Here is a 178,690-nt window from a genome sequence, read left to right as displayed (position 1 = left end):
TGAGCATTACTGGGCACCGATAGTGGAATCAATGAGCCGTGAGTGAAGAAGTCATACGCGGCAGGGATGTAATAGCCGGCCTCATCCCAAAAATACGGGAGTCGAAGCAATGGCCCGTGCAGAAGGAGAATCGCTGTGAAGATCAGCGCGAAGATGTGGATGCCACGAAGTCGGAAATGCTCTGAAGACGCGATTGCATTCTTTCTCGCTGATCTCAATAGCGTGCGGTCCTGATAGCGTTTACGCCATGCAGTGATGAATTAGGACAACATCAATTCACTGGCCCCTGCTGCGCGAATTGGGGATCAAGCTTGATCTCGCCAAATGCGTTTTCGTATTGCGAGACGTTCTGCTGCAGGATCATGAGCAGCGCTTTTGCCTGCTGCGGGCTCAAGTAAATCCCCTGAAAGTTTGCCACCTCCACCTCTTCGGGCGTTTGCGCGCGCAGGGTACCGAACGCAAGAAAGAAGTCCCATACGCTCACGCGTACTTGCACGCTGTTGGAGTAGCTCTCGCGATAGTCGTTGGTGGAGGTGAGTTTTACGCGGGGCGGTTGCGGGGGCACAGGCATGAGTCCTCGAGGATGAAGTAGTCGTTAGGATACTTCATGCCGGGTAAACACGCTGGTGCCATTCAAGACCGTGCGGTAAATCTTCCGCCGCGTAGTCAATATGAATGACTCGGCGGTGCGATGGATTAAGCGCTGACGATGAGCCGTGTACAACTAAAGACATCATCATCAGCGCCCCCCCAACTGGAACTCGACACTCGATCGGAGTTTCCGCTCGCACGATTTTTTCGATCTGCCCGTCACTCAAGCGACCGTTCTTATGGCTGCCACGAAAGATACGCAGAGGGCCGTTGTCGCTGCGCGAGTCATCGAGGTGTAGCCAGACGGAAACCATGCGCTGCAGGATCTCAGTTGGAGGCTGAACGTGTTGCACGCCTTCCTTCATCGTCCAATTTTCAAAGCCAGATGCTTCTCTCCGGGACTGAACTTCGATCGTGACGTCCTGGTGGAAGGGCACTTTCCAGTTGGCTTCGGAGGGCTTATCGAAAAAGATTCCGCGTACTGCAAAGCAGTGCTCGCCAAGCACGGCCTCTGCCAGTTCCCTTACCGACTCTGAACAAGCAAGCTCTCGAATGATTCGGCGATCGAGCAGATTACGCACTCCATGGGCGTCGCTGGGAAAAGCGCTTCTCAGCTCGTTGATGCGATGCTGATCGAGAACTCCATTCACGAGACAGACGCCAACTTGAGTCAGGCTCTTGCGCACGGACTCTGGATCAAAGAAGTACGCCACGCGAGAATCCTGCAGCAGGCCTGAAGTGCTTTGGCCATAGCCGGACGGGTTGCACACAGCAACGCAGTTTCGTTCGTGACGTGAGCCAATCGCGCTATACATTCGAGTTACTCCAGTCAATCCGCTGTACCCTGGTAGCCGACCGATTTGCCCGAGGCGCTTGCACGCTGTTCAGAATGAACGTTGCCAAGCTCACCAGCGGCACCTGTCTCCGTTCCGACAAGCCATCGCCATCTGTGCAGTGCACCGTAACTTCGCGACGTACAGGCTTAGGTGAGGGATACTCAACTCGATGCATTTTCCCTTCAACCCAGCAGCGCGCTGATGCGTCGTAAAGCTTGCCAGGCAAACTGCGCCCTATCGGAAGCATCGTTCGACGCCTGCAATTCCGCTTTGTCCTCAGCGATGCCGAAGAACTCGCGTTCCTGACCAGTCATGTTGCGACCCATTGCTTCTCTGAACCTGACCTCGAAATCGGGAGTATTCCACGGCTTCAGATTTTGTTTAGGGGGCATGAGCATCTCCGTGTTCATGCCAACAGCAATTGCAAGCCATGTGCCAGTCGTCCTAAGTAGGTAACCGAACTGAAAATAACTCGTGTAAGTAGCTGATTCTGCAGTGAATTGGTCCGGTTCCTGATCTTGTACAGCCCGGTAACCCCGGTCTATCGGTTCAGATTCTTAACCGGACGGTTAGCGGCGATTCGCACTCGGGTTAATCCCAAGCAGATGCATCCAGCAGGGAACTGTGCTACACAAATCCAAGGCCTAATATCTGTGGATACCCCCTCTGCTCCCAAATTGGTCGCCCTTGCCGGAGAGATGGCCGAATCCGTAATCCCTTTGCGGGACATGGAACTCACCATCGGCCGTGGGCTTTCGAATCACGTCTGTATTTCTGATCCGATCCTGTCGCGGCAACATTGCGTAATCGCCCGCGACAACGAACAGTTCGTGATCCGCGATCTGGGAAGCCGGCACGGGACGATTGTTAATGGCGTGCCTATCAGCCAGCAGGTCCTCCATCACGGGGATCAAATCTCGCTGGGAAGTTCGGTTTTCGCCTTCTTGCTGCGCGAGGATGAGGTTCAGCGAGAATCGACTCGGGCAGAACTCGACGATAACTCCGACGTTCCGGGTGCCCAAACTCTGCTCCGGCAGGAAGATGCCTTGTATCTCAAGCCGGAAACGATCACGAAGGACTTTGTCCAAGGCGGACGACTCGCACGTGATCTGAATACACTCCTGGTAATCGCCAAGAACATCAGCAAGCTTCGGGATCGGGAATCGCTAGCCTGGCAGCTTCTGGGAATGATCTTCGATATCGTTCCTGCCGATCGCGGCGCTCTTCTCGCTCTCGGAGACGAACCGGGACAAGTCAATTGGTCGGTAGGATGGGACCGCCATCGCGGGCCGGGATTTCCGGTGAAAGTGAGCCGCACGGTCGTCTCTCGTGTAGTCCGAGAACGTAGCGGTCTGATGATTCGCGAAGTTCCGGAGAATCCTGAACTCCGCAAGAGTTCCAGCTTCGCTGATTTTCCCATTCATGCCCTCATGTGCGTGCCGTTGACGTTGTCCGCCAAAATTGGCGCGGTGATCTATCTCGACACGAAAGACGCAAGGGTGAACTTTGACGAGAATCACCTGCAGGTCTTGACCGCCATCGCGAGCCTCGCAGCTTTGGCACTGGAAAACATCAACTACCTGGAAGGTCTGAAGCAGGAGAACCATGAACTGAGGGCCCAGATCGCTGTCGAACACAACATGGTCGGCACGAGCCCGAAGATTCGTGAAGTGTTCGAGTTTATCCGCCGCGTAGCGCCAACTGATTCCACCGTACTCATTGAGGGCGAGAGTGGGACAGGCAAGGAATTGGTCGCTCACGCGCTACATTCGAATAGCCCTCGCGGCAACGCGCCCTTTGTTGCCATCAACTGCGCCGCGATCGCTGAGACCCTCCTCGAAAGCGAGCTGTTCGGCTATGAGAAGGGCGCTTTTACCGGAGCTGCCGCTCAGAAGAAGGGAAAAATTGAGGTTGCTGGCGGCGGAACACTGTTTCTAGACGAGATCGGCGAACTTGCATTGCCGCTACAGGCGAAGTTGCTCCGTGTGCTACAGGAGCGTGAATTCGAGCGGGTTGGTGGAACCCGTCCTATCAAAATCGATCTCAGGCTGATTGCTGCCACGAATCAGGATCTCCAGGAGTGCGTGCAATCCGGGAAGTTTCGAAAAGATCTCTTTTACCGCCTCAACGTCGTCGCCATCACCGTTCCACCGTTGCGCGATAGACGCGAGGACATAGCAGATCTTGCAGAGTACTTCATCACGAAGGCGGCGAAGAAGTGCAACGTGCGGTCAAAGGGGCTCAGTGAGGGAGCTCGACTCTGCCTAACCAGCTACGACTGGCCGGGCAATGTTCGTGAACTAGAAAACGCTATCGAGCGAGCCCTGGTACTTGGCTCTGCCGATGCAATCCTGACAGAAGACTTACCGGAAGCGGTCGCCGAGGCAGTGACGCCCGCCGGAGTGCCGGCTACAAAATACGCCGGCGCAATGAAAGACACGAAAAAGCAAGTGATCCTGCAAGCCCTGCAAGACGCCAACGGAAGTTACACCGAAGCGGCCAAAACGCTCGGCCTTCACCCCAACTCCCTGCTACGACTCATCCGGCGTCTCGACCTGAAGTTGGAAGCAAAGAAGATGATGACCTAAGGCAAGGCTTTCGGCCGTCGATTGACGCGTTAACTCGACTTGCGCGACGAAGCCGGGTTTCATAGGGTACGACGTGATCGACCCAGGCCGGGAAATCCGTCGCGTCAAGATCGAGCCGGTGTCAGTTTCCTAAAACGGTCGTAAGTGAGTGTTGAGCCGCGCGTCGAGCGCGTCGCTCCCTGGCAGAGGCAGCAAAATGCATCTTGCCGCTTCGCGTCACCATATCGCTTAAAAAGTATTCATCGCCAAATCGATGGAACACCAGCTTACCTCCGGTGACAGTGCTATCCGTTTCAGTGGCGACGACCATAGTGGATTGCCCATCGCCCATGAATGCGAAGAGTCTGCTGTCTTTAAAATCTTGGACGATGTAGGTGGCGGCGGGCATCGTTTTTCCGGCGACCGCGAAATCGAATGGGACGGTAACCACAAGTACTTGAGCATTCGCTCTCGACGCCGTAAAAAGAGTGGCCCCCACAATAAACAGCATAGTAATCAGTTTTTTCATCTTAGAACCGATGGGCAGGAGCATCGGCACGCGGCGTCGATATTCTTCGTATTCTCCATGAAATCGCACCAGGTCGCGTTCCTCGAATTGAATTGCAATCAAGATGTATGCGGTAGTCGCAATTGCGAACACCAGATGTGCGGATGTCATCAGCGGCGCCGACCAAAACACGAGGAGCCACCCTACATACAAAGGATGTCGAACGAAGCGGTACAGGCCCGGCGTGCGGAACTTGAGGGGCGTGTACGGCTGGCCGCAGAGATATAGCCAGACTTGTCGCAATCCGAGCAGGTCGAAGTGGTTGATGAGGAAGGTTGCAACCAGTACGGTCAGCCAGCCAACCGCATAGAGCGCCAGGATTATCAGTCGTCCTGTGGCGTTCTCCACGTTCCAAATCACGCCCCCGATTGGCTGCCATTTCCAGAACAACAGGAATAACGCCAAACTGGAGAACAGCACGTACGTGCTCCGTTCCACAGGCGCAGGCACGATTCGGGTCCACGCAGTCTTGAACCATTGGCGAGCCATCACACTGTGCTGAACCGCGAATAGTCCCAACAACAAGACGTCAATGGCCAGCGCGAACGTAACGGCAGTCTGAGGTGCAGCGTCGATGGATTTCGGAACAGCGAAGTTTCCGATGAACCCGATCGCAAATAAGAAAGCCCCAAGAAACGCGAGATAGCAAACTACCCCGTAAATAAAACCTGCAATTCTACTGAACATAACTTCTCCTTCCATTCAATGAAAATGCATCTCTAACTGGCTCTGCGCTGGTGACGCTGACCTTTCGGCGTCTTCGATCGCAGCATGGTTCGCGAAGCACAATATGGACGATCTCGACTAGGTGCTTTTTGCTTACTCCCCGCGCCATACGGACGCCAATCTCCCGAGTTTTCCTAGTCCTCATCCTCGTCCCGGTCATCTTTCTCAGGGTGGAAGTAGCTGACCGATTTCTTCCAGGCCTGCCTGGCCACGAGCCTCCCTGTGGCTCTTCCCACGAGGTCTCCGAGTTCGAAGTGAATGCCTCCGTAGCGGCGTGAGATGCCGGCTTGATTTGCTGCGTCGGTGAATGTTGCCCAGGAGAGGGTCACGGCGTGCTGTGGTGTGAGTCCTGGTTCGATCACGGAGCTTCCGGGAGCAAAGGTGACTGAGACTCCAAAGAAATCGCTGCCGGTAAAGCGTTTCAGGATCTCGGCGCCGGCCGCGCTGAACGTGCTGTGTCCCGACACGTATTCAGGAAACGGAGGAGTGGGAAAAGTGCTCGGCTGGTAGGGAATCCAGTTTGCCCCGTCGATGGTGATCGTTCCCTTTCCGGGACCACCCCAGGCTCGCACCTGCTGTCCATGAAACAAGGATGGAATGGCGGTTATGGGGCGCACCGAATCGAAGTGACGCTTTGCGTCCCAGCAAGCTATACCGGCATCGGAGATAGCGTTGGTGAGCGCGAAGAACATCTTCACGTCCTGATCCACCGTGTGGTGATCGCGCGCTGAGATGAATTGCGCGAAGAGGTCCCAGTGCCCTGGAGGAAGTTCCGAGTGCGGGCCGTTGGCCCAATATTCGGCGATCATCTTCTGCTCATCCGTAAGTCTGGCGCTGAGATCGAGCAAAGCTTTGGCTTGCTCGAAAAACGTCGTCGAGCCCTTAAGCGCAGGGCCAAAGCCGGAGATGAAGGGCAGAAATTGATCGGGAGAAGTCAGGGCAAATGGAATCACCTTGAACCATTGCGCACCGACAAATCCAGGCGTGACGACCACCGTGCCATTGTTGAAGGTGAGCGGTTGCCAGCGGTCCGCTTCGACAATGGTCGAGAGGTCGCTCACTGGTACGGTGCTCGGCTTGTTCTTTGGAACATAGCCGGTGTAATCCGCATAAGCCACTCCGCTTGCGGTCAGATTGCCGAGCTGGTTCGACCCGTCGCCGTGACGAAAGGCGAGCACTGCAGCGCAAGCTACATTGCCGATTCCACTTGGTGTTTTTGTGTCGGCAGAAGTGTCATTGATGTCGTACCCGAGTTGAGCCATCAACGGATCGAAGACGCTAACTTTGTCGACGGGAAAGAGGTCAACCGCCGCTCTGTACGCGGCAAAGCTGATCGCCTTGTTCTTGTTTGCAAGCGTGTGTTCCTTTGCAGGACGCCGAAGTTGCCCGCCGAGATGGCTACCGTTGGCCCGCTTATCGTAAGCAGTCCAGGCATCGTAAGCGCAGGTATGCACGATGGCCAGCGCGCGGGCCACCATCGGCGGACCAAGCGTACTGTCGCGCACGCCCTGTAGCGTCGCCTGATTCCACTGCACCACGATGGTTGGACTCTGCGCGAAAATTGAAACTGTATAAATAAAGGTGAAAAAAAAGACGGCGACCACTGCTCGAATGCGAATCATGAATGCTCCTTGTGTGAGTAAGAATCTGTAAAAGTGGAGGACTCTGCACGAACAAAGCACCGCGCCAAGAGTCCTCCGGAGGCAGAGACACACCAAGGTGGCTCATCTCCTCCAAGCTGCCGGCCAGAAGTCCGGCAATCCATTTGCGCTAATCCGCGCGCTTCAGGTTGAGGGTGAATCGCAGATCGAAGAGTCCATTCCCATTTTGATTCAGGCCAATCGTCTCCTGGCTTGCGGTTCCCGAGACCCCAGTGAACATCCCGGTGCCGCCGAGAATGACGCGCTGGGTGGTGACGCCTACGCTTCCTTCAATGCCTTCAACCGCGATCAGGTTGTTGTCGTCGGGGAAGAAGAACAATTGGGTGGTATCGAAGGCGTGCTTTGCCTTGCCGCTCATGATGTCGGCGAGGTCGGCAAGGAATACGCCACGGCATGCCCATAGACCGATGCTGCCTGGTTGGTTGGGATCAAAAGACGTAACGCCTGGGGGAATCGTTCCGGCAGGAAAGATCTTCCCGGTTACAATGAATGTCGTTCCCCGTTTGGGATTGCTGGGATCGGATGGATCGTTATTATTTGGGGAAAAAGTAGCGGCGTCGATCGCGACATCTACCTTCAGCGTCTTGTCGTCTTGAGCATGATCACGATCGGCGGCAAAGACTGGTGTGCAAGTGGCGAGAGAGACCGCAAACATCAACAGAGCTACGGTCGACATTGAAACTAACGACTTCCTGAACATTTAAATCCTCCAAGTTATGAGCAGCATCAAGTTGCGTGACGCTGCGTCTGCGCCGAACTCTCGCGGATTTGACGAAGCAAGGCAATACACCACGACGCAAATGGAAGTATCCGAATAACCTCCATGGTTTGCGTCGGATACGGCCGGAGGTAACACAGGATTTGGGAGCAAATAGAGTCTTGAATGACGCTACTGCAGGGGCTACGCCCCGCGTCCGGCGGGGAGCCGAGGACGAAGTGGAGAATCCGGCGAAGCAAGTGGTGCGCTTTGGCGTATTCGACCTCGACATCGCAGCTCGCCAGCTTCGCAAGTCAGGCTCAAGGATCAAGCTCCAGGATCAACCCTTCCAGATTCTGGAGGCACTCGTGGCTCGTCATGGAGAACTGGTCACACGGGATGAGCTGCGCCAGCAGCTGTGGCGTTCCGATACGTTCGTCGATTTCGAGCACGGCCTCAATATTGGGATTAGCCGCCTTCGCGAAGCGCTGGACGACGCGGCCGATAATCCCAGGTTCATCGAAACGATTCCCCGTCGTGGATACCGCTTCATCGCTCCTGTGCAGTGGGCTCAAGCGGCAGTCGAAACTCCGGCGCCAGCGCCGAATCCGCCGAAAGAACCGAATCGACCTCACGTCCCACGAAAGTATGCGGTCGCTCTGGTCGCGGTTTTACTCGCGGCGGTGCTCACAGGCTTGTATGTGTATGCGAAGCGCGTCCGCACTCCTGCAAGCAGTGTCGTGCCTCCGATTCAGTCCATCGCAGTTCTGCCGTTGATGAACCTCACTGGCGATGTGGGCCAGGAGTTCTTTGCGGACGCTATGACGGAAGCTCTCACCACCGAGCTGGGCAAACTCAGCAGTCTGCGGGTGATCTCGCGTACTTCGGCCATGCAATACAAGCAGACAAGGAAGAGTGTTCCTGAGATTGCGCGTGAGCTCAGTGTGGACGCAGTAGTGGAGGGCTCGGTGCAACGGTCGGGAGATCGCGTGGCAATAACCGCGCAACTTATCTATGCTCCAACGGATCGGCACTTGTGGGCACAGTCGTATGAACGCGACTTGCGCGACGTGTTGTCGATGCAGCGCGAAGTAGCCGACCAGATCACCTATGAAGTTCAGGCGAAAATGAGCGCGCGTGAATCGCGGCCAATTGTCCACAAGGTAAATCCCGAAGCTTATGAGAACTACGTGCTTGGACGTTACGCCTGGCAGACGAGATCGAGGGAGAGCCTGCTTCGCGCCGTGAGCTACTTTCAGAAAGCCATCGATAAGGATCCAAATTTTGCATTGGCCTACTCCGGTGAGGCAGAGGCATACATACCCCTTGCGATGTTGGCGCTCATGCCGCCGCGCGAGTACTTCGAGAAGGCCCGAGAAGCGGCGACGAAGGCACTGGCTCTGGACGATAGTCTTGCCGAGGCCCACAATGCGCTCGCCGCAGTTCTCATGAGCGATTACCGCTGGCAGGATTCAGAACGGGAATACAAGAAAGCCATCGAGCTGAACCCCAATTACGCAACCGCTCACCACTGGTATGCATTCCTGTTGGAGGCGCTTGGCCGGCAGTCTGCCAACCTGTCCCAAAGAAAACTTGCTCACCAACTTGATCCGTTGAACCTCGCCGCCAGCGGCGCCGTTGGCAACGCCTACTTCTATCTCGGCGAATACGATCAAGCCATCGCGGAGTATCAGCGGGCGCTGGAGTTGAATCCAGATTTCTCCATGACGCGCGCATGTTTAGGGGAAGCTTACCTGGCGAAGAAAATGTATCCCGAGGCGATCGCAGAGTTCACCAAGGCAGGCGACCTGGGCAGTCTCGGTTACAGCTATGCAGTGTCCGGAAACAGGCCCAAGGCTCGGGAAATTCTGGCAAAACTTAGCCTGGAGTCGAAATCCCGCTATGTGTCGCCACAAGAGCACGCCCTGGTTTTAGCCGGCCTCGGGGAAAACGAAGAGGCGATCGCTTGGCTGGAAAGAGCCGAACGCGAAAATGTGTCTCTGGATCATCTGAACGTGGATCACGAGTTCAGCTCATTGCATTCCAATCCTCGCTTTCAACAGCTCCTGCGCAGAACTGGACTCTCACGATAGTAGAACTCCACTGTTCCTCCTGCCACACCTCGCCAGAAGTTTCTCCCCAATCGTCGGCAACTCGCAAGTGATTTGGATCTGTGGCACAACTACCCTGCAGTTGCTGCGTCAGCTGCACAAACCGAGTAACGCGCAGGTCCAACCCCATCTGTTCGGGCGTTGTAGAAAGTCCCGATCTCCAGCGAAAGAGTCGCATCCGCCGCCATCCAGAGGCTTCTTTCCGGCTCACCCTTCCACAGCCCGCTGGTGACAAGTTTGTAGAGCAACGGATTGCTCAAATATTTTTTCTTTGCTTTGCAAGTTGTTGAGGCGTCTACCCGAAGAAGTTTGGCGAGCAACGGACGAAGCTTGTCTGGAACGCGCTGCTCGTGCCATTATGCGGGTGCCATGAATTGCAGGGGTGTACCATTATGGGAGTCTCGAAACGGAACAGGCGAACTTTCGTCGGCCGCCGGGGAGACCAGCAGCTTTGCCTGGGGGGCGGCGCATGCCGCGAACGCTCGGCAGGAGTTCAGAAGTGAGATCCCCGGGGGATTCAGGAGGATATCCCCTCCCAATCCCGGGGATCTGGAGGGGATATCCCCGGGGACCCGCTGGGAACCTGCATGTTAAGTCCTTTAGATTTGGGGATCGACTCAAAATGGTTAGGAGCGCGCTAAAGGCAGAGGGTCCGAAGGTCCGAAGGTCCTGAGTGCTGATAGATGCGGGGTTTCTTTTGGTGCGAAAGGAGGGACTCGAACCCTCACGGTTTTACCCGCCAGATCCTAAGTCTGGTGCGTCTGCCAATTCCGCCACTTTCGCACATTTAGATTCTACATCTTACGAACTTCCGCAGCCTCTTGCTGAGTCGATGTAGTGAAAACTGTAGTGACACTCTTTGAACGTGCCTGTTGTACCGCGCTGGCGATCTGGAGCATGTCTGCATCGTCCGGGTGAACGTACCGCATAGTCGTTTCGATACGGGAGTGGCCCGCGAGTTTCTGAAGAGCTTTCACGTTCTGGGTATGCCGTCCAGCTTCAGTCAGGAAGGTATGTCTGAGCGCATGGAGCCCGGCATCTGGGTGAAAGCTGCAGGTTTCCATGATGACTCTGTGTTGGTCCGCTAGCGTATTCGCTGAGAGCGGCTGAGTCCGATCCTGCAGACTGGTGAACACGTACTCACACTTCGATTGCTTCAGCAGCTCGAACAGCACCGCGGCCATCTCCTCGGTAATCGAAATCGTTCGCCGTCTCGCCTGACGCTTGAGTCCGCGACGAATTGAGATGGTTCCCCAGAATCCATTTTCATCGGGCTTCTGTTTCAGATCCACGCAGTCACGCTGGAGTTCCAACATCTCACCGCGGCAAATTCCGCCGTCATGAGCTAGCACGGATGCAGAACGCAGAGGCTCACGCGCAGCAGCTAACCAGGCGCGATAATCTGCGGCACTGAATACGAATTCGCATTGGCGCTCGGCGCCGTCTTCCCGGTTATACATCTCGATCAGCGGAACCTTGTCGATCAGCTTCTGTTTCCGGCAGGCGTATCTCAGAGCTTTGCGGAGAGTCGCGAGGTAACGGTTCACAGTCGTCTTGCTGGTTTCTTTGTGCGCCAGCTTGAAGCGCTCGATCATCGGCTCGTCGATGTCGCTCAGCTTTGTCTTGCTCAATTCCTTGAACTCGCAGAGCCGGTCATAGCAGGTTTCGTAAAAGTCCTGCGTGCGCTTGTTTGAGCGGTCGGCACGAACCCAGTCCATGAATGAGCCGTAATCCCTCTCGACGTTCGGGGGTGTCTCTTTGAAGTCTTTCAGGGTGGGACACACTTTTACTGGCTTGCGCTCGATACCGGCTTCGCCTTTGATAAGTCGCAGACGCTCGGCAGCTTCAAGGTCACGCGCAACGCCCTTGTTGCCTTGGCGGCTCGATTTCTGTATGTGCTTCCCGTTGAAAACGAAGTTGAACCAATAGACGTTTCCACGTTTGTAGATCATTGCTGTGATTCCTTTCCTCGGTTTTCACTCCACCATTTGCGCTTTGCCTCTCGATTGGCAGGCCCTGCGCACGCTTCACTGCAAAACTTTTGCCACCGCTTTTCAGCGATGAAATAGGGTGTGTGGCAATCGGTATAACCGCAGTGCTTCGCACGATCACCGATCTTGGAAAAGTGGAACAGTGCAGCCTCTAGGGGTGTTGCTTGCGGCGGCGGTTCAAATAACCACTCGGCCATAGTCTCTGACGATCCCGCTCCTGGCTTGCCTGCCGGCGTAGATCGCGGTTTCAAGAGTGCTTCTTCCATTGGATATAAAGGGTTCTCGCGCATCTTCAGTGAGCGCTCTAATGCGGCATGTCCAAAACGAAGCTGGAAGATGTACCAATCTCTGGCTCGTGCATCTGGCGTGTCCCATGCCTTGCGTAGTTCTCTGCGATAGGCAAAGACAGCTTTCTCGCTTGTTGATGAGTGAAACATCTGCGGGTGCTTCTTTAGCAGCCTCGCAACTGTAGCCGAGTCATCGCGAAGATTTGCCAAGTCATATAGAAATCTCTCGGCCTGTGTCCTAGTTACTATCCCTAGAATTTGGCTCGCCGTTTTGGCGTGAGAACTTCCGATTGCTGTCTTTTTCTGTCTCGCCCCACTAGAACTCATGCAAGAATCACTCCTAGTCACATGGTTTCACGGGTTACCGCCATTGTGCAAGGGAAATCTTTCAAAGGACACATCTTTCAAAGGACACAAAACGCATGATTACCGAAGAGCTCTATACCGTCCGCGAGGCTAGCGAGTTGCCCTGGCTGCGGCTGAAGTTTTGGACGATCTGGGACCTGCTCAAGAAGGGCAAACTGCAAAAAACAAAGGTGTCCGGCAAGACGCTTATTCGGCGCTCCGAGTTGGAAAAGCTGATCGTTGACGTTCCGAAAAGCAGAGCGCAGTTGGGCGGGCAGAAGTAAAGCCGTGGGGCTAACCACGGCTTGAGAAGTTCAGGGAATGGGAACGGAGAAATATTAAGTGCAGCATAGCACACACCAAAAAACCAACGACCAAGCCAAAATCACCGCGAAGCAGTTAAGACTCCTACACGCGCTCTGGCATCTCCAGGCGCTCGACGACGATGATCGCGAACAACGACTGCGCTGGGCATCACGGAATCTAGGGCGCACAGTCTCAACCTTCTCTGATTTAACAGCAGGCGAGTTTCGCAAACTCCGTGAGGCTCTGGAGCTCGGTCAGTTTGAAGCACAGTCGGTGCGGCTATGACTGGACCAACTTGGGCCGAAGCTCTAGAAGCATGGCTGGCATCCGATCCAGTTCTAAGCAAGTGTCTGTTTGCGCGAAAGCGGAGCAACCTTGTCGCATTCATCGCACTGGCGGTTAATCGTGCGGATAGGCACGAGGCCGCCAAGCGCCTTTATACCGCCGTAGAAGATCGAGTGCACCAATGCGGGTTTGCCGACGAGACAGATGGGGAACTGCAGCGGCTATCCGTTAAGTTCCACAACCTCATGCTCGACATCGAAGATGAGAACGGGACGGTGCAATGACCGCCACGCCCGACATGGATTGGCTGACACAGACGGAGAAGGCGGTACTCGCTTCCGTAATCCTCGATAGTGATTTGTGGGCCGAGGCTTCAGAGTTGGAGCCCGAGCACTTCTATTTGGACTCGCATCGGCTGATTTATTCCGGCATGGCTGCCCTTGCGGAGTCCGCGAAGCCGATTGACTTGGTTACGCTCCAGGCGGAACTATCGCAGCGAGGACAACTGAAGATCGTCGGCGGGGCAGTCTATCTTGCAGCGCTGACTGATCTGGTGCCGAAGCGAAAATCGATCCGTGATTTCATCTCCAGCATAAAGATCGCAGCCGCCAAGCGCTCTGCTGCACTTCAGTTTGACAATTTATCCCGCCAGTCACAGAACGGCGCGACGATTCCCGAACTGATTTCAGGAGCACGAAGCATTGTAGAGCGCCTGTCTCAATCGGAATGCAGTGCCGGCGGCATCGACAAGTTGCCAGATCCTCTGGAGCTGCCACGGCTACAAGAGCCCTGGCTTGTTCACGGGCTACTGCTTCGCGGTGGCGTAACACTGCTTGCCGGTTCGCCGGGAGACGGAAAGACGTTTCTTGCACTCGCGGCAGCACGCGCTGTAGCAATGGGCAGCGAGTGGCTAGGGCAGCCATGCGAAAACACCCGAGTTCTCATTCTGGACAAAGAGAATCCGAAGACCGTGATACAGCAGCGCTGGCGGTCGATCTTCGGCGGACCCGTAGCTGGTCACGTCTCCATCTGGGCAGGATGGTCTGGACTTGGCGAAGTGCCGGGTCTTGACGATCCTCGGTTGCTCGAATTTGCGAAACGGGGGCCGCTTCTAATCTTCGATTCATTAGTGCGCTTCCATGATGGCGACGAAAACTCAGCCGCAGAGATGGCGCCGACGACCAAGAAGATTCGGGCGCTCGCCAATGCCGGGGCATCGGTTCTGCTGATTCACCATCGCGGGAAGTCAGAGATAAACAAGTACCGCGGCAGCACTGAGATCCTCGCCAACTCGGACATTGCCTGCAGTCTGAGCAAGTCGGAAGCAGACGGACTCCTGACGCTCGACGTTTTCAAGACGCGAGGCACGAGCGAATTTAAGCTCACGATTCAGCCTGACTTCGAGACCGGCAGGTTTCCGGTTGTATCGTCGCCAGCGACAACGCAAAAGAGAAGCGACGTAGCAGCACTGGCGGAAGTCATCACAGCAAACCCCGGATTACCGCAAACCAAAGTTATCGAGATGGCGGGAATTGGACGGACGGCTGCGTCTCAACTCTTGACTGCGAACTGCGGGAAGCTATGGCGAACTGAGCGGGGAACACATGGGAGTCTGCGTTATTACGCCATCAGCAGTACCGCTGTACCGACGTGTACTGAGTACACCAGTACACGATGACACTACCTGTACCGCTGTACCGCCCCCTTATAGGGGCGTACAGAGTACAGGTCATGAGGGAAACAGGAAGAGAACACGTAGTGCATGGAACCTGCATTGCGAAGGAGACGGAAAACCCGATGACGAGTTATCAAGCAGTTACAACTGAGAAGGGAGCCGCGCAGCCTTTTGTATGGGCAAAGCGCCAAATTCATGCCTAAACAGGATTCATGGTGGAAGCCGGGTCAAAGTGGGAATCCAAAGGGACGACGGCGCAAAGCGAAAGAGATTGTGATTGTGAATGCTGGCGACGACAGCAACGCGCAGGTGCTCTCAGAGCTATTGCGGATCGCGAAGGATGACCAACTTGCGCCGACTGCCAGGGTGAGCGCAATTAACTCGTATCTCAATCGCGCTGAGGGTTTGCCGAACAAGGCGAAGCCGACAGGCGATGAAATAACCCAGAGCACAGCGCAGAAGCTCTGCGAACTGGCCGAAGAGTTTCGCCGCTGTTATGAGCGCCAGTGTCCTCACTGCAAGGCACACTATCAAGAGACCGGCGCAGGCAATCTGCTCGTGGATGTCGCAGGCCGTCCAGTGAGGCTTGAGAGCTGTGTCATTGAGCGTACTCAGCCATTCACTAGAGAGTTTGAAACGCCCATGCCAACCGCACCACTAGATGAGAAGTCTAGTGCGTCTGTAACGCTAAGTGATTCAGAGGGCAAGTGATACGTCATGCATAAGACTCACACTGTAGTGAGAGATGTAGTGAAACCCTTCCGCACCACAGGCAATCACCACACACACGCCCATAGCAGACCCATCACACACTCTGCATTGCTAGGCGCTTGCGCTATTGGTTTGTGTTCCCGAAAAGGTACTGGGAATATGAAAGTCGAGGCCGCCGTGGAGCACCCCTGGCCTATCGCGTCTAGCGGCGGAAGTGAGCATACTGATTTTGAAAAAAGTGCTGATTTTGGTGAGTCGCAATGAGCGACAGACCAATGTTCGGACGACAGCGCCAGCCGAAGGGAAAGCCTCTGAAGGAACTTCACACTCGCATCAAGCCTGAGACGGATGCATGGTTGCGTGAACTAGCGGGTGATTCCAGCATCGGTATAGCGCTCGATCACCTTCGCGAGCGTCTATCCACACATAGCGGTCCCACTAATAGCTAAATCGCTGCGCACTGCATAACAATGCAGAATCATGGCCGCAGTTACAGAGCAGTACTTCACGAAAACTCAAGCAGCCGCCGAGTTAGGAGTTAGCTACGCAACGCTAGACCGCAGAGTGAAGGCGGGTCTAATTCCGGCCTACCAACTCGGCAGAGAAGTTGTGTTCCTTCACGCCGACATCGAAAAGGCCAAGCAACCGATCCCAAAACGCATCGAGGCGCAGGCCGTATGAACAGCGAAGACCGAAAGAGAACGCAGCAGACTCTTCAGATCTGGCAGGAATCCCTCAATCTCCCAGATCGGATTGCCGCGGAAGGGCTCGACGTGACGCAGGATTCTTATGAGCGGTTCATGGCGGGTAATCCGGTTCCGGATGCGGTCGAGAAGAAGCTTTTCGAGTTCGCATACGACACTGAATACGATCTTCGTCAACTGAATCCCTATAACCAGGAAAAATTGCACAGTTTGACTAAGACGCCGGAACGCGAAATGGCTCACTTCAAGTCTTTGTCCGGGGAAGACCAAGTCAGGTACACGCTAGGCCGAGTCGCGCAGGGATACCAGCTCTCTTTCGGGCAGTTAGCAGAAGATTTTCAGGTACCTGAGCAACAAATCGAGGACTTTTACCGCGGAAAACCGATTCCAAAAAAAGAGTTCGAGCAGATCAGAGACATGCTCGTTTATTACGGTCGGGAGAAGCGCGAAATGGAACAGGAGATACTTCACGCGAACCGACCGCTTTTTGACAAGGCTGATTTCTGATGCCGAACGACGACGAAGACATCCAGGCGCTCACTGCATTGCTTCCATCGCAGCAGGGCAGTTCTCCGCCAGCGGTCGATAGCTCCCAGCTTGGGCCTGGGAATCAGCAGGCTTTAAGCGATGTAATGCAGACTCCATCTGCTCAGCCTCGTTCGACTATTCCCTCATCTCCGCTCGGCAGTCCTGTCATGCCCAATATCGTGCGTTTCATTTCGGGCATGGTGAACCCGCAAACCCAGAGCACGCAGGGATCTATTAGGCCGCCGAGCCGACTCGACGTGTTTGAGTCCTTTCTTGGAAATTTTCTAGGAAGCATGGCAATGGGCCTACAGCAGTCAGGTAGAGGGCCAGGAGCGAATGCTAGAGGGTTTGGGTATGCACTGACTGGAGCACCACAGCTCGCACAGCAACAGGAACTGACTCAATCCGAGATTCAAGGGCGACAGGCGCAGGCAGCGGAAACACAGGCACGCGCTGGACTCACGCAAAGACAGACTGAATTGGCGGGCCAGAGCATCCCGGTCACTCTGCCGAACGGCCAACAGATATTCATTCCCGCCAGCCAGAGCGGGAATCTCGTCAAAGGAATGGCTGCGGCTCAAGTCAACGCGCAGTCGAAGATGTCAGTCGAGCAGCTAAAAACAAATATCCTGCTCGGCAGGGTTGCTCGCGTTCTCGATGGCAAGGACGAAAACGGGAATCTTGCAAAACTTGCGTATAACTCGCAAGGGCAATTACTAGGAACTGTCAGTGGCGCTCTTGCGTCGAGTGCCTATCTACCGAAGGCGACGAAGACGACCGAGTTCAAGGAAGACGCTAACGGGAACATAGTCGCCCTACCAAAAACGACCGTTTCAGGTCCCATGACTGGCGGGGCTGGTGCTCCCGCAGATGGTTCGACTCCTCCCGCTCCTCGATCCGGATTCCCGCGAGGGCCACGAGCTGGAGGCCCAATTACGGCTAGTCCTGTCATGGGAACAGACGGGCAGCCTTTGGCGGGCAAGACAGGCAATGAGTCTGTCTATGCCGTCGATCCCGACTCGCAAAAAATAATTCCCACAACTAGAGCGGATGCCGTCTCTCGCGGCCTGACTGCTATCCAGCCGGTAACGCCTGCAATCGTGAGAAGTGATATGCACGATGTCAAAGTTCTGAACGATGTCGCAGCCAAGGCGAACAACCTAATCGACTCCGCGGATGCGCTGAATCAGAACATGAAACAGCTCAACATCATTGCCAACGCCTTGAACGCAGGTAAAGACGATAACGAGTGGCGCTTGCACCTGTTCGGCACCGGAGCACCTACGGCTGGATTTAACGCTACGCTCGACGCCTTCCATATGGACGAGGCGACGCAGAAGACGAAGGACTACATCACGAACGTGCTCAGCCTGCGCGAATCGAGTATGGGTCTTCAGCGTGTTCTAACCGGAACTGCTCGTGCCAATGAAAGTCAGATCAAGGCGCTACAAGCTACGCTTCCCGGACTGGAAACAGACGGTGCAATGGCGCGGCAGAAGCTCGCAGCGTTCACGCAGAACATCGAGATGCTGCGCGGCGGTCTGCCTGACTTCTCCGATAGGGGTTTGAAGACCATCGAACTAAAGCCGATTCCGCAAAACCTAGGTTCGCAGAGTCAATCGCAGCCGTCTCGTTTCGGGACTGCTGGCTGGGAGCAGCGTTTATCAAATCTTTTGAGCAGGACGAAAGGAAAGTAACTTGGCGAATAACGATTCCAACCAACCGCGGGGTCCAATGATCCCCTTTTTCGCGCTCGCACCAGAGCCGCGCCAGTCAATAGTCAAGCAGATGGCCTACGGAGGCAGCACTTCAAAGGCGCTTGCATACGGAGGGAGCGGTGTCGCTAACGGGGCCGATCCAGGACACGATTTCAGAATAGCCCGCGGTAGAACGTTTCTTCGCGCCGGTAGGCCAGTGGTAGCTATTCCTCAGTTCGGAGGGGTCCGCATTCCTGTCACCAGTACTTCACAGGCTGGGGCAGGGTCGCAGACGAGTGCTTCAGGAATAACGCTGTCAACCGCTCCAGGGGTAACCGCGGCGCGTCAGGTGTCTGGCCCAAGTCGTCTAGGACCTCGTTACAACATCTACTGAAAGGAAAACCAAAATGTCACGAAATCCATCAGCACCAAAACCTGTAGCTCAGTGCGAAGGTTTCCAGTACCAAGGTGAAACCGAAGGCGAATATTTTGACGCGCAGTTCTCGCCTGATGGCTGGACTGCGAAGGGAAGCGGACTTTCGCAGACTCCAGGCGGCGATCCTGGAAGATTCCGCAATTCGCTTTCCGCGACGGACTTCAAGGAAGGCGATTGGACTGGATTCAACGTTATTGGCGAGCAGGACGACCGCGGACAGAGCCCTCGTTCCGAAACGGTTTTTGTCGATAACGGTCGGGCAGACCGAGGACGGGAGTCATGATGCAGCCGAAACCGCAAATCGAACAGGATATGCACTCGCAAGCAAACAGCGCGGCAGACGCAGAGAGGCAGAGGCATAAGGATTGGGCGAATCCCAACAAGGCAGGTCGGCAATTCTCCGACCTCGATCCCGAGGCGTTCGTAAAAGGCAAAGGGGACTACCGATGACAACAATCCCGAACGAGTACGCAGGCCATCGCGAGGTAATCAGTCAGCGATTAAGCCGCGTCCGCAAAGAGCAAGAGAGCGTCTCTGCCGAAGAAACCGCACTTGCTCATGCCCTCGAAATTCTGGATGCAGCTCCTCGGCATTTACTGAATTGCACGATGACGCTTGAATTTGTGCGCCCTGGGGACAATTCAAGAGAAGCGTCACGTTGTAGTCAATGCTGTCAGGCCAGTTCAAAGCCAATTCTAGGTTTTGAACGGGATTGGAAATGGTGTCCAAGGTGCGGGGCCTCCATACAGAGTTGGAAGCGCGAAGAGACACCAACCGCGCGACTGCAGCAAGCCGAAGTAGAAAAGGCTTGTAAAGGGTTGCGAGAATCCTTTTTGGGACTGAGCAGATAAATGGCGAATATCCGCGGCAACGTTCAGACGCTCCTAGCTTCCGCAGCTCGAACTACGAGCGGCACGAGCGCAGTATTGAATCTGCCGAATTTGATGGGCGGGGGTGTTGATGGCGCTCAATTCCTGCTCAACGTCTCCGCGATCAGCGCGGGAACAACCTTAGACGTGTTCCTTCAGCATTCTCCCGATGCGGGAACAACGTTTTATGATTTTGGACACTTCGCGCAAGTCACGAGCACAACGGCATCAGGGGTGCAGGCCATGCTCTGGACCAGGCGCGACAATGACGGCACGGGCGGCACTGCTGTGATTGCTACTGGAGACGCAGCGCTCGCAGCTTCCAAAGTTCTAAACGGGCCGATTGCCGATAACTACTTCAGGGTGAAATGGACTTTGGCCGGCACGTCTTACACGTTCGCGCTAACTGGAGTACTCGACAGGGATTGAGTTTTATGGAAGATCTGACACTAGAAGATTTGAAGAGATGCCGACAGGACGAAATCGACGCTCTGGTTTCGGCATATAACGAGCGGAATCAGGATCAGGTAGTTGTCCGGTTACGCAATGCGGCGCAGATAGATCAGCGGGTTAGCGTTCTGGAGAACTTCAAACCGCTCCAGCCATCCTTCACGGCGGTAGACCTGAAAGATGCCTAAGCAACAAGTTTCCGGCGAAGGCATGGTGCTGACCGAGATGGCAGACAGGGTTCTTGCTAGGGATCCGCATGAAACACCTTCGCCGGGAAGTACCTCGAAGCACGTTCGCTGTGTCTGCGGCAAGCCATTGTTCGATCTTCGGCACGGCAATAACTTTGCTGTCGAAATCAGGTGTAAGTGTGGTCGTACCGTCATTGTCACGATGCCTAGTCCGAATGGCAAAGCGCCTTCGGTGTGCGCGTACTGAAGGGATTTTCAAAGTGCTCTCACGATTTCGCTTAGTAGTAGTCCTACTCCTCGCGGCTTTGCCTGTCTTTGCCGTCAGTCCCAAAACGGTAACTAGCTCTCAGCCGTTCACGGATATTAATAACAATGCGCTCGCGAACGGTTCCATTGTTTTCAAGCTCGCGAACCCAGATTTGATTGTAGGCGGCCCACAAGTCGTCCAGGGGCTTACCTACACGATCACTCTCGATGCTAATGGGCTCGTGCCTGCCGGGAAGACCATTTGGGCAACGGATCAGATGCAGTCCACAGGCAACTATTACACAGTTACGATCTACAACTCTAACAATCTTCCCGTTCGGGGAACTGAGAATTGGAGAATTTCCGGCACTTCGCCCATAGACCTGAGTCTACAAGTCAACGCGACACTGCCAGATCCGGGACTGTCGAATCCAGTTCTGCAGAATCCGGCAGCTCCTCAGACGATTACAGGGCAAGGGATGACTTTAACGAAGTCCGCGCCGTTGACCTTAGCGCGCCAGAACAATAAATGGTTCGCCGACCAATGGTGTACTACTCCGGGAACACTGGACCAGTCCTGCATCCAGAATGCGATCAACGATGTTTTAGCGAACGGGCCGATTGGGTCGTCCGGGCGTCACATGGGAATCGTAGTCGTGTCACCCGGAGTCTATAACATCGCTTCCACAATCACTGTGACTGGCGGCGGAATCGGGAATGTGGAGATTCGTGGATCAGGGCAGGTAAGTAATTGGGGATCGGTGCTTGAGCCAACAGTCGGCTTAGGGTCGGGTTGCGTCTTTCAGGTAAATGCCGACGCAGTGACCATAGATAATTTGGTGATAACGGGGGTCAATAATCAAGGAGTCCCAGATGGAATCTGTTTAGGCACGAGTTCAGTCGAAACGTTCGACTCACACATCTACTGGAACTGGTACCAGTACATGCACACAGCCATTCATGGGGTGAAGTACTCTGGCGGCGAGTTTGCCCACAACACCATCGAACTCGGCCAGTTCGGTATTGCTGGCGGACTCGCTGGCGATGTGGCCTTTACTAATGTTTTGATAGACGACAACCGGATATTTCAGAATAGCGCTTCAGGAATCTTCATTCATGGCGACGGCACCGCGGCGAACTACGGCCACAATTCCGTCGATAACAACCTGCTCGATTTCAATACAAATTCTGGCGTACTTGCTAACACAGGTCAGATCGACTTTGCGAGCGTCATCAACTACCGCATTACTAATAACACTTTCAATTCCAACAATGCTTGCTGCTCGACATCGAACATTGATGACATCAAAGTGGCAACCAGCAATGCTGGCTATATCGGCGGAAACAACCACTACAACACAGGCAGAAACGTCCTGAACCTCAATGGCAATGCTGGACTCACACTGAATGGAGATTCGTCTCGCAACTGCAATGTTAACTCCAACGGCGGAACGACGGCAGCGGTCGTTGCCGACAACATGACGAATTTCACCGTATCCGGGATTACGACTACGGCAGATGCCGCCAAGAACTTGTGTACTTACAGCATCTCTGTCGGGGCGGCCTCTTCCGGCACGAAGCTTGGATTAAACAACGTAATCGCGCAACAGACGGCCAAGTACAGCATTCTCGACACTACGGCGTCTGCAATTGACGGAGGACAGTTTAGTCCCACCGGGCCGGGGAACAGCACAAGCGGAACATCGTTGGGCGTGATTGGAAGCGACGGGGCGGCGACGGCCGGGAATCTGTATGGGTGGGGTGTAAACAAGTCTGGGGTTGACGGGGTGATGTTTGGAGTCAACAAAAACACCACTACTGGCAGTATCCCTGGCAGCGCTGTTTATTTTTCTTCGGCTGGTACCGGCTCTGTCTTGTGCTTCGGACGCGGCAATGGCTCGGGTCTTCCGAATACCTGCGATTTACAGATTAACGGGTCGGGACAGATCGTCAGTCCGACACTGGTCACTTCAACCATCGTAACCGGAATTGTTGGAGATGGCTCGGGGTTCAAGCACAAGCGTATCTCTACGGGCTCGATCGGGGCGACGACACGAACAGAAGTGCTCCTTAGCTGGACGACGACGTTTGCCGATGCAAACTACACGGTCAGTTGCGCAGTAGAAGATTCAACCACTGCGGCAGCAACGCAAGGACTCACTTATGAGCGTATTCGTACGCATTCCGCCTCGCAGGTGGGAGCGGTCATTAACAATCCCACCGCTGGGGCCATTACGGGAACTTTGGACTGCACGGCAGCACATGATTAGTCGGTGGTGTCTTAATTCCGTGTTGCTACGATTCTCCGGGTATGTTCCCGTGAAGTTCTTTAACGGCTTTGTCGAATCGTTCCTCTGCATCTCCAACGGGTTGCTGCTGAAGTCGCATATTTCCGTCTGCTTGCGTTTCCCCGCTGAAGCGAAATTCGCGTCTCTTTCGCCAGAACGGCATGTAGGCAGGGCGGAACTCAATAACCGTGAGCATATCCAACTTGTCGAATTTACCCGGATAACTCAGGAATTGTCCGATGGGAACAGTCTTCTTTTCTCCAGGCTCCATTCGTCCGGATGGTGGGATATAACCACTCGCCCCTGTGTTCTTCAAGTGGAGCCCGGGCATGTTTATCTCCAAAACGAATGCATACACGTGAACATCCGTGAGAGCGAGAGGACCATCGTTGGACAAAACAACTGGCGTTGTAAGAACCGAAGCTGGATCCAGCGGAGTATCCAGTGAGACAGTCGGCCTCGCTTGCATTCCTAATACCAGCGCTATCACTGCTAGCACTAAGCCTGCGATTCCTATGCCGAGGTTTAACGGGTCTAGCCAACGACTTTTCTTGGAGGAGGCTTCTCGCCGGACTTTGTTTTGCTGGCTTTTTCGTCTTTCTAGTATTTCTTTTGGCGGCTTTCCTCTCATAAGAAAGCAGCAATTCTAAGCCGCCCTGAGTAGTCTCAGCAACGCTCCAAAATGGGTCAACTCGGGACTAGCAATCGCATGGCGACGTGCTGCGCATTGAGACACAAGGCATCAAAAGAAAAAGGGCCACTCTTTTTCGAGTAGCCCCTTCGACGTGGAAAAGTAATCTTTCCCCCCTTTCTCGCTTGTCAGCGATATTTTCCGCGATACTTTGGCACTCCGTTTTTAGGACGCGGGCCAAGGATTCGGATTCCGTTTTTGTTTAAGACGATCTTCTTCGGAACCTTCATAAAATCTTCTTGCTTCATGCCTTCGCAGCCTTTCTCAGCCCCTCTGGGTGTTCGGGCATCTCCAGCATTGCCACGGCCAACTGAGTCGCTGCTAGAGACGCTGCAGCAGTAGGAGACTTGCATTCCATGAGGGTAACGATGTCCTCTGCCAACGAAAAGATGGTGTCATTCCAGAACAGTTCTGGGGGTGTCATGCTGCGGCCTCCGTTCTAGGCGGCAGCACTTTTCCGCACCGGCGACAGGTGTTGTAGATCGAGCGAAATTGAACGAGTTTGCAATCGCAGCTAGAGCACTTCACAACCTCGCGCTCCCTGGAAGATCCCGGCCTCTGTTCGGCAATCTCTTTGAGCAGTTCGGCGGAATCTTCCGGTTCGGTATCAATCGGCACCGAACCGCCGTTCAGTTCAGCCGCAGAACGCCAAGGCTCGACTCTGGTAATGGATATTGGCTCTTGCGGAACTGGCCTTGCTTGCCGAGCTTTGCGCTCGATTGACTGGAGGATTTCCCTGTAAACCTGTTCCCGCTGAATCAGGCGATACAAGGTACTTTGCCCGATGCCTAACAATCGTGCGGCTAGCCGCCTGTCTCCTCCGGCAATGCTCAGAACTTCATGGATGTGTTTTCGGGTTACATCCTCAAGACTGAACGCGGGGCCGATGATGCCCGAGATGTCCTCGACACTGAACGGCAATAGAAGTTGAGTCACAGCGCACCGTCCTTCTGAGGCATGACGGCTACTGGCGCAAGCACTCTGCAAACTGGTTTACGTTTTGATGTCTGGATTGTGGCGAGCAATCGGGACGCTCTCTTGAGCAAAATTTGAGTTGTGGATAGCGACAGGGTGAGGGTTTCAAGTAGATGGTTGAGTGTTTCCAGTTTGGCTAGGTGAGTTGCAGGACTGGGGCTAGAATGCGATTCAGCCATTTTTGCGGGCCTCCTACGCCCGTGATGTGGTTAGCCTCGCTGCGAGTGCTTCAACACTCTAGCGGGGCGTTTTGTTTTGAGTGTCCTTAGGGGCCGAACCAAAGGAACACGTATCCAGCCTGCCTTTAGATCAGCAAGCGCGAAACACTCTATGCTCAGCGCTGAGCACTGTCAATAACCGATTAGGGTGCTGTACCCTTGCGCCTCGGATGGCCAAAGAGAAGCATCCTGCAGCCGTGGAGCTCGGTCGGAGAGGTGGGAAGGCTACGGCCAAGAAGCGCACCGCCAAAGAGCGTAGAGAGATAGCACGAAGGGCGGCAGAGACGCGATGGGCGAAAGAGAAAAAGGATCAGGGCTCGCGAAAGTCCATGTAGGGCAAAAATTTCTGTACTACAACTGGTCGTTGCGTGCAGAGCCAGTCCAAAAGTTCAGTAATCTGTTCCGCATTGGCCGCAAGATTAACGGCCTGAAGCGCTCTGAGCTTGTTGCCCTTTTTGTAGATCTCGTCCAAGTAGGCTTTGATCTCGGCACCAAAAAGCAGCTCGCTCTCGCGAATTCCGCGCAGAAAAGCGAAGAGCTGTTCTAGGTTTACTGCGCCGTCCCGGAACACTTCGCCTATCAGTATTGTGGTTGCATCGAAGACCCTCATACGTCGTTCAAATACCGCAAAGCGACGCTGAAGACGATTCGTTTCCGCCTGTTGTCGCTGAATGAGTAGAGCAATTACGGCAATCAGTATCGTTAGCAGAGCTTGAAAAAAAGTGCCGACCTTGGGCCAAGCAATTGAATGAATCCAGGCGGGAATGAGTGTAGTGAAAATTGTAGTGAGTGCCAGTTTAGGCGCTTTGGTATCGCTTGGAACGAAACACGACGAAAGCCAGAAAATACAGGCAGATGCACCAAACACCGCCAACCGCCACCAAACACCGCAACCCTAAAATTTTCGATCCTAAGTCTGGTGCGTCTGCCAATTCCGCCACTTTCGCGTCCCGTGACATCTATAACCTTAGCTCAGTTCCAGAGCTTCTGCCACAGGTTCAGCGATGCTTGCGGTAGATGCTTTTACCCATGTAACCGATGAGGACACTGATAGCTCAGGATTCCAGTAAGGATCCTATGCTTGTGCGGGTTCGGGGAGACTGCTTGCGGCAGGAGCGGGTACTGAGTTGCCCGCTCTATGCCGCTGTCAGGGAATTTTGCGGGGGAATCTGACTCGCGTTTCCGTTTGAAGTCGAACTGACCTTCTTCATTAGCTCCTCCCAACTTGAAAGGATGTAGTCCCGTTCCGGAAGAGCCTGATTCGCGCCGGAAACTAGAAGGATCTGCTGCTGCGGGTTGTTTCGGCGAACTTCATCGCAAAACTCCATCGCGAGTTCCGCGTTTTCGCCGGGAATCACAACGATCAGGTCGAAGGCGCCGGGTTTGGTGCGGGCGCGGGCGTGGTCGATCTTCAGGACAGGGAATACTCTGAATCCTGCCTGCTGCAGCTGACCGGTTCGGTCTTTCCGTCGATAGCGATCATTGTCGCCGTCCACGAGCAGCGCTTTGCGCGTTTTCTCTGGACTTGGCTTTTGATTTGTTTCAATTGGCATGGTTTGCCCTCAGGCGGTTCTCTCCAAGGAATAACTACTTCATCAACAGAGAAGCTGATTCGGCAGGGCAGGTTGCCGTGGGCAGGGACAAATAATGGCGCAGATTGTCCTTTTTGGCCGCGCAATTGAGACAGCAGGGTAGCCTTGGTCTCGAATTGCAAGAAAAACACACGCAACGCCGCGCAACTAAGGTTGCGTGGATCTCTGGCCGCTGCTGTGAAACGCGATGTTTAGAAGTTCTTGTACATGTCGTAAGCGCCCATACCGGCCATTACGACAAGCAGCAAAACTGATAGCGCCCCACAGGCACGAACAAACGGCTGAAGCTTGCTCATCTTTTTTTGCAGTTCGGCCTGTTCCTGAGCCATTGCATTCTCGCCTTCGCTCAGAAAGAGCTGATCGTCTTCGTGCATGGTGAGAGTACTGCGATAGATGAGGAGAACTACCAAAACCAGGGTGATTCCGCCCCAGAGGATGAGCAACATAATTATCGGCGATCCAGACATATCCACCTCGACGGGTTCTATTCTGGTCCCTCGAACCCGTGCGTGGAGCGCAACGGATCGAAGGGGCCGCTATCGGCGGGCCTTATGGCCCGTATTTGCGGGCATTATAGTCCTGTTTTGTCCCGACGGCGCGGTTTCACGCATACTTTACGTTCTTATACAAAATAGATTTGGAAAGCAGCTCTCAAGTTCAGCGGAGTTTAGACCGAACTCGATCGGGAAGTGGGCTTGCGAAGCTCATCCGGTGGGTGCTAGGTCGGACTCAAGGTTAACCTGCAACGTTGAGTTGCGAATCACCTGCCCGTGAGCCAGACGCGCGTGGAGCCGGAAGTTACGTTGCAGGCGCACGATAGCGTCTTTCTCACAGGTTCTGACGTAAGCGTGGAAAATACGCCCGCAGGCTGCGCAGACGGCGGAAACCTCCGAGGAGTTTCCGGAGGTTAGTTGTAAGCGCGGTATCTTTTGCTTAGCAAGCATACGGGGGTTTGGCAAGCATACGGAGCTTGGCGAGCATACGAGTCGTCAGAACATAAGGTGCCGGCGGGAGCCAAAAAATATAGGGTTCCCGGGAGGAAACTACGCTGGCCATTCCGGCCCCCAAGGTCTATGCTGCTCTGTTTCAACAACTTAAGCTCGGAGCCAAAGCGACAATGATCAAGCTGACCGCACGCATGGCCGTGGTTCTTGTACTCTTGAGTGTGTCCTATACGACTCTCACGCTGGAAGCCGCCGATACCCCTTCCGCTCCTCCTGTCCCGCCCGTCGCTAAGAAAGTGCAAAAAGTGACGGAAATCAACGGGCACAAGCTGGTCGACAACTACTTCTGGCTCCGCGACAAGAAGAACCCCGAGGTCAAGGCTTATCTCGATGCTGAGAACACCTATACCGAGGCCGTCATGAAGCCTACGGAGGCTTTGCAGAAGAGGCTCTACGATGAGCTCCTCAGCCGCATCAAGGAAACAGATGTCGACGTGCCGTACAAATACGGCGACTACTTCTATTACTCGCGCACCGAAACGGGAAAGCAGTATCCCATCCGCTGCCGTCGTAAGGACAACATGGAAGCGCCAGAGGAGGTAGTTCTCGACCTGAATGAATTGGCCAAGGGCCAATCGTTCATGGCAGTCGCCGCCTACCAGGTAAGTGACGATGGCAACCTGCTGGCCTATTCCACCGACAATACCGGCTTCCGCCAGTACACCCTTGCAGTGAAGGACCTGCGCACAGGGAACCTGCTCTCGGATCACATCGAGAAGACCGGCTCAGTTGCCTGGGCCAACGATAACAAGACGCTGTTTTACACCGTCGAAGACTCCGCCAAGCGCCAATACCGGCTGTATCGGCACAAGGTAGGCACTACAGACCCTGACGATCTCATCTACGAAGAAAAGGATGCGCGCTTCAGTGTCGAAGTCTTCAGGACGCGGAGCAAGGCATACATCTTTCTCATTTCGGGAAGTCATACTACCAGCGAGGCCCGCTTCATCGCCGCCGATCAGCCGGCAGCGGAGTGGAAGGTGATTGAGCCGCGCAAGCAGGACATCGAATACTATCCCGATCACAACGGCGATTTCTTCTACATCCGCGTTAACGATACTGGCAGGAACTATCGCCTGGTGAAAGCGCCGGTGGCAGCTCCTGCTAAGGCGAACTGGCAGGAAGTGATTCCGCATCGGCCAAACGTCATGCTGGATGACACCGACTTTTTTAAGAATTACTACATCACCTACGAGCGCGAGAACGGATTACCCCAGATCTCCGTCGCCGATTTGCAGAGTGGGAAATCGCACCGTATTCCGTTTCCGGAGCCAGCCTATGTCTCGTCGCCGTACGTGAATCGCGAGTACGACACTACGAAGTTCCGCTACAGCTATCAGTCGTTCGTAACGCCGCAGTCCGTTTATGAATACGACATGGCCAGCGGCGCCTCCACGCTGCTGAAGCAAAAAGAGGTCCCCGGCGGATATGACCGGACTCGATATCAGGTCGAACAACTCTATGCGCCTGCGACGGACGGGACGAAAATTCCCATTTCGGTCGTGTATCTCAAGGGCAAGAAGCTCGACAGTTCAGGCCCGCTCTACCTGTATGGGTACGGCTCTTATGGCATCTCGATCGATGTGAACTTCAACTCGAACCTTTTCAGTCTTGTGGATCGTGGCGTCGTATATGCCATAGCCCATCCGCGTGGCGGCGGCGAGATGGGGAAGACCTGGCACGACGCCGGACGCATGATGCAGAAGAAGAACACGTTCACCGATTTCATAGCCTCTGCCGAGTATTTGCTCAGCAAGGGATATGGCTCAAAAGACAAGCTGGTGATTGAAGGCGGCAGCGCCGGCGGTCTGCTGATGGGCGCAGTGACCAACATGCGTCCCGATCTTTTCCACGCTGTCATAGCCAAGGTTCCATTCGTCGACGTGATGAATACCATGCTCGATGAATCTTTGCCGCTCACGGTGACGGAATTCGAAGAGTGGGGCAATCCCAAGGAAAAGCCGGCGTTCGACTACATGATCAGCTACTCGCCCTACGACAACATTCAGCAAAAGACCTATCCGAACATCCTGGTGAAGACGTCATTCAACGACAGTCAGGTGATGTACTGGGAGCCGGCGAAATACGTAGCCAAGATGCGCGCTACACGCAATGACCACAAGACCTTGATTCTCAAGACGAACATGGGGGCAGGGCATGGTGGAGCATCAGGCCGCTATGACAGGTTGCATGACGCTGCGTTCGACTACGCGTACATTTTGAATCAGATGGGAATCCAAGACTAACCGGAGCGCCGGGCGTCCTCGCCCGGCTTCTTTTCTTGAACCGGCGATCCTCTCGTCACCAGCGAACATAGTTCGCTGGTACCATGAATCGGAACTGGAAAGCAAGCTCTATTCTCTATTTGGGAATCCACTTCTGGCTAAGAACGTCGGGGAAGCGCGAAACAATTCCGCTGCGAGCAACGGATTGAATTTGCCGAATTCACTGCTAATTCACTGTTTTTCACTGTTCTAGAGCGACCGACGGAATTTCGGGTTTTTGGCAAGCGATTGGCAGGGAAGCCCTTGCGCGAAATTATCCGTTGCTCGCAGGCCGCGATTGGAAGAAATTCACTGTTAAATTCGCTGTTCTGCGCACAGCACTGCGATTCGGAGGCACGACCGTCGGTCGTCATTCGCAGATCAGTTGACCGAAGCAGGGTCTTGTCTAAGCGGCGCTTTTGTCCAAGGCTCCCAACAATTCTCTCGTTACTTGCCCTGGCTCCGAGTCACCACTGATTTCTTTGAGAATCCCACGCTGGCGGTAGTAATCGGTCAGCGGAAGCGTGTCTTTTTCGTAGGCCGTTAATCGCGTTCCGATCGCTTCCTCACTGTCATCTTTACGGAACGTCAACTTGGCGCCTTCGCGGTCGCAAATCTGGTCCACTTTGGGCGGATTCGTGTACATGTTGTAAATGGTTCCGCAAACGGGACAGGTGCGGCGTCCTGTGAGCCGCTTCAGGAGTTTGTCGTAATCGACTGCGATTTTGATCACGCGCAGCGGCAGCTTTGAGCCGCGCGCAGCAAGAAATCCATCGAGCCACTCCGCCTGTGCCACGGTGCGAGGAAAGCCATCGAGGATATATCCGCGGGCGCAGTCTGGACGTGATAGGCGTTCCGCAACCATGTCGCAGACGAGCTCGTCAGATACCAGCTTGCCGGAATCCATTACTGCTTTCGCTTTCTTACCTAATTCGGTTCCGAGTTTCACGTTTTCGCGCAAAAGATCGCCGGTGGAGATTTGCGGAATTCCATAACGTTCGACGATCTGTTTTGCTTGCGTACCTTTGCCGGCGCCAGGCGCGCCGAGGAGAATAATTGGACCGACCGCGCGCGCGGCGTAGTCGGCCACCGATGTTGCAGGTGTATTCATGTAAATAGAGTCCCTTGTATAGGCCTGCAGGCCCGGTATGAAAGTAACGTTGCCAGTGGGGGCTAGCCTTTTTCTCTAGTTTAATCGGTTCTCGATGAATTCAACGGCCGCCTGCACCTCAGCCGGAAGCAGCAGACTGGGACTCACTGCTCGAAGCTCCCCGCAAGAGGTCACAGAAAACGAATCCCTCACGCTTCACCGTTTCTCCGTTCATGATTGAAATCGGCGAGCGAAACATAGGGCCGGAGTAAACAAACGTGTGGAACTCGCCATTTTCTGCACATGGGTCGACGGAGGGTGACAAGTCTGCGAGCAGCTTCTCGTCGTAGTCTCTCCCCGCCCACTCAGGCGGAACTGATCGTGGATCAACGCAGCTCAGGCGAGCCTTGACCCCCGCGTGAAGCATTTGCTGGGCGAGCTGCCGGGTTGGTAAGCCCCACACGGGAAACAGAAGTTCAAGGCCGCAGTTGCTGAACTGCGTCTCACGATATCGGCGAATATCCTGTAAGTAGAGGTCTCCGAAAGCGATGGCGTCGATGCCGAGGCGCTTTAGAAAATGCAACGCGTTGGTCATCCGGCGCTCGTAGTGCTCGTTCGTACATGGGGAGGGTAAGGGAATGGTCCAGAGCGGCAATCCCGCAGCTTCGCCCTGCGCTTCGAGCAATTCGCGCCGTACGCCGTGCATGGCGATCCGATTGAAAGCTTGATTGATCGTAGTCAGGAGGCCGAGGACTACATATTTCTCAGGCTGTTGTCGGAGCGTGTGCAGGGTCCAGGCGCTGTCTTTGCCGCCACTCCAGGAAACGACGACGCGTTTAGTTGCTCGGTCGGTAGTCAAGGCAAAATTGTACCTTCGATCTAGTAGAGGTGTTACGCTTCTGTGCAACAGGTACCTCAAATGTCGACTCAAGCAACGGCCGACAAGACGATCATAGGCGGGCAGGAGTCTCCGGTACTCCTGCGCGTCGAAGGAGACAGGCAGCAGGCGATTCCTCTTGTCAGTTTTCCGTTCACCATTGGGCGACGCGCTGAAAAGCACATGGTTATTACCGATCCCATGGCTTCTCGCGACCACGCCGAAATCGTGCAGATGGGTGGCGAATACTATCTGCTCGACCTCGGCAGCAAGCATGGTACCTACGTCAACGGAGCTCCGGTAAAGCGTCACAAACTGATTAATAACGACCGGCTCCAGTTTGGCAGCAGCAACGACCGCACGTTTGCTGTTTTTCAATATGGCTCAGCCAGCCAAGTGGGTAGCTCTGCGCGCGAATTGCTGAGCCAGATTTCCGGGCTCCAGGTTGAGAAGGAAGCCTCAGACCTGGAGAAGCTGGCATTCTTTCTCGAAGTAGCCCGTAAGCTGAACAGCCGCGGTGCTCTCGACGACGTACTTGTAACGCTTGTGGAAGCGACGTTGCGCATCACTGGAGCGGAGCGTGGCTTCGTCTTCCTGGTTGGCAAGGAAGGCGATCTGAGTATGGCCGTCGGACGGACTTCGCTTGGGGACGAACTCAAGGACGACACTACGATCTCGCATTCGATCCTCAAAGACGCCATGACATCTGCGTCGCGCGTAATCATCACAGACACAGCCAGCCATTCAGACCTTGCGGCCCGCCAGAGCATCGTCGCCCACGACTTGCGCACGGTTATCTGCATGCCGCTATTCCGTACGAACATGGCGACGCAGGGCCAGCAGATGGAGTCGAGCGAGGGACCGCGCGGTATTAACGGCGTTCTTTATCTCGATAGCCGGCTGGCATCGCGCGGCCTATCCAGCCTGAGCCGAGACATCCTGAACACGGTTGCTACAGAAGCTGCCTCTTTGATCGAGACCGCGCAGTTGGCACAAGCGGAGCAGAACGCGCGGCTGTATCAAAAAGAGCTTGCCATTGCTGCAACGATCCAGCAGCGGCTGATGACGGTCATCATTCCCGAAGTGCATTTTGCGAAGCTGAGAGCACGTAGCTTGCCCTGTCAGGAGATCGGCGGTGACTTCTACGACGCGGTGTTGGCCGACGGCAACTTGTACTTGGTGCTCGCGGACATCTGCGGAAAAGGAGTGTCGGCCGCGATTCTCGCCTCGATTCTTCAAGGCATGATCTATTCGCAACTAGTCGCACATGTTCCTCTCGCGGAGATCGCTTTAGCCGTGAATCGCTTTCTCTGCGTCAAGAAGCTTGGCGAGAAGTACGCGACTTGCAACGTGTTAAAGATCACGCCGGATGGAGACTGCGAGTTTTTAAACTGTGGGCACGTGCCTGCGGTGCGCGTAACAGGCGGCAAAATCCTAAGGCCTACTGAAGGGAATCTTCCGTTAGGGTTGATTCCCACTGCAGAATTCGAAACCTACACCTTCAGGTTGAATCCAGGTGACCGTGTCGTCCTGGTTAGCGACGGCGTGAACGAAGCTCAAAATCGTGAAGGTGAATTCTTTGGCGATGAGAGACTCGAATCTACGGTGCTTGCCGGGCAGGATCTGTTCGCTGCGGTAAGCGACTTCGCCCAAGGCGCTCCACCGTCGGATGACTGCACCACCGTTGAACTGGAGTTCCTACGCAGCTGAATGTCGCGTTCCTTATTCGAAGTAGATCTTATCCGCCGAAACAATCGAGTGCTTTAGAAAGCGTGCATCATCGCGCTTTGGACAATCGATGCGATAGTGAGCTCCACGGCTTTCTTCTCTCGCCAATACGGAGCGCACAATAAGATCTCCCACTGCGAGAAGATTTCTTGTCTCGATCTCCTCTCGTCTGGAAGGCAAAGCTAGAGCATCTTCCCAGTCATTGATTTGCTGGCGAAGTTGTAGCAAGCCACTTCTATTTCGGACGACGCCGGCATGCTTCCACATCGCAGCGCGCAATTGCTCCGCAATTTCAGGAGCAACATTTGAGTTCCGTTGCAGAACCTGTGGCGGACAGGACGGTCCTGAACCTGAACCGCCTTCATTTCTCATCGCACTAGCGGCGCGAGCACCGAAGACTAATCCTTCAAGCAGGGAATTGCTGGCCAAGCGGTTTGCGCCGTGCACACCTGTGCACGCGGCCTCTCCGGCGGCATAGAGGCCGGTCAACGTGCTTCGTCCATCAAGGTCGGTCTTTATTCCGCCCATCAGATAGTGAGCTGCAGGCCGCACCGGCACAAGGTCAGCAGTGATGTCGATGCCGTATTGTTTGCATGTGGCATAAATGCGTGGAAAGCGCGCACGCAGATGAGCTGCGTCCAGATGACGCAGGTCAAGATAGGCCACGCCAGGCATGGCTGTGCTTGCCGCGATCTCTTGCACAATCGCGCGAGCTACAACGTCGCGAGGCGCAAGCTCGGCCATAGCGTGGTAACGAGACATGAATCGCTCGCGAGCCGGATTGAGCAACAGCGCTCCCTCTCCCCGCAATGCCTCGGAGAGTAGGAAACGCGGAGCTCCAGGCAGGGAAAGCGCGGTGGGATGGAATTGAAAAAACTCCATGTCACTAATCGCTGCACCTGCACGATATGCCATAGCGATTCCATCGCCAGTGGCGACGGGTGGATTTGTGGTGTCCGAATAGACCTGGCCGGCACCGCCAGTGGCGAGGAGCACCGCCTTCGCACGAACTGTCTTGGCTGTGCCATCCGCTGCGAGCATCGCGACTCCTGTGACTTGGTCGCCATCGAGGCAAAGGTCCGTCGTGAATTCGAATTCAGTAAATGCGATTTGCGGGATGCTTCGGGCACGCGCAATGAGAGCGCGTCCTATCTCCCGACCGGTTGAATCTCCGTGCGCATGCAGGATGCGCGATCGACTGTGTGCGCCCTCACGCGTGAAGGTAAGTTTGCTTCCGCTTCGGTCAAATTCTGTGCCCCAGGCTATCAACTCCTGAATCCGTTCAGGACCCTCTTCGACGAGCACGCGAGCCGCCCCTACGTTGACAAGTCCATCTCCGGCATCGATCGTGTCTTGCAGATGAAGCTCGACTTCATCGTCATCGCTCAAAGCAACGGCGATTCCACCCTGCGCATATTGCGTGTTGCTCTCCGTGACCTCCTGCTTGGTCACAACCAGTACTCGTCCCGCTTCGGCGAGACCGACCGCAGCGCGCAGTCCGGCGATACCACCTCCAACCACGATGAAATCTGTCTCAGATGGGACTGAGGGCATGAGAAGTTTCGATGGTAGCACGCGATTCCGGCGGACTATCTCTCGCCTCGGATGCCCATAGCTCGTGGGATATGATGAAAGCGCGTGAAGAAAATCACCGTCAAAACTGAATCTGCAGAGTATCCGGTGATCGTTGAACGCGGTGCTCTCGCTCAAGTAGGCAAGACGGTCGCCAAGCTGCTTCCGAGCAAGAAATCGCGTTGCTTCGTCATCACCGTTGCTCCCGTTTGGGCGCTGTGGGGTGAGACGTTCAAGAAGGCTTTAGCCAGCGCGAAGCTCGATTTCACAATCCTGGAGATGACGGACGGCGAGCGGGCCAAGAGCTTCGCAAGCGTTGAACACCTGGCTGAGCGAATGGCACTGAAGGGCGCGGACCGCAACTCGATCGTCCTTGCATTCGGTGGGGGCGTCGTCGGAGACCTTGCGGGCTTCCTTGCCTCCGTGTACATGCGGGGAGTCCCGGTGATTCAGGTTCCCACCACTCTACTAGCGCAGGTTGATGCGGCGATTGGGGGAAAGACCGGCGCAAATCTCCGGGCCGGAAAAAATCTGGTAGGAACGTTCCATCAGCCACTTGCAGTGATTTCCGATCCGGAATTGCTGACAACCCTACCCGACCGGGAATTTCGAGCTGGACTTTTTGAAGTAATCAAGTCGGGAGTCATTCGTGATCGTAAGCTATTCGAAATCACGGAGAGCGAGCGCAAGCGATTGCTCGCGCGGGATCAAGAGATCCTTGAGCGGGTGATTCACGATTGCGCCCGCATCAAAGCCGAGGTGGTCGCCGCAGATGAAAAGGAATCTGATCTGAGACGCATTCTGAATTTCGGCCACACTATAGGGCACGCCCTTGAAGCCGATACGGGGTATCGACACTTTCTTCACGGAGAAGCTGTTGGCTGGGGCATGGCCGCTGCTGCGATGATCGGCACGGCTGTGCGCAAAACTTCTCCCGAATTGGCACAGCGAATCGTCTCTTGCGTGCTCTCTTATTCCCCCTTACCCGAGGTGAACAGCCGGGCAGAGGACATCGTGCGGCGCATCCGCGGCGACAAGAAGGCAGTTGACGGAAAGGTTCACTTCGTTCTCCCAACTTCTGTGGGAAGGGTAGCAATTTACAACCGCGTTCCTGACGACGTGGTTGCACATGCCGTTCAGGAGTTGCATTACCTCTCTCGCAACTAAAGATGTCTGTTCCCGTAAAAGACCGACAGCAGGTGATCGGCGCCGCTCCGCAAGGCTCGGCGGACGAACGCGCCGCCGCGGTTGCCGTGCGAGAGATGTTCGACGAGATCGCGCCTCGATACGACCTGCTGAATCACATGCTGTCGATGAACGTTGACCGGCTTTGGTGGTGGCGAACCGCACGTGCCTTTCGCTCCGTGTTGTTAAGATCCGACGCGCGCGCACTCGACCTTTGCTGTGGGACCGGAGATATGGCTGCGGCGTTGCGGCGCCAAGCGCCGGCGGTTGAGATTGTGGGCGCAGATTTTTCGCGCGGAATGCTTACACGCGGGTCGCGAAAGTTCCAGCTAGGGCGCATTGAAGCGGTCGAGACCGATGCTCTCTGCCTGCCGTTTCCTGACGAGAGTTTTGATCTAGTCGTTTCAGCATTCGGATTTCGCAATCTCGCGAACTATGATGCCGGGCTGCGGGAGATTTATCGTGTCCTGCGCCCAAGTGGCGAAGTTGGCATCCTCGACTTCAGTGAACCTGGTGGTCTGCTGGGCAAGCTTTACGGTTTTTATTTCAGAAACGTTCTTCCAAAGATTGGAACGATGATTTCTGGCGTAAACGGACCCTATGCGTATCTACCCGCCTCGGTCTCGCGGTTTCCGTCGCCCGACGACATGCTCGGGCGCATGAGAATCGTTGGGTATCGCGATGTTGCGTGGCGTCCCTATACGTTCGGAATTGCGGGACTCTATTGCGCTGCGAAGTAAGCTTACTTACGCGGACCTTGCACAACCTCATAATGCTGAGCGCGTTCATCCCAACGGGACAACACTCTCCTACGCTCTTCGGGAACGACCGCCAGTTCGTAATTGTCGCCCGCGACGGCGCGAATCGCATCAACTGACTCCCAGATCATAAGCGTGACGAACTCGATCTCGTGCCCGTGATCCCTCCGCAGCAAATAGCTACCCCTGTAGCCAACAATCTTGTCGAGACCGGGAAGTACATCGGGCTTCAGCATCGCTTCGTACTTGCTCGCGTTCTCTGGGGTGGTGAAGCCGTGCCAAATTCTGGCGACCATTCAGTGCTCCTTTCGTGCAGCGAGAAGGATGATTGCCAATCGGAGTCGGACGCAGGTTTTTGAGACATCTTCCGTTGTGCTTTCCTGGAAATGTTCTGTATAAGGTTAGCTCCATGCTACGGACGCGCCTGCAGGTCACAATTCTTCTTTGTCTCACTCCGGTAGTTCTTGCTCAAACATCTTCGCAACCGCAATATGAAATCGTGGCTGATCACGATGTGATCATTACCATGCGCGACGGTGTGAAGCTCTCCTGCGATATCTATCGCCCGGCGCAGAACGGCAAGGCCGTCGAAGGGAAATTCCCGGTAATCCTGGAGCGCACGCCTTACGGCAAGAAGACGAGTGAGCCTTGGGCGAAGTACTTCGTGCCGCGTGGCTACGTCGGCGTCGCTCAGGACATTCGCGGACGCTACAGTTCGGAAGGGCACTGGTGGCCCTATCGCGATGACGGTCGCGATGGCTATGACACGGTCAAGTGGATTGGCGAGCAGTCGTGGTCGAATGGCAAGATTGGAACGGTTGGTACGTCCTATCCCGGGGGCACGCAGCACGCGCTTGCGCTGTCGAATCCGCCTTATCTCACCACGATGATTCCGGCCGACGCCATGTCGGATTACGGAGTCTACGGAGTACGCCACAATGGCGCCTTCGAAATGCGTTGGGTGAACTGGATCTTCAACATTGGAGGACCACAGGGAAGCGATGCAGCGCGTGATCCTGGGACGCAGCAGGCACTGCTGCATCTCGGAGAGCAGGTTCGCGAGTATGCAAAGGGACTGCCCCTACGGCCCGGAACCACAGCGCTGAAGCTTGCGCCTGATTACGAAAACTGGCTCACGCAGGCAATGGCGCACGGCGACTACGACAAATTTTGGAAGGACGAGGGCGTCGATGTAATCGCACACGTTGCCGACTACAAGGACATTCCCGTGTACCACCTCGGCGGCTGGTACGACTCATGGGGCACACAGGTTGCGAACATGAACTTCGTCACGTTGACGAAGAACAAGAAAAGCTTGCAGCGGCTAATCATGGGACCTTGGACTCACGGAGGCCGCACGCGCAGCTATGCCGGCGAAGCCGAGTTCGGTCCCGAAGCAGCGATTGATTTTCTTGCCTTCGAGCAACGCTGGTTCGATCACTGGCTGAAAGGAATCGACAACGGAGTAGATCGCGAGCCGCCGGTACGCATCTTCGTGATGGGAGGCGGTGATGCCCACAAGACGGTAGAAGGCAGGATATTTGTCGGTGGGCACTGGCGCGAGGAGCGCGAATGGCCCCTGACGCGTGCGGTCAGTACTCCTTACTACGTCCATAGCAACGGACTGTTGTCTACGCAAAAGCCGGCAGCCGAATCGCCCACCTCGTTCGAGTTTGATCCGCACCATCCAGTGCCAACGCTGGGCGGCAACATTTCATCGCATAACGCTCCTCCATCGAGGCACAACACGATCGAGCGTCCTGGAGATTCAGAAAACCTGATGGAACAAGGCGCTTACGATCAGCGATGTCGAGTGTCGATCTGGACCTGCGACGATACACGCCCGCTCTCGGCGCGCAATGATGTTCTGGTCTTTCAAACTGAACCGCTGGCTGAGGACGTTGAGGTAACTGGCAGGCTAATCGTCAAGCTGTGGGGTTCGTCGAGCGCTCCGGATACGGACTTCACGGCCAAGCTGATCGACGTCTATCCTCCGAACAAAGACTTTTCCGATGGGGTAGATCTGAACGTAGGCGACAGCATCGTGCGCGGGCGGTATCGCAGCTCACTGGAACACGCAGAGATGATGAAACCTGGCGAGGCGTATCCGTTCACCATCGAGATGTACCCAACTTCGCTGGTTTTTAAGAAGGGTCATCGTATTCGCGTGGATATCTCGAGCAGTAATTTCCCTCGCTTCGACGTCAATCCCAACACTGGAGAGCCGCTGAACGACAACCGTCGCTGGGCGATTGCGACCAACACCATCTATCACGACGCCCAACATCCGACACACATTCTGCTGCCTGTCGTTCCAGCAGGGAAGTAAGCTCGATTAAAGGTGAGTAGCTCGGTGTACTGCCAACAGTTGGTCCAATGTTTCCCGCAGTTTCGAGAGCGGGAGCGCGTTTGCTCCATCGGATTTTGCCTGTGAGGGATTGTCGTGGACTTCCATGAATATCCCATCGACGCCGACAGCAACGGCCGCTCGCGAGAGAATCGGGATGAACTCCGGCTGGCCGCCACTTTGCTGTGGTTTTCCGTTCTCGCTCGCTCCGGCGCTCGGGAGTTGAACGGAGTGAGTGGCATCGAAGACCACTGGCGCAATCTTTCGCATGATCGTAAGCGAGCGCATGTCCACGACAAGATTGTTGTAGCCAAAACTTGAACCACGTTCGGTGAGAAAGACGCGATCGTTGCCGCTCTCATGAATTTTTTCGACCGCGTGCCGCATGTCCCAGGGTGCTACGAACTGTCCTTTTTTTACATTGATGGCGCGTCCGGTCTTCGCGGCAGCGACGAGTAAATCGGTCTGACGGCATAGGAAAGCCGGAATCTGCAGAACATCAACAGCCTCCGCGACAGGCTCGGCATGCTCCGGCTCATGAATGTCGGTCAGCACAGGCACACGATACGTCTCCGCAACTCTACGAAGAATGCGCGCGCCTTCCTTAAGACCCGGCCCACGAAAGCTCCTCAGAGATGTGCGATTTGCCTTGTCGTAGGAGGCCTTGAAGATATAGGGCACACGCATCTCGCGTGTAATTGCGATGATTGCCTCTGCCATCTTGAGAGCATGAGCTTCGCTTTCGATAACGCACGGTCCGGCGATTAGGAAAAGTTCGCCGGAGCCTACGTGCACATTTCCGATTTCGAATTCCACTTAGCGGAGATTAACAGACTGGAAAGGCGAACACGAAGGTCACGAAGGCCACAGATTGAGGTCACAAAGAACCCGGAGAAGAATCTCAGAAAATAAATCTCCGTGACCTTGGAAGTTCCTTTGTGACCTTCGTGTTCGCCGTTTCCACTCTATCGTAGACCCAGCTTCTCAGGACGCAGGAACAGCTCTTCTTCCACTTCACTTCGCTCAGTCCGCTGCTTGAGGCGGTTCTCATACGAAGCCTTGATGAATTCACGAAAGAGAGGATGTGGCTCGAGCGGTTTTGATTTGAATTCCGGATGGAATTGGCAGCCCAGGAAGTAAGGATGGCCCGGAATTTCGACGATCTCTACATATGTTCCATCGGGAGTCGATCCGGTTATGCTGAGTCCACCGCCGGTCAACAGCGCCTCATATTCGCGATTGAATTCATAGCGGTGGCGATGACGCTCGCTGATTTCAGTTTTTCCGTATGCGCGTGCGGCAATGGAATCCGGCTCCAGCTTGCACTCCCAGGCACCTAGACGCATAGTGCCACCGAGTTCATCGATACCTTTAAGTTCGCGCAGTTTGTAGATGATTCTGTGGGGCGTGCTTGGGTCGAATTCGCTCGAGTCTGCATCGTGGAGACCGCAGACATTGCGTGCGAACTCGATGCAAGCCGTCTGCATTCCCAGGCAGATGCCGAAGTAGGGGATACGCTTCTCACGCGCGTAGCGAATCGCGTTCAACATGCCCGCAATCCCGCGCTTGCCGAAGCCGCCCGGAACCAAAATGCCATCGTAGCCTTCGAGCTGCGCCTCGTAGGAACGATCCTCAGGGTCGCGACTCTCAAGTCCTTCGGCTTCTACCCATGTGACGCTCAGTTTTAGACTCTGCCCGACGGCGCCATGAGTAAGCGCTTCCTTGAGTGATTTGTAGGAATCCTCGTATTCAACGTATTTACCGACGATTGCAATCGAAATTTCATCCTTGGGGTTATAGACACGATGGACCAAGTTCTCCCAAGCCTGAAGATTGCGCTGGGGAGCTTCCAAGTGGAGATACTTGAGGGCTAACGTATCGACTTCCTCATGCGCGAATACAAGCGGAACTTCGTAGATGGAGGCTACGTCTTTCGCCGTGATAACGGCCTCTTCTTCCACATTGCAGAAGAGAGCGATCTTGCTCTTAATGTCTTTTGAGAGGAAGCGGTCGGTTCGGCACAACAGAATGTCCGGCTGAATTCCGATGCTAAGGAGTTCCTTGACGGAGTGCTGTGTCGGCTTCGTCTTTAACTCGCCCGCAGCAGCGATCCAGGGAACGAGAGTGACATGCACGAAAATGGTGTTTTCGCGTCCCAGTTCCTGACGCATTTGGCGAATGGCTTCGATGAATGGGAGCGATTCGATGTCGCCAACTGTGCCACCGATCTCGACTAGTGACACATCCACATCCTGCGAGACCTTCTTCATCGCCGCCTTGATCTCGTTAGTGACGTGGGGAATGACTTGCACAGTCTTCCCGAGATAGTCGCCACGACGTTCCTTGGTGATGATTTGCTCGTAGATCCTGCCGGTCGTGAGGTTGTTATCGCGGCTGAGTTTGGCGTGGGTATAGCGCTCGTAGTGTCCGAGATCGAGGTCAGTCTCTGCGCCATCATCCGTGACGAAGACCTCGCCGTGCTGAAAGGGAGACATCGTACCGGGATCGACGTTGAGGTAAGGGTCGAATTTCTGCAGGCTGACCTTCAAGCCGCGGCTCTCGAGTAAACATCCAATCGACGCCGCGGCCAACCCTTTGCCCAAGGACGACACAACTCCACCGGTCACAAAGATGTACTTTGCCATTCGCTCCTCGCCTCAATGTGTTTGGAAAACGCTTCCGGCAGGAGATGCCGGGATTTTGCGGCTCGGAGGCTCCGCCCCATGCCTTTCCAGGCAGGGCCGGATTGAACCGCATAGGGGTGCACGACCAATTATGGCAGAAGTTGACCTGTGAAGGAATTGTGAATTTCAGGTCCGCTGCCCGGACGTAAGTGACAAATTCCCTGCTCAGGGAAAATAGCAGGGAATTAATTCCCGCAAGAAAATTTCCGTTCGCGAGAGCCGCACGAATACAGGCGATTCGTAATTCCCCAGGGAATTAGCAGGGAAGCAGCAGGGAATTCGTCTTGCACGCGTCGTGCTCTTCACCTCTATCTTCCAGGCTCCTTGATGCCAGGAATTAAATTCCGTTTGATCGCCCACACTATCGTGGTACCACGAAAATCCGGGAGGTAACAGCATTTTGAGTTCCTATTGCGACATCGACACTTCAATTGTGCCCAAAGAATCGTTGGGGAACCTGCTGTTCGCTGCCGCAGGCCGGAGCGAAAAACTGAAGGTCGAGCGACAGAAGAAAGCATTGCAATCTACTCGAAGGCAGGTACTAAGGCGTGAAGCGTAGTCCTAATCCTCGATCTATCTCATTGAAGAAGTTTAGCTTACGGTTAAACGCCTAAGCACCTTAGTTCTTCTCTACGACTCCTTTCTCCGCGCTCTAGAAGTTCAACCCAAGTGAGTGAAGTAGCTGGAATCGATAACCTCGCTTCTCTTCCGGAGGCGAGACTTGAAGCGTATTTCACTTATTTGTTTTTGTTCATGCCTTCTATTTTCAGTGGCGCTGATAACCGGATGCGGTGGCGGTACGGCTTCGAGTTTTAAGTCGACCCCGGCGGCGGCCACGACTAGCAGTGGAGCCACGACTCCGACTCCAACTCCCAATCCAACACCTACTCCCACTCCAACACCAACACCGACCCCTACTCCCACTCCAACACCAACACCGACCCCTACTCCAACACCAACACCTACCCCTACTCCAACACCAACACCTACTCCAACACCTACTCCAACACCTACTCCAACACCAACCCCAACCCCTACGCCAACACCCGTGAACCCCACCTCCACGCTGACCGCTGAGACTGCGAGCAATACGAGCGCGGCGATAACTTTCGGGGCTCAGACGAACGGCAATGCAGGTTTGTCGAACGTCAGTAAAGCAGATACCCGAACGCTGCTCTATCCGGGAGCGACTACCAAGATCTACGCTCACTTCATGGCGTGGTTCGGTCAGTCGAGCCACATGGATGTGGGATACACGTCGAGCGATCCAGCTCAGGTGAGCCGACAAGTAAGCGATGCCCTAAGCCGTGGGATCTCGGGGTTCATTGAAGACTGGTACGGTCAGAACAACGCGATGCCCAACGCGACCGCCTTTGCGTTGAAGGCTGAAGCGGAAAGTCGCAACGGGGATTTCGTGTTCGCGATCATGGAGGATGGGGGTGCTCTGAACAAGTGCAACGCAACCGCCGGCTGCGATTTGACCGGGCAGATGATCACGGATCTGACCTATGCCTACAACAATTTCGAGACTTCCCCGGCCTACATGAAGATCGATGGTCGTCCTGCGGTTTTCTTCTTCGATCCTGATCGCTTCGGCACACTTGACTGGACGCGGATCGCGGCCAACGTGCCGGGGAATCCTCTGTTCATATTCCAGAATTCCGGGGGTTTCACCCACTCGCAGAGCGGCGGCAGCATCTCCTGGGTGATCATCGACGGTAACACGAATGATTGGAGCCAATCGTATCTCGACAATTTCTATGCCACCGGAGTCGCACACTTACCCAGCCATGCTTTCGGCGCCACATACAAGGGTTTTAACGACACGCAGGCCGGCTGGTCCTCGAACCGAATCATCGATCAAAACTGCGGGCAGACCTGGCTTTCTACGTTTTCCGAAATCGGGAAGTACCATTCCGCAGCAAACCAGCTCGAATCGTTGCAGCTGGTAACCTGGAACGACTACGAAGAAGCGACGGAGATCGAAAGCGGTATCGACAATTGCGTCGCGGTGTCCGCATCAATTTCAGGGAACCAGGTCACATGGGCAGTGGCGGGAAATGAGAACACCATCGACCATTACGCTCCCTTTATTTCCATCGATGGCGAGCAACTGATGCCGCTCTCGGAGATGCAGGCCGGGACACACACACTCGATTTATCGTCCTACCACTTTGCGGCTGGTTCGTATTCTGTATACGTGAAAGCTGTTGGCAAGGCTGGCCTCAGGAATCAGATGTCGAACCGTGTGGTTTACGCCGCTGGATCATGAACATGATTTCTACAGCCCTTCAGAGTAACTGTAGACGCCTCGCCTGATTCGCCTCCGCCGTCGAACCATATCGACACTGTCATCCCCCAGGGCCGCCGCTTGGCTGTTAATGTTCCATTGAAGCGGATGCGGACTGGGGGATCTGCTGGCTGATATAGATCAGCCCTCAACGCGGCCCTAATGGTACCAGTAGAGCCGGGCCAATTCCGAACGTACTAGGGAGCCCCTTAAGGGAGTTCAAAAGTGCGGACTCTCAATTTATCGCGGCACGAAAGAAGGCGCGACTGGCAGCGGCATCATTCTCGAACGTTCCCTTGCCTTCGATCGAGATACCGCCCGAATACCCAGTTTTCTTCAAATAGCGGAAGAACTCGGCGTAGTGATCGTCTTCGGCGAGATCGTGGGGCCAGACTCGTCCATGGGGATTCGCGAAGTGCAGGTGTACGATCTCCCGTTGCGCAGCCTCGAGAATCTTCGGATCCTCGTTCTCCTCGCGGAGATGGTAATAGTCAATAATCATGCGCACGTTGGGATGCTTTACCGACCGCACCATTTCCAGAGCCTCGGCGCCTGTGTTCAGAATATTGCCCTCTTGATGGCGTAGCGGCTCGATTGCGATCACAAGCTCATGTTGGCCGGCGATGTCGCCCGCCATGCGAAGAAACTCGGCAATCTGTTCGTTGGCACGACGCCGCGAGAATCCTTCCGGAACATTGCGCGATCCGGCGCTGCCCCACACAGCGATGGAAGCACCGAGATGTTTACACCTTGCCATGCAGGGCACTAGATAATCTCGTAGCGCAGAAAGGGAGACTTCATTGCCAACGACCTTCAGATCGGGGCGGCGGATGAGACCATTAAACGCACGACATCCGATGGGCAAAGTGAGTACTTCGTCAGAATAGTCGCGAAATTCAGCTTCACTCATGGCAGCAATCTCCGCGGCCGCTGGCTCAATGTAGTCGAAGCCGTACTTCACTGCGTTCGCGCTATCGCGAGTGCAAACACCGATCTTGATGTTTCCAACTGATTTGAAAGCCGCCAGGAAGGGCGAAATGGCGAGTGAAGCGAGGAGTGCTCGTCTCGTGATCATAGATAAGGTTCGGCTTCTCCCGAACAGGATCAGCTTTACGCCCATTGCAAACTGTCATCCTGAGGGCGGGGGTCGGCCGAAGGATCTCCCGGAATGACTCAAGCTTGATTGCTGCATTCTGGCTCTTTCACGAGGATTCTCGCCAAAGAGCCGGGATACCGCATACATGTTCGAATCATCGCGGGAGATCCTTCGGCCAACCCCTGGCCTCAGGATGACAAGTTACATTCTTGGCGACGGACCAAAGCCGATGCCCCTTCCTAACAGCTAGTCGGTACAGCAACAGATGACAATTCCTTACACCTGGTCCGGCACAACGTATGGCGCGCGATATGTACCGCGCAGCATTCGGGTGGCCTCCTCATCTCCTACGACCTGCTCTTGCTCCGGATCGAACTGCAGAGTGCGCCCTAAACGATATGACGCGTTGGCGAGATGGACCAACGTGGTCGAAATGTGAGCCTCTTCGATTGGCGAGTGAATATCCTCGGCGCGACGACTGCGAATGCAATCGATAAAGTTCGCGAAATGATCACCAGTGGCTTTGCCGGAGGGCCCAGGTTCGGCCTGATTGGTGAGCCAGGTCTTGTAAGCATCGTAACCGTCGATGCCAAGATATCCGTTCGATCCGTAGAAGATGTTGCCGATGGTGTTGGTCTTCGCCTCTTTCGGCCCCAGCGACTGCTTCTCGGCTGATTTCTTGTTTGCGCCGCCGGAAAGGCCTGCGGCGGGCACGGCAGCGCTCCCGTAGGCGCCGGAGCCGATCTCCGCCTCGTGGTTGGTGATCCAGTGGCGGACTTCGACCTCCATCATCTTGCGTTTCTTGTTGGCATCCTCGAAGTAAAAGGTCGCGTTCATCACGTTGGGTGTTTCCTGGTCGTCGTCGAACATGAAGTGGCCGCCCATGGCTGAGACCTGAACAGGGAAGCGTACGCCGAGGCCCCAGCGTGCAATGTCGATCTCGTGAATTGCCTGGTTGCCAACCTCGCCGTTGCCGGTGTCCCAGATCCAATGCCAGTTGTAGTGAAAGCGATTGCGGGTAAATGGCTTCATTGGAGCAGGGCCGGTCCACAAGTCGTAATCCACGCCGGCAGGAACCGCTTCAGGAGTGGCATGCCCTATCGCCTGGCGCCACTTGTAACAAAGTGCCCGTCCAAGATAGACGTCGCCTATTGTCCCGTTTTGGACTTTCTGTATTGCATCGATCATGCCTGGATTTGAGCGTGACTGACTCCCGTGCTGGCAGATGCGGTTGTATTTCTTTACCGCATTCACCAATTGACGGCCTTCAAACGAGTTGTGAGAACAAGGCTTCTCTACGTACACATCCTTGCCAGCCTGGCACGCCCATATGCCCATAAGCGAGTGCCAGTGATTGGGCGTGGCGATGGAGATGGCATCGATGTCTTTGTCTTCAAGCAGCTTGCGGATGTCGACGTAGGTCTTGGGCTTGGCAAGACCCAGTTTCTGCATGTCGCCCACGCGTTGGGCCAGTACACTCTGGTCGATGTCGCAGAACGCAGCGATCTCGGTTCCGGGCACATGCGAAAACCCATGGAGGTGATCGTTGCCGCGGCCACGCAATCCGCAAATCGCAACGCGAACGCGATCATTTGCACCGAGCACCCGTCCGCCGAGAGCGAGCGTTGCTGCTCCTACGGTGATTGCCTTCCCGGTGGTCTTAAGAAAATCACGGCGATCGATTGTCATAGTGGTGGCCCTCTCTTGGAATCAAGACTGCAAGCCGCATAGTATAACTGCCGCAAGCGAAGTGGCATTGCATTGTACGAAAAGTGGTGCCCAGTCGATTAAGCTGTCACGCGATTGGCTTGAGGTTATTTCAACGGAGGAACTCATGCTCTTCACTCGTCGTTCTGTAATGAAAGCCGCGGCTTTGGGGGCGGCGTGCAGCGCGATTCGTCCACTGGTTTCGTTCGCTGAGGAATCGAGCGCAAACGATGACAAGCAATTTCATGGTCTACGCGTAGGCGTCTGCTCGTATTCGCTACGCTCTTTCCCGGCCGCAGAAGCCTTGCAGGACACCAAGCGGCTAGGCGTCCACTATTTGTCGTTGAAAGAAGTTCATTTGCCTTTGAGCTCGACTCCCGAACAACGCAAGCAGCTTCGGCAACAGGCCGCAGATCTAGGACTAACGATCACGAGCTGTGGCGTCATTTATTTGAAAGACGCCGAGGCCGATATGCGCCAGGCATTCGACTATGTTCGCGACCTGGGAGCCTCTATCGCGGTAGTGGGAGTCACCCGCGAACAACTCCACACTCTGGAAAAGGTGATTAGGAGTTATGACCTCAAAGCAGCCATCCACAACCATGGGCCCAACGATAAGCGCTTCCCGTCACCGCTCGAGGTGTATGACGCGATTAAAGGCCTCGATCGAAAAATTGGTGTGTGCATGGATATCGGCCACACTTTCCGCATGCACGAAGACCTGGTTTCGGACATTAAGAAAACGAACGATCGGCTGTACAGCATGCACTTCAAGGATCTGGAGTCTGACCACGTCGACGCGAAAGGAGTGCCGGTTGGAACAGGTGTGATGCCGATTATTCCTGTGCTGCGCGAGCTAGTGCGTTCGGGCTACACAGGAGAGGTTCAACTGGAGTATGAGATTGAACCGAAGGACCCGCTTCCTGGCGCGGCCGAATCGCTGGGCTTCATGCGAGGGGCGCTGCAAAGTATGTGAGGCAAACACGGCAAGCAACGTCCTTGTATGGAGCTCAGTGGTACAGCCACCCTCGGCTGTGGTTCCGCCCCCAGCAAGCATGAGGCCGCCTGTGCGAAACAAGAAAACTATCGGCTGTGATGTTGCCGCGGAGGATAGTTCGCTGATCTTGCCAAAACTGTGCGGGAACTCATGCCGCGTCCCGCGGCATAGTGGGACATAAGCCCGGCGCCAAGTGTGCCGGGAAGCGAGGGTTGATTATGAGCCCTGGAGGGGCGAAACATTTTCGGGGTGTCGCCCCTGACCGGGGCTCGATTCGAAACAGTTCCCTGCAGTTCCTGCCGGGCTCAATTCGGCTCGTGCCGCCAAGCGCGGCACGAGAAGCGCAGAGCCACAGCCGAGGGCGGCTGTGCCACAGTCTCACCAGCAGGAATTCGTCATTGCACCTTCGGCCCAACGTATAGGACGCTTGTTGCGTTTCCCACCACGTCAATGAGCTGGGTGTTGTTATTCAGCAGCTCCTGGCCGGTAGTCACATCGTAAATGCGTACTTCGCCGCCTTCGGTGGAGTAGACAACCTTCCTTGGTGTGATCGGAGTGATGCTTGTAACGTCGCCCTTCGGTGAATCCACAACAGCCGTCCCTGCGGCAGGATCGACGATTGACATACAGCCTGTAGAGCAGGTGCGCGCGCCAACGATGACCTTGTTCTGAAACAGCGAGATCACCTGGTGGAATCCGTTTCCGATGCTGATTGGCTTTCCTGGTGTGAGAGACGAGAGGGGAAGCACTGTCGCACTGCCGCCATTCGGCCCTGTCCCGGCGACGTATAGGTTATTCGCGTCACTGGTCCCTATGGTTGCGGCATCGACAATCACTGTCTGGCCTATCGTTAGTGCAGAAGTATCGAGCACGGATACGCTGGCCTGTGTACCTCCGCACTCTGAGCCGCAGTTGAGGATGTAGGCCTTGCTGTCGTCCGCAGAGAAAACGGCATAACTCGGATGATCGAGCCCGGCGCCGGTGACCGTCTTCACAGAACTGTCAGCGGTGTTGATGATCTCGAACTGATTCAAGCCCTCATTGAATACCAGCAGCTTGGTATTGTTGTGCGAGAGCACGATTCGGTGCGCGCCGGGCAGGCAGTTGCTGGTGGCCGCGCAGTTTGCGGGAGTAGCCGGAATATTCGTTACGGTGATGGGCGGGCCCGCAGTCAACGCCAGGACCGAAACCTGGCTGGCGGTCGGAAGGGCCGCATAAGCGAACTTTCCATCTGAAGAGGCAGCCATACTCTCGGTGGGCGCGGGCAGGGTCGGCGGGCAGAAGGTTGCTCCGTTTGGGCATCCCGTAGTCACACTCGTTGCCGGGGCTTCCTTCAGGTTGTCAATGATGGAAACGCTGCCGCTTCCCGAACCGAAAACGAGAGTTGTATTGTTTGCGCCTGGAATCAACAACGAGGGTCCGCTGCCGACTCCCGAGACGACGCTGGTAGTCAGCTGGTCCTTCGTCGCATTAGCGATTGGCAGGCTTGATATGTTCGAATTCTGAATAGCTATGAAGACGCGTGTATCAAGACCGCTGGGCGGAGCATTACTGCTTCCTCCACATCCTGACTGAGTCCACACAAAAAGAAGAAAGCTCGCGGCCAGGGCAGCGAGACTAAGGAAACGTCTCAATTTTTCTCCTCAGAGAAACTGATATTCAGTGCTGAATCGCAATTATAAATTGCCGCGCGTGAGAGGGTTGCCGCCCGTTGGGCCTCAGGCATCCAATACTCACGTCATGCCGACAGCTTGCCATCTCTGCTGCCGACTTCCTGCCTGATCGCAGAACCCTCACCACCTTGCGCGAAGCAGTGCAACACTGCAAAGGATGCGACCTCTGGAAGCGAGCGACCCAGGCAGTGTTCGGAGAAGGAAGCCCAGGAGCAGAGGTGATGCTGGTGGGCGAACAACCCAGCATGCTGCGTCTCTACCTTACGCGATGCGTTTCACATCGAAGATGTGAGCGCCAAATCCCGCTAACTTGATAAACAGTCCCCAACGCTTCAGATCGGCAGTCTGCCGTTCGTAGCTGCGATCGTTGAGCAAGTCGTCGAAATGCAGGCCACTTCCCGAAAGCAGATCGTCGGTAAAATAAATTCGACCGGTAGAGTTACCGGCTCCCAGATTCACAACCACAAGTTTTTGTCCGGAAGCCTCACTCCACATATACGCGATGAGATCGGAATTGGTGCGATCTCCTGAGTCTTTGGGTTCAAGCAGCTTCCAGGTGCCACTATGGAACTCTGGAGAGTCGGCTATCGTAAGAATTTTCTCGTAGATTCGCTGAATCTCCGGGTCGGGACTCTCTTCTTGCGCACGTGAGAGCTGAACGACGAGCTGTTTCTGGAAGCCTTCAAACTGGCCATCATTGAAGAAGTGCATGCCTGGCACAGTGGAGGCCAAGACGGCAACAGCTGGTAGTCGAGATTTTCCGAAGACGCTCGCAGCTCGTGGCTCGTCGTGATTTTCGAGAAAACGCACCGAGCGACGCTGGAACTCCGCGTCAGCTTTCAGATGCAGATACACGTCGCGCACGAAACCATCGCGTAGTCGATCGTAGAGCCGCTTGTCGTAGGTGAAATTGAATCCGAGTTGTTGAAGCGCCCACTCCGAGTCGCTGTAGGCTTCTGCTATCCAAACAAAATCGCCTAAGGCCCGCGTGGCCTCTTGCCAGAATTCCTCGCCAGGCGCAGGGGCTGATCCCAGCACGGACTCCCAGGTCTGATGAAAATGGTCATTCAAAATCAGCATGGCCATGTCGCATCGTGCACCGTCGCAGATTTCGGCGATACGGCGAATCTGGTCGATCATTGCCTTACGCAGGGAGGGATTGAAGTAGTTGAGTTGGGCGGTATCCGTCCACGGGGCGAAGTAGGGATCTCGACCGTAGGCAATTACTTCGCCGCCGCCTGCGTTATTTTCAGCAATAAAGAAATTGCCCGGGTTCGCACGGTATTGCGCCAGCGAGCCGCGGATATAGTACTCGGGATGCTCACGTATCCAGTGATGGTCTGGCCCGGTGTGATTGGGAATTACGTCTAGGATGAGCCGCATGCCGAGCTCGTGTAGCTGGCGATGGAGCATGTCGAAGTCGTCCCAAGTGCCGATCGACGGGTCGGGTTCATAAGCCTGGATGGAAAAAGGGGAGCCGGGCACGTCGTTCAGAGTCCAGCCGGGCAGAGACTCGTCATATCGCTTGAATAGGGAAGTCTGACTTCGAGAGAGCCTGCGGCCCTCGGGGCTGTGCTTCCAGACCCCCATCAGGTAAACGAGATCGAATCCAAGTCTTCGAAGCCGCTCCCACTCGGCGTGAGGAACGTCGGAGATGCTTATCGGCCGTCCGAGCTGTTTGCCCAGCCTCACAAGCCAGGGAAGTGTACTGATCTCGTAGAGCTGGGGATGAAGTCTAAGCGGTGGCAGTGTGTCTGCGCCCACTTCGGCAGGAACTGTTGCGGTAAGTCTGTCCAGTTGCGCCAAGCGAGGTTCTCGCGTTCCGATGTTTGGAGGAACAGCGGAGTGTAGAACCTCGACCAATACCGGGTCAAACGATGCTTGATCAAATTTCCCGGTACGTCCCAAGCGCGAGGCGATCTGGCACAGGAAGATGACATCATCTTCCTCAGCGTCTTACACTTAAGAAAATGAAGATTGCTCTCGGCCAAATCAATCCCACGGTAGGAGATTTCTGCGGCAATGCCGCCAAGATCATCGAATACAGCCACAGAGCTAAGGCACAGGGAGCTGATCTCATACTGTTTCCCGAGTTGGCGATCTGCGGATACCCGCCGCGGGACTTGGTAGAAAAGCCTTCGTTTGTTACGCAGAACGCGGAGACGCTCGAGCGAATCGCGAACGAAACCGATGGCATTGCCGTTATCTGTGGCTTGGTTACGCCGGCACAAAGCGAGACCGGAAAATCGGTGATGAATTCCGCTGCCCTCGTACGCAATGGGCGGGTGGAATTCATGCAATCGAAGATGCTGCTGCCCACCTATGACGTCTTCGACGAAGACCGCTACTTCGCACCCGCGCGCAAGCAGGAGGTTGTTAGCCTGAACGGCTCGAGACTGGCGCTCACCATTTGCGAAGACGCGTGGAATGACAAGCACTTTTGGCAAAAGCGCCTCTACAGCATCGATCCCGTAGAACAATTAGTGCGAGCCGGCGGGAACCTGGTGTTAAATATCTCTGCCTCGCCGTTCACAACGCACAAGCGTGAAATCCGCAAGAAGATGCTGCAAGCCATTGCTGCCGACTTCCGAGTGCCTGTCGTCATGTGCAATCAGGTTGGAGGGAATGACAGTCTGATCTTCGATGGATCGAGCATTGTGATTGGTCCCGACGGTCGTGTTTTGGCTCAGGCGAAGTCGTTCGAAGAAGATTTAGTGTTATTCGATACCGAAACGCTGCAAGGCGATGTGCATGAGCAGCCGGCGGATACCGAGGCCGAAGCCTACGCTGCTCTGGTACTAGGCACCAGGGATTACGTTCGTAAATGCGGTTTCAAAAAGGTAATCATCGGTCTGAGTGGAGGCATTGATAGCGCCTTGACGGCGGCAATCGCAGTAGACGCCTTGGGCAAAGAGAATGTCATGGGAGTCTCTATGCCGGGTCCCTATTCGTCGCAAGGCAGCAAGGACGATGCGAAGGAACTCGCCAAGAACCTGGGAATTCGGTACGACGTAATCCCAATTTCGCCGGTGTTCGAGGAATTCCGTAAAGCGCTTTCAGCAACGTTTCGCAATCTTCCGGAGGACTTTACGGAGGAGAACCTGCAGTCGCGTCTGAGGGGCTCTACCTTGATGGCGCTGTCGAATAAGTTCGGAGCCCTTGTGCTCACCACCGGCAATAAGTCGGAAATGGCAGTTGGCTACTGCACTCTGTACGGCGATATGTGCGGAGGCCTGGCGGTGATTGCGGACGTTCCAAAGACGATGGTCTATCGTTTGAGTGAATACCGAAACAGGATCTCTCCGGTGATTCCACTGCCAACGATCAAAAAGGTTCCTTCTGCAGAGCTTCGGCCCAACCAGACAGATCAGGATTCGCTCCCACCCTATGACGTGCTGGATTGCATTCTCGAAGACTACGTTGAGAACTATAAGACCGCTGAGCAGATCTCTATCGAGCGCGGATACGACTGTAAGCTCGTCAGTTCCGTGATTCGAATGATCGAGCGGACCGAGTACAAACGCCAACAGGCAGCCCCGGTCCTGAAAATCAGTCAGAAAGCATTCGGGCTCGGCCGCCGTTTTCCTATCGCCGCAAAGTATGAGGTTCAGTGCTAACTGCGGCTACTGATTGTGAACTTCACATTGAGGAAATACTTTGAAGAAAATCTTTGCCTTCATGCTAGCTATTTTGTCCACCAGCATCGCGCTCACGCAGACGGCCTCTACTCCTGCTAAGAAGCCTGCTTCTTCGGCGACGACGAAATCGGCTCCAGCTCCGATCGGAAAGCAGCCGAGCATGGAAGAGCTCAACGGCTTCATGCATCACATGTTTGGCTACGATCCGATGGTGAAGTGGAAGATTGAGAGCGTAAAGCCTTCGGAAGTTCCGGGAGTCACGGAGGTCATCATAACCTTCGGCGAACCTGTGCAGCAGCGAACACCCTTCTATGTAGCGGGCGATCTGCAACATGCATTTATCGGCCAGATCATTCCCTTCGGAACCGATCCCTTTGAACCCGCACGGCGAAAGTTGGCTGATGAGGCAAAGGGTCCGGTGAAGGGTGCTCCAGACGCCCCGGTTGAAATCGTGGAATTCAGCGATTTTCAGTGCCCGCATTGCAAGCGAGCGTGGCCGAAAGTGGAGCAGTTAGTGAGCCAGTCCGCCAATGCTCGCCTCGTATTCCAGAATTTTCCGCTCTCCAACATTCACAAATGGGCCGATCGTGCTGCAGGCTACGCGGACTGCATTGCTCGCAAGAATCAGGATCAATTTTGGAAGTTTGCTCAGCAGGTCTTTGACCAGCAGGAAAACATTAATGATCAAAACGCTGCTGAGCGACTGAATGCTATCGCGACCGATGCCGGAGCAGATCCAGCAGCAACGGCAACCTGTGCCGACGCGGCAGACACCAAAGTCCGTGTGAACCAGCAATACCAACTCGGCGCGGCCGTAGGGGTCAACGCAACCCCTACGCTCTTCCTAAATGGACGTAAGATCGAAAACGTGAATGACACCCCGATCGAAATCCTCAAGCAGATGGTGGATTTCGAAGCGCAGGAGAACGCGAAGAAAGTCGCCGAAGCTCACTGAGCGGGAGCAGGAACAAATGCAGTTCCTGCCTCCGCATCGTGGATTGCCTCACGCACCAGGTGCGGACGTATCGTAACGAGTAGTTGGGCGTCATCGGTCTGCTTGTTGTGTACTGACGTAGCAGCGCCCAGGATCGGCAATTTCGCGATGCCTGCAATCCCTTGCAAAGTGAGTTGCTCGGTTTGTGACACCATTCCTGCGAGGACGGCCGTCTCTCCTAACGGAATGCCGATCGTTCCGTTGTATTCGCGATTTGTGATCACCGGAACACCATTTAGCTGCGTTGCTCCCAATCCTCGTAATTGAAATTCCACTTTCAAGGACACGTCGCTTGTTCCATGGATCGTCGGAGTGGCCTTGAGAGTCAGTCCAAGATCTTCATAGCTGAAGGATGGGAACGGCGCCTGGAAGCTCTGATTCCCGAGTACCTGGCTAATCGCTGGCGTGTTGAAAATTGGAGCAAAGCTGGCGTTGAGGATGGGATAGCGTGTTCCGTTCCTAACGGTTGCAGGATCTCCTTGCGCCGCTCGTAGCATGACGTGCTCAAGCGATTTGAATGATGACTCATTCAAGGACGCATGGATGGTCGTACCAGGAATGATCACTCCGCTTCTGGTTATTCCGCCGCCAAACGTTACTATCGGCTGGTTCAGGATCGAACTCTGTCCCGCTGCTAAGCCGGCCAGCAGTGCTGCCACTGACGAGCTATTCGCCTGATTGATCGCGCCCGATGAGATGAGCTGATTGATCAGATCTTGATTGGCTGAGTTCAGCAGATTTCGAGCTTCGGTATTGACGTTAAACAACGTGAATTGAGTTGGTACTCCCAAGCCCAAGTCGCGAGCCAGCGTCTGCTCAACCTGGAAAATATTGACCTCAAGCATTACTTGAGGTTTGCCCGAAAATAAGTCATTGAGAATTCGGCTCGCAGCATCCAGCATGGTTGCCGGTGCGCGTACCGTGACTTGGTTCGAGCTTGCGGCTGGCGTAACGAAGCGAAAGTCGAAGACGGTTCGGAGCAGAGTTACAACTTCGTTGATGTCCGCCGGGGAAGAGGCATCACTGACGTAGAACGTTCGCAAGGCAAGCCGTTCGAAAGTTCTGCGATTTTCCGGCGTGTCGGCCACGATCAATGCCTGCGTGGAAGACATCGGCACATAGAAGGTCTTTGTGATCTTGGAGGCAATCTCGGTCGCTGTGGCGAAATCGGCTCCGTCAAGATCAAATCTGAGTTGTTTGCTGACGACCGAGTTATCGATCAGAGGGCGAATGTTGTAAGCGCTCCACAGACGCTGTAATAGCCCCCGGCTGTCCCCTTTGAAGTGGAAGTCCTGCTTGGCCTCTGAGGGCTGAAGGCGGATGTCGTCGGCATCACGATAGCGAATTCTTGGCTCGTTGCCGACGGCTGCCTCGCGCTCTGCCAACGCCGAGCGCAGCCCTTCTTGCGCAGCCGTATTGCTCGAGTCGAGGGCAAGGGCCTTCCGGAAGCCGTCGATAGCCTGTTCGCGCTGATTCGCTGCCAACTGCTGATTAGCTTCCAAGGTCCTCTGCTGGATCTCCTGCTGCCGTAGAAGCTCTCGCGCAGTCAGGGCGCCTGGATTGCGCGGATCCAGCCGCAAGGACTCGTCTAAGAGCGTTCGTCCGTTAACAAGGTTCCCCGCACGAAAGGACTCCATCGCTGCCAGATATTGCTTTTCTGCCTTGTTCCGATTGCGCCTTTCCTGTTTGCTCAGGCCAGTGTCGGCGATCGCCGATCCGAGCAGGCAGAATCCGGTAATCAGAGACAGGACGATCCGCATCGTGAGATTCTAGTCGAACTCTGGAATAGAACGAGCCTCTGGCGAAATCTTGCGGTCAGACTCTGAGAAGGTCCTCACAACAGGGGATACACATTTCAGGTTTGCAAGCCGCCAGCTCGTCGAACTTATAAATCCCTGTAGCGACAGCAATCGCAGGAACACTATTCACGTGTGCCGAGCGAATGTCTGCCGGCGTGTCGCCAACAACGCAAACTGTAGTGTGTACACCGCGGAGATCACGGGCTTGCCTGATTCCGTCGGCGATGACGTCGTCTCGCTTCTCCAGCGTGCCAGAGAAGGCTCCAAAGGCGAAGTAGCGACGCAGTCCGCACGCCTCCAACTTTGCCCATCCAACTCGTTCCAAATTGCCCGATGCGACACCGAGCAACTTGCCCTGGTCAGCCAAGCTCTGGAGAAGGTCAGGAATGCCGGGACAGACTTCGGGGCTCAAAGCCTTGGCGTTTCGCTCCACCTCTGCGCTCATGAGTTCCAGAGCTTGGGGTAAACGGGAACGCCACTCGCTTTCGGGCACGTCGGCTTGCTCGAGGTAAGCACGCAATATCCCGACATCGGTATTGCCGTGAACGGGAACACCGTCGAGTCGGAATTCGAGTTCGAACACCGTCGCCACAGCGCGATGAAACGCATGGTAGTGAACGGCGTCCCGGCTGTTCAGCAGTGTGCCATCAATGTCGAATAGATAGCAGTCGTACGCTGTCCAGTCGAATCCCTGCTGAATGTATGTGAAAGATGCCGAGGACGCGCCCGTGCTTTCAGCGCTTACCCATCCGGTCTTCAACGCGGAAGGCGCAGCTAGCCCTCCGCGGTCGCGCGGCCCCTGGTCGCTGATTGTTTTGCTGGCGGTGTCGCGCAGCTTCATTCAATCATCGTACAGCTTTCTTCTCCAGAAGCTCAGGTTCGAGGCGGGCACTACGGGGCGGGCGCCGAGCGCTGTTACGCAACTCGCCGAGATCGAGGTTGAGCTCTGAGATAGTCCGGCTCAGAGTATTGCGATGCATTCCAAGTTCGCGAGCAGCTTTGCTCTGGTTTCCATGATTGCGATCGAGCACATTCATGATGAAGCGCTTTTTGAATTCGCGAACTGCTTCCGAATAGAGAATGCCGGACTCGTGCATTTGTGCAACGAGCGCCTCAAGCTGGTTCTTCACAGAGCCTCCAAAATCACACAGAAATCGAGTCAACACGCACAGCCACCCAGGGCCGCAGGATATGAAGGGCGAAGACTACTTAACTGTTCCTGCCGGAGAGGTCTTCTTCTCCGAGTCGGCGCGTAAATCCGCATTCGCCTGCAAGTTGCTGATGGCTTGCGCGCCTGAACGCACGCGAGCCCGCAACTCGTAAGGCGCAACCCAGGTTGCAGTGCGGGCGGCCACGAGAAAGTAGCCTCCCATACTGGAACGGGCCAGCGCCTGATTGTCAGGAGAGAATGCCGCAATGGCCAGCACACCGACTGTGACGATAGCGACGCCTCGGACGAGCCCGAAGGCTCCTCCTAGAAGACGATCGATTGAACTCAAGCCGACTTCCTTCATCATCCACCGGGCAATGCGTCCGATGATGCCGGCAAGAATCAGCACGGCGAAAAAAATGGTGAGGAAAGCGGCAATATCTGCATACTGCGTTGCGTTTACATAAGGGCGATACACAGCCGAGAGGCGATGGTATCCCCAAATCGCGCTCAAGTAACCGAGAACGACTCCGGCCAGTGAGAAGATCTCGTAGAAGAATCCCTGTGCCGCAGACAACAAGACTGAAATCACAACGATACCGATGATTCCCCAGTCAAAGATCGTCACAGTTCGAGTTCCTTTCCCGAAAGTTGACGATATGCCTGGATATATTTCTCCCGCGTTTTCCGAACTACGTCTTCCGGCAACGAGGGAGCAGGCGGGTTCTTGTCCCAATGAATGGATTCCAGATAGTCACGAACAAACTGCTTGTCGTAAGAGGATTGTGGTCCACCCGGACGGTAGCTCTCGGCCGGCCAGAAGCGAGAGGAATCCGGAGTAAGTACCTCATCGGCAAGCACAATCTCACCGTTCACCGTGCCAAATTCAAACTTTGTGTCTGCGACGATAATTCCGCGATTCATGGCATGCTCAACGGCGAGTCCGTAGATACGCAGAGAGAGTTCCCGGAGTGTCTCGGCGGTGCTGCTGCCTAGCAGCCGCACCATTTCACCGAACGGGATGTTGATATCGTGCCCGGTGTTGGACTTAGTGGCTGGCGTGAAGATCGGCTCCGGCAAACGATCTGATTCGCGGAGCCCGGCAGGAAGGCGAATTCCGCAAACAGACTGGCTTTGCCTGTAGTCCTTCCATCCTGACCCAGAAAGATACCCTCTGACCACACACTCCACGGGAAACATCTTCGCTCGTCGTACCAGCATCGAGCGGCCGCGCAATTGATCCTGGAAATATCGTAACGGCTCTGGATATTCTTCAACGCTCGCCGTGATTACATGATTCGAAACGACATCCCGCAGATGATCGAACCAAAAAAGAGAAAGCTGAGTGAGCACCTTTCCCTTATCGGGAATCTCCGTTGCCAGGATATGATCGAACGCTGAAATCCGGTCAGAGGCAAGGAAGAGCAGATCGTCTCCTGCCTCATAAATATCCCTAACTTTACCCCTGCCGTGCAGCGTCAACGCAGATAGGTCGGATTGGGTCAACAGAGAGCTCAAGGGTCGGGTATTTCTACTCAAGAAGTGTAAGGAAGCATTCGTATTCTAACCCTCACAGAAGTTTTGTCAACGCATGTGAGGTTGACTTCGTGAGCATCAGCCGTGAATGAATCAGGTAGAAGAAAAAAAATCAATGCTTCAAGAAAAAAAATCGCACCACAACTTTTCTTTTAGAGAGTCTGCAAGAAGATGTTGCAGTTTCGCTTGAAGAAAAGTGGCTGTGTGTTTGCTTTGGATGCACGAAACGTCGGTCAAAGCTTCCACAGATTCAACAGGACTTAAAATACCGGAACGAAAATTCTTCCTCCCTATTGGACACCGAAGAGCTGTGAATTCTTCCAGAGACTTTCAGGCGGTGCTCGAGAGAGTTGTAGCAGTCAGCATGTCCGACAGAAAAAGCTTCATGCCTTATTTAGCATCAGGTCCTGCATCACGCGAGCAAGCGATACACGTGTCTCTTCGAGGTGTTCAGCGTCCCGATACTTTTGACGCGGCCAGAAGAAGCCTTTCAGTCCGTCTCCCTTGGTTCGTGGAACCACGTGTATGTGAAGATGAGGCACGCTCTGGCTGACGCGGTTATTGATTGCGACAAATGCGCCTTGCGCTCCCAAGCCCTTTTCCATCCCGATCGCCAGCAAGCGTGCATTTGCGGAGAGCCGGTCCAGAAGAGGGGCGGAGACTTCGTTCAACGTTTCTATGTGTTCCTTCGGAATCAGAAGGCAGTGACCGGGAAAGAGAGGCCGGTGATCGAGGAAGGCAAGTGTTAGTTGATCTTCAAAGACGATCGCCGCGGGAATCGCTCTACTAACTATCTGGCAGAAAAGACAAGCTGGCATTGTTTGGTGGGAATAGCTTAGACGATCAGCCTTCGTTCTTCGGGGCTACTCAATGCTCCGATAGGGGAGGTTGCTCAGTGCTGAACGAGATCATCCTCGGCGCTCATGGAGGCCGCAGTACCTGGGCAACTAGCCACACCTAAGACTATGCACACCGTCTTCAGAGTGTTCTCGTGTTTGTGGAAGACCGCTGACTGTACGCCTGCCTTAGCTTTTGGACCGAACGCAATCAGAGGCACCCGCCCGCCGCCGTTGCGGATATTGGCGATGTTGGACTCGTCAAACGTAATCAGAAGCAAGCCACTGGATTGAAATCGAGATGTAGCGAGCAGAGGACTGAGATTCGCCTTAAGCCATTGATCGGCACGGCCTAAGAGGTCGCTGTCGCTGCAGACTGTTCCCGTCGAACACGAATGCCCATCATTGATGGTGTTCGGTAATACGAAGACGAAATCGGAGAGCGCGCCAGAACTCACGTCGGTCGTGAACTGTGTAAGGGGAACAATTTTTGCTGCCCTGGCTGGCATCATTCACAACGTCGCTGAAGTAAGCGAAGGGATTGTGATGTTTCTCGTAATTGCCGACCGTGGTTCCCAAGTATCCTGCCGAGGGAAGATCCTCCGCATACACCCTCCACGTTTTTTCTGAAGCAGCTAATTCACGCGCGAGATTATCTGCGGATAATGGGCCGGGAAAGTTGTTGTCGTTGGTCTGTACAGCTCCCGTTGTCAATGCGAAATAGTTTCCGATGGAAGGATGCGTGTCTGCGTAATACTGCGTGGCCAACGCTCCCTGTTGCGCCAGGCTATTCAGATACGGCATGGACGAATTGCCGATCACCTGTTCGTAGGAGTGGTTCTCTTCCACGACCATCGCGACAAACTCTGCTGTGCAGCCGGCTGGCTGGGAACTGGTTGCGGAGTCGGGCTGGGCAAAGTCGCGGTCGAGCTAGCGCCAGTGCCGCCGCATGAAGTGAGAAGCAGCACAGCGCAGTACAACGGCCACATCAGCACCTGGATGTTCGACTGCCGTGCAATGAGCATTGAAAGTCCTCTCCATCCCCAGAGAGAAGCTGCGGACAGCTGCCGGGTTGGTATCGCGAGCGAAACTTTGTTGCGGGTTTCAATCAGCGGAATCAGGGAGTGTCATCCAGAGCTGCGAAATCTGTGGTCGCTTCGCAGTATTATTTGTCGATGCTTTTCCTGAAATATGCTCCGAAGCCGCCGCTCTCGGAGTTCGTTGAGCTGTTCTGGTACTACGAGGGCTACACGCAGCCCCATGCGAAGGAACGCATCATGCCGGATGGCTCCATGCAGGTTGTCATCAACCTGCGTGAAGATGAGCTCAGGATCTACGATACTGATCGCCCGGAACTGTTCGAAAAACTTTCTGGATCGATCTTCGCCGGCCCGCGTTCACGCTACGAAGTAATTGATACGGCCAGTCAGGCTTCATTGATCGGGATTCACTTTCGACCGGGCGGCGTCTCCCGGTTTTTCAAGCCGCCGACTAGTGAGTTGCTGGATCAGAATCTCTCCCTCGAATGTCTGTGGGGAAGCAGCGGAGCCGACATCAGAGGCAGAATCCTCGAAGGCGCCACTCCCAGAGAAAGATTTCTCACCTTTGAGCGATGATTACTGGAGCAGGCCCGGAAGCCATTTGTGAGACACCCGGCAGTGCATGCCGCTCTCGCATTCATCACGGGCGAATTCTCAGGAACTGTCGCTGAGTTGACTGACCGAATTGGTATTAGCAGGCGAAGGTTCGTGCAGGTCTTCAGCGATGAAATCGGCCTAGCGCCAAAACTGTTTTGTCGCATCCAGCGGTTTCAAAGTGTGTTGCGCGTTGTTCATGGCAAGGATGGGAATGAAATCGATTGGGCCGACGTTGCGCTTGATGCAGGCTACTTCGACCAGGCGCATTTCAATCACGACTTCCGCGAATTCTCTGGAATCAGTCCAGGAACCTATCTGAAGCATCGGACCGCGCACCTCAATCACGTGCCGCTGATTGAATAGGCATGGCTCTATCCGCTGCTAGAAGATCAGGAGCGTAGCCCGTCTCGTGAGGATTCGCTTCTGAGCTCCTGCTCCCCGGAGCGGATCACTCCCTCTGCCAAGTGCAAGTAGCGCCGCGCTTCGCCGGGCATCTCCCGCTGAAACTTGCGGTAGAAGGCGTCTTCGATGTTACGAAAGAACTCCTGAAGTTCGGTGTCGTCGATACGGGACTGCTGTCGTCTTTCCATTCGCCCTCAAATTGATGCAGGTTAATGCGTGCAGTTTGCACAGTTCTGGCGTCCAGGTGCGTTACTGATTCTATTATGCTTCGTCTTGCGCAACCGAGTTTCTGAGGAGGAGCAGGTGACGATAGATATTGGTCTAGTCGGTTTCGGCTTTGCCGGCCGGGTGTTTCATGCGCCGATCATCGCCGCGGTGCCGGGGCTGCGTCTCCGAGCTATTGTCCAGCGCAGCGCAGGTGACGCCTCAGCTCTCTATCCGCAGGCGACCATCGTAAAGTCCATCGAGGATCTCCTTGCCATCGACGAGATCAGGTTGGTGGTCATTGCTACTCCGAACGCTTCCCATTATGGGCTTGCGAAGCAAGCGCTGCTGGCCGGCAAGGACGTCGTAGTAGACAAGCCTTTCACTACCACGTATGAAGAAGCATTAGATTTAATCGAATTGGCGAAACAACATCGCCGTTTGCTAACCGTGTACCAGAATCTGCGTTCCAATGGAGACTTCCGCACGATCCGGCAACTCGTGGAGTCACAACGATTCGGACGAATTGCTCTCTATGAAGTACATTTTGATCGCTATCGCCTGCAGATGCGTCCGGGAGCATGGCGGGAGAAAGTTGAGCCGGGAAGCGGAGTGTTCTTCGATCTTGGCGTTCACCTCATCGATCAGGCCATGGTGCTGTTTGGGCGACCAAGCGCGATTACTGCCGATATACGCATCGAGCGCGACGGCGCGCTGGTGGACGATGCTTTCGATGTTACCTTGCACTACCCCAGGGCGCGGGCGCTGCTTCGGGCCAGCATGATCGCTATAGCTCCGGACCTGAGATTCTTGCTTCGTGGAGAGAAGGCAGCATTCGTAAAACATGGAATCGATCCGCAGGAAGAAGCTTTGAAACGCGGAGAGATTCCGCGCGATGATACTTGGGGTAGGGAAGCGAGGGAGAAGTGGGGCACGTTGTATGGTTCACAAGATGGAGCAGTGACTGCCGAAACCATCCCGACTCTGCCGGGCAACTACTGTCTCTTCTATGCAAATGTGCGCGACGCGATCCTTGGCACGGCTGGCATTGATGTGACTCACGAGCAGATGCTCGATGTAATGCATGCTCTCGAGTTGGCTCGCGAGAGTAACCGCAAGCAATGCACGCTCAAGTGGCGGAGTCTTTAACGGAGCACGCGACTTTTGCTGCCAACAACTTTTTCACGAAAGGCTTGATAGTCTGAACCTATGAAATACACCGCCTGGAAAGATGTGGAACTGGAGCAGTTGAACCCTCTCCTACACCGGCAAATGATTACCGGTGACAAAGTCATGCTTGCCCGGGTTCTTTTGAAGAAGGGTTGCGTTGTCCCCGAGCACAGTCACGAGAACGAACAGGTCACTTACATTCTGGAAGGTGCTTTGAAGTTCTGGATAGAAGGCAAAGAAATCATCGTACGTGCCGGGGAAGTCCTCTGCATCCCATCCAACGTTCCTCATAAAGCCGAAGCCGTCGAAGACACGGTGGACCTCGACGTCTTTTATCCTCCGCGCCAGGACTGGATCAACAAGACAGATAGCTATCTTCGCGGAACCACTGCGAGTCGCAAATAGTACGAGGAGCGTGGCGCGATGAAAGCCATTTGTGTTCACCAGTTCGGCGGACCGGAAGTCCTGAAACTCGAGGAGGTGCCTGGCCTGCATCCTGCAGAACGTCAGGTCCTTGTCAAGATTCATGCCGTCGGGATAAATCCATTCGATACGTACATGCGCACGGGCACGTACGCTATTAAACCCCAACTTCCGTACACGCCAGGAGCCGACGCTGCCGGCGTAATTGCCGAAGTAGGACCCGGCGTAAATAAATTCAAAGCCGGCGACCGCGTTTACGTCGCCGGAACCTTGACCGGAGCGTATGCCGAGTTTGCGTTATGCCAGGAGTCGCAAGTTCATCCGCTTCCCAAGAAGATTTCTTTTCAGCAAGGCGCCGCCATCGGCGTCCCGTATGTAACCGCATATCGCGCGCTCTTCGATAAGGCCCAAGGCTTGCCCGGCGAGACAGTGTTCGTCCATGGCGCGAGCGGAGGCGTCGGAATAGCCGCCGTCCAGTTGGCGAGTGCTCACGGAATAACCGTCATTGGGACAGCCGGTACCGAAAAGGGAAAAGCGCTCGTGAAGGAGCAAGGCGCACACCACGTCCTCGATCACACGCAACTCGATCTTCCCGAGCAGGTAAAGAAACTAACCGCCGATCGCGGAGCCGACGTCATCCTCGAGATGCTGGCGAACAAGAATCTTGCAAAGGATCTCTCCATGGTCGCCATGCGCGGACGCATTGTCATTGTGGGCAATCGCGGAACTATCGAGATCAACCTCCGAGATGCCATGACTCGCGATGCAACGATCTTGGGGATGACAGTGCTGAACGTGTCGGATGTGGAGCGCTCTCGCATTCACGCCGCTCTTGGCGCAGCCCTCGAAACTGGCGTGGCGCGTCCTGTGATCGGCAAGGAACTCCCGCTCGCCGAAGCCGCACGCGCTCACGAGGAAGTCCTTAAACCGGGCAGCTACGGCAAAATCGTGCTGACTCCCTAACTTCAAGGAGGAAATACCGCCGAGTTCCAATCTGCGGGGACGATTCGCTAAATGGGCGGACCCGCCGGCGCGCCTGAAGGCCTCAGCTTCGGCACATTCTGCTTGGGATCGCGCATGAACGCCTCAACGCGCCGCACTATGTCGCTGGCCGACCCCAGCGCCGTTTTTTCATTCCCATAAACGGTACTTACCGCTGTCCAGGCATGAGAACGAACCTCGGCTGTGGCGTCATCGTTAACGGCCAAGATCATCAATCGGTCCGCCAATTCGTTCTTTACGACGTCAGAGAGATCGCTGTAGCTCCTGCGTGAAGACGTTGTTGCGCTTGCCGATGCCGGCGTCAAAAACGTACTGTTCACCAGGGTCGAGAGCACCTCGTTGCTCGAAGGGGATGCGGAGACGAAGTGATGGATGGAATCCATGCGCGCCAGACGCTCCGGATCAAGAAGGCCGCCGAAGATGATCTCAGCGATTGAGCGGGCACCATCGTAGGGACTGAAGACATAACCCGCACTGGACTTATACGCCTCAGGATCATTCCCATCGTTCTCGTACTGCATCAGGTCACTCCAAAGCCGTGCCGGAACCTCCAACTCAGCCGGTCGAAGCGCCTGCAAGCAAAGCTTGATAACTTCCCGTTGAGCCTGCGCGTCCCACACTTCAAGCGGCTTTTGGCCATCTCCTGCCAACGCTGGAGGAACTTTTGCGCTGCCCACCGTATTGATCGCGGAAGCCAGCGCATAACGATGGAAGAGATAAACGAGAGCGAGACGCGATGCCAGTTTGGAGGTGGGCTCGCCACTGCGCAGGTTCGAGGAGCTGTACGCCGCGAGCAGGGCATTGCGGACAGGCAGAACCTGCTGCAACCAAGTGACTGGATCGGGACCGTCGTCGTAGGCGTTCCAGCGCGGATCGTCATAGTTCCCCCAGAAGATGCCTTGCTTGAGAGCTTTCTGAACTATCGCTTCGAGCCGAGTCCTCTCGCGAGGATCTTGTGACGCCGGAGGTTGCGTGGAATCGCTGGTACTGTATCCCCACTCGATCGCGAACTTGTCGTAGCTGCCAACACCCTGCATGTAGGCATCGCTTAAATCCGCCGTGCCGTCCTTCCGAATCGCAACGCGCGGAGCAAAGTAGTCCATCACCGAGCCGCGGTTGAAAGTGCTGGCCGCAAAGTTGTGCTCAAGTCCGAGGACGTGTCCCATTTCGTGACAAGTGAGCAGAGCGATGCGGCGAGTCAGGGCCTCGTCTTCGGAGAGCTGGGGATCGATGCTGTCGAGTTCTGCGAAAAGATCGATTCCGGAATCGTCGCGTCCTGAGGCAGGCGGGACAACATTCCAGTAGTTGTTGACGGTACGCATGCGGTGCGAATCGAGTTGAACGACCGCGTGCAATATCTCGCCCGTGCGCGGATCGGTTTGCACCATACCTACGGACCAGCCGCGTCCGCTGCGATTAGTCCATTGGATGGTCGGGTACCGAATGTCGAGCGGATCGGCGCCTTCCGGGAGATCCTCGATCACCAGCGCATTGCGGAAACCGGCTTGCTCGAACGCCTGGTTCCACCACAGCGCTCCGCGACGGGCGGCTGAACGCATGGGCTCAGGAATGGCGCGATCCAGATAGAAGGTGATGGGCTTGGTCGGCTCGCTGACAGCAGCCGTGGGATCCTTCTTTTCCAGCCTCCAGCGATCGATGTAATGCTGACTTAACGATTCTTTGTAGGTTCTGGAGAAGTCGTCAAATCGTTCGCCGAAGAATCCAACGCGAGGATCAGCGATTCGCGGCTGGAATCCCGTTTTGGGCAGAGCCAACAGCGAAATATGCTCATGCACCGTTACGACCCCAGGTTCAGGATTATTTATCGTGCGTCCCGCCGAATCGCTTGCGAACGTAAGGATGTTCTCGATCTCCGTGTTCAACGCAAAACCGCGGGTGTGATCAAGGTCAATTGTGCTGCGTTGATCGTCAACTCGCCAGTTTCCGGCGTTCTCATTCGCGACGGGCCGGACCATGCCGTTGATCGCCCGCGATGGGCGCCGCAATTGTCCGAGCAGTCCGGACGCGTCGCGCACGACCAGTGGGTTGGCGTTCACGACGAGGTTCTCACCCTCCTCCGTTTCAACCGGCAGGGAAGCAATGACCGAGGTTGGAAAGCTTCGCTCCACTGAATGTCTCAGCTCGGCGCTTCCATTCTCCGCGCGGAAGCGCGTGTTTTCGGCGATCACCAGCACCTTTGGTCCGGAGCGCACGAAGCGGCATAGCTGCGAGCCTCCTACGCTGCTGCGATCGGCGAACATCTCGATGGATCCAACGCCGCTGCTCAAGCCGGTGAAGTAGATGAATTCTTCGCTCAGGCGCTGTGGCGAAAGCTCAAAGAGCAGGACGCCCTTCTTGGCGTCCCAATAGAACGGTATGAACCCGTCGTTCCGCTTCAAGCCTTGAAGGCGGTTTTCGTCTTTGTGCGAGGGCGCCGTCGCCGGCTGAGTTGCTGATCGCGGATTGTCGTTTTGGGCGAAAACAAGTGAGGAAAGAAGGAATGCAAGCAGGAGACTTTTCATTTTGTTCGGTAATTCTTCATTTTCAATGCAGAGGACTCTCGGACGACGAGAGCAATCTTTCCGCCGCGCTCTCCGGCGTTATATCGCGCTGCGGCGTAGCCAGCATTTCGTAGCCGACCATGAATTTGCGGACCGTAGCGGAGCGCAGAAGAGGCGGATAGAAGTGCGCGTGGAAATGCCACTCCGCATGCTCCTCTCCGTCCGTCGGACGCTGATGGAATCCCATCGAGTACGGAAATGAAACTCCAAAGATGTTGTCGTAGCGAGATGTAATGCGTTTCAGAATGTCTGCCAGGGCGCTTTGGACAGCGGGCGAAAACTGATCCATCCCTGTGAGGTGCTCATTCGCAAGCACCAGAACTTCAAACGGCCAGACAGCCCAAAAGGGAACTAAGACCGTGAAGAAATCGTTTGCACGAACTATGCGAATACCGTGCGTCCTCTCCAAACGTAGATACTCGCAGAGCATGCATTTGCCTTTATCTTTCGTGAACTCCAGCATTGCACTCTGCTCGGTCGCAGGATAGTTCGGGATGGTCTCATTGGCCCACACCTGGCAGTGTGGATGCGGATTGCTGGCGCCCATCATCTCGCCACGATTCTCAAAAATCTGAACATAGCGAACCCAGTCCAGCGCTCCTAATTCCCGATACTGATCGCTCCAGACGTGAACAACGCTCTCGATATCGGCCAGTGCCATGTTGGAAATCGCAAGATCGTGTCGCGGCGAAAAACAGAGGACACGACAAATACCTCGTTCCGATTCGGCAATCATCAGTGACGACTCGCGAAACTCGCCCTTCGAAGTATCTGGCAGCAGGGACGCATAGTCGTTATCGAACACGAAGGTGCCGGTGTACTCAGGATTCTTGTGCCCTCCGGCGCGAGAGTTCGCGGGACACAGATAGCAATTTGGATCGTATTTCGGCTGCTGTCCCACAGCGGGCTTTTCGACCTGACCCTGCCATGGGCGTTGCGTGCGGTGTGGAGAAACCAACACCCACTCGCGCAGCAGTGGATTCCAGCGCCGGTGAGATGTCTTGTGGAGATCGAGCATCGAGGCTATGCCACGGAGGCTACACCATCTGCCGCTGAGGTAATGTACACGTCCGGCCGGAGCCCCGTGGCCTGTGAGTATTCTGCAGCTACATGTTTGCGAAAAGCTTCGGCATGCCCGCTCGCAACCAGATTAATGGTGCAGCCGCCGAATCCACCGCCAGTCATGCGCGCGCCGTATATCCCGGCTTGACGGATTGCGATCTCGACCATGACGTCGAGCTCATGGCAACTTACTTCATAGTCGTCTCTCAAACTCCGATGTGACTCGGCCATCAGCCTGCCGAACGCTCGCAGGTCGTTCGCCTCAAGGTTTTCCGCCGCGCTCTCTACTCGCGCATTCTCAGTCACCACATGGCGGCAACGGCGATAGATCATGGAAGGTAGCTTCTCACGAAGCTGCTCAAGCTGCTCGGGAGAGACGTCGCGAAGAGTACGGATGGCGGGCAGATACTGCCGAAGAATTCGAACGCCCTCTTCGCAGGCGGCTCGTCGCTGGTTGTACTCGCCGCTCGCGTGCTGGTGTTTCACCATGGTGTTGCAGATGACCATGCGCACGCTTGGCGCAAGCGGAAGAAGCTTGAATTCAAGGCTGCGGCAGTCGAGCATGAGCGCATGGTCGCGGCGGCCATTGCAGGAGATGAATTGATCCATGATGCCGCAGCGCATGCCGACGAATTCGTTTTCGGCTCTCTGGCACAGCAGTGCCAATTTCTTCCTGTCGATGGCTACATGCTTTGCGTTCAGCAAAGCAAAGGCGACGGCAACCTCTATCGCAGCCGAAGAGCTCAAGCCGGCTCCGATGGGCACTTCACCGTGGACGAGAATATCTGCACCGTGCAGGCATTCGCCGGAACGTTTGATCTGGTCGATTACTCCTACTACATAGTCCGACCAGTTGTGTTTCGGCGAAAAGCCGTCGTTCAAATCAAGTGAAAACGCTTCGTCGAAACTTTGCGAACGAACGTTGACCTTCGTGTCGGAACGCGGAGCGATCGCAACCGAGGTATAGAAATCGATCGCCGCCGGCATCACGAAGCCTTCGTTGTAGTCGGTGTGTTCGCCGATCAGGTTGACTCGTCCGGGAGCCCGTGAGATCTGGGGTTCTTGCCCATAAACTGCGCGGAAATCTCTCTTGAGGGTCTCGATGTCCATCGAACTTACGAGGATCTCGTGCTGGCGAGTTCGACGTAGCCCTGGGGATGCTGCTGCATCCACTCCCAGGCGCTGGCCACAATGTCGTCCAGATTGGGATATTTCGGCTTCCATCCGAGCTCGCGGCGAATCTTCTCCGAGCTGGCGACCAGCACCGCCGGATCGCCCGGACGCCGCGCAGTCTCGACCTCTTTGACAGTCTTGCCCGTCACCCGGCGAGCGGACTGCACTACCTCGCGTACCGAGAAGCCGGTTCCACTTCCCAGGTTGTAAATGAGTTGGTCGCGCGAGCCGAGAGCTTCCAGAGCCAAAACGTGCGCGTCGGCAAGATCGCTAACGTGAATGTAGTCGCGAATGCAGGTTCCATCTTTGGTCGGATAGTCTGTACCAAAGAGCGAGATATGCTCACGCTTTCCCGATGCTGCCTGAAGAATTAACGGAATCAAGTGTGATTCAGGATTATGCAGCTCACCGGTTCGTCCGTTCGAGCCGGCAGCGTTGAAGTATCGCAGGCTGGAATAACGCAATCCGTGGATGCGATGGAACCACCTAACCATCTGCTCCACCAGCAACTTCGACTCCCCATAGACGTTGGTCGGCTTGAGTTCGTCATCTTCCTGAATCGGAACTCGCTGAGGATTGCCATAGAGTGCTGCCGTGGAAGAGAAGATGAATTTGCCGATACCGTGAGCCAACATAGCTTCGAGGAGCGTAAGAGTCGAAGCCGAGTTGTTTCGGAAGTACCGTTCTGGCACCTTCATCGATTCGCCGGCTTCTATGAGCGCGGCGAAATGGAATACGGCTTCGGGACGATGCTCTCGAAACAACGAATCGATGGCCGCGCGGTCAGCAATCTCCCCCCGAACGAGCTTTGCGTCCGAAGGAACCGCATCTGCATAGCCCTTGCTCAGGTTGTCGTAGACAACGACCTCGTGCCCGCTATCGAGCAGGGCCTGCACGGTGGTCGCGCCGATGTATCCGGCGCCGCCGGTCACTACAACTCTCATGGCGTCTCCCGCATGCCTGAGTAGAAACATCTAGTCTTATCACAGTCTTATCGCTGGTTTCCTTACTCCGTCAGGTTGCTGAAAGGTGACTATGGACTCTTACGACCTGTCATCCTGAGGCCCGGGCTTGGCCGAAGGATATCCCGGGATGCATCCGCCTTAAATTGCACTCTCGAGGCTCTTCCACCAGAATTCTGGGCAAAGAGCCAGGACGCGCCAAGCAAGTCAGAAATATTCCGGCAGATCCTTCGGCCAAACCCTGGCCTCAGGATGACAGGTCGTGATTTTGAACAAGCTCGCGTTTCAGTACGCGAGCGGCAGATTCCCTGAAACCCATCAGTTACCAAGCGGCTCTTGACTGCTTCCGAATTCTGCACTAGGATGACGACACTTTGTTGAACTTCCGCCGAATTACGATGTCGATGACAAGCACAGGGACAATTATGTCCACTGCTCATCTGGCGGAGGGAGATATCTAAGCACTAAAAAGTTCTAAAGATACCCAAACCCACCGCCAGAAAGCGGTGGGTTTTTTATTTTCCGGAACTTTTGGATCGGTACGGAGGGCTTCAATGCTCGTAATGAAGTTTGGTGGAACCTCAGTAGCTTGCGCGGAGAGCATCGGCCGCGTCGCGAGAATCGTACGCGAACGGCTTCATCTCCAGCCGGTGGTGGTCGTGAGTGCGCTGGCCGGTGTTACGGACGATCTTCAGAAGATGGGTGCGCTGAGTCGTGATGGCCAGCTCGAAGAAGCGTTGTCGCGCTTACACGCGTGTGAAGACCGCCATTGCGAAGCCGCAAAAGCATTGTTTCCGAACAAGAGCGCAGCGTTTTTTCAGCACGATCTGCGGCCCTTGTTTGACGAAGCTCGAGCCCTGCTCAAGGCCGTGTTTGCCGTTCAGGAGTTAACCCCGCGCACACTGGACCGGCTGCTCGGCTTTGGGGAACGGTGGTCCAGCCGTCTGGTTGCGGAAGCATTTCGCGCGCCAAGCCTGCGAGCGGTTCACGTTGACGCTTGCGATGTAATCGTCACCGACGGGAACTACTCCCATGCCGCCCCTTTGGTGGATGTAATTGATGCTCGCGTGGCTTCCAGTATTCGTCCGCGAGTGCAGAGCGGATGCGTCCCCGTGCTCGGCGGCTTCATCGGATCGACCGAAGACGGCATCCCCACGACGCTGGGGCGAGGCGGCTCCGACTTTACCGCTTCGATTCTTGGAGCGAGCCTCAACGCGGAGTCCATCGAGATCTGGACGGATGTCGACGGCATGATGACTGCCGATCCGCGTATCTGTCCCGACGCGCAGAATATTGAATCCATCAGCTTCGACGAGGCCGCCGAGTTGGCGCATTTCGGAGCCAAGGTGTTGCATCCGAAGACGCTGCAACCGGCCGTGGATCGAGGGATTCCGGTATACGTTCTCAATTCGCGGCATCCTGAGAACTGCGGCACTCGCGTTGAGATTGCCGAGCCGAGCGAAGAAGGTCGAGTTAGATCGGTGGCATGCAAACGCGGAATCACCCTGGCGGAGGTATTCGCCCGGCAGGGACTCGACGCGAAACTGACGTCGGCGATCTTCGACGTACTGGAGCGGCAGAAATGCCTGGTGGATCTGGCGGCGATGTCTCGCTCGAATCTTTCCTTGCTATTGAACTCGCGCGGCTCTGCGGATGCGCTGAGCGAGTTTCTCCAGGACAGGGCCTCGGTCAATGTGGTCGAGGGAAGCGCCTTGGTGTCGTTAGTTGGACGGAACGTGGCGCGGAATCCTGCGATTTGCGCTCGTGCTCTTAGCGCTTTGCCTGACTTGCCCGTCCGGATGATCTTTCATGGCGCGTCCGACATGAATCTCAGCTTCGTGGTTGCGGAGGCAGATGCAGACAAGGTCGTCCGCGCGCTTCACCTCGCTTTATTCCCCCAGCAGTCATCTCTTGGCCACTCTGAGCGCCCACTTCCGATCAGCCAGGCGCACGAAGTGGCGCTGGTCCGGGCGGAGGCATAGAACATGGCTACTCACGCTCTACTCGTTGATAACAAGCCATCAATTCTCCCCTCAGTCGGTGCGAGGAAGATTGCGATCCTCGGATTTGGCACGGTTGGCAGCTCTGTGGCTCGTATCTTGTCCGAAGGAAGAGTCGCTGGCCTGGAACTCAGCCAGGTTTTCAATCGCAAGGTCGAGCGGAAGCGTGCTTCGTGGGTGAATCCGGATGTCCAATGGACCGAGAACTTCGAAGACGTGTTGGCGAGCGATGCGGACTTCGTCGTCGAGGTTATGGGAGGTGTTGAGCCCGCGAGACAGTGGGTGAAAGCGATTCTGCAATCCGGCCGATCCGTGGTAACGGCGAACAAGCAATTGATTGCGCGCCATGGCGCTGAGCTCTCGGAAATCGCGGAGAAGCACGACTGCCAATTGCTTTTCGGAGCTTCAGTAGCCGGTGGAGTTCCGGTGATCACTGCTCTGGAACACGGGCTCGCAGGAGACGAAATCCAGTCTGTTTGCGGAATCCTGAATGGGACCTGCAACTACATACTTAACAAGATGGAAGGCGGGGAATCGTTTCCTGTCGCGCTGGAGCAGGCGCAGCGTCTCGGATACGCCGAAGCTGATCCTACCGACGACATCGCCGGATATGACACGCGCGCAAAGCTTGTGATTCTCGCGCGGGTTGCTCTGCGTGCTGAAATTCCCCTCGACGACGTTGTGTGCCAGCCTGTCTCCTGTGTCGATCCCGTCGATTTCGAGTACGCACGGGAATTGGGTTGCACCATAAGACAGGTTGGATATGCAGAGGTCGAAGCCGACGGATGTTCTGCCGCAGTTGAGCCGATGTTGGTTCCCGCGAGTTCCCCCTTGGCGCGGGCTCAGGGCTGCGAGAACGTCGTGCTTACGGACGGGAAGTTTGGAGGAAGCAACGCCTTCTCTGGTCCAGGCGCAGGTGGCAATGCCACTGCGGTCGCGGTGATCTCAGATCTTGTGACTCTTGCTCACGCCACAAATGCAAATCCAAAGACGCGCGAGAGGCGAGCGTTGCACGTGTCGAGCGAGTGTACTGCCCGATATTTCCTTCGATTCGTTGTGCGCGACCGGCCGGGCATCGTTGCAGCAATCGCCGCCGCACTCGCCAAGTTCGAGATCAACGTCGACGCGGTTTTCCAGAAGCCGGGTTATGACAAAGGTCGGCTCCCGTTCGTAGTGACAGTAGAGGCGTGCAGCAAAGCAAAGCTTCAGGCAGCTCTTGACGAGATTGCGCTCTGCGGATTTCTGGTCGAGCCACCTCTGAAGCTGAGAATCTTTGGACACTGATATGCAACTGCAATGCAGTAATCAACACTGTGGCGAGTTTCTCGCTCGCGATTTCGCGGCTTTCGACTGCCCGAAGTGCGGCGACTTGCTCGAGCTTAGCTGCAATGGCTTTCACCCGGATCCGTTCCGACTGCGGTCGTTGTGGCGCGATCGGCGCTCATCCAATGATCCGGCTGACCGCAGCGGCGTTTGGAGATTCCGAGAGTTCCTGCCCGACTACTCTACTGAGCAAAGAATTACGCTTGGGGAGGGGAACACTCCGCTGATTGCGGGACAGAAGACTGCAGCGTTCGCCCGCCTGAACAACTTGCAATTCAAACATCTGGGCTGGAATCCCACGGGCTCGTTTAAAGATTTGGGCATGACCGTAGCAGTGACCGAGGCTCGTGCGCGTGGAGCAAAGGTTGTCGCTTGCGCCTCGACGGGCAACACCGCGGCTTCAATGGCTGCCTATGCGGCCCGCGCGGGCATCGCAGCTCGGGTGTACCTGCCCAAGGGAAGGCTCTCAGCCGCCAAGGTCGCGCAATCTCTCGACTATGGAGCTGAAATCGTTGAAGTGGAGGGAAACTTTGACGATGCCCTGGCGATGATGACGGAGAAAAAAGCTTCGTCTGAGTACTTCCTCAACTCCATCAACCCATTCCGTGTCGAAGGACAGAAGACGGCGATGTTCGAGTTGATGGAGCAACTCGACTGGAATCCGCCCGACTTCGTGGTAGTTCCGGGCGGCAATCTGGGAAATTCTTCCGCATTTGGGAAAGCATTGAAGGAGCTGTCGGCGGCTGGATTGATCGAGAAAGTTCCGCGGCTGGTCATTGTCCAGGCCAGAGGTGCAAACGCGCTGGTGAAGACCCTGGCTGCAGGCAGTGGAGAGCTCGAACGCGTGATTGATCCTAAGACCTGCGCCAGCGCTATCTCAATTGGGGCCCCGCGATCGTGGCGAAAGGCCCTCACGGCTCTCAATTTCACGAAAGGCAGCGTTCTCGACGTCAGCGACGAAGAAATCCTCGAAGCGAAGTCAGTGATCGGATGCGATGGCATCGGCTGCGAGCCTGCCTCCGCCACTACTCTCGCCGGAATCCGGCGCCTGAGGAGAACCGGGGAAATCGGCGAACGTGACCGTGTGGTGGCGATTCTCACGGGACATGTTCTGAAGGATCCAGACATCATTTTGAAAACTCACCGTGAAGCGGTTGCTGCGGAGGTGCAGGCATGATGTGGAGCGATTCCCTGGAAGGCGCCGAGATTACGGTGCCGGGATCGATTGCGAACCTCGGTCCCGGCCTCGACACTCTGGCGGTAGCAGTGCAACTTTACTTGAGAGTTCGCATTGTCGGCGTTAGCAACTCAAGGCGCGGAACCCTGGAGTTCCATTTCGAATCACAAGCTCCAACGGGCGAAAATCGTATAGAAACCGCATTTCGCAAGCTGGCTGAGAACTTGGGTGAGAATACCGCCGATTGTCCCTCCCTGCAGATCAGTGTCAGCAGTGAGGTTCCGATGGGTGCCGGGCTAGGCAGCAGCGCTGCCGCAACTATTGCCGGCTTTCGTCTGTATGAAGTTCTTTTTGGAAAGCAAAGCGACGAGCGACTACTTACCGTGGCGTTGCAGTTGGAGGGCCACGCTGATAACGCTGCTGCCGCTCTCCTTGGTGGACTTTCGGTCTGCTGCCAAAAAGGGGACGGTACCGTCTCCGCGTTCTCGCTGCCATGGCCGGAATCACTCTCTCTTGTCGTATTAACGCCGGAGATTCGTCTCGCGACCCAGACCTCACGTCACGCACTGCCTGAATCGGTGAGTTTGAGAGATGCGGTGTCGAACATGCAGCGGGCGCTGCTCCTGTTGCAATCGATTCAAACGGGCGACGATGGAGTCCTGGCAGAGGCGCTGTGCGACCGTCTTCATCAACCCGCCAGAGAATCACTGGTGCCCGGATTGAATGCTGCGCTAAAGCTTTCTCATCCCGATCTGCTGGGAGTCTTCTTAGGAGGTTCCGGACCTTCCATCGTGGCTCTTGCTCGAGAGGGGTGTCACTCGATTGCCGCTCTCCTCGCCGAGAGTTATCGCCCACTCGGAATTCCGTTTCACACTTCCATCTTGCGAGTTCACAACCAGGTGAGCCTTCCTGCCTGCGCTGCGATTAGCTGCAGTTGATTGCCGGGATCGATCGAAGTCACCCGAGCACTGTCATCCTGAGCCGCATTTGGCGAAGGATCTCCCGCGATATTTCAGACTTGATCGCAGCTGGTTCGGCTTTTTCACGAGAATGCCCGGGTTCTTGGCCAAAGTGCCGTGGTACCGCAAATCCGTACCACGCAGTCCGGGAGATCCTCCGCCCAAAAGAGGGGCTCAGGATGACTGCATTATTGAGCGCTTTACGCGAAAGTTCGTCTTGAACAAGCCTCGCCCAACAAACTGTTCCCAATCGCAAATAAGAAAAAGTGATGGTAAGAATTAAAAGTTTCAATCTCAGAACAATGAGCGGAAAAAACCTTGTCACAGTAAGCTGAGTCATCTTGCCGCGAGGATTCGCGAATGAACAGGCGTCTTTCAGGCAGTACCCTAATGGCTTTTTGTCTTGGTTTGATCCTGCTTGCGAGCGGTTCACATCTCGCGGCACAAGCATCCCCGGCGGCAACGGCTGACAAAATTGCCCAACTTGAATCGCAGGTAAAGAACGCCCAATCATCGGCGGACAACGCATGGATGCTGGTTAGCGCTGCCTTGGTGCTGTTAATGACCGGTCCCGGCCTCGCGCTCTTCTACGGCGGGCTGGTACGCAAGAAGAACGTGCTTGCCACCATGCTCCAGAGCTTCGCGATGATGGCACTTGTCACGGTGATCTGGGGCATTGTGGGCTACAGTATCTCATTTGGGTCAGGGAACAGCTTTGTCGGAGGGCTGCACAACGTCTTTCTTCACGGCGTGGGAATACAACCTGACACCGACTACTCGGCTACGATCCCGGCGCAGACCTTCATGGTCTATCAATTGATGTTCGCAATTATTACTCCCGCTCTTATCACCGGCGCCTTTGCCGAGCGAATGAAGTTCAGCGCGATGCTTCTTTTCATGACGCTTTGGAGTTTGGTCGTATACGCGCCGATGGCCCACATGGTCTGGGGCAAGGGCGGATGGCTGAACGCAGCCTTGGGCGGACGCTTTCCCAGTTTGGACTTTGCCGGCGGCACCGTTGTGCATGTTACTTCAGGTGTCTCGGCGCTGGTCTGCGCCGCGTATCTCGGGCGCCGACTTGGCTATCCCAAGGAGCCGATGCCTCCGCACAGCGTGGTGTTGAGCTTCGTTGGAGCTTGCCTCTTGTGGGTTGGATGGTTCGGTTTCAATGCGGGAAGTGCCTTGGCTGCCAGCGGCCTGGCTACTAGCGCTTTTGTGAACACGCATTTTGCGGCGGCTGCCGCGGTGATTGGATGGGCTGCCGCAGAGTGGTTGCGGAACGGGAAGGCCAGTGCATTGGGCGCGATTTCCGGCGCGGTGGCCGGACTAGTGGCGATTACGCCTGCCGCGGGCTTCGTTACGCCGATGTCATCGCTGATTATTGGCTTAGTTGCCGGCGGCCTCTGCTATTTCATGGTCGCCAAAGTGAAGACTTGGTTTGGATATGACGACTCGCTCGATGCATTCGGCGTACATGGCGCCGGCGGAACCATTGGGGCGATCTTGACCGGAGTGTTCGCGACCAGCAGCATCAATCCGATTTACCACAACGCGCATGGCGACGTGCTTCCCTCCGGAGTTGTCGACGGCAATTGGGCTCAGTTAGGGAATCAGTTTGTAGCAATTCTGATTGCATGGGTGCTTGCGATTGTGGGAACGTTCGTCATTCTCAAGGTCGTGGATCTACTTATCGGCTTGCGTGTCTCAGCCGATCACGAAGTGCAGGGACTCGATCTGAGTCAGCATGGAGAAGAAGGCTATTATTGGGAGCTTTCCGCTTCATGAGCGAGTTTCGGCACCCAATGTCCGGAGTCTATCGTGGCTTGAACCCAGCACTAACCCCAGAAACTGTTATCCCCCGCGCAAAAAACGCGCGAGGGATGACAGTTTCAAGATATTTTCGCTAGGAACAGTTGGAAAATACCCATTCTGTGCAATCCCTATGTTTTGCACGAGGCATACATGTCGATGACAAAGGTCGAGGCAATTATCCAACCCTCTAAATTAGAGCCGGTGAAAGAAGCGCTTCTCGAGATCGGTGTTGAGGGCATGACGATCATCGAGGTCCGCGGTCACGGCCGGCAGAAGGGACACACCGAAATCTATCGCGGACGAGAGTACACCGTCGATCTGTTGCCGAAGATCAAGCTCGAACTCGTGCTCTCCGATGAAATGGTAGAGCGCGCGGTGCAAACCATCGTCTCCGTAACACGTACCGGTCGCATCGGCGACGGCAAGATTTTTCTTTCGCGTATCGACGACGCGATCCGCATTCGCAACGATGAGCGCGGCGTGACGGCGTTGTAGAGGATCCAGTCGCATTTGTTTTAGGGAAGGGCACGGATTCGATCCGTGCCGATGCGTGAATTAGGAGCTGTCATCCTGAGCCCCTATTTTGGGCGAAGGATCTCCCGCGATGTATCGGCCTCGAATGCACTCTCCTGGCTCTTAGGCAAAGGAACCTTGAGTGCACGGTGAAAATGCCACGAAACGGCAAGTAAGTCCGACACATTCCGGGAGATCCTTCGCCCAAAATAGGGGCTCACGATGACAGATCTTGTGACACACGGCGTAGCCATGTCAGTCCTTTTGTCCACCAGCGAGGTGCGTGAAACGTATGAAGACGGACTGGCCGCGCTGCGGAAAGATTTCGAGACCTCCGGGAATGGAAGCGCCGTTGTCCACGGGCGTTCGCAGCTTGTAGATGAAGTAATCGGCCGCTGCTACCAACGTCTTGTCGAGCAAGGCTCTGTTCCTTCAAATTGTGTGGCCATCGTTGCACTTGGAGGCTACGGCCGAAGCACACTCTTTCCTCACTCCGATGTTGACCTGCTCTTCCTTTTCAAGGACGCAAAGGAGGAAGCCAGCTACAAGGACGCGCTCAGTCGTGTCTATCTCGATCTGTGGGACCTCAAAATTCGAGCGAGCGCCACCGCGCGCACTGTCACGGAATGTGGACGATTTGATCCCGAGAACATGGAATTTACGGTTTCCATGCTCGATTCGCGCTTTCTGTTGGGAGATCAAGAATTGTTTGAGCGGGTTCGCGCCAAGACTTTGCCCAGCCTTCTGCGCAAGTCTGGCCGCACGCTGCTGGCCCGAGTGGCGGAATCGGCGCGCTCGCGTCATCACAAGTTTGCCAACACCATCTACCACCTTGAGCCCAATGTTAAGGAAGGGCCCGGTGGGCTTCGCGACTATAACCTGGCTTGCTGGCTCGCTTTGGTGAGTCAATTTCTTCAAACAAACACTTGGCCGGACGAGGGATCCTTGTTCGAGCCGCGCTTGCAGTCAGAGCTACATTCGGCGGTAGAGTTCTTGTTTTCTCTTCGTGCCTTCCTCCATTACCGCAACGGACGCGATGACAATCTCTTGTCCTGGGAAGCGCAGGATGCCGCAGGGGCGAACGGAGTTGGCATTGGTCGGCACGCGATGCAGACGGCGCAGTGGATGCGCGCGTATTTTCGCAATGCGCGGCTGGTGGCGGGAGCTTCCATTCAACTACTGGAAGAGCTGCCTGCGAAGAAAGCATCATTAACAGCGAGTCTGAGTGGATGGCGCTCGCGTAGGTCGAATGGCGAGCTGTCGGTTGTGGCCGGCGCGATCGTGCTGCCGAAGGGATATGCGACGACCGAATATCCGGCCCTGCTGAACGTCTTCGATCGCATGGCCAGAGAGGATGTGCGACTCGGCATTGATGCCCAACGCGCCATCAGTCAGGCGCTTCCGATCCTTAATGCCACTGAAGCCAGGCAATCGCTTTGGCCGTATCTTCGCCGCATTCTTACCTCAAGGCATGCGGCGGCCGCGTTACGCGCGATGCGAGATTGTGCGCTGCTCGACGCTTTAATACCAGAGTTCAAGCTGATCGATGCTCTGGTAATCCGCGACTTTTTTCATCGTTACACGGTCGACGAACATTCGTTTCTCACCATCGAAACCATCCATGGCCTGCGTGATGTCACCTCGGAATGGAAGCGGCGATTTGCGGAGATTCTCAATGAAATTGAAAAGCCCGAGCTGCTGTTCTTGTCGTTGCTCCTGCACGACATTGGGAAGGGAATCGAGGGCGACAACCATGTGGCTGCGAGCCTCACATCTGCGCGCGAGGTGCTCGTTCGTCTTGGATTACTGCCCGAAGAACGAGAAGCCGTCGAATTCCTGATTCAGAACCATCTGGAAATGTCGGCGGCGATGCGTAGAGATGTGTTCGAAGCAAAAGTGGTGGGTGCGTTCGCTGAAAGAGTCGGCACGCCCGAGATGCTAAAAATGCTCACGCTTCTCACGTTTGGCGACATCTCGTCGGTGAATCCAGAGGCGATGACCGAATGGAAGGCCGAAAACCTTTGGCACGTCTACGTTGCAACGTCGAACTTCCTCAATCGCCACGCGGATGAAGAGCGAGTTCACGGCCGTCTGGATCAGGAGTCGGCAGCCAAGTTTAAGACTCTCCCAGCGCTCCTAATCAAAGACTTAGAGTCATTTCTTGATGGATTACCTCAACGCTACTTGAGGACCTACGGAAGCGAACAGGTCCTAAAGCATCTTGAACTTGCATCGAGACTCTGGCAGCAACCCGTTCAGCTCGTCCTGGCTCCTCATCGCAATCTCTATGAGCTCACGGTCGTGACCAAGGACAAGCCTTTTCTGTTCGCCACGCTCGCTGGAGCGCTTTCAGCCTGGGGCATGGAGATCGTCAAGGCCAATGCCTTCTCCAACAGTAAAGGCACGGTCATCGACTGCTTTTACTTTAAGGATCGCTTTCGCACTCTCGACTTGAACCCTTCGGAACATGAGAGGCTAAAGAAAGACATTTCGGAAGTAGTGAGCGGCGGCCGTTCGCTGGAGCACCTGATCCGCGCGAGATCGGGCTTCAAAGGCACAAATCGCGTACGAGTGAAGGTAGAAACCAGAGTCACAATCGACGATGAGTCGTCGGCTCATAGCACGTTGCTCGAGGTGGTGGCGCAAGATCGTCCCGGACTGCTGTATCGCATGGCCGAGGTGCTCGCGGAGCTGAAGTGCAACATTGAAATCGCTCTCATCGACACGGAAGGCGAGATGGCGCTCGACGTCTTCTACTTAACGTCAAGTGGGGGCAAGCTGCCGCAGTCGCTGCAGGATTCAGTGCGCAAAGCTCTACAGGAAAAGCTCCAGCACCACGGACAGGTATAAGAGGGGTAGCCCGTAAGGTTAACCTCGTTATGATACCCAATTCGGGAACACGAGTCAATGGCTTTGTTACTTCGCGACTCTGATGTCGGCCCATTCTGGGAACATTCAGGTTAGGCGAGCAACGGATAACAAGTTCACAACTTCACTGCTTATTCACTGTTCCGTCAGAGATACGAAGTCCGGCGATTCTTATAATTGATTGCCCGGAAGAGAGTTGCGGGAAATTATCCGTTGCTCGCAGATCGCTCTTCAGAAATTCACTGTTAGATTCGCTGATATTTTCACTGTTATCCATAATCAGCGAATTAGCTGACTTGGCTTGGTGTTCTACAAGTCGACGACCAAATTTGGGAAGGGAATGGTGGAGGCGGCGGGAGTTGAACCCGCGTCCGAAAATGTTACTGGCGAAGAGACTACATGCTTAGTCGCGTTCATGCTCCCGTACTTCTACGGGAACGTTCGCGATCGGCGCTCAGAGCGGACAAGAAACGCAAATCGCTAGTCCGATGATCTCGCCTCCGGCACTCGGACCGCGCGCCGGAGACCAGCCCGCTAAATGACGTCCTTGGGAGGCCCGCGGGCGCAGCCACCTAGGACGGCTACTTAACTAAATTAAGCAGCGTATGCCATCTGTTGATTGGCAATTGTTGTTTTGCACGCGATTACGGGTGTGTGCACCCCGGCATGCCTCTCAGCCGCAAGCACTTCCGTCGAAGCCGTGACGCCCCCGGATTGCTGAAGCTGGCCCAACCAGCATCTCTGCCGATCAGGCAAATTCAATTATATAGATGCTCCGCTGCCCCAAAGGCCTCAGCGCTACTGTTTTTGCGGCTGTTGCTGCTGCTCTGCCGGCTGCTTCGGAGGCGGTTCCTTGATTGCGCCCGCAACCTGCTTCATGCGCTGGAATTGCCCGGTCTGATAGGTGTAGCTCTGGCGAGGCATTTTGGCGACTTCCTTCTGAATGGCCGCCTGCCGATTGCCGGGGTTCGGATGATCGGAGAAGAATTGCGGACCGCGCGCGCCGCCATCCGCTTCCAGCTTCTGAAAGAACTTCGCCATTTGGACTGGGTCGTAGCCCGATTCGGCCATCAGGTGCGAGCCAAGCAGGTCTGCCTGACTCTCAGCTCCACGTGAGAATTTGAGCAGGACACTGTTTGCTCCTAGTCCAATTCCTAATTGCGCGAGCTGGCCCATCATGGATCCTCCGGCCATCTGGGAGCCGAGAACAGCAGGTAGCTGTATCATCTGCGATTTCGTCGCTTGATTTGTCCCGTGACGCAGAATAACGTGCGACATCTCGTGTCCCATGACTCCGGCCAGTTGCGCCTCGTTGTCGACAGCTTTGAGCAAGCCGCTGTTTATAAACATCGGTCCACCGGGCAGGGCGAAGGCGTTAATCGATGGATCCGCGACGACTTCGAATGTGAAAGGGAAGCCGCTGTCTCTTGCTTCCTGCGCATTCGCTAGTCGCTTGCCAATGCTATTGACGTATTGGTTGAGAAAGGGATCCTTAACCATCGTCATCTGTTTGCGCACCTGCGCGGCGGACTCCTGTCCAACCTGGACATCCTGCTCTTTCGAAAACAAATTGAAGCCGGGTTTAAATTTCGTTGACCCCTGACCCCACGCCACCGCCATAAACAAAACACACATTCCGACGATTTTTTTCGTTCGTCTCATCGGTACCTCCCCAAAAAGTCCACACCGTGTAACAGATTTCTCTTGCCACTTAATCTGAGAATTCTTGCAATGTTCAGATACTTAGGCAATTCCGAAGGTTGCCGTTACGTGAGTTCGGTGGGGGAACGAGAAGAGCGCGGTTGTTCTGATATCTTGAATTTATGCCCGTGAAAGCGATTCAGCTTGGCCAAGTGTGGCGCAACGACGAGAACGGATCCAACTACCTGGTGACCAAGCTCTATAACGAAGTCTTCACGCAATTCGCGATCCTGCGCCAGGCGGATGCCAACGCCGCGAACTCCGATACCATCCGAGTGAAGGTTCAAAAGGGTTCCGACGGCGCAACCCTACCCGGCTACACCTACACTCAGGACGCGCAGGACTTCTGATTGGTCGAAAATCTAATCGCAAAATTAGGGCTATTCGTCATCTCCGTGATCTCCTCGATGGGATATCTCGGCATCGTGTTGCTGATGGCAATTGAGTCCGCATGCATTCCATTGCCGTCAGAAGTAATCATGCCGTTTTCCGGCTACCTCGTTTACACCGGCCAATTCAATTTGTGGATAGTCGCATTTATGGGCGCCCTTGGCTGCAATGTCGGCTCTGCTGTTGCGTATGAGATTGGGTACTACGGTGGACGTCCGCTCGTCGAACGCTATGGCTCTTACATTTGGCTCTCTGAGGCCGAACTTAATTGGGCTGATCGTTTCTTCGCGAAGTTCGGCGATTGGACTGTGCTCATCAGCCGCATGCTCCCAGTGATTCGCACGTTCATAGCCCTTCCGGCGGGCATCGCTCGCATGCCTCGCTTCCGATTTCACATGTACACCTTCGTTGGCTCGTTCCCGTGGTGTTTGGGGTTAGCGTACTTGGGAATGAAAGCCGGCGAGCACTGGAACTATCTTGGAAAATACTTCCACCAGTTCGACAAGGTAATTGGGGCGATCATTCTGATTGGAATTATCTGGTTCGTCTGGACACGTTGGCAGCATCGCGTCCGCGTCGCTCAGTGAGTCTGCGCTTCTGTAATTCGGCTTGCGATGGCGGATGGTCTAGTGGGCATTTACCGGTCGCAGGGCGCGCGCGACCGCGTCGATCAACGTGCGGTTCTGGTCGGGCGTGCCAACGGTTATACGTAATGCGTTAGGGATACCCCAAGGCGCGAGGCTGCGGACGATGCATCCTTCGTTTTGAATGCGTCGTCCAAGTTGAGTTGGATCTTCGGACGTCTCAAGGTATATGAAATTGGCGGTCGTGGGCACAACGCGAAAGCCGAGATCCTGTAAACGCGGAGTTAAGTACTCCACGCCTTCACTATTGCGCTCCACTGAAAGACGAATGTGGGCTTCGTCCTTGAGGGCAGCAATAGCGCCGGCTTCACCTACGGTGGAAACCGAAAACGCAGTTCGCATCTGGGCGAGATAGCGCAGCATCTGCGGATCGCCGACGCCGTAACCAACTCGCAGTCCTGCCAATCCGTGCGCTTTAGAGAAGGTCCGCAACACGATTACATTTTGGCGGCCTTTCCTCACCCAATCGATCGAGCGCGAATAGGTTTGATTTTTCCTGCGCGAATGGAACTCTCCGTAGTCGGAGTAGGCTTCGTCGAGAGCGATCATCACGTGAGCTGGCACGCGCTCAATGAATCGATCAAGCTCGTCCGCAAAGAACATCGTCCCAGTCGGATTGTTTGGGTTGGCAATGTACACGACACGCGTATCTGGAGTGACCGCTGCAGCGATGGCATCAAGGTCAAATCCGTCGTTCCGGGTTGGAACTTCGATCAGCCCCCCGCCCGCTGCACACGTGACGATTGAATAAATGATGAAGGAGCACTTACTGGTGACGGCATTCAGTCCTGGAGCAAGCAGAGTCCGGGCAAGAATATCGATCAGGGCGGTTGAACCATCGGTGACGAGAATCTGCTCCGGCTCGACGCCGTGGTGCTCAGCCAGGACGAGACGCAAGTGGTTGGCGTCGTTGTCAGGATAAAAATTGATTGCCGTTGCTGCCTGTCTGATGGCTGCGATTGCCAGCGGCGACGGCCCGAATGGGTTCTCGTTCGACGCCATTTTTATGCAGCGGATACCGCTCTCGCGTTCGGCCTGGCGCACCGGTTTGCCCGGCACATACTTCGACAGCGCTCGTATGTGAGCCGGTACAAAATCTTCAATCTTTTTCATCAATTCGCTTCAGGAGAGGGTCAAAGAACTTGAGAGTGTATCAGGAACGTCCGCGGCGTGGCCCGTTGCCCGACCGCCTCGGGTTACCTGCACGACCAGGCGATTTAGACCAGCGCTTGCCACCGGCGCTTGGTCCAGAACGCGGGGACTTCGATCGTTGACCAAAGCCTTCACGTGCGTTTCCAGCGCGCTCTGGACGTTTGAAATTTTGACGATCCCCACGGCGATTCTCGAATGCTGGTCGATCACCGAATGTGCCTCTACTTCTCCGCGGTCGGTCGGAGAATTCTCCGGTACGTTTGTCTGGGCGAGGTCGATCGGAGAATTGCTTCGGCCGTTCACGGCGACGATCATCCGGCTGCGATGTGAAGCTCGCGGGCCGATCCCTGCGCCCGGCAGCGCGCCGCGCAGGATCGTAGTTCGGTCGAGGCTTTCTGAATTCTCGCCCCCGCTGTTCGCGATCACTGCCGCTGTCTCGTTCGGCGAATCGCGGTGCACTTTCATTTCGGTCCGCACGCGCTGGCCGCTCAGTCCGCTCCTTGAAGGGGCGGCGAGGCGCTCCATTGGCTTCGCGCCTGGGACGCTTGTCGGCGCGCTCGAATCGAGGGATCTCGCGCGGTTCCGTCGCGTGCTGTAACTGCGATACTTCTCTGGGTGTCAGAACTCGTGACTCGCCGGGTGGCAAATCGAGCTCGAGCGGCCCATAGCGAACGCGGCGAATCTTTTCTACGTGGTGTCCGACTTCCTCGAACATCTTCCGAATTTGCCGGTTGCGTCCTTCGTGCAGAGTGACCTCGAGCCAGGGATTGTCCGCTTCTTTGATCACGCGAATCTGCGCCGGAGCGGTGCGCACTCTCCTTTTTGGGTCGCGCTCTTCCGCGATCGTAACTCCGCCACGCAATCGCCGGAGCTGGTCTTCTGCCGGTTGTCCAGCGACTTTGACCAGATACGTCTTAGGAATGTGTGAGGCGGCCTTCATCAGCTTGTGGGCAAGGTCGCCGTCATTCGTGAGCAGCAACAGGCCTTCGCTGTTGAAATCGAGCCGTCCGATTGGATAAAGGCGCGCTTTGCTACGAACAAGCTCCATCACCGTAGGGCGGCCCTCAGGATCGGATACCGTGGTTACGTATCCTCTGCGCTTGTTGAGAACTACGTATTCGTGGCGCTCGGCGCCCTTGAGAAGCTGGTTGTTGACGCGAATCGAATCAACATTGGGATCGGCCTTGCTGCCGAGCTCCGTGATCGTAGTACCGTTAACGCTCACCAATCCTGACTGAATGAGCTCCTCGGCTTTCCGGCGAGAGGCAATCCCAGCCGCAGCAATGATCTTTTGGAGGCGTTCAAGGGGCATGGGTACTTTCTTACAGGATGGTAGAGACGTCCGCCTCGGCGGACTGTGCCTACGATGCTGCCTGAGTGTCTACGTGGTCGTCCGGTGTGGATGCTTCTTGTTGATCTGCGACTTCGCCGACGGAAGCATCTGCAGCGCCGTTTGTCTGGGCGTCACCTTCAACAAGAAGATCGCCCTGTGCGGCCGAAGTCAGCTTCTCAAATTCCTCAATGCTCGGAAGTTCGTTTATGTCATTAAGGCCGAAGCGCAGCAGAAAGTCCTTCGTGGTCTTGTACAGAATTGGGCGGCCGATTACCTGCTTTCGTCCGGCGGTCGTGATGAGCTTGCGTGAGATCAGATTGGCAAGCACTCCGCTGCAATCGACTCCACGGATTTCGCTAATTTCAGGTGCGGTGACCGGCTGTTTGTAAGCGATTACGGCCAGCGTCTCCAGCGCTTGCAGGGATAGTCGAATTGGCGGTTTCAGGCCCTTGGCAAATGAGCGGACTACGTCGTGATGCTCCGGCTTGGTCGACATGCGGTATCCGCCGGCCACCTGCCGAATCTCCATGCCGTGCTCGGGTGCTTCGTATTCCTTGATGAGTTCTTCCAGAACTTCCCGCACACGTCGCTGGCTGCGCTGGCGCTGTTGTTTGGCTTCCTGCTTGGCATCGGTAAGGACGAGATGCGGTTCTGGTTGATGCTCGTCGCTCTCGATGGCGTCCACTGATGGCGGCGCCTCGGAGGATTGTGATCCCAGGTTTGCGGAGATCTCGTCTTGGAGTACAGAGACGATCTGCTCGATTGTGACGGGCTCTTCAGCAGCGTAGATAATTGCTTCGAGTTTTGCTTTAAGGCTCATGGATGGCTCATTGTGCAGCGTAGAGACGAGTCCGCCTCGGCGGACGTCGCTACCATGCTGCGGAATTATCTACTTCCAATCATCTCGAACGGCCGCTGCCTCGCCCATCACGGCTTCGAAGTTCTCGTGTTTCTTGATTAGTATCTCGCCAAAGACCGCCTCCTGCCGCAACAGAATCGCCTGCAGACGCACAAGTTCCAACAGGGCAAGAAAGGTACACACCAATGCGTTCCTGGATTGCATCGGCTGCAGCAGGCGTTTGAGACGCAGTGGCTTCTCTTCGAGTAGCAGCCGTCGGCGTAGATAGTCGATCATTTGCGCGACAGTGACAGCATCCTGATCGACCTGAATGATGGGACGCTCGCGGAGACGATCAAGAATCTGCTGGAACGTGCGCACCAGGTCGACGACATCCGCGGCCAGCTCCGGCTCTGCTCCTTCATCTTCCTTGAAGTCCTTGAGCGCAGGATTGCTCCAGACTGCTTCTTCAATTTGCTGCTTCTGCAAGAGCATCTGTGCTGCGCTCTTAAACTTCTCGTGCTCGAGCAGACGCTCGACTAGCTCGTTGCGCGGGTCTTCCTGGGCCTCAGCGGGAGCATCGGGATCGCGCGGCAGAAGCATCTTCGACTTGATATGGATGAGCATGGCAGCCATGTAAATAAACTCGGCCGCTACATCCACATCGAGCTGCTTCAGACTCTCAACGTATCCCAGATATTGCGCTGTGATCTTCGCGATTGGGATGTCATAGATGTCGATGTCCTGCTTGCGAATCAGATCGAGTAGAAGATCCAGCGGCCCTTCGTAGACCGTGCCCACACTGACAGCGAAAGGGAACTCGCTGGGTTCGCGGTGGATGGTGGGCGTCTCAGACATGAAGGTTACTGTGCGGCTCCTTCGACTGGCGCTTCATAATGTTTGGACATTTTCATCGCAATGCGAACTTCTTCCATCGTAGCCTCGGCGACTCTGCTGGCGCGAGTGGCTCCATCTTCGAGCAATTCCCAGGCTTCGCGAGGATTCTGTTCATAATGCCAGCGTCTCTCCTGCATCGGATTCAGCACTGATACCAGTGCATCGGCAGCCCAAGTCTTGCACTCAATGCAGCCGATGCTGGCACTGCGACATCCAGCGTATACCTTTTGCAGTGTATCTCTGCTGCTGAAAATTTTGTGCACATCTCCGACTGGGCACACGTCGGGATTGCCCGGGTCAGTGCGCCGCACTCGCGCCGGATCGGTAACCATCGTCTTCAGCTTTTGACGAACTACTGGCTCGGGATCGCTCATGAGAATCGAATTCCCATACGACTTCGACATTTTGCGTCCATCGGTGCCCGGGAGCTTTGGCGATGGAGTGAGTAGAGCCTGCGGTTCGGGAAAAACGTAAGTTCGCCGAGGATCGGAATCGCCGGGCTTCACGAGTCGCGGATAAAAGCCATTGAAGCGCCGCGCAATCTCGCGCGTGATCTCGATGTGTGGAACCTGGTCTTCGCCAACCGGCACGAACTCAGCCTGATAGATCATGATGTCGGCCGATTGCAAAAGGGGATAGCCAAGGAACCCATAAGTATTCAGGTCCTTGTCGCGAATATTTTGCTGCTGCTCCTTATAGGTGGGAACCCGCTCCAGCCAACCTAAGGGCGTGATCATCGAGAGCAACAAATGCAATTCCGCATGTTGCGGCACGTGCGATTGAATGAACATCGTGCACTTCTTCGGATCGAGTCCTGCGGCTAAATAGTCCAGCATCACTTCGATCGAGTTCTGTTTCACACGAGAAGTGTCCGCATAGTCACTCGTAAGCGCGTGCCAGTCTGCTATGAAGAAATACGAATCGTAATTTTCCTGCAGTTTCACCCAATTCGCGAGCGCGCCAACATAGTTGCCGAGATGCAATTTGCCGGTAGAACGCATGCCGCTCAGGATGCGCTGCTTGCGTCCGGAGGCTGTCTGGTTCGATTTGGGAATAGAAGTTTGAGAAGAGGCCTGATCCATCAAAGTCTCATTAGGTTGTTTCTGAAGATGTCCATCGCAGGTCCGAGCAGAGGCCCGAGGAACGGTACTTTCAGGAGCACAAGGATCCAAAGGATCGCGATTCCTGCCATATCAAACATGCGGCGGACTCCGTCCGGCAGAAAGTGACGCAATACGTGACTGCCGTCGAGCGGAGGCAAAGGAATCAAGTTGAAAATGCCGAGCAGCACGTTGATGAAGATGCCTTCGTACAGAATTGCTGCGAAGGGCGTGATGACAGAGCTTGTGTCGAGCGTTCCGCTGGAGACGATGTCCTGAACAACGCGGTGCCCTGTAGCCGACGTCTTCGCGATAATTCCCAGCAGAACAAAGCAGCCAACGGCAACGATGAAATTGCTGACGGGACCTATCAGAGACGTAAGGATGTCATCGCGCACCAGATGCTTGAAGTTTCGCGTGTCAACTGGCGTTGGTTTTGCCCATCCGAGCAGCGGAGCTCCGGTGATTGCAGCGATCAGAGGCAGCAGGATTGTGCCAAACAGGTCGATGTGTTTAATCGGATTGAGGCTGATGCGGCCCAGCATCCGCGCCGTAGGATCGCCAAGCCGATTTGCCATCCACGCGTGCGCCGACTCGTGCACGCTGATGGCGAAAAGAAAGACGATGATGTCGAAAACGACGACTACAGCATGCAAATTCATTGCGGAAAGTTGATGTTAACAGGGTATAGGGGACAGGGAACAGGGGATAGGGAACAGCAGACTAAATCAAAACGACAATCTCGTAAGGCGTGTGGCGAAGCAATTGAGAGGATCAGGGTTTTCCTGTCCCCTGTCCCCTGTTCCCTGTCCCCTCGGCAATGGTCTTCACCTTCACGGTCTTCGCCGGGATTCCCGCGACCACGTTGAACGGTGGAACATCCTTGGTCGCTACCCCCATTGAGCCTACGATTCCGTGCTCCCCGACTGTGACTCCGCTGAGCACAGTGGCGTGGTACGTAACCCGAGCACGCGGACCGATCACAGTTTTGTGATTGGTCACGATCATCGAGTCGTTCAAATCGTGCGAGTGTGAGTAGACGTTCGCATAGTCCGAGATCGAGCTGCCTTCACGAACAATGAGATCGCCGCGATCATCGAGCAGTACGTACTTGTGAATGACGCAATCGTCTTCGATGGTCAGGTTGTAGCCGAACGAAACCTCAATTCCGTGAAAGAACTTCACGTTATTGCCGAGTGACTTGAGCACGTGCTTGGCCACCATGTAGCGCACGCGATAACCCAGCCAGTGATTGAGTCCGAGCGGCGAGCGATCGAACATCATCCAAAACCAGATGAGCGGCTTGCGAGGTTCATAACGAACCGCGTCGATGTCGCCGTAGTACTCAGGCTCGAGGGTAATATTTCGCGGATCAAATGAGTGCGTCAATGCTCGTGCCGAGAGCTGGGATGTTACCGAGGCATTGTCGTACTCTTCGTTTTCACCTTCGGGTACATACGGACGACCAAGATAGAGCTGATGCAGCGCGTCGCGCACGATCACGCTGCGGTGGATTGGATCGGGATTGGAAAATTCTTTGTCGAGGTGATCGATCCACGCAAGAAAGCTCTTCTCGGCGTCAGGATGAAGGGTGCGGTATTCGTAGCGCGGCATGGTAGAGCGTGAAGGTCAATCCGATTTTATAGGAGGGAAGGTTGGAAGCCACCGACTTAGCTCTAGGCGCCAAGCGACGCGAAACGCACGGGATTGTCATCCTGAGTCCGCCGAGGCGGACGAAGGATCTCCCGCAATGCTCTGCCTCTTTGCACCGTCCTGGCTCTCTCACGAGAATCCTTGGCCAAAGAGCCGGGATGCGGTTTGAGATATTCCGGGAGATCCTTCGTCCGCCTCGGCGGACTCAGGATGACAGAGTCTGAGGAGTTAGGACCACAAGGTCTTAGGTCCGCCTTCCCGAGGTAAACTCCACCAACTTTGCCAGTTTTTCGCGCGCTGCCCCCGAGTCGAGCGACTCAGCGGCGATGGGCATTGCTTCAGAAATGGAATCTGCGCGGCCTGCCACGACCAACGCTGCGGCTGCATTCAGCAACACGACGTCGCGTCGTGCAGAACGCTCTCCATCGACAATTCGTCGGATGATTTCGGCATTTGCCTTCGTGTCACCGCCCTGAATTTCGGAGATCGGAGCGCTGCGCAAGCCGAACTCTTCAGGGGAGATGTCATAGGCGCGAATCGTCCCATTTCTCACCTCAGCCACGTACGTCGAGCCTGTGATCGTAATCTCATCTAAGCCGTCATGGCCGTGAACGACTAGAGCACGCTGGAGGCCAAGCATTTGTAAGGCTTGTGCGAGTTTCTCCACAAGCGACCGCGAGTAGACCCCGACAACCTGTGCTGAAGCGTGGGCTGGATTGCAGAGTGGCCCCAGGAGATTGAAGACGGTCCGCAGGCGCAGTTCACGCCGTGCAGGCTGAACGTATTTCATCGCCGAATGCATTGATGGAGCAAACAGAAATGCGATGCCAACCGCTTCCAGGCACTCGGCGACGCGAGCAGGCGGCAATGTGATGTTGATTCCGAGGGCCTCAACGACATCTGCCGACCCACACTTCGAAGTGACACTGCGATTGCCGTGCTTGGCTACACGCACGCCAGCTCCGGCTACGGTCAGCGCAGTCGCCGTAGAGATGTTGAACGTTCCGCTGGCATCGCCGCCGGTGCCGCAGGTGTCGACCAAGGCATCACGCTCTGTCCCGCTGACATCGAGAGCGAAATGCTGCAGCTTCAGGGGAGCCGCCGCCTTGCGAATTGCCTCCGCAAAGCCAACGATCTCCTCGACCGTTTCCCCTTTCATGTGAAGAGCAACCAGGAGCGCCGCGATCTGTGCGTCTGTAGCTCCCCCGCTGAGGATCTCAGACATAACTTCGCGGGCCGCCTCGCGCGAGAGCGACTCGCGGTGATTCGCCACCTGGTGTAAGGCTTCGATGATCATGCTCTTAAATACAAGCTAAATCAGCGCCGAAACTTCTATCAACCACGGAGACACGGAGGCACGGAGAAAGCAGAAGGATTTCGGTTCGGTTTGCTCCGTGCCTCCGTGTCTCCGTGGTGAATTAGTCGGCTTGAGTTAAACTCGAAACAATGCGGGTTTTAGGCATCGATTGCGGCACCGAATACACGGGTTATGGTGTGGTGGAGCAGCATGCGGATGGACGCCTTGTCTTCATTGTCGCTGGTGCAATCCATCTCCCTAAGCGCGAAACGATGCCAAAGCGCCTGTGCACTGTATTTACGGAACTCTCGCACCTCATCTTTACGAACTCTCCCCAGATGGTCGCAATCGAGGAAGTCTTTTACTCGGTGAACGCTAAATCGGCTCTCAAGCTCGGTCAGGTGCGCGGAGTTGCTATGCTCGCTGCTTCCTCGGCAGGTCTTGAAGTGGCCGAGTACTCACCTTTGTCGATAAAGTCTGCAGTCGTGGGTTACGGCAAGGCAGAAAAGATCCAGGTGCAGCATATGGTGGCGCATCTGCTGAACCTTCCCGAACCGCCTCGACCTGCAGACGCGGCAGACGCCCTGGCGATTGCTATTTGCCACCTGCACACGCATGCGACACTCAAGCGCTACGAGGTGGCAAGTCGCCGATGAGAGCACTTCGGCGGTTTGCAAGCTATTTCATAATCAGTCTCATTGCTAGTCAACTCCATGCACAACAACAGGATGCATCTGTAGTATTCAAGTTTTCATGGAAATATGGGCGGCCCTCCGATTACATCGTTACCGTGCATCAGAACGGCCAACTGGACTACGTTTCGGACGACCATTCCCTGACTTCACCACAGGAGCGCAATCAGCCGGTCGAGAGCAACGCCGAGCAATCGGTGCAAGCCAATGACGCTGCTTCACAGGAGAGGTTCACGAAGCAATTTCAAACCACTGAGCCTTTGCGTCAAAAGATCTTTGCTTTAGCTGAGCAGCTCAGGTTCTTCGACGGCCAGTTCGAGTTCACAGCGCACCCGGTTGCCCAGACTGGAAGCAAGACCCTGGGCTATCAGGACGCGACCCGCCATACAGCGACTACCTACAACTACTCTGAGGATCCCTCCATTCAAGCGCTTACGGAGATCTTTCAGGGAATTTCACTGACCATCGAAAGTGGCCGCAAGCTGGAATTTGACCGCCGGTTCGACAAGCTGTCGCTCGACCAGGATCTCAAAGCGCTCGACGATTTGTCGAAGGATGGGCATTTGTACGAGGTGCAGGCGATCGCGCCGGTTCTCCAACGCCTTGTGAGTGATCGCACGGTTCTTCATATAGCTCAGCAAACCGCTCAGCGGATTCTTACGCGGGCGGGCCTGGCAGTTCCTCCCAATCCAACCCAATAAATTCGCAGCGTCTGGCTTGAGAAAGTGATCTAATGTACTGAAGAAGTTATGGAGCCCGTTATGTCCGGTTCGGCATTAGGCTCGTCCCCCCGCCTTACGGTTCGCATTACTGTTCTACTGGTTTTTCTCCTCCTGATCCTGGCAGCGCCTGCGTTGGCGGACTCGCACGCCCGAATTGTCCGTTTGAGCTACGTCGATGGTGATGTAGAACTCGACAAGGGCGATGGCCGCAGCTTCAACACGGCATACATAAACATGCCGATCTCGCACGGATGGAGATTGTGGGCGCGCGACGGCCAAGCCGAGGCAGAATTCGAGGATGGCAGCTCGATCCGGCTGACTCCGGACACGCTCGTTCTCTTTTCCGATCTGAGTTTGGATTCGAACGGTGGTCGCAATACGACGATCGAACTAGAACAAGGAACTGCTTACTTTGACATTCGACACCGCGATCAAGACAGCTTCCACCTGATCGCCGGACGCGATCGGATTGAATTGTCGAAGGCTGTTCACTTCCGTGTCTCCACCGATAAACACCAGGTGGAATTAGCAGTGCTCAGTGGCGAGGTACAGGTTTCCAACGGATCGGCCTCCGAAGTTGCCGTGCGCAAGGGAGAAACGATTCGTCTCGACGATGACGATCCCACCCGCTACTACCTGGCGAAGAGCGTTGACGAGGAGAACTACGACCAGTGGGACAACCAGCGCGTCAAGAACCATGACGAAGTCGTTTCGACTGCCGCTGTTAATGGCACGAATAACTTAGTCTATGGGCTCTCCGACCTGAACAGTTACGGCGACTACTTCTTTGTTCCCGGATACGGCAACATGTGGCGTCCAGCATATGCGCCACTCGGTTGGGATCCATTTGCCGACGGATATTGGCTTTCCTATCCCGGATCGGGATATCTGTTCGTCTCGAGTTATCCTTGGGGCTGGGCGCCTTACCGCTACGGATCATGGCGTTTCGTCAATGGGCGCGGATGGTGCTGGGCTCCAGGGAATCACTGGAACTCCTGGCATACGGTCCCGCCGGTCCATAATCGGCCTCCGAATTTCCGTCGTCCCGAAGTTCCTGTTCATGGTCCTTCGGTGATTGCTGTTAATGGCGGCGCGCCCACCGTTGTACCGCCACGACGAATCGTGCTCGATAACGACGCTCTTGAGCACCGTTGGCCTCGCTCAGTGAAAGAAGCTGATACGAATAGGCAGATACTGCGCCAAGGCCAATCGCAAACAACTGTTCCAGCGTCTGGCTTCGCGCCCGGCAACTCCTCAGCCCCTCAAACCATCGTGGGCAGATTTCCTGGAAATACAGTCATCGGTGGCTCTGGGCGTGGGAATCAGCCAACGGCAGGGCAGCAGCGGTGGGACGCTCCCCGCAATGAGCGGATGGAGCGAGATCAGCGCAACTTTGACCTTAATCGCTCCAGGCAGGCGGGTTCGCAAACAGCTCCTGCCGTGCCTTCGGGAGCGATGAGAGGTTCTTTCCCAAGCACGCCACAGAATACGCACGCATCGCCTGCGCCGATGAGTCCCAGAATGGAATCGCATCCTTCATCGCAGGCCCAAGCCATGCGCATGGAATCGCGGCCGATGAGTGCGCCGTCCATGGGGTCAATGCATACCGCATCGCCGTCGTTCTCTGGCGGATCCATGTCGCACGGATCAGGTGGAGGCGGAGGCGCTGGTGGTGGTGGGCACTCTGGTGGCGGAGGTCACCACTGAGAGAATCTGAATCTAATGGCTCCCTCTGCTGTCCTTTATTACACGATAGATCGCCGCTAATTCTTGTAAACCGAGCATCTCAGCACGAGCATCGGCACGTACACCCGCTCCCTGCATCGCCTCGCGGATTTGCTTATCTTCATACCGGCCGCGCAGGTTGTTGAAGAGAGTCTTCCGTTTCTGAGCGAACGCTAATTTGCAAAACTCAAGAAATTCGTCAGTGTGGATTTGCAAATCAGAGGCCTTCGGTGAAATGCGGAAGCGCAGCACGCTGGAGAACACCTGCGGCGGAGGCGAGAAGGCACCCGGCGGCAACGTAAAGAGCCGCTCGACGTCGGCAAACAGATTCGCCGTGACAGTCAGCAATCCGTAATCGCGAGTCCCTGGTTCGGCCGCAAGGCGATCTGCTACTTCCTTTTGCACCATCACGACAATTATTTCGATCGATTCGTGTTGCTCGAAAAGATGCAGGAGAATGTCTGAGGTGATGTAGTAGGGAATATTTCCAACTACTTTGGCGCGCTTGTTCTGTGAGGTCTCATGCGATTGCAGCAGCTCAGTCAGCGGAACATTCAGGAAATCGGCTTCCACGATCTCCACGTTCTCGGAGTTCACGAAGGCTACGCGCAACTGCGGGGCCAGCATCGAATCGAATTCAATTGCGACCAGATGCCCGACGCGCTCCGCAAGAAGCTGCGTAAGTGCGCCACGGCCGGGTCCGATCTCTACGACGGTCGACTGATCAATATCGCCGAGAGCATCCACGATGCGGCGTGCAGCGCTTGCATCTACAAGGAAGTTTTGTCCGAGTTTCGCTCTGCGCTTTGCGGATGCTTTGTGGCGCGCAGCGTTGACCTGCTTTTGTGAGGACATTAGACTCGACGTTTTGCCTTTGCCTCTCGGTTCTTCTCTGTTGAGAGCACGAATTTCAGGATCTCCGGCCGGTGCGGGAATTCTCGTGCAGGCGGATAAGTAGCGAATCCAAGCTGAAGGAGCTCTGGATGCGAATTACCTTCGCCGCATCGGAGGGCGTGCCGTACTCGAAGACCGGCGGTCTCGCCGATGTTGTCGGCGCTCTCCCCAAAGCTCTCTCCGCCTTGGGCCATGAAGTTACAGTGTTTCTGCCGAGGTATCGGCGAACCCATCTCAAAGAAGCGCACTTGGCCATCGCGAACCTTACGGTTCCAATGCAGGACTATCTCCTGTTTTGCCAGATCATAGACGGTGGGAAGCACGATGGAGTGCAATTCTACTTCGTGGACCATCCCGAATTTAGCTACCGCGACGGACTGTATGGTGACAGCCACGGCGATTATGCGGACAACGCTGAGCGCTTCGCGATGTTTTGTCGCGCGGTGATCGAATCGTCCAAGCGTTTCGGGCCGCCCGATGTTTTCCACGTTCACGACTGGCAGACGTCGCTGATTCCGGTGTTGCTGCGCAGCCTATATGCATATGACGCTACGTTTGCGCTGACCGCAACCGTGCTGACGATCCACAACATCGGCTATCAGGGCCTCTTTCCCAACAGTGTTATGCCGAAGCTCCTGCTGCCATGGTCACTTTTCACCATGGACCGTCTCGAGTTCTACGACAAAGTGAACTTTCTGAAAGGCGGGATCGTGTATTCGGATTACGTAACCACGGTGAGCCGAACATACGCGAAGGAGATACAGACTTACGAATTCGCATTCGGTCTTGCCGATACCGTGCGGAAGAGAGCCGATCGTCTGGTCGGAATCGTCAACGGCGCTGACTACAGCGAGTGGAATCCTGCTGCAGATCGCTACCTTCCTGCAAGATTCTCGACATCCGATCTTGGCGGTAAAGCGAAGTGCAAGGAGGCTCTGCTGGAGCAGTACGGAATCTCAAAACAGATGCGTTCGCCAATAGTCGCAGTTATCTCACGCTTTGCTGCGCAGAAGGGATTTGATTTGATGGAAGCTGCCCTTCCGCGATTGCTCAAAGAGGACATTGTCCTGGTGGTTCTCGGTACCGGCAACTCACACTATGAGGAGATGTTCCGGGCGCTGCATCAGAGTTATCCAGATCGTCTGTCGGTAAAGATTGCATATGACAATCCGCTGGCTCACCTGGTGGAGGCGGGCAGCGACATTTTTCTGATGCCCTCTCATTACGAACCGTGTGGCCTCACGCAAATTTACAGCATGCGATACGGTACCGTTCCCGTTGTAAGGGCCACCGGCGGCCTGGAGGACACGGTCGAGCAATGGAATCCCAAGGAGCGCAGTGGAACAGGATTTAAATTCGCGAACTACCATCCCGCACAGCTAATCGCTGCAATGTTACAGGCGCTTGCGACTTTCAAGAACAAGGACGATTGGAAAGAGTTGATGCTCAACGGCATGCGTCAAAACTTTTCCTGGGAGCAGCCAGCTCGTGAGTACGTTGACGTTTACGAAAAGGCGCGCCGGCTTCGAGTCCCAAAATGATCCTCTTGTGAGTCATCCGACTCACGTGTTTGGAAATAGAAAGCGCAGGACCGGTTCCACGCGCTCTGCCCATGCAGCTTCTTCATGCTTCGCGCCGGGGATGACTTCGTAATGCAGATCCTCGCCTTCGCGCCAGCCTTTGGCAATAAGGGCGTGGTCGAGAAGATTGGCATCGCGTACTCCGGTCTTACTCTCCTCCGTCCCCATGGAGAGCCAAATCTTCAATCGTGGTTTCGGCTGGGTCTTCTGAATGATCTTGAGAATGGCTTTGTTGTCCCACCAGACTGACGGAGAGAGCACGCCCAGCTTGCCAAAAATTTCAGGATGGGTGAAACCGAGATAGAGCGTGGCCAGTCCGCCGAGAGACGAACCGCCAAGGCCGGTGTTATGGGCGTCGGGAAGCGTGCGATATCGTTGGTCGATGAACGGTCTAAGCTCTTCGACCAGCATGCGCCCATAGAGTTCGGCATGTCCGCCGCCAAGCTTACGATCGCGTGTGGGAGTGTACTCTTCGATACGATGCTCGCCAGTGTTGAAGATCCCTACGATGATCAGGGGCTCGATGTCACCGGAGCGGATTAGCGCATCGGCAGTCTCGTCGACCTTCCAGTCCATGCCGCGGACGTATGCTGTTTCAGGATCAAAAAGGTTCTGTCCATCGTGCAGATACAGCACCGGGTAACGGCGGTTGCTCTCTTCGTAGTCGGGAGGGAGATAAACGACCAAATCGCGCCGGTAAGCCACGAACTTTGAGATGAAGTTGTGGTGCCGCTGAACGCTATCGGTGTTGTGAACACCGCCGTTTTGTTCCTTGGGTATTTCAACCTGCGGCGCGGAATCCTCAATATCCTGCGCGCCGCCATGCTCTGCGATATCAAAATTCTCAGTGGGCATCCGTTGTTTGTTAGAGTACATGGCTCAGTTAATGTTGCAAGGAAAAAGCATCTTGGAATTGGGTGATCGGGTGATCGGGTGAAGTAAGAATCGAGTGATCTTGATTTGCGATTTCACGATTTTCAAATCACTGAAATCACGAATCCACAAAATCAGAAAGTTGTTTCACTTTGCCCGATCATCCGATGGCCCGATCACCCGATTGGGATTGCCATACAGGACTTCCGCACTCTCAAAATGAATCGCGAATATCACAAATGGTGGTCACCGCGTCTTGGACGCGATATGGAGTTGCTGGTCTTCGGGCATGCTGGATTGCCTACGATCGTTTTTCCAACGTCACGCGGACGCTTCTTCGAGTTTGAAGATCGAGGCATGGTGGGCGCCACCTGGCACAAGATCGAAGGTGGAGGATTGCAGCTCTATTGCGTTGACAGCGTGGACGAGGAGAGCTGGTACAACAAAAATGTCCCGCCGCGGTGGCGGATCGCTCGCCACATGCAGTACGAAGACTACGTGCTGCACGAGGTCGTGCCGCTGATCAAACAGAAGAATTCACGCTGGGATATCGCGACTACGGGTTGCTCTTTCGGCGGCTATCATGCAATGAACATGGCCCTCCGCCGGCCCGATGTCGTAAGCGGATGCCTGAGTATGGGCGGAGCCTTCGAGATCACGCAATTCCTCGACGGCTACTACGATGACGACTGTTACTTCAACAACCCTCCTCATTATCTGAGAAACATGGGTGATCCTTGGCATCTGGATCGCTACCGGCAGAACAAGTACGTGCTCGCGACCGGCGAACACGATATGTGCTGGAACGACAACGAACGGCTCGCCGAAATCATGCGTGACAAGCGCATTCCTCACCGGCTGGATGTGTGGCGTGACCACACGGGGCACGATTGGCCATGGTGGCAACGGATGGCTCAGGTGTATTTCACATAAGGGCAGCAATTAGCGATGAGCGATAAGCAATCAACTAAAGTCGCAAATCCCGCGAACGGCGGCCCCTTTCCAGACGCTGCATCGCAGCCAAGGCTGATCAGATCTCCGCGCTAACCTCGCTAGGAGGCCAAGCGTGCTGCACTTGTCCAACGAAGTAGAATAGAAGGCCCTTGGAGCTTCAAATGGCCGCTAAGAAAATTGGCATCATCTTTGGCATGGAGAACACCTTTCCGGGAGCTTTTGTCGAGAAGGTGAATTCCATGGGTAATCGCGACGTACAAGCTGAGTTCGTCAAGATCGGCGGTATACGCATGGCGGAGCCGAGCGGATATCGCGTGATCGTTGACCGCATCTCGCATGACATCCCGTTTTATCGTGCGTATCTGAAGAATGCGGCTCTCAACGGGACGATCGTCATCAATAATTCGTTCTGGTGGAGCGCCGACGACAAGTTTTTTAACTATGCGCTGGCTGAGAAGCTGGGCGTTGCCGTTCCGGCAACGGTGGTCCTTCCGCACAAGGAGCACCCACCGGGAACCACCGATCAATCGATGCGCAACTTGATCTATCCAATGAACTGGGATGAGGTCTTCCAGTACGTTCAGTTTCCGGCTTTTCTTAAGCCGTTTGACGGTGGCGGATGGCGCGACGTTTATCACGTTCACACTCCTGAAGACTTTTTCCGAGCCTACGATCAAACGCGCGATCTCTGCATGACGCTGCAGCGTGCGGTGAAGTTCCAGGAGTACTTCCGTTGCTATGTTGTCGGACAAGAGAAGGTCCACATCATGCAGTACGATCCGAGACGGCCGCATCACGAGCGCTATGTAAAGGACGGTCCGAAGATCGATCCTAAGCTGTTGGAACGAGTCGAGCGCGATGCGCTCACCCTTTGCCGGGCGCTCGGCTACGATCTGAACACAGTCGAGTTTGCGTGCGAAGACGGAATCCCGTATGCGATCGACTTCATGAATCCGGCTCCAGATGCCGACGTGAATTCAGTTGGACAAGAAAACTTCGAATGGATCGTAAACGCTGTCGCCGAACTTGCGGTGAAGAAGGCATTGAGCGACGAGAATCCGGCTCGGGATCTTCGTTGGTCGGCGTTTCTTTCTGGTGCATCGTCCGAAACGCCTAAGACAGCGAGTGCCAAACTTGCCGGAAAGTCACGAACCAAGCCGCCAGCGCAGACAGGAATGAGCGCCTAGCGAGCACTGTTATGAAGCCCTCATTCACCATCGGTATTGAAGAGGAATATCAGACGATCGATCCCGAAACCCGCGATCTGCGTTCCCACATCCACAGCGAGATCATCGCCAAGGGCAAGCGGATCATGGAGGAGCAGATCAAGGCGGAGATGCACCAGTCGGTTGTCGAAGTAGGCACTGGTGTGTGCAAGAACATCAAGGAAGCGAAGAAGGACATCCGCAAGCTGCGCCACGACATGATCAACCTCGCCAAGGACAATGGCTTGCTGCTCGCCGCGGGTGCAACGCATCCGTTTGCAGACTGGCGTGCGCAGGAGATTTACCCTGACGAACGCTATCGCAAGGTTGTCGAAGATTTACAGCTAGTGGCACGCACCAACCTGATCTTCGGATTACACGTTCACGTCGGAATTGAGGATCGCGAGACGATAATCCATCTGATGAACCAGGCGCGGTACTTCCTGCCGCACCTGCTCGCGCTTTCCGCAAACTCGCCGTTCTGGCTCGGGATGAAAACGGGACTCAAATCGTATCGCTGCAAGGTATTCGACAAATTCCCGAGAACCAATATCCCCAATTCGTACTCCAGTTGGTCGGAATACGAAAACTTCGTGAATCTGCTCATCAAGACCAACTGTATCGATAATGCGAAGAAGATCTGGTGGGACATCCGTCCGCATCCATTTTTCAGCACACTTGAGTTCCGTGTGTGCGATATTCCAATGCGGCTCGAAGAAACCATCGCGCTGGCTGCGCTCATTCAGGCCACCATCGCGAAGCTCTACCGTCTCCACTCACGCAACCAGGGATTCCGCATTTATGGCCGAGCGCTGCTCATGGAAAACAAGTGGCGCGCGGCACGCTATGGTCTTGATGGAAAACTCATCGATTTTGGCATTGAGGCCGAGGTGAATGAGCGCGATCTTCTCTATGAATATTTGGAATTTGTCGACGATGTGCTCGACGAGCTAGATAGCCGTGAAGAGATCAACTATATTCATCGTATCCTTGACATGGGGAATGGCGCTGATCGTCAACTCAAGGTGTTTGAAGAGACCGGAGATCTGAAGAGAGTGGTCGATTACATGGTGGAAGAGACAAAAGTGGGCGTGTTTGACACCGAAACCGCTTCGGTGACTCACTGATGGGAGTAGTCAGTACGCGCGATATCGCAATCCGCACGCCAGAGCGCCTTAACATTCCATTCGATCCGGAATTGACTCCTGGAGCCCGCAACGCAGTTCAAATTTGTCTGCGCATTCAACCGAGCGAAAAGGTCACAATCATTACCGATCTTGTGAGCCGGGAGATCGCGGCGAGCATTGCAAGGGAAGTCGAGAATGTTGGTGCGCCGTTTCATGCGTTTATGCTCGAAGACCTCGCTCCACGACCGCTAACCGGACTTCCTCCCGAGGTCGCTGAAGACCTCGAAACCAGCCAGGTAAGCATCTTCGCCGTTCAAGTTCAGACCAACGAGCTGCGCTCGCGAATGCAGATGACGGAGATCGTAAATCGTCGTCGCATACGCCATGCGCACATGGTGAACATCAATCGGCAGATCATGCTGGAAGGCATGCGCGCGGACTTCCTGAAAGTCGATCGCATCAGCAGCAGGGTGTTGGATCAGGTCACCGTGGCTAAACAAATCAAAGCGAAGACAGCGGCGGGAAGCGATTTCGTCGCCGATCTCGAGCCGAACTACAAATGGCTGAAGACCAGCGGACTGATCAGTCCGGATAAGTGGGGAAACCTGCCTGGCGGCGAAATCTTCACTACGCCGGGCGAAGTAAATGGCACCTATGTCATCGACGGCGTGGTCGGGGATTATCTCTGCGCCAAGTTCGGCGACCTGAAGGAAGCACCGCTGACGATCCGCGTGAAGGGGAACCGACTGACCGAAGCTTACAGTGAGAACAAGGAACTTGAGCAGGATTTCTGGGCTTACACCCATACCGACGACAACAGCGATCGCGTGGGCGAGTTCGCGATCGGCACGAACATTGAGCTCAAGGACGTGATCGGCCACATACTACAGGACGAGAAGTTCCCGGGGATTCACATTGCGTTCGGCAATCCGTACGGCGAGCACACCGGAGCTAAATGGTATTCGTCAACTCACATTGATGTCGTTGGGCGGAGGTTTGATATTTGGGTCGATGACAGACAGATCATGCGCGAGGGCAAGTTCCTGATCGAGGCGTAGGACCGGTTCACCACGGAGCCACGGAGTACACGGAGGAATGCGAATTAGTTCGTGAACGTCGTGTTCCCGATGATGAACTGTCTTATAGGATTGTCATCCTGAGGCCCGCTTTTGGCCGAAGGATCTCCCGGAATGTTTCAGACTTGATTGCACCGTCCCGGCACTTTGGCCAGAATTCCAATGGAAGAGCCTCGAAGATGCAATTAAGACTGATGCATCGCGGGAGATCCTCCGGCGAAAAGCGGGCCTTAGGATGACAGGTGTATAGCGTATTGGCACCCAATGATTCCCCAGCTCCGTCGCGCGTTCAACCAAAACTTCACATCTGAGAAATACCGCAACTTTCTCGCAGCGCTCGACCGCCGCTGCGGCGCGCCAGTGAAATTCCGCGTTGCCGAGACTCCTTGCTTTTTCCCCAAGTCGCTACTCGAGCAGATGGCCCAAGACGGCCAAGTGCTCCTGAATCAGCTTCTCGAGAGCCGTGAGTATCGCAAGCAGTCGGACGTGACGATTCCGCGCGAGTACAACGTTCCGAATGAGTCGAAGCGGCCGATGTTTCTGCAGGTTGACTTCGGTCTCACACGCAACAAGCAGAACGAGGTTGAGCCTAAGTTGGTGGAGCTGCAGGCGTTCCCCTCGCTCTATGCGTATCAGCCTGCGCTCACTCAGGAGTATTGCAAAAGCTATGGGCTCGACCCGACCCTGCACACATTCCTCTCAGGACTGGATTTCGAGAGCTATCGTGGACTCTTGTGCCGAGCGATCCTCGGGGAGCACACTCCCGAAAGCGTGATCCTGCTGGAGATCGATCCGCTGGAGCAGAAGACGCTGCCGGATTTCCTGCTGACGAAAGACCTGTGCGGCGTCGAGACCGTGAATGTGCTCGACCTACAGAAGCAGGGAAGAGCGTTGTATTACGAAATGAATGGCAGGCGAGTCCGAGTAGAACGAATCTATAATCGCATGATCGTCGACGAGGTCATGCGCAAGGGCATCAGGCTTCCATTTGATCTCCGCGACGAGCTCGACGTCGAGTGGGCTGGGCATCCGAACTGGTATTTTCGGATCAGCAAGTTTTCCATTCCTTTTCTGAAACACGAGTGCGTGCCGCGCACCTGGTTCCTCGACGAACTGAAAGCATTGCCAGCCGATAGAGAGAACTATCTGCTTAAGCCGCTGTATTCGTTCGCGGGCATCGGCGTCAAGTTTGCTCCGAGCGATGAAGACATTGCTGCCATCCCAACGCAACAACGCCACGAGTACATCATTCAGGAGCGAATCGCGTTTGAGTCGGTGATCGACACGCCTCATGGAATGACGCAGGCAGAGATCCGCATTATGTACATCTGGCTCGAGGCCAACCCACAGCCCACGCCGGTACTCACGCTGGTGCGAATGGGGCGCGGCAAGATGATGGGCGTCGACCACAACCGAAATCTCGAGTGGGTCGGCGGCTCAGCCGGATTATGGATCGACTGATCCTGTTATTCTCTTCTGTTTGTCCACCTTCAGGAGAAGCCATGCGTAGAGTTGCTGTTGTTTTGCTCGGAGCTGCCACACTACTGGCCCAGGATGTACCCAATCCGCCAAAGGAATTTGACGGCAAGAGTTGGTGGGATCACGTAAAGGTCCTGGCCGACGACAACATGGAGGGCCGCGAGACCGGCAGCGCAGGGCTGAGACGGGCGGAGGCCTACGTGGTCGATCAGCTTAAGCAATCCGGCGTTGAGCCTGCGGGTGAGACCGGGTACTACCAGCCGGTGAAGCTGACTTCACGCGAGATTGATGAGAAGAACTCCAGCATGGCATTGGTGAAAGATGGCAAAGCCGAGCCGTTGACTCTGGGGGAGGACGCGTTTTTCTCGACACGCGCCGAACTTGCTCCACAGGTGGAAGCGCCGCTTGTGTTTGTCGGCTATGGATTGAAGGTCCCGGAACAGAACTACGACGATCTCGCCGGCGTCGACTTAAAAGGGAAAATCGCTGTCATCTTTGCCGGAATCCCTTCGAACATACCTGGGCCTCTGGGGTCGCACTATCAAACGGCTGCGGAGCGCTGGAAAGCGTTGAAGGCAGCAGGCGCAATTGGTGCGTTCAATATTCCTAATCCCGCATCGATGGACATTCCATGGTCCCGCATGAGTTTGTCGCGAACTCACCCGAGCATGGACTTGGTTGGGGCGGAGTTCAACGAAACTGCAGGCCAAAAGATCGGTGGCGTCATTAACCCTGCGCACGCCGACAGGTTTTTTGCTGCTTCGGGACACACCTTTCAGGAGATCCTGGACGCCAGTAAGGATCGCAAACAGCTTCCGCGCTTCCCGTTGAACATTTCTCTGCGTGCTCGCACGAAGACCTCGACGCATCCAGTAGAGTCGGCGAATCTCGTCGGCAAGCTGACCGGCTCGGATCCAAGTCTCAAAAATGAATACGTGGTGCTCTCAGCACACGTCGATCACATCGGCATAGGCGAGCCGATCAATGGAGACAAACTCTACAACGGCGCCATGGACAACGCCTCCGGAGATGCCGTGTTGCTCGACGTTGCGGCTGCTCTCAGGAGCGCGTCGGAGAAACCAAAACGGTCGCTGCTCTTTGTCTTTGTCACAGGCGAGGAAAAAGGCTTGCTGGGTTCGAAGTACTTCACGGCGCATCCAACGGTTCCCGCGAAGTCGATGGTAGCCAACATCAATATCGACATGTTCCTGCCGCTGTATCCAATGAAGGCAGTGACGGTCTATGGGCTCAAGGAATCCGATCTCGGAGACGCTCTCCGCCGAGTAGCCGGGAAAGATGGAATCGAAGTAGAGGACGATCCTGAGCCGCAGCGCAACAGTTTCATTCGCAGCGACCAATACAACTTCATTCGTCACGGAATTCCTGCGCTCACGATGAAAGTGGGATATAAGCCAGGATCTCCCGAAGACAAGACGTTCCATGACTGGTTACACCAGCGCTATCACGCTCCTTCGGATGATCTGAATCAACCGGTTGATCAGGGAGCGGCAGGGAAGTACGAGCAAGTGATCAGCCAGCTCATGCTGACCATCGCCGACGACAGTAAACGGCCAGAATGGAAGCAGGAGAGCTTCTTCCGTCGCTATGCGCAGACAAGCGGTGGAGAGTGAAGCTTCGTAGTGGGTCAAGTTGAGAAGTGATCCACTTCGAAATCCCAACAAGTTTTTTGAAACCGTTATCCCTCACGCGGCTTTGCGCGGGGGATCCGCTTCTTGTGCTTAGTAAGAGACAGCAGATCCCTCACTCCGCGTTGAAATCTATTGACGATATAAGCAGTCTTGCTGCGGAGTGAGGGATAACAGTGCCTGGAGGTGGGCCCAATTGAACTGAACAAGGAGTCTCAATGAGCGTCATTCTCGAAACAAACCTACTGCCGAAGCTTCGAATTCACTGACCCTCCCGTAACCGAAACAGGATCGCGTAGAGATGGTGGGCTTCATGGAGCAAGAAGAACTCCAACCACAGGGAAACATCCATCTCGCCCAAAACGGGATGAATTCCAGTTCTCGCAAGGTGCGCATCTGAGAGAGATCCTACTTTGCTCAACACTTCTCTCCGCAGTTGTCGAATTCGAGCGAGTAGAAGGTCTACTGGTAGAGACGACCATGATGGCCATTGCTCGTCATCCTCTGCGCGATAGCGCCCGAACTGCGGCCGGTCTTCGCGCAGAATTTTGCCCAGGCGTTCCAGAAACACTTCGTGGTAGCGGCCAAGGTGCGCGAGGTTCTCCCGCGCCGACCATTTCCCTGAAGCGGGCTCGCGATCCCATTCTTCAGCTGTCTTGTTCGCAACCAAGCCGTCAATAGAGGCAAGCTGGTCACGCAGACGTATTGCCGTAAGTTGGCTGAGCATGGTCGTCTAGATGTTCAGGAATCCATTTTCGCACCAAAAAGAAAGACCTCGCCGGAGCGAGGTCTTGTTTGAACAATCCGATTATTTGCTGGCGCGGGCTTCAGCGAAGTCGCGATGTACTTCGGCAACGAACTCGCGAGCCTCTGGTGGCGTGCGAACCTGGCCGGTCAAAATCTGATTGAATGGAACCGCTTTGCCGTAGAGATCAGTAGTGGTCTTGTCATCCTGCTTCACCGATGCTCCGTTGATGTCGATACCGGCAAACAACCCTTTGGACCGAGAATAGGTCAGGATTTCGCTGTCGAGTTTCCAGTTGGTGCTGGCAGCAGCCGTACGGCCAACCGGACCAGCCGCAGCGCTGGCGTCGGCGCCAATCTTGAACTTGCTGGAAAGCAGTTGCTGCGTACCCTTATCGTTCATTACAAGCATCAACAAGTCGGTAGACTTGCCGCCGAGCTGGACACCAATACTTCCACCGCCCAGGAACACCGGAGCTGGTGCGCTCCAGGCCTCGGTATTGTTCGACAAACGGCACGTGGCAAACCCACGACCGTAATTTCCGCCGATTCCAAATGCGGCTTTCTTCTCATTCGGAATGGCGATAACGCACTTGGCCTTGCTCAACAAGTCGGACGGAACTCCCTGGTCAGGGGCGGCGAAGATCTCCTTCATCATCGTCGTAGCATCCTGCAGCCTATCGGCAACCGCCGGATGATTTGCTTCCAGCTTGCTCTTCGAAGTGTCGTCACTCTGGGCAAAGCTGACAACGCCGAATGCAAGCAGTAACAGTGTCAAAAACAGACTTTTCATGGGTACTCTCCCTATCCCCTTCAGTAGGCCCTCATTCAGAGCTTTGTGTGTATGGATGAAGAGAGTCTTGGCGGCGTTGTGTGCGTGTTATCTGTTTTGGTAAAACCAGCAGCTCTCCCGCGCTCTCGCGAGACTAGGATTGATCCAGCAAATCGCTCTTCAGGCGAGCGGATCCAGACTGCGCCAACTCCAGCCGTTACGGGCGATCAACAAGTCGACAGCCTCGGGACCGGCGCTTCCGGCTGGATAGTTCGGGAAGTTTGGCAGCGGCAGCTCTGCCCATGCATCTTCGATGGGCGTAATCAGACGCCATTCAGCTTCCGCTTCATCGCGGCGCGTGAAGAGCGTCGCATCTCCCCGCATGGCATCAAGCAGCAAGGTTTCATAAGCTACTGGACTTTTAGTGCCAAACGCCTCGCGATAGCGGAAATTTAGCTGGACGTTAGCAGTGTGCATCTCCGTACCGGGCCGCTTAGCCGCGAAGTCCACAGAGATACCTTCGTTTGGCTGGATTCGAAAGGCAATTACGTTGCGCTCGAGCTCGTTGTCACTCTCATGGGCAAACAATGTCTGAGGAGTCCGTTTGAAGTGAACAGCGATTTCTGTGAGGTTGCGAGAGAGCCTCTTGCCGGTCCTCACAAAAAACGGAACTCCGGCCCAGCGCCAATTGTCGATAAAGAATTGCACCGCGCCAAAAGTCTCTGTTTTCGAATCGGGAGCGACTCCCGGTTCCTGTCGGTAGCCAGGAACAGCCTTGCCACCGATTTGCCCCGGGCCGTACTGTCCGCGGACAGTACGTTCGGCAACTTCCTCAACCGTCATCGGCTTGATTGCGCTCAGAACCTCGACCTTCTTTCCGCGTACGGAACTCGCATCGAAGGCCAGCGGCGGTTCCATTGCCGTGAGGCTCAGCAACTGAAGCATGTGGTTGGCGACCATGTCGCGCAATGCCCCGGTTTCCTCGTAAAAGCCGGCTCGCTGCTCTACGCCGAGGGTCTCGGCGGCGGTGATCTCGACGTAATCTATGTAATTGCGATTCCAGATCGGCTCAAATAGCAGGTTCCCAAAGCGAAACACCAGAATGTTCTGTACGGTTTCTTTGCCGAGATAGTGGTCGATACGATAAACGTCTTCTTCGTTAAAGACAGAAAGGAGCGCCTGATTCAATTCGCGTGCCGAAGCGAGGTCGTGACCAAAGGGTTTTTCGACGACAATCCGCGTCCAGCCCTTTTCGTTGCGATTTAGTCTGGCCGCTGCAAGTCCGTTAATGATCTCTTCAAACAATGATGTGGGAGTGGCCAGATAAAAGAGCAGGTTAGGACTGCACCCCGAGCGTCGCATGTCCGCAACATATTGTGCCAGGCGCGTATAAGATTGGGAGTCGTTCGTGTCGGCGGCGAAATACCGGATCCGTTTAGCGAAATCGCGCCAACCTTCAGCAGTAAAGTTGCGGGCGTCTTTCGAATGCGCTGCCGCTTCCTCCAGGCTGCTGCGAAAGTCCTCGTCGGAGAGAGGCTTCCTGCCGACACCGACAATGTCAAAGTGCGGTGACATGCATCCGACGCAGGCAAGGTCGTAAAGCGCCGGAATCAGCTTGCGGCGGGTGAGATCTCCGGTCGCGCCGAAGATCACCAGGATGCAGGAGTCCGCTTTGGGCAGGGCTGGAGTCGCGTAAGTGGTGGTGGGTCGGGCTTCGACGATCATTGCCATTTTTATTCCTAGCCTCCATGCGTCGTTGAGTGATTACGAGCCGGTGGGAACATAAACTTGTCGCTGCGTTACCAGTTCCGCATTCGGGACTTCAGTGCTCAGCTTAATCCTTTCGAAGCCCGATTTCTTTCCTGGTTGGGCTTCAAAGGTAAGCAGAAACTGGTGTGAGATTCGCTCTGTAAGATCCGTGAAGTACGGTCTGAATGACGGAGGAGCGTCGTTGCCGAGATAGTAAGCCTCCCCGCCCGTGGCATCCGCCAGTTCGGAGAGGAAGTTCTGCCCCCAATTGATCCTAAATGGAGAGTGACCAAAGTGTCCGCCTCCTCGAGCGTACAGCGCACTCACTACTACACCGCCGCGTTGCGCTTCCTCGATTGCAGAGTTGAGATAAGGATCATCTAGGCCGACTCCATCCCAGAAGCGATCGATTCCGTCAGTGATCATTACTACTTCGCGTGCGCTATTTGTCTGGGGCCATCTCTTCAGTAGATCCTGCAGGGCAAAATATGGGCTCGCTGAACCGCCACCATCCCCAATGGTCAGCCTCAAAGCCTTGGCTGCTCGTGCATGATCGTTCGTTGGATTCTGCGTAATCATCGCGGTTCCGTTTCGCATGTAACCAACACCGACTAGGACAGTTGCGGGTTGGGCATTGATGAATTCGCGGATGTCGTTGAGCTTTGTACCGGTCTCGGTGGAAGAGAGCGAATCATCGATGAGAACGAAGACTTGCACTCCGACTTCCGGAGCCTCAACGGGCTGCCACGCGAGGACCTTATCGTGCTGCTTTCCTTGAGTGACGACTACATCCTCGGCGCGAACAGTAGGAACTTCCTTGCCGTGCCGCGGCTCCACACTGACCACGACCTTGGTTGGAACTCCCGGAAAAGCGGGCTCCTGCGGGAAAGCGAGAAGGGAGGGTGAAAAAGGTGAAATGAGAGCTATAACGCCAAGCGCTCTCAAAAGCTGGTGGAGCTTCATGTGCATTCTCCTGCACATTAGATTCGTCTCAAGAACTAACGATTCGGGTCCGAGCGGCTTCGCCGCTCAATGTCCGCCAAAATGCGATTGCTCGACGTCACTGCTGGACAACCGATTTAGCCGTCGGGCGAACTAGAAGCGCGTCGATTTCTTTGCGATCCCAACCCCCGCCCAGTGCCTTTACCAGGAAGACCGATGTGACCAGTCGCTGTCCTTGGATTTGGGTGGCAAGACGTTGGTTGGTAAGCAGCGTTTGCTGCGCCGTAATTACGTCGAGATAGGTGACCAATCCGCCGACGTAACGATCATTTGCAATGTTGAGAAAACGCTGCGAATCGTCTACGGCTTTTTGCTGCGCGGAAGCGGCGTCGGCTAGGGTTGTGAGTCCGGACAATCCATCTTCAACTTGTTGGAATGCGCTCAACACTGTGTTGCGATAAGTCGCGACAGATCCCTGATATCCAGCCTTTGCGAAATCTACCTGCGCGTGGATCCGGCCGCCATTCAGGATGGGTTCTACCGCCGACACTCCCAATGACCAGAACGTGCTCGGCGCACCAAAGAGGTTGGTGATATCGGAGCTGTTTAGTCCTCCACCGCCGAATAGGAAGATTGATGGGTAGAACGCGCTCTGGGCGACTCCAATAAGAGCGTTTTGCGATGCCATCTGACGTTCTGCAGTCGCGATGTCGGGCCGGCGCTCGAGTACATCCGTTGGAACACCAAGAGGTATGGCAGGTATTTGCGCATTGAGAGTCGCGGGCGCAAGACGGAACGTTGGGGCGGGAGCGCCAATCAGCGTTGCGATCGCGTGTTCGAACGTCACTCTCTGTTCTTTCAGCAGATGCAGTTGGGCGCGAGCGGCATCAAGCACGGTCTCCTGCTGTGCGACGTCGAGTCCGGAGGCCACGCCGCCCGCGTGTCGATTGTTCACGAGCACGAGCCCCTTTTCGTAGTAGGAGATAGACTCCTGCACGTCACCGATTTCAGCGTCGAGTTCCCGGAGCGTGAAATAGTCCGCGGCTAAATCGGAGGTGATAAGCAGCCGAACGTTCTCAAGATCGGCGGCCGTTGCCTGATACTGCGCATTGGCTGCTTCAACGTTTCGACGAACGCGGCCAAACAGATCTACTTCATAGTTCAACTGAAATGGGATTTGGTAGACGTTCTGCGTGATCGCAGTCGTGGGTGCAATCGTCGAAACGGCGGCACGATTTGCAGAACTTCGTTGTCGCTGTGCGTTGGCTCCTCCTGACAGCGAAGGGAAGTAGCCTGCAACTTGGACACGAGCCAGGTCTCGCGCCTGCTCGACTCGTGAGATAGCAAGTTGAATGGATTGATTCGCATCAAGAGCTTTCTCTTCCAGTGTGTCAAGCGCTGGATCCTGGTAGAGCTTCCACCAAGCGCCTTTGGGAATCCCATCTCTAGGTTCCGCGGCGCGCCACGGTTCTTCCGCTGACCAGCTTGGCGGAGTAGAGACGCTCGCCCGTTGATACTTTGGTCCAGCGGCACAGCCGACAAGGATCGACACGAGCAAGACCACAACAACACCATTCATCTTTTGGAAGCGCAACATGAACCCTCGTCTCAGATGTAATTTCAATACGCAGAATAGTCGATATGGCTGACTTCGCGCATTCGATCTATTACAAATCTTTACGTGCTGCGGCGCTCATCAAGCAACGAGTTGCTCGTCTTGATAGCTGATAATAATGAAGCGCCGATGTGTCTTTGCGATAGCACGATTCGCTTTGAGGAAATTTGAACATTACTGTCAAATTGATGATTTCCTGTGCTCGCTCGATTCTTCTGCTTCTCACTTTTTCTTTGCTCCCGAGTCTGACGGCGGCACAACAGCCCGCCTCGAGTTCGAACGCAGCCAAGGCTATCGGCACAGTTGCAGCAATCAACGGCAAAGTAATCTCGCTAAAGACCGATACGGGAACGGAAACAGCAGTGGCAGTGTCGGATTCAACTCGAATTGTAAAGACCGCTCCTGGACAGAAAGATCTGAAAGACGCCACGCCAATCTCTCTTCAGGATGTGCAGGTTGGAGACCGTGTGCTGGCGCGTGGGACACCGTCGGAGGCGACAGGCTCAATTGCAGCGACGTCGCTGATCGTGATGAAACAGAGCGATGTTGCCAATCGCCAGCAGCAGGATATCCAGGAATGGCAGAGGCGAGGTGCAGGGGGAATTGTTCGCGGTGTCGATACGACAGCCGGGACAATTACTGTCTCGACCAGTCCTAGCCAAACCATCGCTATACACACGACGGACAACACTCTTTTTCTGCGCTACCCTCCGGATTCGGTGAAGTTCGGCGATGCAAAGAAGAGTTCATTTAGCGAAATCAAAGTTGGCGACCAGATTCGAGCTCGGGGTAACAGAAGTAGTGATGGTCAGTTGGTCAATGCCGACGCAGTGATCTCGGGTACATTTAGAAACATTGCAGGTACTGTGAGTTCGGTTGACAACTCCGCTGGAACCATCACCGTGATGGATTTGATTCAGAAGCGGGCCGCGGTGGTGAAAGTGACTCCAGAAACGCAGATGCGCAAGATTCCTCCCGAGGTCGCCCAAAGGATCGCGATGTTCCTGAAACGGCCCGCTGGAGCGGGAAACAATGCGGAGCAGGCACAGAGCACTGCAGCAGGAGCGGGCGGGGAACAACAAACACGGCCCGGTGGAGGACCGGGGAGGCCGGGCGGTGGGCCAGACTTTCAGCAGATCATTCGTCGCATGCCGGCTGCCTCGCTTACCGATCTTCAGAAGGGCGATGCTGTCATGATTGTGACAACAGACGCTGCCTCCGGTCAGCAAGTTACCGCTCTCACTCTCCTAAGCGGAGTTGAGCCGATCCTCACTGCCGCTCCCACCGAAACCAGTGCCGCCAATCTACTTTCAGGATGGAGTATGGGAAGCGGCGCCGAAGGCGGAAATCAGTGAACGACAGTTCTCATACTTCTTATTTAGGCGAAGACTACGTGACTCTTGGCTTGTTCCGATTGCGATCCATTTCTCTATCTCTCTTTTCTCTTCTCACGATCCTGACTTTTTCTTCAGCAGCACTTGGCCAAGGCGGCGTTCTGCGCGGGAAAGTGACCGACCCTAGTGGCGCCGTCATCCCCAATGCAGTCATTACGGCGAAGTCAGCGAGCGGGCAGGAAACCAGCGCCACTTCGGGTGGCGACGGGCAATATCAAATCAAAGGCCTGACCGCCGGGCAGTACGCCGTCTCAGCTGCCGCCCAAGGCTTCGCTCCGTTTTCCAAGGCGTCAGTATCTGTGGTTGAAGGGCATCCGGCATCGCTCGATATTCCCCTTGAGATCGAAGTGGTAAAGCAGAACCTCGACGTGCAATCGGAGGGAAACAATGTCGACACAAGTCCCACCAACAACTCGAATACTGTTGTTTTGAGAGACAAGGATTTGGACGCATTGTCCGACGATCCTGACGAGCTGCAATCGGAACTTCAGGCACTCGCTGGTCCCTCTGCGGGCCCCAATGGCGGACAGATGTACATCGACGGATTCACCGGTGGACAACTTCCACCGAAGTCGTCGATTCGCGAAATTCGCATCAACTCGAACCCGTTTTCTGCGCAATATGACAAGCTTGGTTTTGGGCGCGTTGAGATTTTTACCAAACCGGGAACGGACAAATATCACGGGCAACTACAGTTCAACGAAAATAATTCAATTTTCAACTCGCGAAACCCGTTTACTTCAAACATTCCTGACCCGCCGGACTACCACACCGAGATGTACGAGGGTAATTTCGGGGGACCTCTGGGTAAGAAGGCTTCTTTCTTCCTGAATGCGCAGCGGCGCAACATCGGCGACGTGTCAGTTGTGAGTCCTCAGTGCGGTAGTTTCGTTTTGCCGGAATGTGCTCAGCAGACTGTACCGAATCCGCGCACGCGAACCGAGGCCGGCCCCCGCCTTGATTACCAGCTCACGAATACAAACACCCTTACTGCCCGATATGAATATGAGGGAGCGCACGAAGAGAACGATGGCATCGGCCAGGTTAGCCCCAGCCGGATTAATCTGCCCTCGCTCGGCTACAACCTCGACAGCTCCGAGCATAGCCTGCAAATCAGCGACACCCAGGTGCTGAGCACGAAGGTCGTGAATGAGACTCGATTTCAGTATCAACGCATTCACAGCGACCAGACGCCAGTAAGCACGGCCGCCGAGCTTTCCATTCCGGGTTTCTTCGCAAGCGGAGGCAACAGCTCGGGGCACGTAGTTAACGACGAAAATCATTACGAGCTTCAGAACTACACGTCGATATTGTCCGGCAATCATTCGATGAAGTTCGGCGGCCGACTGCGTATATCGCAGGCCTCCAATCAGCTCGCGCAGAATTTCAATGGAACATTCAACTATCCATCACTCGCAGCATTTGCAGCCGGCCGAGCGAATCAGTTTTCCATTGCAGCGGGGCAGCCTTTAATCTCGGACACTTTTGTAGATGTCGGAGTCTATGCAGAGGACGACTGGAAGGCTCGGCCGAACCTGACGTTTAGCTATGGTCTGCGCTACGAGACGCAAAATGCGATTCATGACTACACAGACTTCGCTCCGCGACTGGGCGTCGCGCTTGGAGTAGGGAAAAAGGGCTCGACACCAAAGACAGTGGTACGTGCTGGGTTTGGCATGTTTTATGACCGCTTCCCGCAAAGCCTCGTTTTGCAGGCGACTCGTTTGAATGGAACGAATCAGCAGTCATTCATCGTGCAGAATCCGGCATTTGGACCTGACAGCATTCCACCGTCTTTCGATGGGTTTGTGGGCGGGTCGCCGACGGTGTATCGCATCGACTCGAATTTGCGCGCGCCATATGTGATGCAGACTGCGGTTGGCGTAGAGCATCAGCTCACCAAGGCTACGAAGCTTTCACTCACCTATCTAAACGCGCGTGGACTGCATCAGCTCTTTACCAACAATATCAATGCGCCATTTCCTGGAACGTTCCCAGCAAATCCAGTTTGTCCGCTGGGTTGTGCAACCGGCAACATCTACGAGTACCAATCCGAGGGGATCTTCAAGCAGAACCAGCTCATTACCAACCTCAATATGCGTTACGGGCCGAATCTGTCGATCTTCGCCTTCTACTCGTTGAGCTTTGCCAACAGCGATACTGGCGGATCTGGAAGCTTCCCGACGAATCCCTACAACCCAAGCGCCGATTACGGGCGCGCTGCATTCGACGTGCGGAACCGTCTCTTCATCGGAGGCTCAGTTACTGCTCCCTTCGGATTCCGGCTGAGCCCGTTTATCATCGCGAACTCCGGCCAGCCCTACAACATCACGATTCCTGAAGACCTGCTCGGCACCTCAATCTTCAACGCCCGGCCCGGATTCGCAGCCGCATCACCCCAATGCGGCACTTTCTCTACGATCAATCCGCTCTGCTTTTTCATTCCACTGCCAGGGCAAGCGTACAGCCCAATCCCGATCAATTTGGGAGAGGGACCGGCAAACGTCTCCGTAAATCTGCGTGTAAGCAAAACCATCGGCTTAGGTGAGCGACTTGAAAGCGTCGGCAATGCCGGAGGAAATCGCGGAGGTCGTGGCGGAGGCGGTGGAGGCGGCGGTCGCGACCGCGGAGGCTTCGGCGGTTTCGGAGGTCCTGGAGGGGGCATGGGTGGTATATTCGGCGGAGGTTCGAGCGGGCATCGCTACAACCTTACTTTCAGCGTCCAAGCTCGTAATCTTTTCAACCATCAAAATCTCGCCCCGCCGGTTGGAATACTCAGTCGCCAAGCATTCGTTCCGAACGCCACTACCAACTTTGGCGAATCGATGTCATTGGCGAACGGACCATTCAACACGCAGGCAGCCAACCGCCGGATCGATTTGCAGGTCCAGTTTTCGTTCTAGGAAGTCAAAGAACAGGAAAAATAACAGGGCCTTTTTCGAATTCGATCTCAAAATCGTTGAATTCTGCCCAAAATTTACAAATTTCGTTCAAAACCAGGGAGTTAACAGGGAATTCTGTGGATTTCTCCGCAAGCCACTATTGACAAAGCACTTCCGTTGTTTTCGCTCGGGATTCAGAAAATTAACAAGGAACTAGCAGGGACTTGCCTCCTTGATGGAGTGACCCCCGAACGTGAGACAGAAGAAAAGTTTTCTATTGCCTTCCCTCGAGCCAAGCCTTCCCACTTCCTCGATGATGAGTGCTGGCGGAAGGCATTTCAACTCCTTGGTCGTCCCCGACGCCAGTTCATAAGCTATTTCTATCGCTTCCATAGCATTTAATACCTGAATTTCCTCTCTTTATCCCTTGATAACGTCTGCCTTCCTGTTCTATTCTTCGCGGCCACAGAGCTGAGCTGCTCCGATTTTTGGGCGGTAATCAGCCGGCAGTCGTGACCAAATTCTTCGAGTCAGGTTTCGTCAACTGACTCATTGGGCGGAGAGAATTTTCAGTGAAGAGGGTTTCCCAAAACCCCGCGTTCTTTTTGTGTCCGCCCGGGCGCAGTTTCTCGTTTGTTTCAGCCTGCATTTACTGCCGTGAACATTTCCACACTTCGATTCGGAGGCGAAAATCCATGAAAGCTCAGTTGACCAGAGCTCTTGTATTACTTGGGGTGTTGCTATCCTGCGTGGGCATCAGCGTAGCTCAGACAGGCACTGGTGCAGTCCGCGGCACAGTCACAGATCCCCAAGGACGCGTCGTACCCAGCGCGATGGTCACTTTGACCAGCACAGCCACGAACATCGTCCGCACGCAAAAGACGGGGCCCGTCGGCAACTTTTCGTTCGACCTTATTCCTCCCGGCGACTACAAGCTTGAGGTAGAAGCTCCCGGGTTCCAGAAGTCGGTGTTGGAGAGCATTCACGCTTTGGTGGCTACCCCGTCGGACCTCAACGTAGTCTTACGAGTCGGATCGACAACGCAGACGGTAGAAGTGATCGCCGAAAATGCGGCAGTGCAGGTCAACACCCAAGATTCAAGCCTGGGCAACACGATCGTAAGCGAGCAAATTACGCAGCTTCCTATGGAAGCACGCAATGTGCTGTCGTTGCTAAGCCTCCAACCCGGCGTAACCAAGGACGGTTATGTTGCCGGCGGGCGCATGGATCAGGCAAATGTCACGCTCGACGGGGTGGACATTAATGACGCCCAGACCAATCAGGCAGGACCTGACACTCTGAACTCCAGCACACCTGCCAGTCCGATTGCAGGACCGGTTTTACGACTGAACGCGGATGCTATAGAAGAGTTTCGGCTTTCGACTGTATCGTCGAATGCATCCGGCGGGAAATCCTCCGGAGCCCAGGTCCAACTCGTCAGCAAGAGCGGCGCCGACCGCTTCAGGGGAGTTCTCTCGGAATTTCATCGAAACACAATTTTCGAGGCCAATGACTGGTTTAACAATCACAACGGACTGCCGAGGCCCGCTCTAATTCGAAACACTTTCGGACCTTCCGTTGGCGGACCAATCATCAAGGGTAAGTTTTTCTTCTTTTACAGCTATGAGGGACGACGGGATGCAAGTCAAAGTCCCGGAACTCCGAGCACCATCCCGCTGCCTTCGCTCGGTCAGGGAATCGTGAAGTTTAAGGATTCGAACGGCAATCTCCAGCAGATTAACGCTACCGACATTGCGAACATCTTTCCGGACACCGGTGGAGTCAATCCTGCTGCAGTAACGGCACTGGCGCAGGGAGCACAGATTCCAGCAAACAGCAATTCCGTAGGTGATTTATTGAATACGGCTGGAAACGTATTCAATTCCCCGGCACCAGTTCATCTCAATTCCCATTCGCTAAGGCTGGACTACACGCTGAATCAAAGCCAGCAGCTGTATGTCCGTACGAATGTGATCTACGACCACATTCAACAAGCCGCAAGATTTCCAAACGAAAAAGCACCCACAACCTGGAGTCACCCCTGGGGTCTCGCCGTTGGACACACTTGGACTATCAATAGCAATGTCGTCAACAACTTCCACTACGGAATGACGCGGCAGGCGTTTACCAAGGGTGGAGATACGTCGGGCAACTTAGGGTATTTCCGGCTGGTGTATCAACCGACCAACCTTACTTATGACAGTAGCCGCACGACACCTGTGAACAACTTCGTGGACGACGTCTCGTGGATCAAGGGCCGTCATACTTTTGAATTCGGCGCCAACATCCTGACCATCAGCAACGGGAGCGTCAATTTCAGCAACTCGTTTGATACGGCTACTACGAATCCCTCAGGCTATAAGACGAACCTGTTGATCAACGCGATCAATCAGTACCTGACGGAGACTCGTGGATACACGGTTTCTTCCGCTTACAAGAGCTCGGTAGAGAATGCTGTCACCGCTCTGCTTGGCCGCTACACTCAGTACACAGCTAACTTCTTGTTTAATCGCGACGGATCACTCCTGAATTCAGGCGCTCCGACTAGGCGCAACTTTGCAACTCAAGGCTATGAAGGGTACTTCCAGGACCGTTGGAAGGTGAATCAGAACCTTACCCTTTCCGCCGGCCTGCGTTACAGTCTGTGGCGTCCTGTGTATGAGAAGAACGGATTCGAAGTACAACCAACCATTCCTCTCGGACAAATCTTCCAGAATCGCGTAAACGCCATGAATGCCGGCAGCGCGTACCTGCAAGACATCATCATCAACAAATCAGGCCCCGCCAATGGCGGCCCACCGCTCTACAACTGGGATAAGACAGTGTTTCTGCCTCGGCTCGGCCTTGCCTGGTCACCAAACCCCGGCGAAGGATTCTGGTCGAAGATTTTCGGCAAGAATCATGCCAGCGTAATACGTGGCGGATTTGCGATGCTGCCCGACTCCTTCGGTGAATCGATCGCAACATTCTTCGACACGCGCAACACTCTGGGCTTCTCGTCGAAGACAACGATTCCTGTGAACACCTATAACGTCGGCTGCGGCCATTACGTGGTCGTCGGCAATGGCTTACCTTCCTGCACCTCAGCACCTGGGCCACAGTTCACTTCTTTCAATCAGGATGTACGTTCGCTGCCGAAAATCACCGTTCCTGCGAACTTGACCTTCCCGTTGCAGCAGACGGAGCAGGCATTCCCGACGAGGATTGAGTCGTCCCTGAACTCGCAGCTGCAAACACCTAAGAATTACAAAGTAAGTTTGACATTTGAGCGCGAAATGCCTAAGGGAGGAGTTCTATCACTCTCCTATGTCGGAACTTTTGCTCGTGATCTGCTGGCGCAGAAAGACATCGCAACGCCTGCAGACTTGCGAGATCCGAAGAGCGGTATGGACTTCTACACGGCTGCGACCATTCTCGAGAAGGCTCGCCAGGCTGGAGTGCCGTTCAGCCAGGTGGGAACTCCCGGCGGCGCCGTCCCGGTCATCCCCTACTTCGAGAACCTGTTTCCCGTTGCGGGCATGAATGCAAACTTGTGCTCCTCGAGCAAACCCTGCGTTTCCTCGACCCAGGCTGTATATCAAGATGCTCTCATCAATACCAACGACTGGACGACGACGATGCTCGATATGGAGAACCTTTCGAACATTGGCCCGCACGCGTTCTTCCAGCCACAGTATGGAGCCTTGACTACGTGGTCGACCTTCGCATACTCGAACTATCATGGTCTGGCCGCCTCGTATCGTCAGCGTTTGCGCGACCTAACTGTTGATTTCAATTACACATTTTCGCATTCGCTCGACAACGCTTCGGGCTTGCAGGCGTATGGCGCCTATAGTGGGTCGGCGCTCATCCTGAACCCGTTCCGTCCGCAGGATAACTACACGGCTTCCGATTTCGATAGCCGCCACATAATCAACGTCAACTCGGTGTGGCAACTGCCCTTTGGAAATGGCAAGTTGTTGGGCAGCGATGCTCACGGGTTTGTCGAGCAGCTCATCGGAGGGTGGCAATTCTCCAACGTCTTCCGCTTCAACACAGGCACTCCATTTGGCGCTCCGTACGATGCGGCAGAATGGTCAACAAACTGGGAAGTGCAGAGCTATACCAGCCTCAGAGGTCCAGTACCAAACAACGGCTGCAGCACGCGGTTGGTCGCAAAGCCGCAGTATTTCGGAGCTTGCGAGCCAACAGCCTTCCTGAATTTCCGAAACTCCTATCCCGGAGAGACTGGATTGCGGAACTACTTCCGGTATCCGCATTACATCAATCTCGATTTGGGAATTGGCAAGATCTGGACCATGCCTTACAACGAGAATCACAAGTTGCAGTTCCGTTGGGAAGTATTCAACTTGACCAACACGCAGCAGTTCCAGGGAATTAACTTTAGCCGCAGCGGCTACGGAATCACTCCTGGATCCACTGCTCCTTCTCCGGACTTCAGCAACTGGACAGCCATGGTCCCGAACTCATACCGGGTCATGCAGGCCGGGTTGCGCTACACTTTCAACTAGTACTCACAACAAGACGGCCTTCAATTTGAAGGCCGTCTTTCCTTCTCCTTCTTGTATTTCTTTAAGATCGAACCCGCTACCCGGCTGGGTCTACTGCACGCTCAAAAGCTCGATATCGTAAACCAGATCTCCCGGGGGATTGAACCGGTTTGCCGGTTTCTCACCGAAGGCGAGAGCCGCCGGGATCCAAAAGCGCGTTTTTTCACCGGGCACCATCAGCGGCAACGCCTCGCGCCATCCTGCCGGGGCAGTGGCTAACGTGACCAGCGCCGGGTGATTTCCCATTTCGGTAGACTCGAACAATCTGCCGTCGGCTCTCCAGCAGGAAAAATGAACCACTACCTTGTTCTTCAATGATGGATGTGCCGCGCCGGAACCACTCTTCAACACCTGATAGGCGAGACCGGACGAGGTTCTGGTCGCACTCGCGGGGGGCGAGGTGAGCTCGGCAGGTGTTGCTGGAGCTTTGATAATCGAGAGAAGCTCAAGATCGAACGTTAAATCCTTGTGCGGCGGCTCTTCGTCTTCCGGCCTCTTTTGACCGTGGTGATGATGTTCTCTGAAAGTGAGATCTTCGGGAACCCAGAGACGCCTTTTCTCACCCACCACCATTTCGGTGAGCGCTTCGGAGACACCTACAATGGCTGCGTTCAGACAGAGAAGCTCCGAATTGTCCATTGACGTGGAGGTTGAGAACAAGGTTCCGTCGGTCTTCCATGCCACAAAGTTCACCGTCACACAATCGTTGCCAGTGGGATGCTCGCTGCCATTTCCTGCCTTGAGGACCTTCATGGCCAAACCGGAGGGCATCGTTTGCGCATCGGCCGGAGGTGCTGCAACGTCCGGAGGCGTGGTAATTACGAGGCCCGAGTTCGCGATCTCGGCTGTCTGGCTTACGGCCGTCTGGATCCAGAATGGGACAACGCAGATCAGGCTGAGGAGAACGGCGTACCGCAATTGACGCGAATCCATTCCAGGCCTGGGTGTTTCAGACCGAAAGTGGATGTCTTTATCGGCCATGAGCGCCTCCAGCGGTGAGATCGGGGGCGGCAAAGATCTGGAATTCATAAATATTTGCGGTCGGCGACGGCGTCCCTTCCGGCGTGTTCACGTTCAGTCGAACATAGCGGGCTTGAGTCGAGGGAATGTCATGTGTGGTAATGCTTTGGATATTTCCTGAGACGTTAGCGACAGTTGAGAAGGTTTGGCCGTCGGCGCTTACCTGAATGCTGAAGTCACGCGTGTTCATCTTGAAGTCATCGCCACCGGCGCCCGCGTGCTCTACAACAATGCGACCAATAGCGACGTTTTTGCCTAAATCAACCTGCAGAAACGGATTCGCCGCCGCAGAACACCATTTGTCATTTGGGCCATCCTCAGCACTGCCGTTGACTGCTTTTTCGGGCGTCTGATCGGGCATACACGCGGCGCTTCCAGTCGCCTTGGCTCGCAAAGCGAGATTCTGAGAATCGCCTGCGCGCTTCCGCTTGCCGTAAACGGACACAAAGTTCGAAATAGAAGCGACGTACACCTTGCCATTGGCCACGATCGGAGGACTACCTTTGGCGAAGTTCAGCGGATCGTCGCCTGCGGCTGTGCTCGACCAGAGGAACTTCAGATTCTCGGCATCATAGGCATAAAGGCCGCCGGGCACTGTCATCTGGTTGGCATCGCCCGCCCTCGGCAGCGTTGCCCAGAGAATGCCGGTCCCAGGACGGGAGCCATTCGCCGAGATGCTCATCATGCCGCCGGGCATTCCGCTCGGTGCCAGAATGGAACCGCTGGCAACCGCAGGCAGGGTGAACTTATGGGTCGACGGATTGAAGCGGTAAACGCGCAGGAAATCACTCTCTCCCCACACGTAAACGTTCAAGCCCTGAGGGCTTTGCCACGCCGGAATAACGTTGTGCATATGATGAGTCAACGTCGGACGAACCGTTGGATCAACCGCCTGAACGACTTGAGAGACCTGGATATCCCCCGGGGCCTGCCCTCCCAGTTTTTGCGCGTCAAGCAAGTACATCTTGCCTTCTTTACCGCCTACCACGAGGTGATTCGTGCCCGGTAGCAGAGTCGGACCCTGCGTTCCAAAGTCGAGATCGAAGTCGTTCAGAGTGTTGAAATTTGAAGGCGTAAAGGAATCCAGCGGACGAAGCAACTTTGCCTGCAGCTTGATCGTCGACTCGCCGAAGTCGGTCTTGCCGTCAAAACTTCCGTTACCGGTCGTAACGATCAGATTCCCGGACTGGTCCACAACCGGTCCGGCGCCCGACATCCAGATGCCCGCCATGTTCCCATTCGGGGAGGCGTTAAACACTCCGACTTGCTTAAGTGTCGAGGCATCGTACGACATCATCCAGCCGTGATAAGGCCGCGTATCGCAGAATGATGCCCAGCCGATGTAGACGGTTCCGTCAGAAAGAGCCAATGCCGGACGCTGATTCTCCGTTACGGGGTTGAAGGTGACAACTGATCCATTCGTGTCATCTCCGTTTCCAGGCACTGTCGCCTGGATGATCTGCGGGCTGTTCGGACGGTCATTACCTGTCGCGACATCGATCGCCCGCAGACGCTGGACAGAAGCATCGCCCTCCACTGTTCGCGTCACAAAGTACATTGTCCTGTCCGGGCCGATCACGGGAGTACCAATGATGCCGATGTTCCCAATGAAGTCGTTGTAAATGCGACAAGCCTGACCGACTTCGGTATTTCGCGTTGGACGGCCAGTGCCATTGAAGTTCTTGTGCCAGAGCGGATTTCCAAATCGGTCAGCGTCGAAGGCGTAGACACTGTTGTTGACGGTTGCGACCAATAGAACATTGTGCTTATGGCCCGCAATCGGCACATCGGCCGCATACAGCAGGCCCGCATAGATCTGATCATCCACCGGCAACATAAAGAGCTTCCCGAAGTGGGCGACATTTACGTTCGCGGGCTTTAACTCTTTCTCGGCGAGATTTGCCGCAGTGCGCTGGTTGTTATAACCGCGCGTGAGGACCTGAGCGCGATCGGCAGCGTGCGCGTTTGACGGGAAGATGCAGAGTGAGAATGCGACGACGACGATGGATGTCGAGAGCTTGTTAAGAGATGCCAGGTGATCCATTGAGTGTTTCATTCCAGAGGGTTCACAGTCTGAACAATGTAACTGAGTGGCCGCAGAAAATGAAGGATTATAGGCTGGGAAACCTGGTCAGGGTGCTTGTTGGCGATTATTCGCTGAGCCGAGATCTCCGAGGCTATTCCAGAGACTGTCATCCCTCGCTCCGCAACGATTCTGCTTGCGATACCACGCCTGGGTCTTGCGGAGCGGGGGATCTGCTTTTCTCCTCGCGAGAAGAAAAAGCAGATCCCCCACTCCGCCGCAGAATCGTCGAATCCCAAGCCAGTCTCGCTGCGGAGTGAGGGATGACAGTGCATAGCCAGGATAAGGAGCGCTGGAGTAGATGGGAGCTACGATCTTGGTTTGAGTTTCTGGCTCGACTTTATTCCGGCCCCTTCCCGAACTGTGATCACCTGGCTGGCAGGGATGTCCTGCAGCGTGTCGTGTTGACCGCTTGGCCATTCAATATCGATTCGATCTGCTTTCGTCGCGCTGCCAAGCCCAAAGGTCAGCACCAATTCGCTCTGCGAAAGATAGCTGGATCCGCTGCGCATCATGAGTGACTGTTGGCTACCGCCGCTCTGCACGCGAACAACGGCGCCGATTCCGTCGCGATTCGATTTCGTACCCTCTAGCTTGACGCGCAGGCTCTGGTTTCCAGTACTGTCGTTGCGGAAGAGCTGCGCCGGGCCTGCGTTGGTCGTCATTACAAGGTCGAGATCGCCATCGTTGTCGATGTCGGCGTATGCAGCTCCGCGGGCGACACGGGGACGCGCAAATTCAGCGCCCATACGTTGCGTCACTTCCGTGAACTTGCCATTGCCAAGATTGCGAAACAGATGTGGAGGCTCAGCATAGCGGACCCGCTTTTGAATGTTCTCGATCTGATCTTCGATGTGGCCGTTCGCTACAAAAATGTCGAGCCAGCCATCGAGGTCATAGTCAAAGAAAAAGCACCCGAAGCCTAAGGTCAGCAGACTTTCGCGGCCGACCTCGGAAGTCGGAGCAACGTCCACAAACAGACCATGTCCCTCGTTGTGAAACAAGGAGAGCATCTGGTTCGAGAAATTCGAGATCAGAATGCTTGAGTTGCCGCTGCGATCATAATCAGCCGCATCCACTCCCATTCCGGCACGGGCCAAACCCTCCTCGCTATAGGCGATGCCGGCGGTGACTGCAGCTTCGGAGAAATGTTTGCCTTTGTCGTTGACGTAGAGCTTGTTGGGCTGAGTATCGTTGGAGAGTACGAAGTCCGGCCATCCATCGTGGTTGTAGTCGAGGATGGCAATCCCCAGGGTTTTCGACGTCATGTCGAGCAGACCGAGGTTGACAGTCGCATCCTCGAACTTACCATTGCCAAGATTGTGCCAGACCCGAATCGAAGCACCTTTGTAAGACTCGGGCGTGCAGTAGGATTTTTTCTTTCCGTCGAGACTGCAGTAGATGTCCTGCTTTGCCGACCACTGAACATAGTTGGCAACGATGAGATCAAGTTTGCCGTCGCGGTCGTAGTCGATCCACGCTGCGCTGGTACTGAACTCCTGCACGCCAGCGATGCCGGCCCTTTGGGTGACATCGGTAAAGGTGCCGTTGCCATTGTTGCGAAAAAGTCGACTCTGGCCCACTGCGCTGACGAACACGTCGTCGTAGCCATCGTTATCGTAATCGCCGACGGCAATTCCCATACCGTACATGCTGATTGCGAGCCCGGACTTTTGCGTAACATCGGAAAACGTTCCGTTGCGATTGTTGTGGTAGAGCTTCAGCGTCGAGGGCCGCTTCGGAGCGTCAGGCCAGTCCTGGCTGTTGGCAAAGAGAATGTCCTGCCAGCCATCGTTGTCGTAGTCGATGAAAGCGACGCCCACTCCCAGCGTCTCCGGGAGATATCGCTTTCCCGTTGCGCCACTGTTGTGGACAAAGCGAATGCCGGCAGCTTGGGTAATGTTCGTGAATTGCCCGTTTTGGGCAAGAGCGATTGAGCAACCTATTAGGAGAACAAGGCAAGTAAGACGCGGAATAGATTTCTTCATCGATGACCGGGAGAGAACGAGCTTATCGTTTGCGACCCTGAAGAGGCAACTGAGCGGCGCTTTGATTTCAGCGTAGCGGTTCTTGTTTGGCGAGCGGGAATAGCGAGCGGAGCACTCTCGTGCTCGTGGATTGTCTGACGTTCGTTATTGTCCTCCGGATGAGCCAAACGATATGGACCGGTGAGCGCCTGCGCCGCTTCATCGGCTTTGAAGCGCAAATAGCGCTTCTGATATTCGGCAGCCTGTGCGGTGTCTCCTAGTCCGCGATAACTCAGCATCAGATTGTAATTTGCCTGCAGATCCTCAGGATCGATCGCTAGAGTCTTCTTCAGTTCGTTGACAGCGTCCTGATACTTGCGCTGCAGGAATAGAATCCTGCCGATGTCGTCGATCACGACACGATCCTGCGGGTACTGTTGCTGCGCGATTCGCAGATGCTGCAGCGCTTCATCGTACTTACCCTCTATCCTCAAAGCGCGAGCGTAGAAATAATGCGTTCGGGCGAGGCTGTTATCGATCGCGAGCGCTTTCTCCAGCACTTGCTTGGCGCGCTGTTCATCGCCTTCCTGCACCAAAACCCGCCCCATGTTTACATAGCTGTCTGCTCTTGCAGGATCGGCCTCAGCCGCGGTTTGAAAGGCAGCGAGAGCGCTCTTCAGGTCACCTTGAAGAAAGAGGCCGATTCCGTAATCGTTCCAACGCTCCCAATCCTTTGCCTCCAACTGCCGCTTCGGTTCAGGCTTCGGGGCACTCTTCGCGACAACCGGCAGCGTGACCTCGTCTGAGGCGATAGTCACGATAGGCAGATCGGGAATGTATTTCAGATTGCCGGAGACTCCGGACATATCGGCGTCGAATGAAACTTTGCGATCATCGAATCCGGGTGCCATCTGATGCGCTTCGCCGGTGCTCTTGCCGGCATAAGAAAACTGTGTGTAGTACCAGGAAAATTTCCGGTAGTTGAGCTTGGCTTCAAACTTGATCTTGTCGCCGGCGTTCTCGGGAATTCGGAGTCGATAATGAACAGTGTCGGCTGCGCCAGGAGGAATTAATCTCACATACACCAGCGCACGGTTGGACCATGCGTTGCGTTTGTTAATGGGATTGCCGTGCTCGTCGATGCTCTGCGAACGATAGAAGTGCGCGCTCTTCTCAACTGGTCCTTTGCCGTTGTCTTCTGCGCGTCCGCTCCAGAACAGGACCTGTCCTTTGTCGTCGGTCGCCTTCAGCTCCAGCCACACGTCGAAACCGTCGACGGTTCCGGCAGGGAAGAAGTGCCCAACCTTCCGCGTTCGCACCACAACGTCCAAGCGCTCGGTATCGCCGCGACGCAACGCAGGATGCACTTCGTTTAGGGGAGCAGTGACTTCAAATGCCTCCGATCCACTCGTCTCAGCGCCAGAAGGACGCACGCTAGATTCAGCTTCTTCACCCACGGCAAAGGTTGTCGAAAGCTCGCCTGGGAGAGCCGCACTGGTGTTGACCTGCTTTGCCTCTGGACTTATGCCAAACATGTCGACGCTGATGATTCCGTTCTTGAGAAAGTCCAGCACCGCCTGCATCTGCTTCTCGTCCTGATTCGCAAATGGTAGTGCAGTATTCGCGGCAGGGAAGCGATGAGAATGCAGCTTCCCATCGGTAGTTCCGTAATCGGCAGACTCCACAAGGGGCATGTGGCAATCCAGGCAACGCTGCGGTTTGGCCGGATAGTAAAACGACCGCGCGCCAAGCCCAGAGACTCCGCTCGCCTGCCAGTTGTCGTAGTCGTTAAATCCGCGAATCCAGCGATAGTGATTCACCGGCACATCGAGATGAACCTTATGGCAGCTCGAGCAGAACTCAGCCGACTGCTCGTTATGCATGAAGGGCTTGAAGAAAGCGCGGCGGTGCGGCTCAGGATTCACATAAACGGAATAATCATGCAGCCATCGCATGACCGGATTCTTGCTCGCAGCGAGCTCATGCAGTTTGGGATACAGGAGCACAAAATCGCCCTGTCCCATTGTGCTCTTCACTTTTGTGATGGAGTGGCACATCAGGCATCCCAAGCCCGCATTGGCCTCGGGCGTGTGCACGATCTGCTTGATCGGCGTATCCATCATGCCGCTGTAGAGGACTGAAGGATCGTGGCAGCCTCCGCACCACTTCGACGGACGCGTCCCAACTACGTCCTGCATGTACTCAATGCTCTTGCGATACCACTGATTGTTGAACGAAGAGAAGTGGTGAGCTGAGCTGCTCCACTGTTCGTAGACATCTTTGTGACACCGCTCGCACGCCTGCGACTCCATGAAGTACTTCGCCGGAATAAATTTGCCGTCAGTCGTCTGCGCCGAACTGGGGAAAAACAATCCACTGGGACCGTCTCCCTCTTTGGTCATCTCCGCCGGAGCAATCTCAGGATTGCGAATCGGAGTCGAAGCCGCCCACCGCTTCACTCGCCAATAGTGCGCTCCCACGACCAGAAGGGCCGCAACGAGGAACATCACCGCACATTGAACAGTCAACCTTGGCGCGGCGGACGCAAACCACTGCTTTGACCGAAGCCAGTTCGCCAGGAGCAGCAGTACTCCTGCGAATGACAAGATCGAATGAAGGTAGACGAACTCAAGATGTGGACGGCTTCCGCCCACAACCATCACGATCACGCCATCGATCGCGCCCAAAATCAGAAGTACAACGCCGGCCCTTGCCAGCCGGGAGAGCAGCCGCACCGTGCGAATAAGGAAAGGAGCAGCAAGAACAGCGACCACTCCCAGCGCGATATGAGCCAGGGAAATGCTGATGTAGAAAAGATTTGGCCCAGGAAAAGCGTAAAGGTAAGCTCCAGAAAGAGCCGCAAACCACAAAAAGGCTTTCGCGATGGTCTTCTGGGACAGGGCCCTCATTGATAGGAGTTCCGTAGGTACCTTAGACTCCCTCTCTGGCGCGGCACGATAGTGCTTTTATATTACCCGCTCGCGGCTACATCAAGGTCAATGCATCTCGAAGCTTCCGAAGAAGACTGGGTTAGAATTCTTCTGACTTCACTTGTAATGTGTTTAGAAAGGAAAGGCTTTAGTCTACCGAGTTCGGACGGCATAAAGAGAAGTGCGAGCAGGGATAAATAGCGTCTTTCCGTCCGGTCCACCGAACACTAGTTGTGACGGTCGCTCGGGAATATCGATGGTGTCGATCAGCCGACCAGAGGAGTTGTACACGAACACCTGCCCGGCGGCTAGGTACACGTTTCCTTGATTGTCGACGGCGAGACCTTCACCGCCGCGCTCCGCAAAAAGCTTGAGATTTGAGAGAGTACCGTCAGGGTTGACATGGCCGGAATAGGTTTTCTCTTCAGCCTCGTCGGAGATGTAGAACGGATGCCCGGGAGCGGCAGGCGCCATGCCGAATGCGCGAAGCACATCATGTATTTTCGCTCCGTAGTAGAGCTGTCCGGTTACAAAGTCCTGACCCGCGGGAATGAAAACACTTTTGTCCGCCGATACAAAGTGATAGGGCTTTGCAATCTCGATCTTTTTAGTGAAGTCGTCAGCATTGCCCAAGTAGTCGACCGGCAAGACTGGAATCATTTCAGACCGCGGTTGCGAGGGTTCAGGCTTTAGCAATGTTACGTCGTCGCTGGGTGCGTCAGGCTTAAGACTGTACACAGTGCCGTTTCCCGCAGACGAAATCACGATCAGATCGCCTGATTTGTCGAAGACCAATTGGACGGGCTCGAGCGGATTATCCCGGATCTTCGATACCACCTGCGTTGCCGGTGAGTAGCGGTAGATTGTTTGCCATTTTGGGTCAACAAAATAGAAATTGCCCGCTCGATCGACTGCTCCCCCCGAGATGTTGAAAAAACCGCCGGCGATTTTCTCAATCTTCGCTCCCTCGGCGAAGAGAGAAGACGATTCCTTCTTGGATCGCCGAGGCGCGTCGCCCGAGATTGTGAGCCAGGAGAATTCTCGCTGACGCACCTCGCTCCTGCGTAGAGGATCGTAAATTGCGTTGTCAAAGGAAACTTTGCTGTTGCTGTAACAGTGAACATTGCGAAGTCGGATGTTGTGTGAGTTTGTCACCTTTATCGCGTAAGGGAACGGCTGATAGCTGCTTACAACGCGATACATATGCAGATTCGCAACTGTGATGTTGGTGGAGTTATCAATTTCGAGCGGGAGCGCGAAGCCGCTCTCGCCTCTTTCCTCTTCCGTCTGAAGCGCGTAGATTTCCCAGTTCGATACATTGCGCAGCACAGCCTCGTTGCGGACGTGGTGTTCGCTTGACAGTTGATAAATGCGTCCGGATGTTGTGGTGTTTGAAATGTAGAGGCCAGCTTGCGCGAAGGGGCTCGGTGTCCAAATGTCCAGGAAGGTGCCGCCCCCGCCGTCAGTAATCCATAGGCTGGGATATTGTCCATCCCATCGACGATTCAGATCGGAGTCAGCAGTGTGCGTGTTGTTATAAATCCTCTGCCACACCTTTGACGCTTCTTCTGGCGTGCTGCCCGGATCGACAGTGCCATGTCCGCCCAGAAATCGAACATCATCCATGAGCGAATCGCTGCCCGCCATCCATTTCGCAGCGACAGCTCGTGGATTGATTCCATTGGTGTAGAGACCGATACCGGTCACGATGTTGGTCCCACCCTTTGGAGTCTCAATCAACGGTTTGGGGCTTCCGACGCCCTGGAATGCGGGCGTGGAATCGGCAAGCATGATGCGTGTAACGCTGGGGTGCAGGCCGATCAGAACTGTGTCTGGCCTGAGAGAAATCGTGTCACTCACCAAGTACTGACCTGACGGGAAGTAAATCGTTTTATGTGTAGCTATGGCCTTCTTTAGGACTTCAGTATCATCGGAGACTCCGTCGCCTCGCGCACCGAGGCTCCGAACGTTGATCCATGTGCTTATCGCCGGCAGATCTGGGATGTCTGATCTGGGCGGCTGCGGTAATGCCTTTAGAGGCGATGTGTCATAAACATCCCGGATCGCGGGGACAGCTCCCATGTCATCGAAATGAAGGCCATGAGAAAACGTTTTTACAGCGTAGCTCCCTCCTCTTCCTGGACCTTGCTTTCCGCTTTCCCGATAAGATGCAAAAATGGGAACGCTTTCGCATACAACGTTCTCCATGTTTATTTCGGTACGCGCGTTGTTCTCGTTGCTGATAATTACGGCAGGGCCAGAGATGTTTTCCATCCGGCCATCTTTAACCCAAAGTTCTTCGGCAAACCTGGGATCAATCGAAATTGCAGTAGGTACATTCTTGAATTGCGGGCGGATCAGCGTAAGACCGGCCTCGTGCTCTCTAATCGCGGCTTCGCGCTGTGCTTCGAATGTGGCATCGACAACCGTGAACTGCCAGCCGGGAGACGGCTTTCGCGTCCAAATGCCGTATTGCCCACCATAGAAATGAACGTCTTGAGCGACGTTACCGCCGTCGTGAATTCCCGCCAGGCCGGAGCCGATGTGAAAGTCCATGTGAGCGAGAAAGCAATGCTGCGCATAGTGGGCACGAACTCCCACAGCTCCCGGATTCCCATCCTGGATTTCAATGTCAATGTTGCTCATCGCCGAATAAAACGTACCTGGCGACGCATCCCGAGGAGGGCCGTTTGGGTTGGGGCCGCTGCCGGCGAAAAAGACCATATAAGTAGGACCATTCTGAAACCCCGGCGTATTCGCGGCGAGAACGAACGTGGGCCGAACTGTGCCGTACCCGATGAGGCGAATACCCGGCCAGATATAGATGGTCTTGGTGATCCGATAACGTCCTGCCGGAATAAACAAAATGCCTTGGTTCGTGCTCTCCCGAACTTTGTCGATCGCTTCCTGGATCGCGTTCGAATCGTCGGTGACTCCGTCGCTCTTGACTGCAAAATGATCCGCTGTCAGGTAAAGCGCTTTCGGATCGTTGAGACGTTCCGTGTAGTAGGAACTCCCAAACAGGGACGCGCTCGATAATAATGTCGCAATGGTTACCAGCAATATGTTCGTCATTGGAATCGGGAAGGGAATTGTTGGTCCTTGTCTCAAATCAGTAGGTTCGTGACACAGCGCCCTCGCCTGTGATTGCCATGTGGGACACAACCAAAGTCTGCTGTGGCAGAGAAGAAGTGGAAACCTTCACGACGTTGCATCGAGCTTATGAATGATGGCTAGCTTCGACTCTGATTGCCGCGGGTTCGAGGAAGTCTTCGACTGCTGCATCGATAGAACTGACTGGCCGGCGCAGCCTGCGGTAGATCGACGCACCATCAGCTCGGGTTCAATCGTGATTTCTGCGACATCATTCATGCGGCCTTCCAGCCTGTCGATCAGTGTTCGCGCCGCCATTTCCCCCATGTACTGCAGAGGCTGCTTGACGGTGGTGAGCGGAGGATTGATGTAGGCCGCACCCTGGATATCATCAAAGCCGACGACCGACACGTCTTCGGGCACGCGGATTCCATGTTCCTGGAGGGCCACAATGGCGCCGATTGCGGAAATGTCGTTGTAAGCAAACAACGCGGTGAAGGGTTGCTTGCGCGCCAAAAGCTGCTTGGCAAATGGATACCCCAGATTGGGAGTAGGATCGCCTCCCTTGAGTTGGAGAATCAGTTCGCGCCGCATCCGGATCCCCAGCTTATCGGCTTCTTCGCAGATTGAATTCCAGCGAGTATCAGCGTCAACACTTTCCTTCGCGCCTCGCATGAAAGCGATCTCGCGATGTCCGAGATCCACGAGATGTCGCAGCGCCAACTCCGCGGCAAGACGATGGTCGAGCACGATGTTGGTGACTCCCTTGAGCCGCCGGTGCCCACCGACGGCGACCGTGGGCAAGCTCTGCTCCTCAGTCAAGGCAGTATCGACGGTGATGAAGCCTTCGACTCCTCGCTCGCGCAGCATGGCCGAGTATGTAGCGAGTAAGTCCTTATCGCGCCGGTGGGCGACCGTAAGAAAGAAATAGTTCTGTTGGCGGAGGTATCGCTCCATGCCACTGACGATCACGGAACCATACGCATCGCCAATCTCTTGCAGAATCAGGCCAATGGTGTAGCTGCGTTGGACACGTAGAGAGCGCGCCAGGAAGTTCGGCCGGTAATTCAGCGCGCGTGCAGCCGCCAGGATCCTGTTTTTAGTTCGATCGGGAACCGACCGCGCCGCCGCCGAATCGTTCAGCACGGCCGAGACAGTGCTGGCCGTAACCCCGGCGCGCTCTGCAACCGACTTCAGCGTCGGAATTGTCGGGTCACTACTTCGCCGTGGCATCGAGTAAAAGCTACACGTTTCTGATTTCGAGAACCGCTTAATTTTGGGGAGATGCGCTGTTCGTGCAGGTCCGTTATATCAGCGAACGCATCCGCCGACGATGGCAAAAGTAAAAACCATCGAGCGCTCTAGAATATCGATATTTTTAGGCTTGACAACGATTTTACCGGCAGCTTAATGTTGCCCACGCCGGGATGACCCGGCCCGAGAATACCTGTACAAAATCGATATAGTAGCTGTCCCCCCGCATTCGTCCGTGCAACTTAGCGACGTAAGAACGAAACCGCTAATCGGCAAGCTGGTCTCTGTCATGACCCGCAACGCCTCTAATGGAGGAACTCCATGAAGAGTTTCATTCGCTGCATCCTCGTCTTCAGTCTTCTACTCGTCACCGTCACATTCGTAATGGCACAGAGCCGAAATACTGGCGAAGTTCGCGGCCTGGTAACCGATTCATCGGGTGCAGCTCTTCCAGGAGCCACGGTTACGCTAACGAATATCGAAACGGGAGAGGTGAAGACCTTCGTCACCAACGGGCAAGGGCTCTATGACACTGTTTCGACGCCCACCGGCACCTATAACATTGCTTTCACCGCAAATGGGTTCAAGAGGCTTGTGCAGGGCCCGGTGCTTGTTCAGGTCAACGTAATCACCGAGAATGCCGCATTGGAAATCGGTCAGGCAACCGAAACAGTGAATGTTACGGCAGAGGGCGCGCCACTTCTGGAGACTGAAACCTCGAAGCAGGGCGCGATCCTTGAGGCGAAGACTATCGGCGAGCTCCCGCAGATCGGCGCCGGCATTACTGGCAATGATTGGGCCAACTTCAATATCTTTCTTCCCGGAGCTTCCAGCGCACCGTCTCAACCCGTCTCTGAAGGAAGCGGCGCTTACAACGCAGGCGATGCGGTCTCTATTAACGGCAACCTGCCGAACTACGCCAATTACCTGCAGGATGGAGGTGTGGTTCAGTTACCTGTGAGCAATAACGTTGACAACACGCTGTTCGAGGCTGTCCAGGAAGTCCAGGTCACGACCTCTTCGTTCTCGGCAGAGTATGGTATCGGCGGCGCAGTGTTCAACCAGATCACCAAAGGTGGAACCAACACTTGGCACGGCTCCGGTTACGAATACTGGCAGAATGACATTCTGAATGCCCGTCCCCATTTTGGCATTCCGAACAGCAGTGGCGGCTTTACTCCTCAAAAGGTTGGGAAGGTGCGCTACCACGAGTACGGCGGCTCAATCGGTGGACCGATCATCAAGAACAAGGCGTTTGTATTCTTTGTCGTCGACAAGATCTATAGCAATGGCAACGCAGCAGCGACGCTGGGAAATACCCCTGCGCTGGCGGAGATAGGTAAGGGCGCTGCGCATCCTGGAGCCCTTGACTTTACGGGCCTGCCAACGCTCTATGATCCGACTAGCTGTTCAACGCCAGGGTGTACTCGGACCTCATTCGCCCAGGAAAATACCGGAAGCCTTGCCGGTGTGAATGCGATTCCGGGCAACCGCATTGATCCTGTCGCGGCAAAGATTCTTAACCTCTATCCCGCGCCTAACGCAGGCGCCGCCGGAGCCTTTAGTAATAACTTTTCCACAGTCCTGCCGAATCCCAATCCGAACCTCAGGTTTTTTGGTCGCATCGATTACGACGTTGCTCAGAAACACCGCGTGAGTTTCTCCATGAGCCAGAAGGACAACCCAGCGTTTAATAAGGGTGGGCCATTTGCCTGCCCGATCAATTGCTTCTCTGGGGACATAGACGGTTACAACGTGCAAGCGACGGAGACTTGGACGATCAGCCCGACCAAGGTAAACGAATTTCGCATGGCCTATACCAAGCAAGGGAATTGGTTCGTTCCTCAAAGCAAGGGCTTCGACGCGGCCGGCCAGCTCGGTCTGCAATATGCAAAGGCCGACATCTTACCGACGATCACCATCAACGGAAACGGTTTCTGCTGCTCGACGGTACAACCGGGTACGAACGCCATTTATATCGAGCACCTCTATGATCCGTCGGACGTCTTCACGATGATCCACGGTCGCCACGTCCTGCACTTCGGCGGGGAAGTACTTATGGGTCAGGGCAACACAACCCCTTGGGGAAACCTGCAGTCTGGCAATTTTACATTCACCGGAAACTACACGGCGCAGAATGGCCAAGCTGCAACAACTGGCACCGGACTTGCCGACTTTCTGCTTGGGGACGCCCAAAAATGGAGCGCGACCAATCAGTCGACGTCTTACAATCGACTGAAGAGTCCGCAATTCTTCGTTCAAGATGACTTCAAGCTCCGCTCTAACCTTACGTTAAACCTTGGCCTGCGCTACGTAGGAACGACCGGATTCCATGAGACCCACGGCGCCTTGGGCGGGTTTGATCCGAATCTGACACTGAGTTGCACCGTCGACACGAACGGCAAGCCTTGCGGCAGCTTGAATGGACAACCAGGAGGGATATGGTTTGCTACAGACGGTAACGGCCGTGATTCCCTGCAGAAACCGATTTGGGACATCTTCCTGCCGCGCGTCGGCTTTGCCTGGCAGGTGATGAACAATACCGTCGTCAGAGGCGGTTTTGGCATGTACTCGTATAACTTCAGCCAGGATACTTATGGAAACGGCATCGGCTTTGGATCACTCGGAACCAGTACGGGAAATGCGTCGGATGTGAATAGTGGAACAGGTTCCAATCCATTGATATCTCTATCAGCGTCTGCCGCCACTGCTGCTTCTGTGCTGAATTACACCGTGGGTTCACCGAAGGCGAAGACTGTCGCGAATTACATCAACGTGACATCCCCTAGCAACAGCGTCCCTTACATGCCTTATAACACTGACCCGGGGAGAATCAACGAGTGGCAGTTGAGCATAGAGCACCAGTTCGCACAGAGTTACATGGCAGAGATCGCGTATGTCGGGAGTCATGCCACGAATCTGCAATACCCAACCGACCTTAACCAAATAACCAGTGCAACCGGCTTGGCCGATAGCATAGCCAATAACAAGTTCGTTCAGGCTGATCGTCCGTTTCCGGCCTTCGGGAACCTGAGCGGAAATCTTTACAAAGCCATCTCGAATTACAACGCGATGCAACTTCAGCTCACCAAGCGCTATGCGACTGGTTTAACTTTCAATGTCAACTACGTTTGGTCTCACATGCAAGATGAGCAGGATTCGTCTGGATGGGGCAATCGCGGCGGAACCCAGGTTTGGCAAATCGGGAACAATCCCGGCGCCAATTACGGTAACTCCAACTTCGACATCCGCAATGCCTTCAAGGGATATGCCTCTTACGAGTTGCCTTTCGGAAAAGGAAAGACGTATCTCAACAGTAATAAGCTGGTAAGCGAATTCGCAGGCGGATGGCGTTTGGCGGGAACTTTTATCACCCAGAGCGGTAATCCTTACACCGTTACCACCAGCAACAACCTCAACTCAACTTACACTGGATGCGGTAACGGCTGCAGCTGGTTCCCAAATGTTGTGGGACCCACCGGAGTCAGCGATCCAGGCCCCAGCCAATGGTTCAACACTGCGGCCTTTGTCCCTGCAGCGTCTGGCGGACAGTTCGCTTTTGGGAACGAGCGCAGAAACTCACTCATCGGACCACGGCTGTCTGTTGTTAATCTGTCGATTGCTAAAGCCTTCACAGTCACAGAGCGCGTCCGCATGGAATTCCGGTCAGACTGGGTGAACGCATTGAACCATCCGAGTCTCAACCGCCCGGGCAACTCCTTAGGAGGCGCGAACTTTGGACAAATCAACAACGCAACCCAGGGCAACGGCGTGGCGGTGGCTCCTCGCAGCGGCCAACTTAGTCTAAAAGTAACCTTCTGACGCAGCACGCGTGAGACGAGAAGAGGACGGACGCCCCATCCGGACGTCCTCTTCTCGCTCTCGATAGGCTGAAGCCCCCGATGACAGACGTACAATCTTGCAATGAGAAAAGAAGTTGTCACGCTTTTCTGCGCGATGCTTGCTGCAGCATCGCTTAGCTCGGCGCAGTCCAAACCGAATGCCCAGCAGCAAATTGAAGAACACAAACATCTCGCTGCGGAATATCTGAAAGAGAAGAAGCTGGACCTAGCCGCTTCGGAATTTCGTTCTATTCTTGCCCTCAATCCTCGAGACGCAGAAAGCCGTGGCAACCTGGGTGTCGTACTTTTCTTCGAGCAAAAGTATGCCGATGCGATTCCCGAGCTGCAAAAAGCCTTAGACCAGCGCCCAACCATCTGGAAGATACAGGCGCTACTGGGAATCGCTGAGAAACGAACCGGAAACGTCGAACGCGCCCGCCTCAATCTCGAAAAATCATTTCCCAAGGTAGCCGAAGAAAACATCCGGGTCGAAACGGGAATGGAGCTCATCGAGATCTACTCTGCAAGCCGAGAGCTCGATAAGGCAGGCGCTGTAATCAGAGTTCTTCGGGATTTGCGTCCCACGGATGAAGCCATACTGTATAGCGCTTACCGGGTGTACTCCGACCTGGCAGATGAATCCATTCTCAGTCTCACCATCGTTGCGCCCAACTCCGCCCGCACTCACCAGGCTATGGCCCACGAATTCGCAAAGCGGGGAGATACACCACAAGCCATCGAGCACTATCGCGCTGCGCTGAAGATCAATCCCCAGCTTCCCGGCCTGCATTTTGAGCTGGGAGACCTGCTCAAAACCTCCGGCTCGAAGAACGAGGCGGAAGCTGAGTCGGAATACAAGGCAGCCTTGCAGGTGAACCCAGAGGACGAGCAGGCGTTGTGCAGGTTGGGCGAGATCTCCCTGCTGGGAAATAAGCTCGACGAGGCGAACCAGCGGTTCTCAAAAGCACTCCAGCTAGAGCCGAACGATCCTGAAGCAAGTATCGGGGCTGCAAAGGTAGCGATGGCGATGCAAAATTCCAAGAAGGCGGAAATCCTCCTCCTTCACGCCATACAGCTGGATCCCACCAGCGCTGTCGCTCATTTCCGATTGAGTACCGTTTACCGGCAGCTCGGGCGTACTGCCGATGCCCAAAAGGAAATTGAGCAGTACAAGAAATACAAGAACATGCAAGAGAAGTTGCAGGAGCTCTACCACCATATAGGCGTCGAAACTGCAGAAGAAGAAAGAGCGGAACCTCGTTAGCAACGTGGATCGGGTGCTTCGGAGAAGCAAGGCACTGGCCTAGGCGGAGCAAATTGGACAATGAAGGAAATTACCAATTCTTTGCAAATGCTTGAAGCATATGGCGGGGACGACGGGACTCGAACCCGCGGCCTCTGCCGTGACAGTGGTGATTGAAACCGTAAGTTAATGAGAATGAACGGCACAGACGGCGTCTAAAAACGGTTTCGGAGCCCTGAGAAAGCATTATTGGACAGTGATCGGACAGAGGAAAAGGTCTTCCCTGAGCAGGCGGCGCGCACTCTGACGTGCGAAATGGCACTCTCGTCATCCTAAACTGCCCGCTAATTGTGACCCTTGGAGTTCAGCAATACGCCTGAAGGAATCGAATTGGTCTGAAAGAGTGCGATAGACTCTTTCGATTTCGGTAGGATAGCTCCAGTCCTCTCCGCTGTAGAAGATCTCGCGCACGCCAGCCGCCTTAGCGATCGCCAAGCACTGAAGGCAGGGACGAAGATTCACATAGAGTATAGAATCCTTTGTACTCACTCCCCGTCTTGCCGCGTCAGCAATGGCGCGTTGTTCGGCGTGAATGCAGATGCAGGTTTCGTAGCCGCTACCCGTATCTCCGCCGTTGATACAGCGAGGACAGCACGCCTCGCGGCAATTCCTGTGAGTAACCGCGACACCATTCCAGCCGTCCGCTACGACCTGACCCTGCCGTACTATTAATGCCCCAACTGCGCGACGAATACAATTTGACCTCCGCGCGACGTTGTTCGCCATTGCCATGAATGCTTTGTGGTCACTCGATTCCATAGCCGTTATTGTTTTCCCGTCGACGCGTTCTTCCGCCCCGATTTGTCGGTGTTCGTTCGTTTAAGGTCTGCAACCTCGTCAGAAAGCGCCTTGAGGCGAGTTTCGTAACGTTCTTCGAGCTTCTTCTCGATTGCTTGTTCCAGCTGACGGTCATGTTGTTCGCGAGCTGCAAAGTACTTGTCCACATTAGAGGCGCCCAATGGAGCAAATATCGCCAACAGCGCAAGTACAATAGCCGCCAAAGAAGCCCAAATAATCAGGCCATTCTTGAATCTGCCAAAGGCCGTCTCTGCGGCTTTCGCCGCCGTAGCGTCCATGCTTAGAAAGGTCGGACCCGAGTATGCGAGTACTTCTTGCCTAACGCGTTTAAGGTAGCCTTCCCGATCATACTTCTGCGAAGCCTTTGCTTTAGGAGATGCGGGACAACGGTGAAAGCTAACGCGCAGGAACGGCGTCCCTTTCTCGACCACAAAATTCCCCCGACCAAAATTAATCAGAGTACTAGAAATGGGGCCAATGAAGCCGGGGTCAACGACGCCGATGTTGATCGCGAGGACTCCTCTTGTGCAGAGTTCGTTTTTCAACAAAACGTGTCCCGTAATCGTTTCAGGCAGCCTCAAAATCTCTCTTGATACGACTCGGACGATCCCGCCTGGAGGAAGAGAATACTTTGAGTTTTCGGTTATCTCGGCTTCGGCCGGGACGATGTCTCCGACAGACAAATCATACGTCGAGGCGCGAAAGAGCTTTTCGTCACTTTCCTCCACGAGTCCATTTGACTTGATCTCTTCTCCGCTCAAAAGACTCAAATGTTGATCGGCCATGCTGTGTATTTTCGCAGAAATGGTGTGCCGAGAGCATTACATTTCGTTCGCGGGGCTCCTCCCCCAGCTCCTCACAGCTCGGCTGACGATTTCCCAATTCGGATCACAGTTACGCGCTCGTAGCTGGAAGGAGCGAATTTGAAGAAAAGGCCGGGGGAGCACGAGGGGGCGGCTTGAGCGCCCCTCGAAAATTTGTTGGACAAAAAACATGCCCGGACTGTGCCGGGCATTTTGAGAACGTAGCGAATCGAGGTCTTTTAGGTGTCGCCTTTCTGTTGACTGACGAAGGCTTCCAGAAATCCTTGTGCTCTGAGGTTGGAGTCCCAAATTCGAGCGAAGGCAATGTGCTCCCACTTTAACTTGGCGTTCAGGAGTGTTCTTCCGTCCTCCGTAAAGACGGAATGCTGCTCGATCCCCACATAGTCATTTCGCCAATAGAACGGAACCAGATTCATCTCGTCGCCCGATTCCTCGGCCTCAAAGATCATTTCGGGATCGCGCATCAGATCGCCGTTCTGTTCTCCGTAGTGAGCCACGGAGATTGCCGGCAAACCGTTTGGCCCACGTTCCTGCGTATCCTCAATGACCAGAGTCATCCACGGTTCATTTTCAATTCTGATGTGAAATCCAGCTTGCAGTGGGGCGGCAAGCTCCAAGATCGTGGCAACTGTTTTCATTGCAGCACCTCCGGCGCTGAGGTCGTGGCCTCCGCCACCTCGGGGCTGATCGCCCCAAGGATAACGGCAGAGGTTCGCTGCACTACTTCAAGGCTTTCCTGAAGCAGCTTGGCATTTCCGTGATAGAGCTGGATGTAGTCGCTCGATGCTGTACCCGTTTCAAGACCAATTGCATTGCAGACCACAAAGGCAACTGCTTCGGCTTCGGTCTCTCTGACGGTCTTCGTGGTGAGTGTTCGGCGTTCGCTCTTGTGCAACATCTCATGGGCAAGCTCATGCACGAGCGTTGACAATTGTTCTGCTTCGCTCAGATTCGGCAGAATGCGAATTGCTCCACCGTAAGACATGCCTCTGGCTGGAGCAATATTGTCCGAATATCCGAACTTAATTCCCTGCTGAATGGTGAAATTGACGAGCCGTGCAAGACTGCTGCCGACATCGCCCTTAACTTCGGAATCAAGCTGGGGAAGCTCTTTGCCTTCGGTTTGCAGAACGTCCCACACATACACCGGACGGAAACCAACCAGACTCACAGTGCTCTCTGCATCTTTCGCATCCGTCTCCTGAGACTCTTTGCGCGTGCGGCCAAGCATGGGCGCAAAGATCATGATTCCTTTTTCGCCTCGCCTCACTCTGCGGCCAAGCAGATTCCATGACCTGATACCAGCAACGTGCGTGGCATTCGGTTTCTGAGTGGCTATCAGCAGGATGTTGCCGAAGCTGTAGTGATGAAATTTCGCCATCGCTTTCAGATAAGAGGTGAGCACCTCACTGTGTCCCGATTCGAGAGCCTCGATGAGCACCTGAATGCTGGCGTTGACGAGTTCTTGTGTGCTTTCTGTTTTTCCTTTGCTTGTAACTAACATTTTTAATCCCCTGTTCCGCCGGGTAGGCTGTTTTTGTCTTTCACTTGAGCGGCAGCGAGACAAAAACAGTTACCGGCGGACACGGGGAAAACGGAGTGCAGCGAAGGGTGGCAGGGAGCGAGAGTCGGCGCGGTGAGTGCCAAAATGGTTCTTGTTGTTTTGTTTTGGCGCGAAAGCGGCGCTTAGACCTCGTGACCGTCCGAGCCGTGGCCGAACGGCGCCCACCTGAGCGCAACGCAGTGAAAAGAAGACGCGCAGCTAACCGAGGGGGTTTGATCCTCAGGGGAAAATCTTATGCCGCGTTGTTGTGTACGACAGGGCTTAGGCGAGATTGGTCAAGAAGGAGGCTAATAATTTTCCTGAGACAACGTTCAGTATTGGACTTTATTTCGTGCTCCCAAATACGGAGGACGCGGTAGCCTTGCGCCTGTAGCGTCCTAGTTGTTCTTCGATCACGTTTCTTATTGAGTTGTATCTTCGTTTTCCAGTAGTGGGTGTTGGTCCTTGGCAGATGACTGCATTGTGGACATCCATGCCAAAAACATCCATCGATAAATATGGCGGTATTTTGTGCTTGAAAGAACAAATCTGGGCAACCGATTACAGAGCGTTGGTGCAACTTCCAGCCTGAAAGTCTTGCACGTACAAGAGCCATTTTTAGGGGGATCTCCGTGGAGCGATTATTCCGGCTCCTCACGGCGCGCATTGTTAGAGAACGCACATCAGACACGCCGACGAAGAGTCCGTTGGGTAAGGTTCTTTTGAGGTCCTTTTCCATGAAGAATAGACTAACGCGAGTGTCAGGTAATGGAGTACGTACTTGTGCCATTTATGCGCAGCGCATAGGCATATGCTGCGAGTTCCTTCTTCCACCTCTTAATTCCCGACGAATAATCGGGGTTGTAGACGGTCGGCTGGGTGTAGTAAACGGCCTGGCGGGCTAGAGATGCAAACAGACAGATGGCTAATGACAAGGGTTTTGGCCCAAAAGGCGCAAAGATAGTATTTTTCGTTCCTTGCGCGGTTAGCTGTACCAAATGATGGAATGCGTCCGCACAATCGTAGGCCTCAACTCGGATCGGCGGAGCCAGCCCTGGGGGGAGTGTCTGCTGCATCTCGCGGATAAATTCCCAATTTCTATGGTACGCGGGAAGCCCTGGCGGGAAAGGAAGGATCGTCCGGATTGCAACGCCAGTCTTATAGGGCTCCAATAATTCTGGCAGCCCCAATTTCATAAACCCTGCCGTGACGATAACCATTTCAACCTTATTGCCGGGAAACTGGGACGGTCCAAACAAAGGCAAGTGAGCGAAACCTAGATGATCTTCAGCCAGCACTCCCGCGAAATATTGCTGTGGGATCGTATACGTTCCTAGCAAAGTTTCAATTCTTGGGCTTGCGAGTAATCGCTTTATAAAGGGAAAGAAAAAACGCTTTGGAAAACACGAAAAATCAAGGATCACGTGGGGTCCGCAAGAGGAAGCGTATTGATCGACAATCTGAACGATTTCTGCGTCGGTTGCAAATAACTCAAGTTCGGTGATGCCTTCGCTCGGCTGTCCAATCCGCTGCAACTTTTCAATGCGCAGTTTCAGGCGATCTGCAAATGCAGGTGCATACCTAGTCGAGCTCGGCTTAATTCTCAGCAGCAAGCTCTTGTCTTGCATAGAGGAAGATCGCAGATATTCCCATAATGCGAGGCTGCGCTCCTCGGTGCCAAGGCAGCCAAGAAGAGACCAAGTGCGCTTTGGGAGCTTTTGGATGACCCATTCGATGGGTCCCCAAGGGCGTACCGCAGCGGTACCAGCCCTCACGAATTTTCCTCTTGGAACAAACTTGACTGCTGTTGTTGACCTATAGTGTGAGATTGTGGGGCTACGGGAAGTACGCCACTTTGTGACGCATCAAACCATGCGAGTACGTCTTTGACCGGGAGATAGGCAGGCTCTTTGGTATGAACGTGCGGCAGACGAAAATAGGGCGATAGAACGGGATTGAGATACCATTTTCGCCGTGGACGGCGATTTGTTTCTTTCGTGGTGTGGGGAGCGTCGAACAGCGCACCATAATCCACACACTCGTTTAGAAAATCTCGGAGATTGGGATGCGCTTCAATTTCTGCTATCTCAAGAGAGAAGCCATTTGCCCCAGGATACGAAAGAGCATCGTCGTTATAGAGCTTCCGCTCAAGGTCCGTAGCGACGTGCGTAACAAACCGTTGCCGTGTTGTTCCGCCGCTTTCTTCGGCAAGTTTGTTGTACCAGTGGGTACTGGCCTCGTGTATTCCGACCGCTTGAATCGTGTCGTCAAGTGCTGGGATGGCGTTATCTGATTCCGGCAAGTCTGCGTTGCGTATAGTTCGCAACCACGCGGACCATATATGTTGGCACAGACTCACGAAGACCAGAATATTACCTCCACTTAGTTTGAGGATGTCCTCGGCACCTGCCCATATCATTCTCTGTGCACATCGCCCGGCAATCTGCATCAACGCTGCTTGTATACGTTCCTTGCGCCAGTACCTGGATTGATCCCAGATGGGTGGGTCGCTAGGTTTTTCGTTAACGATTTTGCCTTTGCCCTTTTGTCGAGCCCACGCTTCCCCCAGTCTGGCCGACAGGGAATCTTTTTGCGCTAAGTCCAGCAGATAAGTGCGCCACTGTTGTGGCCAATTCTTGTCAATCTTGATCGCTCTGGAGGGTGCCTTTCCACAGTAGCGGGCAGCCCGTTGTTCAGGGGAGGGACCGTATCCGAAGACTTTTTCGAGCGCGTCGGAGTCCGGGACGTCTTTATACTCAGCGAATAGCAACCGCTTGCGGAATACATCCTCGGCAAACTCGGGAAACACCCAAGTTTTGCGGTTTTCGCGACGGCGCAGAATTTCATCTAGATCAACGAGCTTAAAGTTCCGGTCTCTTTCTAGGTTGCCGACGGTCCCATAGACACGTGGATGCTCATCCCACGCATACCCGCGTGTTCCGATGCGGTACGACACATTGGGATCTCTTAAGCTGAGGGCCTTGTTTACAATTTCCCTAAAAAGGGAGCCGTATTCTTTGCGTTTTCCTTCTAGTCTAATCAGTTCTTCATACTGATCGATCCGAACAAAAAGATGAACGTCCCGCGGAAGGATTCCGGCAGCTACCAAAGCACCGACAGTTTGGGCAACAGGTTCGCCAACTGTTGTTTTGGTCGTTCGGATATTGTCTGGTAGATCGTCAGAGTTGAAATTCAGAAATGCGAGATACTGGCTTATTCTATCGGCAAGTTTTTGCCGCAAGTCCGCGTAAGCTGTGACGTTGTTCAAATAGCCGAACCAGCAGCGAGAGCTGCTTAGCCCTTTTACGAGGGCAGTGAGTTTCTCATCGTCCATGCTCAATTGGAGTTGCTTCGCAATGAGACCGTCCGCACGGTCTCTAAACAGTTCCAGGGTGCTCAAGAGATCGAATACGATCCAATAGTTCAGGAAATCACCGAAGTAAACTGGAAGGATTTCGGTTTCGCGCTTGCCGGGATCGATGGTTCTTTGGCCGAAATCGATCGCTCCGCTGCGGGTCAAATTGATGCCAGCGCCAATGAATCGGGCCTGTTTTTCCGCAACGGGAAAGGGCGTACTAGACTCCGCGTATGCTAGGCGTACTTCTGGCTTGAGCAAGCTCAGCAGCATGCTTTTACCTGAACCTTGCATCCCCTTAAGGACAACGTTACCCGGCAGGAAGAGGGCCGAAGCGTTCCTCAGGATGGACGGGCTGAAAATCTCGACAAAGGCCGCAGAACCGATTGTCTCCGAGACGTACAGCTCGTTAAACGGATTTGAACGTTTGTCCATTTTCAAATCCTTGAGGCTCGGGGAAACAGAGGCTTCCAAGTGACGGACCCATGATGGATGAGAGGTAGTGTGTTGTCCGGACAGTTCGTCGCAAGGATTACGAGCCCCCCAGTGTCGTCGAACCCAAAAGGACCATAGATCTTGGCTTCTTGGGCAGTCTTTCCAGCAAGTAGCTTTGAGAAGGAGTCTATCGCCAAATCTCTAAATACGGCGTGATCTGTTGGCTCGTCGGTTTGTGGCGCTCGCGTCAAAAAGTCAAGGCGACGCAGTTCAAGAACGGGACGGACTTGTACATTGTTGAAAGATGTTTCCCACGCTCGTGCTGCATCAACTCCAGCTGGACAAATCACTAATGGAACAATCAGAGTGGGAAGCCGAGATGATAAGGATCCAGCAAACTTAATCGCGGGTTCAATTTGGCTGCCGCTCCCGACAAAATCCTCCAGCAAAACTATCCGCTCGATCTTCTTGCTACTGACAAATGTGTCCACCTTTGCGGGATCGGCCAGTACTGCTAACGACAGCCAATCTGGTCGATGGTCCCGGCCGGAAATGTGGTTGAGGTGGTAAAAGGCGTTGATTCGCATGCTGTCAGTTAACGGACAGAACCATGTATGGGAGAGGGCTTCGGTGACCTTGGAAGACAAAGCTACATCATCGAGTGTGAGCGAGAGTTGGTCGATAAGCCAAGCGGTGATGTTGCAATTGAAGGCAACACGATAAAGGTTATCCAACTCTTTCGGGCCAATGAAGAACAACGAAGGCATAAGCCGAAACAGAGATTGTTGTTTTGTTTCGTCATCACCGTTGTCCAGCCAGTCTTCGAAGCGTTGCCAAAAATCTGGGTATGGCCCTTTCGTCGGTTCGTATTCGCAATACAATTCCTCGGCAAGATGTTCTACGTGTTCGTTTATCGTTTGAAACATCGGGCCGTCAGGCAGCGACATGATCCAACGCTGCAGTTTGTGTGGCAGTGCATTCATGGCTTCAGAAGAGCAGATATCTGGGTCGCCAATGCTTGCGCCATGGGCGGTGGTACGGCGTTTCCGACAAACTTGAACTGGTCGTGCAATGTGCCAGAGAACTTGAACGTATCGGGAAAGCCCTGAATTCGGGCGGCTTCTCGAACCGTGAGCCCTCGCTGAAGATCGGGATGAAGGAAATTCTTGGGATTTCCGAAGCTTGTATCCACGGTAAAGGACAATGCATCCCACGCAAGCCGACGATATTTACCATTAAAAGTGTGCCGAAGATCGATGCGGTGGCCGACTTTTCGCAGGTAATTTTTGAGGAGTAAGCTTTCGATCGAGTTATGCGGTGTAAAACCCACCTCTCGTTGGATACTGCTGCGAAGTACTGGGTCGGCATCCCCGAGTTTGCGCAATCGTTCGCGTCGTCGGAGCCGGAGAACGGCGTTTAATACTAGGCGCTCGGAGGGCGTTACTTCACCGAACACTTCGGGTATATCCCAAGTGTGAACGGCGCGCTCACTCACCCGAACATTGCAAAGCTTTTGTCCTGGCTTAATCCGTCGGGCAATTTGGAAGTGTTCGGTGTCCTCAAGTAGTGGCTGCGGCTCGTGGTTTGAAACCTTGCTGTCTGGAGACGAAAGATCAGAGAGTACGTCCGCCAGAGTTTTTTGGGGTGCAGGATTAGGGCGGATTTGAGCCGGACAGCCTTGCGCGACTGCCAGAAGGAATAGCCGTCGGCGCATTTGTGCAACGCCAAAATCGCTAGCTGCGAGTTGAAGCGTTTTGCACACGTAGCCGGCGTTCTGCAAAAGTTCGACGAGCGCTATCCAATACTTGCGGTGAGAGCCAAACTCGACACCAGGAACATTTTCTGCGACCACGACACGCGGGCGGATAGAAACCGCAATTTTGGCAGTGGCAAGCAGCAATGTATTTCGCAGATCATCCAATTTGCGTTTGCCAATCGTTGAGAACCCCTGACACGGTGATCCCGATAGGATCACGTCAACACTCGGGACTCCATCTGGCAGCCTGCCTGACGACAGGTCCCACTCAAATGTTTGACTTGGAATATTTGCTTCGTGAACAGCCAAAGCTCCGATGTCAGTATCGAAGGCACCTTTACAGCGAAAGCCGGCATTCACGAATCCGAGGTCGAGCCCGCCGCACCCACTGAACAGGCTCAGGAAGGTAAGGGCGTCCCCATTCTGTCGGCATGACAGTCGCTTTGCCATTTGTCAAATTGCAAATTGCTGAATTTGAACAGTTTACTAGCGGGCAGTCTTTGCAGGCAAGTGCGGCTTGAGGCTCCAATTTGGGCGACGGAGATCAGCATACAGCAAGGGGGACAGGGTTGGGTTTTTCAAATAGAGGTAACGTCGGGGACGATCGCGTCGGCTTGATCGCGTTTCCCCAGAGTGCCATTACGCCTTCGCCATATCGCCGGATTTGGAATGCAATCGGGCGATAGCGACGAACAGCACGATAATCTTGGTAGCTGACGAATGTGCGGCCAGTGAGCGGCTCGTCTGATTCCCAAGCTGTTTGGAGGATTGTATCGTCCTGCCATTCCCAAGCGACTCGCTTGCCGCCATAGAATCCGTCCAAAGCAAACGTCCCATTGACCATTCGACGCCATAACGACAATTGGCAGTTCCAAAGACGGAGCGACTTCAGTCGGATCGCCATGGAGGGCAGACTAACGCTGAAGTCTTCGGCAAGACGTTGAAGTGATTCGAGACAGACTGGCAGGTCCCTTGCGCTTCGTCGAAGCATAACCGGAGGCATGAGTAAAGCAGCAGCCCCAAAATTACACAGACGCTCTTCCTGTTGGTCGGGACTGTGCGCAGCGAATTTTAGCTCGGGAACAAGTTCGTAGAAAAAGGTGTGGCACACCTCATGTGCCATTGTGAAACGCATTCGTGACTCGGCGGAGTTCTTCTTCAGCAGCATTCTAAAGCCATCTGCGAATGTGATCCCAAGAGGCTCAATGAAGCCGTCACAGCTCAATTGTGGAGCGACTTCAACATGGTGAATGTGCCTTTCATTCAAAAAGAGTTGGAGATGGTTCGCACACCGCTTCCTGGCATAGCGCCGGCGTACACCCTCAACAAGCGCACTGATGATCTCTTCACCGCCTGCGGTCGCATCCAGGCCGGAGCGCTGGATGAAAAGGCGCACTAACGGGGAAAGTAGCTCTTTACAGTAGGGTTTGTTGAGTGGCATGTGCTCCGTCTCGACGAGGTGGCTTACCGATTTGTCGATAGCGCTTATCCCAATCCGGCTCACGCATCAGGAGTGTGGGTTTTCGAAACGAGGCTGAGGTTTGTTCCTCGCGACGACTTGTCGAGTATTCTTGACGCCATTCGTCGCGCATTCGGAGAGCAGTTCTAGCGTCGAGTCCCGGTGTTTTATCAATCCAAGAGCGCCAGGAAGCGTTGCTTTCGACCCACACTGGATCGCTTTCTTCGGATTCGCCTATCAGGTATGCAACTCGTTCGCCAAGGCGTAAGGCCATCCGTTGCAATAGGCGCGCACTGGGATTGGATACGGCAAATGGTTCCTCCATCAGATTGTGGAGGTATGACAGGCTGATGCCGAGATCGGCGGCGAAGTGCTCGTAATCGCCGCAACGATCGTCAATGAGCTTACGGAGTCGAGATCCAAACGCATCACTGTTGATGCCTCTGTAAAGAGCACGATGACGAAAGTATGCTTTCCGTATTGCGGCGAGGCTGGTACGCAACTCGCTGGTATCAAATGAGACACCTGTTTCGAGAGAGCCAGAATAGGCGATGTCGATTGTATGCAGAAATGAACCGATCATCATTCGTGAAACTAATTTGGGAACGAGCCGGATCGCGGGTACGCCTGCTTGGGTGGCAATTTCGTTCTCTTGGCCGACTCCATAACTGGGTGACCCGCAGAAAAGAATAATGAAATCGTGGGTTGAAGCACGTGATCGATCTGTCACGTAGACTTGGTTGGGCGAGATATCTGCATTCTGAAGCGGATGCGTATGATCGCCCGGCCAATAAATTTCAAAGCGTGGCGAGTCAAACTGTTTGTCGCGCGCCACATCTCTAATCAAGCCGATTACTCTTCTGACTTCTAGCTCCGCATCAGGGGTGAGACCTGTCAGCGGGGTGGCTAGGTACCCGATAATTTCGTCCGCGATTCTGTCAGACTCGACGAGGATATCTGTCAGTTTTAGGCCAAGTGCTTGAAAAAGTCTTCTGAGAACCTCTTCGCTCGGAGTGTACCGATCCCCGACGATCTCCTGAGTTGGAGACAAGATTTTTGAGATTGTTGACTGATTGACCCCGGACCACTGCTCTAACTGCGTCTGCTTGATCTTGCGGGATTCAACAATTCGTATCAGTCGCCCGACTGCATATTCGGTCTGCTCTTTCGATAGTTCCTGCATAACAACAATGCCTCAGGCATGAGGCTACGCGCGGTAGAGCTCAGCTACAAGCAATGTCTCGGGAATACTATCTGCGGCCTATTATTCCAGCGTAACCCATTGACCTGCATAAAGTTATGCCTGAGTCATTCCTTGCCAATGATTCGACGGTCTTCGTAGAGTCAGCAAAGAAAGCAAGCGCAGCCGATGAAATGGGTGCGATGAATGCGAGATGGCCGCTCGAAGTTCGAGGCAACGAGCGGCCTTCCCTGTGGAGAGCGTAGCTCAAACGGTAGAGTGCCGGAATGGTGATCTGGCGGTTGTCGGTTCGAGGCCGACCGCTCTCCCCAGTTGCTCAGCAGAGTTTCCAGGTTATGGTGCTATTTCTCAATACGGTCTGTCAATCGGCTGGTCGGTTCGGCATGGTTAAACTATTTTGCTTCGGGTTTTGGGAAGCCTTCCAACTCCAGCTTTTCCTTGATTTGAATGAGCCGCCAACTCTGCTTCTCTGTGGGAATCTTGCGCGGAATTGAAGCCGCTACGGCGAGGATGCCATCTTCATCCGGAGTCGTTACGGATTGTTCATGCGCCCACTTACGAGCAGTAGTCCAATACACGGGACCTAGCTCAAGAACAAATCGCTGGTTTTCGATCCCATTGTCCACTCGCTGTTCCTTCTTCGAGCTTTTCTGTAATGCGCGGTCCTCTTCCTCGTCGAGCAGAAGAGAACCGAGTATTTTGCGAAGGTCGATTTGAACTTCTGCCTGCGCTGCACGTTTCCAGCAGAGTTCCTTTTTGCACCATTCGGTGACGTTTTGGAACGCAGAGTCAGGGGCTACAATCACTTCGAACATGGCTTTGGCAATAACCTCGATTACGTGACGCAACGAACCTGGAACCGATTGCTGCGTCCAGAGTTGTCGAAGGTCCAGAACTTGGGTACCGCAGGTCTGTTCGATCATGCGGGAAAGCTTGGAAACACTGTAGGTAACTATGTTTGCGCGATATCCGTTTTGGTACCAAGGCTGTTCAGAAACGATAGCTTCAGTCGTGCGGAAAAGGAGGGCTTTTCCAACCAGTCTCTTAAAGTAGTCGTCGCTGAACTGGTCAGCGTTACGAATCCACTCCTCGGAGGCCGAAGTGCTAAAGAATAAGAAGTTCTTTTGCGCTCCTTGGCTAACAATGTGTGGTAACTGTTTCCAGGTATTTTCAAATTTTGCCAAGTCGGTTTTCGTTATTACTTGTTGTCGTGGATTGAGCAGCACAAACCTTTTGCGCTCGGCTACGGTCAAGTCGCTCTGTTCATTCAAGTACTGTCCTCGGGCTCTCTCGTAAAACCAGTGCGTTTCGTACTGCGCTCCCCCGGAAGCGGGTGCCCATAGGCGTCTTGAAATCTGTTCAATTCGTCTGTGAAACTCGTGATTTGAGAAGAAGTCAGCCTCACTGACTTTGTTCTGGCTGTTCGCGCATCGGGAAATCTCCGGTATAACTTCGCCGCTTTCCTCTGGTGTTACGACAGACAGTTTCATCTGAACAAACACAGACTTGAGACTCGCTCGGTCATTGCGGATGGCACTTGCCAGCGATGCAGTCGTCTGGCCGCCATTGACGATTTGAAGGTCAGCAGCCTTGACGAGTCGAAGTCCGTCTTTTCGATTAATGACTTCTACTGAGGTTGCAGTGCAGGCAATGCCGTTGTTAAAAGCGAAGAACATATCCGGGCGATGGAGAACGGTGTTCCGGATTCCCTTATTGACCTTCCCTCTCACGGTGAGAAATGAACGAACATTGCCTTCAAGTAATCTGCTGCCATACGTTTCATAGATCGTGGCGAGGACATCGCCAGGAATTACGCAGAGGTATGCCTGATATTGTGTCGAATCGACGCTGGCTGCGATGCACTGGAGCCCTCCAGGTAACATGGCGTCGAAATCAACCTGCAGATCGTCTTTACCGGTGCGTGATTCGAAGACACGAAAGAATCTGCTTGTGTCCCAAATATGAGATTCTGCGGGTATTTCAGAAACATTTGCTTCGGGGAGGTCACGGATTCGCGTGCTGATGAACGAGTCTGTGAGCAGGTAAAACCGCAGGCGAGTAATTCCGGAGCGGGTTTGGTTCAGAAGGCTGGCGAGGCCGAAGGCAGGAGCGCTCTCCTCGATTTCGCGCAAGAGCTTGCCAGAAAAGGCGTCTTCACAAAAGGTCTGTAAGCGGCTGAACCATGCTTTTGCATCGGTGTGGGTGAGACTTCCGGCTTCAGCCTCTCCATTGAAATCGGCAATGAAAAGACGAACAGAGCCGTCCGCTTCGTCTAGTGAATATGCATCCACGCCTGAGTTGCGGTTTTTTGAGCCCGTTCCACGATAGAAACAAGTCTGTACGTCTGCGACTTCGTCTGCATCCTCCAAGAGGCGCAGACAGTGTTCTACAAAGGCGCTATGGCGAAACTCCTGGTCAGCTGCAGCGTGAACCGCAACATTTTCGAGGATTTCTTTACGGAATTCTTCAAGGTTCATAACCGAGTACCTGGGTAGTTGGAATCTCAAACTCGGTGCAATGATCTAAATCCAAGTAATAGGTTGCTGAGGGAATCGCGACGGAAACAGACACAGGAGTAAGGCGTGGGAATGAGTCGCGCACGTCGAAGGCTCGGACGTTGTCCAAATGGTAAGAAGAATCGGATTCTGGCTGATCTTGGTCGTAGCCGATTTCTGCCAGTTTAAGTTCGAAGGCCGAGGATGCTGATGATTCAGCAATCGCCTCTCGAATCCTGAGAACCAAGGCTTTAATCGTAAAAGCGCCACTGTGATTTGTGGCACAACTGCCAATCGAGTAGACAATTAGATTGGTCGGTGCGGCTCCGGTGTGAAGCTGTTCGAGGGAACTGATCATGACGATGTGGGCACCAATAGCACATACTTTGATCTCGAATATTTGGCCACCGGTCTGAAAATCTTGAGGTGCTCCAGTTGGTCCCAACCACGATTCAACAGCACCGGCTGTGCCCAACACAGGAATAAGTCGCTCCAAAAAAAGCAGCTCTCCCATCAGGCCCAAGAGCTGTGGTTGTGACAGTCCTTTCTTGGTCGTTTCTAAGAGTCGTCGCCATTTTTCGAGCCGGTTAAGTAAAAAGAGAGCTTCACTCCCCGCCGGCTTTAGCTGGCGCAAGCTTTCGATCAGATCTTCGCAGACATAACAAAAGGGATGAAGAAGCTCCTGAGCGGCAAGGCTTATCAGGATGGCAAATTTTCCATCGTGACGCAGATTTTGAGAAACCTCCAGTGCTCTTAGTCTCGGCAGTTGCTCCGCGGAAGTCGAGGATAAGAGCATCAGCACGGGAGCTTCTTGAACGTCAATTCCCAAATACAAATCATAAGGGTGAGCTTCATTCACCCTCTTGAAAATGGGCCGTTCTCGCTGGAGACGCAGATCATTCCAGATTTGTTCAGCCGACATCTTCGTTCTCTTCCTGGAGATCATCGTCGATCTCCTGTTCGAGCATCGACCTCCATTCGACAAGATTGACTCTGTAGAGGACACGCTTCGCGACATCTGTGTCGTCAAATCGCGGGAAGCTAAGGCCCAAAGCGACAATTTCTTCAGAATTTGGGATAGGACTCGGCTCATTTGCAGTGAGGAGATAGATTAGAAGCAGTGGGCGTGATCTCGCGGCTCGGTAGTGCCTGTCGGCGATGGTCTTGCCCGGAAATGAAGCTTTGAACTCCTGTTCAATTCTTGTTACTTCTGATAGTTCCAAGCCCTCTTTTTCAATGCCGCGTGATCCGACTCTGGCCTTGGTGCCGGAAACCAAAAGCATTCCATCGCGAGCAATGATGTTCCGTTTTGATGTCGTTACTTGGGCAGGGCCAATATTGACGGTACTTCCACTGCCGCTTGGCAAGACTACGTCCCACGCTCTAAGGCGTGGTTCCGGAGTGGTGTCTAAGTATTTCGCGAGATCGCCGGTTTGAAGCGTTACATTGAGAGGATGGACATCGAAATCACGAAGGAACGACGCTATGTGCTCCTTCGGAACTGAGCGCCATATCGGATTGCCCCAAGGAGACGTTTCGGGCTTAATCCGGGCTTTGTCGAGTTGATCAACGAATCTATTAAGGGCGCTGCGGTTAGACGCAAGAGAATTCAAGTTGCTTCTAAGACGGGCTGTCTCAAGCGTTTTTTCACTTAACGAAATTATCCTCTCTATCGTTCTGGCTTGGCGCATCTTGTTCTGCGCCGTCACGAGCAGAGCGTCGGGATGTGCTCTAACTTTCAGGCCGAATTGCATCGGTGTCGCGTGCTGTTGCTGCATTCGCTTCACTTCTTCTCTTAGTTCTTCAGTCGCGGATGTGATGTGGGCGTACCACTGAGCCGCCTCATCCGTTATCCATAAGCGACAGAGATCCGCGTATCCATCGCGATAACCAAACCATCGTCCCATTTGGAGCAAAGTGTCATACATTTGTGAGTTGCGGAAAAAATAACTTGTGCTAAGGCCTTCAAGTGTCAAGCCACGGGAGAGGCTGTTCCCGCCCACAGCGATGACTCGCAGGCCTGCGTCTTTTTGGCGCGCATAGTCAAGACTGGCGGCGCCAGTTCGCTGATTCACAGCCTTGACCGTTATTGGCAGGACCGAATTGAGAAGTGAACGTTGCACGTCAGGCCAAGTGAGTCCTGCATCGGCGTACTCCTCGTTCCAGACATCGTGAGCTTTCTGAATTGAAGGGTTCTTAAGTGCCTGTTGGGGTGATAACTGACTGTAATTTCGTATGTCTAGCTGAATTGCAGATAGCCTCTCATGAATCAGCGTGGCTACTTGGTCTTGGACCGCGGTAAAGCGGCTGACATTTACGAGCATAGACCGATGCGTTGATCCTTCACCTCGGAGATCGCGTATTGCGTTTGCTACCAAGAAGCCAAACAAAGCAGACACGAGCGTGTCTGGGAGAGAGTCAACTCTGAGATCGGACTTATGCCGGAGTGGAAAAACAGCGTATGCGTCTTCGACGGTTCTCAGGAGGTCAAACCGGGGCGGTTCGCCAAAGATAGCGCTCGGTCCTACGTAGTTCGTGGGCGGGTCCAACGTATAAATAAAGTCCCTTGGAAACAGATCGTCTCCAAGCATCTCGTGCTCTGTATCGGGGTCGATGAAGATATTTGCGAATGGCGTCGCGGTAAACCCGAGATAACTTGAGCGGGTGAACAGTTTAAGCAGGGCACGTATCCGTTGATTGATTGCTGTTGGATCGGTACCAGGCGCATTCGTGTTGACTGATGCACTGTCCGCTTCATCGTCGATGAGAAGGAGCGGCGCATCAATTGTCCCCTGCTGATTCGCGTTGAAATCCGACAGCCATTTTTCCAAGTTTTCAAGAATGCGCTTGTTCTTTTTCACTACTACAAGTACTGGGACATTGAAAGCGTCCAATCGGAAACCGAGGGCATTAAGCAGGTTCCTGCTGAAGTCCTTTTCCCGCGACGTGAATACACCGGCTGAGCGTCTGGAATCAATAAGGCCAACGCCGACTGCGCGGTTCTTTCTGATTTGTGTGAGTAAGCCTGAACTGTCTAGCCCTACAAAACCTTCGTCAAGACGTTCCTGAGTCTGGCGGCGAAGAGATTCCAGTGTTCCGGTCAACAGAATAACGAGGCGATATCCGGCATCGGCTGCTTTGCAGCAAAGGGCGGTGTATGTTGCGGTTTTGCCGGACTGTACATCTCCGATTACGAGCCCTCTACGTTTCCAAGGTCCTGTTTTGGTCGGATCTTGAAGTAGATCGAGAACCTCATCTGTAACACGATCGAGAGTGGTGATTACTCGAGGCGGCCACTCGAACCTCTGCAGCAGGTTCCTGAAACGCTGCCAATAAAAAGGGTCAATGGAAGCCTTTTTTGCAAAGAGCCACGGAACATAGGTCTCTGTGGTGAGGGCAATGCCAATATCCATCTGGATGGCAAGCTTGGAATGAAGTCGTTTTATGATTTCTTGATATTCGTCGTCAGCAACTTGAAAGGCCGCACGCAGACGGGTTGCTAGATCATTGAGTGTCTTTTCATCAGGTGCATGGTCTGCCGGCAATGAGACGAGTACCGAATTCTCAAGAGCACGGCCGTTGTCACTCAGCATTAAGAAGTTTCCTTTGGATTGAGCTGGTTTCTTCCGGATAAAAGCTAAAGGGTTCGACGGAACCAAGGGATTTAATTAACTGTTTTCCATATTCGGTCTCGCGCCCTAAAGCGTCGAGCATTGTCGATGCCAAGGTAAACAGTTCTTCATATTTGCCGCCTTGACGATCGGGCGATGGGCGTCGTTCTGAAGCCATGTCGGCATAGGCGGCATCGTATGGAAACATTGTTTCGAGCGTGCGTAGGAGTCGCTGTATCAATTGCTGAAAGTGATCATCAGTTATTGCCTCTACTGCCTTGATCAAAGGGTGCTCCCTATTGATCACATACTCGACTCCACTTCGGGTCACCAATCTTTCCCAAGCATGCAGGACAGCATCACTGGTGGCCTTTCGTCCTCTAAATGTGTAAACGCGACGACTACCCTCTGCAATTCTTGAAACAATGGTTTTCAGGCGGTCCCGTACAGGCTGCGGAGGATAAGCGGTGGATTTCCGTACGTCGATTGTCCAAAGATGGTCGAGAGTGTTGGGGATATCAACGCGAACTCGTGCGAGTTTTGTAATCTCTTCCTGTCTGATCAATCGAAACCAAGATCCCCAAGTGATGAGTCTCCGGTTTCGGTACACGTAAAAACCCTGATTTCTACGAAGCCCCTCTTCTCCGCCGGCGATGGCAAGATCTGCGACTGAGAGTTTGCTGATATGCGGAAGAATAAATGGTGCAATCTTGACCGGTTCGCCTTCAATGAGGATTTGCTCTTCCGGCAGGGGCTGTGTGCTTCTGTGGGAACTGAGAAACGGGTCAAGGGCCGCGACGGGATTGCCATTTAACACAATCCTTATTGGCGGATAGGGCTTTTCGGGGCTCAAGAATCGGTGGAATACCAGCGCCAGGTGTTCGCGAGCGTTGTCCATTCTTTGGCCCAAGGCGCTTTCGATGGAGAGTTCTCCAGCAGATAGCCGATCAAACGACTGCCAGAGGACCATCGTGCCGCTGTTGGATTGTTTAAGGTCTGCAATGTGGGGCAATGACTGAATTGCCTCCTGGGTTAGGCCGAGCAGTATCCAATCTTCCCTCAGTCCGATGAGATCGAGGTCCCAGCGCTTTGCAGTCAAGGTGTCGTCCACTTTCGACACTACTGTGAGGCGGCGGCATTGGGATAAGGAAGCTGTTTTCAAGCCCAAGCCGAAGCGACCTAAGTCCGAACGAGCGCGCTGGGCGCGGGGATCGGTACTTCCATGCCGCATCGCAGCTACGAAGGCCTGTGGAAGTATTCCATGTCCATCATCGATAACCGCGACATAGGGCTCTCCGTAAGGAGAAAACCGAATATCTATATTTCTTGCACCGGCGGAAAGTGAATTGTCGATGATGTCTGCTAGTGCCGATTGGAACGAATAGCCAATGGCTCGCATCGACTCCAATAAAACTGGAGCAAATGGTGGAAGCGGGATCTCCTCGTTGTCATAGTCGGACACGAGTGCACCATTGTCAGTTCAAATTGGGGAAGGCGATCGCGTGATTGTACCATGCAGTAACAGGGAAGTAATTACGAAGATGGGCGACGTATTTCCCGATTCAGGCGTGCGCAAAGCACGATTGGATCGCGAATTTCGCATTCCCAAACGACCAAGGTATTCCACCCCCGCCGTTTGAGCTCGGCTTCAACAGTCTTGTCTCTACTTGCATTACTTTCCAATTTCGAAAGCCAGAATTTTTTGCGTGATTTCGGGGTATACGCGAATCGGCACTTGGGATGCCGGTGCCAAAAACATCCGTGTACAAAAATAGCGGACTTCCATCGCGCTAGTACGATGTCTGGGCAACCAGGAAGCCGACGGACATGGAGACGAAACCGGAATCCCATCTGATGTAGCAGTGCCCGCACTGCCACCTCAGGTTTAGTGTTCTTCCCCCTGATTCGCGACATGTTCCAGCTTCGCCGTTGGGGAGTGAGCCGGTCGGCCATATTCTTAATGATGCCTTGGAAGGCGTCTCAGGGAAAGAGCTTCGCGACAACGCGGGCAATTTCCTTCGCTATGAGAGGTGGTACGGCATTCCCCACTTGGTGGTATTGGGCGGTCCGGGGACCCGAGAAATAATAGTTGTCCGGAAACGTTTGCAGCCGGGCCGCCTCTCGAACCGTCAAGCTGCGGCACTGAGTGGGATCAGGGTGAATGAAGTAATGCCCATCTTTGCTGATGTGAGAAGTGACTGTTGTGGCAGGTCGGTGTGCGACCTGTACGCGAAATCGGTCCGCGAAGACAATTTCCTCCGGTTTCTTGCCTTGGAGGTTTTTGTGGTCTGGCAACAAGGCAGGAGGGAAGGCTGTGATTGTAGGTGAGTTTCGTATGAGCTTTCCGAAGCATGTGGCAAAGAAATAGCGACGAAGGTCCTCAGGGATGTGACTCCTGGTGGCATGGTTCAGGGCGCCGCCCAACCGTGGATCGTAAAACCACTTCGACTTCCACTGCGGCTTGGCAGTCGATTGAACAAACTCAGCTCCGACGTTTCGGCGAGCAGTTAATTTCGCAGCAAATTTCTGAATAACGCGCCGGATTGCTGGTTCGAGTTGATCGCAAGGTACGACACTGCAATCGCAGATACTCTTGACTGCTTGAAGCCATGCCTCAGGCGAGTCTTTTCCATTCGACAGCCGGCTTCTCATTTGCGGTAAATCCTTTATGGCTCGCCACATTGACACGTGCTTTCGTCTAGCCAGCATTTCAATGCGACCCTTGATATCGCTTCTAATGCCCACCAGAATGACCCGGTGACGGGCTTGGGGGATTCCGTGTTCCTCACAACGGAGTACGTATTTTTCGGGCGACTCACCTTGCGCTCTGGCTGTCTTAGAGTTGCCATAGTCAGCTAGAGGATAGAGGTCATATTGAACTGGGAGGCTGGTTGAGTCCCCCATGAGATCTGGCAGAGCTTTGTGTGGTTCTCGAAGGTCGGAGAGAATTCTGTCGATGATAGGATCTTGTTGGAACTTCGACGACAACATTCCCTTAACGTTTTCCATGACAAAGACCGGTGGACGGTGTGCGGCAATGATGCGGAGATATTCCCGGTAGAGCAAATGGCGCTTATCCTTGCCGAACTTCTGCGGGTTCTTCTTACGCATCCGTGATCTACCGACGAGTGAGTAGGCTTGACACGGAGGCCCTCCAATTAGAACCCAGTTCCGTGATCCAGCAATCGCGGCTTTGATCTGTTCGTCGATTTCCTTCCAATCATGCTTTCCCAGATTGGCACAAATCGCTTCCTTCCTTGCTGTTTTGGCTTCCTGCGAATGCTTCTCGAAAAGAGCTTCAATTGCGATTTCTCCTCGTATGCATGCATAGTATTCATCAGGAACCAATCCAGACTGGAATTGGCGAAAGAAGCTTCGGAGAAGGAGCGTCTGGTGAGCAACTGTATCTTTTTCAATCGAGAGTCCGATCTTAAATACCGGACGGTTCTTTGAATCACGCAGGACACTGAAGCCTTCTCCTAGACCACCCGGACCCGCAAAAATGTCTATAACGGGAATCATTGGAAATGGCCGTGGTGGTCGTCGCACGTGTTAGCGCCGGAACGCTGTCAAGTCACCCCAGATGTAGCGCGCTTCATCAGTTCCGATTTCTGCAAGGTGTTGGAAATTGGGTGATATGGACCATTTCAGTCTGCCAGTAGCGTCGGTTGCAGCGAGTCGGCTCTCAATGTTGGACGCTTCGGGGTACTCGGTATACATCAGGTTGGTGACCCGTTGTGCCGCGCTGATTATCCCGGCTTCCGTGCCATCATGAGGTTCAATCACCGTACCCATCCTGTTGCCATTCGAGTCCCGGAGATCGCGAACAACAACATTGCAGCGAGAATGGCATTGTTCAGCGATTCGCAATGGTGTCTTTGTACGTACAATCACTGATCCTCCTCCGTGGCTAGTCCTCAATGGCGATCTCGAAACCAAACTTTTGCAAGATTCTGTATGCGTCTTGAGAAGTGATCTCGATGGCAGGTACAGCCGTAGCTGCTGCTACGAGTTGCCGGATTGGGAAGCTTTTCCCGCTCACAACCACAGAATATTTTTGAATGCGACTTGGTGACATTCCTTTGGCGGCTGCAAGAAAGTCGTCTTTGCGGAGTTCAAATGTCTTACCTCTCAGCGTGAACTTCACGCTCATGGTATTGCCTCCATGATGAAAGTGCCGCAAACGAATAATCCTACTACTCATATTACTTCTACACAACATATTCATCCCACCGTAATTTGCAAGAAGTGGGGCGGAAACGACTCTGCAGTTACTCTGGTGCGGATATCTGCGAATGTGATACCAATCTGGGAAAACGTTTTGAACCGTATTTCAAAAGGACACCGCTTGTCCGACACTGAAAAGACGAGCTCGTCTGATGCGGAGCTGGTGTCAAGGCTACGCTCGGGCGACCAGAATGCTATGGGAGCACTGTATGACCGTTATTCCTCCATTGTGTATGCGGTGGCGCTGCGCGTCTTAGCTGACACGGGGACAGCAGAGGACGTGCTGCAGGAAGTATTCATGCAAATTTGGCGCAATCCGTCCAGATTTGATGCGAATCGCGGGAGTCTGGCAGCGTGGTTAGCGGTGATCGCACGAAATCGTGCCATTGATGCACTGCGCAAGCGTCGTTACGAATCGGATATTGAAGACGTAGTCGTTTCGGTGGAACCAGATCTCGCCTCGGAGGCCGATAGGTCAAGAGTGGCGAAGAATATTCGTGATGTTCTCAACGGGATGCACCCGGCACAACGACAGGCTCTTGAGATGGCATTCTTTGAAGGGTTAACTCACACGGAGATTGCCGCCAAAATAGGAGAGCCACTCGGAACCATCAAAACCCGCATTCGTGCTGGCCTGCTAGCTTTGCGAAAGGCTTTGAAGCCATGAGCGTACATAGCAGATTCGCCGAAGACCTCGCACTCTACGCCTTGGGAACGCTCGAAGGCAATGAGCAGGCTGAACTCGAAAAGCACTTAAAGGATTGTGCTGACTGCCGGCATGAACTGGAACAGTTGCGTGGCGATGCGGCCTTGCTGGCACTCTCGGCTTCAGGTCCAGCGCCTCCGCAGCGAGCACGCGGGCGGCTGATGAATGCGGTGACGCGTGAACCTCGAATTTCGCTTGAACAGCCGAGCACGCGGCGCATTTCTTGGTGGTCTCAGATGGGCTGGGTGGCTGCTGCCGCTGCGATTGTGATCGCTGCTGTTCTGTGGAGAACAGACGCCAGCTTGGGGAGGCAGATGGCGATCTTGCAGAAGGAATTCAACGAGCAACAAACTGTGTTGGAGCGTTCGCGAGAAGTTGCGGCGACGTTGACTGCCACTGACGCGTTGCGGGTTACGATCGTACCGGCGAGAGCGTTGGCTCAGCCTCAAGGCAGAGCCATCTATCTCCCGAGCCGATCAAGTTTGATTTTCCTTGCAAATAATATGCCTGCGCTGCCAGCACGGCGGGCATATGAGCTCTGGATCATTCCAAGCAGCGGCGCTCCGGTCCCCGCGGGAGTGTTCAAGCCAGATGCTCGTGGCAACGTTACTGTTGTGAACTCGCTCCTACCCCAGGTAGTCGAGACCAAGACCTTTGCCATTACGGTTGAACCCGAGACTGGATCACAGGTGCCGACTTCGGCACCAGTTATGTTAGGGACGGGGGAGTAAAAGGGACGGCTGTCCCCACAGTTTGGTTCAGGTCTTGGGGGCTGCGATACTCATTTTTGCGACGATAAGCTCGGCGAGTTTCAAGCTATCGTTGATCTTTGCTTGCACTATCGGGGTGTTGTTGATGTCGTCGCGGTTTAACCGGATTGCAGCAATGACTGACGCTGCAATCAACTTCGCGTTTTCCATTCTCGCACCGGTTCTCGCTCGTCGGTAGCATTCCGGAGACGGTGCGGGGGAGCCATTAAACATAGCTTCCGGTGGATAGAGCCAACTGGTCCAGCAGCAGGAGCAGGTCACTAACAGCCGACAGGTTGGCCGTGGCTCGGGATCTTGAAGGTGCGCCTGGGGATCTTCCGCACGGCAGGTGACAATACAGCCGCATTCATTGCACTGAACTACCCATGCGCGCGGTCCATGCATATGTGGTATTCTAGGCGAACAAAAGGGGAATATCTACGTGGGCTTTTCGCTTTTCATTGATTGCTGGGCGACAGCGCGATGAAAGAACGTTAGCGAACGGTTCCGGGAGGACCTTTGTGGAAGAGATAAAACTTGGGCAAATATTCACGTACGATGATGGTCGTCCCGGCCATCGCGGGATCAAGGCAAAGGTAGTCGCCTTAACCGATAATGGGTTTATCGCTCAGTTTGAAGACAGGTACGATACCACAGCCATTGCTTGGAATGAACCTGAGTGGATAAGCCATATCACGTTTGAGAAATGAATATGCTGATGCACTTCCTGTGCACTTTGCTCCCCGAGTAAACGGCATCTCCGCGGCTGTGGGTGTGCTGGATCGATCGTCGAAGTAGTCAAGTTTTCTTATTGGAAAACTTGACAAGCTTGTTGTCGTCGATCACGAGTCGATCGGACGAAACCGGCATTCCTCGTTCACATTGTCAAACCCCTGCACGGTCAGAATTTCCGCTATGGAGCGGCGTCCTCTAATTCTCGCGATGTGGATAAGGAGATCGACTGAATTTCCAATGTTCGCCATGATCGCCCGATGGGGCAGTTCGATGCCGCTTTGCAGAACACAGTCTGAAAAACGGGCGATTGCTCGCCGAGCGGAATTAGCATGAAGTGTGCAGAGACTCCCTGAATGCCCGGTGTTGAGGGCCTGCAGCAGATCGAATGCTTCACCTCCGCGCACTTCGCCCACAATGATCCGGTCCGGTCTGTGACGCAGGGCAGCCTTCAGCAGATCGCGGATCGTGACTGCTGCTAGCCCGACTTGCTCCCGCCTCGTTTCAAAACGAACTAGATTGCTCTTGCGGATGTTCACCTCAGCCGTATCTTCGATGAGGACAATTCGTTCCTCATCTGGGATGAAGTCGGCGAGGATATTCAGCAGTGTGGTCTTGCCTGTGCCGGTTCCACCACTGATCAGGATGTTCTGACGGCTGCACACTTTTTCGCGGAGAAACTCGGCGGTCTTGGCGCTCAATGTTCCGTTTTCGATCAGATCGGTGATCGTGAAGTGTTTTGTGTTGAATTTGCGGATTGTGAGCGTAATGCCATCAATACTGCATGGAGGAAGGACCGCTGCCACTCGGCTCCCATCCGGCAGGCGGGAATCCAAAATGGGCTTTGCTTCAGAGATATCGTCTCCCAGGCGGCGAGCGATGTTTTTGACTGCCGCGAATAGAGCTTGCTCGGAGATGGTGATGCCAAAAACGGGCAAAAGCTGGTCGTGTTTCTCGATAAATATTCGAGAATCGGCGTTGACCATGATTTCGGAAATATCCGGGTCGAGGATCAGGTGTTCGATCGGCCTGAGAAACGGAAGAATCGTTTCAAACTGCATAGCCCACTCTCATAGAAGGCACTGTGTGATCTGATCGAAATAGGAGATGTTGGGATCGAGGTAGAACGGCTTCAGATAGCAAATTGTTGCCGGCCTAGGATTCAGGCCGTCATAGGGAATCACAACTGCCTGGGCGTTGGCCAACTCTGAGAGAAACTTCTGGCTAAATCGATAATCCTGGCGCGTGCTGTAACTCTTCGAGGCGCTAATGCTGCCTCGGTCCGATACGGTCTTTGCCGTCAACAGACTCAGCTTAGAGTTCTGGCCTGATTCGGAGATGTTGTACGTCACGAAGGGCTTGTCTTCTCGGCCACACAAATCGCTGGCCATGCGCGTTGAGAAGTCGTCGGAGAGTGCCAAGAATATCTTCGTACGGAAAGTCTGGAGGAGCGTTCTGTAGCTGTCTCCCGAGAGCGTGGATTTCAGCGAACTGATACTTTGTGTGGCCACAATGGGAATACATTTTGATTGGCGTGACAAACTGAAGAACTTTTCGTCCCCAATCGGGTCGCTCTCCCCGACCGTGGCAAAGGTTTGGTACTCATCACACATGAAGAAGATCTGCCGGAAATAATTCTGTTTGTTACGCTCAATTTCGGGAATGCGGACCAAAGCGGCGCGCTGAAAGTCCAGTTTCAACATCGTGCCGAGAATTCGCGCTAGGCCCGCGTTGAGCGAGATCGGGAAATTCAGAGCGCATATTTTGCCTTGTTCAATCAGCCAACTGAACGATGGTAGCGGTTTGCCGTAGGGATAACGACCGTTTTGATCGGGGGCGTTCAATGCCGGATCGTATGTCTGTTTCGGCGGACAGAAGACCCGTTTAACCGCTGGGTTGATATCGAAAAGCGAAAGGAAAATAGATACGCCTTCGACAATCGAGCTGCGCAGTTTTCTTTCCAGTCCCATCCAATCATCGAAATACCAGCGCTGAACCGCTTCCAATTGCTGCCGCTTAATGTGGTCCACCTGAGAAGGGGCGTCGGCGGGAATTCGTTGGTATTCGAGTTTAGATTCTTGTTTTCTGAGCAGGTCGTCGAGTCTTGCCGAAGACGGGGCCTTGTACAGCTCGTGCTGCTCGTCGTACGTAAATCCGAACTCCGAGAACGAATCGGCAAACTTCTCGGTGCCATAGACCTTGGGTGTGACGCAGACATACTCGCACGCCTCGAATTTGGTTTTTCCTTCCTCAATTCTTTTTTCGAGCTTCGCGGGTGAGATTGCGCATTCGTAAACGTCAAAGAATGTGACGTAGTCGTACAGCACCTTGTGAAGCACGATGATGTGCTGGAGCATGTTGGTGTATGCCTGCTGCCAAAATGGCTCTTTGCCTCGTCCATACAAATTGTTCAGCAGTGCGGCCACGCTGTAGGCAAGGGCGGATGAATCCAGATTGTTATGGAGCGGGTTGTAACGGTATTCCGAATCCAACCCGACTTCTATGTAGTCTTCCTCGCGGCCATTAAGGCTCGCAATTTCGCGGATTTGGTGGCAGAAATCACCTTTTACTTCCAAAACCAGACCGCCGATGCGCTTTGCCGCATCGTCCGCTTTATATGCGATTAACTGTTCCGCGAAAGGCCGCATGCAGCAGCTCGTCTTTCCTGTCCCGATGGCACCGAAGATTCCGATGCCGGTAAACAATCCCTTTTCTGGAATCGTTAGCCACTGGGGATTGTTGCCACGAACGATCTTGGTGGGATGATGCACCTCTCCGACAACGAGGAACAGATCGTCTCGGGATTCTGGATTCGGATACGGCGGCAACGGATTTGTCTTCGTCTTCTGTTTCCGCCCGAAACTCAAAACGTAGAGCCCCGAGAAGCCCGCGGAATAAGCGAAGAACGGAGTCGTAAAGAGAAACAAGATGTAGCTCCGGTCGAAAATTGAGAAAACGAGCGGGTCTCTGAGAGCAATGTATTGGAGATAGACATTGGCCTCGGGAAATGGATATGCGAAGAAAAGAATCGTCCCGGTCAATCCCGCAAAGACAAAGCTCAGAAACGTTTGCGAATTCGCAATTCTTTCCAGCATGACGGCCTCACTTCTTCAACGCAGAAATTTGAGCGCCTTTGTCCTGCATGGGGGTTGCGGCATTCTCCGTGCCGTTGTTGGGAATCCGCTTGCGCGGACCGCGCCGGGGATGGGCATCATTCTTGTGAGCCTCATACCACGGCTTGAATTCGGCGTCGCTCTGAAATAGGAATTTCAACGCTCCAGATACCACCTGGTCATTGGTGGCACCGCTGTACCGGCAGTAGGCCCGCAACCTGTCCTGTACATCGCTTTCGATTGAAGCCTTGATCTGGTTCTTAGGCTGTTTGCGTTCAACCTCAATAATTGGCATAAAAATTCTCCTTTTCAATTCATTTGCGGTACTGCGGGGAGCGACCTCCGAAGCCGGCCACGGACACGCTGCAGGGTGCGGCGTGTGGGGTCGCTCCCCGCAGTACCTTTGCACTTGACGTTGTTTGTTTCCGGGCCGTCATGCTGGTCAGTTCCTTTCTCCTTAGCTCCTTAGAACGAATGCTCGGGTGCAGCCGTGGGTGCATCTGAGGGTGCAGCCGCTCCGACATCAGAAGCGCTTGGCTGCACCCTGTGCGGGACTACCAAATAGGTCTCAAACTGCTGGCTTCGGTCACCTGTGGAATGGACCGACTCTTTTCCAACAAGCTTTCCGATTTTCTTCCAGAGCTCGTATTGGCTGTTGTACTCCGGGTCCCGGTAGCGCTTCAGTCCGCGCTGCCACTCAATGACATCTTTGTGGGCCAACTCCTTGAACCGCTTTTCTTCGGCCATTCGTTTCAGCCAGAAGAATCTCGCGAGTTCTTGTCTTTCTCGTCCGTGCCGTTCCGGCGACAACGTCTCAGCGAACGTTTTCCTGGCGTACATAAAGCTCTGTGTGGAATTAGAGACAAAGATCAGCCTGAAGTCGTCTTTCAGAGCCTCAAACAACGGACGATATCGCTGGACGAATGAGCTGAACGTTTGAAGAGAGCGAAGTTGGTCTTCGATGTAGGTGAAATTCGCTATTGGCACGTCAGTCCTCCCTGACAGAAAGATCGGAAATCTTTCTACGAAGTAATGGCGTGTTTCCGATCCGCCCTTTCCGGGGAAAACTTTCGCTGGCAATGAATCTGCGCTAATGCCTTTTTCCACGGTCAAGTACTCAACTTTGTCGGCTTCTTCTTCGAGATAAACGTGATCCAAATTCCCTAACACAAAATCGAGGCTCAAAAGCCTGGGCGCTGCCTTGTCCAATAACCCGTATCGTCCGGTCTTTCGGTTGCGCGAATTCTCTTTTCCGATTAGGGAATATAGATTGCGCGAGAAAAGGTGATAGGTCTTCTGAGTACCGCGATCGGGTTCGTGTTCTCGAACGTCCTGTCTCTGAATGGCTTTCTTGATGAAATCCGTGACCGGTCCCCGGCCAGCAATACCCAAATATTGCGAGAACTGTCTCTGGAGGAAAAAGCCGGAATGGACAGCGACGATGTAGAGAAACTCGGCCTCCCGTTCGGTATATCCGAGCTGTTTTAGAGATTCGAGATACACGGGTGCAAGGCTCATAAAGACATCACCTCGCCGATTAGGTCTTCTCCTCGTTCTGCTGCTTTGCCGCGATAGTCCTGGTTGTAAAGCTTGAAACCTGCGGCGGTCTTGGCGGCGATTTGGCGGGCTTTGTAGTGGCCGGTTACGCATTCCAAATCAACTTTGGATTGTTCTTGCTCCCTCGATTCATATTCAATGCGGAGATCTGGAATCTGGATTTTGCCTTCCACGATCTTCAGGCCGTGGGCATCGGCAATCTCCTGCCGTCTGCGTTCGTATTCTGCGGGAGACAAGTCTTGAAGTTTTGAGACTTGGCGATTGATACTCTTTTTCAATTCAAAGTCGAGCACAACTCGCTTTGGAGTGCCGCCTGATTTCCCAATATGCTGCGCTTCCTTCTGGTAAAGCTCATAGATGGCGGCGTCATGCCGTAATTCCCGTTTCTTAACGATTTCTGAATAGACTGCCTGGGCCTGGCTTGGACGGAGGTGTACTTCGGTGACGGCTTTGCCAGTTCGAGTGAGTGAGACGTAGCGGCTTTTTCCTGCCGAATCTGGGTGGATTTCTACGAGACGTTGGTCTGTGAGATTGCGGAGGTCTCTTCGGAAGTGCTCTTTATCGCCGTGATAAACGTGCTTCTGCAGGGATTCGGCTGTGATTGTGCGGAAAGCTCCAACATCGCGTAGCACGGCTGACTGTGGAGAATTCAAGTGATATTCGCGTCCACGCAGCTCATAGGCAGTCCGAGTTTCCTCGGACGGGCGGTTGTCGTGGGTCGGTTGCGGAACCCGGTTTTCGCCTTCCCTGGGTGCTCGATCGGCCTTCAACTCATCGTCATCGCGTGAGCGATCCATGTTTATTCCTCAGACCGTTCACGGATTTCAGCGGAGAGATCGTCCTCGCCGATTCTGAGTTGTTTGTCTACGTAAACCAGCTTCTGGCCTGTGTGTTTGAGGAAGAACCGGCGCGCTAAGAGAAAGAAACTCGCGAACAGGTTGCCAAAGAGCAGGACCGCATACAAAGCGATTGCCCATCCGTAATCGTGGAAGATCGGTTGCCGGTAAGGAATCAGGAATTTCAGGCGATCCATCAGGACAAAACAGAACGCCATAAAGAGAACCAGCGCGAGAAGTAGTGCATTGGCGATCATTGCTGCGCCTCTCGATACTGAGACGTAGCAATGTGTCTGCCCGATTCGGGGCAGTTGAAAGGAACTAATGGTATTGAAATTATTGAATGGCTGGCAGGCGAGTCGCGCCGAAATACTACAACTCGTCTCATAAAACACGCCGCTGGAAGATTAACAGGTGTAATGGCGACGCTTCATCAACTACCCCACGGTTTCCAGGATTCGCCGACGATTCAGACGAAAAGTGACGCAAGCGAGTGACGAACGCAACGGTGCTGCAAAGTCGGCGCAATACTGGCCACGACGGGCGCCGAAGAAAGCGAGATTAGTGACCCTGTGACATGGAGTTCCCTCCGCCGCTCACGCCGCTGATAGGCGAATGAGTGGCTTAATCGTGCCGCCATTTTCGCTGTCTTTGGCAGCCTGTTTGATTTGATCGAGGCTGTAAAACTTCGTCAGTTCCTTGAACGGGAAGGGTCATTGCGCGTTGGGTTCGATGAGATGCGGAATAAAAACGTCGGGAACGCTCTCACCCTCAACTCGCTGAGTGCGACTCCGGCTTCGCCTTCCTTCAAGATCGCAACGATCTGTGACTCGGTAAACCTCGACTTCCTCACGACATCCCCCGGACCGGGAGAATCTATTTACTTACCTGTATCCGAGCCGGGGGAGCCTACGATTTCGATACGGCAATACCGCTACCGAGAGACCAGTCTTCCAAACCAGAGGTCATGGAGAGACGGACCATGACATCGTCACGCGCAATTCCCGGCGAGGCAGCTAGTTTGTCCGAAAGACGCGCCAGTAAGGCCTCCTTTTCGCCCCGACGCCGCGCGTCTGACTCGATGTTAATGATCACGAAATTTTCCGAGCGAGACCCTTTAATCCCGAAGTTACGAGCGTAGATCAGATCGCCCGGCTCAAGTTGCTCTATGATCTGGAACGTTTCCTCCTTCTGCTGCACATAAGCCTCGATGAGCGCCTCGTAAATGCTGTCCGACATCTTCTTGATATAGTCGGGCGACTTCCCCTTAATCATCGTCACGCGAACCAGTGGCATGAGAATCCTCCTTAATTGCTGCTCGTCGGTTTTGAGACGGTAGTAACGTCTCTCTCAAATCGACGTTTATATTGATGTGTTAGAGCACTTGGTAGCAACGACACATTTCCCTTAAAATCTGCCAAGCTTCCCATGCGAGCATCATCCTCTCGTCGAATCGTTTTCACCGCCTACGACGGAGTCTCGTTGCTCGATCTCTCTGGTCCGCTGGAAGCGTTCACCGTCGCGACTGATTTCGCCCTCAAAGAACAGCGCACAACTTACGAATGCATTGCTTTGTCTGCGCGTGGCGGACGCGTCAAGACTGCAAATGGCGTTGAACTGAATACAAAATCAGCGCGCAGCGTCTCGGGCAAGACCATCGATACGTTAATTGTCCTTGGCGCGCTTCGTGTGGAGGATGTCACTCGCGATCGCGCTCTTGTTCAATGGGTCAGGAAAACTGCACCTGCCTGCAGGCGGATCTGCTCGGTTTGTGTCGGTAGTTTCTTGTTGGCTGCCGCAGGAATCCTCGATGGACGGCGAGCGGCGACGCACTGGATGCATGCGTCACTGCTGGCCAGTCGTCATCCTAAAGTAACCGTAGAGCCAGATGCCATCTACGTTCACGATCGCAAGGTGTGGAGTTCGGCGGGCAGTAGTGCCGGCATTGATCTGGCGTTGGCTCTGATCGAGCAGGACGCGGGACACGAGGTCGCGATCAAGGTGGCACGGATTCTTGTGGTTTATCTCAAGCGTGCGGGCGGCCAGTCGCAATACAGCGCTTTGCTCGATGCCCAGGCGCACTCTGACTCAGACCAGTTCAACGAGCTTGAACAATGGATCGCAGAACACCTGAGAAGCGATCTTCGCGTCGAGGCGCTGGCCGATCGCTTACACATGAGTCCGCGCAACTTCGCGCGAGTTTACATGCAGACACGTGGCCGAACGCCGGCGAAGGCCATAGAAGCAATTCGCCTGGATACAGCACGTCGGCGGCTTGAAGAGACAACAGACCGTATCGAAACCATTGCCGAAGGTTGCGGCTTCAGCGGCGAAGAGCAAATGCGCTTGGCTTTCGTTAGAAGCTTGGGCATTTCTCCGCGCGAGTACCGAAAGCGTTTCGCATCGGCCTCATGACTGGGACACATCGAGGATAGTTACTATAAAGTTCTGGATCGTCGCCAAGCCGGAAGGAATCCAGACGGACAGCGGGCGATCAGTACCGGCAAGTCGGCAAGTATTTACAAAACGAGCGTCGAATCACGCTTTTCGAAGTCGGTCGCTTTATGAGACAGCTTCTATGCGAGTTGGGATTGAGGGGAAGCGATATTGCTTCTCAGTAGGCCGGGCCGAAATCAGGCTGGATGACGCCAGTGACCGTCTCCACATGCCGGTGCCAGCCTGGTCGCCGACTCTCCGAACTTCTTCCATTCCTCGTTGCTTATCAGGGTTGATCGCACGATTTCCAGGTTACGACAACCCTCAATTGACCAAAGATTCCTCTTCACATGTTTGGACAATCGATGATTTAGCCACGGGCTCAGTGTGATTCTGTCGATACAAGAAAGCGGAATAGGAATATCAATGCTCTTCACCTTTTCGCGTGATTCGTAAATTATTCGAAACTCCTTCTCATGCTCAAACGGATAACGCTTCCAAAATGGAAGGTCGCGAATCGTCAGTCTCGTGCGTCGCATTGCGGTCAGCGTTAAGTACTTGACGACCCCGCTTCGAATGCCCGTTTGTTTTGCGACTGCATCAAGGAGTTGGTCACGCTTAAAAGTGATGCAGACGCCGCTTGACCCATTCGCGAATACTCGCCAGTGGTGGTAGGTTTCGCTGGTTCGCGTGAAACAGAGGGCCAAAACGGACTGGAATCCATTCTTTTCTTGATAGAGCTTAAGAAAGTGCGAATCATTCTTGTCGTCCCAGGTTTCTGGATCTAAGAGTGTGATTCGCTGTTCGCTCAGGAGGCAGATGAGGGCGGGGATATTCGTATAACGCCGAAGACAGTTTTTTGACGTAGTCAAAGTAGGTCCCCAGGAGAATGAGGTTATGTCCCGTGCTTCAAAACGTTTCCCTTACCGCTTAGGTTTCTCTCGCGTTCTGCCCGCTCCAGTTCTCCTCTGATCCACTCCGCAAGTTCGGAGGGCCAAAATCTGATTGCTCCCTTGACGTGAAAGCATGGAATCAGGCCAGCCGCTGCCATCTTGTAGATGTGCTGTGGCGTCACCCCAAGAATTCTTGCCACCTCAGAAACTTTCAGAGCCTCGTTCCGCTTTTCCAGCATTTCGATGAGTTTCATGATCGCCAAGCTTTTGAAGAGCCCGTTCGCTCATTGCAAAAGCACCTCCAATGCAAAGGTTCTGTTTTGAAGACACTCGTACCTCAATAGAAAGACGAGTATTTAGACACCATTTGAAATTGATAGTCGTGTGGGTGGTCTAGCGGCCCAGGACGGAGTTCCGCGGGCAGACAAATCCAAACCCGGCAGCCTGTAAAGAGTTGCGCTTGTGTTCATATAAGTGCCCAACCGGTATCACTCGCGGCTGGATACCTATTACAGACCTGGGAGTCTGAACTTCGGGCACTTGCTGGTATAGGTACGAAAGAATCGTTCCAGCAGATTGGGTGCAGGAACTGCCATCGATTCGAGTTCTACTTCGGGAAGCAAGGTCGGAATTACGACGGTAACCTGCCGAGGTCGCCGGAACTCCGACGGTTTCCTAATAACGAAAAGGCAAATCCTAGTCTCGCTCACGGCGCGAGCCCCTCTTTGCAATTCCGTCGAGTCCGCGAACAACGTCGTCATGGGAGCTCCGAATGTTCGGCAAATGCGAAGGAGAGTCCGCAAGGCGATAGGCTTTTTGGCTTTAACCTTTGCCCATTTCGTAGGATTTCGACTAATTCACTTGCGAGGTCGTCCCGTCCTTTGGGGCTTATACGTTTCCACTTCACGACGATTTAGAAGCACCTTGCCCCCGATCTCCAATGTGCGGAAACGTCCCTTCTGGATTAGCCGCCCGATCGCTTGTGGAGAGACGCCACGGATACGAGCCGCTTCGGACTGTGAGACCCAATCTTCTGCGTTAATCGCCTTCTTAGAGAAAGTGGTTGAATGTTTCAACCCATTTCGTTTATGCTTGGGCATGGACGTTTCGCACTATCCTCCCTGGGAAGTGTGACGCTGTTCCGGTTGAAGCAATTTCAGCTCGTGTTCCAAGGGGACGGGTCGGTGCCATCAACACCGACGCGCCCCTGATCACCATTACCTCTCTGGGAGGCAACGATGGCTGCAATAGAAAGTAATCGGTTCGTCTCCTTGGCGCAACCTGACCGCTATTTTCCCGTTTTGCACCACTTCTGCTGTAGTTTACGCAGAAACCATCCGCCGTAGTCTTCTACGAAATCGACTCGCCAACGGTACAGCCATCGGGCAAAGGTTGAGATGTGTGTCTCGAATCGTCTCAACCAGCTAGCGCCGACGGTGCTGCTTCTGCGGTTTGAATCACGAAAACACCCGACTGCGGGGAGAACAGGAGTGCGTGATGAGAAACAAAGTCAAAGTGGTTCGGGTCGGCAATACGGAAATAAAACCCATATCGGCTCGCGAGCACAAACGCCTGGAAAAGAGAATCGCGGCCCGGCACGAAAAGCTGCGAAAGAAATATCCGGAGATCCACGGAAAAGTAATCGATTGGATCAGCCACGGTGTTGAGGAGAACTCCCTGTACGTCAATGTGCGATTCAAGGACAAGACGCAATTCTCCTTGAGCTTCATTCCTGAGATAACAACTCACTACGTCGATCTGTCGGACATTAGCACTGGCGATTTCAAGATGATTCGCGAGTATTACAGTCGGCGGGACCTATGACCAAACGTGAGAGGGCGAACGCGCACGCTCGACTGTTCGGCAAGGCTGTGCTGACAATGCGAAAGGAATTACGGCTGAGCACTGAGGAACTGGCCGAACTATCGGGGATACCGCTGATTCTTTTGGGCCGGATCGAGACTGGTACTGCCGGGGGCGACGAATGGGGGTTGCGCGAAATCTGTGCGCTTGCCCGCGTTCTTGATGTCACGGTAGAGAAACTCACGGACAGGTGGGAGCGATACATCGAAGAAGCTGGGGAGGCATGGTGGAAACCGGTATGGCGAGACAAAGTCAGAAAAGATACAGGCCGAAATTGAACGAGGACACCTTCACAGACGGGATTAAGGGCAAAGTGCTCCAATCCGTAAGCATTTCCAATGAACTGGACTGCCGTTACATCTCGCTAGAGTTCGAAGACAAAACCGAACTGACGATCTCGTTGGATACGCGCCTCACCGGAAAACTAGAGCTTTTCGATTGCAGGACAGGCGATCAAAGACTCATGAAGAGAGTCGGGCTGATGCCTGACGACGTTCCGTCGTGGCGTCCCGCAGAGAAAGGAAGATGAACCCGTGGCACTTAAGCGAAAACGCAAGTATTTGAGCGCTCATCGGGGCTGTCCGGGAGGTCCAAAGTGCCGACATTGCACTTGGGACACTGTGCACATTAGCGTCGATGGCCCGCACGCGAAATATATAAAGGGCCATCGTGGACAGTATCGAGGAGATATCGACAGCGCAATCGATGATTTTCTCACCACTCTGAAGCTTGATGCTCGTCAGCTTTTGCGCGAGTGCGCAAAGATTACGCCCGTTCTGGCGCAGTTCCATTTGGATTTCAGTTAGACACGATAAGTCGTTCAAGCGGGTTAGGAGGCGTGCCGTGCCGCACAAGATCGTCGAAGTCGAGGGAGTAGCAGGTAAAACAGTTCAGAGAATCACAGTCACCAACGAATTCAACTTTCGCGATATCACTGTCCGTTTTTCCGACCACACAGCAATTCATTTTTCCATTCGTCCCCGAATTGATATAGAACCGCAAATACTGGATTGGAAGACTGGAAATGGCGAAATCGTGCGCGAGTACGACGTGATCTACCAGCATGACAAGTGACGAGCAAGGAGCGGCAGAACTGTGGGATACAGAATTGTGAGAGCAAAAGGTGAGGGCACGGAATACCCCGACCTGAGAGGCAAAGTCATCAAGCAGGTAAGATTCGTCAATGACGAAAACTGCACCGCCCTTAATTTGGAATTCGAGGACAACACACTAGCGAGTTTTCGCTTGAATGCCAAGATAGCTTTGTCCCTACCGCCTGAAATCGCCAGATTGAAGGACGGAGACCTCGTCAAATGGAAGAAGCTGAAAGCACAACCCGCCACCCTGAAATTCCGTGAGAGGAACGATTAGCCATGCGCGTTGGTCATTTAGTGCCAACCCCTGGCGGAAACGATTGCGATTTCTGTACGTCTGGTCCTGTTTTCAAGCTCTATGAGTGCTCCAATTTCGTTTTCAACAATTTGCCAATCTTCCAGAAAGATTTCGGAGTGTGGGCAGCCTGTGCGAGATGTGCTGAACTGGTTGATTCCGAGAACTGGACGGATCTAACAAAACGGGCCGTGCGCAAGTTCGCAAAGCGGCATGGACCAATTCCGAGGTATGAGGCGGTCCGCCTGCGCGAGCAGCTTCAGCAAGTTCACCAACTCTTCCGAGAACACAGAACGAAGCCGTCGATAAATTAGTCGAAGCATCTCGCCATAGTTCACGCGTCCGTCTGGCTCAAAGGCTCCCTCCTTGGCCGTGAGTTCCTGAATCCCAAAGTGGCACTTTCAACATCTTCAATCCTTTTCAACAGCGTGGCGTAGAGCCGCATTTCGCCTGCGCGGAAGTATCTATGAGCAGCTTTGGAGCGTCTGACGTGTTTGAAACGCCCAGTAACGATGCGCGTTTCGTGGATGTGCAAAATGAAAATGCTTTTCTCACTTGTTCTGTTACAAAGCGGCAGTAGTCCGTGGGAGTCGGCAGTTCAGCAGCTTCAAACAGCGTTCACGGGAACAATTGCCAAGGGACTGAGCCTGGTTGCGATCGTAGTAGGGGGTCTGATGTTCGCCTTTGGTGAAGGTGGCAATAAACGAGTGTTCGCTGGAATCGTCTTCGGCGTTGGCATGGCAATAGCAGCGGTGAACTTTCTTAGCTGGCTTTTTCCGGGGTCTTAGTGGTGAGGAACCGTTATGGAACTCGAACGGAGAATGAATCTCGTTTACAAGGCTCTCAATAAGCCACTGACCATCCTGGGAGCAGAGCGGAAGCTGTTCTTCGTCGCACTGATCATGGGCGCGGCGACGTTCAATCTGTTCGGCAGCCTCTTCGGTGGACTGCTGATCTTCGGCAGTTTGTTTTTGATGGCGCAATGGGCCACGCGGACGGACCCGCAGATTCTGCGAATTCTGCTCAACTCCAGCAAGTTTCGCCGTGAGTACGATCCGGCGAAGTACGGCGAGCAGAGCGTGCAGGTGATCGACCATGCTTAGGTTGTCGAAGATCGTCAAGAACTACAGAGAGACGGGCGCTCTCAGTGAGAATGTCAGCGTCTACGGCTTTCTTGACGATCACGTGTTTCTGACCAAGGCCGGCGATCTCGGGTTGGTGCTGAACGTCGAGGGCGTCGATTACGAGTGCCTGGACCACAAGCACACTGACGGTTTGGCGAAGCGTTTGGAATCAGCCCTGCGGCTGCTTGGGACGCAATTTCGCGTTTATCAATTCTTGTTTAAGTCCAGACACGAACAAATTCCTCACGGCAGCTACAGCAATCCGGTTGTAAAGCAAGCGATTGACGATCGCGCAGCCTACTTCGACAAGAAGTCGGCAGAGCTGTATTCGCTGCGCATTTGTTACGTGATTTTGTGCGAAGGATTCCGGTATCAGGCCAGATTGGGCAGAACCCTCCAGAACCTTGCTTCCGAACCGAAACAGGCGGTCGAGGAGCTCAAAGGGTATCTGAGCAGCAAGAAGCAGACAGTTCTTATCGCGGATGCGATCGAAAAGCAGCATCGCGCGCTGCTCCATCAGATCCGCAGCTTCGTTCTGCAGGTCAGCGATTTCGTGAAGATCGCGCTGTGTGAGAAGCAGGCCGCGTTCACAGTGCTTAAACAACTGCTGAACTTCTCTCCCGTAAAAACTGAACGTGCGCGGCTGAAGTACGACACGCACGTCGATTACTACCTCGCGGATTCTGCTCTTGAATGCTATCCGGGACACCTTCTGATTGACGACTACTACGTGAAAGTCCTCACGCTGAAAGAGCCTACCGCCCAAAGCTGGCCTCTGATTCTCCGACAATTGTTTGAGGTCGGGGCCAGCTACCACGTCGTTACCGAGTGGAAACCTCGGGACAATACAGCCTCGCGCAAGCGCATTCAGTCGATGCGCCGCCACTTTCATAACAGCAAGACTTCGTTGTTCAGCCAACTGAAGGCAGACAACTCAACGAATCCTGGTGATTTGCTAGTGGACGATTCGAAGGAATCGCTGGTGCGCAACCTTGGTGAGTGCCTGAAGGAGATTGAACTGAACGGGAACTACTTCGGTGAGTTTTCTTTGTCGGTCGTGGTCTATGACCGGAACCTAGCCGCAGTGGAGAAAGCCTGCTCTGAGTTCTACAAAGTGTTCTCTATGCACGATGGTCTGCTGTTCGAGGAGCGGTACAACCTGCTCAACGCGTTCTTTGCGACCATACCCGGCAACCGGCACTTCAATCTGCGCTATCTCTGGCTGCTGAATACCAACTATGCCGATTATTCATTCCTGTTCACACTGCACACGGGAGAGCGTCGGAACAAGCATCTGGACTCAGAATACTTGGCCGTCCTCGAAACCAACTATGGGACGCCGTACTTTCTCAATCTGCACTATCAGGACACGGCACACTCGATTGTGCTGGGCCGCACGGGATCGGGAAAATCGTTCTTCCTGAACTTCCTCATTACGAACCTGCAGAAATATTCTCCGTACACGTTCATTTTTGATCTGGGCGGAAGTTTTCGGGGTATTACCCAGCTCTTCGGTGGCGCGTATCTCAAGGTGAGTGCCGACCGCTCGGCCTTCACGGTTAATCCGTTCTCGCTGGAACCAACGCGGGAAAACCTGAATTTCCTCTTTGCGCTGGTCAGAGTCCTGGCAGAAGGTCGCGGTCTGAATCCTCTGACTCAGGCTGAAGAAAAAGACCTGTACGCGCAGATTCAGAACCTGTATGAGCTTCCTCCGAATCTGCGCACGTTGGGCGTTCTTGCTAACACATTGCAGAAATCGACTGCCAATAAGCTGGAAAAGTGGGTCAGTGGCGGCCAATACGGGCAAGTCTTCGACAACGAGAAGGACACGCTCACGCTCTCCCGTTTCCAGTGCTTCGACTTTGAAGGCATGGATCGCTACCCCGAATTGATTGAGCCGTTGCTGTTCTACATCCTGCATCGGGCCAATGCGTCGATTTATGACCCGGACGCAACTACTACGTTCAAAACTTTCTTCATTGATGAAGCATGGCGCTTCTTCAGCCATCCGACGATTCGCAATTACATCGTCGAGGCATTGAAAACGTGGCGCAAGAAGAATGCCGCGATGATCCTGTCCACGCAATCTCTTGACGAGTTGGACAAGTCGGACATCGTGAACGTGGTCATCGAAAGCTGCGCGACCAAGATTTTCCTCGCAAATCCGGACATGGATCGCGAGTGGTACCGGAACACCTTCCATCTGAACGACAACGAAATCGAGATGATCTCGACCCTCGTCCCCAAGCGGCAGGCCCTCGTAAAGCGGCCTGATCTTACAAAGGTCGTGAATCTCGAAGTCGATGAAAAGAGCTACTGGCTCTATACAAGCGATCCGAACGACAGCTTCAAGCGGGAGCAGGCATTCCGCGAGCACGGCTTTGACAAAGGTTTGGAAGTCCTGACAAGGAGTTCGCTATGAAAGCAAGATTCGCAATTGTCTTCGTCGCGTTGCTGGCGGTGGTCTCTGCCGCTGCCCAGAATCGCGAAGCTCGCACCGTCAAGTACTCAGCCAAGGACATCGTTTTGATCAATGCGAAGCTGCGGTACACAACCCTGGTCGTTCTGCCTCAGAACGAAAAGATCCTCGATTTCGTCACCGGAGATAAGGATTTCTGGGTCGTCGAGGGGACGCAAAACTTCTGCTACATCAAGCCCGCCAAGCAAGGCAGCAGCACAAACGTGACGCTGATCACGGCGGCGGGTAATGTGTACTCGCTTCTGGTGAGAGAGGTAGGAGAAGCGAATGAACCTGACTTCAAGGTTTTCATCGAGCCCAACGACCAATCCCTCCTGCAGGCCATGAATGCGCCACCGAAGTTTGTCTCGTCCAGCGAAGTGGAAGGATTGCGGGCGCAGGCAGTGCTGGCAACTTCCCTGGCCGAGAGGGGGAAAGAATCATTCCAGGCGGAATACCCGATTAAAAACCTGAAGTTTGACTACATTTTCGAGAAGAACAAGAAACCGTTCATGGTTTCGGCCATTTATCACGATGACAAGTTCACCTACATCAGGTCGTCTGCCGAGGAAAAGCCGACGCTGTACGAGGTGAAAGATGGATCGCCCAATCTCATCAATTTTGATTTGAAAGACGGCGTTTACGTAGTACCCAAAATCCTCGACTCAGGATATTTGGTCATCGGCAAACACAGACTGGATTTCAAAAAACAGGGGTGATGTCGTGCCACAAACCAATGAAGTAGAAAACACGGCGCCCAATGTGCAGGACAAGCGGAAGCCTGCGCCCGGCGTGCTGCCCAAGAATGCTCAGTCATGGGTGGTGATCGGACTTACCGCGGTGATCATGCTCCTGCTCTGGGTCTCCGGCCCAGCTCATGGTGCCAAGGCAACGAAGAACTCCGACGCAGGGAAGGCTGAGACGGTGAGCGGCCTTAGCTCTGGCGATATTGCTGCCCGTCTCGATCAGGAGAGGCGAGAACAGCAAACCGCTTCGATGCTTCAGTCTCGTTCTCCGGGCCAACAAGCGGGCCGCGTCGAAGCTGGGTCTCCGGCTGGCGACCAACAAAGCGCTGTGCCTGCCGAGCAGGACCCAATAAAACAAGACATACGGCGGCGACTGTACACCTCGCTATTTTCGTCCAGCGTTTCGCTGAGCTACCGTCCAAAACAAACGAGCGAAACGGAAACGTCTTTAGCAGATGCTTCGTCACGATTGCCGCTGGACCTGTCTGGGCTGCAAATACCGAACTTCGCGGCTGTGGGCACCGCAGGAGCGCCTTCGACGCAATCCACACCTG

Annotated in this window: 151 protein-coding genes, 2 tRNA genes and 1 other RNA gene (1 of these 154 running past the window's edge); 68 read left to right on the top strand and 86 right to left on the bottom strand. The window is 54.4% G+C overall.

Going from position 1 to position 178,690, the window contains the following annotated elements; all coding sequences use genetic code 11:
- The 4 genes from VNX88_13030 to VNX88_13015 all read right to left on the bottom strand — a co-directional run.
- The coding region (locus VNX88_13030; protein ID HWY69585.1) for a hypothetical protein at positions 1–218 on the bottom strand (218 nt) is incomplete at its 3' end.
- A gap of 53 nt (positions 219–271) precedes the next feature.
- Positions 272–571, bottom strand: a complete 300-nt coding sequence (locus VNX88_13025) for a DUF3467 domain-containing protein (protein HWY69584.1) — start codon at positions 569–571, stop codon at positions 272–274.
- Between the two features lie 34 nt (positions 572–605).
- The gene (locus VNX88_13020) at positions 606–1,406 is read right to left on the bottom strand and encodes a phytanoyl-CoA dioxygenase family protein (protein ID HWY69583.1); all 801 of its coding nucleotides are present in this window, start codon (positions 1,404–1,406) and stop codon (positions 606–608) included.
- Between the two features lie 203 nt (positions 1,407–1,609).
- Positions 1,610–1,819, bottom strand: a complete 210-nt coding sequence (locus VNX88_13015; protein HWY69582.1) for a hypothetical protein — start codon at positions 1,817–1,819, stop codon at positions 1,610–1,612.
- A gap of 261 nt (positions 1,820–2,080) precedes the next feature.
- On the opposite strand from VNX88_13015, the gene VNX88_13010 reads away from it, so the two are divergent.
- Complete coding sequence (locus VNX88_13010; protein ID HWY69581.1) at positions 2,081–4,015, top strand: sigma 54-interacting transcriptional regulator; 1,935 nt, start codon at positions 2,081–2,083, stop codon at positions 4,013–4,015.
- 121 nt (positions 4,016–4,136) lie between these two features.
- Here VNX88_13010 and VNX88_13005 read toward each other — a convergent pair whose 3' ends face one another.
- The 3 genes from VNX88_13005 to VNX88_12995 form a co-directional block, all read right to left on the bottom strand.
- Complete coding sequence (locus VNX88_13005) at positions 4,137–5,249, bottom strand: isoprenylcysteine carboxylmethyltransferase family protein (GenBank protein ID HWY69580.1); 1,113 nt, start codon at positions 5,247–5,249, stop codon at positions 4,137–4,139.
- A 173-nt stretch (positions 5,250–5,422) separates the two neighbouring features.
- Positions 5,423–6,910, bottom strand: coding sequence for a vanadium-dependent haloperoxidase (locus VNX88_13000; GenBank protein ID HWY69579.1), 1,488 nt, complete (start codon positions 6,908–6,910; stop codon positions 5,423–5,425).
- Positions 6,911–7,058: 148 nt separating this feature from the next.
- Positions 7,059–7,649, bottom strand: a complete 591-nt coding sequence (locus VNX88_12995; GenBank protein ID HWY69578.1) for a hypothetical protein — start codon at positions 7,647–7,649, stop codon at positions 7,059–7,061.
- A gap of 179 nt (positions 7,650–7,828) precedes the next feature.
- On the opposite strand from VNX88_12995, the gene VNX88_12990 reads away from it, so the two are divergent.
- Complete coding sequence (locus tag VNX88_12990; GenBank protein HWY69577.1) at positions 7,829–9,739, top strand: tetratricopeptide repeat protein; 1,911 nt, start codon at positions 7,829–7,831, stop codon at positions 9,737–9,739.
- Between the two features lie 716 nt (positions 9,740–10,455).
- Here VNX88_12990 and VNX88_12985 read toward each other — a convergent pair.
- The 3 genes from VNX88_12985 to VNX88_12975 all read right to left on the bottom strand — a co-directional run bounded on the left by VNX88_12985 (position 10,456) and on the right by VNX88_12975 (position 12,185).
- Positions 10,456–10,540, bottom strand: a tRNA-Leu gene (locus VNX88_12985).
- Between the two features lie 11 nt (positions 10,541–10,551).
- Complete coding sequence (locus tag VNX88_12980) at positions 10,552–11,709, bottom strand: tyrosine-type recombinase/integrase (protein ID HWY69576.1); 1,158 nt, start codon at positions 11,707–11,709, stop codon at positions 10,552–10,554.
- Positions 11,706–12,185: a hypothetical protein gene (locus tag VNX88_12975; protein HWY69575.1), complete on the bottom strand. Its 480-nt coding sequence runs from the start codon at positions 12,183–12,185 to the stop codon at positions 11,706–11,708. The genes VNX88_12980 and VNX88_12975 overlap by 4 nt, the downstream gene beginning before the upstream one ends.
- Before the next feature lie 272 nt (positions 12,186–12,457).
- Between VNX88_12975 and VNX88_12970 the strand changes: the two genes are divergently transcribed.
- From VNX88_12970 to VNX88_12905, 14 genes are all read left to right on the top strand, one after another.
- The gene (locus tag VNX88_12970) at positions 12,458–12,664 is read left to right on the top strand and encodes a helix-turn-helix domain-containing protein (GenBank protein ID HWY69574.1); all 207 of its coding nucleotides are present in this window, start codon (positions 12,458–12,460) and stop codon (positions 12,662–12,664) included.
- Between the two features lie 58 nt (positions 12,665–12,722).
- A complete protein-coding gene (locus VNX88_12965) occupies positions 12,723–12,971 on the top strand; it encodes a hypothetical protein (GenBank protein HWY69573.1) in 249 nt (82 codons plus the stop codon).
- Positions 12,968–13,255, top strand: coding sequence for a hypothetical protein (locus tag VNX88_12960; protein ID HWY69572.1), 288 nt, complete (start codon positions 12,968–12,970; stop codon positions 13,253–13,255). The genes VNX88_12965 and VNX88_12960 overlap by 4 nt, the downstream gene beginning before the upstream one ends.
- Positions 13,252–14,649, top strand: a complete 1,398-nt coding sequence (locus tag VNX88_12955) for an AAA family ATPase (protein HWY69571.1) — start codon at positions 13,252–13,254, stop codon at positions 14,647–14,649. The genes VNX88_12960 and VNX88_12955 overlap by 4 nt, the downstream gene beginning before the upstream one ends.
- A gap of 192 nt (positions 14,650–14,841) precedes the next feature.
- Positions 14,842–15,357 (top strand): DUF5681 domain-containing protein, encoded by a 516-nt coding sequence (locus VNX88_12950; GenBank protein ID HWY69570.1) that lies wholly within the window; start codon positions 14,842–14,844, stop codon positions 15,355–15,357.
- A gap of 260 nt (positions 15,358–15,617) precedes the next feature.
- Entirely contained in the window at positions 15,618–15,806 is a 189-nt protein-coding gene (locus VNX88_12945) for a hypothetical protein (protein HWY69569.1), read from the top strand.
- A gap of 31 nt (positions 15,807–15,837) precedes the next feature.
- A complete protein-coding gene (locus VNX88_12940) occupies positions 15,838–16,038 on the top strand; it encodes a helix-turn-helix domain-containing protein (GenBank protein ID HWY69568.1) in 201 nt (66 codons plus the stop codon).
- Positions 16,035–16,568 carry a hypothetical protein gene (locus VNX88_12935; GenBank protein ID HWY69567.1) on the top strand — a complete coding sequence of 178 codons (534 nt, stop codon included), beginning with the start codon at positions 16,035–16,037 and terminating at the stop codon, positions 16,566–16,568. The genes VNX88_12940 and VNX88_12935 overlap by 4 nt, the downstream gene beginning before the upstream one ends.
- Positions 16,568–18,286: a hypothetical protein gene (locus VNX88_12930; GenBank protein ID HWY69566.1), complete on the top strand. Its 1,719-nt coding sequence runs from the start codon at positions 16,568–16,570 to the stop codon at positions 18,284–18,286. The genes VNX88_12935 and VNX88_12930 overlap by 1 nt, the downstream gene beginning before the upstream one ends.
- Positions 18,287–18,693: 407 nt before the next feature.
- Complete coding sequence (locus VNX88_12925) at positions 18,694–19,005, top strand: hypothetical protein (protein HWY69565.1); 312 nt, start codon at positions 18,694–18,696, stop codon at positions 19,003–19,005.
- A complete protein-coding gene (locus VNX88_12920; GenBank protein ID HWY69564.1) occupies positions 19,002–19,172 on the top strand; it encodes a hypothetical protein in 171 nt (56 codons plus the stop codon). Before VNX88_12925 ends, VNX88_12920 begins: the two co-directional genes overlap by 4 nt.
- Before the next feature lie 401 nt (positions 19,173–19,573).
- Entirely contained in the window at positions 19,574–20,020 is a 447-nt protein-coding gene (locus VNX88_12915) for a hypothetical protein (GenBank protein HWY69563.1), read from the top strand.
- Positions 20,021–20,025: 5 nt separating this feature from the next.
- Complete coding sequence (locus tag VNX88_12910) at positions 20,026–20,229, top strand: hypothetical protein (protein ID HWY69562.1); 204 nt, start codon at positions 20,026–20,028, stop codon at positions 20,227–20,229.
- A gap of 260 nt (positions 20,230–20,489) precedes the next feature.
- Positions 20,490–22,745 carry a hypothetical protein gene (locus VNX88_12905; protein HWY69561.1) on the top strand — a complete coding sequence of 752 codons (2,256 nt, stop codon included), beginning with the start codon at positions 20,490–20,492 and terminating at the stop codon, positions 22,743–22,745.
- Between the two features lie 25 nt (positions 22,746–22,770).
- Here the strand turns inward: VNX88_12905 and VNX88_12900 are convergent, their stop codons facing one another.
- The 6 genes from VNX88_12900 to VNX88_12875 form a co-directional block, all read right to left on the bottom strand.
- Positions 22,771–23,262, bottom strand: coding sequence for a hypothetical protein (locus VNX88_12900; GenBank protein ID HWY69560.1), 492 nt, complete (start codon positions 23,260–23,262; stop codon positions 22,771–22,773).
- Positions 23,263–23,698: 436 nt separating this feature from the next.
- Positions 23,699–23,878, bottom strand: a complete 180-nt coding sequence (locus VNX88_12895; GenBank protein ID HWY69559.1) for a hypothetical protein — start codon at positions 23,876–23,878, stop codon at positions 23,699–23,701.
- Positions 23,875–24,390: a helix-turn-helix domain-containing protein gene (locus VNX88_12890; protein ID HWY69558.1), complete on the bottom strand. Its 516-nt coding sequence runs from the start codon at positions 24,388–24,390 to the stop codon at positions 23,875–23,877. Before VNX88_12890 ends, VNX88_12895 begins: the two co-directional genes overlap by 4 nt.
- A gap of 567 nt (positions 24,391–24,957) precedes the next feature.
- Positions 24,958–25,521 carry a hypothetical protein gene (locus VNX88_12885; GenBank protein ID HWY69557.1) on the bottom strand — a complete coding sequence of 188 codons (564 nt, stop codon included), beginning with the start codon at positions 25,519–25,521 and terminating at the stop codon, positions 24,958–24,960.
- A 262-nt stretch (positions 25,522–25,783) separates the two neighbouring features.
- The gene (locus tag VNX88_12880) at positions 25,784–26,200 is read right to left on the bottom strand and encodes a hypothetical protein (protein HWY69556.1); all 417 of its coding nucleotides are present in this window, start codon (positions 26,198–26,200) and stop codon (positions 25,784–25,786) included.
- Between the two features lie 230 nt (positions 26,201–26,430).
- Positions 26,431–26,685, bottom strand: a complete 255-nt coding sequence (locus VNX88_12875; protein ID HWY69555.1) for a hypothetical protein — start codon at positions 26,683–26,685, stop codon at positions 26,431–26,433.
- 671 nt (positions 26,686–27,356) lie between these two features.
- Between VNX88_12875 and VNX88_12870 the strand changes: the two genes are divergently transcribed.
- A complete protein-coding gene (locus VNX88_12870) occupies positions 27,357–29,489 on the top strand; it encodes a S9 family peptidase (GenBank protein ID HWY69554.1) in 2,133 nt (710 codons plus the stop codon).
- Positions 29,490–29,913: 424 nt separating this feature from the next.
- Here VNX88_12870 and VNX88_12865 read toward each other — a convergent pair whose 3' ends face one another.
- A complete protein-coding gene (locus tag VNX88_12865) occupies positions 29,914–30,618 on the bottom strand; it encodes an adenylate kinase (GenBank protein HWY69553.1) in 705 nt (234 codons plus the stop codon).
- Between the two features lie 118 nt (positions 30,619–30,736).
- Positions 30,737–31,456, bottom strand: coding sequence for a hypothetical protein (locus VNX88_12860; protein ID HWY69552.1), 720 nt, complete (start codon positions 31,454–31,456; stop codon positions 30,737–30,739).
- A gap of 60 nt (positions 31,457–31,516) precedes the next feature.
- On the opposite strand from VNX88_12860, the gene VNX88_12855 reads away from it, so the two are divergent.
- Entirely contained in the window at positions 31,517–33,184 is a 1,668-nt protein-coding gene (locus tag VNX88_12855) for a SpoIIE family protein phosphatase (GenBank protein HWY69551.1), read from the top strand.
- 12 nt (positions 33,185–33,196) lie between these two features.
- Here the strand turns inward: VNX88_12855 and nadB are convergent, their stop codons facing one another.
- Positions 33,197–34,756: an L-aspartate oxidase gene (gene nadB / locus VNX88_12850; protein HWY69550.1), complete on the bottom strand. Its 1,560-nt coding sequence runs from the start codon at positions 34,754–34,756 to the stop codon at positions 33,197–33,199.
- A gap of 84 nt (positions 34,757–34,840) precedes the next feature.
- Between nadB and aroB the strand changes: the two genes are divergently transcribed.
- Positions 34,841–35,941: a 3-dehydroquinate synthase gene (gene aroB, locus VNX88_12845; GenBank protein HWY69549.1), complete on the top strand. Its 1,101-nt coding sequence runs from the start codon at positions 34,841–34,843 to the stop codon at positions 35,939–35,941.
- A 2-nt stretch (positions 35,942–35,943) separates the two neighbouring features.
- Entirely contained in the window at positions 35,944–36,699 is a 756-nt protein-coding gene (locus VNX88_12840) for a ubiquinone/menaquinone biosynthesis methyltransferase (GenBank protein HWY69548.1), read from the top strand.
- A 2-nt stretch (positions 36,700–36,701) separates the two neighbouring features.
- Here the strand turns inward: VNX88_12840 and VNX88_12835 are convergent, their stop codons facing one another.
- Positions 36,702–37,013: a hypothetical protein gene (locus VNX88_12835; GenBank protein ID HWY69547.1), complete on the bottom strand. Its 312-nt coding sequence runs from the start codon at positions 37,011–37,013 to the stop codon at positions 36,702–36,704.
- A 113-nt stretch (positions 37,014–37,126) separates the two neighbouring features.
- On the opposite strand from VNX88_12835, the gene VNX88_12830 reads away from it, so the two are divergent.
- Entirely contained in the window at positions 37,127–39,046 is a 1,920-nt protein-coding gene (locus VNX88_12830) for a CocE/NonD family hydrolase (protein HWY69546.1), read from the top strand.
- A 6-nt stretch (positions 39,047–39,052) separates the two neighbouring features.
- On the opposite strand, the gene kdsA is transcribed toward VNX88_12830, so the two are convergent.
- Both kdsA and VNX88_12820 read right to left on the bottom strand, forming a co-directional pair.
- Entirely contained in the window at positions 39,053–39,880 is an 828-nt protein-coding gene (gene kdsA / locus VNX88_12825; GenBank protein HWY69545.1) for a 3-deoxy-8-phosphooctulonate synthase, read from the bottom strand.
- Between the two features lie 149 nt (positions 39,881–40,029).
- A complete protein-coding gene (locus VNX88_12820) occupies positions 40,030–41,709 on the bottom strand; it encodes a CTP synthase (GenBank protein HWY69544.1) in 1,680 nt (559 codons plus the stop codon).
- Positions 41,710–42,796: 1,087 nt separating this feature from the next.
- Between VNX88_12820 and VNX88_12815 the strand changes: the two genes are divergently transcribed.
- A complete protein-coding gene (locus VNX88_12815) occupies positions 42,797–44,020 on the top strand; it encodes a hypothetical protein (GenBank protein HWY69543.1) in 1,224 nt (407 codons plus the stop codon).
- Positions 44,021–44,273: 253 nt separating this feature from the next.
- Here the strand turns inward: VNX88_12815 and VNX88_12810 are convergent, their stop codons facing one another.
- Positions 44,274–45,113, bottom strand: coding sequence for a sugar phosphate isomerase/epimerase family protein (locus VNX88_12810; GenBank protein ID HWY69542.1), 840 nt, complete (start codon positions 45,111–45,113; stop codon positions 44,274–44,276).
- Positions 45,114–45,410: 297 nt separating this feature from the next.
- Positions 45,411–46,823, bottom strand: coding sequence for a Gfo/Idh/MocA family oxidoreductase (locus VNX88_12805; protein ID HWY69541.1), 1,413 nt, complete (start codon positions 46,821–46,823; stop codon positions 45,411–45,413).
- A 145-nt stretch (positions 46,824–46,968) separates the two neighbouring features.
- Here VNX88_12805 and VNX88_12800 point away from each other — a divergent pair, with 145 nt between their 5' ends.
- Complete coding sequence (locus tag VNX88_12800) at positions 46,969–47,817, top strand: sugar phosphate isomerase/epimerase (protein ID HWY69540.1); 849 nt, start codon at positions 46,969–46,971, stop codon at positions 47,815–47,817.
- 416 nt (positions 47,818–48,233) lie between these two features.
- On the opposite strand, the gene VNX88_12795 is transcribed toward VNX88_12800, so the two are convergent.
- A complete protein-coding gene (locus VNX88_12795) occupies positions 48,234–49,472 on the bottom strand; it encodes a hypothetical protein (GenBank protein HWY69539.1) in 1,239 nt (412 codons plus the stop codon).
- Positions 49,473–49,772: 300 nt separating this feature from the next.
- Entirely contained in the window at positions 49,773–51,317 is a 1,545-nt protein-coding gene (locus tag VNX88_12790; protein HWY69538.1) for an alpha-amylase family glycosyl hydrolase, read from the bottom strand.
- Between the two features lie 164 nt (positions 51,318–51,481).
- Between VNX88_12790 and VNX88_12785 the strand changes: the two genes are divergently transcribed.
- Together VNX88_12785 and VNX88_12780 are read left to right on the top strand one after the other, a co-directional pair.
- Positions 51,482–53,128: an NAD+ synthase gene (locus tag VNX88_12785; GenBank protein ID HWY69537.1), complete on the top strand. Its 1,647-nt coding sequence runs from the start codon at positions 51,482–51,484 to the stop codon at positions 53,126–53,128.
- 40 nt (positions 53,129–53,168) lie between these two features.
- Positions 53,169–54,104 carry a thioredoxin domain-containing protein gene (locus VNX88_12780; GenBank protein ID HWY69536.1) on the top strand — a complete coding sequence of 312 codons (936 nt, stop codon included), beginning with the start codon at positions 53,169–53,171 and terminating at the stop codon, positions 54,102–54,104.
- Here the strand turns inward: VNX88_12780 and VNX88_12775 are convergent.
- The 7 genes from VNX88_12775 to VNX88_12745 all read right to left on the bottom strand — a co-directional run bounded on the left by VNX88_12775 (position 54,098) and on the right by VNX88_12745 (position 60,319).
- Positions 54,098–55,903, bottom strand: a complete 1,806-nt coding sequence (locus VNX88_12775) for a hypothetical protein (GenBank protein ID HWY69535.1) — start codon at positions 55,901–55,903, stop codon at positions 54,098–54,100. The two genes, VNX88_12780 and VNX88_12775, sit on opposite strands and share 7 nt — an antisense overlap.
- A 55-nt stretch (positions 55,904–55,958) precedes the next feature.
- Positions 55,959–56,783, bottom strand: a complete 825-nt coding sequence (locus VNX88_12770) for an HAD hydrolase-like protein (GenBank protein ID HWY69534.1) — start codon at positions 56,781–56,783, stop codon at positions 55,959–55,961.
- A 4-nt stretch (positions 56,784–56,787) separates the two neighbouring features.
- Positions 56,788–57,072: a helix-turn-helix domain-containing protein gene (locus VNX88_12765; GenBank protein HWY69533.1), complete on the bottom strand. Its 285-nt coding sequence runs from the start codon at positions 57,070–57,072 to the stop codon at positions 56,788–56,790.
- Positions 57,073–57,147: 75 nt separating this feature from the next.
- Positions 57,148–57,720: a CvpA family protein gene (locus tag VNX88_12760; protein HWY69532.1), complete on the bottom strand. Its 573-nt coding sequence runs from the start codon at positions 57,718–57,720 to the stop codon at positions 57,148–57,150.
- Positions 57,717–58,598: a phosphoribosylaminoimidazolesuccinocarboxamide synthase gene (locus tag VNX88_12755; protein HWY69531.1), complete on the bottom strand. Its 882-nt coding sequence runs from the start codon at positions 58,596–58,598 to the stop codon at positions 57,717–57,719. The genes VNX88_12760 and VNX88_12755 overlap by 4 nt, the downstream gene beginning before the upstream one ends.
- 413 nt (positions 58,599–59,011) lie before the next feature.
- A complete protein-coding gene (locus VNX88_12750; protein ID HWY69530.1) occupies positions 59,012–59,446 on the bottom strand; it encodes an HIT family protein in 435 nt (144 codons plus the stop codon).
- Positions 59,447–59,866: 420 nt separating this feature from the next.
- The gene (locus VNX88_12745) at positions 59,867–60,319 is read right to left on the bottom strand and encodes an alkaline phosphatase family protein (GenBank protein ID HWY69529.1); all 453 of its coding nucleotides are present in this window, start codon (positions 60,317–60,319) and stop codon (positions 59,867–59,869) included.
- A gap of 269 nt (positions 60,320–60,588) precedes the next feature.
- Between VNX88_12745 and VNX88_12740 the strand changes: the two genes are divergently transcribed.
- Together VNX88_12740 and VNX88_12735 are read left to right on the top strand one after the other, a co-directional pair.
- Positions 60,589–61,080: a DUF6597 domain-containing transcriptional factor gene (locus tag VNX88_12740; GenBank protein ID HWY69528.1), complete on the top strand. Its 492-nt coding sequence runs from the start codon at positions 60,589–60,591 to the stop codon at positions 61,078–61,080.
- Positions 61,081–61,107: 27 nt separating this feature from the next.
- The gene (locus VNX88_12735) at positions 61,108–61,464 is read left to right on the top strand and encodes a helix-turn-helix domain-containing protein (protein ID HWY69527.1); all 357 of its coding nucleotides are present in this window, start codon (positions 61,108–61,110) and stop codon (positions 61,462–61,464) included.
- A 26-nt stretch (positions 61,465–61,490) separates the two neighbouring features.
- Here the strand turns inward: VNX88_12735 and VNX88_12730 are convergent, their stop codons facing one another.
- Complete coding sequence (locus VNX88_12730) at positions 61,491–61,691, bottom strand: hypothetical protein (protein HWY69526.1); 201 nt, start codon at positions 61,689–61,691, stop codon at positions 61,491–61,493.
- Between the two features lie 115 nt (positions 61,692–61,806).
- Between VNX88_12730 and VNX88_12725 the strand changes: the two genes are divergently transcribed.
- Genes VNX88_12725 through VNX88_12715 form a run of 3 tightly spaced genes read left to right on the top strand, consistent with a single transcriptional unit; the run spans position 61,807 to position 64,263 of the window.
- On the top strand, positions 61,807–62,856 hold the full coding sequence (locus VNX88_12725; GenBank protein ID HWY69525.1) for an oxidoreductase: 1,050 nt from the start codon (positions 61,807–61,809) through the stop codon (positions 62,854–62,856).
- Positions 62,857–62,916: 60 nt separating this feature from the next.
- A complete protein-coding gene (locus VNX88_12720; protein HWY69524.1) occupies positions 62,917–63,282 on the top strand; it encodes a cupin domain-containing protein in 366 nt (121 codons plus the stop codon).
- A gap of 18 nt (positions 63,283–63,300) precedes the next feature.
- On the top strand, positions 63,301–64,263 hold the full coding sequence (locus VNX88_12715) for an NADPH:quinone reductase (protein HWY69523.1): 963 nt from the start codon (positions 63,301–63,303) through the stop codon (positions 64,261–64,263).
- Positions 64,264–64,310: 47 nt separating this feature from the next.
- Here the strand turns inward: VNX88_12715 and VNX88_12710 are convergent, their stop codons facing one another.
- The 4 genes from VNX88_12710 to galE are packed head-to-tail and all read right to left on the bottom strand — an operon-like array spanning position 64,311 to position 70,042.
- A complete protein-coding gene (locus VNX88_12710) occupies positions 64,311–66,824 on the bottom strand; it encodes a zinc-dependent metalloprotease (protein ID HWY69522.1) in 2,514 nt (837 codons plus the stop codon).
- A gap of 22 nt (positions 66,825–66,846) precedes the next feature.
- On the bottom strand, positions 66,847–67,881 hold the full coding sequence (locus VNX88_12705) for a UDP-glucose--hexose-1-phosphate uridylyltransferase (protein HWY69521.1): 1,035 nt from the start codon (positions 67,879–67,881) through the stop codon (positions 66,847–66,849).
- Between the two features lie 5 nt (positions 67,882–67,886).
- Entirely contained in the window at positions 67,887–69,035 is a 1,149-nt protein-coding gene (locus VNX88_12700; protein ID HWY69520.1) for a galactokinase, read from the bottom strand.
- Positions 69,036–69,040: 5 nt separating this feature from the next.
- Positions 69,041–70,042, bottom strand: a complete 1,002-nt coding sequence (galE, locus tag VNX88_12695; GenBank protein ID HWY69519.1) for a UDP-glucose 4-epimerase GalE — start codon at positions 70,040–70,042, stop codon at positions 69,041–69,043.
- 572 nt (positions 70,043–70,614) lie between these two features.
- Between galE and VNX88_12690 the strand changes: the two genes are divergently transcribed.
- The 7 genes from VNX88_12690 to glnD all read left to right on the top strand — a co-directional run bounded on the left by VNX88_12690 (position 70,615) and on the right by glnD (position 80,694).
- Positions 70,615–72,042, top strand: a complete 1,428-nt coding sequence (locus VNX88_12690; protein HWY69518.1) for an aspartate kinase — start codon at positions 70,615–70,617, stop codon at positions 72,040–72,042.
- A gap of 3 nt (positions 72,043–72,045) precedes the next feature.
- Positions 72,046–73,344, top strand: a complete 1,299-nt coding sequence (locus tag VNX88_12685; protein HWY69517.1) for a homoserine dehydrogenase — start codon at positions 72,046–72,048, stop codon at positions 73,342–73,344.
- Positions 73,334–74,560, top strand: a complete 1,227-nt coding sequence (gene thrC, locus VNX88_12680; protein HWY69516.1) for a threonine synthase — start codon at positions 73,334–73,336, stop codon at positions 74,558–74,560. The genes VNX88_12685 and thrC overlap by 11 nt, the downstream gene beginning before the upstream one ends.
- Positions 74,557–75,498 (top strand): homoserine kinase, encoded by a 942-nt coding sequence (thrB, locus tag VNX88_12675; protein ID HWY69515.1) that lies wholly within the window; start codon positions 74,557–74,559, stop codon positions 75,496–75,498. Before thrC ends, thrB begins: the two co-directional genes overlap by 4 nt.
- 381 nt (positions 75,499–75,879) lie before the next feature.
- The gene (locus tag VNX88_12670; protein ID HWY69514.1) at positions 75,880–77,304 is read left to right on the top strand and encodes an ammonium transporter; all 1,425 of its coding nucleotides are present in this window, start codon (positions 75,880–75,882) and stop codon (positions 77,302–77,304) included.
- Between the two features lie 177 nt (positions 77,305–77,481).
- Positions 77,482–77,826, top strand: a complete 345-nt coding sequence (locus tag VNX88_12665) for a P-II family nitrogen regulator (protein ID HWY69513.1) — start codon at positions 77,482–77,484, stop codon at positions 77,824–77,826.
- Positions 77,827–78,096: 270 nt separating this feature from the next.
- Positions 78,097–80,694 (top strand): [protein-PII] uridylyltransferase, encoded by a 2,598-nt coding sequence (glnD, locus tag VNX88_12660; protein HWY69512.1) that lies wholly within the window; start codon positions 78,097–78,099, stop codon positions 80,692–80,694.
- A 359-nt stretch (positions 80,695–81,053) separates the two neighbouring features.
- Here glnD and ssrA read toward each other — a convergent pair.
- Positions 81,054–81,423: a transfer-messenger RNA gene (gene ssrA, locus VNX88_12655) on the bottom strand.
- Between the two features lie 87 nt (positions 81,424–81,510).
- Positions 81,511–82,374, bottom strand: coding sequence for a M48 family metallopeptidase (locus VNX88_12650; protein ID HWY69511.1), 864 nt, complete (start codon positions 82,372–82,374; stop codon positions 81,511–81,513).
- A 161-nt stretch (positions 82,375–82,535) separates the two neighbouring features.
- On the opposite strand from VNX88_12650, the gene VNX88_12645 reads away from it, so the two are divergent.
- A complete protein-coding gene (locus tag VNX88_12645) occupies positions 82,536–82,763 on the top strand; it encodes a hypothetical protein (GenBank protein HWY69510.1) in 228 nt (75 codons plus the stop codon).
- Complete coding sequence (locus VNX88_12640) at positions 82,764–83,390, top strand: DedA family protein (GenBank protein HWY69509.1); 627 nt, start codon at positions 82,764–82,766, stop codon at positions 83,388–83,390.
- A gap of 39 nt (positions 83,391–83,429) precedes the next feature.
- Here the strand turns inward: VNX88_12640 and hisC are convergent, their stop codons facing one another.
- The 8 genes from hisC to trpD form a co-directional block, all read right to left on the bottom strand.
- Positions 83,430–84,560: a histidinol-phosphate transaminase gene (gene hisC / locus VNX88_12635; GenBank protein HWY69508.1), complete on the bottom strand. Its 1,131-nt coding sequence runs from the start codon at positions 84,558–84,560 to the stop codon at positions 83,430–83,432.
- Positions 84,561–84,600: 40 nt separating this feature from the next.
- Positions 84,601–85,911, bottom strand: a complete 1,311-nt coding sequence (locus VNX88_12630; protein HWY69507.1) for a pseudouridine synthase — start codon at positions 85,909–85,911, stop codon at positions 84,601–84,603.
- Between the two features lie 49 nt (positions 85,912–85,960).
- Complete coding sequence (gene scpB, locus VNX88_12625) at positions 85,961–86,752, bottom strand: SMC-Scp complex subunit ScpB (protein ID HWY69506.1); 792 nt, start codon at positions 86,750–86,752, stop codon at positions 85,961–85,963.
- A 69-nt stretch (positions 86,753–86,821) separates the two neighbouring features.
- Positions 86,822–87,628: a segregation/condensation protein A gene (locus VNX88_12620; GenBank protein ID HWY69505.1), complete on the bottom strand. Its 807-nt coding sequence runs from the start codon at positions 87,626–87,628 to the stop codon at positions 86,822–86,824.
- A gap of 5 nt (positions 87,629–87,633) precedes the next feature.
- Positions 87,634–88,749 carry a tryptophan--tRNA ligase gene (gene trpS, locus VNX88_12615; GenBank protein ID HWY69504.1) on the bottom strand — a complete coding sequence of 372 codons (1,116 nt, stop codon included), beginning with the start codon at positions 88,747–88,749 and terminating at the stop codon, positions 87,634–87,636.
- Positions 88,749–89,429, bottom strand: coding sequence for a site-2 protease family protein (locus tag VNX88_12610; GenBank protein HWY69503.1), 681 nt, complete (start codon positions 89,427–89,429; stop codon positions 88,749–88,751). Before VNX88_12610 ends, trpS begins: the two co-directional genes overlap by 1 nt.
- Positions 89,430–89,541: 112 nt before the next feature.
- On the bottom strand, positions 89,542–90,381 hold the full coding sequence (locus tag VNX88_12605) for an acyltransferase (protein ID HWY69502.1): 840 nt from the start codon (positions 90,379–90,381) through the stop codon (positions 89,542–89,544).
- A gap of 283 nt (positions 90,382–90,664) precedes the next feature.
- Positions 90,665–91,717 (bottom strand): anthranilate phosphoribosyltransferase, encoded by a 1,053-nt coding sequence (trpD, locus tag VNX88_12600; GenBank protein HWY69501.1) that lies wholly within the window; start codon positions 91,715–91,717, stop codon positions 90,665–90,667.
- A gap of 149 nt (positions 91,718–91,866) precedes the next feature.
- Here trpD and ruvC point away from each other — a divergent pair, with 149 nt between their 5' ends.
- Genes ruvC through VNX88_12585 form a run of 3 tightly spaced genes read left to right on the top strand, consistent with a single transcriptional unit; the run spans position 91,867 to position 94,838 of the window.
- Complete coding sequence (ruvC, locus tag VNX88_12595; GenBank protein HWY69500.1) at positions 91,867–92,373, top strand: crossover junction endodeoxyribonuclease RuvC; 507 nt, start codon at positions 91,867–91,869, stop codon at positions 92,371–92,373.
- Complete coding sequence (locus VNX88_12590; protein HWY69499.1) at positions 92,370–93,110, top strand: hypothetical protein; 741 nt, start codon at positions 92,370–92,372, stop codon at positions 93,108–93,110. The genes ruvC and VNX88_12590 overlap by 4 nt, the downstream gene beginning before the upstream one ends.
- 60 nt (positions 93,111–93,170) lie before the next feature.
- A complete protein-coding gene (locus tag VNX88_12585) occupies positions 93,171–94,838 on the top strand; it encodes a FecR family protein (protein ID HWY69498.1) in 1,668 nt (555 codons plus the stop codon).
- Between the two features lie 12 nt (positions 94,839–94,850).
- On the opposite strand, the gene rsmA is transcribed toward VNX88_12585, so the two are convergent.
- Positions 94,851–95,711: a 16S rRNA (adenine(1518)-N(6)/adenine(1519)-N(6))-dimethyltransferase RsmA gene (gene rsmA / locus VNX88_12580; protein ID HWY69497.1), complete on the bottom strand. Its 861-nt coding sequence runs from the start codon at positions 95,709–95,711 to the stop codon at positions 94,851–94,853.
- A 128-nt stretch (positions 95,712–95,839) separates the two neighbouring features.
- On the opposite strand from rsmA, the gene glgA reads away from it, so the two are divergent.
- A complete protein-coding gene (gene glgA, locus VNX88_12575) occupies positions 95,840–97,291 on the top strand; it encodes a glycogen synthase GlgA (GenBank protein ID HWY69496.1) in 1,452 nt (483 codons plus the stop codon).
- 21 nt (positions 97,292–97,312) lie between these two features.
- On the opposite strand, the gene VNX88_12570 is transcribed toward glgA, so the two are convergent.
- On the bottom strand, positions 97,313–98,185 hold the full coding sequence (locus tag VNX88_12570; protein ID HWY69495.1) for an alpha/beta hydrolase-fold protein: 873 nt from the start codon (positions 98,183–98,185) through the stop codon (positions 97,313–97,315).
- Positions 98,186–98,290: 105 nt separating this feature from the next.
- On the opposite strand from VNX88_12570, the gene VNX88_12565 reads away from it, so the two are divergent.
- The 6 genes from VNX88_12565 (at position 98,291) to VNX88_12540 (ending at position 105,675) form a co-directional block, all read left to right on the top strand.
- Positions 98,291–99,136 carry an alpha/beta hydrolase-fold protein gene (locus VNX88_12565; GenBank protein HWY69494.1) on the top strand — a complete coding sequence of 282 codons (846 nt, stop codon included), beginning with the start codon at positions 98,291–98,293 and terminating at the stop codon, positions 99,134–99,136.
- 182 nt (positions 99,137–99,318) lie between these two features.
- Positions 99,319–100,344: a hypothetical protein gene (locus tag VNX88_12560; protein HWY69493.1), complete on the top strand. Its 1,026-nt coding sequence runs from the start codon at positions 99,319–99,321 to the stop codon at positions 100,342–100,344.
- An 11-nt stretch (positions 100,345–100,355) separates the two neighbouring features.
- A complete protein-coding gene (locus VNX88_12555) occupies positions 100,356–101,489 on the top strand; it encodes a carboxylate-amine ligase (GenBank protein ID HWY69492.1) in 1,134 nt (377 codons plus the stop codon).
- Complete coding sequence (locus tag VNX88_12550; GenBank protein HWY69491.1) at positions 101,489–102,547, top strand: aminopeptidase; 1,059 nt, start codon at positions 101,489–101,491, stop codon at positions 102,545–102,547. The genes VNX88_12555 and VNX88_12550 overlap by 1 nt, the downstream gene beginning before the upstream one ends.
- A gap of 282 nt (positions 102,548–102,829) precedes the next feature.
- On the top strand, positions 102,830–104,026 hold the full coding sequence (locus tag VNX88_12545; GenBank protein HWY69490.1) for a hypothetical protein: 1,197 nt from the start codon (positions 102,830–102,832) through the stop codon (positions 104,024–104,026).
- Between the two features lie 41 nt (positions 104,027–104,067).
- Positions 104,068–105,675 (top strand): M28 family metallopeptidase, encoded by a 1,608-nt coding sequence (locus tag VNX88_12540; protein ID HWY69489.1) that lies wholly within the window; start codon positions 104,068–104,070, stop codon positions 105,673–105,675.
- A gap of 277 nt (positions 105,676–105,952) precedes the next feature.
- Here the strand turns inward: VNX88_12540 and VNX88_12535 are convergent, their stop codons facing one another.
- The 5 genes from VNX88_12535 to VNX88_12515 form a co-directional block, all read right to left on the bottom strand.
- On the bottom strand, positions 105,953–106,417 hold the full coding sequence (locus VNX88_12535) for a DinB family protein (GenBank protein ID HWY69488.1): 465 nt from the start codon (positions 106,415–106,417) through the stop codon (positions 105,953–105,955).
- Positions 106,418–106,498: 81 nt separating this feature from the next.
- Positions 106,499–107,227, bottom strand: a complete 729-nt coding sequence (locus VNX88_12530; protein ID HWY69487.1) for a lipid-binding SYLF domain-containing protein — start codon at positions 107,225–107,227, stop codon at positions 106,499–106,501.
- Between the two features lie 159 nt (positions 107,228–107,386).
- A complete protein-coding gene (zwf, locus tag VNX88_12525; protein ID HWY69486.1) occupies positions 107,387–108,937 on the bottom strand; it encodes a glucose-6-phosphate dehydrogenase in 1,551 nt (516 codons plus the stop codon).
- A gap of 33 nt (positions 108,938–108,970) precedes the next feature.
- Entirely contained in the window at positions 108,971–109,918 is a 948-nt protein-coding gene (locus tag VNX88_12520) for a hypothetical protein (GenBank protein ID HWY69485.1), read from the bottom strand.
- 97 nt (positions 109,919–110,015) lie between these two features.
- Positions 110,016–111,494: an efflux transporter outer membrane subunit gene (locus VNX88_12515; protein ID HWY69484.1), complete on the bottom strand. Its 1,479-nt coding sequence runs from the start codon at positions 111,492–111,494 to the stop codon at positions 110,016–110,018.
- A 185-nt stretch (positions 111,495–111,679) separates the two neighbouring features.
- Here VNX88_12515 and VNX88_12510 point away from each other — a divergent pair, with 185 nt between their 5' ends.
- From VNX88_12510 to VNX88_12500, 3 genes are all read left to right on the top strand, one after another.
- Positions 111,680–112,867: a DUF5666 domain-containing protein gene (locus tag VNX88_12510; protein HWY69483.1), complete on the top strand. Its 1,188-nt coding sequence runs from the start codon at positions 111,680–111,682 to the stop codon at positions 112,865–112,867.
- The gene (locus VNX88_12505; GenBank protein HWY69482.1) at positions 112,864–115,809 is read left to right on the top strand and encodes a carboxypeptidase regulatory-like domain-containing protein; all 2,946 of its coding nucleotides are present in this window, start codon (positions 112,864–112,866) and stop codon (positions 115,807–115,809) included. Before VNX88_12510 ends, VNX88_12505 begins: the two co-directional genes overlap by 4 nt.
- 674 nt (positions 115,810–116,483) lie before the next feature.
- Complete coding sequence (locus tag VNX88_12500; protein ID HWY69481.1) at positions 116,484–120,299, top strand: TonB-dependent receptor; 3,816 nt, start codon at positions 116,484–116,486, stop codon at positions 120,297–120,299.
- A 90-nt stretch (positions 120,300–120,389) separates the two neighbouring features.
- On the opposite strand, the gene VNX88_12495 is transcribed toward VNX88_12500, so the two are convergent.
- The 6 genes from VNX88_12495 to VNX88_12470 all read right to left on the bottom strand — a co-directional run bounded on the left by VNX88_12495 (position 120,390) and on the right by VNX88_12470 (position 132,664).
- A complete protein-coding gene (locus tag VNX88_12495) occupies positions 120,390–121,319 on the bottom strand; it encodes an FKBP-type peptidyl-prolyl cis-trans isomerase (protein ID HWY69480.1) in 930 nt (309 codons plus the stop codon).
- Positions 121,309–123,414: a discoidin domain-containing protein gene (locus tag VNX88_12490; GenBank protein ID HWY69479.1), complete on the bottom strand. Its 2,106-nt coding sequence runs from the start codon at positions 123,412–123,414 to the stop codon at positions 121,309–121,311. Before VNX88_12490 ends, VNX88_12495 begins: the two co-directional genes overlap by 11 nt.
- Before the next feature lie 335 nt (positions 123,415–123,749).
- Entirely contained in the window at positions 123,750–125,429 is a 1,680-nt protein-coding gene (locus tag VNX88_12485) for a CRTAC1 family protein (GenBank protein ID HWY69478.1), read from the bottom strand.
- Positions 125,426–128,317, bottom strand: a complete 2,892-nt coding sequence (locus tag VNX88_12480) for a tetratricopeptide repeat protein (protein ID HWY69477.1) — start codon at positions 128,315–128,317, stop codon at positions 125,426–125,428. Before VNX88_12480 ends, VNX88_12485 begins: the two co-directional genes overlap by 4 nt.
- A gap of 174 nt (positions 128,318–128,491) precedes the next feature.
- The gene (locus VNX88_12475) at positions 128,492–131,413 is read right to left on the bottom strand and encodes a glycosyl hydrolase family 28-related protein (GenBank protein HWY69476.1); all 2,922 of its coding nucleotides are present in this window, start codon (positions 131,411–131,413) and stop codon (positions 128,492–128,494) included.
- 126 nt (positions 131,414–131,539) lie between these two features.
- On the bottom strand, positions 131,540–132,664 hold the full coding sequence (locus VNX88_12470) for a LacI family DNA-binding transcriptional regulator (GenBank protein ID HWY69475.1): 1,125 nt from the start codon (positions 132,662–132,664) through the stop codon (positions 131,540–131,542).
- A gap of 342 nt (positions 132,665–133,006) precedes the next feature.
- On the opposite strand from VNX88_12470, the gene VNX88_12465 reads away from it, so the two are divergent.
- Both VNX88_12465 and VNX88_12460 read left to right on the top strand, forming a co-directional pair.
- Positions 133,007–136,507, top strand: a complete 3,501-nt coding sequence (locus VNX88_12465) for a carboxypeptidase-like regulatory domain-containing protein (protein ID HWY69474.1) — start codon at positions 133,007–133,009, stop codon at positions 136,505–136,507.
- Between the two features lie 102 nt (positions 136,508–136,609).
- Positions 136,610–137,791, top strand: coding sequence for a tetratricopeptide repeat protein (locus VNX88_12460; protein ID HWY69473.1), 1,182 nt, complete (start codon positions 136,610–136,612; stop codon positions 137,789–137,791).
- Between the two features lie 803 nt (positions 137,792–138,594).
- Here the strand turns inward: VNX88_12460 and VNX88_12455 are convergent.
- The 9 genes from VNX88_12455 to VNX88_12415 form a co-directional block, all read right to left on the bottom strand.
- Positions 138,595–139,413, bottom strand: a complete 819-nt coding sequence (locus VNX88_12455; GenBank protein ID HWY69472.1) for a hypothetical protein — start codon at positions 139,411–139,413, stop codon at positions 138,595–138,597.
- 257 nt (positions 139,414–139,670) lie between these two features.
- Positions 139,671–140,090, bottom strand: coding sequence for a hypothetical protein (locus tag VNX88_12450; protein HWY69471.1), 420 nt, complete (start codon positions 140,088–140,090; stop codon positions 139,671–139,673).
- Positions 140,087–140,956, bottom strand: a complete 870-nt coding sequence (locus VNX88_12445) for an ArdC-like ssDNA-binding domain-containing protein (GenBank protein ID HWY69470.1) — start codon at positions 140,954–140,956, stop codon at positions 140,087–140,089. The genes VNX88_12450 and VNX88_12445 overlap by 4 nt, the downstream gene beginning before the upstream one ends.
- Positions 140,957–141,756: 800 nt before the next feature.
- Complete coding sequence (locus VNX88_12440; GenBank protein HWY69469.1) at positions 141,757–142,623, bottom strand: hypothetical protein; 867 nt, start codon at positions 142,621–142,623, stop codon at positions 141,757–141,759.
- A gap of 143 nt (positions 142,624–142,766) precedes the next feature.
- Positions 142,767–144,785 carry a hypothetical protein gene (locus VNX88_12435; protein ID HWY69468.1) on the bottom strand — a complete coding sequence of 673 codons (2,019 nt, stop codon included), beginning with the start codon at positions 144,783–144,785 and terminating at the stop codon, positions 142,767–142,769.
- Positions 144,786–144,787: 2 nt separating this feature from the next.
- On the bottom strand, positions 144,788–145,768 hold the full coding sequence (locus VNX88_12430) for a hypothetical protein (protein HWY69467.1): 981 nt from the start codon (positions 145,766–145,768) through the stop codon (positions 144,788–144,790).
- Entirely contained in the window at positions 145,765–146,991 is a 1,227-nt protein-coding gene (locus tag VNX88_12425; protein ID HWY69466.1) for a DNA cytosine methyltransferase, read from the bottom strand. Before VNX88_12425 ends, VNX88_12430 begins: the two co-directional genes overlap by 4 nt.
- A gap of 94 nt (positions 146,992–147,085) precedes the next feature.
- Entirely contained in the window at positions 147,086–147,982 is an 897-nt protein-coding gene (locus tag VNX88_12420; GenBank protein HWY69465.1) for an ImmA/IrrE family metallo-endopeptidase, read from the bottom strand.
- Positions 147,957–149,183, bottom strand: coding sequence for a helix-turn-helix transcriptional regulator (locus VNX88_12415; protein HWY69464.1), 1,227 nt, complete (start codon positions 149,181–149,183; stop codon positions 147,957–147,959). The genes VNX88_12420 and VNX88_12415 overlap by 26 nt, the downstream gene beginning before the upstream one ends.
- 253 nt (positions 149,184–149,436) lie before the next feature.
- Between VNX88_12415 and VNX88_12410 the strand changes: the two genes are divergently transcribed.
- Positions 149,437–149,512, top strand: a tRNA-Thr gene (locus VNX88_12410).
- An 81-nt stretch (positions 149,513–149,593) separates the two neighbouring features.
- Here VNX88_12410 and VNX88_12405 read toward each other — a convergent pair.
- From VNX88_12405 to VNX88_12375, 7 genes are all read right to left on the bottom strand, one after another.
- A complete protein-coding gene (locus tag VNX88_12405; GenBank protein HWY69463.1) occupies positions 149,594–151,678 on the bottom strand; it encodes an AIPR family protein in 2,085 nt (694 codons plus the stop codon).
- Positions 151,668–152,618: a PD-(D/E)XK motif protein gene (locus VNX88_12400; GenBank protein ID HWY69462.1), complete on the bottom strand. Its 951-nt coding sequence runs from the start codon at positions 152,616–152,618 to the stop codon at positions 151,668–151,670. Before VNX88_12400 ends, VNX88_12405 begins: the two co-directional genes overlap by 11 nt.
- Positions 152,608–155,289, bottom strand: coding sequence for a Z1 domain-containing protein (locus VNX88_12395; protein ID HWY69461.1), 2,682 nt, complete (start codon positions 155,287–155,289; stop codon positions 152,608–152,610). Before VNX88_12395 ends, VNX88_12400 begins: the two co-directional genes overlap by 11 nt.
- Positions 155,279–156,769, bottom strand: coding sequence for an ATP-binding protein (locus VNX88_12390; protein HWY69460.1), 1,491 nt, complete (start codon positions 156,767–156,769; stop codon positions 155,279–155,281). The genes VNX88_12395 and VNX88_12390 overlap by 11 nt, the downstream gene beginning before the upstream one ends.
- A 518-nt stretch (positions 156,770–157,287) precedes the next feature.
- On the bottom strand, positions 157,288–158,829 hold the full coding sequence (locus VNX88_12385; GenBank protein ID HWY69459.1) for a DNA cytosine methyltransferase: 1,542 nt from the start codon (positions 158,827–158,829) through the stop codon (positions 157,288–157,290).
- A 30-nt stretch (positions 158,830–158,859) separates the two neighbouring features.
- Positions 158,860–159,201 carry a hypothetical protein gene (locus VNX88_12380; GenBank protein HWY69458.1) on the bottom strand — a complete coding sequence of 114 codons (342 nt, stop codon included), beginning with the start codon at positions 159,199–159,201 and terminating at the stop codon, positions 158,860–158,862.
- 16 nt (positions 159,202–159,217) lie between these two features.
- Positions 159,218–159,511 carry a hypothetical protein gene (locus VNX88_12375; GenBank protein HWY69457.1) on the bottom strand — a complete coding sequence of 98 codons (294 nt, stop codon included), beginning with the start codon at positions 159,509–159,511 and terminating at the stop codon, positions 159,218–159,220.
- Positions 159,512–159,655: 144 nt separating this feature from the next.
- On the opposite strand from VNX88_12375, the gene VNX88_12370 reads away from it, so the two are divergent.
- Both VNX88_12370 and VNX88_12365 read left to right on the top strand, forming a co-directional pair.
- A complete protein-coding gene (locus VNX88_12370) occupies positions 159,656–160,201 on the top strand; it encodes a sigma-70 family RNA polymerase sigma factor (protein HWY69456.1) in 546 nt (181 codons plus the stop codon).
- The gene (locus VNX88_12365; protein HWY69455.1) at positions 160,198–160,971 is read left to right on the top strand and encodes an anti-sigma factor; all 774 of its coding nucleotides are present in this window, start codon (positions 160,198–160,200) and stop codon (positions 160,969–160,971) included. The genes VNX88_12370 and VNX88_12365 overlap by 4 nt, the downstream gene beginning before the upstream one ends.
- A 27-nt stretch (positions 160,972–160,998) precedes the next feature.
- On the opposite strand, the gene VNX88_12360 is transcribed toward VNX88_12365, so the two are convergent.
- On the bottom strand, positions 160,999–161,160 hold the full coding sequence (locus tag VNX88_12360; protein HWY69454.1) for a hypothetical protein: 162 nt from the start codon (positions 161,158–161,160) through the stop codon (positions 160,999–161,001).
- A gap of 350 nt (positions 161,161–161,510) precedes the next feature.
- Between VNX88_12360 and VNX88_12355 the strand changes: the two genes are divergently transcribed.
- On the top strand, positions 161,511–161,699 hold the full coding sequence (locus tag VNX88_12355; GenBank protein ID HWY69453.1) for a hypothetical protein: 189 nt from the start codon (positions 161,511–161,513) through the stop codon (positions 161,697–161,699).
- 132 nt (positions 161,700–161,831) lie between these two features.
- Here the strand turns inward: VNX88_12355 and VNX88_12350 are convergent, their stop codons facing one another.
- The 7 genes from VNX88_12350 to VNX88_12320 all read right to left on the bottom strand — a co-directional run bounded on the left by VNX88_12350 (position 161,832) and on the right by VNX88_12320 (position 168,523).
- Positions 161,832–162,782 carry an ATPase, T2SS/T4P/T4SS family gene (locus VNX88_12350; protein HWY69452.1) on the bottom strand — a complete coding sequence of 317 codons (951 nt, stop codon included), beginning with the start codon at positions 162,780–162,782 and terminating at the stop codon, positions 161,832–161,834.
- A 9-nt stretch (positions 162,783–162,791) separates the two neighbouring features.
- Positions 162,792–164,816 (bottom strand): type IV secretion system DNA-binding domain-containing protein, encoded by a 2,025-nt coding sequence (locus VNX88_12345; protein HWY69451.1) that lies wholly within the window; start codon positions 164,814–164,816, stop codon positions 162,792–162,794.
- 7 nt (positions 164,817–164,823) lie between these two features.
- Entirely contained in the window at positions 164,824–165,129 is a 306-nt protein-coding gene (locus tag VNX88_12340; GenBank protein ID HWY69450.1) for a hypothetical protein, read from the bottom strand.
- Between the two features lie 170 nt (positions 165,130–165,299).
- Complete coding sequence (locus VNX88_12335; GenBank protein HWY69449.1) at positions 165,300–166,352, bottom strand: hypothetical protein; 1,053 nt, start codon at positions 166,350–166,352, stop codon at positions 165,300–165,302.
- Positions 166,349–167,188 carry a hypothetical protein gene (locus VNX88_12330; protein ID HWY69448.1) on the bottom strand — a complete coding sequence of 280 codons (840 nt, stop codon included), beginning with the start codon at positions 167,186–167,188 and terminating at the stop codon, positions 166,349–166,351. The genes VNX88_12335 and VNX88_12330 overlap by 4 nt, the downstream gene beginning before the upstream one ends.
- Before the next feature lie 2 nt (positions 167,189–167,190).
- On the bottom strand, positions 167,191–167,484 hold the full coding sequence (locus tag VNX88_12325; protein HWY69447.1) for a hypothetical protein: 294 nt from the start codon (positions 167,482–167,484) through the stop codon (positions 167,191–167,193).
- 652 nt (positions 167,485–168,136) lie between these two features.
- Positions 168,137–168,523 carry a tautomerase family protein gene (locus VNX88_12320; GenBank protein HWY69446.1) on the bottom strand — a complete coding sequence of 129 codons (387 nt, stop codon included), beginning with the start codon at positions 168,521–168,523 and terminating at the stop codon, positions 168,137–168,139.
- Between the two features lie 132 nt (positions 168,524–168,655).
- Here VNX88_12320 and VNX88_12315 point away from each other — a divergent pair, with 132 nt between their 5' ends.
- Positions 168,656–169,642 (top strand): GlxA family transcriptional regulator, encoded by a 987-nt coding sequence (locus VNX88_12315; protein ID HWY69445.1) that lies wholly within the window; start codon positions 168,656–168,658, stop codon positions 169,640–169,642.
- 916 nt (positions 169,643–170,558) lie between these two features.
- Here VNX88_12315 and VNX88_12310 read toward each other — a convergent pair.
- Entirely contained in the window at positions 170,559–170,810 is a 252-nt protein-coding gene (locus VNX88_12310; GenBank protein ID HWY69444.1) for a helix-turn-helix domain-containing protein, read from the bottom strand.
- A 1,243-nt stretch (positions 170,811–172,053) separates the two neighbouring features.
- Here VNX88_12310 and VNX88_12305 point away from each other — a divergent pair.
- The 9 genes from VNX88_12305 to VNX88_12265 form a co-directional block, all read left to right on the top strand.
- Positions 172,054–172,380, top strand: a complete 327-nt coding sequence (locus VNX88_12305; protein HWY69443.1) for a hypothetical protein — start codon at positions 172,054–172,056, stop codon at positions 172,378–172,380.
- The gene (locus VNX88_12300; GenBank protein HWY69442.1) at positions 172,377–172,697 is read left to right on the top strand and encodes a helix-turn-helix transcriptional regulator; all 321 of its coding nucleotides are present in this window, start codon (positions 172,377–172,379) and stop codon (positions 172,695–172,697) included. The genes VNX88_12305 and VNX88_12300 overlap by 4 nt, the downstream gene beginning before the upstream one ends.
- 255 nt (positions 172,698–172,952) lie before the next feature.
- On the top strand, positions 172,953–173,225 hold the full coding sequence (locus VNX88_12295) for a hypothetical protein (GenBank protein HWY69441.1): 273 nt from the start codon (positions 172,953–172,955) through the stop codon (positions 173,223–173,225).
- Positions 173,226–173,262: 37 nt separating this feature from the next.
- A complete protein-coding gene (locus VNX88_12290) occupies positions 173,263–173,493 on the top strand; it encodes a hypothetical protein (GenBank protein ID HWY69440.1) in 231 nt (76 codons plus the stop codon).
- An 827-nt stretch (positions 173,494–174,320) separates the two neighbouring features.
- Positions 174,321–174,596 carry a TrbC/VirB2 family protein gene (locus VNX88_12285; GenBank protein HWY69439.1) on the top strand — a complete coding sequence of 92 codons (276 nt, stop codon included), beginning with the start codon at positions 174,321–174,323 and terminating at the stop codon, positions 174,594–174,596.
- 15 nt (positions 174,597–174,611) lie between these two features.
- Positions 174,612–174,911 (top strand): VirB3 family type IV secretion system protein, encoded by a 300-nt coding sequence (locus VNX88_12280; GenBank protein ID HWY69438.1) that lies wholly within the window; start codon positions 174,612–174,614, stop codon positions 174,909–174,911.
- A complete protein-coding gene (locus VNX88_12275) occupies positions 174,904–177,354 on the top strand; it encodes a DUF87 domain-containing protein (GenBank protein HWY69437.1) in 2,451 nt (816 codons plus the stop codon). The genes VNX88_12280 and VNX88_12275 overlap by 8 nt, the downstream gene beginning before the upstream one ends.
- A complete protein-coding gene (locus VNX88_12270; protein HWY69436.1) occupies positions 177,351–178,109 on the top strand; it encodes a TrbG/VirB9 family P-type conjugative transfer protein in 759 nt (252 codons plus the stop codon). The genes VNX88_12275 and VNX88_12270 overlap by 4 nt, the downstream gene beginning before the upstream one ends.
- A gap of 4 nt (positions 178,110–178,113) precedes the next feature.
- Positions 178,114–178,690, top strand: partial view of a TrbI/VirB10 family protein gene (locus VNX88_12265; protein HWY69435.1) — the start only. Its footprint extends 650 nt past the window's final position; the window shows 577 of its 1,227 coding nt (coding positions 1–577); it begins with the start codon at positions 178,114–178,116; its stop codon lies off the right edge, out of view.

The organism is Terriglobales bacterium (genome assembly GCA_035567895.1).
In the GTDB taxonomy this organism is placed as follows: domain Bacteria; phylum Acidobacteriota; class Terriglobia; order Terriglobales; family Acidobacteriaceae; genus Gp1-AA112.
Note: the sequence above shows the minus strand (reverse complement) of the source record. Positions and strands in the feature narration are given on the sequence as shown.

Excerpts from the sequence above, each read along its gene's own strand:
- VNX88_13025 (HWY69584.1), bottom strand. The coding sequence starts at position 571 with ATGCCTGTGCCCCCGCAACCGCCCCGCGTAAAACTCACCTCCACCAAC.
- VNX88_13020 (HWY69583.1), bottom strand. The coding sequence starts at position 1,406 with ATGTATAGCGCGATTGGCTCACGTCACGAACGAAACTGCGTTGCTGTG.
- VNX88_13015 (HWY69582.1), bottom strand. The coding sequence starts at position 1,819 with ATGCCCCCTAAACAAAATCTGAAGCCGTGGAATACTCCCGATTTCGAG.
- VNX88_13005 (HWY69580.1), bottom strand. The coding sequence starts at position 5,249 with ATGTTCAGTAGAATTGCAGGTTTTATTTACGGGGTAGTTTGCTATCTC.
- VNX88_13000 (HWY69579.1), bottom strand. The coding sequence starts at position 6,910 with ATGATTCGCATTCGAGCAGTGGTCGCCGTCTTTTTTTTCACCTTTATT.
- VNX88_12995 (HWY69578.1), bottom strand. The coding sequence starts at position 7,649 with ATGTTCAGGAAGTCGTTAGTTTCAATGTCGACCGTAGCTCTGTTGATG.
- VNX88_12980 (HWY69576.1), bottom strand. The coding sequence starts at position 11,709 with ATGATCTACAAACGTGGAAACGTCTATTGGTTCAACTTCGTTTTCAAC.
- VNX88_12975 (HWY69575.1), bottom strand. The coding sequence starts at position 12,185 with ATGTTTCACTCATCAACAAGCGAGAAAGCTGTCTTTGCCTATCGCAGA.
- VNX88_12970 (HWY69574.1), top strand. The coding sequence starts at position 12,458 with ATGATTACCGAAGAGCTCTATACCGTCCGCGAGGCTAGCGAGTTGCCC.
- VNX88_12960 (HWY69572.1), top strand. The coding sequence starts at position 12,968 with ATGACTGGACCAACTTGGGCCGAAGCTCTAGAAGCATGGCTGGCATCC.
- VNX88_12955 (HWY69571.1), top strand. The coding sequence starts at position 13,252 with ATGACCGCCACGCCCGACATGGATTGGCTGACACAGACGGAGAAGGCG.
- VNX88_12950 (HWY69570.1), top strand. The coding sequence starts at position 14,842 with ATGCCTAAACAGGATTCATGGTGGAAGCCGGGTCAAAGTGGGAATCCA.
- VNX88_12945 (HWY69569.1), top strand. The coding sequence starts at position 15,618 with ATGAGCGACAGACCAATGTTCGGACGACAGCGCCAGCCGAAGGGAAAG.
- VNX88_12940 (HWY69568.1), top strand. The coding sequence starts at position 15,838 with ATGGCCGCAGTTACAGAGCAGTACTTCACGAAAACTCAAGCAGCCGCC.
- VNX88_12935 (HWY69567.1), top strand. The coding sequence starts at position 16,035 with ATGAACAGCGAAGACCGAAAGAGAACGCAGCAGACTCTTCAGATCTGG.
- VNX88_12930 (HWY69566.1), top strand. The coding sequence starts at position 16,568 with ATGCCGAACGACGACGAAGACATCCAGGCGCTCACTGCATTGCTTCCA.
- VNX88_12925 (HWY69565.1), top strand. The coding sequence starts at position 18,694 with ATGTCACGAAATCCATCAGCACCAAAACCTGTAGCTCAGTGCGAAGGT.
- VNX88_12920 (HWY69564.1), top strand. The coding sequence starts at position 19,002 with ATGATGCAGCCGAAACCGCAAATCGAACAGGATATGCACTCGCAAGCA.
- VNX88_12915 (HWY69563.1), top strand. The coding sequence starts at position 19,574 with ATGGCGAATATCCGCGGCAACGTTCAGACGCTCCTAGCTTCCGCAGCT.
- VNX88_12910 (HWY69562.1), top strand. The coding sequence starts at position 20,026 with ATGGAAGATCTGACACTAGAAGATTTGAAGAGATGCCGACAGGACGAA.
- VNX88_12895 (HWY69559.1), bottom strand. The coding sequence starts at position 23,878 with ATGACACCCCCAGAACTGTTCTGGAATGACACCATCTTTTCGTTGGCA.
- VNX88_12880 (HWY69556.1), bottom strand. The coding sequence starts at position 26,200 with ATGCCAATTGAAACAAATCAAAAGCCAAGTCCAGAGAAAACGCGCAAA.
- VNX88_12875 (HWY69555.1), bottom strand. The coding sequence starts at position 26,685 with ATGTTGCTCATCCTCTGGGGCGGAATCACCCTGGTTTTGGTAGTTCTC.
- VNX88_12870 (HWY69554.1), top strand. The coding sequence starts at position 27,357 with ATGATCAAGCTGACCGCACGCATGGCCGTGGTTCTTGTACTCTTGAGT.
- VNX88_12865 (HWY69553.1), bottom strand. The coding sequence starts at position 30,618 with ATGAATACACCTGCAACATCGGTGGCCGACTACGCCGCGCGCGCGGTC.
- VNX88_12855 (HWY69551.1), top strand. The coding sequence starts at position 31,517 with ATGTCGACTCAAGCAACGGCCGACAAGACGATCATAGGCGGGCAGGAG.
- nadB (HWY69550.1), bottom strand. The coding sequence starts at position 34,756 with ATGCCCTCAGTCCCATCTGAGACAGATTTCATCGTGGTTGGAGGTGGT.
- VNX88_12840 (HWY69548.1), top strand. The coding sequence starts at position 35,944 with ATGTCTGTTCCCGTAAAAGACCGACAGCAGGTGATCGGCGCCGCTCCG.
- VNX88_12835 (HWY69547.1), bottom strand. The coding sequence starts at position 37,013 with ATGGTCGCCAGAATTTGGCACGGCTTCACCACCCCAGAGAACGCGAGC.
- VNX88_12830 (HWY69546.1), top strand. The coding sequence starts at position 37,127 with ATGCTACGGACGCGCCTGCAGGTCACAATTCTTCTTTGTCTCACTCCG.
- VNX88_12820 (HWY69544.1), bottom strand. The coding sequence starts at position 41,709 with ATGGCAAAGTACATCTTTGTGACCGGTGGAGTTGTGTCGTCCTTGGGC.
- VNX88_12810 (HWY69542.1), bottom strand. The coding sequence starts at position 45,113 with ATGATCACGAGACGAGCACTCCTCGCTTCACTCGCCATTTCGCCCTTC.
- VNX88_12805 (HWY69541.1), bottom strand. The coding sequence starts at position 46,823 with ATGACAATCGATCGCCGTGATTTTCTTAAGACCACCGGGAAGGCAATC.
- VNX88_12800 (HWY69540.1), top strand. The coding sequence starts at position 46,969 with ATGCTCTTCACTCGTCGTTCTGTAATGAAAGCCGCGGCTTTGGGGGCG.
- VNX88_12785 (HWY69537.1), top strand. The coding sequence starts at position 51,482 with ATGAAGATTGCTCTCGGCCAAATCAATCCCACGGTAGGAGATTTCTGC.
- VNX88_12775 (HWY69535.1), bottom strand. The coding sequence starts at position 55,903 with ATGCGGATCGTCCTGTCTCTGATTACCGGATTCTGCCTGCTCGGATCG.
- VNX88_12770 (HWY69534.1), bottom strand. The coding sequence starts at position 56,783 with ATGAAGCTGCGCGACACCGCCAGCAAAACAATCAGCGACCAGGGGCCG.
- VNX88_12750 (HWY69530.1), bottom strand. The coding sequence starts at position 59,446 with ATGCCAGCTTGTCTTTTCTGCCAGATAGTTAGTAGAGCGATTCCCGCG.
- VNX88_12745 (HWY69529.1), bottom strand. The coding sequence starts at position 60,319 with ATGGTCGTGGAAGAGAACCACTCCTACGAACAGGTGATCGGCAATTCG.
- VNX88_12730 (HWY69526.1), bottom strand. The coding sequence starts at position 61,691 with ATGGAAAGACGACAGCAGTCCCGTATCGACGACACCGAACTTCAGGAG.
- VNX88_12720 (HWY69524.1), top strand. The coding sequence starts at position 62,917 with ATGAAATACACCGCCTGGAAAGATGTGGAACTGGAGCAGTTGAACCCT.
- VNX88_12715 (HWY69523.1), top strand. The coding sequence starts at position 63,301 with ATGAAAGCCATTTGTGTTCACCAGTTCGGCGGACCGGAAGTCCTGAAA.
- VNX88_12710 (HWY69522.1), bottom strand. The coding sequence starts at position 66,824 with ATGAAAAGTCTCCTGCTTGCATTCCTTCTTTCCTCACTTGTTTTCGCC.
- VNX88_12705 (HWY69521.1), bottom strand. The coding sequence starts at position 67,881 with ATGCTCGATCTCCACAAGACATCTCACCGGCGCTGGAATCCACTGCTG.
- VNX88_12700 (HWY69520.1), bottom strand. The coding sequence starts at position 69,035 with ATGGACATCGAGACCCTCAAGAGAGATTTCCGCGCAGTTTATGGGCAA.
- galE (HWY69519.1), bottom strand. The coding sequence starts at position 70,042 with ATGAGAGTTGTAGTGACCGGCGGCGCCGGATACATCGGCGCGACCACC.
- VNX88_12690 (HWY69518.1), top strand. The coding sequence starts at position 70,615 with ATGCTCGTAATGAAGTTTGGTGGAACCTCAGTAGCTTGCGCGGAGAGC.
- VNX88_12685 (HWY69517.1), top strand. The coding sequence starts at position 72,046 with ATGGCTACTCACGCTCTACTCGTTGATAACAAGCCATCAATTCTCCCC.
- thrB (HWY69515.1), top strand. The coding sequence starts at position 74,557 with ATGATGTGGAGCGATTCCCTGGAAGGCGCCGAGATTACGGTGCCGGGA.
- VNX88_12670 (HWY69514.1), top strand. The coding sequence starts at position 75,880 with ATGAACAGGCGTCTTTCAGGCAGTACCCTAATGGCTTTTTGTCTTGGT.
- VNX88_12665 (HWY69513.1), top strand. The coding sequence starts at position 77,482 with ATGTCGATGACAAAGGTCGAGGCAATTATCCAACCCTCTAAATTAGAG.
- glnD (HWY69512.1), top strand. The coding sequence starts at position 78,097 with ATGTCAGTCCTTTTGTCCACCAGCGAGGTGCGTGAAACGTATGAAGAC.
- VNX88_12650 (HWY69511.1), bottom strand. The coding sequence starts at position 82,374 with ATGAGACGAACGAAAAAAATCGTCGGAATGTGTGTTTTGTTTATGGCG.
- VNX88_12645 (HWY69510.1), top strand. The coding sequence starts at position 82,536 with ATGCCCGTGAAAGCGATTCAGCTTGGCCAAGTGTGGCGCAACGACGAG.
- hisC (HWY69508.1), bottom strand. The coding sequence starts at position 84,560 with ATGAAAAAGATTGAAGATTTTGTACCGGCTCACATACGAGCGCTGTCG.
- VNX88_12630 (HWY69507.1), bottom strand. The coding sequence starts at position 85,911 with ATGCCCCTTGAACGCCTCCAAAAGATCATTGCTGCGGCTGGGATTGCC.
- scpB (HWY69506.1), bottom strand. The coding sequence starts at position 86,752 with ATGAGCCTTAAAGCAAAACTCGAAGCAATTATCTACGCTGCTGAAGAG.
- VNX88_12620 (HWY69505.1), bottom strand. The coding sequence starts at position 87,628 with ATGTCTGAGACGCCCACCATCCACCGCGAACCCAGCGAGTTCCCTTTC.
- trpS (HWY69504.1), bottom strand. The coding sequence starts at position 88,749 with ATGGATCAGGCCTCTTCTCAAACTTCTATTCCCAAATCGAACCAGACA.
- VNX88_12610 (HWY69503.1), bottom strand. The coding sequence starts at position 89,429 with ATGAATTTGCATGCTGTAGTCGTCGTTTTCGACATCATCGTCTTTCTT.
- VNX88_12605 (HWY69502.1), bottom strand. The coding sequence starts at position 90,381 with ATGCCGCGCTACGAATACCGCACCCTTCATCCTGACGCCGAGAAGAGC.
- trpD (HWY69501.1), bottom strand. The coding sequence starts at position 91,717 with ATGATCATCGAAGCCTTACACCAGGTGGCGAATCACCGCGAGTCGCTC.
- ruvC (HWY69500.1), top strand. The coding sequence starts at position 91,867 with ATGCGGGTTTTAGGCATCGATTGCGGCACCGAATACACGGGTTATGGT.
- VNX88_12590 (HWY69499.1), top strand. The coding sequence starts at position 92,370 with ATGAGAGCACTTCGGCGGTTTGCAAGCTATTTCATAATCAGTCTCATT.
- VNX88_12585 (HWY69498.1), top strand. The coding sequence starts at position 93,171 with ATGTCCGGTTCGGCATTAGGCTCGTCCCCCCGCCTTACGGTTCGCATT.
- rsmA (HWY69497.1), bottom strand. The coding sequence starts at position 95,711 with ATGTCCTCACAAAAGCAGGTCAACGCTGCGCGCCACAAAGCATCCGCA.
- glgA (HWY69496.1), top strand. The coding sequence starts at position 95,840 with ATGCGAATTACCTTCGCCGCATCGGAGGGCGTGCCGTACTCGAAGACC.
- VNX88_12570 (HWY69495.1), bottom strand. The coding sequence starts at position 98,185 with ATGCCCACTGAGAATTTTGATATCGCAGAGCATGGCGGCGCGCAGGAT.
- VNX88_12560 (HWY69493.1), top strand. The coding sequence starts at position 99,319 with ATGGCCGCTAAGAAAATTGGCATCATCTTTGGCATGGAGAACACCTTT.
- VNX88_12555 (HWY69492.1), top strand. The coding sequence starts at position 100,356 with ATGAAGCCCTCATTCACCATCGGTATTGAAGAGGAATATCAGACGATC.
- VNX88_12550 (HWY69491.1), top strand. The coding sequence starts at position 101,489 with ATGGGAGTAGTCAGTACGCGCGATATCGCAATCCGCACGCCAGAGCGC.
- VNX88_12545 (HWY69490.1), top strand. The coding sequence starts at position 102,830 with ATGATTCCCCAGCTCCGTCGCGCGTTCAACCAAAACTTCACATCTGAG.
- VNX88_12540 (HWY69489.1), top strand. The coding sequence starts at position 104,068 with ATGCGTAGAGTTGCTGTTGTTTTGCTCGGAGCTGCCACACTACTGGCC.
- VNX88_12535 (HWY69488.1), bottom strand. The coding sequence starts at position 106,417 with ATGCTCAGCCAACTTACGGCAATACGTCTGCGTGACCAGCTTGCCTCT.
- VNX88_12530 (HWY69487.1), bottom strand. The coding sequence starts at position 107,227 with ATGAAAAGTCTGTTTTTGACACTGTTACTGCTTGCATTCGGCGTTGTC.
- zwf (HWY69486.1), bottom strand. The coding sequence starts at position 108,937 with ATGGCAATGATCGTCGAAGCCCGACCCACCACCACTTACGCGACTCCA.
- VNX88_12520 (HWY69485.1), bottom strand. The coding sequence starts at position 109,918 with ATGAAGCTCCACCAGCTTTTGAGAGCGCTTGGCGTTATAGCTCTCATT.
- VNX88_12515 (HWY69484.1), bottom strand. The coding sequence starts at position 111,494 with ATGTTGCGCTTCCAAAAGATGAATGGTGTTGTTGTGGTCTTGCTCGTG.
- VNX88_12500 (HWY69481.1), top strand. The coding sequence starts at position 116,484 with ATGAAAGCTCAGTTGACCAGAGCTCTTGTATTACTTGGGGTGTTGCTA.
- VNX88_12495 (HWY69480.1), bottom strand. The coding sequence starts at position 121,319 with ATGGCCGATAAAGACATCCACTTTCGGTCTGAAACACCCAGGCCTGGA.
- VNX88_12490 (HWY69479.1), bottom strand. The coding sequence starts at position 123,414 with ATGAAACACTCAATGGATCACCTGGCATCTCTTAACAAGCTCTCGACA.
- VNX88_12485 (HWY69478.1), bottom strand. The coding sequence starts at position 125,429 with ATGAAGAAATCTATTCCGCGTCTTACTTGCCTTGTTCTCCTAATAGGT.
- VNX88_12480 (HWY69477.1), bottom strand. The coding sequence starts at position 128,317 with ATGAGGGCCCTGTCCCAGAAGACCATCGCGAAAGCCTTTTTGTGGTTT.
- VNX88_12475 (HWY69476.1), bottom strand. The coding sequence starts at position 131,413 with ATGACGAACATATTGCTGGTAACCATTGCGACATTATTATCGAGCGCG.
- VNX88_12470 (HWY69475.1), bottom strand. The coding sequence starts at position 132,664 with ATGCCACGGCGAAGTAGTGACCCGACAATTCCGACGCTGAAGTCGGTT.
- VNX88_12465 (HWY69474.1), top strand. The coding sequence starts at position 133,007 with ATGAAGAGTTTCATTCGCTGCATCCTCGTCTTCAGTCTTCTACTCGTC.
- VNX88_12460 (HWY69473.1), top strand. The coding sequence starts at position 136,610 with ATGAGAAAAGAAGTTGTCACGCTTTTCTGCGCGATGCTTGCTGCAGCA.
- VNX88_12455 (HWY69472.1), bottom strand. The coding sequence starts at position 139,413 with ATGGCCGATCAACATTTGAGTCTTTTGAGCGGAGAAGAGATCAAGTCA.
- VNX88_12450 (HWY69471.1), bottom strand. The coding sequence starts at position 140,090 with ATGAAAACAGTTGCCACGATCTTGGAGCTTGCCGCCCCACTGCAAGCT.
- VNX88_12445 (HWY69470.1), bottom strand. The coding sequence starts at position 140,956 with ATGTTAGTTACAAGCAAAGGAAAAACAGAAAGCACACAAGAACTCGTC.
- VNX88_12440 (HWY69469.1), bottom strand. The coding sequence starts at position 142,623 with ATGCAAGACAAGAGCTTGCTGCTGAGAATTAAGCCGAGCTCGACTAGG.
- VNX88_12435 (HWY69468.1), bottom strand. The coding sequence starts at position 144,785 with ATGGACAAACGTTCAAATCCGTTTAACGAGCTGTACGTCTCGGAGACA.
- VNX88_12430 (HWY69467.1), bottom strand. The coding sequence starts at position 145,768 with ATGAATGCACTGCCACACAAACTGCAGCGTTGGATCATGTCGCTGCCT.
- VNX88_12425 (HWY69466.1), bottom strand. The coding sequence starts at position 146,991 with ATGGCAAAGCGACTGTCATGCCGACAGAATGGGGACGCCCTTACCTTC.
- VNX88_12420 (HWY69465.1), bottom strand. The coding sequence starts at position 147,982 with ATGCCACTCAACAAACCCTACTGTAAAGAGCTACTTTCCCCGTTAGTG.
- VNX88_12415 (HWY69464.1), bottom strand. The coding sequence starts at position 149,183 with ATGCAGGAACTATCGAAAGAGCAGACCGAATATGCAGTCGGGCGACTG.
- VNX88_12405 (HWY69463.1), bottom strand. The coding sequence starts at position 151,678 with ATGAACCTTGAAGAATTCCGTAAAGAAATCCTCGAAAATGTTGCGGTT.
- VNX88_12400 (HWY69462.1), bottom strand. The coding sequence starts at position 152,618 with ATGTCGGCTGAACAAATCTGGAATGATCTGCGTCTCCAGCGAGAACGG.
- VNX88_12395 (HWY69461.1), bottom strand. The coding sequence starts at position 155,289 with ATGCTGAGTGACAACGGCCGTGCTCTTGAGAATTCGGTACTCGTCTCA.
- VNX88_12385 (HWY69459.1), bottom strand. The coding sequence starts at position 158,829 with ATGATTCCCGTTATAGACATTTTTGCGGGTCCGGGTGGTCTAGGAGAA.
- VNX88_12375 (HWY69457.1), bottom strand. The coding sequence starts at position 159,511 with ATGAGTAGTAGGATTATTCGTTTGCGGCACTTTCATCATGGAGGCAAT.
- VNX88_12365 (HWY69455.1), top strand. The coding sequence starts at position 160,198 with ATGAGCGTACATAGCAGATTCGCCGAAGACCTCGCACTCTACGCCTTG.
- VNX88_12360 (HWY69454.1), bottom strand. The coding sequence starts at position 161,160 with ATGGAAAACGCGAAGTTGATTGCAGCGTCAGTCATTGCTGCAATCCGG.
- VNX88_12350 (HWY69452.1), bottom strand. The coding sequence starts at position 162,782 with ATGCAGTTTGAAACGATTCTTCCGTTTCTCAGGCCGATCGAACACCTG.
- VNX88_12345 (HWY69451.1), bottom strand. The coding sequence starts at position 164,816 with ATGCTGGAAAGAATTGCGAATTCGCAAACGTTTCTGAGCTTTGTCTTT.
- VNX88_12340 (HWY69450.1), bottom strand. The coding sequence starts at position 165,129 with ATGCCAATTATTGAGGTTGAACGCAAACAGCCTAAGAACCAGATCAAG.
- VNX88_12335 (HWY69449.1), bottom strand. The coding sequence starts at position 166,352 with ATGAGCCTTGCACCCGTGTATCTCGAATCTCTAAAACAGCTCGGATAT.
- VNX88_12330 (HWY69448.1), bottom strand. The coding sequence starts at position 167,188 with ATGGATCGCTCACGCGATGACGATGAGTTGAAGGCCGATCGAGCACCC.
- VNX88_12325 (HWY69447.1), bottom strand. The coding sequence starts at position 167,484 with ATGATCGCCAATGCACTACTTCTCGCGCTGGTTCTCTTTATGGCGTTC.
- VNX88_12320 (HWY69446.1), bottom strand. The coding sequence starts at position 168,523 with ATGCCACTGGTTCGCGTGACGATGATTAAGGGGAAGTCGCCCGACTAT.
- VNX88_12315 (HWY69445.1), top strand. The coding sequence starts at position 168,656 with ATGCGAGCATCATCCTCTCGTCGAATCGTTTTCACCGCCTACGACGGA.
- VNX88_12310 (HWY69444.1), bottom strand. The coding sequence starts at position 170,810 with ATGAAACTCATCGAAATGCTGGAAAAGCGGAACGAGGCTCTGAAAGTT.
- VNX88_12305 (HWY69443.1), top strand. The coding sequence starts at position 172,054 with ATGAGAAACAAAGTCAAAGTGGTTCGGGTCGGCAATACGGAAATAAAA.
- VNX88_12300 (HWY69442.1), top strand. The coding sequence starts at position 172,377 with ATGACCAAACGTGAGAGGGCGAACGCGCACGCTCGACTGTTCGGCAAG.
- VNX88_12285 (HWY69439.1), top strand. The coding sequence starts at position 174,321 with ATGCGCGTTTCGTGGATGTGCAAAATGAAAATGCTTTTCTCACTTGTT.
- VNX88_12280 (HWY69438.1), top strand. The coding sequence starts at position 174,612 with ATGGAACTCGAACGGAGAATGAATCTCGTTTACAAGGCTCTCAATAAG.
- VNX88_12275 (HWY69437.1), top strand. The coding sequence starts at position 174,904 with ATGCTTAGGTTGTCGAAGATCGTCAAGAACTACAGAGAGACGGGCGCT.
- VNX88_12270 (HWY69436.1), top strand. The coding sequence starts at position 177,351 with ATGAAAGCAAGATTCGCAATTGTCTTCGTCGCGTTGCTGGCGGTGGTC.